The sequence below is a fragment of the Candidatus Odyssella thessalonicensis L13 genome, assembly GCF_000190415.1.
Lineage (GTDB): Bacteria > Pseudomonadota > Alphaproteobacteria > Paracaedibacterales > Paracaedibacteraceae > Paracaedibacter > Paracaedibacter thessalonicensis.
The window spans coordinates 57,672-288,357 of the sequence record NZ_AEWF01000004.1; the positions used below are offsets into that span (position 1 = coordinate 57,672).

Sequence of the window (230,686 nt, forward strand, 5' to 3'; positions counted from 1 at the left end):
ATCCCAGTGGGGCGCCCGAGGTTCCAAGGCAGTTATGCAAAAACCTGGCATTTTAAGATGTTCGATAAAGTTAAGGTGTCTTTCAACGGAAGTTACTAATTGGGGGCTAAACTCCTGTAAAAAATAACCTTTACCTAATTCATTACAGGTGCCATCTCCATCGGAGAAAGGCGGAGGTTTACGATAAAATTCTCTCATCTTGTGCAGATTATGCTTCAAGTGATCTATAAGTTGTTGGGGGCCGCTAGGGAAAACAGGTACAGGTAAAGTTATAGCAGCAGGCTTAAACATCTTTTTCAACCCGCGTTGGGCCGGCACATAATCTAGGTCAGCAGCCTTCACTAATAATTGAATGGCTAAGTAAGGATCTCTGGCTACCCCCCTGCCATCCATATAAAATTTAGCTAAATTATACTGGGCAGCAGCTGAGCCTTGGTGAGCAGCAGCTCTAAATAATTTAAGTGCTTTTAGAGGATCTTGAGGAAGGTCGCTGCCCTGCCAGTATAGTTTTCCCAGAACGTATAAGTCATTAGGTTTAAAGCTTCCAGGACGCGCCGTGCGTATTAGTATCTCATCAATAAACCAGTCGGGGATGTTCATATTCTTGCTTTCCCATATGGTCATCAGGGCAAACAATTCTCTACTACTGTAAGCGCTACTGGCAGGATTATGGAAAAATAAACTCTCGATCTCAATTTGACGCAGGGCCGTCGACGGAATTTGTCCCTTCTCAATGGCATCAAGAACTCGAGAGATTAAGACAATACTACCTTGGTTGAGCTCTTGAATGGTTCTTGACCAAACATCTTCAAATGCAGCAGCTTTATTTTCTGCCGGTGGTACTGTTAAGGAAAGATCATGGGTGCTGGCTTGAGAGGAAAGGGACTCATTATCACTCTCATCCGGTGATCGGGCAGAATTAAACAATGGTTGTGACGTTGACTCCTCGCCATCCGATTCACAAGGACTAGCATCGCCTGGAAAATAGGGGCGAGGGAGGCCGTTGTCTTCCTCGGGATTAGGAGATGTCTGATCACCCGATTGACCATGAGTCTGGATCTGAACAAAGGAAGGGCGTGGTAAGCCGCTTTGCTGTTCTTGGCTATCGTCTTCAGGACTATCCTCTTCAAATCGCAAGCGCTTTATCGGGGGTGTACTTATGCTGTGAGGGCGACTAGCCTGGGTAAGAAGAGACGCTAGCGGCTGTTCGCTTTCTTTTTCTTGGCCGCTTTCTGATTGATCTAAGTCGTGGAATAATCTTTTTGCTCTCTTTCCCAAGAGACCCCCTTGAAAGCTGTTGTCCCTTGCGGCTGATAAGCTTAATTCCCTGCCAAGCAGTCCATTTTCAGCAGGAGCTTCAGCTGCTGTCCCAAGCTTAAGAGCAAGGCTGATACCATACATCGTAAATTTTAAAAATTTTAATAAACACTTCATAGGTCTTCTTTCTTATTAAAAGTGAGCGGGGATTATTTTTGTCGAGACGATCAAAAAATGCGGCTGGCGAATAAAGCTATGTCCACAAATTTGGACAGGTAAAGAGGCAAATACTTTTTCCTTCTCTATCTTAATAGCTATTTCTTATCTTCCTCAAAAAACCAGGGATGAGCCTGAACAAATAATGCATTTCTATAAGCTTCTGTTCCTTTGAGAATAGTAAATATTCCCTCAACTGCTCTGTTGGCAATCCCTTTATGGTTGAATAATCGCTTTTGCAAACCTTGAAGCCGAGACAGGACCTCTACGAGTGCCGCTGCTAATTGTTTCCGGGATTGATTTCTCGTTAAAGCCAGACTTTTGGCCGGCAGCAAGGCTTTCAAGTATTCATACAGAGGTATGTTTGTTTTCTTTAGAGTATCCAGAACAGTGGGAAGCTGTTGTGGGGTGTACCTATATTGAGATAAAAGCTCTAGCAGGGTATTATTATAGGCAAGCAGATTATTAACCTTGTGAACTAGCTGCTGTGGCCATGCTAGGAAGTCGCGCAGATCATCTATCCCAAACCAAGACATAAATCTTTTTCCAGATGCTCCCAGTTCATGATGAAGCGTTAAAGTTTTAAAGGAGGATTCAAGTATCGAAACACAGAAGCCTGGAACCTCTATGTATTCAATTAATCTGTAAAGGTTGCTGACAAGGTTGCTAACTTCTTGGCTAACCTGGTAGCGATAAAAGTTAGTGCTGGGCTCCTCATTAAATTCTTGAGCGGCTGTATTAGGGGATAAATTCTCGGGGAATGCATAGTCGTTTCTTAGCGTGTCTAGCGCGTTTTTAAGACTATCCAGGTCATTTTTCTTGGGTAAGATGGTAGCTGTTAATGGGGACGGGGTGCCAGAGATTCGGCATAAGCTTTTAATGAGAGCTCGAGCTTCTTTATGTCCTTGAATTGCTGCCATTGCCAACCATTCAAGGGCTTTAATCTCATCCTTAGGGAGCTCTATTCCCATAAACAGGAGATAAGACAGATCAACTTGAGCGTTTGCATAACCTTGATTGGCTGCTCCTAATATATATTGGCTACCCTTGGCTACATCCTTTGCTACCTTCGTACCGGTAATATAAATATGGCCCAGAATATGCTCTGCTGGGGCATAGAAAGCTGCTGCTGCTAATTCCAGATAACTAAGGCTTTGCAGGATCTCTTTGGGATTGCTTTCTCGACGCAGTAACAAACTGGCTAGGGCTGTTAAAGAAGCTGGATCCCCTTGAACTGCAGCTTTGCGAAAGTATCTAATCGCTAATTCGTCATCCTTTTCAACAATTCGACCAGTGTCATACAGGTTCCCCAAGCAATACAATGCTTCAGGGTAATTCAGCTCAGCGGCTCTGGAGATCCACTTTAGGGCTTTTACTTCATCTTGGATCACTCCATGGCCCTGGGCGTACAGGAGTCCTAGTTTATATTGAGCTTCTGGACAATTTTGTTTTGCTGCACGTCTAAACCACGTATGGGCAAAACGTTGTTTGCCGATATTGCTATGGGTGAGACACAAAGAGCCTAACGCAAGCTGTGACGAGAGACACCCTTGTTCAGCCGCCCGCCGATACAGCTCAGTGGCAATATTTAAATTTTTCGGTACTCCGAGCGCCGTTTGATGCATAAATGCTAAAGTATATAAAGCACTAATATCATTCTGCTGCGCTTCTTGGACAATTTTATCTAGAAATGCTTGTTGGACAGGAGGCTGGGCAATCAATTGAGTCGGCTGAGAGGGAGGCAGCCAAGATTCCAAATTCTTCTTGCTTATCTCATTTAAAGGAGAGCTATAATCCAGCCTACATTCTGTTGAGGCATCGTGAGCAATAACAGCCTTATCAAAGGTTGAAAAGATTAATGTCGCCACTAAATTTGAAATTAAAATACGCATAATTTTAACGTTCTTTATACTAAATGATTGATTCTATTATTAAAAATTTTATATAAATTAAGCCATTTTTACTGATAGATATGACCATACAATCAGATGGGTAATTTATCAATACTTATCATAAAAGGGTCGCCAGATTCTCTTGCAATCACTCTATACCCTTAAAAATTAGCATTAAAGAGGACTTTAAAAGGCAGATACGCTTAAAATTCTTCCTCAAAGTTTCTCAAATTTTGCTCTGATTTCTATAAATTTTCAGGTACTATAAAATGAATGAAGGTGATTAAAATTAATGGCTGCCGATATGGGGGGTATGCTCAGTTAAATGTGGCAATGGATTTTTCTTTTGGTTTTAGGGACGGTACTCCTGATATCTGAGGCAGACGCTCGTCTGCGCAAACGCATTGAGCCGAAACCTTATAGCCCAAAGTATTCTTCAATTGTCATGGATGCTGATACAGGGCAAATTCTGCACACTGAAGATGCTACTGGTATCCGTCATCCCGCCTCATTAACCAAGATGATGACATTATATATGGCCTTTGAAGCCTTAAAATCAGGCAAAGTCACCTTAAAAACTCGCATGCCTGTCTCCTCAAGAGCAGCCCGCCAAGCGCCCTCTAAATTAGGGTTAAACCCTGGCGAGACGATTTCATTACAGACTGCAATCTTAGGATTGGTTACTAAATCTGCCAATGATGCAGCAGTGGTAGTAGCTGAGTTTCTTGGCGGCAGTGAAGAAGCCTTTGCTCGCAAGATGACGCAAAAAGCGCGCGCCTTAGGCATGACTTCAACAGTTTTTAGGAATGCTTCCGGTTTGCCCAATCCGGCTCAGGTGACCACTGCTAAAGACATGGCCATTCTTTCTCGGGCTCTTTACCGCGATTATCCCAACCAGTATAAGTATTTTAGTTTGCGCAGTTTTAATCATAAGGGGATTGAGCACCGCAACCATAACCATCTTTTGGGTAAGGTTGCCGGGGTGGATGGTATTAAGACAGGATTTATTGGGGCATCTGGTTTCAATCTTGCTGCTTCTGCTGTCCGTTTAGATCGTTACAAACGCCCGCGCCGCTTAATAACCGTAGTCATGGGAGGTGCCAACCGCCATTGGCGCGATCGGCGGGTAACGGAGCTCCTAGAAGCGTATTTTGCTAGAGAAGGGGCGCGTCACGAGGTGCCGCAAACCCTGGATGATGCTGAATTAAATGAACTCATTTACGAGCAAGAAGCCGCAGAGGAAATTGCTGAAGAAACGCCGGTAACCTTTCCTAAAGATATAGATAGCCTTTTGCATGATGTTTCCATGGAAGAAGAGGATAGCCAGGCTAAATCCCCAGAGATGCCAGTAAAGAAGTCTGCCCAAGGAAGTTCTACAGCCGATATCCGCTCGCTGCCCGCCAATTGGGTTGTTCCTAACCCTGGAAAAGAGGCTTCGAAAGAGGACACTGTTCGGACCATTCAACTCTCAACCGTGGCTTCCGAGAAAAAAGCGCGCCTTCTGGCGACCCAAGCCGCTAAAAAGTTGGGCTTTGGCCGGGCCAGTGTTCAAAAAATCCAACGAGGAAAGCGCACCCTTTATTCGCCGCAAGTGAATGGGGTGCCGGCGACAAAAGCTAAAAATGCTTGCCAAATGCTTATCGGCAAATGTGTTATTTTAGCTTAAAATAGCTTCTATAGCTCTTCTTCTGTAAAACTATATCCGACCCCACAAAACTCGCAGGTTACCGTAATCTTGTCCTCAAAGACCATTTCATGGCGATCTGCGTCCGAAAAAGTGGTTAGCATGTCTTTGATCTTTTCCTGGGAGCAGCGACATTGCGCCTTAACCGGCTGCGATTCATGGACGCGGACGCCCCCTTCCCAGAAGAGACGATATAGGAGGTCTTCGTTAGAGAGGTTTTTATCCAGTAGTTCTTTGCGGCTGACACTTCCAGTCAAGCTCAAGGCGTGGATCCATTGATCGTCAAGCTCCTCTTTTTCTTCGATCACCAGATTCTGGGGCAGAGGTAGACGCTGAATCATTAAGGCCGCCCCTGCCAATCCCTCAGAGGCTTTACATCCGGCTAGAACCACACCTGTTTCTAGCTGCTCCGATTGACGGAAAAAATGATGAGTGGATTCAGCCAGAGTGGTGCCAGTCAATTCGACCACCCCTTGATAACGATCTTCCCCTACAGCGGGATCAATGGTAAAGACCATGGTGCCTTGTCCAAAAACTTGCTGAATATTTTTAGCCTCGGCCTCGCTTAAATTACTGAGGGCTTGCTCATCAAAGCGGGCACAAGCACGCACATCCTGTTGATTGTTGATATCGACCACCATTAACCGCAACGGTCCGCTGCCGGAAATCTGCACAGTAAAAAGACCATCAAATTTGAAACAGTTCGCCAAAGCAATCGATAAAGCGACCGCTTGCGCGAGATACTCGTTAACACGCGCTGGATAATTATGCTGCTTGATAATTTTCCATAACTCCTCATCAAGGCGAACCAGCCGTCCGCGGATGGCAGAGCTATCAAGCTGAAAAGGTAAAACGAGATCGAATTTCTGCTGCATAAATTTAATGTCCTAAGCTTTTTATTTGGGTTTAAACTTAACACAGGGTTAGGCAACTGCCAAGGCATAGCTGTCGCATTTGTCCCAAGACTGAAGGCGGCGGGTCGCTACCTTGCTTTACGAAATGTTAAGTTGATGCGGCGTCGTCCGACTAAAGGATGGACCCCCTCTTTAAGCGGTAAAACCCCATGGTAAGCAAGCCGTGCCTCGTTACCCCAGACCATCACATCACCATGACTGAGCATAACTTTATGAACAGGTCCCGTGCGTTGGCCGCCCCCCATTTTAAACGTTGCCGGCAGTCCCAGAGACACCGAGACAATGGGGGCAGAGAGATCGCTCTCATCTTTATCTTGATGCATTGTCATTTTAGCACCGGGCTGGTAACAGTTGATCAGGCAAGAGTCCGGCATGAATTCTGAAAAGTTAGCCGCCTGAGCCGCTTGTTGAGCGAGCTCTAGGAATGAGAGTGGTATCGACGGCCAAGACACCCCTGTTTGAGGGTCAAAAGCAGCATAGCGGTAGCCTTGGGCATCACTGACCCAGCCCAACTGGCCACAATTTGTCATAGCAACAGATAAGCGTCGTCCACCGGGGGTGTGCATATGTCGAAGCGGTGCAGCCGCAAGGATCGTTTCCATATCACACAGCAGCTGCTGCTCCACAGGACCAGCAAACTCGCGGAGGATAAAGACCCCTGGACAGAGCTGAAATGAAGGCTGAAGCCGCGAGAATAGATCAAGCATGATGCCTTGTCATATCACAGCAGGTCCGGTGATGGCAAATTATAGATGTGGTGTTTATCGCTGAATTATAAAAATCATAATGCACTAAGTTATCTTTTAATAGGGAGAAACCGGTTTGAAGAGCCAAAAGTACAGGTTTTTTAAACTTGACTATATTCTAAAGTCATATCATAAACACTACTAATTTTAACTTTTAAAAGGCCACGCGCATGTATTATTCTTTTTTAAGTGCTCTTTTAAATCGGTATATCAGTTTCAGAAAGATGAGAAACTGTTTAATCCATTTATTCCTCCTGAATATTATTTGTATTTCGGGACAAAGTTCAGAGCAAAATGATCGACTATTTGCTTCAAGCTGGTCGGTTGCTATTCCCACCCAGGTCGATTCACCACTTCCTGATATTATGGACGTATTAGTGACTATAAAGGCTACGCGCTTGTCACCTGCCAATGAAGAACTTTCTTTATATGGTATGACGCGTCCTGTCTATGGAAACAAGCTTCGCCAATACAGTCTTAAAACAATCAGTCTTGTTTTTGACGGCATAATACGTATCGGCGGCTTAATGCAAACCACGACATTAATTCCGCCGGGACAAGTTCTCAATACAAAGCAATTTCGGACAATTGATCACAGTATTAGCTATAAGTATGCTACACCGTGCTTAGAGTTAGGCGGCTTTTGGGAACTGGGCTGTGATTTGGAGGATATTCGTCAATATTCTATAAATTTTTACGAATGCGAGCCTGACATACGGTATCATCTTCATCCAGGAGAATCATATGTTGATTGGATCCGTGATGGAAATTCTAATCTTACGATAATCCAGGACAATATCAAGGTGGGAAAAGTAGTCTCAGATTATCAAACCATCGATATAAAGCGTCATGGAAACTATAGAGCATGGCTCACTTTCAGGCGCCTTAACCAGAAAATTACTCATCCTTCTCTTCCTCAGCCGCCGCTGCTGCAAAAGAATGATGAAATGGAAGCTGAGCTGACGGAAGAGGAGGATTTCTCGGAAAAAAGTGAAGGGGAGGCAGATGCTATTAGTGAGCTTGAGGAGCCTGAAGAAGTCTCCAGCTTATTCTTTGTCTTAGCTGAGCAAGAACTCAGAGGACGGCAACGGACAAGCGGACGAAGAAATCGCTCGGCTTCTTATAGTCCGCCACGCTTAAGAGACACTGCTTATGAGCGGGGTGCTAAGCACGTGGAAACGGCTTTCTCTAAAATTTACCAAGGACGCGAACGTTATCAACAGGAGGAAATTAGTGGCAAAGCCATCGCGCGGACAATAGCTGCTTATGGGTTGGATGGCGTCGGTTGGGCTGTTAATCAGCTCGATCGAGTGTCTGCTGGCGCTGTTACCTGGACAAGTGAGAAAATGGATGAGGGAGCGCGTTGGACGGCAACCAAACTCCGCAGAGGTATTCGAGATCTAACAGGAGATCAGCGTCTTGCCCAAAATTTAGGTGACTATGCCTATCTGGGGTTATCAGCGATCGGACCAAAGAAGTTTTTGGCTCCAGTTCAAACAGCCGCAAAGGCTACCAAAGCCACCACAGAGCTAACTAAGACTGCCAAATATAGCAAAAGTTTAAATGCTCTAGATCTGGCTGATTCTCTGGGGGTAAATGTTAAAGGTATCAAACAGTCTTGGAAGGTTCGGCCGGGTCAAGAATGGAAACAGCAAATATTTGGTAAAGCTCAAAGAACTGGTACCCCAGGTCATGCCTTTAAAACTTATCGGATCACAATTGGAGAAGTGAGAAATAATCCAGATAAGCTGGGATTACTTAATCGCAGTTTAAAACGAGCAACTGGCGAGCCTATTCGCCAAAGACCTGATGTGACGATTGTTGAAAAGGTTGATAAGAAACCAAAGGTGCATCAATATGAAGTACCCAGTAAGACGGATAAGACAGAAATACTGGAGCAGAGGATGGAAATGAACAAAACCAAGTTTCCACACGACCAAAAAGGTAAGACAAAAGTTGAGCATATTAGTAGGGAGACAATGAATGGCAAAGGTATACAATGATATCAAGAGAGGTCCCCTAGCAAATGTTATAGCGCTGCACGATCTTGGCACTGAGAAAAATGATGTAAGAGGTTGGTTCACTTATGTCGTTAATTGGTTCAGAAAAAATGGCTTAGAGCCAACACGGATTGGCATAACTGGAGCCCCTTATAAGGGTAATAAGACCATTACTTTTCATAATGGATTGAAAAGACTTGAAGATCATAATTATCAAGAGGTGCAAGGAATTTCGTTATATGCTATCCCTCCTAACCATAACATCGATATGTTTGATGGGATATTTATATTGGAATATACATGTAGAAATAAAGGGGCCTTTGTGCTCTGTTGGGATAATCAACTTCTCTCTTTTGATAAGGGTAACTGTAAAGATATTGTTAAGGATATATGTTCTTATATTAAAATTAGTTACGGCTATGCTTTTCAACGGTTGTTTAATCAAGGCCCCTCTTTCTATCCAAGGGGCGTACTAGCTAGTAGTAAACTTTCAGAAGATGAAGAAGACAGGATCGCTCTATGGAATAACGAATATATGATGCCGGATGGAAATTATCAAACCGGTGACCTGCGAGATATTTATCCACTCAATATTTTAAGTCGCGTGCATCTGGATCGGGTTGTGAATGGGGGCCGTTTTGAAGATTGGATTCAGGCTGTACCGCAACGAGGAAGTCTTGAACAAATTACTGATTCGCTTTGGACGTGGTGGGTTGAAGCTGATAATATCGATGCTGTTAGAGCTGCCCTGGCGCCTAGTGGGATGATTTTGTGTCTTTAAGTAGGACGCTTTGAAAAGAGAAAAAATGACAAAGTTAGTTAACAATATCAAAAGGGGTCCGCTGGCTAATGTGATAGCGTTGCATGATTTTAGCCCTAATCAACCTCAAGGTAATGTGCAAAAGTGGTTTACCTATGTAGTCGAATGGTTTAGAGGTCATGGGTTGGAGCCTACGCGAATAGGGCTTACAGGAGAGACTTATAAAGGGAACAAAACCATTACTTTTCGTAATGGATTAAAACGGTTGGAAACGAATGAGTATAAGGATGTTCAGGGACTCTCTTTGTATGCTACCCCACCGAATCATGGCACAGATATGTTCGATGGAATATTTATATTAGAATATTCAGCAAGTAATAAGGGTGACCTTATTCTTTGTTGGGATAACCAAATAGCCCCTTTCGATGAAGTCTATTGTAAGCAGCTACTTCTTGCTATTTGTCCTCTTATCCAACCCCGTTATGGCTATGCTTATCAACGGTTATTTAAATATGGCCCCTCTTTTTATCCTATGGGCATAATCGGTGATCAAGCTCTTTCAGATGAAGAGGAGGACAAAATAGCACAGTGGGGTAATGAGTATGCACTGTCTAATGGTTGCTATAAAACCGGTGACCTGCGCGATATTTATCCACTCAATATTTTAAGTCGCATGCATTTGGATCGTGTTGTAAATGGATGCCGTTTTGAAGATTGGATTCATGCGGCACCGCAACGAGGTAGCCTTGAACAAATTACTGATTCGCTTTGGACGTGGTGGGTTGAAGCTGATAATATTGCTGCGATCAGAACGGCCCTGGCGCCCAGTGGGATGATTTTGTGTGTTTAGGCTTTTTTAGAGTATACGCCTTAAAGCTCATGCGGAAGCCTCAAACCCCTCTCTCATCTAGGATGACTGACTATTGGGGAGTGGTGGTGAGTAGCTGTATGCTTCCGATATAATCTTGCAAGACATAGGTTTCAGTTTGGGTTATAGTCCAATTCTAAACTCAGAGTTTAAGAGGAAGGGTGTAGCTGATGATTAAGTTTATTGCTTCAGGCTTTTATAGTGGGTATTTGCCGAAGGCGCCAGGGACCTGGGGCTCAGTGGTGGCCTTACCTCTCTGTTATTTGATCCTTCCCTACGGCTTACAAGCGCTTTATGGGGCAACCTTGGGTTGTTTTCTGATCGGGTGGTTTTGTAGTCATCCGCTAACCCGAGACCCCGCCGCTGACCCTGATCCCTCTTATATTGTGATCGATGAAATTGCGGGAGTGATGCTGACGTTGGCTTTAAGCTTATCATTTCTTAGCTGGAGTCCTGAGCTTCTCTTAAATGTGTCGTCGAGCTCCGTAAAAGTTTGGAGCTGTGCTTTTGTTGCCTTTCGAATCTTTGACATTTGGAAGCCTTTTCCGATATGTATAATAGATGAATACCTTGCTACCACCAGCCATTGGCGCGGCTTTGGCGTCATGATTGACGATATCTTGGCCGCCATTCCTGCTGCTGCTATGGTGTGGGGCTGTCTAACTTTTATTTTTTAAGGAATATGAATGTCCAGTTATCAATATATCTATGTAATGAAAGGCCTGTCAAAAATCTTTCCCGGCGGGCGCGAAATTTTAAAAGACATTTGGTTATCATTTTATCCCGGCGCCAAGATTGGCATCATCGGTCCTAATGGTTCGGGTAAATCGACCTTGCTCAAAATTATGGCTGGCATTGATAAAGAATTTAATGGTGAGGCTTGGGCCGCCGATGGCGTTAAGGTTGGCTATTTAGAACAAGAGCCGCAACTTGACCCGACCTTGGATGTGACAGGCAACATTATGGCCGGTCTAGGCGAGATCAAAGACTTGATGGATCGCTTTGATGCCGTGAGTGCCCGTTTTGCAGAAGAACTGACCGATGATGAGATGAATGCTCTGATTGCTGAGCAAGCTGAACTACAAGAAAAAATTGATGCTGCTGACGCTTGGGATCTGAATCGTAAAATTGAAATTGCTATGGATGCGTTGCGGTGCCCGCCCGGTGATGCTGATGTAACCAAGCTGTCCGGTGGTGAACGGCGTCGTGTCGCTTTGTGCCGTCTGTTGATGCAAAAGCCCGATATGTTGCTTCTCGACGAACCTACCAACCACTTAGATGCAGAATCTGTGGCTTGGCTGGAGCGTTACCTAAAAGATTACTCTGGCACAGTGGTTCTGATTACCCACGATCGTTATTTCTTAGATAATGTTGTCGGTTGGATTTTAGAGCTTGATCGGGGACAAGGCATTCCTTATGAAGGCAATTATTCCAGCTGGCTAGAACAAAAACGTAAGCGCTTAGAAGTTGAGCAAAAACAAGAAACCAATCGTCAGAAACAGCTAGCCCGCGAACTTGAATGGATTCGTCAATCACCTAAGGCACGTCAGGCCAAGAGCAAAGCCCGTATCCAGGCCTATGAAAGCTTGTTGGCGCAAGACTATGATCAGGGTAAAGGCGATGGCTCCATTGTTATCCCTGCCGGTCCTCGCTTGGGCGATACAGTGATCGAAGCCAATGGCTTGTCAAAAGCTTTCGGGGATCGCTTATTAATTGATAATCTTAATTTCAATTTACCGCGCGGTGGCATTGTGGGAGTTATTGGGCCTAATGGAGCCGGTAAGTCGACCTTGTTTAAGATGATTACTGGCAATGAGCAGCCCGATTCCGGCACCATTAAAATTGGTGAAACCGTGGTCTTAGGGTATGTGGATCAATCCCGCGATTCCTTAGATGCTAATAAAACCATTTGGGAAGAAATCTCCCAAGGCCATGATGAGATTGTCCTGGGTAAAAATAAAATCCCAAGCCGTGCTTATTGTGCAATGTTCAACTTCAAAGGCCCAGATCAGCAGAAGAAAGTAGGGCAATTGTCAGGCGGTGAACGCAACCGCGTGCATTTGGCAAATATGCTCAAATCTGGCGCCAATGTGTTAATGCTCGACGAGCCAACCAACGACCTGGATGTGGAAACCCTGCGCTCCCTAGAAGAAGCGTTGTTAGACTTTGGCGGCTGCGCCATTGTCATTACCCACGACCGCTTTTTCCTAGATCGAATTGCGACTCATATTCTGGCATTTGAGGGCGAGAGCCATGTGGAATGGTTTGAAGGTAACTATCAAGCCTACGAAGAAGACCGGCGTCGACGCTTAGGCGTGGCCGCAGATCAACCGCACCGCATTAAATATAAGCCCTTAACGCGTTCCTAATAAAGGAGCAGCCGGGATGCGCATTTTAATGTTTGGCCGTCCGGGCAGTGGCAAATCCACCTGTGCTGTTAACTTGGGGGAGCGGTTATCGCTCCCCGTTTACCATGTCGATAAAATATTCTTTAAATCCCAGTGGCAAGCACGGGATCGCCAAGAGTTCATGCATTTAATTCAGACCTGGGTGGACCAGGAACATTGGATTATTGATGGAAATGGCATGGGGACACTTGAGAGCCGGTTCGGCTGTGCTGATATTGCCATCTACTTTAATTTACCATGGTTTATCTGTTTATGGCGTGTATTTAAACGTTTATGGTTTGCCCGTGATCCCCGCATCGATGACCGCGCGCCGTCGTCACCAGAGCGCGTTAGGTGGGGACTTATCAAATATATGCTGTTTTTCCGAAAACGCTACCGCGCTAAAATTTATCGCCTAGCTCAAGCTTATCCTCAGGTCCGATTTATTGAAGTTAACAGTGATGAGCACATCAAATCCTTGCTCTTAAATTTAGCGCAGCCTAAGTAGACGCAGAGAAAAACCTGACCTTAAAACCCTGGTTCCCTGATCACTTTTGTGCGGCGGTAGCTAATAAGGGTGTTATTTACCATCTTGCTAAGCATGCGAATATCATCGATCATAAATCTATTGTTTATAAAAGATTAGCATGCCAACGGGGGGTATCGGATGAGATCAGAGCAAAATCAAGTTTATGTATTGGGCAGTGCCCGGATTCCTTTTGCCAAAAGTATGACTACCTACCGCAACGTTTCACGGCATGAGTTGATGGCAGCTTCCTTAAACGCCTTAGTTGATCAGTATCGGTTGCAGGGGCGTTTGATGGGCGATGTCGCTTTAGGAGCGGTCTTAAATAGTTCGTCTGAGTTTAATCTGGCTCGGGAAGTAGTGTTATCAACAGCGTTACATCCCGACACGCCGGCCTACAATGTGCAGCGGGCCTGTGGCACCGGTTTGGAAAACGTTTGGCAGATTGCTCTTAAAGCTCATAGCGGCGCCATCACTATGGGAATTGCTGGCGGCGTTGATACCAACAGCGATTTACCCATCGAGGTGTCGGAAGGGCTGCAGAAAGCCATGTTGCAGCTCAATGGGGCTAGAACCTTAATCGAGCGGTTAAAGATAATTGGCAGTCTAAAACTGCGAGATTTGACTCCAAAAATCCCGGTTATTGATGAGCCGCGAACCAAGTTGTCCATGGGCAAGCATTGTGAATTGATGGTCAAAGAATGGGGAATTTCCCGGGAAGAGCAAGATGAGTTGGCCATGGCCAGCCATGTTAATGGTGCCAAAGCTTATGCAGAAGGCTTTTATGATGACCTTGTCACCCCTTTTCAGGGTTTAAAGCAAGATGGGACATTGCGTGGCGATACCAATCTAGAAAAGCTGGCTAAACTCAAGCCCGCCTTTATTGCTGATGGGTTATTGACCGCTGGTAACAGCTCACCATTAACCGATGGCTCCGCCTGTGTGCTGGTGGCGAATGATGTGGGGGCCAGCAGCTTGGGGCTTAAGCCGTTGGCAAAGATTATTGATGTGCAAGCGGCCGCCGTTGATTTCGTGAAAGGGGCAGGGTTGTTAATGGCACCAACCAAAGCCGTGGCGCAATTGCTGACTAGAAATAGGCTGACATTTGCAGATTTTGATTACTTTGAATTACATGAAGCCTTTGCTGGCCAAGTGCTATGTAATATGAAAGCTTGGGAAACAGAGAGCTATTGCCGGGATGTGTTAGGTCTTAGCTCGGCTCTGGGTAAAATTGATCGTAGCAAATTAAATACTGTGGGCAGTTCCTTATCGGTCGGCCATCCTTTTGCCGCCACCGGTGCCCGGATTACGGGAACTTTGGCTAAGCTATTATCGCAAAATGGGTCAAAGCGCGGCTTAATCTCTATTTGTACGGCGGGCGGCATGGGCATTGCCGCCATTATGGAATCAGTTAACTAGACTGTAGTTAATCTGTTAAGGGGGTGCTGACTTAAGAGTGTATCCCTTACTTTTTGGCCTCAACTATTCTATCTGGTGCATCGACACAGGTCTTCCGACATTGCTCTTGCTCATGAAGAGAGAGCATTTTTAACTCTTTAATTTCAAGTTGCCTTTGAACAGCATAATCTCCTTTCCCATTCCATTCCTGTTCAAATTTTTTAAGGCGACTCTGAAAGTTTGCTCCAACCTTTTTGAAGCAGTCTTCGTATTTAATGATCGGATTCTCTGATAAGGCTTCACAAGCGCCGCTAGGCGCTAAGCTAATTAATGACAAAGCTGCGGTGGAAAAGACCATTTTTCTAAACATTATAAGACTCCATAAAAAATTTTCTCATTCATTTATAAACATAGGTTGGTGGAATCGCTTATCAAATCAGAGAGAGTTTGTGAGATTGATATCTTTGTTTTTACAGAGCGGTAATTGGCTTCAGAGTAAGGGAATTAATTCTCAAGCAAGCAACCAAGAAAAAGTATATGCGTTTTTTGTAATTAAATTACAAAAAACTGCTATTAATAATAATTATAGTTCTTAAGATTCACAATTATGCTATTTTTATCTTACGAAGCGTGTAAGATAAAAAAATATGGTCAAAAAACTGAATTATGAAACCAACTCTTATTAATTCTCAATTGAGGTGAAATTATCCTATGCAAGCAGTCACTTCTCCCGCCCCGTCATCTGCCCAAAACTCTAAGCTAATTAAATCCCACTACGGGTGGATTGTGTGGGGCTGTGCTGCTTTATTTTACCTGTATGAATACATTTTGCGGGTCTCGCCCAGCGTGATGACTAACGAAATAGCCATCGATTTTGTAGCTACATCCACCACCATAGGCCTAATGGCTTCATATTACTACTATGCTTATGTCTCGCTGCAAATTCCCTGTGGTGTGATCGTTGATTGGTTAGGAGCGCGACGCGTTATCACCTTCTCTGCCTTATTGTGTGTCGTGGGCAGCTTCATGTTTAGTTATGCCACCACCATGGAAATGGCCAAATGCGCGCGGTTTTTAATGGGCGCAGGCTCGGCGTGTGCTTATTTAAGTACTATGAAAGTAGCCTCCGTATGGCTTAAGCCAGAACGTTTCGCGCTGGTCGCCGGTATTACCATGATGATGGGGACATTAGGTGGGCTGTTTGGTGGTGCTCCTTTCGCGATTCTTGTCAATAATTATGGCTGGCGCTTAGCAATGCTGATCATGGCAATTGCTGGGCTGGGAGTTGCTTTAGCCTGTTGGGTAATGATCAAAGATTCTAAACAGGGCAAAGAAGAAGCGGTCGAAAGTGCAGGGCTCCTGATCGGTCTGAAAGCGATCATGAGAAATCCCCAAAACTGGTTAATTGGAATTTATGGCGGCCTAATGTATGTACCTTTGTCCGCCTTTGCTGAGTTATGGGGAACGCCCTACTTGATGCGCCTGTATGATATCTCCAATGAAAAAGCATCACTCTCAAGTGCCATGGTCTTTGTCGGCATGGCCTTAGGCTGTCCGTTATTTGCAGCCTTATCTGATCGCCTTAAGAGTAGGGTTAAGGTCATGTCTTGGTCGGCTTTACTGACCATACCTCCATTTATGGCTGTGATATACATTCCCAATCTTCCTCTAGAATTAACCTTTGCGTTATTGTTTCTGGCTGGGCTCGTGTGTGGGGGGCAAATATTATATTTTGCGGCCGCGAAAGAAATCAACGATCCGGCTTACAGCGCCACAACCATTGGTTTTACCAATGCTTTTGTGATGGTGAGTGGGGTAATTTTTCAACCCTTGCTCGGAGTAATTATTGACTTTGCTTGGGATGGTCTTGTAAATCTGGATGGAACACCCATGTATAGCATAGGTGATTATCAACAAGCGATGGCGACAATTCCGGTGTGCATGATCGCCGCATGGTTTGTTATGCTCTTTGTTAAAGAGACATTTCCTGCCCATCGCTAGGACTAAAGATAACGTAGGAGTGTTTATGAACATACGCCCGTGGCTTATCTGGGGCTGTGCAGGTCTATTCTATTTATATGAAATGATCCTGAGAGCTTCCCCTGGAGTTATTGCCAAAGACTTGATGGCTGACTTTGGCGTTGCCTCAACAGCGCTTGGCGTTTTAGCATCTTTTTATTATTACTCTTACGTGGCCCTTCAGATCCCGTGTGGCGTGATTGTCGACCGGCTTGGGGCTCGGCGCGTTATCACTTATTCGACGCTCCTGTGCGCCGTTGGTAGTATCCTCTTTGCTTGCAGTACCTCCCTATTGGGGGCTCAGATCGGGCGCTTTCTTATTGGCGCTGGGTCAGCCTGTGCCTTTATAAGCTGCCTAAAAATCGGCTCAGAATGGTTTTCTCCCGCTCGCTTTGCGATGATTGCGGGCCTGACCAATATGATGGGAACCGTTGGGGGGATGGTCAGCGGCCCACCCTTTGCGATTCTGAGTAATAACTTTGGTTGGCGCCAGGCGACAATTATTGCGGCCATTATTGGCGTCATTTTGGCTGCTATTTGCTGGCTAATTATGCGGGATAAACCCCAAGAGTTAACCAATAGACAGGAACGTTTAGGCGAAGGTTTGCTGCGAGTGGCGCGTGATCCCTTAAACTGGCTGGTCGCAATTGTGGGTGGATTGATGTACGTCCCGATCTCCGCATTTTGTGAACTATGGGCAGTTCCATTCTTGATGGAAAAATATGGGGTTTCCAATGAAATTGCCTCTCGAGCCAATATCATGCTTTATTTAGGAATTGCTTGCGGGAGTCCAATGGCGGCTCGCTTGTCTAACTATCTCAGCCATCCGATCCGGGTTATGAGTATCTCTGCCTTAGCGACCGCTGGACTTTTTATGGCTGCTGTGCGCTTTGATAGCATTACTTATTCTGTGATGTTAATCATTCTTTTCCTGGCCGGGGTAGCAAACGCCGGTCAGGTAATGTGTTTTGCGGCGGTAAAAGAAAATGTTAGTAATTCCCTAAGCGGAACCGCGGCTGGCTTTACCAATGCTATTGTGATGATGAGCGGTATAATCTTTCAACCATTATTAGGAGTCATTCTGGACATGGCCTGGCAAGGGCAATTTAATGATGATGGCAGTCGCTATTATGGTCCGGAGGCGTATCAAACCGCGATGATGATGATTCCCCTGTGTTTCGTTGTGGGCTGGGTGATGTTGCAATTTATTGAGCGCAAACAGACCCTAACCAATCAAGCATAAACCTTGCTTTTGCTGAGCAGAAGCAGTACTTTACGGATTATATTTGTTATTTGAAAGAGTAGGTCCAATGCAAGCTTTGGCAGATCATTTAGAACAAGAACTTCGCTCATTGGCGAATCAGGCGAAATCATGGCCATTTGAGGAAGCGCGCCGTATCCTCACTCGAATTGGTCACAAAGCACCTGAAAAGGGCTATGTTCTGTTTGAAACTGGCTATGGACCCTCAGGCTTGCCTCATATCGGTACCTTTGGTGAAGTTATGCGCACCACTATGGTGAAACGTGCTTTTGAAATACTAAGTGACATTCCAACTCGCCTGTTCTGTTTCTCCGATGACATGGATGGATTGCGCAAGGTGCCGGAGAATGTGCCTAACCCTGAGCTGTTACGACAGCATCTTAACCAGCCTTTGACCCAGGTTCCTGATCCATTTGAGCAATATGAAAGCTTTGGTCAGCATAACAATGCGATGCTCAGGCGATTTCTAGATTCTTTCGGGTTCGAGTATGAATTCCAAAGCTCCAGTGAATGGTATAAGGGCGGCCGCTTTGATGACATCCTCAAGTTAATCTTGGCTCACTATGATGAAGTGATGGCGGTCATGTTGCCTTCCTTACGAGAGGAGCGTCGCCAAAGCTATAGTCCCTTCTTGCCCATCTGCCCAACCACGGGGCAGGTCTTACAGGTTCCGATTATTAGCCGTGATGTGGAAGCCGCTACCATTACTTACCGCGACGAGCACACAGGTCAATTAGTAGAGGTTCCGATAACTGGCGGCCATTGTAAACTACAATGGAAAGCTGATTGGGGGATGCGTTGGCGCGCCTTTGATGTGGATTATGAAATGTCCGGAAAGGATTTAATTGATTCTGTCAAGCTGTCAAGCCAGATCTGCCGCATCATTGGCGGACGTCCTCCTGAGAGTTTTACCTATGAATTGTTCCTCGATGAACAGGGTCAGAAGATTTCTAAGTCAAAGGGTAATGGCTTAACCATTGATGAATGGCTAACCTATGCCCCGGATGTAAGTTTGGCTTATTACATGTTTCAGTCACCACGCAAAGCGAAGCGGCTGTACTTTGATGTGATCCCGCGCCATATGGATGAGTATTTAACTTATCTGGGCAAGTTTAATGAGCAGGAATTAGCTCAAAAGCTGGATAACCCGATCTGGCATATCCACAATGGTAAGCCGCCGCAAGCGGAGAGCGCTTTAAGTTTTTCAATTCTGTTGAATCTCGCCAGTGTCTGTAATGCTGAAGATCCCTCGATCTTATGGGGCTTTGTCACCCGTTACCAGCCAGAGGCCAGCCCTGAGAAGCTGCCTTTCCTCGATAAGCTGATCAAGCATGCGATTGCTTATTATCATGATCGGGTATTGCCTGATAAAAAGTATCGCGCTCCAAGCGATCTCGAAAAAGTCGCCTTAGCCGACCTTAAGACCCGTTTGCAATCCTTGCCGGCAGTGGCTGCGGCTGAGGAAATTCAAACCGTTGTCTATGATGTGGGTAAGGCCCATGCTTTTCCCGAATTAAAAGCATGGTTCTCTTGCTTGTATGAAGTGCTATTAGGACAATCCGATGGACCGCGGATGGGCTCATTTATAGAGCTCTATGGGATTAACGAGACCATTTCTTTAATTGAGAGCAAGCTTTAGACAAATCTCAAAGCTTACCTTCCTGATCAATCCCTCTGCTGAGTAGTCTTCTATGAGCTTGTAGGGGGAGCTGAGCTTCTCAGTATCTCACAATCATATGACGATGATGGTGATGCTTATGATAATAATAAGGGTAAGGGTCATAATAATTATCGAATGGATCGATGACGCCGACCCGAGGCTCAGTTAAAATAATGGCTTCGCGTGCTGATCGATCAAAGTAGGTGTTCCTATTAAAGTATGCATTCTGGCTATAAACATCCGGATTACATGCTGTAAGTAATAAACATGCCAAAGCTAGTAAGATAGAGCCCTTCATCCGCAGTCTCCAAATTTATCTTTCTTTATAAAAGATAGAATTATACTGCCGTAGATCAAGTCAGCTGCTTGCAACCTCTCATCAATAAGTATTAGCTTTCTGAGAATTGCTTGTATGGCTTGCGCTCAACTCTTTTCCTCTTGCAATAAAAAGGTGAGTCTTTTATAAGAAAGTGTCTTCCAGTAAAAAATATTAAATTGATTTTAGAGAATCAGAAATGTCTTATCTTAGAATTAACTTTGTTCTATTCTGTTTATTCTTTTCTAAATTAATGGCTATGGAAGAAAACGAAGTACAGGAAGCAGACAAAGCTTGTAGTAATGGAGAACACTGTTTGCTTTCAAGTGCCCAGAATGAGCCATACAATGCTGGTCAAGCTTGGGATCAGCTTTTACAAGCAATTAAAGAGGCGATTACTGAAGAAGAAAATTTTCTTGCACAAGAAGCAGAGCTGTTTATCGTTGAGAATAGAGCAGTGATAAAAAGAAAGCAGCCTGAGCAGTTTGAAGAAGCTTTAAACATAGAACCTGAGGCAGTTGTTACCTCGTGTGGGGAGCAATTAAAAAGACTCAGACTAGCTCTGATAGATCACAATAGTATCCATGACTATTCTTTACTAAGTGATGTAGATCTTATCGATTGCCTTCAAGATAATCCTAATAAGGCAGCTTGGTTAGTTTTATGGAAAAGAGTTCTGGATTGCTGTGATATGCCTTGCCGACACTACCGTCCACTTATAATTGATAACAATTTATTGGGGAGAATAGAGCTAGTGCAAATGTATACTTCTCAGATTGGTTGTTTGATGTACTGCTTGAGGTCTGAAGAATATCCTGCAGGCTTGAGGGCGGAGCTTAAGCACAGGGAACAAGCTGAAGATAAAACTGCTAGATGCCTCTTAAGCTTGGTATCTAATCGGCCTACTTCAATCTCCTCCTCACAGGGAACTTTACAAATAATGGAGCGACTACGCCAAGACTCTAATGAGATGGATTGGAACGCCCTTTTAGAGAAAGCTCTGGACCTTGAATTGTTCCCCTATAGGGATGCAGACTGTACACAATTTATGCTCGATGTCTTACCTACATTTTCTAATGTAAGTCAGTTATACACTGCGCAAATTGGGTGTGTAATATTTTACCTTAAAACCAAACATTATCCTGAGGGGTTAATTGAAGAATTGATTATCAGGGCCAATCAAGATAATGATACGGCTCAGTATTTATTAGGCTTAAGAATTTATTGGAAATCCTTTTTAGAGAGTCTTTGCTGCCAGGGGAAATTTAACCATTTACTGGGGACAACAGCTGAGGCTGACATTTGGCTAGAAAAAGCTGCTAACAAAGGAAATTTGCGAGCTCTATGGCAGCTGGGGCGGCGATACGAAAAGGATCCCTCTTATAAGCAAAAATCTATACAATGGCTAAAGATATTAGCAACCCAAGGCCATTATGAGGCTGCGCGCCATCTCTCAGGTATGTATCGAGATAGATTTGGACAGAATTTTGATCTTCAAAAAGCAGATTATTGGCGAGATAGATACTTTTCTAACCTTAATAGGAGCGGTAAATTACATCTTTACTTAGGTTCGGTTGAGCCTTCTAAGATATTTGAAATGGACGACCCTGATGAAATGTTATCAAACTATATATACTTGAAATCACAAGGCTTATTATGATTTTGTAAAGTTGAAATCCCATTGAGAATTTATACTATCATGGAGATGAGGTAACCGGCTACACACTCGCAAACTTTTTCGTCGATACAATTCCAGAAATCATGTGCCAGAAGAGACAATTTCTTTCCTGACAAGTTTAACTTACTCTTCTATTTCTCTAACTCCTTTATGATTGGAGCCCTTTGCCATTTATGATCCTCTTTAAGCTGTTGAGACACAGCAGTTGTCGTGAAAGGTTGAGATAACTGTTGCTCCAGTGAGGGGTTCCAGGGTATTTTGAGGCAAAGTAATTTATTGACTTAACTAGCGAAATGACAAAAAGACATCTGATAACGAGTGCGCTTCCGTATATTAATGGCATTAAACACTTAGGCAATTTGGTCGGATCGATGTTGCCAGCGGATGTGTATGCTCGGTATCTGCGGCAACACGGCGAACAAGTTCTGTATATTTGTGGAACAGATGAGCATGGCACGCCGGCCGAGATTGCCGCTGAAGCCGCCGGTCAAGAGGTTGCCGCCTATTGCCAAGAGATGTATGCGACGCAAAAAGATATTTATGAACGCTTTGGCATTTCTTTTGACTACTTTGGTCGCTCCTCCAATCCCGCCAATCATCAGCTCACTCAAGCGCTTTTCTTACAGATGCGCGAGAACGGCTATATTGAGGAGCGAGAAATTGAGCAGTATTACTCCCATGCGGATCAGCGTTTTTTGCCTGATCGCTATGTGGAGGGAACCTGTCCTACTTGTGGCTATGCTAAGGCGCGGGGTGATCAATGTGATGGTTGTGGCCGCCTGTTAGAACCCACGGACTTGGTCGAGCCCTATTCTGCCCTTTCTGGCAGTAAAGATATCGAACTCAAAGCCACCAAACACATCTTCTTACTTTTGGATAAGTTGACGCCGCAACTTGAAAGCTGGGTTGCCGATCGTCCTGAATGGCCCGATGGCGTTAAAGGCATTGCGCGCAAATGGCTCAAAGAAGGGCTGCAGCCGCGCTGTATTACCCGGGACTTAAAATGGGGCGTACCAGTACCACTTGAGGGGTTCGAGAATAAGGTCTTTTATGTTTGGTTTGATGCCCCCAACGGCTATATCAGCATTACTCAAGATTGGGCCAGAGCAACAGACCAACCCGAGGCCTGGAAAACCTGGTGGCAGGATCCAGACCAGGTGCATTATGTGCAGTTTATGGCTAAAGATAACGTACCCTTTCACAGTATTTTTTGGCCGGCGATGTTAATGGCAACAGGGCAGAAATGGAAGCAAGTAGACTATATTAAAGGCGTCAATTGGCTGAATTATGATAAAGGCAAGTTTTCAACCAGCCAAAAGCGTGGTATTTTTACGGATACGGCCTTAGACTTATATCCTGCCGATTATTGGCGTTATTACTTGATGGCGAACTGCCCGGAAAGTGATGATGCGGATTTTACTTTTGCTCACTTCGCAGCGATCCTGAATAAGGATCTAGCGGATATTCTAGGCAACTTTGCCAATCGTAGTTTTTCCTTAGTTCATAAATATTTTGAAGGAAGGCTGCCCGTTGCGTTGTCAGGCGCGACCCTGGATCAAGACCTGCTGGCTAAAGTGACCGCCATGGTCAATGACTACCAAAAGTCATTAGCTGATATGAAATTCCGCCAAGCGTGTAGCCAATTGCGGGCGCTATGGGTATTAGCTAATGAATATATTACCGTTCAGGAGCCATGGAAAGCAGCAAAAAATGATCTCAATCAGGCAGCTATCTGCTTAAGTCATTGCCTGTATCTGCTGCGATTGTTTGCCATCCTGGTGCATCCGTTAATGCCGACCACCGCGGTACGGATTCTAGAATTATTAAGAGATCCCCTTGCGGCAACGGTGGCTGCGACACCGTTTGCGGAAGGGCTTAATTTTAGCGCCTACTCGGCTAATCATAATCTGGGTGAGCCGGTGCGGTTATTTGAGAAGATTGAGGACGAACGTGTAACTGAGCTCACACAACAGTTTGGTGGTGGTCAGTAAGAAGGCTGCTGAAGGGCAGTCAGCTCAGCTTGTCTGCTTGGGAGCTTGAAAAAGGAATGATAAGGCCCAGGGTCGAATATGATAAATAAACTCGCGCTGAGGCATCGAATTTTGTTCCCTCCCACCCTTGATTTGAGGTATAATATTTAGTAATTGGACAATAATATCCTAACCATTCCTATATAATAGGTCTTTTGATGGGGATTTAAGTTAGTAAATCTCTGGATTTTCCTTTTAATTATTAATTTTAGTAGGAGAGACGACGCATGCAGATCATAAACAATTCATCCGCAAATCAGCTTCGGTTATTTATTGAGAAAGTTGAACGTTTAGAAGAAGAGAAATCAGAGCTGATGGAAAACATTCGAGAAGTCTATTCTGAAGCGAAGGCTGTTGGTTTTGATCCTAAAGTCATGAAGCAAATTGTCAAGCTACGTAAGATGAAGCACGAAGAAGCAGTTGAACAAGAAGAACTCCTCGATATTTATCGCGCGGCTTTAGGAATGATTCCTTCCAGCCGCGATAATGATGACCTTCCCGCCCATACGCATGTTGCGGAAGAAGAGGCAGCCTAAGCCATACTATGAAACGATAGAAGGGTGAAGGATAAGATTCACCCTTTTTGTTGCCTAAAGTTTTAAGGTTGTATTATTTTACGGCTTGAAAGGGTTAAGAATTAACTTTCAGTCCATAGGCGCGATCGCCTAATCAATAAACAAGTTAGCTAATCTATTTTTGGGCTGTCCTATAAAGTTTAAGAGAGCCCCATAGAGCGAGCCCATTGTGCTCTAGTAAGAGAGATAGTGTAGAGGGTTATAACTACTCTTTTAAATCGGAGCTGCGATGATAAGGGGTACAGACAACTAGAATGAGCTTTAATTGTCGTGAAAGTTAAGGATGGAGCTTGGTTCCTCCAAAAAAATTACATCGCAATAAAATTTAACATTTTGACAGATGCGCCCTAAATGCCCATATGATATACGTGATTTGTAGAGGTTTTTAATAAATGACAACAGCCCTAATCTTAGCCGCGGGTATGGGTACTCGCATGAATTCAAGTGTACCGAAAGTTCTCCACTCAGTAGGGGGTAAGGCGATGGTACATCATGTAATTGATCTCGCTCTATCAATGAATATGGAGCGAGTCGTGGTTATTGCGTCACCGTATTTAGATAAGGAGCAGATTGTCTCTGGTCGGCAGATTGAAGTCGCTATCCAAGAAAAGCCACTGGGCACAGGCGATGCAGTTCGAGTGGGTGTTGACCATATCAAGGATTATGAAGGCGATGTCTTAATCTTAAGCGGTGATGTTCCTTTAATTGAATTTGAAACGCTCGCCCCTCTCTTTAATAAGCGTGAGCTTTATCCAGAAGATCTTTTGGTTTTGGCGATGCGGGTAGAGGATCCACGACAGTATGGGCGACTGCTAACAACCGATGATATTGTTGATGGTATTATTGAATATAAGGATGCGTCTTTTGAACAGCGCGCTATTAACCTGTGTAATGCTGGCGTCTATCTGATTCCAGCAGCTGTCTTGCGAGCTTTATTGCCGCTTCTCTCTTCCCAGAATGCCGCAGGAGAATTCTATTTAACGGATATTATTGCCCTCGCCAAAGCTCAAGGATTAATATCGCGGTATGTGGAAACACCGCATCCCGAAACCTTAAATGGAATTAATAATCGCGTCGAACTTGCCCAAGCTGAAAAGATTATGCAGCAACGCTGGCGGCAACGAATGATGTTAAGCGGCGTTACCTTAATTGATCCCGACTCTACTTTCTTTGCTCACGATACAATTATTGGTAAAGATACGGTTATCCATCCTAATGTCACTTTCGCCCCTGGCGTTATTGTCGGCAATGAAGCGACCATCTATCCTTTTTGCCATCTGGAAAACTGTGTTTTGAATTCCGGAGCCAAGGTCGGGCCTTTTGCTCATTTGCGAACAGGGGCCATTATTGGTGAAAAGGCGGTGGTTGGGAACTTTGTTGAGATCAAAGATACGACCCTGGGTGCTAAAACCAAGGTTAAACACCTCAGTTATTTAGGTAATGCGCAAATTGGGGACCGGGCTAATATTGGTGCCGGCACCATCACCTGTAACTATGATGGCTTTAATAAATCGCCAACTCATATTGGTAATGATGCCTTTATCGGTAGTAACACATCTTTGGTAGCGCCGGTGCATGTGGGAGAAGGAGCCATTATTGCAGCGGGCAGCGTGATAACGGATAATGTTCCCGAGCATTCCTTAGGAATTGCCCGGCAACAACAAATCAATAAACCCGTTTGGGCCAAGAACTTTCGCACAACCGTAAGCGAGCTGAAGTCCAGAAAATCATAACTTTTTAAAATAGGAATTTGTCAACTATGTGTGGAATTGTCGGCATTGTAGGCCATCAACCTGTAGCACAACGATTAATTGATGGCCTCAAACGTCTTGAGTACCGCGGTTACGACTCAGCGGGTATAGCGACCCTTTGCCAAGGTGATATTGCTATACGACGTGCCAAGGGCAAGCTGCAGGCTTTGCAAAACCTCTATGACCAGGATCCCATAGAAGGGGTTATTGGTATTGGCCATACCCGTTGGGCTACGCATGGTGTTCCCAGTGAGGCTAACGCTCATCCTCATATCTCTGATAGGGTGGCGGTGGTTCACAATGGAATCATTGAAAATTATGCGGGCCTGAAAGAGATGCTGTTAAACAAGGGGCATCAGTTTGCCAGCCAGACTGATACAGAAGCAGTTGTACATTTGATGACGGATTATTTAAGCCAAGGCAATTCCCCGATTGAGGCGCTGCGTCGGACCTTAGCTGATATTGAGGGGGCCTTTGCACTGGTGATTTTGGTTAAAGGCGTGGAAGATACACTGCTGGTCGCTCGACGCGGTAGCCCCTTAGTCATCGGTGAAGGGGACGGTGAGAGTTATGTGGGCTCAGATGCCTTAGTTTTGGCGCCGTGGACGCAGCGCTTACGGTATCTGGAAGAGGGGGATTATGCAATTGTATCGGCCCAAAGTATCCAGATCTTTAATGCGCAAGACCAACATGTAGACCGTCCTGTAAAAACGATTAACATTTCCGCCGATGCTGCCACCAAAGGTGGATATGATCACTTTATGTTGAAAGAGATCTTTGAGCAGCCGACAACTGTGAAAGATACCGTAGAATCGTTAATCGATAGCTCAGCTGAAACCCTCAATTTGCCTGTCGATATTGACTGGAATAATATCAGCAAGTTAACCATGATTGCTTGCGGCACATCTTACTTCTCAACTGCGGTGGCGAAATACTGGTTTGAGATGATTGCTAGAATTCCTGTGGAAATCGATATTGCCTCCGAATTTCGTTACCGGGAATCTCCCTTGCCAAAAGGGGGCGCTGCTCTCTTTATTTCTCAATCAGGGGAAACCATTGATACTTTAGAAGCGATGAAGCAAGCAAAAGCAGATCATCAAACCACCATTGCCATTGTTAATGTGGCTGAAAGCAGTATGGATCGTTTAGCAGATTTCTCTGTTCATACGAAAGCGGGCCCTGAGATCGGTGTTGCGTCCACAAAGGCATTTACAGCACAATTAGCAGTTCTGGCGTGTTTATGTCTGGATGCGGCCCAAAAAAGAGGGACCCTAACTTCGAGTCAGGTTCAGGATCATATCCAGCACTTGCTAAACCTGCCCAATGAGATTTATGGTATCTTGCAAAAAGAAGCCGATTACCAGCAAGTTGCTCACCGGATGCAGCCAGCGCGGGATGCTCTTTATCTTGGGCGAGGGACTAATTTCCCTATTGCCATGGAAGGGGCCTTAAAGCTCAAAGAGATTTCTTATATTCACGCCGAAGGTTACGCGGCCGGCGAAATGAAGCATGGTCCGATTGCTTTAATTGATGATCTGATGCCCGTTATTGTTCTAGCCCCCCATGATAAATGGATGGTTAAGACCTTATCTAACCTGCAGGAAGTGATTGCCCGAGGTGGAATCGCGATCTGTTTTACCGACCGTCTAGGGCGACAACATATTGAACAGGATAAGATTCCAGCTCAGATTGTGGAAATGCCCCTAAGTCATCCATTAACGGCGCCGATTCTTTATGCCTTGCCGATGCAATTGCTGTCTTATTATACAGCCCTGCTAAAAGGAACAGATGTTGACCAACCCCGCAACTTGGCTAAATCTGTTACTGTTGAGTAAGCGTGATCATAACCTCAGCCATCAGGTTGTTCGAGGGCGCCTTATAAATAAGGCGCCTTTTGCTTAAGCGCATTTAAGGAAGAAGTGAGATGTTTCACCCCCTAAGGGACACGTTAGGTTTTCAAGGGCTGCGATTATAAGTGAACCTTTGTTGCCAAGCGTGAAAATTCAGTAGGTGGAGATTAATATAGTTTTTTGAATGAGAGCTCAGCTAGTCTTCAGCTTGCCTTTAAATCCCGGTAAGACTGTGATTAACTTTATGCAATAAAATCGAAGTACGTTTGGGGATGGGGATAGGGCTCGTCCGCCAGGGTATAATGCCACCATTCCAGTTTGTACTCATTAAAACCGTCCTGCTTCATTATTGTGCGTAAGAAATTGCGTTTCTCCAAGTAGGGCTTGTCGACAAGCTGGCTATCGTGATGAGAGATTTCATGAAACAGAGCGAAGGAAGAGCCCATATCCTCTGTATTATCATCTAGGAAAGGAATTTTCTCACCATTTGTCAGCTGGCGGTAAGAAAGAGTAATGGGCTTCAACGGCTCACCATCTTTAATAATGGTTAAGTCAAAAGTGCTTCCCGGCTATGGCCTGACTTTTTAGCCACGTAGCCCAATTCAAATAGGTCCTTTTTAGCAACTGTGGGATAGTAAAGCTCTTTGACAGATTGATCCGCCTCATCCTGGCTCCACTTTATAAACTCATTAACAGCCCGTTGGGGACGGTAGCCATCATAAACAACCAACTTATATCCGTGAGTATTAAGTGCTGCATGGGCTGCTTTGAGCTTTTCAGCGGCTGCTTTGGTGCAAATAATTCTCGGTGTGGTGTAGCCCTCTACTGGTTTTCCCAGAAAGTTCTGCCCCTCGTAACAGCGTGGGCTTTCTATAATGGTAGGGTCAATATCTGTTAAGAACACAAATCCCGGATGTAGCCCTATTTCAGCTGAAAAATCATATTGTTGAGCTTTAGCCCCTTCAAGAACAACTATAGAACCTAATAGATATCGTAGTGTATGAACGACTTTATGATACATCTTAACCCCTCTCTAATGTTTTTGATATTATTTAAATTTCAAGGTAAGTATAGACAAGACAGCAGCCCCTAAGCAGATTAGAGCCAACTCCCTAAATAATGATAAATTCTAATCTGGTTGGAGCTGTTAAAATCACCCCGTGTTTCACCAACGAACTGCGTCCCCCTGCTTAATGCAATTCAACGGGGAGAGGCTTTGTCTTGCGGGATCCCTACGGAGCAAGCCTGGCGACAAGGGTTACAGGCGCTTAAACTCTTAAGATAGCTTTTCAAGATTGCTTTATGATCAAAGGCGAAGTCAAGGGACTCCAATTGCTCTTGGAGCTGTTTAGGAGTATAAAGGATCACTTTTTTGGCATCGCTCGCAGCTTTAGGCTGTTGAGGAGTTGTGCAGGCAAAAGTTATTTCAACTGAGTGCTGCCGCGGATCCCTGCCTGGGTCACCGTGAACTCCTATAAGTTTAAGATTATTAATCTCTGTAATTGTAAGCTCTTCCTGCGCTTCACGCTTAAACGCTTGTTGGGGCGATTCATATTCTACATGACCGCCAAACATTGCTAACCCTTTGGGTGCCTTTCCGCGTTCAATGAGGGCAATTTTATTCTCAGGACAAACATGCACCACACCAGCTGTCGTTAGGACAGGACGGCCAACATTTTCTTGTGGTTTGTCCTCTTGAAAAACAGAGCAGCTACTTAGAGCGCTGCAATTTATTGCTATGGCAACAACCTTTGCTATGGAGTTCATACTATTATTTCTCAGCATTTTATCTCTCCTAGGAGTTAAGTGATGTCGTCGGCTGCATAATAGGGGATATCGAAGCAAAAAACGAGGTTTTTTAAATTTTCCCCATGTCTCTTTAATCAGAGGAGAAGAATAAGGATGTGTAGCGTACAAAATGAGCAGGGTTTCTTTTCTTCCCTGCCAATATTTTATGGTTTAACTTTGATCTTGTTTGCTATGATGCGGTATGGTTGCTAGACTTGAGAATTCAACAGGTGGAAATTAAGGTAGTTTTTTGAATGAGAGCTCAGCCAGCCTTCCTCTTCTCCTTAGATTCCTTTCGGATTATGATTAACCTTATGCGATAAAATCGAAGTAAGTTTGGGAGTAGGGCTCATCCGTCAGAGTATAATGCCACCATTCCTCTTTGTAATCGTTAAAACCGTGCTGCTTCATTACAGTGCGCAAGAAATTACGTTTCTCCAGATATGGCTTCTCAACAAGCTGGCTATCGTGATGAGAGATTTCATGAAACAAATCGAAGGAGGACCCCATATCTTCGGTATTATCATCAAGAAAAGGGATCTTCTCGCCATTTAGCAACTGACGGTAAGAAACAGTAATTGGCTTTAACTGCTCGCCATCTTTAATGATGGTTAAGTCAAATGTGCTGCCGCGGCTATGACCCGACTTTTCTGCCACGTAACCCAGTTTAAATACATCCTTTTTATGAACTGTTGGATAATAAAGTTTTTTGGCTGCTTGGTCCGCTTCATCATGGCTCCATCTCATGAACTCATTAACTGCCCGCTGAGGACGGTAACCATCATAAACAACTAACTTATATCCTTGCTTATTAAGAGCTGCATGGGCTGCTTTTAGTTGCTCTGCTGCTTCTTGAGTGCAAATAATTCTGGGAGTAGTATAGCCCTCTACTGCTCTTCCTAGAAAGTTCTGGCTTTGATGGTAGCGGGGGCTTTCTATAATAGTAGGGTCAGCATCAGTTAAGAATACAAATCCCGGATGGAGTTCCGTTTCAGTTGAAAAGTCATATTGTTGTGCTTCGGCGCTGGCAAGAACAAATATAGAGCTTAATAAATATTTTTTTGTATTGCCAAATTTATGATGCATCGTAGTCTCCCCCCTGAAGTTTCTTTCTATTATTTGAATTCTAAACTTAAGCATTAGGATAAACAGTGGCCTTGTTTAGATTAAGGCTAACGACCTATAATGATAGTAAATTTTAATCTTGTTGGGACTGTTAAAATCATCCCTCGTTTCACCAACCAAATAAGCATCCCTCCTTAATATCACCTAGCGCTTTTCTTTGACCACCAATATCCTCTCGTCTTAAAATTCATGCGATACAGCTACTTTTAGTAAGAGTAGCAACTCTTTGTCATTTTATTCTTTTATTGCTTGGCACTAATTCTGTTTGCTATGATGCAGCATGACTCAAGGAAAAGATTTAACTGTTATTCTAGCAGCTCCGCGTGGCTTTTGCGCCGGTGTGCAGAGGGCAATTTCGATTGTCGAAACCACTTTAGAAAAATATGGGGCACCGGTCTATGTGCGCCATGAAATTGTCCATAATAAATTTGTGGTCGACTCGTTGCGGGCTAAAGGCGCCATTTTTGTCAAAGAATTGGATGAGGTTCCTTCAGGTGCTCATGTGGTTTTCTCTGCGCATGGGGTTCCCAAAGTGATCCCACAAGCGGCCATCGCTGCTAATCTTGACTTTTTGGATGCAACTTGTCCGCTTGTAAGTAAAGTTCATCGGGAGGTTGAGCAGCATCATGCTGCGGGCCGTACGGTACTGTTAGTAGGCCATCGCGGTCACCCGGAAGTAATTGGGACCATGGGGCAGGTGCCCGAAGGAAGTGTGATTTTAATCGAAACTGACGACGATGCCAGAACCGTAGTTATCGAGGATCCAGAAAATCTCGCTTATGCGACCCAGACCACCTTATCGGTGGATGAAGTAAAGGATATCTTAGCCATATTAAAAGCAAGGTTTCCGCACATTCAAGGGCCGCGCAAAGAAGATATTTGTTACGCTACTACCAACCGTCAAGCAGCCGTCAAAGCCATTGCAGCCCAAGCCGATGCTATCATTATCATCGGAGCTCCGAATTCATCGAATTCAAATCGTTTAGTCGAAGCAGCGTTAGCGGCCGGATGTCCTAAGGCTACTTTATGTCAACGCGCCACTGATATTGATTGGGCTTGGCTTGAAAGTGTTAATCGTTTAGGCGTCTCAGCCGGGGCATCGGCCCCTGAGGTGCTCGTGGAAGAATTGATTAACACTCTGCAACAGCGCTTTAATGTTACCTTACAAGAAGTGAAGGTTATTGACGAAGATGTTGTCTTCCATATCCCGGCTAAGCTGCGTAAGGCTTGAGGGTTTGGCACCACTTTCACTTTTTCATTTCATTTCACTTCATAATAAAGCTATGCTGTTGCCAATATAATTATTAGGATAACTATCAATGCAATCAGTAATTGGAATTGTCGTATTTTTAGGATTTGCGTGGGCGTTGAGCGAAAATCGTTCTAGGCCTGAAATTAAGCCTGTGTTATCGGCGCTGGCTTTACAATTCTTCTTAGCGATTATTTTGATGAAGTTTGATTTGATCCGCGAGGGCTTGGGAAGCTTGACAGGAATTGTTGAAGCTTTAAAAGCTGCCACTCAGCAAGGGACACAATTTGTGTTCGGCTATCTAGGCGGCGGAGAAAGCCCGTTCTTGTTAAACCCTGCTTCCCACCAGAATACCTTTATTTTTGCGCTACAAGCGTTACCGATGATTATGGTCGTCAGTGCTTTGTCCATGCTTTTATTTCATTGGCGCATTATGCCCCTTATCGTCACCGGCGCTTCCTGGTTTTTACAGCGAACTTTAAATATTGGCGGTGCTCTTGGTATTGCTGCGGGCGCCAAGGTTCTGTTAGGAAATATTGACGCTCCCCTTCTTATCCGTCCTTATTTGAAAAATTTCTCGCGTTCTGAAATGTTTGCTGTGATGACTTGCGGCATGGCCACCACGTCGGCCACAGTCATGGCCCTGTATTCTTTCATTCTCAAAGATACGGTTGCCAATCCTATTGCTCATATTATCATGTGTTCAATCATTTCCATTCCTGCGGCTTTGGCGATCTCCCGGTTAATGGTTCCGCAAGGATCCACCCAAACTGAAGGAGCTTTAGTCGTTCCACACAAATTTACAGGCTGGATGGATGCCGTTAGCAAAGGCACCTCGGATGGTCTTAATATTTTTCTCAATATTATTGCAATGCTGATTGTTGCCTTAGCACTTGTTTATCTGGCCAATGCCATTTTAGCCTTATTACCAAATATTGATGGCGGGCCCCTTTCGCTCCAGCGCTTGTTCGGTTACTTATTTGCGCCTGTAACATGGCTTATGGGTGTGCCTTGGCACGAATCTGGCGCTGCCGGGGCCTTGCTTGGCACCAAAACCGTGATTAACGAAGTGGTGGCCTTTAGTGATCTGGCGGCCCTTCCTCATAATACGCTTTCACCCCGTACGGCCTTAATTATGACTTACGCGTTATGTGGCTTTGCTAATTTCTCGGCTGTCGGCATTGTCATCGGCGGGTTAGGGGCCATGGTGCCAGAACGTCGAGAAATGATTGTTAGTCTGGGGATGAAATCAGTTATCTCCGGCACTCTTGCCACCTGCCTCTCTGCTACATTGGCGGGACTTCTGCTGTAGACTCGTTATAGAACTGGATAAGATAGATTTGCCTAAATATTTATTTATTAGGCAAATTTTTTATTTTCTTCATTGTTTTTGTAACTTTATATATTAATTCTTCACTTCTGTGTGCTTAAATTATAATTGAAGCAATATAATTGTAATTTAATTTCTAGCATAAGGGGGAGCAATGAAGAAAACACTAATCTTGAGTGTATTACAGTATGTACTGTCAACAATTTACCTTGAAGCTATGGAGATCCAGCGTGAAACCCTTTTCCCAGCTAACTCTGACCCATCTCCGGTTGAGCAACTGTTTACTTCTTTGAGGGCCCCTGAATTCTCTCGAGAAAGCATCCAGCCTTTTATGGTGGTAGAGGATGATCCTTCTCATATTAAAGCTACAAAATTCATTAAGCTTGGGCTCATGCACTATGACGCCTCTCATAAAGAGGGCGAGGATAGAGATAAAGAGGAATCCTGCAGAAAGGGGGATGTATGTTTTCGCCAAGGCCGGCACTATCTGCTGGCAGCTCAAAAGCAGTTACCCCCTGCCAGTTATTTTCTGTCTAAAATAGCGCATCTGCTGCCCGTTGCTGTGAGAGACACTGTCCCCATTGAGATAATTCTTGAAGCAGATATAATGCCCAATGATTCTTTACCTATCCTAGCCTATAAGCTAAGTCGATTGGGATCCATTATCTTAACGCTGACCCCTCAAAAATATGGTTGGACTGAGGAAATACGAGAGACCTTAGCCGGTCAATGCTTTCTTAATGCCGGAAAAGAGATGAGTGAATGGATGCGTCAGACTCATCTTACTCCAGAAAGGAAGGCCGCAGACTTTCTTGAGTCTGCCCTCCTGGCTCAGAGCTATTATAATCAGGCGATCCCTCATCTTAATACTAAAGCGGCCACTCTTATCAAGAAGTTAGTAGATAGTCTGCAAAGGAAAATTGAGTCAGCGCAAAAGTTTTACCTCTTTCAGAATATAAAAGCCGGTTTTACAGACAACCAGGAGCGTCGCAGTGAAATTAACAATTCATCTTATGGTGGTCCAGCTCCAGCATGGGAGGACGTTATGGATAACGTTATTAAAGAGCTAAAAACCAAAGCGCCATCTAAAGAAAAAGCAATCAAAGGTATGGTCGATGAAAAGCGTTTGGACCAAATCCGCAATTTTATTCCTGAATCAGCATTAGGGTTGCCGCCTTCATTTTTAATACAGATAGGTTTAGAAGCGCATGATTCTCCTTATAAGCGAGCATTTAAAATATTTAAATTAGCGATGAATATTCGTTATTACTATTCAGCTTCCGCTGACCGTGACCAAGCCATAGCTGACTGTTGTGAAAAGGCAGGCGATAATCTAGCGGAGGCGCTGGAGCTTCAGCAGGCGCATATTACCACATCCCTGGCTCCTGAACTTCTGATGGATACGGCAATGACAGCTGGCCAATTCTATCTGTGGGCCTTAAAAAATTCTGGCAATGAGTCTCATGACCTTGTCCATAAAGCAAATAACTTTTTTCAAAAAACTGCTGAGGCTGTTATCCATATTCCTGCTGAAAACTATGATTGGCGAGTGATTGGCGATAAAACCTTAAGAGAAGTAATTCTAGGCAATATGGATAAAATCTTGAAAATTTACGGGTACTAGAGTAAATTGTTGCTAGTCAAAACTCGGCAAAAGAATTAGAGTAAGTCATGCCAAATGACTTACTTTTACCGATTGCCGATATTGTCATTAATCCCTGGATTATAATTGCTGTTGGATTTATTGGCGGTGTCTTTACCGGCCTGCTGGGAGTCGGCGGCGGCATTTTTATTACGCCGACATTATTTATATTGGGCATTCCGCCGGTTATGGCTGTGGCCAGTCAGGTTAACTCGATGATTGGGGTTACCTTAGCGGGCTACCTTAGATATAAGCGGAATGATGATGTGGATTATTCTCTGGGCAAAGCCCTAATTGTCAGCGGTATTATAGGAATCGGGCTAGGGATCTATTTCTTAAACTGGCTTGGCAGCTCTGATCGCGTCCAGAAACTAATAACTAGTGGTTATGCAATTCTTATCGCTTGTATGGCCGTCTTGTTATTACGCCAAAGTATCAAAAACCTTAAGCAACAAAATTGCCAGGACGCTTCGCAATCAGGGTCTCCTTTATGGATCACCAAGCTTCCCTTTGTTTACCGCTTTTCTAAAACTGGTCTCAATATAAGTTTTATTGTATTAATTGCCACCGGGATAATTAATGGACTCCTTATAGCCATTTTTGGCGTAGGAAATGGCATATTTATGATGCCAGTTCTTATCTATTTATTAGGAAAGTCAAGCCCCGTTGGTTATGGTACCACCTTATTATCTTCTGCCATACTGAACATGGCCTCAACATTTGCACATGCCGTATATAATGATCTTATCGACCTGCTGCTTGTCGCTCTCTTATCCATTGGCGGTGCTTTAGGGGGGCGATTAGGCGTAAAATATAGTTATAAAATTTCCCGTGTTTATCTTGGCTTTGCCGGCGCGGCAGTTATGGTACTCATGCTCCTTCAAGTCAGTATAAAGATATGCTTCCCAGAAGTATTTACTTTCCCCCAGCACGCCGATATGAGCGCCCTTAGGACTGACTTCCATTTATGGATCAGGGAACTGGAGGATAAATCTCCGCTTCTGTATGCCTGTATAGGAATTGCCTTATCAGCAGCGTTAACTTACATCTTTCAATTTATTACCTCCATGTTGCAGCGTTTCAAGTCCTCCTTAAGTCACTGCGTGCAGTAATTCCATCTTCTCAAGTGAGTGGGGGACGGAAGAAAAGACTTGCGCAGGGCTACCTGTTTTTTCTTCACGTTGATAGTGAAGTCTCTACACGGAGCAAAGTAAATGTTTGAGACTCTTTAGAAGATACCGTTTTATAAGATTCTCCTAGCTTTATATAGATACCCATGAATCGCTTAGAAGCGCTATAAACTGTAAAATAGGGATCGCCTTATATAGGGGAGTTTAAAGTCGTTAACCTTTTCCCAATCCACCAACCCTGGGGAAAGTCCTGCCAGTCATCAGATATCTGTTTCCATTCAAGCCGCACAGAGCAACCCTTGCAAGGCGTTGGAAATAGAGGGGCTTTTTACTCTGCAAATGGGACCAGCATCGTATCAGTTGCAAATTTATCTTAGCTATATCTTCTCAGCCTGCTAGAAAATTTGAAGCTTCTGTTTGATAATAAAAAAGCGGAGAATATTTATATTCTCCGCTCATCTATAATCTAGGTTAAGCGTTAAGCGTCTAAGCCCACTTCCGGCACTTTGCTGCGCTTTTTAGGGAAAGGTTCTTGGGCTTCCCTATTAGGAGAGATGCCTTCTTCTAACAGACTTTTAATTTCATCACCACTCAGGGTTTCGCATTCTAGCAGTGTTATAGCAAGAAGTTCTAACTTGTCCTTTTTATGGCTCAAAATCTGTGTGGCAGCCTGATAACAGTTATCTAGGAGCGATTGTACTTCCTCATCAATAATCTGAGCTGTTCTCTCAGAAATTTGTTTACGCTGAGTTAATGCTTGCCCTACAAATATCTCTTGCTGTTGTTCACCATAAGCTTGAAATCCTAGCTTATTACTCATTCCCCATTCAGTTATCATTCGGCGAGCAAAGTCTGTGGCCATCTTAATGTCCGAGGAAGCTCCGGTAGTTATCCGATCTTCACCAAAAATCATTTCCTCGGCAATCCGTCCACCCATAGCAACTTTTATGTCGGCAATAAGCTTGGCCCGCGACATGGAGATTCGATCGCCTTCAGGTAAACGCATTACCATACCCAAGGCTCGTCCTCGAGGAATAATTGTTGCTTTGTGAATTGGATCTGAGTCTTTCTCATAAAAAGCTATGACCGCATGCCCTGCCTCATGATAGGCCGTCAGACGCTTTTCTTCATCGGTCATAGCCATTGTGCGGCGCTCAGCTCCCATCATGACCTTATCTTTTGCTTGCTCAAAATCAGACATATCGACTGATAGCTTCCCGCGTCGCGCTGCCATCAAAGCAGCTTCATTAACCAGGTTCATTAAGTCCGCTCCGGAGAACCCAGGCGTACCCCGCGCAATAACGCGCACATCCACATCGCTGGACAGAGGGGTCTTGCGCATATGAACTTTAAGAATTTTCTCTCGGCCGTTAATATCCGGATTGGGGACCACGACCTGGCGGTCAAAGCGACCGGGGCGCAACAACGCCGGATCCAAAACGTCTGGCCGGTTGGTAGCAGCTACAATAATAACGCCCTCGTTTTCCTCAAATCCATCCATTTCAACCAAAAGTTGGTTTAAGGTTTGCTCACGTTCATCATTGCCGCCGCCAAGGCCGGCGCCCCGATGGCGTCCCACGGCATCAATTTCATCAATAAAGACAATACAAGGGGCATTTTTTTTAGCTTGCTCAAACATGTCACGGACACGGCTAGCACCCACGCCCACAAACATTTCCACGAAATCGGAGCCGGAAATGCTGAAGAATGGTACATTAGCTTCACCAGCAATAGACCGCGCTAACAATGTTTTACCTGTCCCGGGAGGGCCGACCAAGAGAACACCGCGCGGGATACGGCCACCCAAGCGCTGAAATTTCTGGGGGTCTTTGAGAAAGTCAACAATTTCTTCTAACTCAGCTTTCGCTTCATCGATGCCAGCTACATCGTCAAAGGTGACACGGACAGACTTTTCGCCCATTAGACGCGCCCGAGATTTACCAAATCCCATAGCTCGATTGCCCCCTGACTGAATTTGGCGGAAGGAGAAGAAAGAAAAACCGATTAACAGCAAAATGGGGAGCCAAGATAAAAAGTAATGGATAAAAGGAATGTCTTCTTCAGGCTTGTCATACTTGACCTTGACATTTTTTTCCAACATCTTGTTAGCCACACTCGCATCATAGGGGGCAAATGTTGTAAAAATTTGATTGTCATTCAAAGTCCCAACAATATTATTTCCGCGAATAACAACTTCCTTAACCTTTCCTTCTTCGATGTTTTTCACCATTTCAGAATAGGCCATGGGCATAGCTGTAGGGCGATTCCCAGCACCAGGAATCATTTGGAAGACAGAAAAAAGTATGGTCGCGATCAACGCCCAAACAATTAAATTTCTTGAAGAATTATTCACAGTTTTACCTCCGCGGCGCTCCGATTGAATATGCAAACAAATAGATTATATTCCTGGTAGGATATAAGTGTATTTAAAATTACTATACACCAAAATAACAGGAAAGGGGGGTAATTTTTTCTCTGAGATCTATCTTTCCCTCCTTAAATTTACAAATTTTACCATAAGCTATTAAGACCGATTTGTAAGCCTTAGCAAGCCTAAAGTTTACCATGCATGGCTTAGATGCAACGTCTTTCTTTTTATCCTTTAAAGATACTTGAGGCGGTGATTATTCTAACAAAGGGTTAAGGAATTTTAGGACAAAATTTGAGGCGTTGGGCAGACCTCTGATCAAATAGGAGGCAAGGGGATGATTTTCTTGCTCACTTACAGGATTGTTATCTATCAATAGGAACTGATTGTGGCGTAGGCCGGGTTGGGGGAGAGGGGTAGCCTTATCAGCCGGCCGATTTTCGCGCGAAAAAATAATTTTTTCTTTTTTAGGGACGATATACCATCCCCCCACAGTCGTTCTTGTGCCGGTGAGGATCTTGGCCAGAGTATGGGTGGCCTTTTGACGAGGAAGTGGATAAGAGGTTTGCGCCATACAGTGGTGAATGCATCGCAATACCTCTATCTGGAGCTCTGGGGAGAGAGCATGAAAAGCTGGTCGCTGAATTTCTAAGTAGCCGAGCGGGTCGATTCTCAGATGATGTAAACAAAATTTAACTAATTCCTGGTGACGCTTATCTGTTGCCAGGCTCGCTTCTTGCCGTATCTTATTAACCTTTACTGCCGGAAAACTGCTCTGTTCTAAGACAGGGCGGTCCTGACGTAAGCGAACCCTGAGGTATTTCAGGTTCGCATTTGAAGGGTCAACGACATAATCGCCACCGACCTGGACTAAATAAGCATAAATCTCTGCTTTTGTGAAATTTAATAAGGGACGCAGCAGCCGGCCGAAGGGCCTATACCGGATTGGTAAGATCCCTCTTAACCCCGAGGAGCCAGAATTTTTTTGCAATCGACTCACAACTGTTTCCCATTGATCATCCGCATGATGCGCTGTGAGAAGGTGAATAATGCCGTGTTGCTGACACCACGCTTCAAGGAGGTGGTAGCGAGCTTGGCGGGCCCGCTCTTGAATCCGCGTCGTGGGTTTAGGATCTTGCCATTTCAGAATAACGCTTTCAATCCCTAGCTTTTGCAAACGCTGCTGCGTGATTTGAGCCTCCTCCGCTGACTCAGGCCTTAACCCATGATCAACAATCAAAGCCGTTAGCTTTTGATCCTGTCCTTGGAGTTGCCAGCACCTTAGTAGGTGGCATAGGACCATACTATCCGGCCCTCCTGACACAGCAACGGCAAGATGGCAGCCCGGAGCAAAAGGACCCAAACAGTTCATTGCGTTGGTAAAAGTAACTAAATCTAAAGACATTGAAGAAAGTAAACGATTCAGGAATAATTATTGTATTAATAGTATATCAGTTTGGCCTGCATTGATTAGATTTTTTTATTCTCTACTTGCTCTCAGTTTATCGATGCCTAGCACCCTTATGAGTGTTTGGGCGGAAAACCCTACCTCAGAGGAGGCAATAAGAGAATCCATTGAAAAACAAATTGCAGCCTTGAATGCTCCTCCGCCTCCTTCCAAAAATCAGAAAAAAGCTTTACCCGAAGAAGAAACTGCTGACCAACTGAAGGCCGCTTCCCCGCCAAAAGAGCAAGCAAAAGTGGAAGCCAATTTTTCTTTAGAGCATACCGATGGGATGTTGAAAGCAAAAATTGAGTTCATCAATGGCGTGCCTTTCTATGCAGTATTTAGTCATGACGGTGTCTGGCATATAGCTTTATCTTACCCAACAAATAATACCTTTTCCCCTTGGCAAGCTTCTGAATTTCCAGAATTGACATCTATTGATACCCTTTCTAATGAAAGCGGCTTTTGTTATCGTCTTCACCTGACCCCGGGCCTATATCCGAAGATCGCTTTTGATGACGACCAAAATACGTTAACTGTAACTTTCGATAAACAACCGGCGGAAGAGGGGGAAGCAGTTCACTTAGTCCAGCCCCGAAAGTTACAGGATGCTTTCCGGGTGAAGCTTAGAAACGCCCAAACGGATGTGGAGTTTTATGATCCTGACACCGGTGAAGTTCTATGGGTTATTTGTGCTGATGAGCACAATAAACCGATCCCAGCTTACCACTATCCTGAATTTGATCTTTTAGATTCCTATCAAGGATTAGCATTTCTGCTCCGCGATGAGACTTTGGACTATAGCTATATTCGCAAAGTTGCTGAGATCCGTAAAGACGGGGGACTGGCTAATTCTTTGGCAACGGCCAATACAGGAGAACCGCTTAAAAGTGCTATTTTTTCCACTTTTAAGGCCGACACTGCTCCTCAAGCGACTCAAAAACTCTTAAGAAACTTGGCGACCGACCACTCAAAAATTAAAGACGGATTGCATTTGCTATGGCTGTACAGCGGCCAAGGCTTGGGATTAGAAGCGGCCGATATGGCAGAGCAGTTGCTAAATCAAGCCTCTGATTTAAAGATTCTGCCTTTTTGGCGTAGCTTGAGTGGGCTTGCTGCCCTTTTACGGTTTCGTTATCCCAAGGCTCAGGAACAGCTAGAGTTTGTTCAAAATGAGCCGGATGCCGATTTCTGGAAAAGTATTGCTCTGGCAGCGCAGCAGGCGTATTCGCAAACGCCAAACCTGAAAAAGTTAACTGATTATAGTAGCTTGCTGTCAGGTCTGCCTTTAGTTCTCAAGGAACGATTGCGCAATGATATCCTTGAGGTGGGTGTCTTAACTCAAGATCCTTCGCTTCTCAAAACCTATGGAACAAACATGAGTGAACCGGTCTATGCTAAATATCGCCGCCTCTATGAAGTGGCAAAGGCTGTGTTAAACCTTGATCCGAGTAAGGACAGTTCAGCAGAAGTTTTAAAAGATCTTGCTAACATTAATCCTTCTTCTAAGACCTCTGTGCTCGCCATGCTTAACTATCTAAAGTTTATGCATAAAGCTGAAAAGATTAAGCCGGAAGAGGAATTAGCGCAGCTGGATCATCTGCGGTATCTGTGGCGCGGTGATCAGCTTGAATATACCTTAGATAAGTATCTCGCCCTGCGTTATATGGAAGAAAAACGCTACGCCGAAGTATTGCCTTTATTGCGCAAGACCCTTAAATACTTTACCAAACAAGCCCATCAAGATAAATTGCCAGACCAGATGCAGCAGGCGCTGATTAATTATTTTAATCAAGAGTCACCGCCGGTCTTAGAAATGTTGTCAATCTTTCAGGATTACATGAGTATCGCGCCGGATGATGCGCGCGGTGATGCCATCATGATTAAGGTCACGAATATCTTAGCAAATCTGGAATTGTATGAAGAAGCGATCAGTCTGCTCAAGGAATACTTAAATCAAAAAATCCAGCAGGGAAGTGATGTGCAAGAGCGTAAAAATAAAATCTATTACCGTATTGCTGTCGCGAGTATTTTAGCTAAGAAGCCGCAAGCCTGCCTCGACAATTTAGGGCAAATTAAAAATCCTGATTCAGAGCTTCAAGATGATCTTGATATCTTAAAAGCTGAATCCTATTTAATGCTAAAACAGAAAGATAAAGCCCTGGATGCCCTAGGCGAGACGCCAGCGCAACTCTTCCATAAGGCGAATATTTTTGTGGGTGACAAAAACTGGGCAGAGGCCATTAAAGTTTATGAGAAGATTTGTTCCAATATGCCGTCTGTCCCTGATCACCTCAAAGAGCAATCGATTATTAATCTGGCCCTGTGTTATCTCTTAACAGATGACCAAAAAGCGCTGACTGCTTTAAAGTCTCAATTTGGTTCCTTTATGGAGAAGCGCAAAGGGGCTCAAACTTTCGAGTTTCTAACATCCCCCAATGCTCAAGTCAGCTTGACGCACTTAGCCTCCCTCCAGCAAGTGACATCCTTTGCAGAGCGTTTAAAGAACGTATTTTCTGACGGAAAATAATTAGTTATTAAAGCTGGAGCTATCAATACTGACACGGCAGATATAGCCTACCGCACGACTTGTCATCTTATATGCACTTTTGTATAATATTGATGAAGTTAAAAGAGGTATAGAACCTGAATCCAAAAGGTCAAAGGATTACCTTATTAAATTGCGTGATTTTATTCTGTTTTATGAATATCGACCCACAGAAGCGCTAACAAAAATGCTGAATAATAAACAAATCCTAGAAAAAATGAGTATTGAGAAGGAATAATAAAAATGATGACCAGAAAGACAATTGTTTCGATTGCAGGAATTATCGCTTTGCTTTCTTGGGAAGGCTTAGCGACGGAAATATAGTGCGTGGCTCCTATCCCTTATCAGGCCCCAGGCCCTCATTCTGAAGCTCGCTATAATATATCTGAAGACAAAATAAGAGCAAAGCTTTTAAAACTTACTGAGAACTTTGATATGGAGCAGCTATTTAGGAAGGAAGCAAGCTCCATAAAAACGTATGAGATTGAAAACATGCCCACCACCAGACGGGAAAGGTTTTTAGCAGAAGTAGCATATGATATTGCTTGTGATAGCTTGCAAATCGTGAAGCGGCGGCGGCTTTACCCTATCTTGGCTACTCGCTTTCACGTGGCTATTCAAAAGCTGGTGAAACTCTTTTCCGATTGGCTTACGAACCATATCTTTATAAAGATATTAATTATAGTCAGATCAGTAAAGACCAAAGTAACTATGCCAAGGTACTCTATTGTCGGGCATGTGAGAAATATGGTCAACCATCAGATGACCCAAATCCGCTGTATTTGTATTTTAAAAAACATTGGGACAGGAACTTGATTTCAATTAAGGCTAGAGAAGCTGAAGAAGCCGAACGTCGACGACAACAGCAGTGGTGGACACTTTATGGCCTCAAGCATACCGTGTCTAACTGGTGGCATTCTACCCCTTCGCCTGCCGTTTGAGAAAACTCTCAACTGACAGTGAATTCTGAAAAGGCTGACGCGAAACGGCGGAGGTTAGCAGAGCACTCTACTGTCTTACGGCAGCGTAAGAGGCACGATGATGAGCAACAGCCGCTACTGACTGTAGAAGAGCCAAAACCCTTTATTGAGCCTGACACTAAGAAAGGGGCCTAATTAACCTTAGTTGGCCTGTGCTTCGGAGGAAAGCTTGGGGCTATAAGAAAGACTCGACGTGAAGGGCCGTTTTTATCTGGCTGCAAATTATGGGGTCACCGCACCCTTCCACAAGTATCGTCGCCAGCGATGTTCCTCTATCTATTTAAAAAGCTTTCTTTATCACAATCATCTTCTCTCTTGTAACAAGAATGTCACACAGTTAAATTTAATGAACAGGTAACAATTTTTCTTTTATTTTTAGTAACAAAGTACTTGCCAGGGTGGGGTCAACTCTCTTAAAACCATAATAGGAAGAGTAAGTTAATCTTTTATGGTTTGGGGTTAGGTTAGATGAAAATTTTGCAACGGTTGATGGGAGCTTTGTCTGCAGATATGGCTATTGATTTAGGAACTGCAAACACTCTTGTCTATGTACGGGGAAGGGGAATTGTCCTAAATGAACCGTCAGTCGTCGCAATTGCCACCTCCAAAGGTAAAAAACAAGTCCTGGCCGTGGGTGAGGAAGCTAAGCTTATGGTCGGGCGGACACCAGGAAATATTCAAGCCATTCGCCCCTTGCGCGATGGCGTCATTGCTGACTTTGAAGTCGCTGAAGAAATGATTAAGCACTTTATTCGCAAAGTCCATAATCGCCGCAGTTTTGCTGCTCCACAGATTATTATTTGTGTGCCCTCCGGGTCCACGGCCGTTGAACGCCGGGCTATTCAAGAATCAGCTGAAAGTGCCGGGGGACGTCGGGTGTTCTTAATTGAGGAACCGATGGCTGCTGCAATTGGGGCAGGTTTGCCGGTCACTGAACCGACGGGCTCCATGGTGGTTGACATTGGTGGTGGGACCACGGAAGTGGCTGTGTTGTCGTTGGGGGGAATTGTCTATGCGACTTCAGTGCGCGTTGGCGGCGATAAAATGGATGAATCGATTATTAACTATATCCGTCGTACCCATAACTTGTTGATCGGTGAAAGTACCGCCGAAAAGATTAAGAAAGAGATCGGTTCAGCCACAGTTGATGCTGATAGTAATAAGATTACCATGTCGATTAAAGGGCGCAGCTTGTTAAATGGTGTGCCTTTAGAAGTTGAGATCAATCAAACCCAGGTTGCTGAAAGCTTGAGTGAAGTGGTGGCGGCCATTGTCCAAGGTGTTAAGACGGCCTTAGAGAACACGGCCCCTGAATTGTCCGCCGATATTGTTGACCGAGGTATTGTGATGACGGGGGGCGGCTCGCAACTTAAGAATTTGGATCGCGTCTTGGCGAAAGCAACCGGACTGCCTGTCTTTTTAGCAGAGAAACCGTTGGACTGTGTTGTTAACGGAACTGGCCGAGCGTTAGAAGAAATGGGTGCTTTACAAAGTGTCTTGGTTAATATGTATTAATTTGCTACGCTAGTAAGTGTGATGTTAATTGGTTACCTATTTATACGTCAGTTAGGATTAATGTCTAAGGGTGAGTGAGCGACCATGAGAATGTTGTCTGTCGTTGGGATGAAAACAAGTAAAGACCATCGAACGACTATTATTTCTGAGCTCGACAACTCACCTACTCGCCTTAGTCAAATTCTTTCTAAATTCTCAAAATCTTTTGCGGTTATTTTAGTTTCAGCAATTCTTGTCCTTCTGCAAGTTAAAGATTATTCTCCGGTCTCTACGTTGCGTTACCATCTCACTAATTTTTTTAGCCCGGTGATTTATGTTGTCTCTTTGCCGTTCAATTGGGTGGCTTCTGTTGGAGACTATTTTAAAAGAAAAGAAGATATTTTAGCCCAAAACGAACGTCTCAAGCTGCAAAATGAACAGCTAATCCGGGAACGCGATATCCATCGCCAGATCTCGCTTGAAAATTCAAGTCTCCGGGAAGCTTTAAACGTCCAAGTGGGACTGGTCGACGATATAACGACTATCCGCATTAGCCACCATGTTTATGATGGCTATACAACGGTTTTATACAGTCCGACCTCAAGTTTAGGGGATCTTCATAAAAATGATGCTATTTTAACCACTAAAGGCTTCTTGGTGGGACGTGTTTTAGATACCGACATGCAGTATACGCGCATCATGCCGATTACTGATCCCGCCTCAAGAATTCCTGTGAAGATTGAGTCGAGCACCCAACAAGCTGTATTGGCGGGCGATGGCAGTCCGATTCTAAATCTTGTCCATATCGAAAACCCGGCTGGTGTGCGCGTGGGTGATCGCTTGGTCACAAGTGGTGTAGGTGGTATCTTACCTGAGGGCCTGCCGGTAGCCGTCGTAGAATCCGTCGGCAATACCATAAAATGCCTTCCCTTTGGGCGCGTCAAAGATCAAGATTTTGTCTTAGCGCTAAGCCGTAGCGGTCTATAATTAGACAACAATATCATAAGAATTCGAATAAATGTCTGGAGCGTGTGCCTTCGTATTTGCTATAATTGTTCTACTTTGTGACCATTAATCTTGCCATGATGATTGATCCTAATAAAATATTAAATTTTCGCCGTCTGGCTACGGCCTTCTTCTTCCTGTCAGGGCTAATTATGGTTAGCCTTTTGCCCTTTTGGCGGGAGATTGGCGTGGTGCCTAATTTTATCTCGGTGGTGGTTTACTTGTGGACTATTTACCGACCCGATTTAGTCTCCCGTAAGCTATTTATCTTATTAGGAATCTGTCGAGATGCAACAATGGGCTACCCGATTGGGGTAAGCGTTCTGGAATTACTGCTAATCATTTCTTTAACATCACCTTTTCGCCGCTTTGTTATAGAAAAGAACTTTAGAATTGTGTTTATTGGGTATGTCTTGTTCACCACATTAAGCAATTGCTTGTTCTGGCTGATCTTAAGTGCTACCAAAGGCTATCTTTTGCCGTTCACAGGAGCCCTCAAGCCAATCATATTTAATTTGTTAGCATATCCTTTAATGTGCCAGATAAGCCTGCATATGCAGCAACGAATTGATCGGATAAAGATGCAGGGATTTTATGGATAAGGAAACCCTCTTTACGCGGCGATCCATTATTTTAGGGGGCATGCAAGCCGCATTAATGTCGACGGTTGTGGGGCGCATGTTTTATCTCGAAATCATGTCGAACACCCATTATCAGAAATTATCTGATAAGAATCGTATCCACTCACGCTTAACCTTACCCATTCGAGGATTGATTACCGATAGAGCGGGAAAAGTTCTGGCTTCTGACCATAATGTGTATCGCGCCGTAATTATTCGCGATGAAGCTGATGATTGGCAGTTGTGTCTTAAACGGGTGCAAGAATTATTACAGCTTACCAGTGAAGAGATCGATAAAATATCCTCTCAAATTAAACGCAAGCCTCGCTTCATGCCGGTCGCTATTAAAGATAATTTGTCTTGGCAAGAAGTAACCACATTGGAGCTCCATCTTCCAGATATTGTTGGCATTTTTATCGAGGAGGGCCGCAACCGTTTTTACCCCCATGCCTATGAATGTTGTCATTTCTTAGGATATGTGGCCGCCCCTTCTGAGAAAGAATTAGACGGAGATCCCTTATTAGAACAGCCTGGCTTCAAAATGGGCAAAATCGGCTTAGAAAAAGCCTTAGAAAATGATTTACGTGGAATGCCAGGCATTAAGCAAGTGGAAGTTGATGCCTATCGGCGCGTGGTGCGGGAACTATCAACGACTGATAGTATTCACGGAACCGAACAAAAACTGACCCTGGACTTCGATTTGCAGCAAACGCTTTATCACCGGTTGGCGCAGGAAGAAAGTGGTGCCGCAGTTGTTCTAGATATTAAGACCGGTGGTGTTCTGGCTTATGTTTCTTATCCGGGTTATGATAGTAATCTTTTTGTCAATGGGATTCCTCAGCGTGATTGGCAAGAGCTGCTCAATCATCCACGCCACGCCCTCATTAATAAACCGATCTCTGGCTTATATGCGCCTGGTTCTACCTTTAAAATGATTACAGCTTTAGCGGCTTTAGAAAGGGGCGTAATCAATCCCAACACCTCGGTCAGTTGTGTGGGGCATACGCTGCTGGGAAGCCATAAATTTCATTGCTGGACCTGGAAAACTGGGGGACATGGGCACGTTGATCTTATCCGAGCAATTGCGACTTCCTGCGACATCTATTTTTATCATATTGCAAGCTTAGTCGGCATCGACGCCATCGCGGATACTGCTCGACGCTTAGGACTTGGCACCGCCACAGGGATAGAAATTCCAGGTGAAAAGGCGGGATTAATTCCGACCGCTGAATGGAAAAAGCGGGTTCATAAAGCTAAGTGGACTTTGGGGGAGAGTTATAATGCTGGTATTGGCCAAGGCTATACCTTGACCACCCCTTTACAGTTAGCGGTCATGACTGCCCGTTTGGCGTCTGGTAAGGCGGTAAGGCCGACACTGCTGGCGGATAATGTTCAAGACTTTCCTGTCCTCGATATTGACCCTAAGCTGCTTGACTATATCTTGAAAGGCCTGGATAAAGCCTCAAATGAGGGCGGGGGGACGTCGTTCCGCCACCGGATCTCGGTGCCGGGAATGGAAATGGCCGGGAAAACAGGTACAACCCAAGTGCGGCGGATTACCGAAAAAGATCGTGCTTTAGGGTTAGTTAATAGTGCGGATCGTCCATGGCATCATCGAGAACATGCGCTATTTGTGGGATACGCGCCGGTGCACGCTCCCCTGTATGCGGCAGCCGTATTAATTGAACATGGAGGCAGCGGGGGGCGGGTGGCGGCTCCGGTGGGACGGGATGTGTTATTAACAGCACAACAAATATTAAGAGGTTAATTTGCTGTGGCGGCGACTTGTGCGCAGCTTGGCAACCTGGTACTCTCAAAAAAAGTTTGCATTTGAATTCTAGTCCATGATCGCTTATCGCTCAGTTTTGTACCTCATTGGAATGCTTTTAAGTGCTATGGCAGCTGCTATGTTGCTGCCGATTGCGATAGAACTCTTTGTTTATAAGACCTCGGCTTGGGAAGAATTCTCTTTTGCTTTTTTTCTTACAGGAGCTTTAGGCAGCTTGCTGGCGATTGCCAATCGCTCATCTGAGCGGATTGAACTTAAGGTGCGCGAAGCCTTTTTAATGACAGCGCTGTGTTGGGTGATCACCCCCTTATTCGCAGCTTTGCCCATTTATTGGTCGGATTTGAACCTAAGTTATATAGATTCTTGGTTCGAAGCTGTCTCAGCAGTTACGACGACGGGCTCAACGGTCATCCCTGATCTCGATCAAGCCTCCAGAGGCTTGTTGTTGTGGCGGAGCATTTTACAATGGCTGGGCGGGACAGGTATTATTTTAATGGCCCTGATTATCTTGCCGACCCTTCGCATCGGCGGAATGCAGCTGTTTCGAAGCGAATTCTCTGACAAATCAGAGAAAATTCTGCCCCGTGTCACTCAGATTAGCTCGGCTATAACGGCAATCTATGTTTTCTTTACGCTTGCTTGTTTCTTTGCGTTATTCTTTGCTGGCATGGAACCCTTTGATGCTTTATGTCATGCGATGACGACAGTTTCTACCGGGGGATTATCAACAAAGAACAATTCGATTGCTTTTTATAACTCGATTAGTATTGAATTGATCACCGTCTTGTTCATGTTCCTGGGCAGCATCACCTTTGTTCTCTTTATCAAAATATGGCATGGCAATGCCGACGCTTTATTTAAAGACTCTCAGGTAAAAGCCTATGCTTTATTATTGCTGTGCCTTTCAGTGATCATTTTTGTTTGGTTATGGGGACATTTAGGGGTGCCTGTGGGCAAAGCCCTCAGAAATGCTCTTTTCTCTGTCATCTCTATTTCCACGTCCGCCGGCTTTACCACTGTTGATTATACAAGTTGGGGTGCCTTTCCTTGTGTCTTATTTCTATTGCTAAGCATTGTCGGTGGGTGTACAGGTTCAACAGCGGGAGGGCTGAAAGTTTTTAGGGTGCAAATTATGGTCCGTGTTACGCTGAGCCATTTAAGGCAATTACGGCGTCCCCATGGGGTGTATGTGCCTTTATACCAGGGGCAGAAAATCCCAGAAAGTGTCGCAAGCTCAGTGCTCACTTTTGCCACCTTATATTTTTTTACAGCTTTTTGTTTAACCTCGCTTTTAACCTTATTCGATTTAAGTATGATCGATGCTTTGTCAGCGTCAATTGCCGCCCTAAGCAATATTGGCCCCGGTGTTACCAAGCTGGTCGGCCCCCATGGAAGCTTATCCGCTCTCGATAGTGGCGCTAAGATGTTACTAATGTTTGGAATGACGCTCGGGCGTCTAGAACTCCTGACAATCTTTGTCCTGCTCATGCCTTCCTTCTGGCGCAGTTAGCGGAGTTATTATGCATTTTGAAGCCTTCCTCTGAGTTTAATCCTTTTTACTTATGCCACCCTAGGCAAATTAAATAGCTTAAAAGACAAAATCGGCAAACCGGTGAAAGCTGGGGAGGTGGGCAGTAAGCTTTCTTATGCACATTGCTTTCCTTGTCATAAAATGGTTTATTCAATCGTTAATCCATACAAGATTTTTACTTGCATTGAAAAGAAGATATATAATAATCTTTCTCTAATATAAAGACTAACAATATAAAGCCCCGTAATATCTACTAAATTTAGATACATTCTACCTGATTAAATTCAAATTTCATGATCAATTAAACCATTCGCTGGAGTGGGCAATATTATAAAGCTAAGGGAAAGACTAAAAATGAAGGCTAAACGATTAATCAAACCCTTTTATTAAGTTTACAGTCCCTCATCCTATTAATTCCTTTAATAGAGATAGATTACAGTATGGAGACAACGGAAAATGAGAAGAATGTTTTTGGAGAGCTGGCGCCAGAACTAAAAATTGTTGTCCTATCCCACACTGATATGGAAACAGCGCTTGCTGCTAGGCAAGTTAGTAAGGAAATGCGGGAGCTAGCCGATGCAAGTTCCGTATGGCTAAGTATTGCTAGCAAATACCTCACTGAAAAGGAATATAATACACTTAGCAGTGATAATCTAGGGGGTGTTAAATCTCGTTTCTTTGCTCTGTTAAAGTTAAGAAGAGGAAAGGAGCGCTGGCAAGAATATAACAAAATTACCAACCAAGAGGGGGCTCCCAGCATTGAGAACCCTTTAGAAGTTTTAAAGAGAAGTATTCGAGATCTCAATTTTGCTGCTATTCATGGGCATCTTGAGGCAGCGTCGTTGTTACGACAGACGTACGATTCATTCTCTCTCAAGAATGATGAAGAAATTGGTGACCTAGAACTTTGGCAAATTCCTCCTACTCTAGATCTTGACATTTATCCGGTTATCTCGGCCGATGAACTCCTACAGTTGCCAGATTCAGACTTCTACCATATCTTCTCAAAGTTATTTTTTGGTATTTTCAGGGGGCCAAAAACTCTATCTAGCCGTTATTGTCACATCCTCAGAGATAAAGGTCACCCAATATTGGCGAGCTTCATAGCTACGGCTAATGACATTACAGCCACTGCTCTTAGCGAGGATAGTCTCAATCACCATTTCCAAGCTTTGACACAAAGGGTTCTTAGTCAGCTATCTGACGAAGGGTTCCGGGAGAAAGTTAATGTAGGCATAAATACCTCCTTAACCAATAAAGACTTTGAGCAGCTTGATCTTTGGTTGTCCTATAAATTACTTAAGCCATTGCTTGAAATGGAAGTTAACGAATCTTTCTATATAGATTTAGAGCTTATCAATCCCGACACCTATCGACCTAGCAATCTCACCTTAAGAGACTTTTACTCGTTACCAATAACTGCTGAATTCTTTTTCAACCTTATTGAAAAAGTCATAGACCTTTCTTATGAGAACCCTACACCTAGAGAAGCTAGGGATACGGAAGCCAGTGAGCGTGATAAAAAACAAGCAACCCTAAGAAACCTAGGTTTGAACTATTATCTTTCTGCTCTTAATATTGGAATGAGTAACAATATAAATCTATTAGAGTGCACTCCTGATCTGCGCCGTCAAGAAGAAGGCGAAGCTTTGTTGGCTAATAATTTTACATGGTACTTAGGGATATTAAAATTCCATATTCATCTGGCTTACCCTTCTCTCTTCTTCGTAGGATCTGAGATTGGAGGTAAGCAGGCTAGTTTTTATTACGTCTATTTTGACTCTATTAATCCCTTTGGCCGGCAAATAATCAAAAAGGCACAAAATCTAATAGAAGCTGGCCACCAGGGATCTATCCCCGTTAATTTATTAGCCTATCTTTCCCTTGATTCTTGGAGGGCTGACTGTTTTTATATTAAGCAGCCAGTTGTTGTTGCACATAAGCTAAAGGAGATGCGTGACTTAGATCGTCTTAGGAATAATCTGGAACTTGAGGATGACTTATTAATGTCTCACGGCATTATGGTGTTATTGTTTAAAGGAGAGCAAAGAGAATCTGCGCTAGAGGAGCTTCAATCGGCCCATGTAAAATTTTTCAGAGATAATATAGAAGGTATACCTTCTTATCAGTTACGGCTATTATGGAGCACAATATTAGAGATTTCACTAAATTATAGAGTATTGGATGTGGTGCGCGCGCTTATTGATGATCCTCGAATCGTTGGTTATGTTGATGAAAGGGGGGCGGAAGCTGCCTTTAGGCAAAGATATAACCACCTTCTGGCTGAGCTAGAAACCAACCAATAATCTTGTTTAAGGGGAGAGAAAGCTGCGCTAACTCCTTAAAATGGAAATATAAAAGAAAGCTAGCCATTTTCATCCAGATATTCTTTGGTTATCAGTAAAGAGAGATATAATAAGGATACTAACTTACTTATGAGTATCGCTGAAAGGATTGCAATTGGCGGCGCCTCCCTCAACAGAGAGATATCGCATCAGGTATAATTGTTCTCTAAGGTCGGATTAATAAGTTGGATACTGTTTTGAGCGCTTATCAGCGCGTCTTTACCGTTAAGGCTGTAAAAAGATTCCTGACTCAAGCTGTTCATTAACTAAATCTTCTCACTTAACCAGCGCGCTGCTCTTTTCTTTTTTAAATTTCTGAAGCTTATGCTAAGTTGAGGCACATCTTTTTAGCGGGTAACAATCCAATGCAGCAGATAACAATAATTTATACAACGATGGATTGTTTAACCGCTGCTGAGGCGTTAGCGCGTCACGCCATCGAACAAGAAGTCGCCGCTTGTGTCAATATTATTCCTGTCCTTACCTCTGTTTATAAATGGCAAGGCAAAGTTGAAACCTCTCAAGAATGTGCGCTAATTTTTAAGGTTTCCTGTGAGAAAGCCGCCAACTTAAGGGCATGGATCAAACGTCATCATTCCTACGATGTCCCGGCCATCCTCTCCGGCGACGTCAATGTTCTAGAGGACTTTTATAAGTTTGTCCAATCCCGGTGACAACGCCGTGCTCCTTAGAGCAAACGGGGGATAAATGATTGAGCTGAAATTGAAAGATCCAAGCTGGGCGTGGATGAGCAAGAGACGCTGGCAAGAGTCCGAGGAAGCCAGCGATTGTTCCTCTTCAGCTTTTAACTGGGGCGATGTACTGCTAGCGCCCAATTCATCCACTCTGTCAAGATTTGTAAATCTTCTGCCTCTAGGGTCGGGCCACACCAGATCCGAAAAGACGCAGGCGCTAGGAAATGGTTTTTAATGTCATAGGCCACGCCTAACTCTGCTAATTGAGACGCAATAGTGCTGATTAGCGAAGCTTGGTCGACGCCCTTACAATAGGAGGGGCTAAGTTTAAAGCAAACGGAAGCCCGCGAGCGGGACTGGGGCGCAATGGCAAAATGTTCAAGATCGGGGTTCTGGCTTATCCAGCCATCAATAATGGCAAAGTTGCTTTGGACCCGTTGCCACAAGGCCTCTTGCCCGCCCAGATTATAAGCCCATTCTAACCCTTTAATGGCGTCTTCAACGCAGAGCATCGACGGCGTATTAATGGTTTTCGCTTCAAAGATAGCCGTAATAACCTCGCCCGCTTTAGTCAACCGGAAAAGACGTGGGATAGGCCATGCTGGCTGATGTCGCCTTAAGTGTTCTAAGGCCCGTGGACTGACAATAATCATACCGTGGGCGGCTTCGCCTCCGAACCCTTTTTGCCAAGAAAAGCAAGTAATATCTAATTTATTCCATTCCTTTATCGGAATTACAAACGCAGAAGAGGTGGCATCACAAATGGTTAAGCCGTCACGGTTTTCTGGGATCCAGTGTAAATCCGGAACCATCACCCCGGCACTGGTACCATTATAAGTAAAAACACAATCATGGCTGCTGTTATATTGCGTTAAATCGGGGAGCTGTCCAAAGTCAGCGATAAAAGTCCGCACTTGGGGAAGAGGAAGTTGTTCGGTGGCATCGGTGACCCATAATTTTCCAAACACATCCCAAGCAAAGATATCGACTGGGCGCTGGCCTAAGAAATTCCACAGGGCCGTTTCTACTGCGCCAGTGCCTGAGCCTGGAATCATCGCAATCGCGTAATTCTGAGGAATTTCCAACACCGATCTTGTATAGTCAACAAGCTTCTGAATTCGGGCCACTCCCTCGGGAGCTCGATGTGAGCGACCAAGAAAAGCAGATTGCAACTCGCTCGCTTGCCAGTCTGGATGCTTTTTGCAAGGACCTGACCCAAACAGGGGCGAGCTAGGAACTTTTAGAGGCTTTTGCATCATGGTGGCGCTCCTCTGCAGCTTTAAGAATATTAGCCATCAAATTAATAATGGTCATGGGGCCTACCCCTCCTGGCACGGGGGTAATAAAGGATGCTTTAGGGGCAACTTGCTCAAAATTCACATCACCAACTAAGTTGCCATTAACGCGAATAATACCTACGTCAATCACAATCGCGCCTTCTTTAATGTGGTCGGCTGTTATCAGCTGCGGTTGACCCGTGGCCGAGATAACAATATCGGACATCTGGGTTAACTCTGTTAGCTGACGTGTTTTAGAATTTGCTAAGGTGACAGTGGCGCCTTGATGTAATAATAGGGCCGCTAAAGGACGGCCCACGAGAACGGACGAGCCAATAACTGTTACACGCCTGCCAGTTAAATCCGGACAACAGCTCTGGAGCAATTGTATGCATCCAGCAGGGGTGCACGGGACCAAGCGGGGCTGGCCTTGAAAAAGGTAGCCCTGGTTTAAGGGATGAAGACCGTCCACATCCTTAGCTGGGTCAATGGACTGAATCATGTGATAGCGATCAATATGACCGGGCAATGGCAATTGCAAAAGTATCCCATCAATCTGATCATTATGATTCAGTTGATGAATAAGCTTTTCTAATTCCTGGGCGGTGGTCATCGCTGCTAAGCGATGGGTCACCGATTGGATGCCTAATTCTTCACAGAGCTTTGTTTTGCGGCCAACATAAATTTCACTTGCAGCATCGTCACCGACTAATATGACTGCCAGCTGAGGAGGGCGTCCCAGGCGGCGCGTTAATTTCTGCGCTTTCGCTTGCAGCTCTGGCTTTTGGTTGGCTGCAAGAGCTTTACCATCTAAAATGTGCGCCATCAGTGCACCTCACGGTTTATGCCTCAAGTAAACGTCGCCAGAATCCACGACGCCTTTTCTTCCCTTCTGGAGCAGGAGTATCCTTGCCACTTTCTTCAGAAGAAGGCGCAGCAACTGATTCCGTTGTTACCATTTTGACCTGGGCGGGGATAGCTGAAGACTCGGTGGTCTCAGTTGCTGGCTTAGCTTCATCACTGCGTTGACGCCGACGACGGTTGCGTCCATTCTTCTCAGAGGCTTTGCTGCGGGTTTCGCCGTTTTCCTTTTCCTCTCCAGCTGCGGCTGAAGATTCTGAAGGTGCTGGCGAAGCCGAAGGTGCAGTAAGGGCGGTTTGGTTGGTCTCCGCTGCTTTATCTGACCTCCGGCCCCGGCGACGGCGACGATTGCGGCTCTTAGAGGATTTAGGCTCTGTTAGCTCTTCCTCGCTGGCAACGGCAAGGGGTGGCTCAGGTGTATCCTGACTCTTAATCGCAGCTGCTTCCTGGTTTTCTTTACGCTCATTATGGTTGCCACGTCGCCGTTGGAATGGATTACGACGACCCCGGTTTCTGTCATGACTTTGGTTGGTTGAGGCGTCAGATCTCTTTTCCTCAGTGGCCTCTTTTTCTGTCGGCTCTTCAACGGTTGCAAGAGGAGCTTCTTCAATGGGCGCTTTTTCAAGTTTTGCTTTAACTTGAATTGTCTCTATTTTAAAGTCAGGCACCATCAAATGAGGGTCGCGCTGAATCATTACTGACATGTTATAACGCTGCTCAATTAAGAGGATATTGCTTCGTTTCTGATTAAGAAGATAGAGATCAATGTCAGAGGGGACAGTCACCATCACGGAGGCGCTTTTACCGGCGACACCGGCGGCTTCAATTGCTCTTAAAACGAATAGTGCCATCGACTCTGTCGAACGTACCATACCAGTCCCACGGCAATGGGGGCAGGCTTTCATATTGGCTTCAATAATACTGGGTCGTAAACGTTGCCGTGATAATTCCATCAATCCGAACTGGCTAATCCGCCCTAACTGAATGCGGGCCCGATCATTCTTGACCGCATCCCGCAGGCGTTTTTCAACCTGTTGGATGTGTTTTTGGTCAGCCATATCAATAAAGTCGATAACCACAAGGCCACCCAAATCACGCAGTTTCATTTGGCGGGCGACTTCATCTGCCGCTTCAAGGTTAGTCTTTAATGCTGTTTCATCAATGTGTCGTTCCCGGGTCGCTTTGCCAGAGTTAACGTCGATCGCAACCAAGGCTTCCGTTGGATTAATGACAATTGAACCTCCGGACGGCAACGACGCAACTGGGGCCATGATGGCATCAATCTGAGTATCCACACCATGCTTTTGGAAAAGAGAGGTTTCATCTTTATGCTGTTTAACTTTTTTGACATGGCTTGGCGTTAAGGCCTTCATCATCGTTCGGGCTGCCTTGTAGCCTTCTTCGCCGTCCACCCAAATCTCATCAATATCTTTACCGTAATTGTCGCGGATGGACCGTTTAATAATGTCGCCTTCCGCATAAATTAACTCTGGGGCAATGGATGCTAAGGTTTTTTCGCGTATATCGCCCCACAGACGAATAAGATACTCAAAGTCGCGGCGGATTTCCAATTTGTTGCGATCTTGGCCGGCGGTACGAACGATTAAGCTCATCCCATCTGGAATGGGTAAGTCATTTAAGATATCGCGTAGACGCTTGCGCGTAGACGTATCAGTAATCTTGCGCGAAATTCCGCCACTGCGGTGGCCGGCATTTGGCATTAACACACAATAGCGACCCGGAAGGGATAAGTAAGTGGTTAATGCAGCTCCTTTATTGCCGCGCTCTTCTTTGACCACTTGGATTAGCATAATCTGGCGGCGTTTGATAACTTCCTGAATTTTATAATTATAAGTTCTTGGACGACGGGTAACGATTTCTTCCTCGTCCTCACTTGCTTCTTCGAGCACCAGCTCGGTGGTCGGCGCTTCATTGGTAACTTCGGGCAGAGCGTCAGATAAGGTTTCTGACAAAGCTTGGTCAGATTCTGCGGTTTTCTCTATGTGTTCAGCCGCAGGGCGATCACCTACGGGAATGCGATAATAATCAGGATGGATTTCGGCAAAGGGTAAAAAACCATGACGATTTTGTCCGTATTCGACAAAGGCAGCCTGTAAGGATGGCTCAATACGGATAACTTTTGCTAGATATATATTTCCTTTAAATTGTTGCTTGGTTGATGTTTCTGCCTCGTAATCTTCTAAGCGGTTCCCATCAATAACGGCAACGCGCGACTCTTCTGGGTGAGTCGCGTCAATAAGCATTTTGCGAGCCATGTGGCATTATTCTCCATAACATGCCGCCCTGCCAACCAGTTCCACTGTATTACTTGATAGTATCGTTGTGGTAAATCAGAAAACTGTATAAATACGGATTGCCATGCGGCGAATTGATCTAATTTAAAAGCAAAGGCAAAACCTATGATAATAGGGGTATCGCCTAGTAAATTAAACAGAGCCATCAACAAGACAGTGATATATTGTATGTCCATTCCTGTCATCGTGTCGATCTTCAGCTCCATCAAAAACTCTCTTCTCTTTAAATGTAGCGCTTTTGTCACATATTAGCCAAGCAAAAAATGGAAGAAAGACTATTTGCCCTCTTAGCCGAAGGCTTTATGATCTCCTCTTACCCTTAAATGGTACCTTTACAAAAGCTTTATCAGGTGTAAATGAGAGGAGATAACATGCGTGGCCGCTTCACAGGGATGATCTGCCATCAAAACTCTGGCGCCCACCCCGGCGGCTTGGGCGGCAATTAAGTCTCGTGCTTTATCCCCCACCATAATTGATTGATTCAGATCAATCTGATGCTCTTGTGCTGCCTTTAGAAATAGGCCTGGCTTAGGTTTGCGACAAGAGCAGATAATTGAAAACTCGGGGAGCTTGCCATCTGGATGGTGAGGGCAAAAATAAACCTGGGTGATTGCAATCGAGTGCTCTTTAAATTGGTCGTGCATCCAAGCCGTCAATTTGTGGAAATCGTCCAGGGAGAATAAGCCACGGGCAATACCCGATTGATTGGTGATCACAATAATTAAGTAGTTCTTTGCCAGGGCCTGGCGGCAGACTTCAAAAATTCCGTCAATAAAGTGAAACCGCTCGCGCGTGGCAATATAACCATAATCATGATTAATAATGCCATCTCGATCTAAAAATAAGGCTCTGTTCCGCATTTAGGTACTAAGTTTTTTAACAATGTTGGTGGTACTATGATTGGGGACAAGGTCAATTAACGCGACTGTACCACCGCGGGCCTGCACAATATCGGCGCCGACAACTTGGTCAATTGTATAGTCGCTGCCCTTGATCAAAACATCAGGCTGTAAAGCGGTAATTAAATTGATGGGAGTTGGCTCGTCAAAGATTATTGTTAAGTCGACGTCCCCTAAGGCTGACAAAATCGCGGCCCGGGCTTGCTCATTTTGAATGGGACGTTGTTCACCTTTCAACCCTTTGACTGAGACATCACTGTTTAACCCTACAATTAGGAAATCACATAGTTGCTTTGCTTTCTTAAGCAGGGTGACGTGGCCGGGATGAACCAGATCAAAACAACCGTTGGTAAAGCCGATCCTTTTGCCAGCAGCTTTCCAGCGTTGGATTTGCAGCTGTGCTGTTGCTAAATCAGTCAACTTTTCAGGCAAATGCGAGCGGTATTTACGACATAAATGATTTAATAATTCATCTCGGTACACCAGAGCGGTGCCCGATTTACCCACGACAATACCGGCGGCAATGTTGGCAATTTCACAGGCAATCGTTAAATCAATCTCACAGGCCAAAGCTAAGGCCAGGGTGGCAACAGAGGTATCACCGGCTCCCGAGACGTCATAGACTTGTTTGGCCTCAGTACTGATGTGACTTGCCCTATCAGCAGTAATAAGGCTCATGCCTTGTTCGCTGCGGGTTACCAAAACAGCCCCAATGTCAAACTTATCAATTAAATACTGAGCCGCTGTCGCAATCTCGTGGTCAGTGGTGACGGGTAAGCCCGTGGCTGTGCTCAACTCCGAACGGTTAGGCGTTAAAAGAGAAGCGCCTTGATATTTACTGTAATCAGTACCTTTTGGATCAACGATAATGGTTTTATTTCTTGAGCGCGCCTTGTGAATAAGATGCTGAGTCAAGTCAGGGCTAAAAAAACCTTTACGATAATCGGATAACAGGACACTATCACACTTCTCAATAAGGGTATTAAAGTGTGCGATAATTTGAGCCTGGAGCTCTTGCGAGATCTCAGTGCCCACTTCTTTATCAACGCGCAGTAAATGCTGGCTGTTGGTCACAAAGCGGATCTTAGTTGTGGTTGGCCGGGCCGCATCGATCACTAAGTAAGGGGTAATGCGGGGATGATTCTGTAAGACATGTTGAAAGGTGTCGCCTTCTTCATCGCTGCCAATGACACTGATGAAATCAACCGAGCAATCGTAAGCACCAATGTTGGCCGCTACGTTCGCCGCCCCACCCAGCATCCTAGTTTCATAGGACTCTTGGAAAACCGGGACCGGGGCTTCTGGGGAGATGCGACTCACTTGTCCATAGACGAATTTATCGAGCATACAATCTCCCAAACATAAGATGCGCTTTTCATTTGAATGCTCGAGTTTTTCAATAGCTTGGGAGTTTAGATGCATGGCTGGACCTACCAGATTAAAGGGGTTGAGGCGCGTAGGAGCTAAATAATTGTTGCTCAATTAAAGCACAGATAACATGGCCGATGGTAATATGGCCTTCTTGAATCTTCGGGGTTTCGTGGGAGGGAATGTTAAGCTGATAATCACAGATTGCCCCAATATCGCGTCCTTCTTGACCCAAAAAGCCAACCGTTAGCGCTTGCTTTTCTTTTGCTGCCTTTAAGGCGGCGAGAACATTTTTACTGCGGCCAGAGGTGGAGATGCCCACGACAATATCGCCGGTATTGGCCAAGGCTTCGACCTGGCGCGCAAAGACATAATCATAACTGTAGTCATTGGCAATCGCCGTCAATGCTGAGGTGTCAACTGTCAAAGCGATGGCATTTAAGGCCGGGCGATCAAAGGAAAAACGGCTTACAAACTCAGCGGCCAAATGCTGTGCATCAGCGGCACTGCCGCCATTACCACAGAACAGGATCTTTTTACCATTTTTAAGGGCCTGTAACATCGCTTCAACAATGGCCGTGACTTGCTCAGTCGTTTGCGAGGATTCTAAAAGAGCCTTAAATAAATTAACACTCTTCTGAAGTTCTTGTGTAAGTGTTGTTTTAATCATCTTATCCTAGTTATATGAGTTTCTTGTAAATGTTGTGCCTATCATAATCCCTTGCTCATCTTTTGGCTACAATAATAGTCATAGTTTGCTTAAAGTCTTGAGGTGCTTTAATAAATGTCTTCTCAAAAGCAAGCAAATACCTGGCAGGCGTTTATACCGATATATAAATAGTGTTCATCTTTAATGCAGCACCCTTATAGTAGCTGTCATTAAATTGAGTACATAATTGAATTCAAAACAACATATAGTTGAAAAAAATTTCAATGCTTATATAACAAGTAGTTGTGAATTAATATTGATATGGAAAATAATAAATGAAAAGAATATTTTATAGCTTGTATAGCTCAGCCTCAGTTTTTGCTATGTCTCTAACATTTGCCGCCGCCATGGATGCGCCTATACAGGCAAGCTCAGGAAAACGCCCCTATGAAGCCACACAGGCGCAGGTACCGGGCCAAGTTGAAACAGATACCCCTGAAGTCAAAAGACAACGCCTTAATAGCTTATCTGTGGAAGAGCTTCACACTGAAGCTGAGGCCGGTAACCCAGAAGCGCAGCTAGAGTTAGCGCTGATTTATAAGCAGGGTAAAGGAGTACTTAAGGATCCCGCGGTAGCAGTGGAATAGCTGCAAAAGGCGGCGGAGCAAGGTCATGTCCTTGCTCAATATGCCTTAGGCCAGGCGTATATGAAAGGTAAGGGCATAGCTCAGGATCGAGGAATGGCAGTAAAATGGTTGCAAGCCGCCGCTGAGCAAGGGCATGCTCCTGCTCAACATCGTTTAGGACACGCTTATCTTAATGGTAATAACGTAAAGGAAGATCGTGGAACAGGAATAAAATGGCTTCAAAAGGCCGTTGAGCAAGACTATCCAAAAGCTCAACTTTTATTAGCTGAAGCTTATTGGAATGGCTTTGGCATAGAGTATGATCCTGAAATGGCGGTTAAGTTGTATAAAAAGGCTGCTAAGCAGGATTGTGGCCAGTCTTCATTTGCAATAGGTTATGCTTATCAGAAAGGTGTAGGCGTTCCTAAAAGTCTTGAAAGGGCAATAAAGTGGTATAAAAGGAGCGCTGATCAGGGATATAATTTTTCCCTGCGTATGTTAGGGGAAATTTATGAAAAAGGTAAGGGTGTATCTAAAGATGTAACGACGGCCCTTGAATGGTATGTTAGAGGGGGTATTCAAAATGAAACTGATTCTCAACAATTCTTAACAACAATTACTGGTAAATTGCAAGATGTCGCCTTTAGGGCGACTGATGCAACTCATGAGCGTCTTGAAAACCTAGAGCAGCTGCTGCAGCCTTTCATAGCTGAAAATTATTTGCAAGCAGGCTTGCATAGGCCTGGATGTGGACTAGGGCATGTCAATAACCCAGCAGTAGCAAGTTTCTATAAAAAGATCGCTGATTTTGGCAGAGAAATCTCAAGAATTATCGAAGGGTTCAATAGTCCAGGATTTATGGTTAAATTTGCTACTCCACAGGCTATTGCTGATTTTTCTTCTGTCAATGAAGAGCGACACATCCAACGATATAGTCGTCTTGATAACTTAGTTTGTGTTGGGGATAAGGTTGTCAAGATCGGTAACCTTCTATCTCAAATACTGTTCGAGGAGCATGAACTTCTGCCGCTGAGCTTTGCTCAGATAACAACTCTAATTAGTCACCAGATTGATAAGGTTTCTCACAGTATTGAGCAATTGGAAATTGAAAGCGTGACACTAGATGCCTTAATACAATCTTGTGCTCCGGTTTTGAACGATGAGGAATATGTCAAAAAGCATCAGCAAAATCTTAGACAATTGGCACAGCGATACGCAAGGGAGGAAGAAACGGTTGCTAATTTAGTAACAGAGTCACAGTTTCAAAAACAAGCCGAAGAATTTCGCAATCGTCTGTTTGCAGAGTACCTTAACAAAATGATCATTTGTGAGAATGCCCTTGAGCATCAACAGAATAGCCATAAAAAGCTTAAGGATCAGCTGAGCACGGTTAACACTATTCGATCTGAGCTATTAGAACTTCTCAATCTAGGGGTGAATGAGCGCAATAATCGCTTAAAAGCTCTGTATCCGTGGTTAGGTTAATCCATCTTAACTTTATCTTTCTCCAGCGCCTTTTAAGGTGCTGGCTTAATTTAAGAGCGTTTTAATCAGGTGGCCAAGCATCGTCCGCCTACGGCAGGAAAGTTGAAAATATCTAAATTATCGTTTAGTCTCCTAAAAAGGTAACAAAATTGTATGCTAAAGAGATAGGCTATCTCTCCGCTTAGACTATCTCTTTCGCGTTTCCATTATGGTTCGCTGCAGCTTAGTTTTTTCTCAGGAGTCAACTGATGCAACTTCTCTTTATTGCCCCTAATCGGATTGGGGATGCCGTTTTATCAACGTGTGCTTTAAACTATATCATTGAGAAGCATCCCGGTATCCATGTCACAGTGGCGGCCTCCTCCCTCGTTAGTTCCTTATTTCAAGCGGTGCCATCGCTCGAGCGGATTATTACGTTCGATAAAAGAAGTTGGAAACGGCATTGGGTGAACTTATGGAGCCAAACTGTAACCACCTTATGGGATATTGTGATCGATGCTCGATCCTCTTCCATCAGTTACCTTATTGGCTGCAAAGAACGTTATGTTTGGTCTAAAGGTAACACCATTGGCCATCAGGTCGAACGCTTTGCCCAGTCTTTTAAGATGCCGACGACAATCCCGCCCAAAATCTGGCTGTCTGCGGCATCAGAACAGCTGGCGGCCAAGGTTATGGGTGAGCGCGATGATACCATTGCCATCGCCCCTATTGCTAACTGGTATGGTAAGCAATGGCCATTAGAGAATTTTCAAGTTTTAATTGAACGGTTTTTCACCCATACCTCCGCCCGCTGCGTCCTTCTCTGTGGACCTTCCGAAGCGCAGAGTCTGCAGCCGTTAGTAGCGGCATTACCCCCGGAGCGGACAATTGTGATCAGCACTTATACCGATCTTCTGGAGGTGGCCGCCTGTTTGCAGCGCTGCCGGGTATTTGTCGGCAATGATTCGGGCTTGATGCATCTGTCAGCTGCCCTAGGTGTGCCTACGATTGGCTTATTTGGGCCCACAAATGAGGAGCGTTACGGGCCTTGGGGTGACCATAACCGGGTAGTGCGGACGCCAGAGTCAATGACGCAGATCCATCAGTTAGCGGATTTTGACTTCAAGAGTACCGATAAAAGCTATATGAAATCTTTGGCTGTTGATTTAGTGTATAAAGAACTTATGGAAGCGTATTTACAGAAATCGTCCGACCATGCATCCTTGGCCAGTTAAAAAGATCCTCGTTATTCGCTTAAGTGCCCTGGGCGATGTGATTCAAACGTTCCCGGCGTTCAAAGCGATTCGCCACCATCATCCTGAGGCTCACATTACGGTGTTAACCACGGCTCCCTTCAGGGAGCTGTTGACACAGTCCCGCCTTTTTGACGATGTCTGGGTGCATCAGCGTTTAAAATTTCACCAGCTTAATAGCTTGCTTGCCTTTAGACGGCAGCTGCTCGACGCACAGTTTGAGCGCGTGTATGATTTACAATTAAGCCAACGCACAAGCTTTTATTATTATCTGATGGGCGGACCTTTGAGCGGCGTACAGTGGGTCGGGCGGGCCCCGGGAGCAGCGGTTCGCTTTCTGGAACCGAAAGGATTTGAAATTAATACGCTGGATCGCCAACAAGCCTTGTTAGCTGTGTTTGGTATGCGGTTGCAAAAACCTGATCTCCGCTATCTTGCGACCCCTCTCACAACACCCATACCGACGCCCTATGTGGTGCTGGTGCCAGGAGCATCAAACACTTTTAATGGGGCAAAAAAATGGCCTCAGCACCATTATGCTGCCCTAGGCCAAGCATTGAGTGCGCGCGGGCTAACACCGGTGATTGTAGGTGGGCCGGGAGAGGATAACAGTTTAATCCAGCAATCTTGCCCGCAAGCGCTTGATCTGACCGGTCAGACCAGCCTCACCGATATTATTACTTTGGCCAAAGGCGCTTGCCTGGTCGTGGGAAATGACACCGGGCCCATGCATTTAGCCGCCGCCAGTGTCGCTAAGGTTTTAATCTTGTTTTCCGGAAAAACCAATGCTGCTAAAGCGGTAGCACCCGACAGTAAAATTCACTGGTTGCAATCAGAAGATATTGCTGATCTTTCGCCTGCCGCCGTTATCGCTCAGATCGATACCATTCTTAAGCAAGAGAGTTGCTAGAGTCCGCCCCAAATACAATGCTTAGAAACAGGGCCATTTACTGCTTTCTTCCGGGCCCCCTCCTAAGATGACCCTAAAATCTTCATCCTTATGGTGTAAAGAAATTTAGGAGGAATTTTTACTCATTTCTTTCAGGAATGAGTAAGCCTAGATTTCCCCTTGCAAAAACGCTTACCTCTTCCTATATAGGAGGAAGAAAATGATTAAATCAATTAGCTAAAAATTTAAAAACCAAACTAAAAGTTGATATTAAAATGCAATGTATAAAGACAAGAATAATGAAAATTCTTTTTAGCGGAAGTTTGATGCTAACCACAAGCTTAAGCATGGATGCGCCCCACTTAAGCGCGGATACGCCTGGGCCAGGTGCCGCTTTGGTAAAGCAGGAGCCTATAGACACCTCAGCTTATGCTCAATTTTTTGATCCACGTTTAATAGCACTTCCTCAATTTCAAGAACAGTGCATTAACAAAATTGATAGATTGAGTCCTTATCTTAAGCCTGCTTCTATGAAAAAATATATCGAGTGTATGGGCCAACAATTTAATTCAGCTTTCTTGAGTATGCTTGCCGGAGAATATGATTCCAAGGATGCGCTTATACAAAAATATGCAAGATTCTATTTTGTGGGATTAGTAAATTATGCACGTGCTGAGATGTTACCAAACTCAACTAAACAAGTTTTTCCTTCTAACTTACCCTGTCCACTTGAAATAACGGATACACATGGCTTTAAAGCTTTCCTTCTATATACGAACCCAAATTGGATTGATTTCTTTTATGAGGTGCTCTTAGGACAGATGTCTAAGCAGACTCTTATAGGTTTCTTGAAGAAGCAGCTTTATATAAAACGTACGAATTCATTTGAAAAGATTTTTAAAAAATACGTGATGTTTGAAACAGGCTTAACTATTAAGAGAAAAAGGGGAGAAGAGGCCCCTATTAATGAGCTGCATCGTAATCAAAGGCCTCGACTAGACTTAGAACGGCTGGCACAACCGTCGACGACTCATGATGTGGACTCTGCTCGTACCACCACTGCACAGCCTGTTTCTCAGCCTCCTCTTCCAGCCCAGCACGCCCCCATGGCGCCTAGGTTGCCTGCTTCCCAGCTAGCTAGCAATCAATTAAGAGAGTATAAGTTCACCCAAAGCAGTGCCCTAACAGGAGTGATTATGTTTGCTAACAGGGCAATGAGTTCTGTTTTCTACGGTGATCCGCTTAAAGCAACAGCGTTTACTTACGAGCAGTTAGAATATGTGCACAACATTAACAGACAATTGTTTGAATTATGGCAGCAGGAGAAGCTTGGTTGGGATAACTATCAAACGGCACATTTTGCCCTTAAGAATATAAGAGATAGCCTAGTAAACCATATCACCATTGGCACCACTTGCTTACTTAAGTCCCTACGTGGGATAGAGATGACTGCTAGCACTGAAGTCGAAATGATTTTTATGGCGTACCAGAAAAAGGAGATTCCTGCCGAAGAATATGCTCAGAAAATTTATAATGCTTTGATGCAAGCTTATGATCTTGCCAAAAGAGAAGATCTGCTCCTTGATTTCTTTACCCATGCCTTTGGCAACAGTCAAGCGGAGACAGCAACAACCATCATCTTACCGCATGAACCATTAATGGCGTGGTATCAAAGCAAGGTACAAGCCTCAAGTCGAAATGCGTGAAATTCTCTTTTAAGTTCATAATATAATAGGAAGATGTCAGCGCAGCCTCGCATCTCCTTTTTCGACCATCCTTATTACATCGCTTCCCTGTAAAATCAACTGAGAATAGACCTTGCAGGGAGCTTTATCCCCTTCAAAAGTAGCCAAAATTGTTTTATACGTGGGATGCCGAGTGCTTCTTCCTAGGACGCGGTTAGTCTCACAATATAGCCATTCAGTCTGACAGGATAGCACGAGGGCGACTGTTCTAACCATGACGATGATTTTCTTTTTTACAATTATAGTGTAACCTTTAGTAACATTTTAGGTAATTATGAGAAAAAGAATGAATAACAGTTTTTTCAGCTTGATTCGAGATAAGGGCTTTGGACCGTTATTTTGGGTGCAGCTTCTAGGCGCGTTTCATGATAATTTATTCCGACAAGCCTTAATTATAATGGTCACTTATGGAGTAGGTATTAAGTCTGGCTATAGTCAAGGCTGGCTTATTCCCCTGGTGAGTGCGATTGCCATAAGTCCGTTTTTCCTGTTTTCAAGTCTAGCGGGGCAGCTGGCTGACAAATATGACAAATCTTATTTAACTCAGATCCTAAAAGCTTGCGAGATAGGTGTCGTCCTTATTGCAATTTATGGTTTAGTGGCCCAGTCGTTTCCTATCCTGTTATTAACACTATTTTTGACGTTAAGCCAATCGGCCTTTTTTGGTCCAATCAAGTACAGTTTGATACCGACCCTATTAAAAAAAGATAAAATCGTTAATGCCAATGCCCTGGTAGAAGGCAGCACCTTTTTAGCGATCTTAGCTGGCACGTCCTTGGGTAACTTTTTGGGATACATTGAGACCAGCGGTTTCACCTTGCTGGCGATTGTGATGCTAATGTCGGTGTGTGCTTCCTTCTATATCTCCTTAAAGCTGCCCGCCACTGAGCCTGCGGATCCGAAAGTCGTCATTAATAAGAATATCGCTGAAGAAACTGTCAATCTGGTTAAGCAAGCCTCTGAGGATCGCTCTATCTTTTTAAGTATTATGGGAATTTCATGGTTTTGGGTTATTGGCGTAACCATGTTAACGCAGATCGCGTTTTATGGGAAGGTGGTGCTGGGCGCTAATCCCAGTGTGGCTAACTTCTTTTTGTTTCTCTTTGCTGCTGGAATCGGGCTGGGATCCTATTTAAGCAATCGCTTCATGGGCGGGCATATTGATGCGCGTTTGATTCCGTGGGGGGCTGTAGCCACCACGATTTTTATGCTTGATATGGTATATGTCAGTTTTGGCGTACCCTTTACACAGGATATTGGCGTGGCTGACCTTTTGCGTAAGAATTACAGCTGGCGTATTTGTTTTGATCTCCTTATGATTGCTGTGTCTGTGGGCATGAGCCTTGTTCCTCTTTATGCTTTGTTACAAACAGAAGCAGATTCTAAAAAGTGTTCGCGGATTATTGCTGCTAACAATATCGTCAATGCCTTTTTTATGATGATTTCGTCGCTGGCGACCCTGGTGTTGATGGCGATGGATATTACTATCATCAATATCTTTTTGATTGTGGCGCTGCTCAACTTATTTGCTATGCATAAGTTATCTTATCTGGTGCCTGAATCTTTAGTCCAACTGGCCTTACAAGCTGTTCTCAAAGTGCTTTTCCGGGTTGAAGTCAAAGGGATGGATAATTTTAGAAATGCCGGCGAGCGGGTGCTGATTATTGCTAACCATGTTTCCTTTATTGATGCGATTCTTCTTTTTGCTTTTCTGCCTGGCAAATTAAACTATGCAATTTGGACCCAATATATAACCCGCTGGTGGATTCGCATTATCCGCCCAGGCGTGAATATCCTACCGGTTGATCCGACCAATCCGATGGCAACCAAAAAGCTAGTAGAGCTGATTCGCCAAGGCAAAAAATGTGTTATCTTCCCAGAAGGACGTATTACTGTTACAGGGGCGTTGATGAAAGTTTTTGATGGTCCTGGAATGGTTGCTGATCGGGCGGGGGCCCAAATTCTTCCTGTCCGTATCGAAGGAGCGCAATATTCTTTCTTTTCGCGACTGCGGGGCAAAGTTAAACGTAAGCTGTTCCCCAAGATCTCTTTAACCATTCTCCCGCCGCGGCAGGTTGAGGTTAACCAGAATCTAAAAGGCAGAGAGCGGCGTCGGGTTATTAGTAATCAGATTTATGATATTATGGTCGGGATGATATTTGATACCTCTCCTTATCGCCAGACGGTAACCCAATCCATTATTGATGCCGCAAAAATTCATGGTATGAACCGGGAAATTGTTGAAGACATCCAACGACAGCCGTTAACTTATCGCCAGTTAATTATGCGTAGCTTCATTCTTGGTCGCTGGATCGAAAAAAGAACGACGCGTCATGAACGGGTCGGGGTTTTATTGCCGACCAGCACGGCATCGCTGTTATGTATTACCTCACAGTTCTTCTTTGGCCGTGTGCCAGCAATGCTGAATTTTTCCTTAGGTGCTAATATTTTAATCCATTCCTGCAAGCTAGCGCGTGTCCGCCTGGTGTTAACGTCGCGCAAATTTGTTGAGCTGGGACGGTTAGAGAATACCATTAAGCAATTAGAAGAACATGCGACGATTTTCTATCTAGAAGATTTAAAATCAGAGATCGGCATTCTTGATAAACTGCGCGGCTTCCTCTCGAGTTACCTGCCGGAAATCGCTGCACGTCGCATCCAGCAAACCATTGAAGCTGAGGATCCTGCGGTTGTCCTATTTACCTCAGGCTCTGAAGGCTTACCGAAAGCGGTAGCCTTAAGCCATGCTAATCTCAATGCTAACCGCTATCAGTTAACATCGATGATTGACCTGACTACCCAGGACGTTATTTTAAATGCTTTGCCAACCTTCCACTCATTTGGCTTAATTGGTGGCGTCATTGCCCCCTTAACAGCAGGCATTAAAGTCTTTGAGTACCCTTCGCCCCTGCATTATCGCATTATCCCCGTTATGGCCTATGATATTAATGCTACTATCTTTTTTGCGACGGATACGTTCTTGAGTCGCTATGCTGTTTCTGCCCATCCTTATGATTTCTACTCGATGCGGTTGGTGGTGGCGGGGGCCGAAAAGCTAAGGGAAGAAACGCGGCGTCTGTGGATTGAAAAGTTTGGTATCAAAGTGCAAGAAGGCTATGGGACCACAGAAGCTTCGCCTGCGGTTGCTATCAATACGCCAATGCTGAATAAAGTTGGAACTGTGGGGCGGTTTTTGACGGGCATGCGCTATCACCTACGCCCGGTAGAAGGAATTGAAAATGCGGGGCGCTTGATCATTAAGGGGCCGAATGTGATGCTGGGCTACCTCGATTCAGACACCGGGCAGATTATTCCGGCTGCTGCTAGCTTTTTTGACGGTGAAGAACCACAACTGGGTTGGTACGATACGGGTGATATTGTGGGGGTCGATGACCAAGGATTTGTGACAATTAAAGGTCGAGCAAAACGCTTTGCTAAGATTGCTGGCGAGATGATCTCGCTGGGCGCCGTCGAAGAGGCTCTGCAAAAGTTCTATCCTGACTACAGCCATGTAGTATTAGCCGCCCCTGATGACCGCAAGGGCGAACAATTAGTGCTGCTGACGACAGCTGCCCTTAAAAGGGATGAATTAATTGGGCAATTTAGGACGGGTGGCTATCCGGAATTGATGCTGCCACGTCGCTTGTTCACAGTTGAAGCCATTCCAGTATTGCCGACTGGTAAAACAGACTTTGTAACATCAAAGACAATGATGGAGCAGCTTATGCAGGATAATGCGGCAGCATAGAAAGAGGATTTCCTTAAAGAAATTAGCCTGCAAAGATATGGATAAAAGCCTTGAATTGTTTAAGAGAGCGTGCCGAGAAAAGCGGACGCTCTCATTTTATAGGCTGACAATATTATATAAGTAACGGTTGTATCAATAAAAAAGGGCCATTGAGGTGGTGCTTAACAGCAATGCTTTATCTAGAAGTGGTAGCTTACTTTTGCCAGAACAGCATGCACTGGCTGTTTCCATTTATCATTAAAGTTATCAGTCTGGATCTTAATAGTGAACGTATGTTTTGGTTGCCCGGTAAAGCGATATTCAACTCCTGTTGAGATATTGGTGAAGTTTTTAATCATAAAGCCTGCTCCAAATGCAGGAGCCAATTTAGTAAATGTTTGATTATAGTAAGGCATTTTTCCGCGTATAACGGATAATATATGCTTTTTATATATGTGTGCCCCTATACGACCATAAACAGCCGCGATATCAGCAAAGTTATAGCCTACTCTCATATCAGTCTCAGAGGACCATTTATACTTAAACTTAAAGCCTACTGTTGGATATTTAGAATCATGATCTCTGCCTTTGCCGGATAAAGCAGCAAGTCAACACCTACGCCCCAGTACCAACTATTTGCTGAAGAATAATGGTAACCAAACTGAATTCCATAACTACCAAAAGCTTTATAGGCTTTACTTTTATAATTTGAAACCGGCATATACTCTTTGGTGCTAATATTATTGTGTGAAGAAAGGATGCCTGCGCTTAGGCCTACAGAGTAACCTTTGAATACATTAGCCTGAACAACACAAACCATTGTTGCTGTAAGAATAAGTGGCGTCATAGTTTTTCTCATGACATCACCTGTCTGTCAAATAATGGATGTAATTTTATTCAGTATTCCCCAAATTTTTTAAAAAGGTTGATTTTAGTATAATTTAGCTAAAATAAATAAAAAGTATATATTTCTCTTGGGACCTGTGTAGGGCAAAAATTGTGGGCTTGCCGCTTATAAAGGTAGGTACCAAGGCAAGGTAAGAAAGATAATGATAGCAAATTTGAAGGGTCGTTAAAGCATTTAATGGTGAGACTAAGTAAGACTTCCAGGTAGCAGGTCTTTTACTCCTCACCGGTTAAGTTTTAAGAGCAGCATAGATTGAGAACTGCTACTCTGTAACGCTATCAATCAGGTATGCGAACAAGACGGCTGCTGCCTCTTAGGAAGGGGCGGTAAAGTGATAAGCTAGCTTTGCTCTTATTCTCTCTAGGACAGGGATGAGAGCAGCATTTAGGAAGTGTATGAAGGCGATCCGCTCAATTCTTTTCTGACGAGATGGGCTGAGCTGTTTAAATCTTTCGAACTCTGGGAGTTCTGCTCTGCACTGCACATAGGTGCGTCCGTCAAGCTGATCTATTTTTAGATTCAACATGGCTTCTCGAGTATAGTATTTGATTAGGGACATAAAGAACTGACCAAAATTATTTATTGTCTTTCGAAAAATCACCTCAGCCTCTTGCAGTAATATTTGTTGCCCCGTTCCTAATTTACTAAGCCTATCGTCACTCGTAATATAATCTCTATATTCTTGATAAGTCAGATTGTTGAGGCTTGTTATTCTTAGATGATATTCTAATAAAACACGTAACCGTTTTGATAAGGTCACGCTCCAATGGCAGAATATTTCGTCGGACATAGCTTCTTCGGTCAACGAATGGTAGGGCGGATATAAACATTCTGGACATACACTGCCACTTTCTACCCAGGAAAATGCTAAATCAGAAGGCGGTAAGGGAGAAGCGACAGGAGCGCTCGGCGAAGTTACTACTGCCTGAGGTTGCACTTGTGGCAAATTATCAGGCAAGCGATCGGTCGACTTCCTGGCGACAGGGACAGAGAGAGATTGTGCTCCGTTCGTGCTGCTCTCGGTGCGTGAACGTTGGCAGAGAGAGTAACTGTGAGAGGTGTCTGTAGCTCTTTTTCGCTTATGAGTGAGGCGGGTTGCATCTCCATTTTCGGCCGGTAGGATAGTGAATGGCTGTGAGTAAGATTCTTGTCGGCGGAAGGCGCCAACTGTGCTTGGTAAAGCATGAGATAGGCACTCCTTATTGCTGACCTGATTAATTGTCGTGGGGTCTACAGCGGCTTGTTCTTTAGGGAGGGACGTGCCAACTGTTGCCTTTTGGCCAGGAGAGGAAGCTATCTTAGTTTGTCTGTAGAATCGGCTAGATCGATTAGATACTTTTCCACACTTCACTGCAGCAATAAATGTCTCTTCAAGGTCATCAATCATACGGTAATAGGTTCTTGATCTTAAGAAGGGACCGGTGGCGCCGTGAGTCGTGAAGTTATCGACCATCAAGCTAAATAAATTTTCTAAAAGAGGATTTTCTGTCAAGAATAGCTTGAATCCTGGATTGTATTCAACTTTCACCTTGTCTCGTATTTGAACAGGAAAGGGACAACAAAACTTGCTGCCCATTAACTCTCTGCGAAGATAACTAATAATCCCAATAAAATAAAATCGTGCATAATTTTGTAACAGACACCGCTTGACGTCTGCCTCAGCAGCCGTCCTAAATAAAACCCTAAAGTAGGGCGTAAATTCTTGCTCCATGGCGATTATAACATCCTCAATTCGTGCATACTTAATAGCGGGGGCTAAAAAAGATAGATGATCTAAGCAATAAATCTTGAAAGGGGTGGTATGGGCTAGCTTGCTCTTAAAGAATTCAATATAAGATCGATTAGCTACCGGATTTGCTTCAACTTCTAAGGAGCTATTCTCACCTGCAAATGCTCGGCCAGTAAGTGGAGGCGTTCCAATCTGGCAGGGACATTGCTTGTCCATTGTCAAATCGCCCTTGCGGCCTAAAGAGTACCAGAATCTTCCTTCAATCTCATATAGGCCCTCTTTATAACTACTCAGTTCAAAGGTTTGAGCGTTAATACCGATGAGCGTCAATTCAGCACAAAGGCGAAAGTAAAGCCCTCCAATTTCCAGGGCTGTTGTACTCAAAAAAAACTTAAAAATATGAGCGTCTTCAATAGTTAAATTTGTTGTCAGATTGGCAGGGAATAAAGGCGGTGCTTCGGGAGCTATACGGTAATAGAGCAAATGGCTAAGGCCAATAAAGTAGAATTTAGCATAATCGGTGACATATAGGGATTTACAGGGTTGGACGTCTGCATGTTCAATCAGTGAAAGGAAGGGCGGATCAAAGTGGGTGCTAAATAAATTGATTGCTTCTGTTATCTCGATAAACCTTTCTAAATCTGCTACCGCATCAAGAATGTTAGCCTCTTGGAGGGGCTCTAGCAGCGCCAATTGATTAATACATAATTTCTGAAATTCTGGAAAGGTAATCAATGTTGAATTAAAGTTCTGCAAGAAAATAGACATATTTTCCATTTTTTCCCCTGGTGGTGCCACTGTCCCTATTTTCTCTTCACTTTCGAGCAATGGTGGTGCTGTTACTTTGCTCCTCTCGTCAGCACTGCACGCAGCAGCTCTCCGCTCTTGATCCTTCGAAAAGCCATCAGGGGCTTCCATGCTAGAACTCGCCATTATAGAGAGCAGATAATGACCAAGTAAAAAGGCACAGAAAGATAATTTTTTCAGCATTATTTGTCCTAACTAATTTGAAGTCTTTGAGAGTTAAATGGTTACCAGTTAGCTATATTGTAAGGGGATAGGAATCGTATATCTCTAACATAGCCGATGATCTCTTAAACCAGTCCTCTAGACTTTCATGGGGCAAAGTAACAGCAGTGGTTCCGGGCAAATTGGGGGCTTTAAAAGCAGAGGTAAAAAAATCGACGAGCATGTTGTTCTCAAGCGCAAACTCATAAGCAACCTTGAGGGTGCTATAAATTTGTTCAGCATATTCATGGGCCGGAATTCTTCGCCTCTGACATTCCCTAAAAATCTTCTCAATGTCATTATCGTCAGCACTTTCTATGCCCCTTAGGAATTTAACAAGTTGGCTATTACACAAAGCAAAGTTGTTCTCTAAGATATGCAGGATGGTGTCAAGACTGAAGTAAGCCTGCTGGTAATCATCCAAGGAGATCTGGGTGCTTCTCCATAAGGCAAAGAGTTGGCTACTAATTTTTCGGACCTTTTCTAAATGCTCCGGTAGAGCCACTTTAGCCTTAAGGGGATCACCGTAAAAAACAGCACCACCACTATTAATAAAGATAACCTCGCCTGTCGGCAGCGTCAGTTCTTGGGATAAATAGTGTTTAGATCGGGTTAACTGAGACGGTCCCCAAGTAAAAGACCGATAGGTGTGAGGCCCATTATCCTGCTTTGGAGGCTCTACGGTCTGAGGTGGCTCGCTATTTTGGAGTAGAAGTTGTATATGTTGAGTAGGCAAGGATAGAGGAGGGGTTGGTTCACCATTCACTGTCTTGCTGGTCGAAGGATGCCCCGTTGGTCTTTTTGTTGTCTTTCTCCTTTTAGCTGGTCTCTCTTTATTGGCAGCTGTCGTAAGGGGGGCGTTGAAGGAGTAAGCGAAGCCGTCGCTGCAGTTTTTTTATTCTCAACCATGAATAATTTATTGAACTTCTTTTCAATTCTCCACATTTGCTGCATATATAAGCGCTCTGTGCAGATGGTCTTAAGCTCACTCTCCTCCAGACTCTTTATAATGCGGTCAAACGTATTGGAAATCTTTTGCCGATTCTCATTAAGAAAGCGCCTAAAACTAATGGGGCACTCTATGCAAAAGTTTGAAGCCAGGTTGGAGGGAAAGGCTGCCTTACGGGACCGCGGTACCAGGTGGCGGCGCCCATAGCTGATAATGCCAATCAGGTAAAATTTTGAATAGCTTTGCTTGAGAGCTCTGATGGCAGTAATTTCAGCCGGTGGTATTGATTGGAGCGCACTAAAAAAGGCAGCATTAAACTGTTGTCCTAGAGTGGAGATATAGCTCTGCAAGTTAATAGGAGGAATATAGCTTCCTATCTTGTCCATAAAATTAGAACAATGGTGCTGAAATTCGGCCAGCCTACAAAGCTGCGGTTCGAAAGCAGAAGCAAAAGAGCAAGTTTGTAATTCGGGCGATGATGATTGTGGCGCTGGATCTGTGTCCTCACAAGCTGCTATACGTTGCATGCTTGCTTCTAAGACTGTAGCAAACCATTCAGGATTGGCTGTAACTCTGCGTAGTGTATCTGTCGCAAAGCTTAAGGTTAACATAGAGGTGAACAGAAGAGGATAGCTTAGAACCTTAATATTACTGTAAAACATTATATTAGTACCTTCCTTAAATAGCTTTATTTTTGAAATTTAGCTTTCTTGCCGGCGCAAGGTAATGAGGAGAGCCCAGATTACCACTTAAGTTGTTAGGAGCGGCTATATACGACTTCTCTGCTGATTAGGATGCGGTGTAGTCAGGGAGTGGTTTCGAATCCATGCTTTGCCTAATATATTTCTCCATTCTTAAGAGAAAATAGGAGGTTATAATTGCAAGATGTTTATTTTTGCAGGATTCCTCCAGAGACTCAATTGTTATCGGGGATGAGATTTTCTGAATATACTCTTGATAAGTTAAATTACCGAACCCACTTATTTGTACCTTTGTCTTTGCTTCCTCAAGACAGTCCTCTATTATTTTTTTAAATGCGCGAATATATCCTTCAGCTTCATAAAGGAAACATTTTAGTACCTTTTGACGTATAATCTCTTGCTGATCTTCATCGAGAGACTTAAAGCTGTCCTGGGCACACAAATAATTTCGATATTCGCGATAGGTTAAATTAGTTAAGCCCTTTACTTTGAGATGGGCCTTTAATTGATCAATTTTAGATTTTAAAAGAGAATAGCGAAAATTCCTGAAAATTGTCTCAGGACTAACTTCGCCCGATTGAGGAGTGGGCGATTTAGTTAAATCTTTAGGCACGCTAGAAGCTAATGTCGTTGAGCGAAGAGCCAAGCTTTGAGGATTGATAGATGATAAAGCGTTAGATAACATTCTCTGATTACCCGATGCTCCCACTTTAGTTAAAGTTGCTGCACTGTTAAGTGTTTGCGTGTCAAGGCGAGGACGTTGATAAGGGGGTGGGGTTTGTAAATCTGGGGAGGGGCTTCTTCGTTTAAATTGGCTGCTGGTATCAGTCCTTCTGGCTATTAATTCTGCCTTAAAAATGGTAGCTGGCGGCAGAAGAGGTCCGCTGAGGTTTCGGGAGTGTGCTGAAAACGGTGCAGGATCTCTTTCTTGTAATGGAGGGCTGTAACTGTTAACCGTGCTAATCTCTGGGGTGGGAGGAGCAGTTTCTTGGTGACGTATAGAAGACCAAATATTGGTAGCCAATGATGAAAGGAGGAAAGATTGAACAGATTTATCCTCATCCATATAAGGCTCACTAATCCCCGTCTCCGCTTTTACTTCTAAAGAAGTTGTCTCCCCTAATGGAAATAGGGATGATGTTGGAAAGATTTCAATTGGCTTATTATTTCTCTCTTCGTCATAAGGGATTAAAGCAAGCTTAACGCGACTTGTAAACGTAAGTTTAAGATTATTGACGGCCGCTTGATAGGTATGGTTTTCAAAGGTGCCATTATTAAAACCGATACGTGTAAATTCTGCACATAATTGATCGTAAAGCTTTTCAATTTCTAGTGTGGCTGCCATTAAAAACGCTTCAAAGCATTGGAAACTATTAATTCTTGAGTTAGGGGCCAGGCTTGCGGGAAATAAAGGGTATCGTTCTGGGAATAGGCTTTTGTAAAGGTGGCTGCTAAGACCAATAAAATAGAAGCGAGCATAATGTGCAGTATATAGTGTTTTATGGGATGGTGTTTCCGCATGAGCAAGTATTGATAAGAAGGAGGGATCAAATTGATTGCCAAAAATATTGATCGCACTGACAAGCTCTAGAAAGTTATCTAGCTCTGCTCCTTTATCCGAGCTCAAAACTGCTTGAGAAGGGCTAAGCAGATCGAGAGGGAATACACATAATTGCAAGAACTTTGGTAGTGCGGTTAAAGTAGGATTAAAAAGGGGGAGTAAACTTGAGACGTTGGACGTCTGTTCCGTGGACTGTGCTAATAACTTTTGTTCTTGTAAGTGGGGTGAAGAAGAGATTGAGGGAAGCTCTCCACTCGTTTCCATGCTGAAGCTTGTAGCGATAAAAATTGAATAATAACCAAACAATGAAGCATAGATAGATATCTTTCTCAGCATTATAATTCCTTACTATTTCTCATTTTATCAAAAATTAATTAGTTAGATAATTCTTGTTCATCCATGTCTCATATTTTTATAAAAATGCCCGAAATCTTTAGTAATAAACAAGCTTAATTTTGGAGAAGAGGTTAAAGGATTGAATTTACATGAGTAAGCAAGGGGTGCGCTTAGGATCTGCCAAGATAAATTGATTGTATATTATTATTGTCTACAAGGTCAGGAGGCATACAGGGATGCTTTTGAAAGAGGGGGATGCCCCCTCCTGCGTTTATCTATAAAGTAAAATTTGCCGCAGAAAGAAAGTGTCCGGCGACAAGAATGCAAGGCTTTATTTTCAATTAGATTCAAATTTTTCTGCAGAAGCTTCACTTTCCTCTTCTTCATCACTCTTTATCGGCATTAAAGACTCATTTGAAGCGCCTAACCTTCTTTTAAAAAATTGACGAGGATCTGCATTCTCACTATTTTGTCTTTTTCTTTTATTTTCGCTCACAACCAGGAAATGGTTTCCCTCTTGAGATAGGAAGTCACTTTCCGTTAATTGAAGAAGATCATTTGTTGAACCGTCTTTCTCATTAATGTTGTGATTCACAACAAATCCCTGTTCAAGGAGGTCAGAGGGTAAGTCTGAAAGAGAGTCTAAGAAAGTAGGCAGAACTTCTAGTTCAGGCGAGGGACAGATTGCTATTTCGGCAGATCTCAAATCAAGCTGATCTAAGGCAGGCTGGCTAGAAATGAAAGAAGACACAGGGGCGGGAAGATGGATAAGCAAGCTTTCAGCATCGACAAAAGGTAACCCTAGTGAGTTACTTTCGCCTTCTGCGCCTAAGCATTTTTTGAATTTATTTTCCAGCATGCTTAGCTGTTCTGGGCAATAAAGCTCACTTGTGACGCCCGGTGAAGGGACATCCGTATTGCCCCTTGCTTCTTTTTCTTTCAGCAGCAGATACTTGTATGCCAGCTCAGGATCCTCTTTAAGCTTAGCCTCAGCATCCATGCTGTAGCTTAAGTTGAAACTCGACAGGCAACTGATAAAAAATAAATTATAATAGTTACTTAAGTGGGCCATTTTTTAATCCTTCTTATTTATGAAATTATATTAATCTTTTTATGGCTTTATTTCTCATTCTTCTTTTTAGATGGTACTTTGTATGACATTTTTCAACCGAGCAAGAGATAAGAAAGACAATCAAAGACTTGCATGCCCTTATCTGCTTTGTCGGACTATTTAAGAAATGAAGTAAACCATAGCCCTTATAAAATTTACAGCGACTCGAGAGAGTTGATGAAATGTATAAGGCCGATAATTCATTAAAGCCGTGGGTAAAAGGATGACCTAGTGATCATCATGGCTAAATGCGGCTCTCTAACCGCAGTTTGTTCTGCAAAGTAAAAGTAACTTCTACCTTTTATTCAACATTAAAACAATTTAACATTTATTTTATTTAAATATAATTTAAAATCTGGAGAAGATATATGCTAAGACTCTGTATGTTCCTTTTTTTCACGGCTTTAAGCGCCGCGCTGCCAGCTATGGATATGCCTGAGAAGAAAGTTTTTACTGGAACTGATCTTAGGCAGACTCAACATGTGGAGATACCGCCGGAAAAGGATTTTCACCTCGATCTCTCTCTTAAAAGTGCTCAGCTGATAATTGAGAAAAGCGATGATGCTCTGATCCACATTACTGCTACGGGTGCAGAAAGTACCTTGAAGAATATATCCTATGTTAATGCATACAATAGACTTAGCTTGCAAGAAGAGACGATTGCTTCCCTCCAAGGGGGCAGGGCAGTTTCCCCGCTAGGAGGAGGGCGGTCTGATAGGATGCAAATGCGCGTAGTGTTTGGTGCAATAAAATCGAAAGGGAGTGCTGCCAACCTCTCTGTGCACATACCATCTTTCGACTCATCTATCGTCACCCAGCAGGAACTTGCGGCTGCTTTTGATGAAACAACGATAACAGACAAGCTGCAATTTAATGAGGTCATATTGTCAAAGGTAAGAATGAAGAAAGGTGTTTTAAGTCAGGGCACCATTGTCGCTGGATCTGTTGAACAGGCAGGAAAACTCTACGGTCTAGGTACTGTTTTTAAGAGAGGTATTGCTAGCCGTCCTGGGTGTGATCATTCCCTTCTGAATAGCCCTGCCTCCTCAATTTCTAAAGCAGCGAAAGTTAAGCTTTTATTGCCCACCTCAACCGATATGGATAACATTTGTTTGAATATTAAAGCTGAAGAAAGTTCGATAATTAAACTGAGGGATATTAAGGTTAAGCAATTGATGCTTAATTCTTCTGGGTCTGCAAAAACCACTGCCACCAACTTAACTGTGAAAAATATGAAATTAGTTGCTAAGGAGCGATCCGAGCAAAAAGTTTCTTTGACTGCGAATGCTTCAATTTCGAATTCCTCCCTCACGACCGAAGGTTATGCGGAAATTAGTCTGCAAGGAAATCATTCACTCCTTACCAAGTTCTTTGAAAGCCAGGGCAAAGACAATTCCAAAATTAATATTCAACACTTAAATATTTTAACTATCCCTTCTTATTTCTATCTATATGGTTACTCCAATATTGAAATGGTGGGAATTGTAGATCAGTTTGGGATCTTTGCGCAGGCTCATTCTTCTCTACAGCTTACTTCTTCGGATGATGCTCCGGCAAGGCTGAACAGTAATCCTTTACTGGTTAAGGATGATTATTATTCTAAAGCTGAAATTAGTGATTATGCTAAGGTGTCTATTGAGGGTTGGTTCAATAAAATTATGATTGACCAAAAAGGTCATGGGGAATTCATTCATTCGCAGGCAGAAAATATGGAAGCTTTGATTGTTCATGCTAAAAATTATTCCACATTTAATACACAAGCCACAATCGAGCGGGCAAGAATAGAAGCGCGAGACCATGCAACTATTAATGTTTATAAGGTTATCGATCAATTAGATGACAGTAAACGAGATTATGCCAAGATCCATGTCATCTATAAACCCGGTAAAGAGCCTTTTAAATTTTAAGATAAGCTGATAACCATTAAGAATGATTCATTTCTAAGGCGAGACTTTAACTCTCGTCTTAAAATATGAGAATATTCCTCTATTTAATATTCAGGAAGCGGGGCAAATAAGCCAGTTGCCCAATTAACCAGCTGACCTAAATAGCTTCTCGACGGAAGGGTTGCCTGTGTAAGGTCTTGGCTTTTTAAAGGACGTCCATTAGAAGGCATGGAGGGGGTGTCCAAAAGGGACGATGCGGACTGTAGAGCGTCCGTGGTTTGGGCGCTGAATAAAGGTAATGTCAAGGGCTTGTCAACAACTGGATGGATGGGCATGGTGCGAGTTATCTGAGTAATTAAAATATTCCCAGCTGCTTGTTGGATAAAGCGTTGCAAGCCTGCCTGGTTTAAAGGTTGGGTCTTATAGGTCTGCACACTTCTTTCACAGCGTTTTGTATAAGACACGATAAAATGGCAGGGGGTTTTAAACTGCTTGCTTCCTGGCCCAACTTGAGGGGCGTCCCTGTCTGTGTTTTCCTCGCTTCTGGTAGAGAATAAGGATGTCTGCCTGGTCGTCGTTAATTCTTCTTTCAAAATGGCCTCCGATTCTGGAACAATACCTTCGTTTTCAGACACATAAGAATAGCTAGGGGCTATATTTGCTCCAGGAATAATCGCAGCCCTTTCCTCAGCATGGCTGGGGGCTGAGATTAATAAGGTAAAAAGCAAAGAAGATTTTTCCGCTTGCATCTTTGATTCCTGTAAAAATATAAGTTTTTAAACTATCTGATATTCCAGGATCAATAGAAATGGATATTTTATGAAATTTTTAACGGAAAAAGAGAAAAATTAAAAAATGGAGATAAGACAATGGGGATAAGAAGTAAGGCAAGAGCTTAGGTTCCGAATTATCACCACTGTCCTATTAATATAGTCTGGCTTCAACGGGTGCACCGCTTTAAGGAAGCCAATAATAAAACGATAATTTGATGCTTAATCCACAATCTCTTCTGATTGATGCGTTGAGGTCCCTTCGAAGAGCTGTATGGGGCCTTGTGGCATCACCGTTGAAATTGCATGCTTATATACGAGCTGTGAATGACCATCGCGACGCAATAACATAGAAAAGCTATCAAACCAAGTAACGACACCTTGCAATTTAACTCCATTAATCAAAAAAACGGTTAAAGGTGTCTTGTTTTTGCGAACATGATTGAGGAAAACGTCTTGGACGTTAACTGGTTTATCAGTTGCCACTTGTGAACTCCGTAATTTATTTAAATTTTATTCATATTCCACGTTACGATGAATTTAGCAAAGTTCCAAGGGGGATTTCACAATTTTGCCAAAATTTTTTCGAGGTCAGAGCAATTTTTTATTGCTTGCTGATAACTTTTGGCTTCTTGATGAATGGAACGGATAGGTATTGGCCAGCACCCAATAGCTTCGGCACATTGCCAATCAACAGGAGCATCACCAATAAACCAAACATTTAAAGAGGGCACTTGCTGCATTTGCTCTAAGGCCAGACGAGCTGGCGCAGGGTCAGGTTTATCTTTTTCTGCATCACCGGCCCCAATAACTGCTGAGAAATAATGGTCCCACTTCAGATGACAGACTTCCTTTCTTAACGTATCCCCTTGCTTATTACTGACAAGACCCATGGGAATCTTCTGGACATACAGATATTCTATCAGGTCATGTGCACCGGCAAAGGGAGTGAGAAAGTCCAAGTGATGTTGATGGTAGTAATCCCTAAAAATGGACGACGCTTGTTGCCAACGCTCTCCAAAGAAAGCTGGTAAGCCATCGCGAGCTGAAAGCTGGATCGTTTGCTTGACCTTTGCTTCAGACCAAGGTTCCATACCAAAATGAGTCAGAGCCTTATTAAGTGAGGCACAAATCAGCGGCATAGTATCCACTAAAGTGTTGTCCCAATCAAATAAGATCGCATAAGGTTTCTGCATTTCAGAATAAGGCATATTACCCTCCAGTATAGTCCATGTATAAATTCATCAATTTCAAAGAAATTTCTCCGGGTAATCCTGAATTGATAACTGTTTCATCTATCTGGATGACTGGAGTAATTCCTGATACTGATGCTGATAAAAATACCTCTTTTGCTGCCTTAAGCTCAACGAGAGAAAAAGCCTTCTCTTCAACAGCGATATGATTCGCCTGGGCAAGGTTTATGATTCTGTGACGCGTAATGCCTCCTAAAATGCACTGGGCTAGAGGATGGGTTTGCAGAGCACCATCCGCACGGACAATCCAGACGTTGGTCGCGTTGCATTCTGTTACGGTGCCATCCGCTTGATACAGAATTGCTTCATAACATCCTTTTTCGGCGGCCTCTTGTTTGCCCAAAATATTGGGTAATAAGGATATGCTTTTAATATCAGGGCGAGCCCAACGGCTATCAGGTTTGGTGATAACCCTAACGCCGCTGGCTTTGCTTAACATGAGCTGGCGCTGATTCACGTGATAGGCTGTAACCACCACCACCGGCCGAAGGCCCGGATTGAAGCAATGTAACCGTGGGGCAATGCCGCGGCTAACCTGAATATACACCATAGCATCGTGAAGACGATTGAGGCGAATAACCTCGCGGCAAATATGAATTAAAGCAAGGCGCGATAAAGGGGCTGGGATCCGTAACTGGCCTAAGGAGTAATCAAGACGATCTAAGTGCTGATCCAGATCAATAAGATTGCCCTTGACTAAGACCATCACTTCATAAACCCCATCCGCAAACTGATAACCTCGGTCTTCAATATGGGTTGTGGCTTCTTGATGAGGCAGGTAGCGACCATTGACATAAGCAAATCTAGGCATTAGAAGTCTTTACTTTAGTTAGGATATATAATCTATAACCTTTACATATGCTGAGCGCAACTGTTCTGGGGTAACGCAGTAAGGGGGTAATGTATAAACGGTTGCTCCTAAAGGTCGGATATTTAAGCCGTTCTCAATAACAGTACGCTTAAACTTTTGCAATTGCTCTGGGTTAAAATTGCGCAGATTAAAGGCTAATATAGTTCCTTGTTGGCGGCATTTTTCAACACAGGGTACTGCCGATAAGGCCTCAGCCCAGTGCGCTTGAGCTTGGCTTAGGGTATTAATCTTGCTTAAAGTTTGTTCCTGCTTAAATAAGTCCCAGCTCGCAAGCGCCGCCGCACACGCCAAAGGATTAGCGGTATACGAGTGGCCATGAGTGAGAGCTTTTGCATAACTTGTCCCCAAGAATGCCTCATAAATTTGATTGGTACATAGGGTAACGGCCAAGGGTAAGAATCCACCCGTAATGCCTTTTGAGAGACACAAGAAGTCAGGATAATGTCCATTCAAGGTGTCACAAGCTAACATTTGGCCGGTGCGACCAAAGCCAGTCATAATTTCATCGGCTATGGTCAAAACTCCGACCTGTCGGCAGCGTTTTACCACGGTTTCAATAAAGCGAGGGCGACACATATGCATCCCGCTGGCCCCTTGGATCAAAGGTTCAAAGATAATCGCTGCCGTGCCCTGAGCATGGTCCTCTAAATACCTTTCTAGGCTTTGGATGGCTGCGGCTTCTTTCTCGTCGACGCTATCATCATTTATCCATGTGGCGGGGTAGGGGAGAAAGGTTACTTCAAGTAATAAATCAAAAAACGGATCATAGTAACCTGAGGTCTTGCCTACAGCCATGGCCCCAAACGTATCGCCATGATAAGCGCCAGTAAAGGCAACAAATTTAGCCCGTTTTTGTCCCTGATTAAGCCAAAATTGATAGGCCATTTTTAAGGCGACTTCGATGGCGGTTGAGCCATTGTCTGTATAAAAGACTTTATCATAACTAGGGGCAATTTGAAGCAAACACTCGGCTAAGTTGATCGCAGGTTCATGGGTAAAACCGGCAAACATGACGTGTTCGAGGCGTTGAGCCTGTTCGGCAATGGCTTTGGCGATATAAGGATGGGCATGACCGTGAAGATTAACCCACCAGGATGAAATAAGGTCTAGATACTCTTTGCCATTTTCATCAACCAAATAAGCACCGCGCGCCTGAGTAATAACAATCGGGGCATCAGCGGTATAATGTTGGGTGAATGGATGCCAGATGCAATGCTGATCTTTGGTTGCTAGCATAACTTTCTCTTTGGTTGGATGGTGGTAAGTTGGGATGAGTTTAAGGGGGAGAGAAATGGGAGATGAGCGATAATATGGGTGCCGCTATAGTATTCAAGCGAAAAAAGATTTTCCGGGTTATCTTTCCCCACTGCGATAATTCCCATTATGGGAATGGCTCTATTGGTTAAGGCTTCAACACTTAACAGGGTATGGTTCAATGTTCCCAAGCTGGTACGAGCCACTAAAATAACTGGAACTTTAAGAGCTTGAATGAGATCAATCATTAACTGATTAGCATTCAAAGGCACCATTAGACCGCCCGCACCTTCAATGATTAAGCGATTTTTATTCGGCAGAGCCTTATACGTTGCCAAGATATACTCAATATCAATGGTAATATCTTCTAACTTGGCTGCTTGATGAGGAGACAAGGGCGCTCTAAGTTCATAACAGCTCGCGATAATACTTTCCTCAGGACAGCTCGATAAGTTTTTAACTGTGTCACAATCACGTCCGTCCAAGGTGCCTGATTGGATGGGTTTCCAATAGGTTGCTTTAAGCTGGTTAACCAGCCAAGCAGATGCCACTGTTTTCCCCACATTGGTGTCAGTGCCGGTAATAAAATAAGTCATCGTTTAGCGGAAACAAAGTTACAGTTATTGCCTCAATATATACTCTATTTCCATTCAGCTTGGTAACCAGATTATCTGATATCCATAAAAAAGATCACCACCATCCGCCCCAGGACGTCGTCGATTTTGTTGAGGGAGTGCTGGTCGACGAAGAAACAGGCTGCCCATTCTGATCTGCTAGTGCACTCCAGCCTAATAAACTTGTAAAGGTACTAACACCCTCAGAGAAATTATTATCCACACGTTTAAAGTGATTTAATGTTTCCTCTTTAGCCACATTTAGACGGCTACTGTTAACTGCATTATCATAAAGGAAATCAAATAAGATGGGATAGCTGCGGGTGAATTGACTAAACTTTTCCTTCGTTCCCGAATCTCGGGCTCCAAGCCAGTGTAAGCTCTGGGTAAGAGCAGAGCGGTTATGTTCGTACCAGTATTTAAAAAAGCTGCAGCTTTCGATAAAGAAATTAATTAAATGGCATTCTAAGTTTTTTTGTAAGGCTCGGCGCAAATTATGGCTTCTAAAGTCGTTTAAGAATAAATCATTAAAACGCAGCAAATGTATTTGTAGATTGGTGGTAAAAATGAGCGATTTCTTTTGCCATATTTCCTGCGAGTCTTCGGTTTTAGGTTGGCAATATTTATAGAGCAATCCGGCGATTGTCGAAGAGTAATAACTAAAAATGAGATGAGAGATATTATCAGAGATATTCTTAAGAGTTTTATTAATTGTCTGAAGATTCCGTTTGTGGCGCGTTGTTACTTCTTGAGTGTCAGTTAAGATGGAAAAACTAATAGCACTCTTTTCAAGTAACGCATTTTTTAGATCGCCTTCAAATGCCTCTAAACTTAAATTGATAAGATCTTCAATGGTGCTTAAGTGATCAATGAAGGTCATACTGTTAATATCGAGCTCATGCTCATCAACACCCTGGTTCTGCATGATAAAGTGCACTAAGCTATTCGTATTAAATTTGCGACGGGCCTCACTTTCTTCTTGAAGCTGTTTAAAGGTTTCGCCAATACGTTCAGTATACTCATCCTCGGAATCAGAATAATCACTACTGGCAGCCCCCGACGTATCATAAGCTTGCAAAGCAAGGCTATAATCACTGTTTTTTCTCACCTCTTCTAAGTGATAAAGACTGGTGGAGGGGGGAAGGGAGCCATAGGAAGTTCTCGTCTTTTTCTCAAAGTCCCTTGTCAATTCATGAATTGATGGTGGTTCTGTACCCGCTACCAAGAAAGGAAAAACAATAAATCCAGGGCTAAATCGTAACATTATTCCAAACATAGGGCCTCCATCTTTCATTTTATTCCTGATCTTATCAAGAATAAGTAAAAAAATGATGAAATCAAAGAATTTAGTAAAACTGTATAAATTTTACCCGCCTTTACACCTGCTGTCGTTATGGTAACATGCGATTAAATAATGAAAAAGCAGAGCAATTTTATGAGCGATTTTGTTAACCATTGGATTGATTACCTGGCATCCATAAAACGATATTCTCCTCATACCATTAATGGATACCGTCAAGATTTGCAGCAATTCCTTAGCTTTCTTCAGCAGCACCAAGGGGACCAGATAGATGCTGATGCCCTTAAACAGTTAACCTTAAAAGATATAAGGTCTTGGCTATCTGACCGGTTGCATCGAGGATTTTCACCCCGTTCCACAGCTCGCGCCGTTTCAAGCTGCCGCAGCTTTTTCAAATTTCTTATGCGTCATCAGGGCATCACAGTATCGATTCTGGAACAAATTGATTCCCCACGCTTAAAGCAGAGTCTGCCGCGTCCCTTGTCGCTGGATCAGGCCGCAAAGTTGGTGGCGACGATAGAACACCATGCGCTTGATGCGTGGATAGGATTGAGAGATTGTGCCCTGTTCACCGTGCTGTATGCCACGGGGATGCGCATTAGTGAAGCCTTAGCGCTTAAAGGGGATATTGTTAACGCCAAGGACCATATTACGGTTGTTGGTAAGGGCAATAAAATGCGTACAATTCCCTTGATTGAAGCCGCACAGGAAGCCATTGCCAATTATATTAAGGCTTGCCCTTATCCTATTACTGCCACAACACCTCTATTTTTAGGCGCCCGTGGTAAAACCTTAAATGCAGCCGTTGCCCAGTTAGCTTTGCGCCGTTATCGGCAAAGTGTGGGCTTGCCTGACTTTGTCACCCCCCATGCTTTGCGGCATTCCTGCGCCACCCATTTAATGCAAGAGAGTGCGGATTTAAGGGCCATTCAAGAATTACTGGGGCATGCCAGCTTGTCGTCCACTCAGATCTATACAAAAGTAGACCAACGTCATTTAATGCAATCCTTTATTAAGGCTCATCCCCGTAGTAAATCTGAAGCGGACAGATAAGAGGTAGGTGTTAAGGATTAGCGTTTATTCTTCACAATATCTTGCTGGAGATCTAACGCACGTTGGTAGCCTGGGGACCCTTTAGGAAGTTTTTTTATAGCTTGCTCGACCTTGGCGCGAGCAAAGTCTTCATCGCCCTTAGAAAAAGCTTCCTCGGCCATGGCCAAAGCCGCTAAGCCCATATTGTTGCTTTTACCTTCGGCAACGGCTAAGAGTCGCCACGCAAAGGAATTATCTGGATCCTTCTGGGTGATGGGTAAAAGCAGGGCTTTGGCTCGGGCTTCTTTATTTGATTGCTTAGACTCAAGAATGGCATGCGCCAGCATGACCTTTAAATACTTAGCACGCGGCCGTTTTTGTGAAGCCTTTTCTAAAACTGCAATTGCTTCATCAATTTTACCAGTATCAAATAAGATTTGTCCTTTCATCTCATAATACCAACCGCTATCTGTTGCCTTGATTAAATTGTCTAAGTCCACTAAAGCTTCTGTATAACGTCCCAAACGATAAAGAGCAATCGCCTTAGCGTATTGGCGACCTTCGGGTGAAAGTTTTTTGTTATCTAATTGCTTTAATAACGTTCGAGGTGGATCAAAGAAGCCAATAACCTTACCGCGCAAGCGTTGAAAGTTAGCTTCTATTGTGGCAGAAGGGCCAGGAGCAGGTACTTTAGAGATATGATCTTGAACGGCTTGAATGCGGTCGCTTGTCATCGGGTGAGACAGTGCATAAGGACTAACTTGTTGAGCATACAGGGCTGTCTTTTCGTCGATCACTTTAAAAAAGTCCCGCATTCCTGCCACTCCCCAGCCCAGATGATCTAAGTATTTCATCGCGGCTTGGTCAGCGGAAGATTCTTGGGTGCGGCTAAACTTAAGCATGCTTCTTTCAAAAGCATGACCTCCGCCATACATACCTGCGGCGAGAAGCGAAGGATTGCCTGTCGCCAAGGCCAACGCTCCGCCAAGAATAAGGGCTGTGCCTGCCGGAATTAATGCTTCTGTCATGGCTTGATCCAGGCGGGAGACATGTCCGCCCGCAATGTGCCCAACTTCATGGGCGAGCACTCCTAACAGCTGAGAAGCGTTTTCACAGCGCACAATTAAGCCGGTTTGGATAATAATCACTCCGCCCGTGGTAGCAGCAGCATTAATTTCAGGATTGACGACCAGGTAGACTTTAGGCTTATGGTCTTTTAAGCCAGCAACTTTAAAAAGTTGACTTATCCAGTCGGTGAGATGTTCTTCCACTTCATCGTCAACAATAACCGAGTTCTGTTTAAACTCAATCACAGCATGGGCTAAACTGTGTCCTAAGAAAACTATAATAAGAAGGAGTCGTAGCAGCATAAATATAATTTTCCGCGATAATTATTCATCTAATGATGACATAGTTATAGGAATTAAACAAATTTCTTCAAGTTAATAGAATAGCTTATTTTATACTTAAGGAGGTCAAGCTCCTCATTATCCTCTAAAATCAGAGGATCTTGGCTATTTTTAAGGGTAGCGGGACGTTTATTGGGTAAGCAGCGAATAAGATAAGGGAAATTAATTCCCTTATCCATATCTTAAAATGGAGAAAGCTTATTGAGTGCTTCTGCGCCCCAAGGAACTTCATTGTAATCGCTGATCTGGCCAACTGTGGAGCGAGCAATGCGTGCTTCAGCAATTTTTGAGTAGTCAATGGTATTGCTCGAAGAGATATCTTCACGCCGCACAATACCTTTCAGGTCAATTACTGCCATTTCACCACGATCTCGCACTTCTTGGCGCCCTTGGATAACCAAATTTCCATTAGGCAAGACTTCGATAATTGAAGCTGCTATTTTAAGGATGAGCTTATTATCATATTGAGTTGTGGTCTTTGTCTTGATAACGGGACGGAATTGATAATCAATTAACGAACTCTTATCTACGTTCGCAGGAAATATTTTTTTCAATTTATTTTCATGGCCGAAAACATTTCCTAAGCTTCCTATATTTTGGTGCACATCCCGATCACCTTCAACCTTAGCATCTAAGGACGACTTGTGATTAATATTAACATTAACAGTTAAAATATCACCTACCCTTGCCGCCCGCTGATCCTTAAAAAAGGCGCGCGATCCTGTTTGCCATAAGGAGCTACTATTTTGCGGTTGTGCTTCGGGCAGAGGCATCGGCATTGTAACAGGTTTATAATCGGCCATCAGCGAGGGATTTTGAACTTGGCTCAGTTGCGGCGGTTCCCCGACACCTGATAACCGTTCCGCTAGATTGCAGCCGCTCAGGCTCAAGGTAACAGTTGCGAGAAGGAGAAGATTATAGGCTCTCATCATTAAAATTCCACAGGTCTAATTTCAGCTTTATTGGGACCAAGAACACGGGCCTGAATGACCTTGTTATTCTTGCCGATTTTAAAACGGGCAACTTCTCCAGAAGCGGCATCTCTTTCGGCAGTAGCCGTGGTCGTCAACAGCATGTTCTCGGTTCGGTATGCTATTGTCACGGGATCGCCCCGTTTGATAACGATCGGCGCTCTTACATCATAGCGACTGACGGGCAGCCCTGGCTGTAAAATCCGATTTTTAGCAGTCTGTCCGATAATGTCTTCTTTTTTGAGAATAAAGTTCTGTGATAAACGCCCACTCGGTAATTTTTGCCAGGTAATGTCTGCCTCTTCAATGACTTCACCTGGACCAATAGCACGGGTGAGCATTGGCACCTCTGTTAAGGGCTCCACTTTTCCAGCGATAACCTTTAAGCGAGTTTTATTGTCGGCATTGGCGATGGCCATAAGGGCTTGGAAGCTTTTTTGGTCCTGGTTAAACTGAACCTCTTCTAACACCAGCTTATCATCTTCTTGATCATGGGGAATGGAAAGCTGGTTCGACGTTAAGCTAACATCAAAGTCTCCTGAAAAGTTAACCTTATCTTGAAGGTGAACTTTTAAAGCTTTGGCAACATCTAAGGCAGAAAAAGGAGCAGGTGTTGCCCAGCCTTGAGATACCGCTAATCCAAGTGCAATAAAAACTCTCATTACCATATCTCCTTATTAATTAATCATACGAATGCTGGCATCAAACATTGCATCGCTGGTGGTGATCACTTTTGTTAACTGCTCATAGGCATGTTGAATCTTAACTAAGTCAGTGATTTCTTCAACGGAGTTAACGTTGGAGCCTTCGCGATAGCCTTGCATGATTGTCCCATTTCCTTGGAGACCCGGGTTAGCTATTTGGGGGGCACCAGAGCCATTAGTTTCGGCGAAGACATTCTTACCAATAGCCCGCAGCCCATTGGGGTTGATAAAGCGGCTTAGTTGGAGTTGTCCGATCACCTGATAAGCAGTTTGCCCCGCCGTTTTTACGGAAACAATGCCATCATTGGAAACCTGGAGATCAGTGGCATCGATCGGAATTGTGATTGCTGGCTGTAAAGCATAACCTTCAATGGTGACAAGCTGACCGGTTTGGGCGTCTTTTTGAAAGGTGGCGGTACGTGTGTAGCCTAATGTGCCGTCGGGAAGCTGGATCTGGTAAAATCCATCCCCTGTAATCGCCAAGTCCAATGCTTCGCCGGTGGAAATAAGGTCCCCTTGTTCAAAAGACCGGTAGATTCCAGCGGGCATAACACCCAAGCCAATCGGTAATCCCAAAGCAGAGAAAGTGTTATTATTAGAGGTTTGGATACCAGCTAATGCTTTATCTTGGTAGCCTAAGTCCTGCGCCACCAAATACTGACGCTTAAATCCATCAACGCCTTGAGACGCCAAGTTCTGAGATTTAACGGCGATATTGGTTTCTTGTAAATGCAAACCTGTTTTTGCAATATTTAGTGCATGGGTTAATGACATGGTTTTACCTCAATTTAATTAAATTTTTACATACTAGTACTTGCTGAAACGTTAACAACATCCTTTGCAAGTGAATAACTTTCTTTAAGAATCTTTTCGGCGTGTTCATATCGCCGCTGTATTTCAATAAGTTTAATGGTTTCCTCGATGGCATTCACATTTGAATCCATTAAGAAACCTTGATAAATATCTGCATTGGCAGCAGGAATAAGGTCCTCGTTGCTAACATAATAGCCATCTTTAGTATATTGAAGACTATCTTTATTGGTGACCGTAAATAACCCAACCTTCCCAATCGCGCCGTTTTGATTGCTAATGGTGCCATTGTTACTGATGTGGACATACTTTGATTCAAGAGGAATAACAAGTTCACTGCCGCCATCATTTAAGAGAGGCTCGCCTGTAGGGGTAATTATTTTACCTTGATTGTCTAATTGAAATTGTCCATTTTGTGTTAACTTGCCCCCCGCAATCTGAAAAAAGCCGTCCCCGGAAATTGCCAGGTCATAGGTATTACGGGTTTGTTTTAAAGCTCCTGCTGAGAAGTCCCTTTTTATATTGACGGGCGTAACATAAGAAAGATCGCCACTGGTCCCTAAATTATATTTTGCTTCACGGGACTCGGCGAAAAGTTTTTTAAATCCGCTTGTCGTGCTATTGGCTAAATTTGACGCCGTGACATCAAGTTGTGAATGCAAGTTTTCTTGTAAGGATAAAGCAACTGTTGCTGATCGTTGTACGGGAACACTGAGAACCATAAGTCTGACTCCTCCATTGCTGTCATTTAAATCGTAGCAATAAGCGTGCCAAGTCTGATCAAAGCAGTCAGAAATATTAATGGGGGAGGAAGTCTTAATGAAGTGTTCTGAAATAGGGGGAATCTTTTAAGGGAAGGTAGGGCCTAGAGCGGCCCATTAGCGGCGGCGCTTGCCACGGGGTTGGGGCTTGGAAAAGGTTGGGGCTTCTATGCCTAACTGTTTGGCTTCTAGTGTTTTCAGCTCATCTCGCAGACGCGCTGCTTCTTCAAATTCCAGGTTTGCAGCCGCCTCGCGCATGCGCTTGTCCACCTCTTTAATATATGACTCAAGCGTGCGACCGGTCATCTCTTTGGTCTCCGTATCAATGTCGACCGTTAAATGGTCAGCTTCATAGACACTCTGGATCACATCTTTGATATTCTTTTTAACAGAAGCCGGAGTAATGCCATGTGCCGTATTGTAAGCTTGCTGTTTTTCCCGACGCCGGTTTGTTTCTGTCAACGCTTCTTGCATAGAGCGGGTGATACGATCAGCATATAAAATAACTTTACCATTGACATTACGGGCAGCGCGTCCAATGGTCTGGATGAGAGAGGTTCTTGAGCGTAAATAGCCCTCTTTATCAGCATCCAAAATGGCTACCAGACCACATTCCGGGATATCAAGGCCTTCGCGTAATAAATTGATACCAATCAAGATATCAAATACACCTAAGCGCAAGTCGCGAATAATTTCGATACGCTCTAAGACTTCGATGTCTGAGTGCATATACCGGACTTTTAGCTCTGCTTCGTTGAGATACTCACTTAAAGCTTCAGCCATTTTTTTAGTTAAAGTTGTCACCAGTATCCGCATGCCTTGGCTGATGGCAGCTTTACACTCAGCAATTAAATCATCAATTTGATGCTCACTGGGTCGAACCACGCAAACGGGATCAATAAGACCGGTCGGGCGAATGATTTGCTCGGCGAAGACGCCTTGAGTCTTTTCAAGTTCCCAGGGGCCGGGCGTTGCCGACACGAAAACGGTTTGAGGGCGTAAAGCTTCCCACTCCTCAAATTTTAAGGGGCGATTGTCGGCACACGAAGGTAAGCGGAACCCATACTCACTCAAGGTTTGTTTGCGGGCTCGGTCCCCTTTATACATGCCATGCAATTGCGGGATGGTAACATGGCTTTCGTCGATAATTAACAGAGCATCGGGCGGAATATACTCAAATAAAGTAGGAGGTGGCTCTCCAGGAGCGCGACCCGTTAAATAGCGGGAATAATTTTCAATGCCAGGACAGGTGCCTGTGGCGGCCATCATCTCTATGTCAAATTTGACTCGTTGTTCTAAGCGTTGGGCTTCGAGTAGTTTATTCTGAGTATGAAATTCCTTTAACCTTTGCTCCAACTCAAAATGGATCCCTTTAATGGCTTGTTCCATGGTGGGCCCCGGGGTAACGTAGTGGCTATTGGCAAAAACACGGATTTGCTCTAAACTGGCAAACTTCTCGCCAGTTAAGGCGTCTATCTCGGTGATCGATTCAATATCATCGCCAAAGAAACTAATCCGCCAGGCTCTGTCCTCATAGTGGGAGGGAAATATCTCCAGAATATCGCCGCGCACCCGAAAGGTGCCGCGTACAAAGGAGAGATCATTGCGTTTATATTGGATCTCAGTGAGCTTGCGCAGGACTTCATTGCGCTGAATATACTGACCCACCTTTAACGGTAGAATCATACCGCTGTAGGTTTCCACGCCCCCAATACCATAAATACACGAGACACTGGCAACAATAATAACGTCGCGGCGCTCTAATAAAGCCCGGGTGGCCGAGTGGCGCATGCGATCGATTTGCTCATTAATCGACGCTTCCTTTTCAACATAGGTGTCGGTCCGGGCTACATAAGCTTCAGGTTGATAATAGTCATAATAGGAAACGAAGTACTCAACAGCATTATGGGGGAAAAATTCCCGCATTTCCGCATACAGTTGCGCAGCCAATGTTTTATTGGGCGCCAGAATGATCGTCGGCTTTTGAGTGTTAGCAATAACATGGGCCATGGTAAAGGTTTTACCTGAACCCGTCACACCTAATAAAACCTGGTCTTTTTCCCCTTTGATAACCCCCTCAGTTAATTCAATGATAGCTTGGGGTTGATCACCTGCAGGTTGAAACTCAGAAACAACTTGCAACGGTGGAGAGGAGACACAATTTTTATCATAAAGAAGAGGAATGACAACACTCATAAGCGAATTATGGACAAAAGTCGCTTTTTTCACAACCTTTTATTGCGTCAAAGAGATATTTATTCTTTGTTTTACTTAAAAACTTAAGAGTTATCGTCCCTCAAAGTTGAGGGGGCTCTATTTTATTTGCCGAAAGCAGCTTTAATCAGTTTTCTGGCATAATCAGATTCAGGGTTGCTGATAATCTGCTCAGCGTTGCCGTGTTCGACGACCTGTCCATCTTTCATGACCATAATGCGATGGCTCATGGCTTTAATCACTTTTAAGTCATGGCTAATAAACAAATAAGACAGATTATACTTTGCCTGTAAATTGCGTAATAAATGGATAACATCAGCTTGAATAGAGCGATCTAAAGCTGAGGTCGGTTCATCCAGAATAAGAATTTCGGGTTTAAGAATTAGCGCCCGGGCAATGGCAATCCGTTGGCGTTGTCCTCCAGAAAACTCGTGCGGGTAGCGATGGCGAGCTTCTTCGGGAAGGCCAACTTCCTTAAGAATACTGATAACTTCTGCCTCGATCTCTGCTGCCGACAGAGTTGAATGGACTTCTAGACCTTCGGCAATAATTTGGCTGATTGATAGCCGTGGATTTAGAGAGCTAAAAGGATCCTGAAAAATAATCTGGAGCCGGTTTCTTAAAGGTCGCATTTGTTTCATGGTCATTGCGTCTAATGGCTGACCACAAAAAACAATTTTGCCTGTGCTGGGCAGTAAGCGGAGTAACGCATACACAAGGGTGCTCTTGCCACTGCCGCTTTCCCCGACAATTCCTAGCGTCTCGGCGCGTTTCAGGTGCACGGACACACCTTTGACGGCGGGAAACAGCTTTGCCTTTTGCCAGAACCATGGAGCAGGGCGCTTAAATTCGACCTGAATATCCTCTGCTCTAAGAATAATCTCTTCGTGCGGGATCGTAAGTGGAGCCCCTGAAGGCTCAGCAGCAATTAATTTTTGAGTGTAAACATGCTGGGGGCTCTGAAGAATCTGGGTAGTAGGCCCACTTTCAACAATTTCACCGTTTTTCATGACGGCAATTGAATCTGCTATTTTTGCAACCATACTTAAATCATGACTAATTAAGAGGACGGCCATATTAAATTGTTGCTGCAATGATTTAAGCAGATCAATAATGCCGGCTTGAATCGTGACATCAAGAGCCGTAGTTGGTTCATCCGCAATCAGTAACTTAGGCTCACAGGCGAGTGCCATAGCGATCATCACCCGTTGACGTTGTCCGCCTGATAACTGATGGGGATAAGCTGTGAGACGATCCTCGCCATCGGCAAAACCTACCAGATGCAACAGCTCAATAATCCGGCACCGGATCTGCTCAGGGGTTAACGGCGTATGAACGCTCAAGGACTCGCCAATCTGTTGTCCCACCGTATGTAAAGGATTTAAGGCGGTCATCGGTTCTTGAAAAATCATGCCAATCTGGTTGCCACGATACGGACGCAGGAAATCCTCACCACGGTTCAGAAGCTCGACATTGTCAAATTGAACGGACCCTGTGGGATGGCTTGCCATAGGATAAGGCAGGAGGCCCATAATGGATAGGGCGCTGACAGATTTACCCGAACCGCTTTCCCCAACCAAGGCTAGCGTTTTGCCCCGATCAAGAGAGAAAGAAACATGGCGTACAACATCAGCCGGAGTATTTTCTTGGTTAGTAAAGCGAACACTTAGGTCATTAACGGTGAGCAGGGTCATTAGGCGACTACCTTTCTCGGATCAAATGCATCTCGGATCGCTTCCCCAATAAAAACAAGCAGGCTCAAGATAACTGCTAAAGAGGTAAAGCCCGCCAATACCAACCAGGGGGCATTCACATTATTTTTTCCTTGGGTGATTAACTCCCCTAAAGAGGGGGATCCCGGGGGCAGCCCAAACCCTAAAAAGTCTAAGGATGTTAAGGTGGTAATAGAGGCGTTAATAATGAACGGCAGATAGGTAATGGTGGCCACCATAGCGTTGGGAAGAATATGGCGTATCATAATGCGCCTGTTGGCAACCCCCAAAGCTTCAGCGGCGCGGACATAATCAAGGGAGCGAGTTCGGAAGAATTCTGCCCGCACCACCGCAACTAAGTTCATCCAACCAAAAAGCAGCATAATCCCCAATAGCCACCAAAAGTTTGGCTGGACCATGCTTGATAAAATCATCAGCAGATAAAGGATAGGCAGGCCCGACCAGATCTCAATAAAGCGCTGTACATAGAGGTCAACTTTACCCCCAAAATATCCTTGCAGCCCGCCCACAACAATACCAATCAGCATGGCAAATACAGTTAAAATTAAACCAAACCAAATGGAAATACGGCTGCCATAAATTAGTCGCGCGAGTAAGTCGCGGCCTTGGTCATCTGTTCCTAACCAGTTATCTTGCGAAGGCGGCGCGGGAGCGGGAACAGTAAGATCGTAATTGACTGTATTGAAGCTATAGGCAATCGGAGGGAATAGATACCATCCCTTGGCTGAAATCAGCTCTTTCACCACCGGGTCGCGGTAATTAGTCTCCGTTTCAAAAACGCCTCCCCAATGGGTTTCGGGATAACTTTTAAGGACGGGACTATAGAAATGGCCATCAAAATACACCACTAACGGCTTATCATTTGCAATAAATTCAGCGCAGCTGGTTATTAAGAAAATAATCATAAAAATGATCAGAGAATAATAACCGCGCCGATTCTTCTTAAACTGGGCAATACGCCGGCGTGTCAAGGGGGTGAGCGTCATAATTATCCTCGGGTTGCTGATAGGTCAATACGTCGGTCCACTAACATATAAGTCAAATCTCCAACCAATTGCAGGACCATCCCAATTAAGGTGTAAATAAATAAGGTTCCAAACATCAAGGGATAGTCACGGCTGAGAGCAGCTTCAAATCCCATGTAGCCTAAACCATCCAGAGAGAATAGGAACTCAATTAAAAGGGAGGAGGTGAAGAATATATTGATAAAAGCGGCAGGGAAGCCGGCAATGACGATCAGCATTGCATTGCGAAAAACGTGGCCGTAGAGCACTGTCCTCTCGGATAACCCTTTGGCGCGAGCTGTTAAAACATATTGCTTATTAATTTCTTCAAGAAATGAATTCTTAGTCAATAATGTGAGCTTGGCAAAGCCGCCAATAACCATAGCTGTCACCGGCAAGATAATATGCCAAAGGTAGTCAGTTATCTTCTGGAGCCAGTTAAATTGTGACCATCCCTCAGATACCAAACCCTTAAGCGGAAACCACGTAAAATAGCTGCCGCCAGCAAAGAACAGAATTAAGAATAGGGCAAATAAAAAGCTAGGAATCGCATAACCGATAACAATGATAGCGCTGGTCCACACGTCAAATTTGCTCCCATCCCGTACCGCTTTACGAATCCCTAAAGGAATTGAGATCAAATAAATCAGCAATGTTGTCCATAATCCTAAAGAAATTGATACCGGGAGTTTTTGCTGGATTAAAGTTATGACAGGTGTATCGCGGAAATAGCTTTTACCAAAATCAAGGCAGCTATAATCTTTAATCATTTTTAGGAAACGTTCATGCAGCGGCTTATCAAAGCCAAATTGCTTCTCTAATTCCTTAATAAACTCTGGATCAATGCCTTGGGCACCACGATAAATAGAGTCATGGCTCCCCATTTGTTCAGCATGGCTGCCCATTTCTGAGCCGCCAGAAAGACGAGATTCAGCATCACCCGCTTGGCCGCGAACCTTGGAGATGATCTGTTCAATGGGACCGCCAGGCGCCGATTGCACAATAATAAAATTGATAAGCATGATTCCCAATAATGTGGGAATAATAAGGAACAGTCTTTTTAAAATATAGGAAGCCATTTAAATCCTGTTAGCTGAATATTCTTTTTATATGCCCTAAGACAGTGGCGAAGAAACTGGAGGTTGAAGATTTGGTCATCCTATTTTTCAGACTCTGTGCTTTTTGCTCATCATACCACCAGGTCTGAATATTGAAAGGACTAAATTTGGAGGAAGTTTGCGGATGACCAAATTTGTCCCAATAGGCTACGAAAATTGCGCCTTTATGCCACGCCGGGATCATATAAAATCCCCACAGTAAAAGGCGATCGAGAGCGCGGGCACGTTGGCACAGTTGCGGATAAGACTCTGATTGGATCATCTGCTCAATAACCTTATCAATAATCGGATCCTTTATACCTGCATAATTGAATGTGCCCGGACTATCAGCGCGGGCTGATCCAAAGAAGTCTCGCTGTTCATTGCCTAAGGAATTACTTTGAAGGATAGAATCCAAGATGATGTCGAAGTCTTTATTGTCGACTTTTTGTGTATAAGCTGCTTTGTCGATGGAGCGGACGCTGGCTTTAATGCCAATCCGTTCTATAACATCGACATAAGGCATACATAGCTTTTCTTTGGATTTGTCATCGATAAGGAGTTCAAAGGTAAAAGGGGCGTTTGTCTGCTTGTTTACCATGCGGCCGCCTTTAATATGCCATCCAGCCTCCTCAAACAATTTAATGGCTTTACTCATGGTCGCCCGCAGGTCATGTGCATCCTGTTTACTAGGAAGAGTGAAAGGTTGTGAAAAAACTCTTTCAGGGATCTGCTGCTTCAGCGGCAGCAGCACCTCCAGCTCTTGGGTCGAGGGCAAATCCCGGGCGGCAAAGCAAGAGTTGGGAAAATAGCTAAGATTGCGACGGTAAGCATTGTAAAAAAGGCGTTTATTAAGCCCTTCAAAGTTATACATAATGGTTAATGCTTCACGGATTTTAGCATCTTGAAAAAGGGGGCGCCGAAGATTGAAGAAAAACCCATACGTAGGCTCAGTATGCTCATGGGCCAATTCTTCGCGAATGATCCAGCCCTGCTTAACGGCGGGAAAATTATATTCTGTATTCCATGTTTTAATACTGCCCTCAACACGAAGATCGATGCGTTGACTCTTGAAAGCTTCAAATTGTGAGGTGACATCTAAGAAAAATTCGAAGCAAATTTCATCAAAGTTATTCTTGCCTATCTGGCTCGGTATCTGGCTTGCCCACCAGTTTTTAACACGCTCGTAAATGATTGTGCGCCCGGCATCAAACGATTTGATGCGGTAGGGTCCACTTGACGGCGGGATGTGCAAGGACGTTGAACTGAAATCGACTTTCTCATAAAAATGTTTGGGGAGAATGAATGTTTGTCCTAGAATTACAGGCAGTTCAGCGTTTTTAGTGCCATCCAGATGGAATTTAATTTGATGCTCTGACAGCTTTTCTACTTTGGTGACGTTCTTATAATACGTCCGAAACATCGGACTTCCTTTATCCTTCAAAGTGTTAAAGGACCAAATGACAGTATCCGCGGTGATTTTAACACCATCATCAAACTGAGCTTTAGGATTAAGATTAAAAATGATAGAGCTGCGGTCAGGAGCGACTTCAACGCTTTCGGCCACGTAGGAATAAGTTTCCCCGGCTCGATCTGTGGTCTCTTCCATCAGCTTCGCAAAGATTAAGCCAATACCTGCCGGATAATCTCCCTTAACAATAAAAGGATTAAAGCTGTTAAATGTTCCCAGCGCACTTAAATGTAACTGTCCGCCTTTGGGGGCGTGAGGATTAACATAATCAAGATGCTTAAAGCCATCGGCATACTTGCGCGTTCCAAAGGTCGACAGGCCTTGCGCTTTGATTCCTGGCGGCGCGGATGGGGACGGCATTTCTGCGCACGCTGGCAGACAGAAGACGGGGCTTAACGCGAGAAGAAGAAGGAAGCTCTTAGCAAGATTAGAGTGCCAGGTGCCAGGAGAAGGGGTGCCAAAGTGCCGACTATAGGGACATTTTAGACTTCCATCTCTTGCAGAAGCTGACTCCATCCAGTTTAATCCTTAAGGGTTTGCAGATAAGCGATTACATCCGCCCGATCTTCGTCTTTTTTAAGTCCCGCAAAGGACATTTTTGTTCCACTCAAAAATTCTTTCGGCTTATGGATAAATTGGTTAATTGTCTCAATATCCCAATTTCCACCCAGCTCTTTCATGGCTTTCGAATAAGCAAATTCAGTGCTGCCACGGCCTCTGCCGACAACACCCCACAGATCGGGCCCCGTCGGTAATGCGGCGGCTCCTTTAGCAAATACATGGCATTGAGCACATACCTTTTTTGCTAAAGCTGCGCCATTTTCGATGTTTGCTTTTGCTAATAGCGGCGTAATAGGGGCTAGCTCTTTTTTTTCTGGCGTAGCTCCCCCTGCTGCAGGGGCCATATCAATCTCAATAATATTTTTTTGCAGCTGATCGCGATGCATTAAACCATCACTCATGAGGCTTCCTAACATGGAGACAATAAGAGCAAACAATATAGCTCCCGCGATCTTATTAAACTCAAAGCTATTCATAAATTTTCCAGAAATTTTAGCTATCCTTGAAACAATTATAATCGCAATTGATTCCATTTGCCAATGGGGATTCAAGGATTATATAACAGAATCATAGATTTCTATAAACACTAACTTAAAAATGACGCAACCTATTATTGTTATTCCGGCGCGCTTAGCTTCCACAAGGTTAGCAAATAAACCTTTAGCTGATATTCACGGTAAGCCTATGATTGTGCGAGTGCTAGAGCAAGCTCAAAAAACAGCATTAGGCCCCGTTATTGTGGCTTGTTGTGGCGCAGGGATTGCCGAGATTGTCAGACAGGCAGGCGGTATCGCCATTGAGACGGATCCGGAATTGCCGTCTGGAAGTGATCGTATTGTGGCGGCACTGCGTCAATTTGACCCACAAGCAAATTACGATGTTGTCATTAACCTGCAAGGGGATCTACCAACCATTGATCCGACGCTAATCCGTGCTTCTCTGGCACCGTTACAAGATTCCAAGGTCGACATTGCTACTTTATGTTGTCGAATTGAGGACCTTGCTGAAATCCATAACCCCAATGTGGTCAAGATTGCTTTATCTGAGTGGCAAAGCAAGCACGGCGCTGATATTAGCCGCGCGGTGTATTTTAGTCGACTCCCTGTCCCAGCCAATGCCAGTACTTATTATCACCATATTGGCCTTTATACCTATCGCCGCAGCTCCCTAGAAACCTTTGTGGCTTTGCCCCCTTCGTACTTAGAAAGGACGGAAAAATTAGAGCAGTTGCGGGCATTGGAATCAGGTATGCACATTGAGGTGGTTTTAGTTGAGGCGATGCCCCAGAGTGTCGATACCCCAGAGGATTTAGCAAAGGTTTGTCAATCTTTTAAAGCTAACAAGGAGTGAGAAAAAAGAAGCTGGTACTGGAGGCTCCTATAAATCGCTTCTGATCACGCTATGACGGATCGCTTAATTATTGTAAATGCTGTTCGCAAGGGGTAAAGTTTTCAACAAGGAAATGTTGGGCTTAAATCAAGAGTTACCGAGCCAATCCCATGGATTTCAGCATGATAAGATAGCGAGACCAGTTCTCACTGTTCTTACGCCCCAGATCATAAAGATAAGCCCAAGTGTAAATGCCGGTCGAATGATTGTCATTAAAATGGATGCGAATGGCGTAATTTCCCACCGATTCAATCTGATTAATAGCTACATTTTGGCAGCCAGAAATGATCTTCTTCTGGCTACTGCCATGACCTTGAACCTCAGCGGAGGGGCTTTCTACTCTCAAGTATTCTGCTGTGAGCCTGAAAAGGGTGCCATCATCAAATTCAACTTCTAAAATACGCTCTTTTTTTAAAAGGCGGATATTGGTGGGCCAGGGAGTGACGGTAAGATGAGCATGACTCATTGGCAATCCTTATTAAACATGTCTTTGAACTCCTGCGCTTTGGCTTCATCAACAATTTCCGCCTCATCAATCAGCATAATCGGTACTCCCTTAACTATAGGATAAGCAAGGCCCGCCGCTTCACTAATTAAGCGATTATTTTGACGATCATAAGTCAAAGTCGTCTTGGTTAAAGGGCAAACTAATATTTCAAGTAATTTGGGATCGACCGCAATACCCACCGTTTTATCCTCAATGATAGGTTGTATTCTCATTCGCGCCCCCCAGAGCAGCCATTTCAATTAACATGGTAATCATTTGTGACTGTTCCTGGATAGACTCTGTTTCTAGTAAAGCCTGTTTTTCTGATGGTGGCAAGGGGCATGCCATTGATAAGGCTGTCAATAATTTATGGTTTGAGGTTTTATTTATTTCATCCCAGTTGGGGGCAATGTCAAGACGATCAAAGTAAGGCTTTAAGGCCCGCAGTAAGCGGGGACGGTCCATCTGAAAATCCACTTCTTCTATAAGATCGCTGGCATAGGGTTCATAATCCACGGTTGCAATCGGATAACCGCTCTCACTTTCTTTCTGCTCAAGTAGGCGGAACCGCATGACTCCTTCTAACTCTGCTATCAGTTTATTTTCTTCATGCTCCACAACATCGACTATTTTAGCAAGACAGCCAGTTTCGAACAGACCTAGCCGATCTAAGTCAGTTTTGCCGCGTAAACTGGCGCTCGGTTGGATTAATCCTAATAGCTTGTTACTGGTCATACAGTCGCTAATCATTGCCAAATGCGACGAATCAAAAACAGGTAGCGGTAGATGAGCTTTAGGTAAAAGAATAGCTCCCCGCACCATAAATAAAGGAATTTGAGAAGGTAAGTCTTTGATAGATATAATAGTGTTAGCCCAATCTTTCATTTTTTTAAAATCTTATATATTCTTTGATAACAAAAAGATGGACATTCTTAACCCAAATCGCAAGGGGAAAATTGAAAAAAATCCTTGGATTACAGATTTTGTTTTAGAAATCTTATGAAAATCAATGTCTTATTTTTTAGTGTCTTTGCGTTTTTAATATGGACTTTTATTCTTCCTGACCTAATTTTTTGATAAAGGGTGTTTAACACGGAGAATAATTATGGTTATTCCCTCTTTCTTAATTATTCTTGCTAGCAATGTTTGTCCTGTTGAAAAAGACGTCAAATGTTGCGTTGACTGTGAAGCGCGTTTCTTAATCTGCCAGAAGAATAGCGACAGTTTAACTGAGAAAATGAACTGTTTGCAAAGGAAGCGTCAATGTCAAGAGAGGTGTAGCAGTAAGAAGGACTAGCCTCTTAGAAAGAAGTAGGACTTTCTTAGGTTGGTCATTCCGCAGTCCCTCTTTATATAAACTTTAAAAGGCCGGCGCCTTGTCAGCGACGCGGCAGCTTAAGATTAGCCAAGAGCATCGATGCTGAAGAATTTATTTAAATGCAACCTTAGATTCTGCTGGAGCTGTTCAAGCCCCGCAGCGGTCTTTGATTCGCAGCGTCCCACCAATGCTGGCTGAGTATTGGAAGCACGGATTAACCACCACCCATTGTCATCACTGTAGCGTAGGCCATCAATATCTGAAAAATTAATATTCTGTCTTTGGAAATCTTTCTTCATCTCTTCAATGATTTGAAACTTAATTTCGTCTGGACAATCAATTCTTAATTCTGAGGTGGAATGATACTTGGGTAGACCATCATAGATCTCAGCACAGCTTTGCTCAGAATTCTGAAGGATATTGATAAAGCGAATCGCTCCATACAGCGCATCATCATACCCATAATATCTGTCAGCAAAGAATAGATGGCCACTTACTTCCCCTGCCAGAGGGGCGTTTTCTTTCTTGGCCATCATCTTTACAAACGAGTGGCCGGTACGACACATGAGCGCCTGTCCCCCCAGTGCCGGGATCATTTCATAAAAAGCCTGGCTGGTTTTTACATCGCCAATAATCTTAGCGCCCGGTTGGTTTTTTAAAATGTCATCTGCAAATATTATCAGCAATTGGTCACCCATAAAGGCGCGGCCTTTATGATCTAAGACTCCTAACCGGTCTGCATCGCCATCAAATGCAATCCCCGCATCACAGCTATGCTCTTCAATTACTTGCCGTAGCTGCATAAGATTCTTGTCAACCGAAGGATCAGGGTGATGATTGGGGAAATTACCATCAATTGTACTATTGATAATAATATGCTCTCCCTCTAAGTGCTGGATGAGAAATTCAAGGATTTCTCCGGCCGCCCCATTGCCTGGATCCCAAGCAAGTTTTAAGGGCTTCTTAGCGGGAATATAATCCTGCAAAAGCCGAGCAATATAAAATTCACGGACATCAATATGTTCGATCTCCCCTGCGACCTCAGCCCGGTGGAAGGGCTGGCTTGCCAGGCTACGGATACTGTCACCAAAGAAAGGACCATCCTTTAAGGTGATCTTAAAGCCATTATCATCTTTCGGATTATGAGATCCGGTAATCATGATGCCGGCAAAAACAGGCAGAGTTTGGGTAGCAAAGTAAAGCATGGGGGTAGGTCCCACCCCTATATCTAATATAGTTATCCCAGCCTCGATTAATCCTTGAGTTAAATGCTGATGCATTTCTGGAGAAGATAAACGGCCATCGCGTCCAAGGCAGATTAGATGTTGATCTTGTTGACGGACCCATGTCCCAAAACGCCGTCCTATTTCTAAGGCATCCTTGGCCCCCAGATTGTGGTTGATCGTTCCTCGGATGTCGTATTCTCGCAAAATATGCGGGCTAAATTGGTGCTGAGTCATGGGGTATTGGTCTCATCTTGAAACTGTTGTTTATTCTCTAATCTTTAAATTCTTGAGGGTGGTAAGAAGCTTTTCGCGGAGATCATTGCGTTCAAAAGCATTGGCTATATTGGCTTCCAGCCAACCTTCCTTGGTGCCACAGTCATAACGTTGACCTGCAAATCGCACACCATAAAATGGGATGCCGGCTTGGATCATGGGATAGAACGCGTCGGTTAGTTGGATCTCTTTACAGATGCCCAGGTTGTGGATATTGATAGATTCAAAAGTCATCGGATCAAGAATATAGCGACCAACGATGGCAGTACAGGATGGGCTACGATGCGGGGCAGGCTTTTCAATAACATGCTTGGCTTTGACAATCCAGCCATCATCACTCTCGATGTCCAGGATGCCATACCGTGACACGTGCAGGGGCTCAACATCCATAACCGCCGTATAATTGCCGCGGCCCAGCTTCTCATAAGCACTGATCATTTGGGCAGTGCAAGGCGCCCCTCCTATAATCATATCATCGGCCAGAAGTAAAGCAAAAGGTTCATTGCCGACCAGATGGCGGGTGCACCAGACAGCATGTCCCAGTCCCAAAGGCTGCTGCTGTCTGATAAAAATAGCGTCTCCCGGACTAAGCTGAGACGATTTTACTTTTTCTAGCTCTTTGGTGTTGCCGCGTTCTGCCAAGGTTCTCTCGAGTAATGGATTGCTATCAAAATGATCTTCAATGGCAGTTTTACCCTGAGATGTAATAAAAATAAATCTTTCTATTCCGGCCGCTTTGGCTTCTTCAACCGCATGTTGGATCAGTGGCTTGTCACCAACGGTGAGCATTTCTTTAGGGATCGCTTTTGTTGCCGGTAAGAAGCGTGTCCCTAAGCCGGCGACAGGAAAAACAGCCGTTCTGATTCTCATGCACTTTCTCTTGCTGGAGCGTTAAAAGTACCCTTAGGATAGGGTAAAGCTTTTAATCTCTCCAGAACAATTTTATTCAATATCTTTTGCATCCCATTCAAGCGTTTTATCATTAAAGGAATAAAGTTTAGGAGAATCAAACTTACCTTCATAGGTAATAATAGCGATACGTTCTTGCCGATCCATACTGGAATACTGACCCAGTCCCATGGATCCGACATAGTCAACATAGCGAATGGAGAAGGTTTTCTTCTTCGCCAGCTCTGGAATTGCCTTTTGAAGATCGTCTAAAGATTTAATAGGCTTATTGTCAAGAGCTTTGATGGCAAATAACTTTGGCGTCATAAAGAAAGGAAGTTTAAAACTCTCATTACGGCTGATTGCGTTAAAAGGAGAAGTTTGCCCGATGCCCATAATAAAAACGCCCTGTTCTTTTTCGCCAAAGAAATAATTAACAAACTCATTGTTGCTAAACCAGGTAGTATCGGCAAAGGAGATAAACTTGTGGTAAGGAGCCGCGCTCAAAGCATAGGGTGTTAATTTAACTTCCTTAAGCTTGCCATCGCGATAAATTTCAAGAGTTATGTCGGCGCCATTACTATGGTTAATACTTTTTTCGAATTGATACAGATGGGGGCCAACCATTTCTCCATTTAATGACCAGATTAAATCGCCTGCTTCCAAGGCCGCACTGGCGGCGGTTCCTTTAACTGTTCCCTGAACAATAGCAACTTTATTTTGGGCGTCTGGAAATTTTTCCTTATATTTTACTAAAGCCTCTTTCGGCAGGATGCCTGCTTTTTCATAATCTGAGATACTGCCATAACCGGGAATGGCGCCGGTGCTCCAGATTTGAGGAAGTTTCCCCTGCTTAATGACCTCCAGCGCATCAATTAAATAGCTTGCAGGGAGGCCAGACCCAGAGGTAAATTTACCGCCATAAACAATCCCGACAACTTTACCTTCATCATCAAAAATTGGTGATCCACTCGCACCGCCAACCGTAAGACCGGAAAAACTGAACGACTGTTCTCCGAAGGGACCTAGATTATCATAAATGCTGTAGACTGTCCCTTTAAAGGTCGAGAATTCATCGCGGGCAGAATTGCCCATCGAATAGACCGTTTGATTAACGGCAATGGGGTGCTTCGAGAATTCAAGAGCAATGGCAGCCTTAGGCAATTTTTCGGGGTCGACTTTAAGAAAGGCATAGTCTCCTAAAGTGGCCAGAGGCAAATGATGCGCCTCCACCGAAGAGCCATCCGCAAACTTAACGGTATAAGTGCTAACCGTCATATCCCCCGCCACATGCTTGTTGGTAGCAATAATGCCCCGTTCTTTGTCAACAATAAAGCCACTGCCTGCCCATGTTGTCCGCTCATTCGCTTCCACATTGGCAAAAGTCTTGACGTCAATAATCACCACTCCTTTACGCACGAGATCCAGAATCCGCTTTTTACCTTTGCTGACATCGGTGCCTTCATTTGCTGCGGAGACGAGGGTAGCGCCTTCCTGGGGATTTGAAACAGTCGGAAGTTGGACAGCTATACTACTGCTGGTGGCCAATAACCCCACAAAAAGCAAAGCAGACGGAAATGTGCACATGGTAAGACCTCTTAACAGTATTGCTTGTGATAAAACTCAACATAGAGCATGATTCTTAAGGAAGGGTAAAAATTGATGACTATTTACTTAAAACGATTAATCTATAACGCCACCCATCGCGGCCTAAAAGAAACCGACGTTTTATTAGGAAAATATGCGTGTGCTTGCTTGCCAACCCTAAGTGATTCCCAACAAAAACTGTTTGAGCAGTTATTAGCAGAGCAGGATGCCGATATCCTTTCGTGGTGTATGGGGAATACCACAGTTCCTGACTGCTATCATGCCATAATTTGTGAAATACTTGCGTTTCATAAACAACAACGCTAGGGTTAGGCCAAGTTTAGGTTATCTAGTGTCGAAAGTATGGCAAGCAGAATTTATTCAGGAATTGCGGTTGGATTCGAGCCTTTTATTATTCAAGATCTTCTCACCTCACAAGGGGCGTCTTGCCTCTTCTATATCGTCCCTAATGAGGAACGAGCCGTCCAGTTAACTGCTCAATTGAAGGTGGTCTTAACAACAATTGCAACTTATCATTTGCCGGCGTGGGATTGTCTTCCCTATGACCGGATTGGACCCAGTCAAGATGTCTTGACACAGCGGATGCAGGTTTTATCGGCCATGGCCGCAAGCCAAGCGACAGTGGTGGTGTTATCGGCCTCTAGTTTCTTGCAACGCGTCCCACCCTTATCTAGTTTGATTAACCGTCACCATACATTAACGGTTGGGCAGACATTATCGATGACTGTGCTGATTGACAGTCTCAGTCAATCGGGCTATGTGCGGGTAGAGACGGTGAGAGAAGCAGGAGAATTTGCTGTTAGAGGCGATATCTTAGATATCTTTCCCGTTGGGTTGGCCGATCCCGTGCGATTAGATTTTTTTGGAGACCATCTCGAAAGAATCCGCCATTTTGATGCTCTAAATCAGACAACAATTAATCAGATTAATTACGTTGAGCTACAGCCGAGCCATGACCTGGCGTTGACCGATGAACAAATTAAAAGGTTTCGACAAAATTACCGAGAACGCTTTGGCCATATTATAACCCCCCTCTATGAAGCAGTTTCAGAAGGGCGACGTTATGCAGGGATAGAGCATTGGTTGCCTCTGTTCTTTAAAACCATGGTTAGTGTTCTCGATTATGCCCCTCAAGCGCAAGTCTTTTATGATCATCAGGTTGAGGATGCTATTAAAACTCGGCTAGAGTTGATCCATGACTATTATCACAATCGCTTAGCAAAGTTACCCGGAGATACCTCACCGCCTTATAATCCTGTCAAGCCTGAAGACAGCTATCTAACCTTGAGGGAATGGGGACAGACCAAAGAGCAGGCTTATCTCGTAACGCCATTCAGCCAAGAACATCAAATTGATTATCAATGTCGGCGGGGGATAAGCTTGCCGGTAGGGACTCCCACCCAGCAAGCTTTACAGCATTTGAAACAAACGCTGCAGCAGCATCCAGATCAACAAATTGTTCTTGCTTGTAGTAGCGAAGGATCGCGCGATCGATTGCAGCATATGCTTGAGGATTCAGGAGTCACCGATTTTAAAGTGGTTTCTCAGTGGCCGGGAGCTGAGTGTGCACGGAGTATGAGCGTATATCCCTTGGATCACGGCTTTGCCACTCCCACCATGCTGGTCATTACAGAAAGTGACTTGTTAGGGGAGAGAATCATTCGCCAACCTAGCAAACAGCGTAAAACTGAGAAATTATTGCTAGAAACTTCACAGTTATCCACGGGCGATTTAATTGTCCACCGCGATCATGGGGTTGGCCGCTATGAGGGGTTGGCGCCGGTAGAAGTGGATGGAGCTTTACATGATTGTTTAACGCTGGTCTATTACGGGGGAGATAAATTATTCTTACCAGTTGAAAATATTGATGCCATCAGCAAGTATGGCGACGCCGATACACTGGTGCAACTCGATCGATTAGGATCTGCTGCTTGGCAAAATCGTAAAGCGCGGGTTAAAAAGCGCATCCGTGAAATTGCCGACTATTTAATTAAACTGGCGGCAGAGCGGGCCTTACAAGAGGCGCCGATCTTACAAATCAAGTCTCAAGATTATGATCGCTTCTGTGCCAGCTTTCCCTATGTCGAAACCGATGACCAGCTCAGAGCAATTGAAGAAACCTTGGCGGACATGGCCTCAGGTAATCCCATGGATCGGTTGATTTGCGGGGATGTGGGCTTTGGCAAGACTGAAGTCGCTTTAAGGGCGGCCTTTGTCGCTGTGGCTACGGGTAAACAAGTGGCAATTATTGCGCCAACAACGCTGCTCTGCCGTCAGCATTATCAAACCTTTTCGCGTCGGTTCCAAGCTTCTGGCTATCGGGTTGAGCAATTATCGCGCTTTGTTTCCCCCAAGAATGCTGAGGCCATCCGCCGCGATCTTAGTGAGGGCCAAGTTGATATTATTATTGCGACTCATGCCCTCTTTTCTGATAAAACCCAGTTTGTTGATTTAGGCCTGGTCATCATTGATGAAGAGCAGCATTTTGGCGTAAAGCAGAAAGAAAAACTGAAAACCTTACAAAAAGACGTCCATGTATTAACGTTAACCGCGACGCCGATTCCCCGAACCCTTCAGCTGGCGTTAACAGGGGTACGGCAAATGAGCTTAATTGCCACCCCGCCGATTGATCGTCTGGCGGTGCGGACCTTTGTGACCCCTTATGATAGTTTAGTGATCCGTGAGGCGATCCTGCGCGAGCATTATCGTGGCGGACAGATTTTTTATGTCTCACCGCGGCTAGAAGATTTAACTGCTTTACAAGAACAACTGACCAAGTTATTGCCCGAGATAAAAATTGTTGTGGCTCATGGTCAGCTGTCCTCGGGGCAGTTGGAAGACGTTATGACAGCTTTTTATGACCGGAAGTTTGATCTACTCTTGTCCACGAATATTGTTGAATCAGGCATTGATATCCCCAATGCCAATACCTTGGTTATCCATCGGGCAGATCTATTTGGCTTGGCGCAGTTATATCAACTGCGGGGCCGCGTCGGCCGGTCTAAAGCGCAGGGGTATGCCTATCTGACCATCCCCTCTGATAAACCTGTCTCTGATACTTCTCTTAAACGATTAGAGGTTATGCAAACCTTAGATAAACTAGGGGCGGGCTTTACCTTGGCAAGCCATGATCTCGATATTCGGGGCACCGGGAATCTAGTAGGTGAGGAACAATCAGGTCATATTCGTGAGGTCGGTGTTGAGCTTTACCAGCATTTATTGCAAGAAGCGATTATTCAAGTCCGTGTCGAACAAGAAATGGGGGTTCCGTCTACGCAAGAAGAGTGGTCGCCGCAAATCAATCTGGGAACTTCCGTTATGATTCCAGAGACCTATGTGCGCGATCTCAATTTACGCTTAAACTTATATCGCCGCATCGCTAATCTAAAATCGCGCGAAGAAATTGATGCCTTCGCTGCGGAAATGGCAGATCGTTTTGGCCGTTTACCAGCAGAGGTCCTCAATCTGCTTGAACTTATTGAGGTTAAGAGTTATTGTCGGGCCGCCCATATTGAAAAAGTTGATGTTGGCCCTAAAGGCGTGGTCATTTCCTTTAAGGATAATAAATTTCCTGAACCAGAAAGGCTTATGAACTATATTCAGGATCCTAAAGTGAAAGCTAAATTGCGACCTGATCAAAAGATTGTCTTTATTCGCGAATGGGACTCTGCGGCCAAACGAGCACGCTCGGTGCGCATAATTTGTGCGAACTTGGCCAAGTTGGCTCAAGCTTAAGTACGCCATCACTTATAATTTAGGGGCCTCGGCTAAAAAATGAGGAATAAAGAGGCGCCCCATCCCCCTTTAACCTTTTCGCGACGCTTCATCAAGTAAGGCGTGCATTGCCCGAAAGAGACGTGGGTTTCCTATAAAACCTTTCTCTTTGTCCAGGCGCTCAAAGGGCGTTAAGCCTTCGCCATCAGGTAGGTGCATATCTGCACCATGATCAATAAGCAGCTTCAAAATATCTATATTGTGCGTCGTAATAGCCTGATTCAAAGGTGTCAAACCTTTGTCTTTTTTGATATTAACAAGGGCTCCATGATCCAAGAGAATCCTGACCATTTCTACATCGTTTATGACAATTGCATAGTCCAGATAGGATATATTTAAAAAGTTAGGGTGTCTTGCATTAACATCAGCGCCGGCATCAATTAACAGCTTGATCACTGCTTTATTATTCTGAGATAAAGCGGCGCCTAAAATTGTTGCATCTTGAGTCATATGATTAGGGTTGGCGCCTGCAGTTAACAAAGCTTGAACGATACTTTCGTCGTTACCTTTAACGGCTAAAAATAGTGGTGTTATCCGAAAGTCATTGGCAATATTTACATCAGGCTGTTTCTTGAGAAGTAAAGAGACTAAGTTCGAGCGTTTTTCTTCCAACGCTGTGTGTAGAGGTGTGTCTCCGATTGCATCCTGCACATTGATGTCAGCCTTTGCCCTCAGCAGAGCCTCAACTAGAGGAACATTGCCTAATTTTACGGCATAATGGAGCGGTGTTCGGCGGTTTTTGTCTGAAGCATTTACATCGGCCCCGACATCAATGAGGAATCTGGCTATCCTTAAATTACCATCTTCAGTTCCTGGGTGTCTCATTAGATACAATAAGGGGGTGTCCTCGTTATCATTATAAATGTTGAGGTCTGCGCCCTTGCTTAAGAGAGTTTTAGTAATATCGAAGAGATATTCAGGATCTAAACTTGAAAATAGACCGCCATGGATACCATAAAATCCCGTTAATGAGGTTTTTATATGGATTCTATCCATTCTTTCCTTAATTGCTGTGAGCTTAGGGGCCCTGATTATCTTACTGATGGCCTTTATTGCTTTCCAAGGATAAAGCAGGTAGGAGATCCTTTTTATGGCGGCTGGTTCATTTAGAGGAATTGTTTTCTCAATCCAGCGGTTTAAAAGCGGTATAAATTGAGGTAAAGGAGCAGATAAGACAAGATTGATTGATCGCAAAATCTTCCTGGAATTCTTTAAAGCGGGGCTATAAACCATATCCATAGGAATATACGGATCCTCTTCATAAGTTCTCAATAAAGAGTCGGGCGAGAAAGGGAAAAGAGATGCTATCCATTCATTACGCAGACGTTGATAGTTTTCGCGCTCAATAAACCAAGCGTCATTATCTTGATTAATTCTACGCAAACTAAAGTGGCCCATTTCGAATTCCCACTGATAAGCCGGGATATCATTTATAAAGAGGATAAGGATGGGAAAGGTGCCGTTAATGGTCGGAGAACCTGTTCTTAAATCCTGCCAAGACAATTTATATCCTTCACGGGAAAACAGCTCGCATAGGCGCTCAAGTTTCTGACTCGCTTGCTTAAACCCTTCCTTTTCCAAATTTAGCCAGGGTTGATTCAGAGCTTTATCGGGAATAAGCTTAGCAATCACATTTAGCATATTAAAGATTCCCTTAGGAGAAGCTTCCTCTACTGGGTAATTAGATTTAATCTCATAAATTGGTACTGAGCCCTGGGGAGAACGGCCATACTGGACATCATTAAGATTGGCAACGGGGTTTCCGTTGTTTAAATCTGAGACTACTCTAACCCACTCATTATGGACAGTTTTAGTGGTCGCCTGAGGAATATAAGAATAACTTTTAAAGAAAAGCTTCATTTTTTGAAAAGGGGCATCGTTCTGCTTTGCCTGAGATCCTTTTTGAGGAGCTAAGCGCTGCTCAACCCTCTCTAAAGTTTCAACTGACAACAGGCCATTGTGATGACCCAGGAGAACCATCAGAAGATTGCGAAGCGAGGTCTCGCCACAGTCAGGAAATTTTGCCCCCTCATAAACGGTGTCAGTGCGGTAATTAATGTCATCAATAAACAGGCTGCCATAAGATGCTTGAGCCTTTGCCTTAAAGAAAATCAGTTCCTCGTCGTCCGATTGTAGGCTTTCAAACAGGTATAATTTTTTCTCTTCGATGGAGTTAATGCTGTCGGGAAGGGGCAGAGATAAATTAAATTCCCGAGAAGTCATAAGCTCTTCCTCCATTAAATCGGGTAGCTTTTGTAGATCATTTTTGTTGTCCGCCACCAGGCAAAAATAGCCGAGCAATGAAATGATAACGATATTGGATGGATAAAGCTGCTGTTGCGGCTGGGCAGGGTTGGCCAGTTCTTCTTCCATCTGATAGGCATCCAAGAGCAGCTCCGCAAACTCTCTTATCGGCTTAGGCTTCAGATTCCGACTTACAGGTTTAAATTTTGAAATAATGGTGCTGATTTTATTCTCGCGACTATCGGTGTTTATTAAGGTAATAATGATATCATTAATTAGCTCCAGCTTTGTGCTGAGATAGCCAGCAGGGTTACGCGCACTCCCGCTCGTATTGGCGACAAATTGAATGCCATCAGGGCTGGGGAAAAGGACTTGTATCAATTCAGCAATTTTATCTTGCGGTCTATCGGCTGACTCTTCTGCTTCTCCTGAAGTCTGATAGGGGCCAAAAAACCTAATTCTTTCCAATAATCCGCCATGAATGGCAACCATCCCCCAGAATGGAGAGATATCTTTGTAATCCTCTTTAGTCTGCTTATACATCCCCGTCACCTGAGTAAAAGGAATGCTGGCCCTTGCTTGATAGAGGCTTAAGGACAAGACAACGGCTATTAATAATAAAACTATCTTCATAGCAGTGAGGTGTTCATTCAGCATAACCTTAAGCATACAGCGAAATTGTTAAACCTAAATTAATTAGAAGAATAATCTCACTTGTTGTGAAGCTAAATCTGGAGCGTTTATTTGATTTTTACCGGAGGTTCGCTTGAAAAGATTTTGCTTCTTTCCCCACAAAGCCTCGCCAACCCCCACTTAGGGATTGGCAATGTAAGCGACTCCTTTCTTTAGAGGAATCCTTCTTTATGTTGGCTTGTTAAGCGGAAAGATTGCCCGCCTTATGAGTAAGAGCTGTATCTTGCCCTCCCTCGATAGTTTGACTGTGAGCAGGTTTAAAACAATGGACATAATTTTCAATCACAATGCCTGGCATTGAGACACTGCCCCCACTCAAGTAATTGATAAAGGGTGGCATCTCCAGTTTCTCTTTACTTTCACCATAGGTTGGTTCCTGAGGGAAAGCAGGAATTATTAGCGGTTTATTATTGCCACCCTTGTCGTCATTTGAAGAAGAAAGTTGACGTTTTTTGGACTTAGTGGCTTTTGGTTTTGATTTAGATACTTTTAATTTAGCTAAGCTAAAATTGGGTGTCATCAAAATGCTAGTCGTCGCCTCATCGCCTTGTCCTACATTTATTTTAAAACCGGGGGTTATTAGAGTGTGGATTTTAAGGTTGCCGCCTCGGGAAACATCTGCTTTAAAATTATCACTTTTAACCCGTTCGGCATTAATCTGTCCGGAAGGGGGGATCTGTAATAACAGTGAACCTTCAATATCGTCAACTATGTTTATGGTTGCCAGGCCAGGAGTTAGCTTATAGGCGGAAATTGTTCTCGGATAAGCTAGCGTGATTACCGCGCCTGACAGGTCATAGCCAGCATACTTCAAGTGTATAGATCTACGACGGTCAGCGCGGGTAGGATGAGTGTCAGAAGTGGTCAGAGCTTTCAAGCGGGTATTTTCATCAAGATCGGTTTGTTCAAAGACCGCCTTTTGTTTAAATTTCTTGCCAAGATATATCCTGCCCTCATTTATAAGATAATGCTCTGTAAAGCTAAGACGCAAGTGTCCTTTCTTATTAGAAATCTTTACCTTCTTAGCGACTTCAGGTGGAATTCCCCGATAACTAATTGCCAATACCGGCTTCTTGCTATGGCTACCCTCATTTCTTTGCAAGTTAACCTGTCCGACCAGACCATTAATCTCAAGACTTGTTACCTCTTCAAACTTTTGCCCTTGAGTACAATCTTTTAAACGGGTTGGACTTTTATGAGGAATATCTAAACTTTGAAGCGAGGTCGTCAAAGCCAAAGAACTTAAAATGCTGACTCGTAAAATTAGATACATTTATGCAACCTTTATGCTTAAAATTTGAATTAATTTATCTTTATAGAAAGGAAGGTTGCAAGAGATTTATTGGGGAAGGTTGACGTTAAGGGGGCTCAAGAGAGCACCAACAAAGGATGCCGCTCCCCCTGGAAGAGGATAGCTTTTAAGGCTATTAATAATAGCCCCTTAAATCTGGCGATTTAGGGGGCTAAGGGGGGATTTCTAATCTTGGGCCTTACTCTTCATACTGATAAAGAGCCAACCAAAAGACAAAGATTTATAGTAACATTTTAATAACTTCATCCGCAATCACTTGGGCAGCGGTTTTATTGAGGACTGAGGTCCCCGAGGCACTCGGAATTTCATTAAAATCTGTATCTAGAAGTTTAATCCGACCATGTTGCTGTTCCATTTTTACATGGGCCATATGGTTTTCATTCATGCTATCGGCGGGATAGACATAAACTTGACCTTTTTCTAAGTTATCAACGCTTTCAGAGACCATGGAGGTCGACTCGCCGGGAACAAATAATGCCCCTTGCGTATGCAGGACAGCACCATAGATCGCTTTGCTCATGCTGGGTTGCTTGAAGATAAAGCTGTAGAACTTATATTGGTCAGCAGGGAGTTCGGCGGCTAAAACGGCAGTGAAGGCGGCCGAGACTTCATTGGGCTCTGTTGCCAGTGTATGAAAGTTCTCAATAATTGTCTGAGTGCCGGGATCGTATTTACCGGTGCGGGGCCCATCTGTTGCCAGAACAACAGCGTTCTCTGCCTTAGCTAGTTGCGCAATTTTACGAGCTAAGCGTTGCGCTTCAGCAACGGAATAAAACCGAATGTTACCACTAGCGTCCGGGGCATCGCCGCCTAAGATAACGCCGATGTACTTTTTATAATTTTTGAGTGGCAGCAGCTGATTCTGATACTTCTGGTAATCTGCTTCGATTTGGGCTTTCGTAAGGTTATGTGCTACGCCAATTGTTTGAATGAGCTTCTTAGGGTTTTCAGCCACGAATGTGGGAGAAACAGCATGCGCCGGTAAAGCAATCAAATCGGCATACTCTTTGTCACTCGCTATCTTATCAGTTAATTGATGCGAAGAAAGGACACAGCGAACAAACGGTTCATTTATTTCGGTCTTGATTTCTTTAAAAGCATCAATTCCATAGTCTCCGACCGATATGACCACCACTTTATCACGAGGATGCTTTTTGTGGATTTCTTTAATGATCATAATTAATTTGTCTAGTTCCTTAATATTAAATTCTTGAAAGATTGTGGTGTTAGGGACTACTTGTTTGAGCGCACTTTGAATGCCGAGTATTTGGTTATGGTCTCCCACAGCTTCCGGGTTGGTGAGTGTAAATACTTGGGGAGCCGCTTTAGCAAGCATCGGGAAAAATAACAGGGTGAATACCCAAAATTTTTTAAAGAAATTCTTCATTTTGCTCTCTTCCTAAATTATACAAAATAATGTTGATAGCATATCAAGCTAAGCTCAGATGTGTATAATAGCTAAGCTGGGGTGCTTGGATAAACGTTATATTGTGAAGAATATTCGCTCTTTTAGTTAGTTTGTGCTCTCTTTTACCCCAATAAATAAATTAGCAATATCAGTTTAGAGGAAAGAAAGAGCGTCAGGCATTTGCCCACCCGACGTGTCAGCTCCAGTTAGAATAGAAAGATGCCTTATTATGGCTAATCAATATCCCTAACAAATTGATTGGATAAAGAATTCTTAGCTTCTTGATGATAAGAATTATAGGTTGCAAGAATGCTAGCTTTATCTATAGGCTTTCGGGGGACTGGAAGGTCCTGGCCATCAGTATTTAATCCTGAACCGTCACAGCCGTCCGCAGCCTTACCTCTGTCCTCTTGATAGCCTGGCAATACCTGCCAGCGATCTTCAGCGGCTACTGTGCGAGTGTGGGTCTCAATGACTGGCAGATCGGGTAAAGCGAAAGTTTCTGTTCTATAGGTTATCGGATTAAAAGCAACGTCAAGGGCATCAATCGACTTTATAAGCAAGCCTGGCCAAGGAACAAACCACAACCAGCCTGGGGTTTGCATGGTGCGCTCCACAGGGACCCTTCTTTCTCCTGTGCGCCCGGTGATCATTTGAACTTCCTGAAATTTCTCTTCTTGGCTGCGGTTGGTAATGAGTGTTCCTTGACAATGCTTACCATGGCGACCGCCTGTACCTCCTATGCCGCCTATGCCATGGGCTCCGAGGGGACCATCAGCTGCAACAAGCTGCCACTCGCGGTTGCCGTCAATAATAACTTCTCCCTTAAATCCGCCTTGGCCACCATGGCCGCCTCGGCCACCATTGCCGCCGGCTTGCCCATCTGTACCTCGGTCATGGTAATAATACATATTCCCCTGTTTTGTCTTTAATCTTAGATCCCCGTTGCTGCCATCTTTACCGCAGCTGCCATCAGTACCATGGCCGCCTTTCCCTCCGGGACCGCCATTTGTCTGAATAGTAAGTCCAGGGGTATTATGGAAGATTCTGCCTTTCCCGTAGAAATTTCCACCGTTTTTCCCAGGTTTACCAGGTTGGCCATCTCGACCAAAGCCTGTCCCGTCACTACCGTCCGCGCCTGCCCCTCCACTCAAATTAACAAGCCTTCTATCTAGGATCTTCCAAGAGGGAGCGATAATATGGAGTGATACGCCTGGATAACTAATGTTGGTATCAAAAAAGAGAGTATGATGTGCCAAAACTTTAATGCAGAGATCAGGTATACTGCCGATGAGTCGCAGTCCCTTCTCAGCCAAATCACTTAGTCCTAACACATACCCATTTATTAAAAGCTCGCCATTGACGAGTTTGCTATCAACCTGGATTAGCTGCTTTACCTTTTCAAGGAGAACATTATCTCCAACATCTTCTTAAGAGAAGAGGAATGAGAAAAAGCTTCAAGCTCTGTGGTGAAGATTTTATTTAGCTCTGATTTAAAGTCTTGGTCGCTTATGCCCTCAAGATTGCGCAGGCTATCTTTAAAGACAGCTAAAGAATCATGGACGTGCTTTAACTTTAACCGTAAGTCCGTTACAGGGCTTTGATGATTATCAATTAGCTGATGACAATAATCCACGACAGATTGGCAAATATCATTGCTGACAAAATTGCAAATCCGCTCATTAAGAACGCGGACATAGCGGGAGAGCAGAAGTTTTGCCGCTGAGGAGAGTGCTATATTAACTTTAGGCACAACCATAGCCTCAGTAGCTAAGATTGTCTCCAGAATATTAGCCCTTGCTTCTGGAGAGTATTGTCCCGCCTGGCTGGGAGCAGGCATACCTACCTTTCTTTCCTTTTGCACCAAGATATTTAAAAGATCTTTAACCTGGCCTTGGTGGAATTCATGCGTATTATCAGCTTCTAATTCCCAATTTATATTTTCTATAAGTTCTTGTAGCTCATAATATCTTTGTTTAGTAACCACGAGAGAAAGGGAAGTTAATTGCGACTCAGGTTTACTTGGCTCAGCCAGAACGTCAGTCACCCTTTTTAAGAGATGAAGGAAGGCTGTTGCTCGTCCTTCTTCAATGTTAGCTTCATTCTCAGTAGTAACCATCACAAGTTTGGTCGGAGCTGAGCTTTTAAAAAGTTGGTAAATCGCACAAGCATTGATAATTTCTCTTTCAGGGCCGGCAGGGTCACCAAAACCCGGGCAATCCCAGAAAACCATATTGGTTGTCGGTTCATGCCAAGAAACGGGGAGTGCTGTGCCTGCTCTCACGCTGTGGCCAATATGGAAACCTGGTAAAAGCTCCTCGGCTGCCACTTCTAATCGGTATCTTTTAGAGTGAGAAATTTGCTGTGCTAGAAGGTTTTTCCCCGCCAATAAATGAATAAGAGTCGTTTTGCCAGAGCCGGTGTTGCCGATCACGATGATCCGCGGTGCTGTCATTTCATAATGGGGATTTTCCTCTATTGTAGCCAGGGCCTTTTGAATTGCCGTATGCAAATTCTCTATTTTAACAGCAGAGGTTTCGGAGGTGCCTGGGGTTTGAAAGTTTGTGCTGCTCTTCACTTCTTCTGAATGCATCATACCCCAGGAAAAGGAGATTGATTGATAAAGCAAAGAGATAAGCAATAGTAATCTTCTATATTTCATGGCTTCTTCTTTCTCTTTTTGGTGTAAACAAAAATTTTAAATATAAGTTAGTAATTTTTGTTCCGAATTATAAGCGTTATTATTTCAATAAATTTACGCCAATAGATTAACTCTCTCTTGTCTCAAGCAGGTATTTGAATTCATACGATTAATTTTAAGAGAGTATCGATGGTTTTCTGTCGTGATGATTAGGGGAAGAATAGGGGCTAGATTCCTATTGATAAAAAACAAAGAATCTAGCCCTAGAAGATTACTCTTATGAAAAAAATAAGCGCATGATTAATGCGCTTGACTTTGCTCCTTATGCGTAATGCAGGGTAATTAGTTAATCTCCTTGACGAATTCATATATTGAAGAATTCTTGGCCGCTTGATGATAAGAATTATAGGTTGCAAGGGTGCTAACTTTATTTATAGGCTTGCGGGCGCTTGGAAGGGGCTGGCCTTCAGTGTTTAATCCTGAGCCTGTAAAGCCATCTGGAGCTTTACCTCTGTCCCCTTGATAGCCTGGCTGCACTTGCCAGAGATCTTCGGCTGCTACAGTGCGGGTTCCTGTGTCAATTACAGGAAGATCCGGGAGGTCCACGGTTACTTGGCGGGTATAGTATTTATCCTCAAAGAGCTCAGCAACTTTAGCTACTTGCCCAAATGGCCAGAACCATACCCATGTTGGTAGCTTCTCCCTTTCTACTAACTCTTCTCGGACTTCTGTACGGCCGGTAATCATGCGCACCGTTTGAAATTCTTCCTCTTTAACGCGATCCGTGACAAGGGTCCCTTGACAGTGGCGGCCATGGCGACCGCCTATGCCCCCTTTGCCGCCTTTTCCATGGGCTCCCATAAGACCATCAGCGGCTACAAGCTGCCATTCACTATTGCCCTCAATAGTAACGTCACCTTTAAATCCGCCTCGGCCCCCATGGCCGCCGCGACCACCGTTACCGCCAGCTTGCCCGTCCGTGCCCCGATCATGGAAATAATGGATATTGCCTACGGATTTAGTTTTCGATGCGGGATTCCCATCTTTGCCATCTTTACCTGGGGTGCCATCCCTACCATGGCCGCCGCCACCACCGCTGCCACCGTTGCTCTTAATCGTAAGCTTACCAAGGCTAAAGAAAATTCTTCCTTTTCCATAGAAGTTTCCGCCGTCTTCCCCTGCTTGGCCAGGTTGTCCATCTTGGCCCAAACCTAAGGCGTCGCTGCCGTTGGCACCTGGTAGGCCGCTGAGATCAATCAATTTGTTATTAAAGGTTTTCCAAATTGGAGCAATAATGTTAAAGGAAAGGCCGGGATAACGGCCATCCTTATCAATAATGAAAGTATTGAGTGCCATAATATCGACTTGCTTGATACTGGACAGATCAAAGCTGCCAAGATCACTCATACCGATCACAACTCCACTAATTCTAAGTTGCCCGTTCGCAGAATTACTCTTTACCTGAATAAGCTCGGAGATCTTTTTATAAATGGAATCGTGTTTTAATACCCAAGGGTCCACATTATACTCAATAGTTTTATCGATTTTCTTTAAAAAAGACAGCATTTCAATCATCTTTCTTAAAGCCATAGCTGGAAAAAGGCTTTCTAGTTTTGTGGCAAAGAGATTATCCAGTTCCACTTTAAGGTTATCTTCTTCAACCGTTTTAAGCTTTGCTAGCCCATCTTTAAAATTAGACAAAGCGAGAGCAGTACGTTCGAGAGCTAATCGTAAATTACTTACCGTTCCTTGATGGTTGTCAATTTGCTGGTGACAATAGTTTATAACAGCGTACGCAATATCGTTGTCTATAAAATTAATAATACGCTCATTAAGATTGCGCGAATATTCAATAAGGAGAAGCTTTGCCTCCGCGGATAACTCTATGTTAACTGTCGGCGCAACGATGGGTAGTGTCGACAAAATCATCTCTACGATACTCTCTCTTGCTTCACAAGTATACGAGCCTGGTTTCGTCGGTATTGGAAGGCTAGCACTTCTTCCTGAGGGCAGCAATGTCTTTAAAAGAGCACTGATCTGGCTGTGATGCAATTCATGAGTGTTATCATCTTCGAGCGCCCAACTAAGATGTTCTATAAGCTCTTGCGGTTCATAGTCTCTTTGCTTAGTAATGATAAGGCTTAAGGGTAACAAGGAAGTCTCAGTTGTATCTGCTGGGCTTACTACATCAGTAACCCTTTTCAAAAGCCGTAAGAAGTTGGTGGCTCGTGCTGTCAAGAAATCGGCCTCCGATTCTGTCGCCACCAGAACAATGCGAGCGGGAACTGAGCTCTTGAAAAGCTGATAGATAGCAAAAGCATTAATGATCTCTCTTTCAGGTCCGGCAGGATCGCCAAAGCCTGGACAATCCCAGTAAACAGTATTATGGACTTTGTCATGCCACGAAACAGGTAGGCCTGTTCCTGCTCTGATTCCATGACCAATTTGAAAGCCGGGTAAGACATCTTCAGGAGCCACAGTTAACTGATATCTTCTCATATTTGAGATCTGCTGCGCGATAAGATTTCTCCCAGCTAATAAATGAAGTAACGTCGTTTTGCCAGCGCCCGTATTGCCAATGACAACAACCCGAGGGTCGGCTATTTTATAAGCTGGATTTTCCTCTACAGCATCTAATACTTTCTGAATCTCTAGATGTAACGTCTCTAATTTATCAACGGGCGATTGCGTACAGGTCGTGGTACAATGAGATCTATCTATCTTCTCGGCCGGCTGTGTTGCCCCTGAAAGAGAAGCTAACTGACAGATTAAAGAAGCAAGTAATATTATTCTCTGAGTCTGCATAAATTCTAATATCCCCCGTATAAGTATAAAATTTTATTTAATTTTTAATGATGTGATGTTAGCATTCGCTTTTTATAAGGTAAATAACTATTTGAGCCTACTATTGAGGGGGAGGAGAGCATGGAGAGGGGAGACGTGGCAAAGGCGCGATGCTAAATAATTGTTATTTAACTCAGAGATTATACTAGATTTGTAAAGGGAACAGCGTTTAAGAATTCACTCAACCAAGCTATTGTAAAATCTGACTAAGGTGATACTGAGCACTTCCGCGTGGTAAAGGGCGTTGCTGGTTAGCAGCAGGGGCCCATCCTGACATTAAGAGAATATCAAGCTCTAAACGACACGGGTTAGGGGGCATAAAGGATTTAGATAGCTCAGCAAAAAACTGCTTACCAGAGAGTCCTTTAAACCCGGCATACATGCTGTTTGACAAGCCAAGGCTTTTTAATTGCTGGAATAGCGGCCAAGGGTTGTTATCCGTCAATTCAATAATTTCATGGTCAAGGACTGGAATAGCAAAACCTGCTCTTTGGAGAAGCGCTGCGGCATCATGAAGCGAGATTAAAGGAGCTACACGAGGTGAGCAGCCCCCGCGCGTAATGAGTTCAGCTTGTTGGGTGGCTGCACGCAGCTGCCATAAAGAGGTTCCCCCCATGAAGGCTCCCAAAAATAAACCATCGGACTTAAGGCAATAATTGATCTGTTTTAAAATCCCGGGCACATCATTGGCATGATGCAAGTCCATATAACTGATGACAAGATCAAAGGTGGAGGCAGGAAATGGTAAGTGTTCTGATAAAGCTTCGACAGTGCGCCCAAGGGTGACAATACGATGAGGTGGGGTGAGGGGAGAGTACATAAAGTCGCCAATAATAAGGACGGACTGAAAGTCTCGCTTAATATAACTTAGGCGCTCATGGAGAAGGGCGTGCAGAGAATGATGGAGGGGATGCTGCGTGTCAAGCTTCAATTGCTTATGGCGAAGAAGTTGCAGCTGACGATTAAAAATGGGGTCCATCACAAATTAAACCTTGGCTAGAATTTGCTTGCCGACCATCTTAAGAATGGTCTTCCTCCTAAACGGTTGCGCTACGCTTAGGGAAAGTGCTTCCCCGTCGTATTATAAGAGTACAGCCTTAATCTGTCTAAAAGCAACTCTGGAAAATGTAATCATCAAAACAGGTCACAGCAGGATCAAGACTGACTTATTGTTAAACATCTAGTGGTAGCACTTTTCGTTGGTTGGGTGAGATGGCCATATAAACGATTGGGAGCACAAATAAGGTGAAAATTGTACCAAAAGTCATGCCGCCTACGATCACAAATCCAATCTGACGGATACTTTCCGAACCTGCCCCTGAGGCAATTGCTAACGGAACTGATCCTAAAACCATAGCAAAGGTTGTCATTAAAATGGGGCGCAGACGCATCTGTGATGCTTGAATAACCGACTCCATCTTAGATTTGCCTTCATCACGCAGTTTATTGGTGAAGTCAACAATCAAGATACCGTGTTTTGTGATCAGCCCAATCAAGGTGACTAATCCAATTTGGCTATAAACATTTAGGGTGCCATCTTTAATTAACGCAAGCGTAATTAACCCACCGGCTATCGATAAAGGCACCGATAAAATAATGATAAAAGGATCAATCCAGCTTTCAAATTGGGCAGCAAGCACTAGATAAATAAACGCCAAGGCTAATCCAACAATCAATAAGATGTTTTGTGACTCTTCAATATACTTGCGCGTTTCTCCGATAAATTCGATACGGACATCTTTAGGCAGTTGTTCACGGCGGATGGTTTGGACAAAATTAATACCATCTGATAAGCTAGTACCCCGCGTGAGAACAGCACTCATGCTGATGGCGCGATACTTATTGTAGCGAAAGATTTCAGCAGAGCCAGCTGCCGAGTGCACTTCAACGAGCTCCGCAATAGGAACTAATGTGCCCTTTTTATCGCTTGCTTTCATGAACAGATTCGTGATGTCGTTGGGTGTCTGTCGGGCTTCATCCATAACTTCCACCATGACGTCATATAAACGGTTTTCTCTTTTAAAGGTACCGGCTTTACGTCCCCGCACAAGCGCATCAACCGTATCAGCAATGGCGCCGGGATCAATGCCTAAGGTCGAGGCTTTATTGCGACGAATGGTGAGTTTATACTCTTCAGTGTCAGCACTAGAATTGCTGAGAACACGCTGCACCTTATCGACGTTGCCGTATAAGCGGTCTCTCATTATTTCAAAGTAGCCTTTAATTTCTTTAACTGACTTGTTTGCAGCCACCACAAATTGAACGATATTATTGTTTTCCGCTTCTCCGCCCATGCTGCCAAATTTAATGGAGACACCGGGAATAATTTCTAAGCGTTTGCGCAGGTCTGCTACCACGTCTTGGGTAGAGCGGCCACTTTTACGATCCACTTCGGCCATAATGTCATAGGTTGGATTCTTAATATTGACCACCCGGCGGGTAATCTCTGGCATCGTGGCTAATATATCGTCAATCTGCTTAACATAGCGGTCTGTAAAGTCTAAGGTTGAGGATGGACTCGATTGCCCATCAATAAAGATCTTACCTTGATCTTCATAAGGGAAAAATTCTCGGGTCAAGCCGAAGAAAGCAGCTAAGCCTAAAGCACAAAATATCCCTGTGGCAATGATAACGTTTTTCGGCTGCGCTAAAACGGAGGTAACCTGCTCTTTGTAAACTACTTCAAGTTTATCAAGCCATATATCACTGCGGAATTTGCTTTTAAAAGTAGCCCACCATTTTGCTTCTTGGACACCAAGGGTGCCCTCCCCATGCCCTAAAAGGCGTGAACACATCATAGGTGATAACGTTAACGCTGCAAATCCCGAAATGATAACCGAAACTGCAAGGGTAATGGCATACTCGGTGAACGTCTTTCCAATCGTTCCGGAAATGAGAGCAAAAGGCATATAAACTGCAGCCAAGGTTAAAGTCATGGCAATAACGGCAAACGTGATCTCACGCATACCCCGGATTGCAGCCGCAAAAGGTTTTTCGCCTTCTTCAATGCGGCGATAAATGTTTTCAAGAACCACAATCGCATCGTCGACCACCAAACCGATAGCTAATACCATTGCCATTAATGTCAGAGTATTAATGGAGAAGCCCAAGAGGTACATGACAAAGAAGGTCGCAATTAACGAGACAGGGATCGTCACCAATGGGATAATAGAGGCCCGAGCCGACCGTAAAAACGCAAATACGACAAGGGTCACAAATATAAAGGCTTCAAATAGAGTCTGCTGAATGCGATTCAAGGCATCTTCAATAAACTTTGCTGTATCAGATCCAATCCTAAGCGTCATGTCTTCAGGTAAACGGTCCTGAATTTTGGGAATCATAGTGCGAAGCCGGCGTGCCAGTTGCACGGGATTGGCTGTAGATTGTTTGTAAATCCCAATACTGACGCCAAGCTTACCATTGAAATAAGTTCTGGTCTTCGTGTCCATGGTGCTCATTTCGGCCGTCCCAATGTCTTTTAGAAGGATCAGAGTGCCTTCTTTATTGGCAATCGGTAAACGGGCGAACTCTTCCGGGGTTTCAGAGCCGGCTACGGTGGTAACCAAAAATTCTCTATCTTTACTAACGAGTTTACCGGCTGGCTTTTCTATGTTTTGTTGGCGAATAGCCTGGATCACCTCAGTAACAGTAATCCCATAGCCCGACATTTTGACAGGGTCAAGCTTGAGCTGCATTTTAAACAGCCCGCCTCCGACGACTTCAACGTTTGAGACGCCATCAATGGATTCCAGCTCTTTTTCGATCTCGTTTTTGGCATAATCTTGGAGTTTACTGGGTTCAATGGTATCACTGGTCAAAGCAATGGTCATGACTGGACGGTCATCGGTTTTTGATTTTGTTAGTGTGGGATCTTCCATTTCATGAGGCAACTGATTGCGGATCTTAGCTAAGCGATCACGGACGTCACTAATGGCATCGTCGGCCCGACGTCGAGGCGAGAATTCGACGGAAATCTTAGAAGTTTCTGGTGAACTGGTGGAATTAAAATGTTCAATACCCTCGATTCCAGATATTGCTTCCTCAATAACGCGCGTGACTTGGGCTTCAACGACTTCCGGCGCTGCTCCATGGAGGTGCGATTCAATGGTAATGTAAGGAGACTCAATCGTAGGTTTGTGCTGAAGGGGTAACCGCGAGTAGCCGACTATACCCAGTAGGATCAAAATTAAGGTCATGACCCATGAGAATACAGGCCGTTTAATACATACTTCTGATAGACTCATGGAGGTACCCTCTATTCAGTTTTCTCTGCTTTGCTGTCGGATGATGTGGGCGAAGGGGTGGGTGCTGCTGCTGAAGTCTCCTTCTTGACTTCTCCTTTGGATTCTTCGGGCGGCGTTTTACTAGCCTCTGCGGTCTTTGTTTGAGAGGCCGTTGAAGGGGCAGACGATTTTGAATCTTTATTATTTAATGATGATTTATCCTGGTTTGCTTTATCCTCACTATCTTCAGATTTTTTAGTGCCCGTTGCTAAAGATTTAAGCGCCTCTTCAGGTTTGGGACCTTGGGTGGTCACGGCTTTACCAGAATAAATCTTAATCTGGCCGGCGGTGACAACATTTAAGCCTTCCCGCAGATTGGTCAGAATTTCTACCATGGCATTTTCCCGAGTGCCGGTAACCACAGGGACCAGCTGCGCCCGTCCTTCGTGAACCACATAGATTAATTCACGGTTACCATCGCGAATTAAGGCTGATTCAGGGACTAATAAAGCATCCGTTTTTTCACCAATAATCAAACTAACATTGGCATAAAGTCCAGAGCGAAGCTTGCCGTCATCATTGGGAATGGTAGCTCGCACGGCAATGGAATGGCTGACCGAATCCACGCTGGAATCAATGGCTTCTACTGTGGCCGTAAATCTTTCATCTGGAAAAGCGTCAAGCTTAATTTCAGCTAACTGGCCAACTCCGATGTCATGAAGATTCTTTTCGGGAATTTTAAAGTCAGCGTAGATGGGACTATTGTCAACAATTTTTACCAGGTCTTGGGCTGCCTGCACGTAAGCACCGGGATCAATATCAATCAATCCGATCACCCCGTCAAAAGGCGCCAGAATGGTCGCTTTATCTAGGGCAGCTTGAGCTTTGTCGACTTGGGCCTTAGCGGCTTCAAATTGGGCTATTGCTTCATCAAATTTCTTGTTGCTTTCAATTTTGCGTGCTTGCAGCTGTTTAGAGCGTTCGTAATCATTTTGCCTTAATTTAAGTTCAGCTGCTGCCCCTTCCAAAGCTGCTCTCAGATCAGCGTCTTCAAAAACAATCAGCACATCACCTTTGCTAACTTGCTCACCTTCCTTAAAATGGATCTCCTTGATGCGGCCTGCCATCTCTGATCGCAAGGTGACCTCAGCATTAGCATGCAGCAAGCCAACTGTATTTATGCGTTTGGTAATTTTGCCACGATTCATTCGGGCCATTTCTACCACGGCAGGCTGATTTTGCTGCCGCATTGCATTCATATCTTCACCAAGGTAGCTTCGACAAGCATCCTTAATATAGGGACTGATAAGGGGGGAAGTTATCTTGCCAACAACCCAAAGGCCCAAGGCACCGGCAACGACGCCGCCAGCAATAAAGGGAACTTTATCTTTGGTGAAATAATTAAGGATGTTTGCTTTTTTCATTGGTCCGCCGCTGTATATGTTTTGAAGTTTTCCAATATAAACTTTAATAGGGAATAAATTAAGAAAGCCCTAAAATGTGGAATGTGAACTGTTTTTAACTGAACTATACCATAGATCACTTACCTTTGCCAAATATATTTATAAGCATTCTTTTTGTTATTATACTTTAAAATCAAGCACTTAATATATCTCAAGCTGATATATTTTTATTTCAGCGCCAGGATAAGAAAATTTGCTGATCGGCTTAATATCGTCAAATTCTTGCGGTGAGAAAAAACATAAAAAGCAAGTCGTGAAGCCTCTAATTGATCTGAACAACACTTCCTTTGATCTGTGTGGGTCCACCGGAGGTGAGCTGCACGCTGCCTCCCGCTGTAACTTTAAAATTACCAGCGGTTTCAAAGCTGATATTGCCACTCACTGAGATAGTTAGGTTTCCCTTAATTGCTAATTGATAATTGCCGCTAACAGTATGACTGAAGTCTGACCCATTCGTATGGGTTTCTTTATCGCTGACCACAATTTCTCGGTGTCCTGTAATGGTGGTGGTTTGGTTGCCTTTGGCCAGCGTGGTGTGCATATCGCCTTTTTCGATATGAATGGTATTATCCCCCTTGGTTAAGGTTAAGGTATGGTTGCCTTGATGCGGACCCGCCCCTTTTAAATCGACCACTCGACTGCCTTTGATAAGGATAAGAGTATCATTGCCAGCATTTTTTTTCTTTTTACCGTCATTAGCATGCAGAGTAACTTTCCTGTCGCCACACATGATATCAGTGGTGTCATCTTCATCATTTATTCTTAAAGTACGATTATCCTCCACAATCGTATTCATATCCTTTTGAGCGTGTACAAATATCTCTTCCTTGCCTTTGAGATCTTCGAAGCGGATCTCGTTAAAACCTTGCCCGCCCTTTGTGGTATTTGATCTAATGGTGCTTTTTGTGGGCTCGCTCTTGGCATAGGGGGGGATATGATCGCTGTTATAAACGCAGCCGGTGATCAAAGGGCGATCAGGATCCCCTTCTAGAAAAGTTACCACCACTTCCATGCCGATCCGTGGTGTCCATAAACCGCCCCAGCCGCTACTTGCCCACAGTTGAGCAACGCGTATCCAACAGGAACTTTTTTCATCATTGCTTCCTTTTTGATCCCAGTGGAATTTAACCTTAATACGCCCATATTCATCACACCATATTTCTTCACCAGCCTTACCAGTAACCTTGGCTGTTTGGGTCGATGCTATGGTCGGTTTAGGCGTTATTAAAGGTGCCCTAAAGGGTATATGCGCAGGAAAAGCCTCAAATTTATTGCTGTAAATTTGTTCCTCCGGCTGGGCCAGCATGTTAATTTCATGGATAACGCGGTATACGATAAAATCAGAATTTAAAGAGTGACGAGGATGATCCGTGACCTTAAAGCTATGCATCGGCGCCAGGAGAGGGGCTGTTGACACACCGGTGATCATCTCTTTGCGCCATTCTAATTCTTGAATGCGATGTGTTGCTACCTGATCTCCGGTTTCGTTCGCTTTATAATAGCCGGGGTAGCGATAAACTGTTAATCCGCTACCTTTGCCCTCCATTGTGCTAAATAACTTTGTCGAGGCAGTTTCAAAGTTATAATCAGCTGTTTGAAATTTCTTTGAAACAATTTGCTGGGCATAGGTGATGAATTGAATCTGATCAAAATAGGGTTGCGCCGCAAGAGCTGGCGTCATCGGTAGTCGACTATAGATTTTATGAGCGGCGGCCGATTTATCACAGAGAATCATTTTCTCCCCCGCTGCGGAATGCTCAAAGAAGTAGAAAATCCCTTCTTCTTCCATAAGACGTGAGGCAAAATCAAAGTAGCTTTCTCGGTATTGTACACAATATTCACGTCGGCTGCGGCCGCAGGAGGTTGTCATATCAGACTTATGTTTGACCCCATTTTCTGATAACATTGAATTAATAATATCGATTGCTGTTTTCTGCTGAAAGATCTGATGATCCTCACTAAACTTAAGTAACCAAAATTTTGGATAGACTTTAGCGGTGTAGCGAGTTAAGTCAATCTTGTTGCCAGCGTCCCTAGTGTTAACCGTAAATCCTTGGGAAAATTCGCCAACAATGCCACAAAAATAACGTGAATGGCCCTGATATTTAAATTCTATCTTTACATCGTGTCCAATTATTTTATCAAAAGGGATACTATGGTTAATAGAGTGCATTTCAAGCTCTAAGGTAAAGGGCTCAGAAATGGCCTCGATCATTCTTAAGCGATCAATAACTAACACGTTGGCCCCTAAAGGCGTCGTTAAAATTAAGCTTAAATCGGAATGTTCTTTATACATAGTTTCCTCACGCTTATTCAGATTCTATCTTCCTCTTAAATCGGCAGCTTCTCAATACTAAATTGCAATATATGCAAAATTGTGTGTTTTTCCAGGCACAGGTAATTCGATTTTAATTTTTCTAAAATTCTTTTTTGTTGTATCTAATACTAAAAAAATTTTAGATAAGATGTGTGAATTGCGCTTGAGCTTTAAAGCTGTGAGCGTAAGTGAAAAAAGAGGAGTTTAAAATGAAGAGATTTGCTTTAGCTTTGGTTGCTGCAGCTGCAGTTTCTGGTGCTCATGCTGAGATGGGTACAGGTCTGTATCTAGGTGTTAACGGTGCGATGAATGCTTTTGCTGCAGATGCAAGAGTGATTTCCAATTCATATATTGGTACACAGAAATTTAATTTAGGCCGTCATCACGCTGGTGCTGGTCTGTATGTCGGATACGGTATTTCTTCTGGCTGCATGTTCTATGCTGGCGAAATTGGGTATCAATTTGCAAATGCAAGCATGAACTTTGATTCCTCAAGTTTGGGTCTAGCTGCTAGCTTTGAACATAAAAATCAGTTCAACTTTGCTTTCCGTATGGGCTACAAGTTTACACCAGCAACCATCGGTTATGTTCGTCTAGGCGGAGACTGGGGTAAATTTAAGCTACGCACCAACTATCCTTCCTTAAGCGATAGTAAGTCACGCCTGAGCTTTGCCCCTGGTCTGGGAATGGAAACAGCCTTTGGACGGAACTGGGTTGGCCGTTTGGAATGGGCTTATGGTCTAACTAAAGAATATAAGCGCAGCCTTACCACCATTGGTGTGAAGCTGGATTCAATCCATATGAATTCCACCAAGCTGGGTATTGCTTATAAATTCTAAGCTTGCCTTATCTTAAAAATGAACCCTCTGCCACAAGCAGGGGGTTTTTTGCATCTTATAATTGGGAGTTAATATGACGGTCCTCTTCTCTTTAATCAGGGCTCTTTTAAAATCACTTAAAGTTGCAAGAACTTTCAAGCTGCCTCAAAAGGAGCTCACTTTAAAGCCCACCTCAATACAGTTATTAGGCCCCACGATAATCTTCCTTAGTAAGGCTGGCAAGCGGAGAAGTAGAGAAGATACCCGCATGGAAGGGGAGGTTTAAATTCTTCTCTGTAAAGAGGGTTAGTGCCCCGTAAGACTAAGGGATGAGCAAGAAAAGCTGCCGCTCCGCTTAGCGAGGTAAAGCTAAACGCTAGGAAATCATCAGAAAGTTACTTTGTTTCTACAGTAGAAGTTTTAGGTCTAAGGCGTCGACTATTCTGCAGCCTCTCCGCCACGCTCTTTTTATTCCTCAGTGGCCTCAGCAAGCCTGGTGGCTTGGTCTTCCGAGATTAGCACTTCAATCATTTCGTTTAAGCATTCACCTTCCATAATCAGATCAATTTTATAGAGAGTCAGGTTTATACGGTGATCTGTAACTCGCCCTTGCGGGAAGTTATAAGTGCGTATGCGCTCTGAGCGGTCGCCGGAGCCAATTTGATTGCGCCGGTTAGCTGATCGTTCCATTTCTTTGCGCAGGCGTTCTGCTTCATAAAGGCGCGCCCGCAACACTTTCATGGCCTTGGCTCGGTTTTTGTGCTGGGAACGTTCGTCCTGCTGCGTGACCACAATCCCTGAGGGAATGTGCGTAATACGGACAGCACTGTCGGTGGTGTTAACGTGTTGTCCCCCAGCCCCTGAAGCACGGTAAACATCAATTTGGAGATCCTTTTCATCAATGTGAATGTCGACCTCTTCGGCTTCCGGCAGCACGGCCACGGTGGCAGCTGAGGTGTGAATTCGCCCACTGGCCTCTGTTTCCGGCACTCGCTGAACACGATGCACCCCCGACTCAAACTTTAACCGAGAAAACACGCCCTTGCCCATAATTGAGGCGCTGGCTTCCTTAATCGCCCCTAATCCAGTCTCGTTTAAGCTTAAAACTTCAAATTTCCAGCCTTGGTTGGCGGCAAACCGTTGGTACATGCGAAATAGATCAGCTGCAAACAAACCGGCTTCTTCACCGCCGGTACCGGCCCGAACTTCCAGGATTGCGTTGCGTTCGTCGGCTTCATCTTTGGGTAAAAGCAGGATCTTAATCTGATGTTCCTGATGCGGTAGCTTCTCTTTGAGCTGCTCAAGTTCTTGTTTAGCAAACTCGCGCATCTCAGCATCCATATCTTTGTCAGCAATCATCGCTTCAAGATCTTGAATCTCGCGCTCAGTTTTCCGGACCTCTTCAATGGCCTCAACCACAGGGGTCATATCAGAATATTCTTTCGATAAACGGCCAAATTCTTTGGGATCAGACATCTCTGATTTTGCCAGAATATCTCGGAGTTCATGATAGCGAGTTATGACTTTATCTAATTTTGCTGCTAACGCCACGGTCAATCCTATTTGCTTAGATTAAGTTGCTAAGATAATCTGAAATTTCAGAAATTGCGACTAATTTTTGCTCTCCGGTATCCAGATCCTTAATAATTGCCTGGGATGTTGTCAGTTCTTCATCACCAATCATAATGGCATAGCGAGCATTAATTTTATTAGCTCGCTTAAGGCGTTTGCCAACATTGCCACTGTAAGCAATGTCAGTCATCAGTTGTCTATCTCTAAGCTGCATGGTCAGGTTAAAGCAACAGGAGAATGCAGCCTCACCCACGGGAATAACCGCAATAGGACGATCGTGACCGTCAAGAGCAGGCAGCAATAATGCCAGCCGTTCAATTCCCAAGGCCCAGCCTATTCCCGGCGTCTCTGGGCCGCCCATTTGGCTCATAAGCCCATCATAGCGCCCCCCCGCTAAAACCGTGCCTTGGGCGCCCAGCTCAGTGGTGACAAACTCAAATGCGGTATGATTGTAATAGTCTAGGCCACGGACTAGTCGACGATTAATCTGATATGAAATATTGAGCGCATCTAGGCCTTGGCAGACTTGAGCAAAAAAGGTACTTGAGGTCTCATTGAGATAATTTTCAAATTGAGGAGCGTTGGCAACAAGAGCCCGGTCACCTTCATCTTTAGAATCGAGAATCCGCAGCGGGTTGCGCAGTAACCGGTCTTGACTGTCTTTGGAGAGCTGGTTCTGATACGGTGTAAAGTAGTCAATTAAAGCTTGACGGTAATTTTGGCGAGATTCAGTGTCTCCCAGCGTATTAATTTCTAGGGTCGTCTTTTCGAGCACCCCCAGCGCCTTTAACACCTGTGTGCCTAAAGCGATGGTCTCCACATCACTGTAAGGATGAGCAATTCCTAAACATTCCACGCCTAATTGGTGAAATTGACGCCTCCGGCCGAGTTGCGGCCGTTCATAACGGAACATAGGGCCGCTGTAAATTAATTTGAGGGGCAGATGTTGCGTCAACCCGTTTGAGATGACGGCTCTTAAGGTTCCCGCTGTCCCTTCAGGGCGTAGAGTAACCTCTTCACCCCCTCGGTCTTCAAAGGTATACATCTCCTTGCCGACAATGTCAGAGGTCTCGCCAATGGTCCGCTTGAAAACCGCTGTCGATTCAAAAATTGGTGTGGCTATAGGCTCATAGCCATAGGAGTGAGCAATGGTTTGAGCTGTTTGGATAATATGAGCATGGCGACGGTATTCATCACCAATTAAATCTTGAGTTCCGCGGGGTGGTTGCAATTTTTCAGTCATTATAAGCTCAAGTGTTATTCTCGTTTATTCCTTTGTATCATAAAGATCTATCGTGCATCTAGTTTCTTTGCGGAAAAGTCGCTTGATAATATTTGAACAGCGACTAAACTGGGGAGCATATTTTGGGCTATAAAAAGAAAGAACGAGACTTAAAAAACAGAGATGATATATGGTTGGATCCTTTGTTGGTTCATGTATTCCTTCAAATTCTTATTGATTGTGGCCAATAAAACATCATAGTGTTGACAATATGATTTAAGTAACAACGCAGAGTTGGTATGTTTAGTGTGAGGCTTACATTCTTATCATTTATTACTCTGTCCGCTTAGGCGGATTGCTTTAGTCTTATTAAATTTCCTTGTAATTATTGGTTTAATTCCTACCTCTGAGATGAGGAGCTAAATAATGTTAAAAAGTTTGCCTTTCCAGTTAATTGTATGTGTTCTGCTGGCATTTTTTATGGCCGGGTCTTTGGATGTGTCTCACGCTTCATTTTTTTATAGCTTAAGTTGCGCCCTTAAAGATTTTTTGATGATGATTTTGCCGGCCGTCATTATCAGTTATATGGCCTCTTCCATCCTGTCGCTAGAGCAGAAAGCGCCGCTGTTAATCATCAGTATTCTTTTGCTCGTCTGCCTTTCTAACATCGTTGCCGTTTTTACTTCTTATGGTGTCAGCCTGCTCGCTCTTCCCTTCGTCACGGGTGGCAAGGCCATCAACTTAGCAACCTCGCAAGATTTGATCGAACCCTTATTTGTGGCCCCGTTTCCAAGTTGGCTCGAACCAAAATGGTCAATGATTATAGGTCTGGTATATGGGTTAGTCTTTAGTATTTCCCCTCACGCTAAAGCCGTTAGCTTTATTTTTAAACTCAGGGACGCGGTTACAACTCTTTTACAGAAAACCTTTATTCCGCTGTTGCCGGTGTATGTTTTTGGATTTGTTCTTAAAATGCAAATGGAAGGGCAATTGCCGATTTTATTTGAGACCTGTGGCCAGGTTATCTTATTAATGATGAGCGTTATTATCGGCTATATTAGTTTAATGTATGTCCTTGCCGCTAATTTCTCTCCTAAAAAACTTGCAGGGTATATTCGACAGATTTTTCCGGCGGCCCTTACCGGATTTACCACGATGTCCAGTGCGGCTACCATGCCTGTGACCCTGGCCGCGACAGAGGCTAACCTCCAGGATAAAAATTTTGCCCAGCTGATTATTCCCGCAACCGTAAATATCCATCTTCTAGGCGATGCTTTAGGAATTCCTTTGTTAGGGCTTGCTACTTTGCAATTATCGGGCATGCCTTTACCTGATCTGTCTAGCTTTGCCATCTTTACCGGATTTTTCTGCATTGCTAAGTTTTCTACGGCGGGTATTCCGGGCGGTGGCATTCTGGTTTTGCTGCCTACATTGCAAACCCATTTAGGGTTGAGTGTTGAAATGACTGGATTCGTAACTACTCTTTACATTCTTCAAGATTGTATTTTCACGAGCTCAAATGTTGTTGGCAATGGCGCTTTTGCTTTACTCGTGCATCGGTTTATGAAACTGGTGGGGTTGGTGAAAGCACCTGAGGGGAATCGCTGTTCACAGCTTCCTGCTGAGCAGCAGGTTTATTAAACTTTTTAACGCCTTGGGGGGTAATGGTTGCTAATGGATTGACGACCTGGATGGCTGGGCTGTTCTTGCTTCCCTTAACGGTAAAAGTAGTGGAGAATACGCCCCGTTTCTTGTCCCCACTTAAAAAAGATCCAATTACAGGAATATTGGCCATCAACAAATTAATGCTGTTAAGGGGATAGAACTCTCCTTTGAGATCGTAGATCTGATCTTTTATATCAATGACCCCGTTAAAATTGAGAGCAATTGAGGATCCTGAAGCATGAATGTCATCTAATTTAAGCTCATCCTTTCGCCACTGAATCTTACCCATAATATGGTCAAAGTAGATACCTTTGCCGGATAACGTACTAAAAATTCCATCCAAGGAAGATAAAGATAAAATTTTGGCGAGAAGGGGGGCCTTTATTACGGTAACTTGGCGTAAATCAAGCTCCCCTTGGATCTGAGTTTTTTTATCGGATTCACTAATATTGCCAACAAAGTTAAGGGCTCCGCCTTCAAAATCATTATTGGGCATGAAGTAGTCTATTAAATCTCCAGCATTGTGACAGAAGAGACTAAAATACTGTTGATTATTTTTAAGGGGTGCTATATGCAGCTTCAAGACCCCAGGGCGAAGTGAATCCATGGCGAGAGAAGAGATCTTGCCATCCTCCCAGGTCAATGATGTTTCGACTTTGCCAAAGCTAAGTTTGCTGCCGAGCATCACGTTATTGATGCGCAAATTGGCCGCAGCTTTAAAGTTGTGTGGAAGGTCTTCCGTCTCTTCGGATAATTCTTGAATAATTGGGTCCAAATCTAGACGCTCCAGCGCCCCGCCAAGAGTTATTTTATCGGGCGTCCCTTTGATCAGAAGTTTTCCTTTTAAGGGGCCAATTTGCAGCGTTTCTAAAAAGAGATCTATGCCGCTGGCAGGCTTGATTTTCCCTTTGCCTTGAAGGTGGGTCTCTCCCAACACTAAGTTTAAACTATTAATGGCTAAGCTGTTGTCTTCGGTTCTTTCTGCGTTTATCACTAGATTACCTGGCTGGCCAGCCTCTTTTATAAATCGCAGCCAAGATATAGCATACTCCGTTTTACTGAGATCAGCATCAAGTAAGATAGCGCCGTTGTGATATTCTAGCCCAAAGCTTCCCAGATAAGGATCAGCAGCATTATCATTTGCCTGGATGGTGACTTGGCTATCATGGTCGGCAAAGCTTTCGGTAGCTGAGATCCGTGCAGGATGATTAGCAACTAAACCTGTTCCGATTAATTTAAGATGATCATTAGTGACGTGCAGGTCAAATTTCCCCTTCGTCAAAGGATTGCTGATAAAGGGTTCAAGGATATCTGTTACGAGTTTAGCGTCCACAATTTGGCTGTAAGCATTGGCGCGGACGCGATCAAGAGGGAGATCTGATTGCAGCGGAAAAGACAGCTTAAGGCGAGTGGTAGCAATGCCTTTAAATAGAGTATGATCAAGGCTAAGCTTCTGCGGTAGCTGTAATGGCTTTCTTGCCATTAAAGCCAGGGCGGACTCCAACTTGCCTTGAATCGTGAGATCAATATCCATATGCTCGTCATCTTGGTCAAGATTACTAATATTAAGATGGGCTTGGTCAATGCTTAAATCATTACATACCCCTTGTGCGGCAATAATCAAATTACTTTTAGAGTAACTACAATGTCCGCAGGCATTGGTAACAGGGGGAAGATCACCTAAATAGGCAACAGTGACACCTTCAACATCAATGTTGCCGGCCAAGGAATCTACTTTAAAAGCAGGATCTGGGGTGAGATTTGCTTGACCTTTAAGTTGTAAAGTTGCTTGGGAGATGTGTCCTTGGGACAGATTCGTTGTTATCCAACGGCGGGCTTTTACACCCAGGGGTTTGGGCCAATAGGTATCAATCTTATCAATAGCAAGGGTGGTTAGGTGGCCTTTAATACTGATGGTGACAGGCTGTTGTTGGTTAAGGGCAGTGGCTAGGGACTCTGCTTCAACCTCTCCTGAAATGTGAGCTTCTAGAGCGTCGCTTCTAAAGCGGACATCCGTTAAGGCAAGTTTCTTAGGGGACAACCTTGCTTGAGCTTCTGCTTGGGTGATGGTTAGCACGTGCGGGAAATAAGCCGGCAACGTCACTGTACCTTGTTTGGCATTGATATAAATATGGCCATTAATGCCCAGTCGGCCATCATAGGACCCTGATGAGGTAAGGGTAACAGGAAGGTCAATTGCCTCAAAAATGGCTAGTTGGGGAATAAGGGGAGCCATATCTTTTAAATTGCCAGTTAGCTCTTTCAACCGATAAGAAAAAGCAGGCTCTTCTAAAGAGATAGAGCCACTGAGTTCTGCAATAGGTTCATCGTTACGTTTTAGGACGGCTTTTTCAACTGTTAAGCGTTTTAAGGTTGGCGAAAGCAGGAGTAAGCGTCGCAAACTGATTCCCAATTGCATGTATTTTATTGTGGCTTCATACTTCTGGTTTTTAATCACCACACCATTAAGTTTAATGGATAAGGGCGAGCGTAGGCCAGCCCAACGGGTTTCTCCTATGGTAATGTCTTCAGGATAATAGTGGTAATGTTCTAAAAGCCGTGTAAATTGCCCAGCTAAAGTACGCTGAACGTTTTTACTTGATAGGTAATAGGATATACTGCTTAAGGCAAGGATAAGCATTAATAAAGATAATATAATAATTTTAAAGGTTTTTTTAAGATTATCCATTTAAAAATAGTTTAAAAATTAACAACTTATTTACATAGATCATATATAATGATACTTGTAACTATCATAAGCTGATTGGAGATATAAAATGAAGTTAAAGTTACTCGCACTATCCGGATTATCTTTCATGCTTGCTGCTTGCTGGGAAGAGAAAAAGTCTGAAAATCATCCTCAAGCAGATGAAAAAGCGGTCGTAGCTGCAGAAAAAAAGTAGTTGCTGAAGTCAAAAAGGCCGAAGCTGAAGAAAAGAAAGTGGAAGCTGAAGAAAAGAAAGTGGAAGCCGAAGAGAAGAAAGTGGAAACTGAGGAAAAGAAGCTTGCTGCTGAAATGGAAAAGCTGAAAGCTGATGAACATAAAGCTGAAGCTGATCTTAAAAAGGCTGAAGCTGACGAAAAGAAAGCTTAAGCTAGCGAGCGTCTTTTATTAACCATGAGGGAGCCTATAACGGCTCCCTTATTCTTTATCTCCTCTGCAAAAATGAAGTATAAGGACAGCAAGCGCAACGAAGGACCTTATCTCACGCTTGACTGCTTATAACCGATTTCCTTAAAAAAATGGGCTCTGTTTAATATGCTGATAAAAATCACTTTCAAATAGGTTTTCGGGATCGAACGCTTGCTTGATAAGAGTCCAAGACGTCAGCTCAGGATAAGCACTTATAAGCTGTCTTTTACTATAATGACGTCGGTACGGCAGATAAAAGGTTCCTCCTAGCTTGATGACTTCGTCAACTGTGGTTTGGGTGAATTTATGCATTTGCTCTTCTGCTTCGTCAGTTAGATCTTGCGAGAATAAACATACTAGGCCAAAAACATCCGTTTTCGCATAAGGCAGAAGACTGAGCTTATCTTGGCGCACTTCTCTGATGGTGACGTTTAATATATTCATCTCATGCTCAACAATGAGCTTTTTCAAAGTCTTTATAAAAGCAGATAATTGAGATTTGGGAACAAAGTATTCTTGCAGAATATCTTTGCTATTCTTATGAACCGGCCACAATATATGGATATCCGTATTCATGGCGTTGTTCCGGCTAAGGGTTCCCAGACGACTGATCTGTTGCGCATAAAACTTCTCAGCTGACCATCTGATTTTTCGGCCAAGATTGGATTCTTGGGAGACCCGGAGAATGCTTCTCTTTATGGCGATCAGAGCTTCATCTTTGAGGGAAGTCATGACTTTTGAATTGTCATCTTCAAACCAGAATAATCCAGCTTCCTCGAACAAATGATTTTGATCAACGGATAGTCGGCCATAAGCCAATTCGACGTGGGGGTTCTGGCTGATAAATTTATCAAAGGCTTCAGTGAAATCTTCGCTCGGCATAAACTTGGAATGGAATTTTAGGGAGGTATTAGCAACCGTCTCTAATTCGACGTTAACAATAATGCCAAACAGGCCATAGCCCCCTAACACCGCATTAAAAAGCAAAGAGTTGTCATCACGGGTGAGAGTCTGAAGTTTGCCATCTGCTGTCATCACTTGCAAGGAGACGACAGTGGCGGAGAGCGGTGGCGATCCAACTTGCCAGCCATGGACATTTACGCTAAGGGATCCGCCAACTGTAAAAATATTATCAGATTGCATAACCTTGACAGAGCGCCCGTGCGTATCTAGTACCTTTTGTACTTTTCGCCACGTTGCTCCCGGCTCGACAGTGACTGTTTTAGACTCAGGATTATAGGTGACCTTATTAAATCTCATCATATCTAATTGAAGGGCATCATTGAGCAGCGCTTGGCCTCCCATAGAGTGTTTGCGTCCTGCGATGGTAATTTTCTTCTGGCTGGTTTTAGCCTCCTGTAGAGCGTCTTTAATATCCTGCACTGTCTTAATATGAAGAATTTTGGCAGGTCGGCAGGAGGTGCCGCCGGCATCATGACTGACTTGAGCCGTTGCTTGAATAGTCTCCATTAGCTGCAGGGGATTATTGCTCTGAATGCCTAAAATACCCTCATTTAATAAAGTTTGGGCAATTTGCGGTGAATCCACTGTCCACACAATTAGCGGATAGCCATGTTTGATCAAAGATTGGCGTAAGTCGGGTGGGAGACTAAATCGTGGCCCCAAAATGTCCGGCCGGACGAGACGACGAACTTGCTTCTGGATGAACGGCTGCCTTAAAAACCACGGAATCTTATTAAATTGACTTTGGATCTCTTCTCCCATTGCTTGCACATCAGTGGTAAAGTCATACATCAACAAAATATCCCGTGCAGTTAAACGCATCTGAATTAAAAAGGCGGGATTAAATGATTCTAGGACAACGGTCTCTTGCAGGTGATAGCGATGAATAAGATCCTTGAGAGTTGAGGCAAGGGTCGAGTTAAAAATCTTATCACTTTTGATATCGAGGAAAAGGTACTTTTGCGAGCCGACCAGACTGAATAATGTTTCAACACTAATCAGACCTGAACTGGGATCTTGCTTATAATGCAGCTTTTTCAATTCGTCCCAGTTTTTATCTTCAGGTTTGCCGTAACCATTAGTCGCTTCTTCTAATGCTTCTCCATGATATAAGAACGCAATCCCATCTTTAGAAAGCCGAACATCCACTTCTAATCCATCAACCTCGCTCGCTAAAACCTCTTCCACTGCTTCAATAGAGTTGGGTATAGAGGTGTCAGTAATAACTGATTTGTGAGCGATAAACGTTGGCAGATATCCTATTGACGGTGGCGCGTTTAAAGCCGTGGGAGTATAGGTGGGCTCTGTTAATAAATAAGCAATGGTGACGACGCTGCTAATAATGACTAAGAGCCTTTTTACTGCCATACTTTCCTCCCAAAACAATAAATCAAGTGAGGCTCAGTCAGCCTCACAGGGGTGAAGAGAAGCAGGCAGTTAATCATTAACAAGTAGACTACCGACCATCCTTCCGTATTTATTGTAACAGCAGAACGCAGAGAGTCTACTTTTAACTTTGAACCTTAGTTACTAGTAATACTTTTATCGAGCAGCTGCGACCAGGCAGCATCTGTGGCCTCCCGCGGAGTTTTAAGCTCGCACTTGGTACGGCCGGTAACATCAATGGCGCATATTTTGCTAAAACGGTGGCCTTTGCTCCGGCGCTCCCGTGTGTAAAGGATCACGCGGCCATTGGGGGACCAGGTAGGTGCTTCGACCAAATAGTCAGAGCAAATCAAGCGTTCGTTGGACCCATCCGGACTCATGACCCCAATATAAAATTGACCCAGCTGAAGTTTCGTAAAGGCAATCAGATCACCGCGTGGAGACCAAACTGGCTGCGAGTATTTGCCACCGCCAAAACTGATACGTCGGACGTTGCTGCCATCTGCATTCATAACGTAAATCTGTTCATTGCCGCCGCGATCTGAAGTAAAGACAATTTCTTTCCCATCCGGGGAAAAGCAAGGGGAGGTATCAATACAGGTATGTTCAGTCAGCGCCGTCAGAGCCCCACTTTGAAGATCCTTAATGTAGATGGCAGAGTTACCGGCTTTCTCTAAGCTCATGACAAGTTTAGTCGCATCTGGAGAGAAGCGCGGTGCAAAGCTCATACCTTCGAATTGACCGAGAAGCTTTTTTGTTCCGTTAGCTAAGTTGTACAGAAAGACCTGCGCCACGCCGCCCTTTTCAAAGGATAAGAAGGCAATGTCGCGGTTGTTAGAGGAAAAACGAGGCGTTAAGACCATGTGCTTTCCATCCGTTAAATAGCGCACGTTGGCGCCATCATAATCCATAATCCCTAATCGTCGTACTCTTCGGCGGCCATGGGGGCCCGATTCCTCAATAAAGGAGATCATGGTGTTGAAATATCCATCTTCACCTGTGACGCGCTTGTAAACTTCATCGGCAATCATGTGCCCCAGGCGGCGCCATTTTTTTTCATCAACCGCAAGCTCGAGTCCCAACATCTGGGTGCCGCGAAAGCAATCAAACAAGCGGAATCTTACAATTAACTGCCCGCCACTTTGTTCAACCTCACCTGCAAGCAAGCATTGAGCATTGAGAATGCGCCAGTCAGCAAAACGGGGGCCCATGGTGTTAATGGAATTAATGTCCTGCACGAAGGCCTTAGGGTCAACTGGCAAAAATAAACCTGAAGATTGTAAATCGTAAGTTATTATGGCTGCCAATTCTTGACCAAAGGTCTGACCGCTTTTGTCAACAAACGCCGTGACAGCAATGGGCGTAGGTTTAATCTGGCCCTGGTTAATCGTGACCTCCAACTCCGCCTGGGCAGGAGTCGTCGCCAATACAACCATAGTGCTGACCACAACTGTTGCTAATAAATGTTTGCAAACTTGTTTTAGTGCGCTCATTCTCGGTACTCTTTCATGTCTAATCATTTCTTGCCTGTTCCCTACCTGCCTCATCCTGTGGCTACTGCATGTCAGCTGGGTCAAAGGTCATGGTCATTGTTTTCCATTGCTGATGCTTGGCAGGATTTAAAGGAAGCGGATTACAACTCGGGTCCATAATAGCGCGTTCAGCACTTTCAGCAGCGGCGCGGAAAACGGGGTCTGCTGCCATCCGTCCCCTGTCCACAATCTGGGCACGTTCCACAGTACCATCCTTGGCGATATTTAATTTCAGCTTGACTTGCAAGTTGCGGACACCGCGCACTCCATTGGGTACAATCCAACACCGCTGCATTAAGCGACGAATGGCATCGATTTCAGAAGCTGTCACAACTTCCCCAACCTGCTCGGCGGGCGCTCCTTTGGTGCGGCCACTGGACTTAGCGCTATCTTTTTTCTTCGTTTCTTTGACGACCTCTGAAAATAGATTATCAAATTCGGTGTCAATTTTCTTTTTCTCTTTAGCTTCATCCGTTTTTGGCTTGGGCTTGTCCTTCATTAAATTGACCTCAGCCTTCTCCTTGTTAGGCGGTTCCGGCTTTTTCGGTTCCTCTTTCTTTGGCTCCGGTTTTTTTCTTCCTTCTTCGGTTCTGGCTTTTTCGGCTCTTCCTTTTTGGGCTCAGGAAGCGGTAAAGGCTCTGGCTCCGGCTGCTTTACGGGCTCAGAGGGCGGTGCCAATTGCGGTTGTTCCAAGGGGGGTGGCGGCAAGGGAGCCGGTTCTGGCATCGGTAAAGGGGCAGGCACTTGTTCCACCGGCGGCGGTGGGGTCGGTTGAGGTTCGGGTTGCTGCTGCGGCGCTTCCATCACTGGTTCAGGGTCCATGACGTCCATAGGGGCAATGACCGGAGCTTTAGTGATGTCAGAGATATCGACAAATTCTATCATTAAGGGGCGCTGATCCTCTAGTTTGCGCGAAAAAGGATCGATAATTCCGATAATCATGATAATTAGGATTACGAGGTGCAAAAGGCCAGAAAAGATGGCAGCGCGCTTCATAAATGATTACCCTCCAGAAGGACGTGGTAAAGGTGGACGTTGAGGTAAAGCTTGTCCTTGAGGACGTATCCCTTGCCGCTGGCTGTTTTGTGGCAAATTAGGACGAGCGGATGGCAAGTGTTGAGCGCTTGGGGGCACTAACTGTTGCAGCGTTGGTACTTTGGCTGCGGGATGGGGCACCGCTCCTGATTGTCTTGGGACAGAAAGAGAGGCGTGCGGGGCAGGGGCGGCCTTTGTCGCTGTGGGCATTTCCGCAATCAGCGATACCTTGGTAAAGCCAGCCGCAGCAATCTCTCCCATCACCTCCATCACTCGACCATAAGCGAGGCTCTGATCACCACGTACATAAATACGGGCGTCAGGATTATTGGAGGTAATCGCCATAAGGCGGGCGATGAGTCCTTCGTCGCCTATGGCAGTTTCTTGTAAGAAAGTACGACCACTTGCATCTACCGAAACGACGACAGGTTCTACCTGGTCATTCATTTTGGCGGCTTTAGTTTTGGGCAAATCAACGGGCACCCCTACCGTTAACATCGGAGCCGCGACCATAAAAATGATCAACAGAACTAACATGACATCTACTAAGGGGGTCACGTTAATCTCCGAGAACCCAGCCGAAGAGCGGCGACGGCCTTTGCGAGGAGAAGTGTTAAGGGAGGCCATACCCATAATTATGCAGCCCCTTCTTCGAGTTGACGTGAAATGATACCAGAGAACTCATCAGCAAAAGCTTCGAGCCGATTAGCATAGCGATTCATATCGCTCGATAACTTGTTATAAGCAATAACAGCGGGAATAGCAGCAACCAGGCCGATGGCGGTTGCAAACAAAGCTTCAGCAATACCCGGCGCCACAACGGCTAAATTTGTGTTTTGTTGAAGGGCAATTGACTGAAAACTGTTCATAATTCCCAAAACGGTACCAAATAGACCGATAAACGGTGCTGTGGAGCCAGTGGAAGCAAGAAAACCAAGGTAGCGTTCTAAGTCTTCCATCTCTCGGTTAATTGTCAAATGCATGACCCGTTCAATACGTTGCTGTAAAGTGCCACGCGCTTCGGAGGCTTTGGCAATGCCTTTGGACACTGAGCGTCGCCATTCTTTCATTGCGGCACAAAATATGGCACTCAGCGGATCTTGCGGGCGATTGTTAATCCGGTCATAAAGATCATCTAAAGCACCGCCTGACCAGAATGTTTCTTCAAATTGATCCGCGGCTGAGGTTAGTTTTCTCAGGCGCATTGTCTTTTGAAAGATAATGGTCCAGGACCAGAAGGAGGCCGCAATCAGCGCGAGCATAACCAATTTTATAATTGGATCGGCTCCCCAAAACATGTCAAACATTGAAAAACCATGCTCAATAGTCTCGGGTGTGGGTGCAAGAGTCTGGCTATTGATAGCCTGCAACGTCGATTGATCCATAGATGAAGTCTCAAGTTTAAATTTATACTTTAATAATACCTGATAAATACCTGAATCTGATATTAATTGCAAGGATAGGTCATTGATTAATAGATCGCCTGAGGGCGTGAAAGTTTTTCTAAGAGAAAACGCCAAGCGGCCCCGCTCAAGATAAGGGGGTGTCGACCCTGAGCACTATCCCGGAACCTTGCTGGATAAGGGTCGCCTGTTCCCTCGCCGTCTTAATGAGGTTGCCGCGCTTCCATAACCTCCGCGATAAGTGTGTTCAGTTTAGTGGACGTTAACGGTGGTGTGACGATCCGATCATATTGAGTTAAATCGAAAGAATTATCATCTTCTTTCGCAATGCCTAGGATCGGAATATAAGGCTTCCCAGTCATGGCTGTTTTAATGGTCTGGGGTGAAAAGTCTCCATGTAGACTGCCATTTTCAGGAATCTGAATGAGAATAGCGTCAAAATTATCCGTATTAATGATGCCCGCTGCCACTGCCACATTAGAGGCCGTTTCCACCTGGCTGCCTGCTTTTTCCAAAAGATTGCGGGTAAAGGATCCATTAGGATTTTCTTCCTCTATTAGCAAAATATTTAGATTCTGTAAATGTTGCGGGGTTGCCTCGCTTATGTCTTCACTATGAGAATGGGTAATAACTTCAGCTTCCATTTGAAACCAGAAGATGCTCCCTTGTCCCAACTTGCTTTCGACGCCTATCTTTGCCCCTAGCAGGTGGGTAATATTCTTAACAATGGTAAGCCCCAGCCCAGCTGTTTCTTGATTAGGGTTAATCTCGCCTGCCGCTTGAAAAAAGTCCTGGAATAAAGTGTTTTTGATGCCATCGGGAATACCAATGCCGGTGTCAATAATTTGTAAACTGATCTCGCAGCGATTATCCATTAAATCGACGGAGGTAACATTTAATCGTACTGATCCTACCTTCGTAAACTTTAAAGCATTAGTCAGAAGATGTAGCAAGACTTGCCGTAAGCGGATCGCATCGGCACGGATAACCATGGGGACCCGCTCCTCAATATGGATCTCAAATTTTAATTTCTTTTGAACGCTAATCGGAAGTAAAAGACCATGAATTTCAGAGATCATTTGGCGAAGATTGACGTTACTGAACATAAGGCTGACTTCGCCACTTTCCAATTTGCTGTATTCAAGAATGTTATCCACTAACCTGAGGAGGGAGGTCGAGGAAGTTTCCATCGTATTGACATATTCAATCTGGGCTTGATTGAGTTCTGTGTCTTTGAGAAGGGTAATCATTCCCATAAGACCACTCATTGGCGTTTTAATTTCATGACTCATCATCGAGAGAAAGCGAGTCTTAGCTTTACTTGATTCATCGGATTTCTCCTTAGCCTGCATCAGCTCCTCGGCTGATTGCGCTAATTCACCTAGGATAGAGGCATATTTGATATTGGCTTTGATAATCTTCTGGGTAATTAAAAAGCCAATGGATATCAGTAAAAGGATAACAATGAACCCCATAGGAATAAGAACTTTTAAGATCATGCCGGCACTGTCTTGGGGCGACCATGTCATGTACCCAATCGTCTTATCGTCTTGTTTGATTGCCAGATGCGCTAGGGTTTCCATATCCATGTGATCTGATCCAATGACAAGATCAAGATTGGTAAGGGCATAATCATGGGAGATCTGATCCATATAAGCCGCAGTAAAGGGTTTAATGAGAGCAATCAGAGCCTGAGTCTTACCTTCGTTTCGATCAACTATGCGGCTAAGCGTTACCATATAAATCTGCTCATAATGCTTAATGAAATGAGTCTTAGATTTTGCCTTGTTACCTGAAGCCGTAAAATCAATGAGTAAGTTACTAATACTGCTGGGGGCTAGCCTTTCTTTAATGCCAAAGATTTCATTATTACTGTAAAGGGTTGTGTAATTTTTATCGGTTACAAAAATAGCGACATAGGGAATGGAAAAATTATTGCTGATATCTTGGGTAATATTATCTTTTATCCATTCATCATCCTGATGTTTAATCACATGGTCATAGGTCTGGCCCCAGTATCCATAGGATTCTGCCAGATTTGCCATTTTACGTTGCTCGGTCGCTAAGGCGCCTCTTATGGCAGCCGTAGACTCTTGCAGGGCTTGGTTGTAGATGGTCTTATAGCTATAAAAGCAAGTAAATAATAAAGCAATAAAGCATAAGGTAAAGCCTACCAGAAAGTAATAGAATATATCTTTGAAAACAATTTTATTTTTATCAGTTATATTCATGGTTAGCCTCCTTGCGGCTTAATGGTGATTTCTATAAGCGTTAAGTCATCTGAAAAAGCCGGATCGTCAAATTCATCTATTTTATGCTTGACGGCTTGGAACAGATCCTGCCCATCAAGCGTACGGATTAAACAGGGAAGTTCTTCGGGTAAGAACGAAATGTCGGGTATTCCACCGTGATTTTCCCACATCAAATCACTGTAAAGGATCAAGCTATCACCTTCCTGGAACTCCAGGCTGCGATGCGTATAGCGAACATCTTCGACAATTCCTAACGGGAGTCCAGAGCCATCGCCTAAGGTATAGTTCCTGTGTTGAGGATGATAAATAATAGGATGAGTGGAGCTGGCAGATAAGTAATCAAACCTTCTATTTTCTAGATCGATAATGCCAGCCAAAAATGTACAAAAGTTACCTTCCTTGATCATTTCGCGAACTTTGTTATTAACAAGGTGAATTAGGGCGGCGGGAGTCTGAAGGGTGCTACGATGCTCAGCAATAAGAGTGTGAAGACCGAGTGTATAAAGAGAAGCGCTAATCCCTTTACCGGAAAAATCACAAATCCATACCATGATCTGATTAGGTCCGAGTTCATAGAGCCCCCAGATATCGCCGCTCAAAAAACGTGACGGAATAAAAACTGAATTAATCGAAAGGTTATATTTTTCTTCCAAGGACTGAATCACCGCAGCACTGGGTAACAGTGATTTCTGTAATTCCAAGGCCTTTGCGACTTCTTGAGCGGCAATTTTATGGTAATTTTCAAGTTCGCGAATTAAGAAGCTGTTTTCAAGCTGAACTTTAACCCGGGATAATAATTCAAGTTTATGGATAGGTTTGGTGATAATGTCAGTTGCCCCATATTTCCACGCCTCTGCTCGCTCTTCTGGATCAGAGATAGCGGTCTGGACTAGGATAGGGAGCTGTTTTAAATGGGGGTCTGAGCGAATTTCTTTGATGACCGTCGTTCCATCCACATTCGGCATAATTAGGTCAAGGATAACCAGATCGATGGCCTGCTCTTTGAGCTTATTTAAAGCGTCTTGACCATCAACAGCGGTATCTATGCTGCGATAGCCAGCGGCCTTTAAGAAACTGCTGATCAGGTCTCTATTAATTGAGGAATCATCAACCACCAATATTTTATTGTCATATATAGAGGCTTGGAGCGGATTTTCATGATTGTAAAACATGTCCCGCTACCTCAGCTCGAGAAATAAAGGCGTATTGCTTGACCCTTCTTATCGAAAGCCACCTTATCAGTCAAACTTTGGATGAGATTAACTCCCCTAAATTGCTCGGCACAACCCTGACGAGGCCAGGCTATCGGTCTGCCTTCAACATGGATTATAACTTCCCAACCTTGCCCAGACTTTGCGGCATAAACTCCCATATAACGATCTGAATATAGGTTGTCTTTTAATCTTTTTTCAATCTTGAGGAAGAAATCTAAGGGGCGCCGCTCAGCAGAAGACTCTAAATCTAAACTGCTCCATAAAAAGGCATTAGCATAGGCTTCTTGGGTTGCTGTTAAAATGTGGTCATGACAGCTCGAGGAACAATCTTGTAGTTTCAAGAAGTGGGATAAAATTTGGACAAATTCTAAAGCATAAATGTCTTTATTCTTAAAACATAAAACAATAAAATTTGGGGAAGTGTTAGTGTAAATTTCTTGAAAGACCTTAAGGTTTAGATTGCTACGACTATCCGTAAAAATACGTTTGCCTTCATTAAGGGATACAATAATACGATCTGAACTTACGGGTGACCGTAAGATGCTAATAAGAGGTGATCTGGCCGGAACAGCCTTTTTCTTGGCAGCATTATCTTGGCATAATAATAGCGGCTGGCACTTGGCCATTGTCCCCTCCTGCACATAAATGCTTAAGTTTGTTATTCAACGCGAAATAAGCTGGCAAAGTGACCTAAATCAAGCATTTTTTTAACTTGTCCATGAGCCCCTTTTAAGGTTACTTCCCCATCTTGCAGACGCATTTTATCACGCGCAATTAGCAACATCCCGAGACCGGCCGAATCGATGAATTCTAAATCTTGTAGATTCATCTGGCACTCTCTAGATTTATTCTCAGTAAATAGCTCAGTAAGCTCACGAAACTGGCTATAATCAGCAAATGTCAGTCGTCCTTTGAGATCAACAATAACGGCATCTCCCACAGTTTTACATGTGTAATTCATAATCTTCCTCTTGCTTCCTCTAAAAGGATCCCAGTTATAGGATCATCCTAGACGGGAGATGGTTAAAAGAACGTTAAATTACCTAAAAATGATTAATAAACGTGATTACTAATAAAATGTTAGAGACTGCTTTAGGCGAGACTAATATTGCTACTTGCTTGAGAGTTTTCTTGATCACGGTATTTTCTGTTCTTTGTAGATTAAGCACCGAAATGGCTCGATAGGGATATTAGATTACAGAGAAAAGAGAACCTTCTCCCGATCTAAATCAGGTTAAGGCCGAACTCTGTCATGCGAAGATAGTCGGATAGCAGAAGTAGCGTATCTCAATTTAAAGCCCAAGGTTGATCAGTTTTTAACGCCTCAGCAGATTCAACAAATACGCAGGAAACTTCATATTTCTTAATGAGAGGCAGGGCGACGCTTAGGGAGAGGCGAGCGCCAGGTAAAGTCATGCTTAGCCAACCTTTGTGCGCCATTGCTTCCAAGAAAAGCGGCCTACAGTGCTTACAGCAATCATTACGAGAGATCATACTGAGTATACATAATTTTAGAATAGCATCTTTTGGTAGTTTAATATCCTGTATTATTTCACCAGACGTAGGAAATAAACCTTTACCACTTTTTAATGTCTTCTCTAACGGTAGCCTTCCGATAGAAGGGTTGCTTTTCCAGAATCTATATAGTGTTTTGCTAAAATTAATGTAAAATTAATCTTAGATCTAAAAGAGGCACTTAAATTGTCCCTAAAAAGCGCAATCGCATAAACATTTTGTTCAACATAACCTGGCCATAAAAAGGACAAAGTCCAAAAGGAGTATATTATGAAAGCCCATCGTTTAAAAGCAACCCATCTTATCAAAGCCGGAGTCATAACTTTAGGTCTTTGTTCCTCCCTAAAAGCGCTTGACGTCACTGTGCTTGGTCCCCTATCAGTAGCTGCCACGGTATCTGCTCCTTTTGTGACAGCTTATGCCACACCTCAAACGGCAGCCCTCTACAACACGGGTAATCTCGTTTCCCCCATCCTCAATGCTGCTGCTTCTTACACCATGGACTACCGACCAGGGGGGTACTTTACCCCGAGCGGACCTGGGGTAATCTTTGGAATCTCAACTCTAAGAAATCTTGTCGAATTTGGAATGGGTGTTGGAGCTGCCTGCTGCAGTTACGCCTATCTTTTCACCGGAGAGAGCTATTATAATACAATTGCCTTAACGTTGACTACCGTCAATGCCGTATTGACCACAGGGGGCACGGCCATGATGTATGGAATTAATTTCCCGCGTTGGGCGAGCAAGAAGGATCGATAAAATAGAGGGAGTGATGGCTAATTGATCTTCGATACAGCGCCTAAGACAGATAAGTATTGAAAATTAGACGTCGTTGCCTAATAAGATATTTCAAACGGATTAGTCCTCCAAAGGGGGGCTTATCTCAGGCCTCTTTGAAGTTGAAAATAAGTCTAAAGTTTCTGATGTCCTAAGGATAATTCTTTACACAAATCCTCGCACAGCACTTTACCTACTCGTTGTGCAGATCTTTTACGAACTTAACAGTCGATTCTCCTCCATTTATTTTAAAAGTAAGGATCTGTTCAGGAATAATAGATTCAATCAAATTGCCCGGAATTTGCTGATTTCCACATAAGAGAAGATCAGATAATGAAGATTGAGTGCCTTTTCGATTTATTGCCTCCAAGCGACTCTTCTCATACCTTCCTCATAACACTTTTCATGTTCTATAAGACAGACCTTAATGTTATTAATTTCTTTGAGTATTCTCTCCAATATAATATTGTGAGCGCCCTCAATTTATGCCATCCCACCTTGGTCTAATATTTCTCGCTCAGCTAAAGAATTGAGCCGTTTTCACTGCCCTTTACATGGTCATTAATTCTTCGTTAAGTTATTGGTTTAATGTATTTTGTTAACTCTTTGTTAGGAAGAAATACAAAGTGTACTTCTTCTAAATATTTGATAGCATTTTAGTAAATGTTGATTAATTTTGCAGGAAGGTCACATGCGAAACGTCGTTATTGCTGGGTATGTTCGTACACCGTTTTCTTTTGGGGGAAAAGGGGAATTAACCAAAGTCAGAGCTGATGATTTAGCCACAGCTGCGGTTAAATCGTTGGTTGAAAAGACTAAAGTCAATGTCAATGACATTGAAGATTTAATTCTTGGCTGCGCTTTCCCAGAAGGGGAGCAAGGCTTAAATATGGCGCGTTTAGTTGTCTTAAATGCAGACTTACCAATTACCATAGGCGGCGTTACGGTTAATCGTTTTTGTGGATCTTCCATGCAGGCCATCCATCAAGCGGCTGGGGCTATTGCGAGTGGCGCCGGTGATGTTTTCATCTGTGCAGGCGTTGAATCCATGAGCCGAGTACCCATGGGCGGCTTTAATCCGTTGCCTAATCCTAAATTATATGAGCGGATGCCGGGAGCGTATATCGGAATGGGTGACACTGCCGAAAATGTTGCCAGCCGTTGGAATATTTCACGCCAAGAGCAAGAGCAGCTGGCGGTGGACTCTCATGCAAAGGCCGCTAAAGCCCAAGCAGAAGGGCGCCTAACAGATGAAATTGTGCCAGTCGCGACGAAGACTGGAGTGGTCGACAAAGATTCTTGTATCCGATCCGGGACAACTTTAGAAGCCTTAGCCAATCTAAAGCCAGCCTTTGATGCGAAAGGGACCGTAACAGCTGGAACCTCTTCCCCGATTACCGATGGGGCCGCAGCGGTTTTAGTCTGCTCGGAAGATTATGCTCGTAAGCACGGTTTACCCATGTTAGCTCGAATTAAGAGTTTTGCTGTTGCAGGATGTGATCCCGATATCATGGGAATTGGCCCCGTGGCTGCCACCAAGAAGGCCCTCGAAAGAGCCGGATTAACAGCAAAAGATCTCGATATTATCGAACTCAATGAAGCTTTTGCCTCTCAAGCAATCGCTTGTGTTAAAGAATTAGGATTGGACTGGGGCAAGATTAATATTGATGGCGGCGCTTTAGCCTTAGGCCATCCTTTAGGGGCGACAGGGGCGCGGATAACCGGTAAAGCTGCTGCCTTGCTGCAACGCGAAAAGAAGAAATATGCTCTCTCAGCTCAATGTATTGGCGGTGGGCAAGGAATTGCAACAATTTTGGAGGCGATTTAATGGTCAGAGAAATTAAAAAAGCTGCTGTCATTGGGGCGGGTGTTATGGGGAGCGGCATTGCTGCCCATATGGCCAATGCCGGTATCCAAGTGTTATTGTTAGATCTTCCGCAATCTGGCTTAGGACAGAAGAACAAATTAGCAGAGGATGCTATTGAGCGGATGAAGAAGACAGATCCAGCCCCGTTCATGTCGGCAGCTGCGGTCAAACGGGTCACCGCAGGAAACACGGAGTCTGATCTAGAAAAACTAGCGGACTGCGACTGGATCGTTGAGGCGATTATTGAGAAGATTGAGTATAAGCGTGATTTATATACTAAACTCGAAAAAGTTATCCGTCCCGGTACTATTGTTTCTTCCAATACTTCCACCATTCCAATGGAAAAATTGGTTGAAGGGCGCTCGGCAGACTTTAAGAAGAATTTCTTTATTACCCACTTTTTCAATCCACCACGCTATACGCGTCTCCTTGAAATTGTCTCAGCCCCCGATTCCGATAAAGAATCTTTAAAAACCTTAACCGAGTTTGCTGATATTCACCTTGGTAAAGGGGTAGTCAATTGCAAAGATTCACCAGGCTTTATTGCTAACCGCATTGGAACCTTCTGGATTCAAAAAGCAATGGTCGAAGCTTTAGACCGTGATATCTCCGTCGAAGAAGCTGATGCCATTTTTGGGCGGCCCATGGGCATTCCTAAAACGGGTGTTTTTGCCCTTGTTGATCTGGTGGGACTGGATTTAATTCCTTTGGTAACCCAAAGTATGCGTAACGCTTTGCCGCAAATCGATCCATTTAATACCAGCTATAAAGATATTCCTGTCATTCACAAATTGATCGAGGACGGCTATACGGGCCGTAAAGGCAAAGGTGGCTTTTATCGCCTTAATAAGACCGCTGATGGCAGTAAAGTCAAAGAGTCAGTTAATTTAAAAACAGGTGAGTTTGCCCCTTCACAAAAAGCGAAGTTACCGATCCTTAATGCGGCTAAGAATAACCTGCGCTTACTGCTATCAGGTACGGATCCTTATAGTCAATATGCGTGGAGTGTTCTCTCTGAAGTTTTACGCTATACCGCTGATATTGCCAACGACATTGCCGATAATATTGCCGATATCGATCAAGCCATGCGTCTGGGCTATAATTGGAAATACGGGCCTTTTGAACTCATCGACAAAATCGGAGCCGCTTGGTTTAGCGACCGTCTTAAGGCCGAAGGGCGAGCCGTTCCCGCCATATTAGCAGCCGTGGGAGACGGATCCTTCTATAAAATTGAAAACGGAGCCATCCACTATTTCAATGGTAGCGGCTATACAGAACTAAAGCGCCCAGAAGGGGTGTTAGTGCTGAGTGATATCAAACTTAAAACCAAGCCTATTGCCAAGAATGCCTCAGCGGCTCTGTGGGATATCGGTGATGGAGTCGTGTGTTTGGAATTCATCAGTAAGATGAATTCTTTAGATCCTGAAATCATGAAGATGATTATGAAAACGGTGGATATCGTTAAGAAAGACTATAAAGCTTTAGTTGTCTATAATGAAGGATCAAACTTCTCAGCTGGGGCAAACTTGGGTCTAGCTCTATTTGCTATTAACGTGGCGCTGTGGCCATTAATTGAATCCATTGTTAAAGGCGGCCAAGACGCTTATATGGCGTTAAAATATGCGCCATTCCCCGTGGTATCGGCGCCCTCAGGAATGGCTTTGGGCGGCGGATGCGAGATTCTGTTGCACAGTGACGCGGTGGTGGCCCACTCTGAATCCTATATTGGCTTGGTTGAAGTTGGAGTAGGAATTGTACCCGCCTGGGGTGGATGTAAAGAAATGCTCCATCGCTACTTGACCAACAAACGTGGTCCTGCTGGGGGGATGGTCGCTGTTGGTAAATTATTTGAGACCATCGGCACTGCCAGAGTAGCCAAATCCGCCTTTGAGGCGAAAGAAAATCTTTTCATTAAAGAAGAAGATCCGATTGTCATGAATCGTGATCGCGTTCTCGCCATGGCTAAAGCGCATGCGTTGTCCTTAGTCGGTGGCTATCAAGCGCCTGAACCGCCGCAGTATAACCTTCCTGGCAGTGCGGCACGTGTTTCCTTAACGATGGCCGTAAAAGCCATGGTTAAGCTGGGCAAAGCCACGGAGTATGATGAAGAAATCTCTAAGAAATTGGCTTACATTCTTACCGGCGGTGAAGATGAGGCCAGCACTGAAGAGGAAATCTTAGCCCTTGAACGTGAAGCGTTTATGACGCTTATCCGTAATCCGAAAACGCATGCTCGTATGCAAAGTATTCTTGAAACCGGAAAACCATTGAGGAACTAGCCATGCCAACCTATAAAGCACCTTTAAGAGATATGATGTTTGTTCTCAATGAAGTTATTGGAACACACACAATTCAATCCCTTCAGCGATTTGCTGAGATTAATAATGACCTTATTGAAGCGGTCCTTAACGAGGCGGCCCGGTTTGCAGAAACTGTATTGCAGCCAATTAATCAATCCGGCGATAAAGAAGGCTGTAAGTGGCAAGAAGGAACTGTCACGACCCCTAAAGGCTTTAAAGAGGCTTATCAAGCCTTTGTTGAGGGAGGCTGGCCAACGTTAACAGGAAATCCAGAATACGGTGGTCAAGGGTTACCTAATCTCATTTCTACGATGACAGAAGAAATGATTTGTTCAGCGAACCTGTCATTTAGTTTATATCCAGGTTTGACCCGGGGTGCCTCCGTCATGTTGGATCGCCATGGCAGCAAAGAGCTTAAGGATAAGTATTTGCCTAAAATGATTCAAGGGATTTGGGGCGGAACCATGTGCTTAACGGAGCCCCATTGTGGGACAGACTTAGGAATGCTGCGTACTAAGGCGGAACCGCAGGCTGATGGTACCTATAAACTTTCAGGGACGAAGATTTTTATTTCGTCAGGAGAGCACGACCTTACCGAAAATATCATCCATTTTGTGATTGCCCGCACCCCCGAAGCCGTGCCGGGCATTAAAGGAATCAGCTTATTCCTTGTTCCTAAGTTTTTGGTCAACGAGGATGGGAGTTTAGGGGGCCGTAACCCTGCTTTTTGTGCCTCCATTGAGCATAAAATGGGGATTAAAGCTTCAGCAACCTGCGTAATGAACTTTGATGGTGCCACCGGTTATCTTGTCGGTGAACTGTATCAAGGGATCAATAACATGTTTACCATGATGAATACGGAACGCATCGGCGTTGGAATGCAAGGCTTAGGGATTGGGGAAGTCGCTTATCAGAACGCCTTGGCTTATGCGCGGGACCGATTGCAAGGGCGTTCGTTAACAGGGGTGAAGAATCCCGATAAGCCAGCGGATCCTTTGATTGTTCATCCTGATATTCGGCGTATGCTGCTTACCATGAAATGTATGAATGAGGGTTGTCGTCTTTTGAGTGCCTGGGTGGCCGAATCCTTGGATATTATGGAACATGGGACTGATCCTGTCCAAGTCCAAGAAGCTGAAGACTTTGTTCAGCTGATGACGCCAATCATCAAGGCATTCTTAACTGATATGGGCACGGACAATGCTAATCTGGGGATGCAGATTTATGGCGGTCACGGTTATATCCAGGAATGGGGAATGGAGCAGTTTGTCCGCGATGCTCGTATTGCCCAGATCTATGAAGGAACAAATGGTATTCAGGCCTTAGACTTAGTGGGCCGTAAGATGCCAGCCCATACCGGGCGGTATCTGCGTCGGTTCTTTCATCCTCTAGAAACTTATCTCAAGGAGCGAGAGACTAATGCAGAGTTAGCAGAGTTCATTCAACCCTTTGCTAAAGCATTTGGGCGACTGCAACAGGCAACAGTTAATATAGCGATCAAGGCCTTAGGTAATCCTGATGAAGCAGGAGCTGCCGCCACTGATTTCTTAAAATTATTTGGTTTAGTGTCACTGGCCTATTTATGGTGTCGTACGGTAGAAGTTGCAATGTCCAAGCTTGGCCAAGGAGAAGATGATTTCTATGAAGCAAAGATTCATATGGCTCGCTTTTTCATGAACAAAATCCTGCCACAATCCTCAGCACTATTTGCCCAGATTATGGCCGGCGCTAAGGCTTTAATGGGCCCAGATGACAAACATTTTGGATAAAAGGAAAAGCGGATGTCATTAAAGGGTAAAACTATCTTTATTACCGGCGGAAGTCGGGGGATTGGGCGAGCAATTGCTTTGCGCTGTGCTCAAGACGGGGCCAATATTATTATTGCCGCTAAAACCGATACCCCCCATACGAGCTTACCGGGTACCATCTATACAGTCGCTGAAGAGATTCAAGTGGCAGGGGGGCAGTGCCTTCCCATTAAGTTAGATGCCCGCCAAGAATCGCAAATTCAAGAAGCCGTGCAGAAAGCAGTCGACCATTTTGGCGGAATTGATATTGTTGTCAATAATGCCAGTGCCATTAATCTTACGGGGACCTTACAAACCCCCGTCAATCGGTTTGATTTAATGATGGCCGTTAATGTCCGAGCAACCTTCGCAACCATTCAAGCCTGCCTACCGCATCTTTTTAAGGCAGCTAATCCGCACGTGTTGACCTTGTCACCGCCGCTCAATATGGATCCTAAATGGTTCAAAAAGCATGTGGCTTATACCATGTCTAAATATGGGATGAGCATGTGTGTGTTAGGAATGGCTGAAGAATTTCGTAATCAAGGGGTCGCCTTTAATGCCTTATGGCCAGTTACTGCGATCGCCACTGATGCTTTTAAAGCAATTGATCCCAATATTCCTGTTGACTGCATGAGAAAGCCTGAGATCGTCGCTGAGGCTGCTTATGCGATCTTTAATCGTCCAGCGGCAGGATGTACCGGAAACTTTTTTACCGATGAAGAAGTTCTTCTGGCCGAAGGATATGATGATTTATCTTGTTACGCAGTTAAAGAGGGCGCATCTCTGTTGCCTGACTTCTTTTTAGATTGATGGATGTGCTGGTAGCTTAAAAGAGAAGGGGAAAGTATTGGCTCCCTTTGCTTTTAAAGAAAAACATCCAGCTCATCAGGCTGGATGTCGATCATTACCTGAAATAAGTGCTGCATTTATACAGCTGGGTTACCGACCTGATAATCAATGTCTACGGCTCCAGCTTTTTCAAAATTGAGACGAATTTTAATGGTCTCGCCGGCGACAAGGTCCCTTTTTAATCCCATCAGCATAACATGTAAGCCACCTGGGACAAATTTAATCTCACCGTTTTTAATCTGAACAGTTTTAACAGGACGCATACGCATGATGCCGTTGTCATTAATATGATCGTGGATTTCAACAGCAGTGCAAATCTCTGATTCAGCACTGAGGAGGGTGTCAGTTGCTTTCATACAGTCAAGTTTGATGCTCATGTAGGCACCCGTGTTTTTATTCTTTTGGGCTGGGCGCACTAAGGGGTGTTCAATGTGAATTTTTTTTGTTGTTGCTTCAGAACAGCATTCTGCAGCTGCAAAGTTTGTCAGCAGGGCAAAAGCCGTTAATAATAATTTTACCTTCATTTTTAACCTCTAGAAAGTTATGGCTTTACATGTACCTAAGAATCATAATTAAAACTATATGACAGTTTGTCTCAGTAGGGGGAATATGAGAAACGGTCAAAATAAAACGGCAGATTTTATCTTTATCACAGGAATGTCAGGGGCAGGACGATCCACCGCCCTTAAGGTGTTTGAGGACCTGGGTTATGTCGTGATCGATAATTTGCCCCAGTATCTTTTCTCTTATATTCAGTCCGGTGCGCTTGCTGGCAAGCTGCAATTGCCTCTCGTTATTGGTGTGGATGTGCGGACTCTCACTCAACAGGTTGATAGCTTTTTATGCACACTTAAGGATTTACGCCAAACCTATAAAGTTAAGCTTTTATATCTGGAATGTCAGGATGATGTTCTCTTAAAACGCTATAACATTTCTCGACATCGCCACCCTTACGGGCAAAAAACCTTAGAAGAAGGTATTCATTATGAACGAGTATCCTTGGCGCCGCTCAATGAAGCTGCTGATCATGTTATTGATACTTCATTAGTGTCGGTGATAACCCTGGGTCGTGTCCTTAAGAATATCTTTGTCCGTTCCACTTCTCCTAAGTTACAAATTCGCCTGATTTCTTTCTCTTACCGTAAAGGGCTACCCTCTGATGCTGATATTGTCTGGGATGCACGGTTTCTGGAAAACCCCCATTATGAGGAGTCCCTCAAACACTTGACTGGACAGGATGAATTTGTTGCCAAGTTTCTGCTTCAAGATCCACTATGGCACCGAATTTTTCATCTGTTAGAAGAGACTTTGGGGCCAACATTAGCGGGTTTTAAGAATTCTGGACGCAGCTACTTAACAATTGCGTGCGGATGCACAGGCGGGCAACATCGGTCAGTTTTTATGGTGGAACAGTTAGCAGAGTTTCTGGAAAAGAATGGAGAAGAGGTCATGGTTGAACATCGGGAGTTGAGCAGATGATTAAAGATGTCAATAACCCGATCCTGGTCGAGGTTAAACGCGGCGACTTGATTGAAAATCGCCATCGCGGCAGCTATGCAGTCGTTGATAGTGACGGCGACCTGATTGCGGCTGCTGGCAATTACCAACAGCTTATCTTTGCGCGATCGGCGCTCAAGCCCATCAATGCTATAAGCATTATCATCAGTGGTGCCGCCCAGCATTACTATGTGAGCAATGCGGAGCTTGCTTTAGCGTGTGCTTCCCATAACGGTGAGCCGGTCCATGTGGACTTAGTGGCACAGTGGTTACAACGGTTGGATTTAAGCGTTGCAGATTTAGAATGCGGGGTGCATGCACCTATGGGCCGCGAAGCTCAGCAGCAGCTACGCGCCCGCGGCGAAAAACCCACAGCGCTGCATAATGCCTGCTCGGGGAAGCATGCGGGATTCATGACCGTTGCCAAAGCGTTGGGAGCACCGGTGCCAGGGTATACCGCTTTAGGTAGTCTCACTCAGAACTATGTGATGCAAACGTCCGCCTCAGTTCTAGGAATTGACTGGGATGCCTCTCCCAAGGGGGTCGATGGTTGCTGTATCCCCATGATGGGAATGTCCTTACTCAAGCTGGCTAAGGGAATGGCCCGCTTAGCACATCCGCAGGATTTGAGCTCAGAGTTACAAGCAGCCTGCTATCGTATTACTCAATCTGTTCAGGAGCATCCATATTTACTGGCAGGTGCAGGACGGTTCTGTACCGATGTTATTGAAAAGACCGACGGGGAAGTTCTTGTTAAAATGGGAGCTGATGGCGTCTTTACAGCGTGGCTACCAGGACGTAAGTGGGGCATTGCTCTGCGTATTGATGATGGCCATCTGAAAGCTGCTGAAGTGGCTCTGGCTGACTTATTGAAGCGTTTAAAAGTTTTACGCCGTGATACCTTACTGGATGACTGGATTCACCAATCCATCAAGACTTGGACTAAGGTGGCGGTGGGCCAGTACCGCAGCGGGGTAATGCTGGAAGCAATTGGTAAGCCAGTTTTAGACACGGAAGAGGCCAACGCCTTATAAAGCAAAATATCTGCTCTCCGCTTGTCTCATAAACGAGCACTATTATGAATTTAAATACTCCTCCAAAATCCTTTTCGAATTCGTATTATGATGTCCATGTTGACTGGTAGATAAGACATCACCACCCCCTCTGATCTTTAAATCCATCTCTGAGATAACTTTTGAATCATTAAGGCCTGAGTATTTTTCAATTGTTTGGAGTTTCTGCAAGCTGGTCTCGGTAATTTTATTTTGATCATAGAGCAGTATTGCATAGCCTTGGATTGAGCTGCGTCCCACTCTACCTCTACTTTGACACAAGTCCGCCATTCCAAATTTGTTGGCATCATGGATAATAATGGTATTGGCTTGGGGGATATCGATGCCTACACTAATAATATTTGTTGCAACTAAGACATTAAATTTTTGGGCTCTAAATTCTGTTAGAATCTCAGAGCGTTCCTCTGGTTTCATTTTTCCATGAAGGGTTTTATGGGAGATGTTGGGAAGGTAATCACTTAGAAATTTTTGCAATATTTTTAAGCTGGCAATCGTATGAGTAATAAAAAAAGTTAACCCATTGCGGTCCTTCTCGCGTTTTATAGCCTCGGTTACCAGAGTAATAGAGGCATCGCAGTCTAAAGAAAAGGGGGAAATTTTGGTGTCAATGGCAAGCCTTCCATTCGGTAAACTATCGACGGTGCTGGACTTATAATACCCCAAGTTAATCAACTCTTGAGTGCGGGGGATAGGCGTCGCTGTTAAAATTAGAGTATGGGCGTCAGGATATCTTTTCGAAAGAAATTCCTTCTGTTGAACGCCGAAACCTTGCTCTTCATCAATAATCACAAGACCAAGATTTTTATAAGTTAGTTTGTCAGATAAAAGGCAATGAGTTCCGATGATAATCTGCTTTCCACCCTGCCGTATCTTATCATAAATATCTTGTTTCTTGTGCTCAGGCAATTTAGTTGCCAGGAAAGCAACGTCAGCAATGCCCTTAAACCTTTTTCTGAAGGAATTATGATGCTGCTCGGATAAAGAACACCGTGGTGTTAATACTACTACTTGCTTACCTAATAGCGCCACTTTAAAAGCAGCATGCATAGCAATCTCGGTTTTTCCAGCCCCCACTGGAGCAATAACAGCACGATCTATACTTTCGGAAGCTTGCATGTCGGTCTCAATTTCTTGAATCACTCTTGCTTGATCAGCGGTCAGCTGATAGGCCATGCGCTTGCGGAATTTCCTCTTCAGATTATCCTCATTCTGAATAGATGTAGCTTGCTGCTGATTATCGATTTCTTGGTCCGTTCGCCTTTTTTTCTTTTTGCTTTTAACGATTTCGAGAAAGGCAAAATCTTCCCCTCTACACCGTCTTTTATGGGTTGATGACTGGGTCGATGTCTGAACTCCCAAAGGAACAGAGGGGACGAGTGGGCCATAGGAGAGGGTAGTAAAACGCCCTCCATGGTAGTTCGGTGCAAAATTCCCCGGCGTCAAAGGGGCAGGATCTAAGAATCCTTCCGGAAAATACATACTATCCGAAACGTGCCACTCTTCTTGGTCAGGTACAGGTATTAAGAAAGGAAGCTGAATGCCCGAAGATGGCAAGATCGGCAACACTGTTGACGGTAATGGAGCAGGGGTTGGTGAAGGGAAAATGTAGGGGGACGAAAAAGAGGGAAAGCCTCCTTGAAAGCCCGAGGGGGCCAGGGGCGTTAAACCGGGTAAGAATGAGGAGGCCAGAGAATCACTTTGAAAAGCAGATCCATTATCACAGCCGTTTGTGGAGGAAATAGGGAACCCCTCTTGAATCGAGAACCCCTCCTGAAAGTTACCAGACTTAGCGTCTTCTTCAGGATGATCAAAGAGATTGATGTCACTTAAACTTGCAAATGCTTCAGCATCTAAATCAATAATCTCTGCCAATTCCTTGTATATATCTTCATCACTAGCGCGTAGATTGCTGATTGAGCATGTAAATAGCACCGTTAGAAATAATTGAGAGGTCGTCCTAGAAATTATATTCATACATTTGATCACTTTATTCATATTTTTATGCCATTTATATGGATAATAGTTCATCAAATTTCAATAGATTAAGCCAAAATTTTTACTTTGACCGTGAAATGTATTAGGGTGCCTCTTTTCAAAGCTATTTAAGAAACTATGCAGCCGAATTTTCGACGTAGGAAGAGCGGAAAAGAGCTCAAGAAAAGAAGAGGAAGCACTGATGTTTTTTATTATATCTCAGCAGTAAGCAACGAGCTGCCTTCTCCTATCCCAAAATGCCCTCAGCGGTCCTGTCTGCTTACAGCTTGCCTCTACTGAGTTCTATTTGCTGCAGTCGGCGGCAAAAAGCAGCCCAATGAATGCCATTATCTGAGGGGTACTATTATAATTTTTATCTCTTATCAGAAACATAATTGGGCCACCAATAATACATTTATCTAAAGCCACTCTTGCCAGAGAAAATGTGGATTTACAGGACTGTAGCAATTATAACACCGAGCAATAATCTCTCTCCCGTTACTCTTGTCCCTTTCTCGTCTGATCGGTGCTTTGGCTTTAAATCGCCCGCCCGACACTGTTCCCCACTTAGAATCTGTTATTCTTGTCTCGGATAGCTTCAAGCTTTTTAGGTTTATAAAGGCCGGGGATCATCGGTATAGTCATATGCTAAGCGCTGATCCGCAGGCTCGAGGTCTTCGTCTCCCTCCATTACCGTAGCTTTAAGTAAGATCACAAGTTCGACAATTTCTTCGGTTTCAGATTTGGCAGAAGCTAATTGGCCGATCCCCCAAATATCACCAATCCAAGGGAGTTTGCTATCCTCGACGGCTTTGCGAGACTCCATTAACCCTCCCAGCACTGCTATACGGCCAGATTTTACCCGCAGAACGGAATCAATTTCGCGGACTTCGACCACGGGAATTAGCGACGGTTTAGGGCTTTCACTCCCACCGCCACTGGCTTGGTAGGCAATATCGACTGCCGGGTCAGCAACCGAGCGATTAAGGCGTGAGATGGTTGGCCGCAAGGAAAGAATAATTTCACCTGTATCCTCATCAATTGAAGGCTGAACCGCCATGACTAAACCAATAGGAACAGTCTGGATATCGCTGGCTACATTCACGGATTCGCGGTTAATAGTTAAATTGAACTGCTTGTCATAACGCAACCGAAAGTATACTTGATTCTGAGCCACTTTAAGGATGGCATTCTGGTTGTTTAAAACCGTTAGACGCGGACTCGATAAAGTTCTTGTTGCGCCAAATTGTTGTATGGCTTGGAGAATGGCTGAAAAATCTCCTGTATCTAAGCCGACACTTAAAATGTCCTGGTGAGGAGTCATAGCGGCGGCTATTTTGCTTTCTTGAGCAATTTTGCCAAACGGTATATTAGCGCGGAAGACGTCGTGGGTTAGCTGTTTCCAGTTGATGCCAGCTTTGAATTCATCTTTTAGGCTGACCTCAATAACCTTAGCTTCAATTAACACTTGGGTGGTTGTCGCGCGTTTAAGATTATTCAAGTATTGATTGACGGCGCGATGTTGTTTGGCTGTGCCTCTGACGGTAATAATGCCACCCTGTTTGTGAAGGGTAAACAGAGAGGGGTTGCCGAGAATGATCTCCAGATTGCTTTTAAGTTCCGACCAGAAATCATTTTCAATCTTGGCAGTGACATTGCTATTGGAGCCATTATCGAGGGCAGTATTGTTTTGATTGCCACTGGCAAAAACATCCGTGGCAATGGAGGTATGATTATCTGCTGATCTGACAAGGTTTAAATGCTGGACATTATAATTATGAGGAAACGGTGTATCAGGTTCAATGCGGATCGCGTGCTCTTTAATTGAAAATCTTAAGTCAGCCAAATCACAGATGTCTTTAACCACATCAATAAAGGGACGTCGATGAGCAGAGAACACGATGCGGCGATCAATGTCAGGCGATAACTGAATGTCAATCTTGCAGTTTTGGGCTAACGCCACTAGTGCCGTCTTGAGAGATAAATTTTCCCCAATCGAAATGCTAACCGGTTGCTTAAGTTTAGCAGGAATTTGGACTTTGGGCTTAGGCGTTTTTCGTTTGTAAGGTTTAGAGGGTGGTACCGCGGGGGGCAGTCTAAGGTTATCCAGGGTTGAACGCGTGGCAAAACTATCTTGGGCGGTTGGCTGGCAAGCACATAACATAAGATTGCATAAAAGCCACAGGCGTCTCATTGGTAACTCGTCCCTCTAATTAAACTTGATAGACTTATGGAGCGTTTCCCCAAAAAATGTCAAGCAGTATGTTGGGGACAAATACGAGGGGGCTTTCTCCAGAGGCGATTTTAGTGTAATGTCTAAACTATGCAAACACTGCTTGTATCTCCTTCAGTCCCAGTTTCCAAGCTTCAGACGTTAGATCTTGTCAATTTTCGCAACTATGAATTGCGAACTTTTTCTTTTTCGGCGCCTGTAGTGGCGCTTGTGGGGGCTAATGGTGTTGGTAAGACCAATATCCTAGAAGCAATTTCTTTATTTTCTGCAGGGCGCGGCTTAAGATCCGCTAAGCTTTCAGAAATGAAACGCATTAACTCCGAGCAGCCCTGGATAGTCTCTGCTGGGTTTTGCTTAGGCGGCATACCTGTGCCGTTTGGGACAGCTTTAGATTATGGCCCTTCAGGGGCTGAGCGACGAATTATTCGCATTAATCAAAATCCTGTAAAGAATCAGACTACCTTATCAGAATGGTTGAATATTGTTTGGGTGATTCCGGCAATGGCCCGGCTTTTTCAAGAAACGGGGGCTATTCGGCGCAAATTTGTTGATCGTATGGTTATGGTTCTCAATCCTTCCCATATGGAACGAATTAACCGGTATGACCATTATCTAAGGGAGCGTAGCCAACTCCTGCGCCAGCGGATAGCCGATGAGCAATGGCTCAGCAGTATTGAGCAAAAGTTATCAGAAGATGGAGTGGCGATCGCTATTGCACGCTCGCAGTTGATTCGTCAATTGACCGAGTCGCAGTCGACCGATCCAGAGTCGCCTTTCCCTCGCTTCTTTGCACAGATGGAAGGGGAAATAGATCAGTGGTGTCGGGAAGGCGCTGCTGTAGTAGCTGAGGAACGTATTCGCGATGGTCTGCGCCAGTCCCGTGATCAAGATGCTTTGACAGGGGGCGCCGCGTTAGGGGCTCATCGCTCTGATTTAGCTATGGTGCATCTGGGAAAACATTTGCCAGGGGAGCTATGCTCAACTGGAGAGCAAAAAATGTTGCTCCATGCATTGACATTGGCGTTTGTCAGGTTGCTTGATTGTTATCGCGATCGCTTAACCTTGCTTTTGCTAGACGATGTGGTTGCTCATCTTGACTTAGAACACCGCAATTATCTGTTTCAAGAAGTTCAGAGTATTTTGGAACGTGGCGCTAATCTGCAGATTTTTATGACCGGAACCAACGTTGAAGAATTTGCAGGCTTACACAGCGGTAATGAAATCATCGCTATTTAGACAAGATAATGCTAAGAGGGTGAGGCGAGGTAGGAAAATAGGGGTAATTTTGGTCGCTTGGCTGGTATAATAAGTTATCAAAGCTCATCAATAAGAAGGAAAATTGATGGCAAAGATTAAGGGATAAGGCTGTCATAGAAATAGTAAATGCAAAAAAGGAGTCATAATTCCTATATTAAAAAATCCGATGACTCTGGTAGAAAATAATGACACAATGAACTGGATTGTGTAAGCTATACGTGTTGTATGTGAAGATATGGATTCAGGTTCAGCAAGCTTAATACCAGCCTGTACATTGGTGATGACATTAAAAAGTAGATGTCTTCTTTGACGGTGGGGCAAGAGTTGGGGTTGGCTTGAAATCTACATTTTCTATTTGCAATGGATGCATTCCAACAGTTATCATATTAAAATTTTAGGAGTCTTTAGGTGGTAATCGCGCAGCAATCTCTGACGCAGCATACGGATCATGGCCAGGTTGCTCATGAATGGGCTTCAGTATGTCAACGGCTGCAAGCAGAACTGGGTGAAGCCACTTTTCGTAGTTGGATTGTGCCCCTAGTGATTACTAATTTTGGTGGGGGGTTAGTACAAATTGCGGCACCTACCCGTTTCATGAAAGATTGGGTTGCTACTAACTTTCTGGACCGAATTCGGAATCATTGGCAGGATATTAATCCCACCATTGACACCATTGACTTAATTGTGCGCCAAGTCGCCACCCCTGTTAATCTTGATGCGCCCCAAACCGCTCCCTCAGTTATGAGTGATGAAACAGAAATCGAAGGAAGTTTCATTGGGTCTACTTTAGATCCCCGTTTCACCTTTGATAACTTTGTGGTCGGAAAACCGAATGAGCTGGCCTACGCTGCCGCTTTGCGGGTAGCAGAATCCGCAACAGTCCAGTTTAATCCTCTTTTCCTTTATGGGGGGGTGGGATTAGGCAAGACCCATTTAATGCATGCAATTGCTTGGCATATTAAGAAATGCCACCCGGATAGACGCGTCATCTATTTGTCAGCCGAGAAGTTTATGTATCAGTTTATTCGCGCTTTACGGTATAAAGATACAGTAGCCTTTAAAGAACAATTCCGTTCCGTTGACGTGCTGATGATTGATGATGTTCAATTTATTAGCGGTAAAGATACCACCCAGGAAGAGTTCTTCCATACTTTTAATGCCTTGGTTGACCGCAACCATCAAGTTATTGTCTCAGCAGACAAATCGCCGTCGGATCTTCAGGGTATGGAAGAGCGTTTGAAGTCAAGATTAGGCTGGGGATTGGTTGCTGATATTCATCCCACCACCTATGAACTTCGTTTGGGTATTTTACAATCGAAGGCCGAGACTTTGCATACCGTGGTGCCAAAGGATGTTTTGGAGTTTTTAGCCTTTAAAATTGTTTCAAATGTGAGAGAATTAGAGGGAGCATTGAATCGAATTATTGCGCATTCTACCTTGGTGGGGCGCGAAATTAATTTAGAAATGACCCAGGATGTGTTGCGAGATTTGTTGAAAGCCAATGATCGCCGTATCACTGTTGATGACATCCAAAAACGTGTGGCGGAGTATTACAGCATTAAAATCTCTGACATGCAATCGTCGCGCCGTTCTCAAAATGTGGCGCGTCCCCGCCAGGTAGCCATGTATCTATCTAAAGTTTTAACCTCACGCTCGCTGCCTGATATTGGGCGCAAATTTGGTGGTCGCGATCATACCACCGTATTACATGCTGTACGTAAAGTTGAAGAATTAATGGCAAGTGATCGAGAGTTTTCAGAAGATTTATCGATTTTAAGACGAACATTGGAGGTCTAATAGTATGAAGTTTGCAGTTGAACGAGGTGATTTTCTCAAGGCTTTAGCGCATGGAGGCAGTGTCGTTGAAAAGCGGACAACTGTTCCAATTTTAAGCCATGTTCTTATCCAAGCAGAAGATAGCCAACTTCACTTAACCACCACTGATATGGATTTAGCATTAGTTGAATCAATTCCAGCAGTCGTGGAGGCGCCTGGTTCAATTACCGTTTCCGCTCATATGCTGCTAGAAATTGTTCGCAAATTGCCAGACGGGGTGAAAATTGAGGCTACTCTAAATCAAGCTAATGATCAATTGACTTTAAAAGCTGGTAAGTCACGCTTTAATATCGCCACCCTGCCGGCTGAGCAATTCCCAAAACTGACTCAAAATGATTTGCCGTTTAGCTTTAAGCTGACCGCCGAGAAGCTACGTTATCTAATTGATCGTTCACGGTTTGCTATGTCCACCGAAGAAACCCGTTATTTCTTAAACGGAATCTATTTTCATGCCCACGAAATTAATGGTCAAAAGGTTTTTCGTTCTGTAGCCACTGATGCCCACCGTTTAGCGTGTATTGAAGTCCCTGTGCCAGAAGGGGCAGAATCCATTCCAGGCATTATTGTTGGTCGTAAAACCATCACTGAAATACGCAAACTGATTAACGATGAAAATCCTGAAGCTGAAATTACGATCAGTTTATCGCCGCAGCGGGTCGAGTTTAAGCTGCCTCAAGCAACTCTAAGTTCGCGTTTAGTGGATGGAACCTATCCCGATTATGAGCAGGCTATTCCTAAAGGGAATGATAAGCCGGTGATTGTCGATGCCAAAGATTTTGCGAAGGCCGTGGACCGAGTCGCGACTGTTACCACTGACAAATTGCCTGTCATTAAGATCTCTGTGGCTAAGAACAAATTAACTCTCGTTGCCGCCAGCAGCGAGTTGGGAGATGCGACTGAAGAAATGGAAGTGGATTTCCCCTTTGATCATTCCATCGAAATTGGCTTTAATGCTAACTACTTAGTGGATATCACTTCTCAGATCGGAGATGAAGCCGCAGAGATTCTCTTATCGGATGGCTCTGCTCCAGCAATTATTAAGGGGATTAATGATAAAGAGGCATTATTTGTGTTAATGCCGATGCGGGTTTAAGGAACTTTAATGACTCTGTCCGCTTGCCTCTTAAGCCATCGGGCCTTAGTCCGCGTTACAGGTAATGATAAGGCAACCTTTTTGCAAGGGCTGATTTCTAACGATGTCAATAAGTTAAGCCCTGAGGTTGCTCTTTTTGCACTGCTGCTTTCACCGCAAGGTCGCTATCAATTCGACCTTATTCTGCATCTAGAGGGTGAAGATTGGCTGCTGGAAGTTGACGCGGCACGGGCCCTCAGCTTAATTAAGCGTTTGTCAGTGTTTAGACTGCGATCAAATGTCACCTTTGAAGTGGTAGAGGATAGAGCTATTTTGGCCGTATGGGGAGAGGAGGTTGCCTCTTGCTTAAGTCTGGAAGGGGGGCTTGGAGAAACTCAAGCTACGTCTTGGGGAACTGCCGTTCTGGATCCGCGGTTAATAGCTTTAGGGGCGCGATTGATAATCCGCTCGGAGGACGTGGAACAAATATGTCACCAGTACGGAATAAAATTGTGTTCTGTCTCTGATTATCGTTACCATCGCTATCAATTAGGCATCCCAGAAGGGGGTGAAGAAATTGAAGTTGATCGGGCGATCCCTCTGGAATGGGGGATGGATGAGCTAAATGCAATTGACTGGAATAAGGGGTGTTATATGGGGCAAGAGCTGACAGCTCGGACCCGCTACCGTGGTCTGGTCCGGAAGCGTATATTCCCTGTCTACGCTCCAGGGATAACCCTTGAACAACCGATACTGGCTGCCGAAACAGAAGTGGGGCACTGGATTGCTAAAGAGCAAGATTGGGGCTTGGCAATGGTGCGCCTTAATGCAATTGATGCTCAATTAACTTGTGACGGGCAAGTGCTAACTATAATTTGCCCAAGTTGGATGAAATTACCGGAAAATAATGACTAAGCTTAAGGATCATTTAGATGCGATCCGTGATCGTTTACCCTTATCTGTGGTAATTGCCCCGTATGTGGCTTTAAAAAAGCGGGGACGATCGCTGACAGGATTGTGTCCCTTTCATAATGAGAAAGGGGCATCTTTCAGCGTGGCAGATGATAAAGGGTTTTATCATTGTTTCGGATGTGGCGCCCACGGGGATCATTTTTCATTTATTGTTGAAAAGCTGCATATGCCGTTTATGGAGGCGGTAGAGCACTTAACCCGCCAAGCGGGCCTAACGATGCCAAAATTTGAGAAAGCTGGTGACAATAATTTGTCAACACCGGATGGTGATCATAATAAGATCTTATATGAAATCAATGAAGTCGCCTGTCAATACTTTGAAGCCCAGTTGCGGGCGCCTGAAAACCAACCTGTCCGCGACTATCTTAAACAGCGCGGGATGACCGGAATTATCGCTAAGCAATTTCGTATCGGCTATGCGCCTGCTCGAGGGTTGGCAGCGGTACTGCAGCAACGGGGCTATCGAGCGGCTGATTGTATTACTTCTGGCCTATTAATTGCACCTGATAATCAGCGTCCAGCTTATGAAAGATTCCGGGATCGGGTGATGTTTCCTATTCAGGACAGCCGTGGTCGGGTCATTGCCTTCGGGGGACGTATTATTGGCCAAGGGGAGCCTAAATATCTCAATTCACCTGAAACTCCGCTTTTTCATAAAGGTCGGCAACTTTATGCTCACAATCATTCCATTGCTGCCGTCCGGGGCGGACAGACATTTGTGGTTGTCGAAGGATATATGGATGTGATATCTTTGCATCAAGCGGGGTTGGCGGTGGCTGTTGCTCCCTTGGGAACCGCTTTGACGACCGAACAAGTAGCCCTAATGTGGCGCAGTTGTCCAAAGCCTGTCCTCTGTTTTGATGGTGATAGTGCAGGTCGTCGAGCTGCTCAACGTGCAGCGCAAGTGGTTCTGGAAAACTTAAAGCCAGGTTATACTGTTGAATTTTGCTTCTTACCACTAGGCGAAGATCCTGATTCCTTTATTAAAAAGAACAGTGTCACCGCATTCCGAGAGATTTTAAAATTCCCTGTTCCCTTAGCTGAGGTTTTATGGCAAATATTTATGGAGGGAAGAGTATTAACTTCGCCGGAAGATAAAGCAAAGGCGCGCCAAGATCTTATTCAGCTCTCCCATCGTATTCCCGATCCCGAAGTACGACATTTTTATCAGCAAGACTTGAATCAAAGGTTACAACAATTGTTAACTCAAAAACCTAGAGAAACTGGCCAGAGCCAAAAGATCCTTATTCATCAAGGGGTTAAGCCAGGTTTGATGAAAAAAATTATTGATGGGCAGAAAATTTTGTTGGCAACTTTAATAAATCACCCCACATTAGTAGCAGATGTGGCTGAACAATTGATGCTAATAAAGATTGAGGATGAGATTCTTGATTCACTACGTAACTTTTTATTAGACTTTTGTTCAGAGGATAACCATACATATAGTAACAACTTATTATCGGTGGTGCGTGAAAAAGGATTTGGGAGCTTTGTGGATCAAGCGTTGACGCAAGATCTCTACCTCAAAGCCCGCTTCGCTCATCCAAGTTCAGACTTAGATCAGGCGCGATCTGGGTGGCTTGAGGTTTGGCATTTTCTGGAAAGGAATAGCCAACTTAAAGACACTGCTGACCAGGCATCACTTGAATTGAAATCTGATTTTAATCAACGCACTTGGCAGAGCTTGCAGTCGGTCAAACGTCAGCAATCTCAGCTGTAATTACAATTATGGGGTATGAAAACGAATGGCAAGCAAAACCAGTCAACATAATGAAATTTCCGATACGCTTGATGAAATTCCTTTGATAGAGTTAAGCAAGTCTAATCCTACCTTAAAGCGCCTTTTGAACCGTGGTAAGGCCAGAGGGTACATCACTTATGATGAGCTAAATGAAGCTTTGCCTCAGGACCAATTAACTTCTGATCAAATTGATGAATCAATGAGCATGATCTCTGAGATGGGGATCAGTATCGTCGATGGTGATGATTTAGAAGAAGGTGCGCTGGATACCCAATTTAAGCGCAGTGACTTTGAAGATTTTGAAGATGAGACCGAGGACGAAGACAGCTTGTCGGGGCGTACCGATGACCCAGTGCGCATGTATTTGCGTGAAATGGGCAACGTGGAGCTGTTGTCTCGCGAAGGTGAAATTGCAATTGCTAAGAGAATCGAGTCGGGCAAGGAGATGCTCCTGGGCGGAATGTGCGAAAGTCCTTTGACAGCTCGGACATTGGACCAATGGCGCGAAGATCTTCAATCCGGTAAAATGTTGCTTCGGGAAATTATTTCCATTGATACCAGCGGCGGTTTTGACGAAGAAGAAGGCCTAGCTGAACTGGATGAAGACGAAAGCGACTTAGAAGTTGTCGATGAGAACGGTGAACCCACAGAAGGTGGCGAGGCCGCTCCTCAAGCTCAGCCTTTGTCGGCGTTTGAGCAAGTCATGTTGCCCAAGGTTATCAACCTTTTAGAGAGCTATACAGAGACTTATTCACAATTCTGGGATCATCACCAAGCTTTAATTTCTAAGGGTCAGAGTGGTGAAAAGATTGCAGATAATGAGACCTATAAAAATCTCAAGATTTCTTTGATTGGCATTATGGATGAATTGAAACTCAATCCCACAAGTGTTGAACGCCTTCTAGAAATCCATAACCAAATGAACCGTCGGGTTGCCAATTTAGAGCGCAATTTAATGGCAAATGCTGATGCTTGCGGGATTAAACGCGAAAAATTCTTTGGCTTTCTTGCTGATGCCCGCTTTGATGAAGCCTGGGTTAAAAACTTAAAATCCCAGTCAGGGCGAGGATGGGATAAATTCCTTGAAAAGCATAGTAAGGATATTGATTTTATAACAGCAACAGTGCGCGAAATTGAGGAAGACACCAGCTTAAGTTTCTCCGAGTTCCGTCGTATTGTGACCGTTGTTCAAAAAGGTGAACGGGAATCTTCTCGAGCGAAGAAAGAAATGATTGAGGCTAACCTGCGCTTAGTCATCTCAATTGCTAAAAAGTACACCAATCGCGGCTTACAATTTCTTGACCTGATTCAGGAAGGTAACATTGGCCTCATGAAGGCTGTCGATAAGTTTGAGTATCGTCGCGGCTATAAATTCTCAACCTATGCCACCTGGTGGATCCGACAAGCAATCACCCGCTCTATTGCCGATCAAGCACGGACCATTCGCATCCCTGTCCATATGATTGAGACCATCAATAAAATGGTGCGGACGTCGCGCCAAATGATGCATGAAATTGGACGCGAGCCAACCCCAGAAGAATTGTCAGAGAAGCTGGCAATGCCTTTGGAGAAAGTTCGCAAGGTAATGAAGATTGCTAAGGAGCCTATCAGTCTGGAGACGCCAATTGGTGATGAAGAAGACAGCCATCTTGGTGACTTTATTGAAGACAAGAATGCAATTCTGCCGGTGGAATCCGCTGTTCAAAGTAACTTGCGCGAGACAACCACCCGTATTCTTGCAACCTTAACACCGCGTGAAGAACGTGTATTGCGGATGCGCTTTGGAATTGGGATGAATACCGACCATACATTAGAAGAAGTCGGGCAGCAGTTTGCCGTTACCCGCGAGCGAATTCGTCAGATTGAGGCGAAAGCCCTGCGTAAATTAAAACATCCTAGCCGTTCGCGTAAGCTGCGCAGCTTCTTGGATACTTAATATAGGAAGACCCGGCTTAAAGCCGGGTTTTTATTACCTTCAACAACCCTATAAATCCTTCACTTCTCGAATAAACTTTTGCCCGTTTGGTGAAGTTGCCCCTATCTGCTGCTCGCATGCTTAAGGTTAACGGCGAGAAGGAGAGATGCCGTGTACCCATGGCTGTGGCGACGCTGGGGACAGCGTGGGCCTTCTCTCAGTGTCCTCTGGCAGCGGGTCCCCCATAACAGGATCAGATTGTTGAGGTTGAGGCTGTGACGGAGCGAGACCCAGAACCCAAGATTGAGAGGAAGCGCTAGGAGGGGCACCTATTACTTTTTCCTGGCTCTGCGAAGATCCTACAGGAATGCTCGGCAGCCCATGACGCGAGACAACGGATTGTTTTTCTCTATAAAAAATCTCGGAAATTATTTGTTCGTGCTGCTGCACTAAGGCGGCGGCGGGTAATTTTAGCCATTTTGCCATAAATGCTTTCTGCTTGGCGACGGGCCAACTTAGAAAAAATCGGCAGGCTTGATGCCAGAGGCGAAGTTTATACGTATCCACATAAGACACCATGCCCCCGTAGTCGGCTGGCTGAAAAGCAATGCCTGAATGTCGCCATTTTCGTGAATTTGTCAGCGAGGGGTCAAGGGTAGAATCCTTAAAACCGCTGGAAGCCGTATGACCTACTCCAAACATTGATTTTTTGCCCGGGGCGGACGTTTCTAAACCAATTAGAATAATCGAGCGAAGATTTTGGGCCGCTTGTTGAGGCGACAGATACGGCATAATATAAGCAGGGATAGGGGCAGTGCCAAATGTCTGGGCATACATATACACATGTCCATGCTGAATTTTCTGGGTGGGATCATTTAATGAGCCGCCGGTCGCGCTAATAATATACTGATTATCTAAGGCAGGATTACCGTAGCCACCTAAGGGAATGTCAACTCCGAGATGACGCTTGCGTAGCCCATGGGTAATAGCTTTAATACTTTTGATTCCAGAGAGTTTGTCTTCAACAATCTGGCCATCTTTTTTTATGCTGGCACCATGGGTGGCAGCGCTCCGATAAGAAATAATGGGGGCGTTACCTGTTAAAGCCGCGACCACAGCTTCCGCAGAGGCGCCGGTAATATCGACATTCCATCTTCTCCCTCGCATTAAGTAGCTGGCACTTTGGGTGTCTTGATCATAGTCAGCAGCAGCTATCGGTTGGCGAGGTGGCACAAAGACTGGGGGAGCTAAAAGCAGCAATAAGCATAATCGTTTCATGAAATCTTGGCGATCAATGGCTTGATGGTAGCCTGGAAGACCAGGGTTTCGAGCAATCGCATTATCCGGAAAAAGTGTCGCTAACAGCACCATGTAATCAGCGTCAAGGCTCTCAGTTAAATCTTTTTTGGGAGCCCATGCCAATACCGGATCAAACGCTGGTCCTGTCGTCCCCCTATTATTGGCATGAGCAGAGCTTATTATCGAGGAAACAAGTAAGGCGATAATACTTAACGATTTCATGAGGTGGTTCCCTTTTAACTATCTCTATCGGATTACTTTAAGCTATAAGAATGAAGAATAAATTAACTCTCATATAAAAAGGCGCCTTGACGGCGCCTTGGACAAAAAGGATAGGCTGAAATAGCACAGTTCTGCTTTATTTGCTGGCATCCTTGGATTTTTTAGCGGCATGCTTATCAGACATCTTCAGCATTTTGGCTGAGTGCTTGTCATCCATCTTCTTCATTTTAGCTTCGTGAGCTTTCTGCATCATTTCTTTTTGAGCAGGATCGCTGACTTTAGCCATCTTGGCTTGATGTTTGTCTTCCATCTTGGCCTTTCTGGCTTGATGCTTGTCATCCATTTTTTTCATTCTGGCTGAGTGCTTGCTATCAGCTTGTGGCATGGCGTTTTGCACGGTTGCTGCATCAGTGGCAACTGCTGTCATAGGTGCAGAACTTAATAGAGCGATCGCGCTTACGGCTAAAATTAACTTGTTCATGGTAATGTCCTCCAGATATATGAACCCTGTACACTTACTTATATAGCTATTAAATCTTAAGAAAGTGTTAAAAACGGCAAAACTAATTGGCAAAAGCCCCAATATTTTAGGTCACAATAAAAAGTTAAATCCCGGAAGAGAGGTGGTCTGTAAGAGGATGGACCTCTTCTTTAGCCCGCTCATAGGAGGAGGAGGTTATAGATCCCGGTGGCTGCTAATGAAATAATTGACATCTAAGTCAGAAGATAAGGACCAGCTCCAGGAGAAAGGATTAAAAGTCATCCCCCTAATATCATTAATCATCAGCTTAGCCTCCCTAATTGTAGAGCCCAGTTCTCCGGGTGTTAGGAATTTTTGCCATTCATGAGTGCCTACAGGAAGCCATCGCATAATATATTCAGCCCCCAGGATGGCAATGGCATAGGATTTCAAGGTGCGATTTATGGTAGAAAAAATAACCAGTCCCCCAGGCTTGACAAGGTGGGAACATGTGGCCACAAAGGCCGCTACGTCGGCGACATGCTCAACAATTTCTAGAGCAAGGACGATATCGAATAATTGGCCGCAATCGGCCAGCGCTTCAGCTGTAGTACACGCATAATTGATATCCAGGCCCATTAATCTGGCATGGGCTTGAGCTACTTCAATGGTTTTTTCGCTGGCATCTATTCCAGTTACTTTAGCTCCTAAGCGCGTGAGTGGTTCAGCGACTAGGCCTCCGCCACAGCCAATATCCAATACTGATAGTCCTTGAAAGTTCGGGGATTTATCCGTATTTTTGAAATAATGATAAGAGATTTGTCGTGTAATATAATCCAGTCGCGTTGGATTAAGGTGATGCAGTGGTTTGAAGGCACCATTTTCATCCCACCATTGCGAGCTGATTTTTGAAAATCGAGCAATTTCTTCCGGGTCAAGGGTGTTGATTTTGTGATCTGTCATAGGTCTTGGAATAGTAGTGATCTTGTATAGAATGCAGTATGGCATAACATTTAAGAAGATAAAAGAGAGTCACTGACGTGCGTATTGTTATGAAATTCGGGGGAACCTCGGTCGCCGATATCGGTCGACTTGAACATGTGGCTATCAAAGTTCGTCGCCAAATTGAGGCCGGGGCGCAGGTTGCTGTTGTTGTGTCGGCTATGGCAGGTGTTACGAATCAACTGGTCAATTATGCCAAGGCTTTAGGGGGCGGGGAATCTTCTATAGAATATGATGCTGTGGTGGCCACCGGTGAACAGATTACCACTGCTTTATTAGCTTTAGCGCTCCAGCAGATTGGCGTGCAAGCACGCTCATTTATGGGGTGGCAAATCCCGATTCTGACCGATGATAGCCATGGGCAAGCGCAAATTCAACTGATTGAGCCCCAGGCGTTAGAAGACTGTTGGGCCAAAGGTATTGTTCCTATTATTGCCGGTTTTCAAGGTGTTAATTCTCAAGGACGCATTACCACCTTGGGACGCGGTGGCTCAGACACCACGGCGGTGGCAGTGGCGGCTGCGGTTAAAGCCGATCGCTGTGACATTTACACGGATGTTGACGGCGTTTATACAGCAGATCCGCGCGTTGTGCCCTTGGCCCAAAAATTAGATCATATTTCGTATGATGAGATGCTTGAACTTGCGGCCCAAGGGGCCAAAGTCCTGCATCCGCGCTCGGTAAGCACGGCTATGCTTGCTGAAGTCCCGGTGCAGGTTTTATCCAGCTTTGGGGATAAACCGGGAACCATGGTGACGAGCGCAGGCCATTTGCACCACGCTGGGATTAGCGGTATCACCCATGTAAATGGATGGCTAAAGCTAACTGCAGAGATTCAGGATAACCTCCATGACACTGCCCAAGAAATAGGAGAAATGTTGAAGTCTTTGGCCATACCTCATGACATGATGTTATTAACCATGTTTAACGGCGGCAATATTGATCTGTTTATTCCCCATGGCCATCTGACACCCGTATTAGCCGTTCTTGAACAGCAACAGGTTGATCCCCAACGTCATGTAGTTATAGCGACTGACCTGGCTAAAGTTACCCTGGTGGGACGAGGACTGGTGGCTGAGAATGGCTATAGTCAGAAGCTGATGGAAATTATCAAAAATCTTGACTTTCCGACTTATCTTGCTACCCTTACACCACAGAAGTTTAGCATTGGGGTACAAGAATCGCAGGCTTGTATCTTAATTCGTTATCTGCACTATCAATTTAATCTGGATCAAATTAATGACAACTCTCCAAAAATTATGGCAGCGGGGCTGTGACTTTTTAGGCACAGACGCAGCAATCCTTGGTGGCGCAATGAGCTGGGTATCCGAGCGTACCTTGGTATCGGCAATTTCAAATGCCGGGGGGTTTGGTGTAATTGCTTGTGGCGCTATGCCCGTTGACCTTTTAGAGCAAGAGATAAAAGCCACCCAATCAATGACCACAAAACCTTTTGGGGTAAACTTAATCACGATGCATCCCCAATTGCTAGAGCTAATTGATGTCTGTATCCGGTATGAAGTAACCCATATTGTGCTGGCCGGAGGATTGCCGCCCGCAGAGGCTATCAGTAAAGTTAAGTCGGCAAATATCAAATTGATCTGTTTTGCCCCAACCTTAACTTTAGCTCGTAAACTAATCCGCTTAGGCGTGGATGCTTTAGTTATTGAAGGCAGTGAAGCAGGAGGGCATATCGGTCCGGTATCCACAAGCGTTTTAGCTCAAGAAATTTTGCCTCATATTACCGAAGTTCCTGTGTTTGTGGCTGGCGGTATTGGGCGCGGTGAGACAATTGCCAATTATTTGTTAATGGGTGCTTCCGGGGCACAGCTGGGAACACGGTTTGTCTGTGCCACCGAATGCCAGGCTCATGCTGATTTTAAGAAAGCATTTATCCGAGCCAGCGCTCGCGATGCGGTCGCTTCTGTTCAATTGGATCATCGTCTACCGGTTATCCCTGTGCGCGCTTTACAAAATGCGGCTTCAGCACGATTTATTGATTTTCAACGGCAGATGATTAAAAAGCTTGATCAAGGAGAGATTGATCTCAAGTCAGCCCAACTGGAAGTGGAACATTTTTGGGGAGGTGCCTTGCGGCGAGCTGTTGTCGATGGTGACATTGAAAATGGCTCGGTTATGGCCGGTCAAAGTGTAGGAATGGTTAAAGAAGAACAGCCAACAGCCCATATTATTGAAGAGTTGATCGCCCAAGCGGACGCCTTTTTAGCTCGGAATTGATTTATCCTTAAGTCGATATATTTTTTATAATAACAATAATTTTATGCCGGAGGAAAAATGAAGAAAGTTTTATTATCGGCTGCTGCGGTTGCTGCAGTTGCTACAGGAATGGGATATTTAACTGCCGTCCATAAGTTTGAGGCTGAAGCAGAAAATTTCAAACAATCATTGGCAACGTCGCAAGTTTTTAAAGTTGGCTCTGTGGCAGTTAATAAGTATAAATTTCAAGTCATATTAGATGGCCTTTCCATTCATGTGCCCAAGGGTATTGACTTGGAGGGTATTAAAGATAAATCTTTCTTGAATAGCTTTGTGGAAATCAAGGCACCTTTAAAGATAACTTATGTGCCGTTACTCAATAAATTGAAGCTAACTTCCCCGGCCGGAAGCCAGGATATGGTTTTCACAGTGAATGATAAGTCCTTCACAGTAACTCAAACTGCAGAAAAACCTCAGCACACAGTTCTTTACTTAAAAGAAGTGCCGAGCTTTAAAGATCAAAAGTTGACACATTTCTTGAATCATTATGTGAAGAAAATAGAAATGACAACCGGTGCCTACACTGCCCATATCAATGGTTCACAAGATCCTATTTCTGCGGCTGATTATCATCATCTCGTTCTTGTCCGTGAAAAAACAGCAGCCGGTGAGCAGTTTGCCCTCGACTATAATATTAAGGGCATGCGCTATGACTTTACTAATATTTTGGCAGCATTCCCACCCAGCACTATGGGGGAAGAGCAGAAGGATGCTTTCCAGAAGACGATGGAGATGCTTAAGCCGCTTAGTGAACTTAATAAGCAGAAAAGGGATGTTTCGGGAAAAATTGTGGTTGCCGGAAATATTGAGCAAGTTATTGATGAAGTTAAAAAGGTAGCAGATTCGGCCGCTTCTGATGGCAAGCTATTTGAAGCTTTAATGGGAATAAGCCTGAATATTGATTCACGCTCTTCTCTCTTGGGATCGTCAACCGATACTTCTATGGAACTCAAGCTTCCTAAATCTGAAAAGGACATGAATTCAGAAATTAAATATCGTATAAGTGGTATTATTTCTCCAGAGCACCAAAAGTTTCTTTCCACGATAGGTTCAGATCTTATCAAGGCTTTCAACCCTGCTTTAGAAATTAAACCGGATACTTTGAGCACGCTTCTTCCTAATTTTCCGGCTCTGGGTAAAATGGTTCTAGATTTTCAAGCCAAGGGAGATCTTCACTCTAAGATAGGGCAAGCTAATTTGGAGGTTTCCGCAGCAGATTATGGGATATATGCCAAAGCTGATCAAAATGCCAATAATATTAGTCTCAAATTTACCTTCAAAAACTATGAGGCTCTGATTAATGATCTACAGGCATATGCTATAAAAGTTCTAGACCATCCAGAGTTGGCCGCTTATTTTGATCCACAGTTAAAAGTACAGATCCCCTCTTATGCTGAAATGGTAAAAATGACTCTAAAAAGCATGGGTAAAGAGGAAACCAGGGATGGCAAAGTTACTCTTACGATTGAGCAAACTATTCCCACAGCGTTAATTGGTAGCTTGGTCGATAAAGCTAATGTTGCTGAGCTGGCAACCAATTAAGAGATCTGGATAGTTTTATAAAACCGCCTTTATAAAGAGGCGGTTTTTTTTATGATGGAACTTGCAAATCTTATAATAAAGTTTTAAAAAAAATACATACATAAATAATATAGAGACTAACTTTATGGACTTTCTGAAAAAGCTTGCCTTGATAACTGCTTTCTTATCGCCTGTGTTTGCTGAGACGCCCGCAGCAGGGGAGGGCTCTGAATCAGCTCATGGTTCAGTGGAAATCAATGATCCTCTGGAGCCATTTAACAGAACCATTTATGCTATTAATGGGGTGATTGACGGATTGGTAATGAAGCCTTTGGCCATTACTTGGCGTTTGGTATTGCCTCAGCCTGTGCGTGATGGTGCCGGTAATGTTTTGAGCAATTTAAAGTCCCCGGTTACCTTTGCAAACCATTTATTACAGGGTGAACCTAAGCGTGCTGCAACCTCGTTGGGGCGTTTTTTGATTAATACGACTTTGGGGATTTTAGGGATCTTTGATGCCGCATCAGAGTTGGGTTTGCCGGGCGAAGAAACCAGCTTCAATGAGACCCTAGGGGTATGGGGTGTTAATACAGGGCCATATTTAATCTTGCCAATTTTAGGACCTTCAAGCTTCCGTCATGTCGCTGGTATGGGTGGCGATTATTTAATGCAGCCTTATAATTATTATTTTAATGGGGATCATCGTCATGGAGACTCTTGGGTTCCGATCGCTATTACTGGCGTGAATGCGGTGCATCAACGTAACCTTGTGTTAGAGTCGGTCGATGATGTTGTTGATAATTCTGCTGATCCTTACGCAACTTTCCGTAGCGCTTACTTCCAATCACAAGCCTATCGGGTTAAAAAGTTAAAAGAAAAATAAGCTATCTAGGATTACCACAAACATCTCCTAAGGGCCGGCTGTTTTTAGCCGGCATTTTTATTGAGGTCTTTTATTGGGGGACTAAGGGCCTATCCATTTCCTTAGATAAAACAGCTTGGCCCCCGCTACCGCAGAACATAGAACCCTGCCTTCAAAATGCCTGCTTTACATAACTTTAAACTAATTGAACAAGATATCTGAGATTTTAGGAAGACTTAAGTTTTTTAACTTTAACAGCTAAAGAACTCTTCTAGTGAGTATCTTTATAAAAATTTTCACGTGGCGATGGGCATACGAAATGTTGATAAAAAGAGAATGTAATAAGTTAATTCGATTTAATCAGGATATTTTTTTTAAATGAGATCTTTTGTTCGTAACTCTTTAGTTTTTAGTTTAGGAACGGTTATTATTATTGGATGTACAACGACCGATGAGCAAGTGCGTCGCTATGAGGAGAAATGTTTAGCTTATGGCTTCTCTTATGGCAGTAGTGATTTTTCTAAATGTATGCTCGAGCAAGAGCGTATGGATCGCAAAGAACAGCTCCATCAGGAACGTATGGCTTCGCAATGGCACAAGCAGATCAGTTACTCCGTTCCTCTTAGTTCTATTTCCTAGTTTCTTAGGTTTCTCTCTGAAAAAAGGGGCTCTATGATCAGTGAGGCATAAGGGAGAAGTGCGCCCCTCAGTTGATGAAGAGTCGTTATTTAAAACCACCAGCCGTCAAACTCTCTATAAGTAAATAGGTTGCCATCAGAGAATACATCTGCTTCACCTTTTACAAGAATTGAGCGCTTTCTTAAAAATAGGCTTGATATTAAAAGTAAATTTTATTCTTGATAGCACAAAAATTAATACCCATATATAAGGTGGTTTGGTAATCAGCGAAGTAAACCTAGAAATGAAGAGCGTTTTAAAATGAAATTTCAAGCTAAAAGTACCTTGGCACTCAGTTTAGTATCAATGTTGATGGTCGGGTGTGCCCCACGTGAGGCAGAGTTGTACCGTTATCAGAAGCGTTGTCTAGATTATGGTTTCTCTTACGGCACAGATGCGTTTTCCAAGTGTATGCTAGAACAAGAACGTTTAGCTCAAAAGGAAGCGCTTCATCAGCAGCGCCTGGCGCAAAAGAATGCGGCAAAAAGCAACTATTATAGGAATACCCCCTCTTATAATTACCAGACACAAAATCAGAATAATTCATATAATTATCAATCTATGCAGCTGCATAATAACACCTGGCCTCCTTATACTCCTCCTGCCATTGTCGCTCTTCCAAGTGATAATGCTTGGGTGAACAGGGACAAAGAGCAAAAAGATCTCAAGAGGAGGGAGGAGGCAGCGCGCGAGGAACAAATTCGCAGAGATGCTGAACTTGCCCATAAATTACAGGCAGAAGAAGTTGCTCGAGCTGTAAAAAAACAAGAGCAAGAGCGCCGTGATACTGAGTATGCTCGTAAGTTGCAAGAGCAAGAAAATGTTCGCGCCCGCCGTGAGCAAGAACGCCGTGATGCAGAATATGCTCGTAAGTTGCAAGAGCAGGAACAAGCTCAAGCTCGAGCCCGCCGTGAGCAAGAACGCCGTGATGCGGAGTATGCTCGTAAGTTGCAAGAGCAAGAAAACGCCCGTGCCCGCCGTGAACAAGAACGCCGTGATGCGGAGAATGCTCGTCAGCTCCAAGCGCAGGAGCAAGCCCGAGCTCAAGCTCAAGCTCGTCGTGAGCAAGAACGCCGTGATGCGGAGAATGCTCGTCAGCTCCAAGCGCAGGAGCAAGCCCGAGCTCAAGCTCAAGCTCGTCGTGAGCAAGAGCGCCGCGATGCCGAATATGCTCGTCAGCTCCAAGCGCAGGAACGAGCCCGAGCTCAAGCTCGTCGTGAGCAAGAACGCCGTGATGCCGAATATGCTCGTCAGCTCCAAGCCCAAGAAAACGCTCGAGCTACAGCAAGAGCTTCTGCAATTCCGGTGCCTCCGCCACCACCGCCCCCTGCAAAGGTGAATTCTGCCTGGTCCGGTCAAGCTTTTGCTGATGAATTATCCGGAGCAGTGGCCGCTAGAAAGGCTAGATTAGGGCAATAACTGAGGAAATATCTTTAAGATATGTTGCCTTTTTAAGGCTCAGAAGTACTGTTCTGAGCTTTTTATTTTTGGTAAAGTTTATTGCTAAAATGTAGAAAGTATAACCTACAATTACGCAAAGTAATATGAAGCCTAAGCTCAACACTTATCGTAAGCCTTGTGCTCAAAGATTGATATAGCTCCCCACTAAGGTAATTAAAGCTAATCACATTATAGCCATTCGGGTTTGAAGCGACTAGCTTGGCTAAGGGAGGTAAAGAGAAACTTAAAAATCTCTCTGTAAGCGTTCACGGCGCTCATGACGTTCTTGAGCTTCGATGGAAAGGGTTGCGATTGGGCGCGCTTCTAAGCGGCGGACGCCAATGGGATCGCCTGTCTCTTCACAGTATCCATAACTTCCCTCTTCAATACGTCGTAAAGCTTCTTCAATTTTATTGATCAGCTTACGTTCACGGTCGCGAGCTCTCAATTCAATGGCTCTGTCTGCTTCATTGGCCGCTGAATCGACAATATCAGGCTCTGCAATAACTTCATTTTGTAAAGCGTTAATCGTTTCGGAAGATTCTTTTAATAATTGATCGCGCCATGATAACAATTTCTGCTTAAAATACTCTCTCTGAGCTGAGTTCATAAACTCTTCTTCATCACAAGGGCGGTAGCCTTCCGGGAGTGTTCTATTCATATCAGACCCCATACAAACAACTATTGTAATAACCAGGTTGCATAAAATTTTAGTAATTGTCTATATATTTATTAATGGATTTGTTAAAAAAGTTTTTTGGGTAACCTTGCCTTTTTTGGCATAAGTGCTTATAAAAATCATAGAAATACTAGATTTTATAGGAAGAAAATGACAAACAAAGCAGATCACGATAAAACAGTTGATACCTCAGTTGAAGAAAATGTAGGCCGTTCGGTAGAAACCGCCGAATCTGATGATTTGCAAGCGCAGCTCGATAAAATGAAAGACCAATGGCTGCGGGCTGTAGCTGAACTTGAAAATACACGACGTCGTGCCCAAAAAGAGCGCGAAGATGCTCTAAAATATGCAGCCACCAACTTTTCACGAGATATTCTTAGCGTCTACGATAGCTTAAGTCGGGCAGTGGAAATGGTTAATCAATCAGGACAGATTTCTGAAGACATCAAAGGATTTACCGAAGGGGTGCATTTGACCTTAACAGAGCTTAATAATATTTTCTCAAGGCATGGCATTCAACGGCTAGATCCTCTCAATCAGCCCTTTGATCCCAATTACCACCAAGCTATGTTTGAAGTCCCGACCGCAGATGTTGAGCCAGGAATTGTTGTTCAAGTTATGCAAACCGGTTTTACTCTGCATGATCGACTGCTGCGTCCTGCCTTGGTGGGGGTCTCAAAAAAGCCTCAGTAAATTGGCCGAAGGTCGGTAAAATCTTGACAAAATATTCTCTGCATCCTATATTGTTAGCAGAGTAAGCATGTGGCTGCTAATTTAAGAGTCACAGATTATAAAAGTTTTAGATGGAGATTTAAAATGGCGAAAGTTATAGGGATCGACCTTGGAACGACCAACTCCTGTGTTGCTGTTATGGATGGCGATAAGCCAAGAGTTATTGAAAACGCTGAAGGGGCCCGTACGACCCCCTCAATGGTTGCTTTCTCTTCAAGCGGTGAGCGTTTAGTGGGACAATCAGCAAAGCGTCAGGCAGTCACCAATCCTGAGCATACCCTTTTTGCAATTAAACGGTTAATCGGGCGGCGTTTTGATGATCCGATGACTCAAAAAGATATTGATCTCGTTCCTTATAAAATTGTGAAAGCTGATAATGGCGATGCATGGGTTGAAGTTAATGGCGAGAAAATGAGTCCGAGCCAGATCAGCGCCATGATTCTAAAAAAGATGAAAGAGACGGCAGAAGCGCATCTCGGTGAGCCTGTAACGCAAGCTGTAATTACTGTGCCTGCCTATTTCAATGACTCTCAACGCCAAGCGACAAAAGATGCCGGCCAGATTGCAGGACTGGAAGTTCTTCGCATTATTAACGAGCCCACAGCTGCTGCCTTAGCTTATGGCTTGGAGAAAAAAGGAACAGGGACCATTGCGGTCTATGACTTGGGTGGTGGAACTTTTGACGTTTCCATCCTTGAAATTGGGGATGGCGTCTTTGAAGTCAAATCGACTAATGGTGACACCTTCCTCGGCGGGGAGGACTTTGATAGTCGAATTATTGAATATTTAGCTGACGAATTTAAGAAAGAAACCGGCATTGATTTGCGGAATGACAATTTGGCACTTCAACGTTTAAAAGAAGCTGCTGAAAAGGCCAAGATTGAATTGTCTTCTTCCACGCAAACCGATGTTAATCTTCCCTTTATCACCGCGGATGCTTCCGGTCCAAAGCACCTCAATATTAAATTGACGCGGGCTAAGCTGGAAACATTAGTAGACGATCTCATTCAGCGCACCATTGCTCCTTGTAAGGCGGCGTTAAAGGATGCTGGCTTACAGGCAAGCGATATCGATGAAGTTATTTTGGTCGGTGGTATGACCCGCATGCCAAAAATTATTGAGACAGTAAAGAACTTCTTCGGTAAAGATCCTCACCGCGGTGTTAATCCGGATGAAGTGGTGGCCGCTGGCGCCGCAATTCAAGGCGCGGTTCTTAAGGGTGATGTTAAAGATGTGTTGTTGCTTGATGTAACGCCGCTGTCTTTGGGAATTGAAACCTTAGGGGGTGTTTTCACGCGCTTAATTGATCGCAACACAACCATTCCCACCCGTAAGAGTCAAGTTTTCTCGACCGCTGATGACAATCAAACAGCTGTCACTATTCGCGTCTTCCAAGGCGAACGGGAGATGGCTGCTGACAATAAATTGCTTGGTCAATTTGATCTGGTAGGAATCCCTTCAGCGCCACGCGGTGTGCCTCAGATTGAAGTTACTTTTGACATTGACGCCAATGGTATTGTGAATGTCTCCGCCAAAGACAAGGCTACGAATAAAGAGCAACAGATTCGTATCCAAGCTTCTGGTGGCCTGAGTGATGATGAAATTCAGCGTATGGTAAAAGATGCTGAAGCCAACGCCGAAGCCGATAAGAAGCGCCGTGAAGCAATTGAGGCTAAAAACCATGCAGAAAGTATGATTCATACAACGGAAAAGACATTATCTGAGCATGGCGATAAGATCTCTGCCGAGGATAAAGCGGCGATTGAAAAGGATCTGGAAGCCTTGAAGCAAGCTGTAACAGGTGACGACGCCGAAGATATCAAGGCGAAGACTAATACGCTCATGCAATCTTCCATGAAACTTGGTGAAGCAATGTATAAGGCGCAACAAGAAGCTCCAGCTTCAGGGGCAGACGCTGCTGCAGCTGCCGAAGGTACCGTGGTTGATGCTGAATACGAGGAAGTTCAAGAGGACAATAAGAAGAAAGCTTAACTAATCTTGATGCCTGTTAACCTATAATTTATGAGGGAGTCCAAAAGGGCTTCCTCATGTTTGCATCAAATAGTCGGCTTAAACTTATCTATAATGTCATTGACTAAATAACGGAATGATAAATGACTAAACGTGATTTATATGAAGTCTTAGGAGTCGGTAAGACTGCTTCGGCTGATGAGATAAAAAAAGCTTATCGCAAGTTGGCAATGAAATATCACCCTGATAAAAACCCAGGGGATAAAAGTGCTGAAGAAAAATTCCGTGAAGCAACAGATGTTTATGACATTTTAAAGGATGACCAGAAACGGGCTGCCTACGATCGCTTTGGCCATGCTGCTTTCGATCAAACGATGGGCGGACGTCCTGGAGGCGGGGGCGCGGGGCCAGGTTTTGGTGGCTTCGATTTTACCTCGTCTTTTGCTGATATCTTTGACGAAATGTTCGGCGATGGCATGGGACGGCGCCAGTCTGAAGCCAATATGCGGGGAGCTGATATCCGTTATGACTTGGAAATTACTTTAGAAGAAGCTTTCCATGGGACGACCACCAAAATTCGTTATCTGGTCGCAGCTCAATGTGAAGGCTGTAAAGGAAGCGGTGCAGCCGACGGGGCGGCCCCTGTTAAATGCGGCAGTTGTCATGGCCGAGGGCGAGTCCGGGCACAGCAAGGATTCTTTACTGTAGAGCGGACTTGTCCAGTTTGTCATGGCGCCGGAGAGTCGATCGATAAGCCTTGCAAAACCTGTCATGGTAGCGGCCGTCAGCGGCGCGAGAAGGTAGTGGATGTTAAAATTCCGGCTGGCGTAGATGATGGAACTCGCATTCGTATTTCAGGGGCTGGGGAATCGGGTGTTCGTGGTGCTTCCGCCGGGGATTTGTATGTCTTTATCAATATTCGCCGCCACAAATTATTTAGGCGTCAGGGCGCGGATATCTTTTGCCGCATTCCTATTCCGATGACGACAGCAGCCTTAGGGGGCGAGATTGATGTGCCGACCATTGATGGTGGCAAAGCCAAAATGAAGATCCCCGCTGGCACTCAAAGTGGGCATCAATTCCGCTTAAAGATTAAAGGAATGAGTATAATGCGTTCAACAAATCGAGGTGACATGTATGTAGAAGCTTCGGTGGAAACGCCTCAGAATTTAAGTAAGAAACAGCGGGAACTTTTAGAAGAATTTGCCAGCATTTCTAGCCATGAATCAAATAGCCCAGAGTCTACGGGCTTCTTTAAAAAAGTAAAAGACTTATGGAGCGGCAAATAATGCAAACAAAGACGAATTTTTACCTTTTTGGTGCGACAGGCCGTATGGGGGTAGAAGTGCGTTCTTTGTTATCTGAGCATCCCGTCGCTACCTATTGTGGCGGGACCTCCGGTCAAGGTGAGGAGGGTGATGGCAAGGAGGCGGACATTTTTATTGATTTCTCAGTTCCTGCAGCTTTGTCGTCCAATTTAAAAATTGCTCAGCGGTATCGCAAGCCTGTGATGATTGGAACAACTGGCTTATCGTCTGCTCAAGAAGAATTAATCCAAAAATCTGCTCAAGAAATTCCGGTATTAAGGGCTTCAAATACAAGTTTTGGAGTAGCTGTAATGACGAAGTTAGCCCAGGCCGCGGCTCAACTGCTTGATGAATCTTATGATATTGAGATTATCGAAGCACACCATCGCCATAAATTGGATGCGCCTTCTGGCACCGCCTTATCCCTGGGGCAGGCTGTGGCTCAAGGCCGAGGCACGACTTTAGCAGCGGCAATCGCCTATCCCGATCGTTCCGGCAGGCGTTTCCCCGGCACAATTGGTTTCTCAGTTCAGCGAGGCGGCGGTATTATCGGTGAACATCAAATTCATTTTATGGGCGATGATGAGATTATCTCCCTATCCCATCAGGGACTGTCACGACGGTTATTTGCCCGCGGCGCCATTAAAGCAGGTCTGTGGTTAAAAGGTCAGCCTCCCGGTTTATATACCATGCAAGATGCCCTGGCGCTGGCAGCCTAATTTACCCCAAAGAGCGTATTCTTACGGGTAAATCCCCATTATGTCTTAACTTTATTCTTAAGTTTATTTTTCGCATTAAATCTTAGGTTTTATCTCTTTTTCAAGCAGAGCCATGAATACTTACAGACAAAGGATTATAATGAAGCTTATCATATCAGCACTCTATTTTTTCATATCAGTTTCTGCCGGTGCAGCTATGGAGCTCGCCTCTAGTCCTCGGCCCCCCATAACTTGCACCGGTTGGAAAGAGAGATTTGTCAGAAACCAGAAGTTTGTTTACGTAAATTATAACTCAGATACAATTGAAGAGATTGCGGGCAGTTATATCTATGATAATCAGCCCCGTGTTACCTTGCTCATAAGCTTAAAGACATATGCGTTTACTGATAAGTGGGAGCCCCAACTATATACTCAATTAAAAACGTTATGCGAGAATTACAATAAGCCTTGTATTGATGAGATAATACTGCACAGAGGTGATAACGAAAAATACATTACCCAAGTGCTGCACTTTATTGATTGCCATCACCCCTTTCCCGATGCTATGGCCGTGCAGATATGCCAGTTTATGGGGATACTATCACCTTTTCAATGCCATCAAGCTTTCTCTATTGCGGACAAATGGTTTCAAGAGATGAACCATAATTATTTTAATTACTACCGCCTAATTTTAGAAAAAGAAACAGATAAAGACAATCAATCAGCTCTGGAACAGCAATTTTTAAGCCATCAAATTACGCATGTGCTTCATAAAATTAGTCAGTGCCCTGATTTCTCTCTCGATCAGAAAAATGAGCTTATCCATTCTTTAGCAATTACATGTGAGGCTCACTACGGACTTTCCCATTTTATGACGGCCGCTTTCTATCAGACACTGCGAGGCAATAGCCCTAATAATAGTGTAATCAAGAAGAAATTAGATCAATTAAGCCTTATAAAGAAATCTTTACACGCTGAGAGCAATAAGCAAAGCGCTGAGCTAGCTTAATAAGTACAAGAGAGAACTCTCTGAAACTAGGGGGACTTTGCTTTCTCTATAACTGGAGTTGGGGGCTAAAAGTATCCCCAGGTTTCATCCTCCGCTTGAATAAGTTTTCTTATTTCTTACATTAAGATTTGTACTTTTACAGCTATTAATTATAATTTTAAGTAAAATTTACTTGTAAGGTGGACCGATGTACAAAAATCTTATTTTCGCGGTGATGATGCTGCAGAGCAGCTTTGCGATCGATCAGCGGCCCACAGATACCTCACGCGAGCAAGCAGAGAGCCGAGCTCAACTGTGGCTTACACAAGCCGATGATACCCTTTGCCAAGAAAAGATAACAAAACTTAAACGGGCCGCTGAGGAAGAAAATTCAAATGCCCAGTATGCCCTTGCAAGGAAATACTTTGAAGGTATAGGGGTGTCGAAAGATTTTCAAGAAGCTATGAAATGGAGTCATAGATCTGCATTGCAAAATCACGTGCTGGCGCAATTTCTTTTGGGAGTAATTTATCATGCCGGCAAAGGAGGAGAGGTCGATTATGCTCAAGCCTCCTGGTGGTATTTGAAAGCGGCTCACAAAGGGTATGCCCCCGCCCAGTATAATTAGCCTTATTATATGATGCTGGGTTGGGCGTGCCTTTGGATGCCCATAAAGCCATGCAGTGGTATAAGAAGGCATCCGTGCAAGGGCATAAGTTTGCTCAATATAATCTGGCCTGTAATTATAGGATGGGAATTGGAGTCGAAGCAAATCAAGAGCAAGCAGTGCGATGGTATCATTTTGCTGCTATTCAAGGATATGCACCGGCTCAATATGAGATTGGCTGTGCTTATCAAACCGGCCTGTGTCTTAAGAAAGATAACAAGAAAGCGAGAGAGTGGTTTCAACAGGCGGCAGAGCAAAACCATGCGGGGGCTCTTTATAAGCTTGGTTGCCTTTATGAAAATGGTGACGGTGTACAAGCAGATTCGGTGCAAGCTATTTCTTATTTCTTGCGAGCGGCTCGGCTACAGCAGGGCGGGGTGTGTGAATCTGCAAAACAGGCGCTACTCTGCTATTTTAATTTTGCTTGTCTGTGGAATGGAAAGCAAGGAGTCCCCCTTTTTCCTAAGGCCCAGTGGGATGAACTGCAACTAAATTTACAGAATTTGAAAGATGTGTATCCTGCTCTCGAAGCTTACGCAGGTTCTGGGTTAGGATGGGGAACAGCTAATCAAAATCCTTCCTTGCAAACTTTAAGCCATAAAATCTTTTCATTAATTACTCAGTACGAAGAGCTGATCAATAATCTTAAGGCTAAAATGATACGGGAACCCGGATTTCTAATTAATTGTGTTCACTTTAACTGTCCCCAGCTAAAAGCCAGCTTTAAACAATTGGGTCTATATGTGCGTCTAGATAAGGATTGGCCCTCCTACCTTGATTTAAGTTTTAGTCACGAAGAGGTGGCCTTGCTCCTTAAGCTTATGCAATCCCAAGAACTTCCTCAATTAATTAGTACCTTAAAACATTTCTATTTAAGTGCTAGAAATGTTCTCCAAGAACTGACAAGAAAGGGAACAAACCCTCAAGAGCATCCTTTTCTTCTTGAAGGTATCTTTTTAGCCCTCAAAGCAAGCAATCCCTCTGCTCAAACTGAGGTCGATTTATATAGTTTCTTGGTCGCTTTTCTCCATCCTTATATGGCTGGGCATGGAGAGACAGAGCAGATCAATGCCTTACACCAAGCCATAAAGAGTTTAGATCAGCATTTAGAGGATCTTGATAACCATGTAGAATTTGCCCAGAGTTTGAATCAGGAGATCCTAGAATTGATTCGTCGCTCCCAATCTTATCGCAATCATTTTTTTAGGGTCAGCGTATTAAATAATGCTGTTTAGAGAAAGCTTTAACGATTTTTTAAATTTAATAGGAATAAACTTAAGAAAAACTGATGGAGATCGTCTAATGAACCATTTGTCTAAGTTATCCCTAATTTTATTATTAAGTGTTTCCTCGGTGGCGGCAGCTGGCGAGAAAGAGTCGGGCGGTATCCTCGAAAAGATTAAGATTTTCTTTGGATTAAGTCCACAATCAGCTGACGTCGATCGCGGTGAAGGTGAAAGTCGTGTTCTGAGCGGCTCTACTAAGCCAGCAATCGTAGAGCCAACTAAACCAGAAACCGTAGAGCCAACTAAGCCAGTAGCTGTGGGGCCTGGTCAATCGGTTACCCTAGAGCCAGCGCAACCGCAGCCAGTAATGCAAAATGCTCAAGGGTCCTCTCTAGATGGAAACTGGAAAAACCACCTTGCCGCTGAGCCTCATAAAGAAGGTGTCATTAATCCTGCCGTCTCGACTACGAGCTCTATGCCGACGGCATCTGCTCCGGCCGCTCTGCCTTCTGCCCCTGTCACCCCGGAGTCACAGCCTGTCGTCGTACAACCTTTGTCGCCGAATGAGGGAAAGATAACAGTACATGGCGGAGCAGCTCCGGCGTCTTCAGAGCCACCGCTGCCTCAACCCGAGCTTGGGCATATGCCGGAAAATGGGCAGCAACCAACCCATCCATCAGAGCTGATCATTCCGCCGGCAATGGGAGAAGGGCAGCAATCGCAGGCCAATGAGTCGATACAAATGGATCTCTATAGTGCTGGAGAACCCTACGCTTCACTTCCTCAAACACCGCAAGCATCGAATCCTGCGATTGAGCATCATGAATCGAATCATTCTCTCGATGCAGAATCAAATATGGCGGCGCAGATGCTGGCCACTTCAGTGGTGGAATATGTGCAATCTTTACCTCAGTGGGAAGATGGCAAATAAAAAGTCAAGATTGTCGTCAGGCGGGATGTGCAAAAGGGAGTTTTAGATCCTTGCAAGCGGAGAAGATAAAATTGAGGAAAAAGGAATTGGCGATACAACAACGTAGTCTTGCGATTTTATCAGTGTGCTGCCTCATTCTATCCGCTTGCAGCAGCCCGGCTGATATTTCAGATATGGTTTATACGGTACCGGAAAGCAAGAAAGCGCCAAAAAGTTCCAAATATTTTAAAAACATAACTGTCGATAAAGTGACAGGGGGTGCAGATACAGAATTCTATCATGATGCCAAGATTGGTAACGCTGAATTAAAGGCAGCCATTGAGCAATCTTTAAAGTCAGCTAATATGTTAGCAGATTCAGCGGAGAGCGTTTATCACTTAATCGTGGAATTGCTTGAGCTAAAACAGCAATCTTTTGGAGATCGTCCTAATACAGATATCTATGTTAAATTCATTCTGAAAAATAAAAAGACCAACGTTAATGTTTTTGCTGATACTTATCACAATGATGAATTTGCGACCAATGAAGATGCCTTAAGGCGAGGTAAGAAGGTGGAAATTGCCACCGAACGTGCTGCCAAGGGCGTCATTCATAAACTCCTAGATCGCTTGTTGATGTAAATCTCTTGCTTCTTAATTGCCGTTCTCATTTCCCAGAGGCAGGGGTTCTTACATATGGTAACAATATATTACTACCCTATATATAAGCCTGTTCCCTTTCAAAAAATTCACGTATACTGGATCCAATTTGTTTCTAAATTTATCATTTGAGGGATTTCCTGTATGCGTATTACATCCAAAGTTCGCAAGATCTTGTCCAATTATGAGGCTGATTCTATTGGCGTTAAGCAGAATCTAGCTCGCATTTTAATGCATGGCAAATTAAGTGGGACGGGTAAAATGATGATCTTAGCCGTTGATCAAGGCTTTGAGCATGGACCTCGAGCTTTTGCCATGACGCCGGCAGCTTATGATCCCCATTACCATTATCAATTTGCTGTGGACGGAGGCATGAATGCGTTTGCAGCACCTTTAGGGCTGTTAGAAGCAGGCGCTGATACGTTCCTAGGGGCCGTTCCGACAATTTTAAAAATTAACAGCGGTAACTCTTTGTTTGATAAAGACAACGCCCCCGATCAAGCTGTTACAGCATCAATTGATGATGCCTTGCGTTTAGGATGCTCAGCCATCGGATTTACGATTTATCCCGGTTCAGATCTTTCTTATGAACAGATTGAAGAATTACGCGAGCTAGCGGCCGAAGCCAAAGCCTGTGGTCTGGCGGTAATTGTTTGGTCTTATGCCAGAGGGGCTCTTTCTAAAGACGGTGAAACTGCAGCTGATGTCATTGCCTATGGGGCGCATATGGCATGTCAGCTTGGGGCGCACATTGTTAAAGTCAAGCTACCTACAGCCCATCTAGAAATGAGTTCAGCAAAACCGCTCTATGAAAAATATGTCGATGTCTCAAGTATGGCCGCTCGCGTTAAACACGTGGTTGATTCTTGTTTCAATGGGCGGCGCATGGTGATATTCTCAGGCGGTGAATCAAAAGAAGCCGGCGCTGTATTAGAAGACGCTCGCGCTATTGTCGCGGGCGGGGGATTTGGCTCAATTATTGGACGCAATTTCTTCCAACGGCCGAAAGAAGAGGCTTTAGCCATGGCGCAGGAAGTAGTTGAGATTTTTCGTCAAAAGCGATAAGTTATTCAGATAGTTTATAAGGGATCATAGTGCGATGAAGATTAACGGTGTATCAATTCGGGTTGGTAATATCTTAGATTATAATGGCAAATTGTGGGTGGTGACTAAGACTCAGCATACACAGCCGGGTAAAGGCGGCGCCTATATGCAAGTTGAGATGAAAGCCTTAATCGAGGGGACAAAGCTCCACGAGCGGTTTAGGTCAGCCGATACTGTTGAGCGTGTCCATCTGGATGAGCGTCCTTTCCAATACTTGTATCCAGAAGGCGATGATTATGTCTTTATGGATCAGGATACCTTTGATCAGATTACAATTTCTTCAGATTTCGTCGGTGATGCTGCTGCATTCTTGCAGGATGGCATGGTTGTCAATATTTCCATGCATGAAGGCCGCCCCATCAGCGTCCAACTGCCTGATACGGTGATTTTGACCATTGATCAAGCAGATGCGGTCGTTAAAGGACAGACGGCAAGTTCTTCCTATAAGCCTGCGGTCTTAGAAAACGGTTTGAAAATTATGGTACCACCACATATTGAAGCAGGAATGCGGGTTGTTGTTAATACGGCTGATGCCACTTATGTTGAACGCGCAAAATAATTGCTTTGGCACTTATAACTCTATAATTTTATCTTTTAATGTTATGCCCTTTACTGAGTTAATCAGGGGGCATTTAGTCTTTTTCAGAAAGGAATCATTATGTCATCGCAACGCATGTTGACAGGTTCAGCATTAATAAATGTGATGGTGGCTGCAGCTCAAAAATCGGGTCGTGCCTTAATCCGCGATTTTGGAGAGATCGAACAGTTACAGGTTTCTCGTAAAAGTCTTGGTGATTTTGTAAGCACTGCAGATCTGCGTTCTGAAAAGATCATCATTCAAGAACTTCAAAAAGCCCGTCCTGCTTATGGTTTTGTTATAGAAGAATCAGGTACTATCCGCGGTGAGGATGCTGATAACACTTGGTTGGTTGATCCTTTGGACGGGACTTCGAACTTTCTCCATGGAATGCCACATTTTTCAGTATCTATTGCCTTACAGCGAAAAGGCGAGATTGTGGCGGGTGTGGTCTATAATCCGGTCGTGGATGAATTATATTGGGCAGAAAAAGGCAGTGGCGCTTTCTTAAATCAACGACGCTTACGCGTGTCAGGTCGTCAACACATTGATGAAGCTTTGATTGCTTGCAATACGCCCTATGGCAAACGCGGTAACTCTGATAAATTTATTAATGGGTTCCGTAAACTTGTCGGGATAGTGTCAGGTGTGCGCCATTTCGGTTGTGCCTCCCTCGATTTATGCTATGTCGCGTCCGGGCGTTTGGAAGGTTTCTTTGAGAGCGGCTTAAAGGCTTGGGATATGGCCGGAGGGGCTCTCATTATTAAAGAGGCGGGTGGCTATGTTTGCGATTTTGACGGTGAGCAATCATTCCTTGAAAAAGGCAATATTATTGCTGCTAATGAAGCTGTTTTCCCCGAACTAAAAAAAGCAATCCTTGATTAATCCCTAAAAAGCTAGCTTGGGCTAACCTATCAGGGGCCCAGGCTTGACCCCTAAAACCCAGCCTGTGCAGCAAGAAGAGAAAATAGTCATCTAACATCCTCTCCAAGAGCTACCCAGAACTCCTTATGACTGTTTAGAGTTTACTCGATTTGCATACCATAAATATGCTCTTGCACCCATAAGTAAAATAAGGAAGAAGATGGACAGAAAAAATAGTTTTTCCAGATATTGAACCTGGTGCTCAGTGTAAATAATATAGTCTTTTAGGGCTGCGGAACTTTTAAAGAAATCTAATTCATATTGGCTAGAGGCAGAAAGTAAGGCAGGGGTCTTTGCATTAAGAGCAGCCTCGTACGCCTGGATCTCATTTAACGCGAGGAGCAAATCATTTAGCACACCACCGCCCCCTAATGCCAGAATAAACAGAATAAAATTAGAAATTAAAGTGATAACAATTAATATATTAAGTAAAGTCTTAATTTTTTTATTCATCTGATTAATTATTGATCAGCTTATAGTCATTATAAATGACTTATAACATGCACTGGAGAATAAAAATAGCCGCGTTTTGATCCGTCCTTACCAGCAAAACCAACTGTTCAGCTATTTGTTGAACTGTTAATCAATCTTTTACCTTGTTAGCTTAGAATATTTCTCATCTGTACATGCTACACGGATAAGAGAGATGTATTTTTCTAAAGCTTTAGGTTTTGTAGGTTTGCTCAGTTTACTGTTGATCGTTGACGGGCAAGCAGCTCAATTCTTTCCGCCTCTGGCAAAGGTGAGGGATTTAGAAGCGGCGACTAAAGGGGGGCAAGCTTTTCCTGCTCCAACGCCAGTGCAACCAGGCGACCTTGTAGTTTTAGACATTGACCATACCATCCTTATCCCGGCGACTGGTAAGAATAAATATAATCCTAAGACAACTACCCCAGTTAACTGAGCAGCAATTACCGCAACAGTTGGCAAGCTGGCGCACCAAAGGCATTTACCTTATTGCTTTAACGGCACGTCATGAAAAATATAAGGGAGAAACTGCCGAACAGCTAAAAGCTTTAAATTTTAATTTTGACGCTATTCTCCATGCGCCTAATCAGCGCGATGGCCAAGTTAAAGGCAGAAAGCTGCCGCAAAAAGGCCAGCAGCTTGTTGAGTTTCTAAATACCCTCCCGATGCTTCCGAAGCGTGTGATTGTCGTTGATGACCAACCCCTCAATCTTCAGGACATGGATCATGCTTTAAAAGAAACGCCGGAGTTAAGTCATCTGCCACGACTGCTGTTTTTAAAGCAGCGCGATGATCTCCAGTTAAAAGGCCATCTGTCAGGCGGTTCTGGCGGTGTCTATGTGTTAGAAGATCAGGACCAAACACGGTGGACATTTAAATGCGGCAGCAATATGCCGCAAATGAAAGAGGAAATTCTGGCCGATGGTTTATATCGAGCCTTGGGGGTGCCGGTCCCAGAATTTATGGTTTATAGCAAAGTTCCTGGGAACCTTAGCAACCAACTTACCGCTTGTAATGGCCTAGCCCCTTACCGCGTGGCCCGCTTCATTAAGTCGGCTAAGCAAGTTGATCCCCAGCATGCTAAAATAGAAATGCAGAAGCATTTTGTCGTGGACGCGTTTTTGAGCAACTTAGATATTGCTGTGGACAATTTTAAAAACGTGGTCATTGATACTCACGGCACCCTGTGGCGTGTTGATAACGGCGACAGTTTAAGGTACCGGGCTGTGAATGGTCGCAAACAGGAAGGAGCAAATTGGCGAGCGAAAGAAGTCAAGGAACTCGATACTCTGCGGGATAGCAGTATTAATCCCGGTGCCGCTCTTGTTTATGGCGATATTTCTGAACAAGAGATCCGTCGCCAAGTTCAGGAGTTGTTAGCAAAGGCCCCCAAGTTGTTTGCTACCTTAGATCAAATCGCTAAAGAGATCGACTTAGAAGATCCACAAGAGCTGCGTGAGATGCTGCAAGCCCGTCTTCAATACTTGGCTCAACGCTATCACGAGCCCACCAAATCACCGATTGCCTCAGCTTATAATCAGCCGCATGCCCAAGCGGCTGCCGGTATTTTGGTCTATAGCCGGGATCCAGTAACCAACGAACTGGCCGTGCTCTTAGGTCAGCGTCGGCGCCATCAGTGGTGGGGTAACCTGGGCGGGAAGAGTGATATTGACCCTTCGCAAGGGGCCATTGACCCGACCTTAGCGGCCACAGCGGTGCGTGAAACTAAAGAAGAATCCATGGGGCTATTCATTTATACGGAGCCAGAGCTACAGCGCTTGCCGTCCCATGACTTAGAAAATCCTGATGGCTCCTTGTATCGCATGTATCTTGCCCCTTATGACCATATTCCGGCGCAAACATTTAATGAAAAGCTTAATACAGTTTTAGATAGCCATCAAAAAGAATATACGCAGTTTCTATGGGTGCCACTAAAAGAGGTGGTGGCCGCTCTAGATAACCCGGCCGCAAAAGTCACAGAAGAAGGCCAAGAAACCGTCAAAGTTGGCGACAACATTATTTTGCACGCGCCGCTGTACCGGATGTTGCAACAAGCTCCGATTAAGAAAGCTCTTGCAGATTTAACAGCTGTAAAACGGCCAGCGCCGCGTCATACCCGCGGGGAAGAAGAAATAGGAAAGGTGGCGTGGGATCCTGTTAACCCGGCTTTGTCCAACGATAAGGTCCCGTTTGGGCAGAATGCTGCCGGTCAAATTCTTACCACCCGCACCCGCAATGGTATCAAAGAAACTGTCGCCCTTAATGCGCGCACTGATCAGGAGCAATATGCGGATGCGGTGGTGATGAAAGCTAAAGCTTTAGGGGAGATAAAAGGGCGCCAGCAGAAAAAGGATGTCCTTATTCCTCAGGGCCCCGGCCTTGGGAATTTGACCCAGTCTCAAGCTTATCTCAAGCTAACGCTGGGCGAGCCAACCTTTGGCCAGTTCAAAGGGCAGCCAAAACAGCAAATTGAAGCTTACTTTGCCCAGGGCGGCCACTTGCTAAATTTAGGCAAAGAGTTAGATGCAACCCGGGATGACTACTTCCTGTCAACCTTGGCAAAGGCCTTAGAAACAGAAGAGAAGTATAAGAATTGGTATGTGTTTTATCATGCTACCGATGATATGATGGCATTCCTCTATGATGTCTTCAGCGCTTATCGTCAACGCTTGCAGGCTATGGGGCCAAAAAGTAATCCAACCTTAAGGGCGCTGGATCAAGCGTTTGCGGGGATCAATAATGTTGAGGAGTTTATTGCGTGCTTCCAGGAGGGTGACCAATTAAGTAACTATGCTCATAAAGGTGGCAAACATTATCAAGATATGGGGTTGTCGGTCAATGCCTCCCTATTTGGGAGTGAAGATAACAGGACCTCTTGCCGCTATTATTTATTTCATGCCTCTAAATCAGTTAGTCCCCCTGATTATGCAAAACTCTTCCGTGCATTTGCTGTCAGCTTAGGCATTGACCGCAGCTGGGAAGATTTATTGACTGTGTATGAGCAGTATAAGAAAGATAATGGTCGTCTTTATCAGATCTTTATTAATCCTGCTATTGTCGATGAGGTCGGCTACACGGCGGTCAGCGCCGGCAATATCTGGAATATTAATATTGAGGGCGCCTTAACGTCTAAGCTGAGCCCCACCTTATCTTTGCTGCGTACTAACCCTGAGCAATTCATAACCGCCTTAACAGCAGGCCATAATTGGAAAGATAAGAGTGAGCTCCGCAATCTGCAAGTGAGGCTGTTTTTGAAGCCTGAATACTTCCATAATCAGCAACTGGTGCAGATTCGCCAATATCAACGTTTACCCTTTGCTCAGTATCAACAGCAATATCATCAGAAATTACAAGCGCTCGTCGATGAGGACCTCAGTAAATGGCTGCAAAAGCATCGAGATACAGAAGCAGGAATGCTGCACAATGGCAAACCGGTCTTACAAAACCTTTATAAGGCTGGCTATGAAGGTATTACTGGCAATTCTTATCAGCTTGATGAGTCTAATGTGTTATTGCCTTTAATTGATCAAGGAGATACGGCCGGCTTAGCTAATTATTTTGAAACTTATCCGGATCGAATTAATCAACCGCTCAAGATAGCTCAGGATTACTATCAGAAGCATTCCGATGGTTTGTTGGAGGATGAGCAGACGGCGCTTTCGCGGGCAATTATAAATAATGTTCCTAATCTGGAAGCAGTGATCATGCTTTTGCTGAACAAGGGGGCTAATCCTAATCAGCCTTTATTGGTGGCAGCTGCTCGAGGCTTGACTCACATTATGGAGATCTTGGTAAACTATGGTGCCGATGTGAACTGGAGTAATGATAAAGGAATACCTGCTATTCACCAAGCAGCTGAGAACGGCCATAAAGAAGCTGTCGCGTGGTTGCTTTCTAAAGGCGTCAAAATTGAGGCAACTAATAGCCTGGGCAGTACGGCTTTACATAAAGCAGCTGTGAAAGGGCAAAGTGAGGTTATTACTTTTCTACTTTCCGAAGGTGCTAACGTTAATGCCATTAATATGTACCATATTACGCCTCTGCATTTAGCAGCTGAATTCGGTCATAAGGAGGTCGTTAATTTATTGCTCTCTCACGGTGCAAATGTTAATGAAGCGCGTGAAGATGGGGGCACAGCCTTGCATTTTGCAGTGCTAGAAGACTATGAGGAAATCGCCGAACTGTTACTTTCCCACGGTGCAGATGTTAATGCAGCTCGTAATGATGGAAGTACTGCTATTGATTTAGCAATAGAATCAGCTCAACGGTCCATTATTGAATTACTCCTTGCTAAGGGAGCAAGCCTGAATCTAGAGAAGAGCTCGCAGAAAGCTATATTTAGAATTTTAAATTGGGCACTATCTTCTGGCAACGAATCACTGGTCAAGCTATTCCTTGCTCATGGGGCGGATATTTCAGAACTTCCAAAGGATGATCTTCTGAATACGAGTATAATAAATGAAAGGGCTACGCTCGTTAAATTGCTTTTGACTCATGGGGCTAACCCTAATTGGAGGGATAAATATGGCACGTCCCCTCTTAGAAGAGCAATAAGAGGAGGTAACGAAGAGATTATTTCATTGCTACTTGCTTACGGAGCGGATGTTAATGAAGCTGATCAATATGGTGATTCCTACCTTGAAAAAGCAATAAGTAACGGCAATGAAAAAATTGTTGGGCTGCTGCTTGTTCATGGGGTTGATGCTAACGGGGTTAATCAATATGGTGAACCTTATCTCTCGATAGCAATAAGATCAGGAAATGAGAAGATTGTTGAGGTGCTGCTTGCATATGGAGCCGATCCTAAAAAGGTGGATGAATATAATAAATCTTTGCTTGAACCAACGATAAATGGAGAAGAAGAATTAGCATCTGAGCCAGCGCTAAATGGGGAAAAAACATCTTCAAAAGAAAATAGGGGGACGATGCTCGTAGGAGAGGTTTAGTAAAGTCGGTGGTAAAGCAGAGCGACTCGCTTTTAATCGGTCTAACCTTTTACTTGGGCCAGGTAAAGGCAAAGGTCGCTCCTTTGCCTTCTTGCGAGATTAAGCTAATCTGGCCGCCTTCTTGGGTAATAAGCTTTTTAACGATGGCCAGCCCTAAGCCACTACCATCCACATTCTTTGCAATCTTAAGGCGGGTTAAAGGCTCAAAGACCGTCTGATGAAATCGGGGTGCAATGCCAATACCATTATCTTTGACAATAAAGCGCCAATAATCGGAATCATCCTCAACTTTTATATATATTTCTGCTTGCTCAGGAATCGGATGGTATTTGACAGCATTTGAAATTAGATTACACAGCACCTGAGATAACAGCATCTTTTTCGCTTTAAAAGGCGGTACCTTACACTCAAGCGTTATTTTTACTGTTGGCGGGATGTCAAGGTAAGATACTGCTTGCTCAATTATGCTGGAAACGTCCGTTTCCTCGATGCCCACTGTTTCGCCCCCAATAAAAAAGGAAAGAAGGTCGCGGGTCAGGCTTTGAAGCCGCATAACATTGGTTTGAATTCGGTTGAGAAAATCGATGACACTCTCAGGCAGAACTTTGCTGCTTTCATCTAAAATGAACTGGGTAAAGTTGTAAATCGCTCTTATGGGCGACTGAATATCATGGGAAATAAGATGCATAAGCGATTTTATTTCTTCGTTCTGGCGGACTAATAATTCATTAGTATTTTGCAGCTTCTGGCGGGTTTCGACCAGGTCTGAAATATCACGCCATAGACTAATGCAGCCAAGAGTGTTGCCGTTATCATCTTTTTTTCTGCGAGCGCTTAAAGCGACATGAAGCTTTTCACCATTCTTCTTTTTGAGAGTCAGTTCCCAATTTTTGATCTCGTCATGCTCCATACAATAGGCTCTCATCCGCGCAATCTCTTCTAGACAGTCCGGATGGTAAAGATCTTGCATGCTCAAGGAAAGGATTTCATTTTTGCTATAGCCTAATTTTTGGGCAAAAGTATTATTGCAATTCGTTATGCCAACGCTATCTATATTTTCGCCACCTGTTCCTTCAATATAGGCAAACATATCAGGGGCGTTTTCATAAAAGTCGTAAAAATATTGGTAAAACTCTTGAGATTCAATAAAAGATTTGTTTAAAGACTCAAGAATTTGTTGTTCGTGTTCAATGATGGGATCAAGATTGCTTCCCCTCTTTCTATAAAAACAATGATAGAATAAAATATTCCCCTGTTTATCTTTTGTGGTCAAAACATCTTGGCTTACAAAAACTTTGTCACCATGTTTGGTGCTAAGGATTACAGGGTAATCCCTTAAAAATCCCTGTCGTAGACATAAGTTCATAGCGCCTTCTAACATATCATAACAATCGGGATGATAAAGGCTCTGCCTTGAAGGGAGTTGGGTCATTTCTTCTGGCGTATAGCCTAAGGTTTCTAATAAAGAGGGGCTATAGTTTACAATTTTAAAATTGTAAGGGTTGTTGATAGCCATTAATCTTAATTGCGGAGATTTATTATAGAAATCCTCAAAAAAGAGCGAATGATTTTTTTCCATAAGACGGCCCCCCTCGGACGCAGAAGAAAAAACTATTATAACTATAAACGAGAAAGGTGCTTTAAATTTTATTCTGACTCATAATATTCTTCTATAGCTTCTGGTTGTATGTTTGATTATTACTGTTTCTATAAATGTTTCTAAGTTTAAAGCGGACACTAACATCTGATCTCAAAGATGCTTATCTATCATTTATGGAGATGCATATCACCTTTTTAGTAACGGTTTTATCTATACAACAATAAGCCGAGCTGACTTTAGCGTAAAATTTTTACAAAAAATAACGTTGTAGCAGTCTTTCTTCTTTTGTTGGAAGACATTAAATTGAAAGGTCCGACTAAAATTTTAGGCTAAGTTTAAGGGGAACCACAGCAAGAGCGGCTAATGCTGGAGGAAGCTAAAAAGGAATAATAAAAGGGGAACGCATGAGGGGGAGGGGATATCAGTTTTGCAAGTGAGGAAAGGTGAGGTTAATCCTAGCCAGAAGCGCCTCAGCATTAAAATTTAAGGAGCTGGTAAGGACCATCAATTAAATTCATATAGACAGCATAAGAGAAAATAGTCTATACTCATTTGATGATTGTGACGAGTTAAGTAATTGAATCTAGAACAATGGTAACCAACGCCCACTCCTTGAATTCTGAAATAATAAGTGTGACAAATACTGTGTTAATTCCTAAGCTTTACTTGTTTTCTGGTGAAGTAAAAGTCAAGGATAAACCTTGGTCAGCGGCCAAGGGGATCGTCAGTATTATGGCTGATTTGTCGGCCGAGCAAGGCGGTCGTACGGTACGCGCTGAAGGGGGTAGTGATGCAGAGTTACAGCCCTATATTGACCAGCTTCTGGCAATTGGCTGGGTGCCTATTAAGACGCTCGGGGCGGTGATTGACCCAAACAATCTGGCCAAAGCCACCCATGTGCTGGTTGATGGGGATCACAGCATAGCTCAGTTAGCGCGAGAATTTTATTTAGTGCATATGCCCAAGCTGCAAGAACAAGGTTGGGTTGTAACAGTTGATGATTCTTTCCCGTTTCGACCTGTGGAAATAGAAGGAGAATGGTACGCAAATCTTGATAAGGCTCTGAGTACCACAACGGACTGGTTTGATCTGGAACTAGGAATGATGATCGAGGGCGAGCGGGTTAATATTCTGCCACTACTTGTCCGTATGCTCCGCGAAGAGGGAGCAAAAGACCAATTTAAGTCAGCTCTAAATTCTAAAGAAGGGGGCGTTATCTATGTTCCGTTGACAGATGGACGTTTGCTGCCGGTGCCTGCCGATAAAATCCGCTTTATTGCCCAGACTTTAATTGAGCTTCATGATGCTGATTCCTTAACTGATGAAGGAAAATTACGCTTATCATCCTGGCAATCCACACAATTAGTGGAAATAGAAGCGGCCATGCAAGCCGCACAGATGCGTTGGTTTGGCGATGAGCAAGTGCGTGAGCTCGGGGCAAAGCTTAAAGATTTTACTAAAATTACACCGGTAGAGCCGCCTAAAGGCTTGCAGTGCGAATTACGTTGCTATCAAGGTCAAGGCTTAAGTTGGCTGCAATTTTTGCGCGAGAATAATCTTAATGGCATCTTGGCTGATGACATGGGTCTGGGTAAAACAGTGCAAGCCTTATCTCATATCCTCAAGGAAAAAGAATCAGGGCGGATGGATAAACCCATCCTGGTCGTGGCGCCCACAAGTTTGATGGTAAACTGGCGTCATGAGGCAGCAAAATATGCACCCGAGCTTAAGGTGTTAACATTGCATGGCCAAGAGCGCAAAGACCTGTTTGATCAAATTCATTCCCATGATTTAATTTTGACCACTTACCCTTTATTATCTCGGGATAAGGAGTTTCTAATTAAGCATGAGTTTCATATGTTGATCCTTGATGAAGCTCAAGTTATTAAGAACCCCAATACCATGGCTCATCGTACGGTACAGCAGATTAATGCCCGTCACCGTTTATGCTTAACAGGTACGCCTATGGAAAATCACCTCGGCGAGCTATGGGCTCTGTTTTATTTCTTGATGCCCGGTTTTCTCGGTGATCAGAAGAAGTTTAACCAGATCTTCCGTGTCCCCATTGAAAAACAGAATGATGATGTGCGTCGTGAAAATCTGGCGCGCCGGATAAAGCCTTTTATGTTGCGGCGAACAAAGTCGCAAGTGGTCTCTGAATTGCCGCCTAAAACGGAGATCATACAAAATATTGAATTGCAGCCTGAGCAGCGTGCTCTTTATGAAAGTATCCGTCTAACGATGCACGAAAGGGTGCGCCAAGAAATTCAAGAAAAAGGCCTTAATAAAAGCCATATTGTTATTCTTGATGCGTTATTAAAATTACGTCAGGTATGTTGTGATCCCCGATTACTTAAATTAGAAGCCGCACGTGGCGTCTTGGAATCAGCTAAGGTTCAGTTTTTGCGGGATACCTTGCCCGGTATGATTGCTGAGGGGCGTCAGATTCTGTTGTTCTCCCAGTTTACCAGCATGCTTGCTTTAATTGAGGAGGAATTAGCGCAAATTGGAATTCCTTTTGCCAAGTTGACAGGACAGACCAAAGATCGCGGTACGCCGATTGAAGAATTCCAATCGGGGCGAGTTCCTGTTTTCTTGATTAGCTTAAAAGCGGGAGGAACAGGGTTAAACTTAACTGCGGCGGATACTGTGATCCACTTTGACCCGTGGTGGAACCCAGCGGTAGAAAACCAAGCAACAGACCGAGCTTACCGTATCGGCCAAGACAAACCAGTATTCGTTTATAAGTTAATCACCATTGGTACGGTCGAAGAGAAAATTATGCTAATGCAGCAGCGCAAAGCTTCCTTGTTGTCTGGAATATTTGATGGCCAAAAAGAAAATGATGGTCTCTTTAATGCGGATGATTTAGAAGCATTATTTGAGCCGCTGCCTTAAGTGTTGACATTCTAGGATAGGGATTAATGCCTCTTGTATTTTAAAAGAGGAGAGCCTATTTTAAAGGTAACTAAGAAAAAGGATTATCCACATGGCCATTAGCTTTCGTTCTCTACTTAATCGGGGGGCATCGCCAAGGCGCCGTCAAGTGATTGAGGGAACCCGTAAGACTTTATTCGATGCAACGGAGTCCGGCGCTTATGTTATGCAATTTCGTGATGCGCTTGCTCCCTTAAACAAAAATAAGATGACAATTGCGGGTAAAGGGGCTTTAAATAATCGGCTGTCTGAACTTTTCATGACGCGCCTTAATGATATGGGGCTCGAAACCCACTTTGTGCGGCGTCTTAATATGTCGGAACAGCTTATTCGTATAGCTGATCCCTATAATTTTCGGGTCACTGTGCATAATGTTGCCGCCGATGAATTTGCTGAACGTCTCGGCTTCGGTGATCATGAAATTTTGGTAAAACCAATTGTTGAGCTTTCCCATAAATCCCGCGAGTTAGAATATCCTATCATCGCTCCTGAGCATGTGGAAGCCTTAGATTGGGCGCACGGAGACGAGGTCGAGGATATTATGCTGATAGCCCGTCGCGTCAACGACTTTTTAAGCGGTCAGTTCTTTGCAATAGGGGTGCGGTTGTTAAATGTAACATTAGAATTCGGCCGACTATTTCAAGGGGACTATTTCGAAGAATCAAGGGTCTTAATCATTGATGAAATTACCCCTGATACTTGTTCACTTTTAGATTTGCGAACCGGTGAACGCTTAGATGGGCGGACTCAAGATGATCGGGCGCCGCAAGAGTTAGCTTTGCGGTATCAAGAAATTGCTCGCCGATTTAGAATCCTCGGGGATTCTGGTCCCCTTGAGTTGCAAGAGAACTTTGGGGTTGTGGAGAAAGGTGTATAAATATGGCCATGATGCTTGATGAGATTCATAATCTTATCCAAACTGCGCTGCCAGATGCAGATATCGAAATTAAAGATTTAGCGGGTGATGGTGATCATTATGCTGCAACCATAAAATCTGCTGTATTTGCAGGGAAAACACGTGTGCAGCAACACCAGCTCGTGTATCAAGCTTTAGGAGGGCGTATGGGCGGACAGCTCCACGCTCTCGCACTTACAACCGTTGTAAAAGAATAGGGTTAGTCAATGAATAGAAACATCCAGGCGGAAATAGAGGCAGAGATCAAAACAACGCCAATCGTTTTGTTTATGAAAGGGGATGCAGAAATGCCACAATGTGGCTTTTCGGCGGTAGTTGTGCAGATTCTAAAGCTACTCAATAAACCTTTTAAAACTGTAAATGTTTTGCTAGATTCAGAAATTCGCCAAGGCATTAAAGATTATAGTAATTGGCCAACAATTCCACAGCTTTATATTGCTGGTGAATTTATTGGTGGCTGCGATATTGTCAGAGAAATGTACCAAACAGGCGAGTTACGTCAACTGTTAGAGGACAAAAATCTGTAGTGGTTACAAGCTCACGGGCAAGTTCTAGAATAATTAAAGTGCCCCAGATTTCTACAAATTTGCCCGACTGGAAAATGAAAGATGTAACGCTTTAAGCAGGGGGACGGTTTTTACTTGCTAATTTTGCGCTACTCCTACAAATGGTTTTAAGGGGTTATACACTTAAAGTGTTAAATGAGAACGTATAATTTTCTGGCATGATTGGTTCTCAGTCGTGCAGCTATCATATCAATTTTCTTGTAAAGTAAGCTTGTAAGCGGCAGTGCCCAAAAGCTTGCTTTTAGATATAGCAAATTTTTAAAAGGCCAAGGTATAATTGTAGCCCTGAATCGACTAATTATTGGCTATTTGCATTTTAACGCCCTACTTAGATAATTAATAAAAAATCAGATCAGGTATCTGAGAGTCCTCCCTCTGTATTAATCAATTTAATCTCAAGGGTTGTCGCCTTTTTGACTAGGATTCTGATGGTAGTTGGGTTAACATAGATTAACTCAACTATGCGTCAAATTATATTAATGGTAGCAAAAACGATGACAGTTCAGAATACCCAAGAAACCCTTGATTCTATTCCAGAAAGTGGAGCAGATTACACTGCTGACTCTATTAAGATTTTAAAGGGATTGGATGCGGTGCGAAAGCGTCCCGGGATGTACATTGGTGATACCGATGATGGGACAGGTTTACACCATATGGTTTATGAGGTCGTTGATAATGCGATTGACGAAGCTTTAGCGGGTTACTGTGATCGAATTGATGTAATTATTAATGCCGATAATTCTGTAACCATTCGTGACAATGGGCGGGGTGTGCCTGTCGATATTCATCCTGAAATGGGAATTTCAGCAGCGGAAGTTATTATGACTCAGTTGCATGCCGGCGGTAAATTTGATCAGAATTCTTACAAGGTTTCCGGTGGATTGCATGGCGTTGGTGTTTCCGTGGTTAACGCTTTATCGGAGACACTCGAATTAACTGTTTGCCGCAATGGTAAAAAGCACTTTATGCGGTTCCGCCACGGCGTACCTGAAGCACCGCTTGCGGTCATCAGTGATGTTAATACCAATGGCACAGAAGTCAGATTTTTGCCTTCTAAGGAAACATTTGCTATTACAGAGTTTGACCGAGCTACCATTGAACATCGGCTAAGAGAGCTGGCTTTCCTCAATTCAGGCGTTAATATTATCCTTCGCGATGAGCGCGGTGAAGAGCCCTATGAGATCCAGCTTCACTTCGAGGGCGGCATCCAAGAGTTTGTTAAGTATCTGAAGCGTGGTAAGAATTCCTTGCAGAGTAAAACAATTGTGGCCTCTGGGACCAAGGATAAGGCTAGCGTTGAAATCGCTTTAGAATGGACCGACAGCTATCACGAAACGATGTTGTGTTTTACCAACAACATTCCTCAGCGCGATGGCGGCACCCATTTAGCTGGATTCAGAGCTGCTTTAACTCGCACCATTAGCAATTACTTGGCGCATTCCCCGATGGGCAAAAAAGATAAGACGACTGTCAGTGGTGAAGATGCCCGCGAAGGCTTGATTTGTGTGCTGTCAGTAAAAGTTCCCGACCCCAAGTTTTCATCGCAGACTAAAGACAAGTTAGTGTCCTCAGAGGTCCGCGCCGCCGTCGAAAATATCGTTTCTGAAGCGTTAGATCAATGGTTTGAAGAAAATCCAGCCGATGCAAAAAGTATTATTGGCAAGGTTATTGAAGCGGCAGCGGCCCGAGAAGCAGCCAGACGAGCCCGTGAACTGACGCGCCGAAAAGGGGCTCTGGATTTAGCTTCTTTACCTGGAAAGCTTGCTGACTGTCAAGAACGTGATCCTTCGAAAAGTGAGATTTTTATTGTTGAGGGTGACTCGGCAGGGGGCTCCGCTAAGCAGGGGCGTAACCGTCATTTCCAAGCAATTTTACCTCTCAAGGGTAAGATTTTGAACGTTGAAAGAGCTCGCTTTGATAAAATGCTGGGCTCTGCTGAAATCGGTACCTTAATTACAGCCTTAGGGACAGGCATTGGCGCTGAAGAGTTTAATCCTGATAAATTGCGTTACCACAAGATAATCATTATGACGGACGCGGACGTCGATGGTAGTCACATCCGTACCTTGTTGTTGACATTTTTCTATCGTCAGATGAAACCGTTAATTGATCGTGGTTATCTCTATATTGCTCAACCCCCCCTTTATAAGGTCAAGCGTGGCCAGTCAGAGGTATATCTAAAGGATGAGAGAGCCATGGAGACTTACCTTCTTGAGGCCGCTTGTAATGAATCTAGTTTTACGCCAGCAGGGGGAGCTCCTATTTCTGGGACGGCTTTTAGATCGCTGGCAGATCTTATTATGAAAGCTTATCATAGTGTTCAAGGGTTAACGCGGCGCGTTAATAAGCCTCTATTAATTGAGCAAGCGTTGTTTGCCGGGTTGTTTGAAAATCCAGCAATGGAATTGGAGGCAGTAGTAGCGCGCCTTGATAATGCTTCTGCCGCTTTACAAGCCGTCGGCAAGCCTGCTTACCGACAAAAATGGTCGGCCCAGCGCACTGGGAATGATATGGTTTTCACGCATACTGTCGCGGGTGTTTCTGAGAGCTGGCGAATTGATGATAGTGTCTTGCGGACACCCGAAGTCAGAGCGCTTTTAACCTTAAAAACAGAATTGGTTGACTTTTTCCATACCCCTGGCCATTTTACCGTTAAAGATACCGCTGTGTCTGTTACCGGTCCTAGTGATTTAGGGGATGCGATGCTCGAGCAAGGTCGCAAAGGTATTGCCATCAGTCGTTTCAAGGGACTAGGTGAGATGAACGCGGAACAATTGTGGGAAACCACGCTTGATCCTGAAGCTCGAACCTTGCTCCAAGTAAAAATGGACCATATGGAAGAAGCTGAAGAAATCTTCTCAACCTTAATGGGGGATGTGGTTGAACCGCGCCGTGATTTCATTCAGGCTAATGCCCTTAAGGTTGTTAACTTGGATGCTTAAAATAGACGATAATAGGCGATAGGTAAATCTTGCTTTAACCTTTTGTAACAGAAGGGCGGGGATCAGAATTGCATAAGGGTAATATTCCCTTTTATAACCGCCCCTTTAAATTGTCCACTTATATCCCTCAACTAATCATTCTTAACCTTTCTATTTTCACTCATAAGAAAGAAGAAAGGTTAGGCGATATTATAGAAAATAGGCATATATGGGTTATAATAATACAATAGGTTTTAGGAGCGGTCGTATTGTTAGTAGGCAAAGTTAGTACCGTGCTCACAGAGCTATTCAAGATCTCTTTTTTAAAAGCTTTCTAGCTTTAATCAACTGTACCGTAAGCATTGTTATAACTAATGGCAATCCGCGTAACAAAAATTCGTTTTCTTAATATTGTCAATAATAAAAAAACTTCATTCAGAAAATTTTTGTTAACCGCTCTTGCAAAGAAAAATTGTTTCATTAAAGATCAAGCAGAGATGAGGATTGCATTAAAATTAGGTTCTAAAATTACTTAAGTTCACCTTAAATCCAGTGCAGCGGTTCATTGTTATATGCAGCAACTAGAGAATAAAACAGCGAGAAAGCCCCGTGACTACTCTCAATTCTTTTCAAGAAAAGCGCAATTATATCGACCTCTTTGATGACCCACATACTAAGGAGGGAAGGATCATTGATAAAATATTGGAAAAATATAATTTCGGTCTTATTACGCTTGATCATCAAGGAAAAATCTTATCCGTGTCTGATGTGCTATTGGAGACGGTTCAGCTTCAAAGATCAGCAATGATAGGCCGAAACTTGGTAGATTTTATTGGAGATTCCGAATTTAATGCTTGCTTTATAAGTAAATTAGACTCACTTTTTAGCTCAAAAATTTCAAACATAAATTTTACAACTATATGGAAAACCAATTCAAAGAGATTGCGCTTGTATTTTGAGCTGTATCCTTGTCCTGAAAATAGCAATCAAATTAGTGGTTATAGTCAGACAGTGCAAGAAGCCTCACTTGAACAAAGCTTTAAGGAGAACTATGCAAAAATCATTAACCATTTGGGTGCCCTTGTATGGTTAAGTTTTGCAGATCCCAAGGATCTTCATTACGTGAGTCCTAACTTTAAACTATATTATGAGATGTCTTTAGAGGACTATTTAGCAGATCCTTCGCGCCTTCTTTCACGGATTCATCCTGAAGATCAGGATAAAATGTTGAAAGTGTATGATCCTCACGAGGGGGCAGCAATTAATTACGGTGACTTCCGTTACTTGCTGGACGATAATTCCTGGCGCCATATTACTTTTTATCGTTTTCCAATTTTCAGTACAAAGGGGGAGATAGAAAAGTTTATTGGCATTGCTATGGATACGACGCCTTTCCATGCAGCAGAGCAAATAGCTAAAAGCGAGCAACACCACTTTGCTCAGGTTATTACTGAGCTTAAGAAGAGTAACCAACTGTTGGAAGAGGCTACGTCTTTTGCTTGTCATGACCTGGCTCAACCCTTGCGAGCGTTTAAGATGTATACGGAGATTTTAGAAAGCACCTACTTGCAAGATACTAACCAGGAAGGAAAATGTATTATGCAGTCTATTAAGGCTGCCGTGGAGAGGATGCATGACCTTGTAAAAGGCATCGGAAACCTATCCCTGCTGGGTTTAAGCAGAGCCGACTTAGCAGAAGAGCATACCAATGTTGCAGAACTTCTGGAAAGGACGCTGGTTCCTATTTATGCCTCCTCGATCAAACCCTCGTGCCATATTGACGTGGTACAAGCTCATCCTCTTAAGGTAAAGCAAGAACACATAGCAGCTATTCTGGAAAACCTTATTACCAATAGCATTAAATACAATCAGAACTTTCCGCGCATTCAGATTCGATCTAAAAAGTTTGCCTCTGCAGTCGTCTATACCATTTCAGACAACGGCATAGGAATTCCAAAAGAGGCAGAAGATTATATCTTTGAACTTGGTAAACGCCTACATACGAAACCAGATGCTTTAGGAAGTGGGATCGGCTTGGCTGCGTGCCGTAAAATCATGGACTTGTATAAGGGCAAGATATGGTGTCATTCTCAGATGGGACAAGGGGCAACTTTTTACTTGCTATTTCCTAAAAGCATTCGTTGAAAGCAAACATCTGCCTAATGACTTATGCCTTCACGTGCAATCACTTTGATGACAGTCAGCCATAGAATATAAAGATCAAACGATAAGCTTTGACGTTTCAAGTACTCTTCTTCGAATTTGATTTTTTCCGCCACTGATAATGAATCACGGCCATTAACTTGTGCCCACCCTGTTAATCCAGGCCGAATCTGATCAATCCCCTTTAGGCGGCGCATTTCCAGCCATTCGTGTTCGTTATAAAGAGCAGGGCGTGGACCCACGAAGCTGATATCGCCCTTTAAAATCGACCATAATTGTGGTAGCTCATCCATACTCGATTTGCGAAGAAAGCTACCAATAGGGGTTAAGAATTGATATGGATTTATTAAAAGGCTAGTCGCTACTTGAGGGGTATCGACCCACATCGATCTAAATTTTGGCATATAAAAGGGCAGACCATAGCGCCCAATGCGTTCCGACCAATGCAGAATAGGACCCTTTGAGGTAACTTTGACCGCCACTGCAATTAGTAAAATCGGAATAGCAAATATGATTAAGCAGATTATAGCGATCGCTATATCCAATAAACGTTTGCTCATTGGTTGTTGACCCTTACAATAACCTCTTCCACTTGCCGAACGATGTTCATAATTGCCTGTTGATCGTCGGCTTCGGCCATGACACGAATCAAAGGCTCTGTGCCCGAAGGGCGGACTAGCAAGCGACCACTCATTTGTTGTAAACTCTTTTCAGCCTTAAGCAGAGTGTCCTGAATCTCGCTTTCATCCATAATGCTTTGATTGTAGACGCGGACATTACGCATAAATTGCGGAACCGGCGTAAAGGGTTGGCCAATATCAGACAGTTTTTGTTGATTTTCAGCAATCACGCGCAGTACCTGCAAGGCTGCAATTAATCCATCCCCAGTCGTGCAATAATCTGATAAAATCAAGTGACCTGATTGCTCGCCGCCAACATTGCAGCCATGGGATTGCATCGCTTCGATAACATAGCGATCGCCTACAGCTGTACGAATTAATCCTAATCCTAACTTATTAAGATAACGCTCCAGGCCCAGGTTCGACATTTGTGTTGCAATGATGCTGTCCCCTTTTAAAAGGCCATACTGATGCCATGACGTCGCAATTAACGCCATAATCGCATCACCATTAATCACACTGCCGTTTTCATCAACCATGATCAAGCGGTCAGCATCTCCATCTAAGGCAATGCCTAGATCGGCTTTATGCTTTATGACAGCCTCTTTGAGAGCGGCCGGAGAGGTCGCACCACAATTTTCATTAATATTGATACCATCCGGAGCGACACCAATGCTGATAACATCAGCGCCCAGTTCCCAGAGAACTTTCGGCGCCACTTTATAGCCGGCGCCATGGGCACAATCGACAACTATTTTATAGCCGTCTAAGCGCATTGAGCGAGGTAAGGTAGCTTTAGCGTATTCCACATAGCGACCCATGGCATCATCAATCCGTCTAACTTTGCCCACATGATAGGGATCAGCTAAATTAAACTTCCCTTCGAGAATTAGCTGCTCTAAAGCCAATTCTTCACTGTCATTGAGTTTATTGCCTTCAGAATTAAAAAACTTTATCCCATTATCATGGTAGGGATTATGGGAAGCAGAGATCATGACTCCCAAATCTGCTCTCAAAGCGCGGGTCAGATTGGCGACGGCGGGTGTCGGCAACGGGCCGACCAAAGCAACGTCAATGCCCATAGCCGCAAAGCCTGCGGTTAAGGCAGTTTCAATCATATATCCTGACTGGCGCGTGTCTTTGCCAATCACAACACTATGGCGATGGGAGCCGCGCGTAAAAATTTGAGCTGCAGCCATGGCCGTCTTGAGCATCATTTCTGGGGTAATTGGATATTGATTCGCTTTCCCTCGAATGCCATCAGTGCCAAAAAGAGTGCGAGATTGTTGTTCAGACATTAAACTTCCAGATTTATAAATGTTAACAGCATCAAAATAACCCTCTCAGAGGAAAACGACAAGAGTTATGACCGCGCAAACAGAACTTTAATCAACTGTCGTGCGGCCTTAAAGATCGCCCAACCGAGCCTAATGGCAATTAAGCCCCCAATAATGGCGGTAAAAATGGGATGATTAAGCCAGTAGGTGGTGATGGTTGTATGCAGATCATTAATTAAGACAATGGTATCTTCAAGCATTTTGGTTTTTCCTAAATTGTTGTGAGAACTAAAAAAGATCTCTGATTTGGGCATTTTAGCAAAGTTTTTGAACAAAGAACATATACTGTTAATTTATCGCATAAAATAAAAGATTTTCATGTGGAGTTTGGAGAGCGCCAATTAGTCTTATTAGGTCATAAAAGGGAAAATAATTCCTTAAATGAGTTGCTTTTCTTCTTTTAAAAGAGAGGCTAGGTTAAGACTCGTTTCTTGTAGATTTCCAAAATCCTGCTGGGACAATGGAACTTCTTTTAGAATCTATAATAAGGAAGGATGGTCATGTTTAAGCTAACCCTCAACACATATCTCTTAGGTTTATGGGCTTCTGCCTTGTCAATAACTCCTATTCAGAGCAGTGAGAAGCCTGAGCACGGAACTTCTGCCGGTAAGCGGCCGCTTGAAGAATTAACGGTGCCTTCACAGAGTCATGCTGAAGAGTCAGCAGCGGAGCCCTCCACGAAAAAGCAAAAGGTGGAGGAAGAAGAGGCTCCTGAAGATTTTACCTCAAAACTCTATGAACCACAGCGAAGTAAGCAAATTAAGGAAACTATATTTGAGAAGGCAGGGCCCCAGGCTGATGTCAGTACTTTAACTTGGCAAGAGAAGGAGTGGCTTTATGAGACGAGGCGCTTAAGCGATATCGAGACTATAGAAAAACAGGGAGGCGGCGATGAGGAAGATTTATCCCGGATATTAGGAGAGTTATCGAATTTCTATGAGTATAAAGGTAGAGGAGATTTAGCTGATGAAATGCTTAAAAAGAAAGCAGATCTTGACTTAAGGTGTGCTTTAATAGGGGATGAAGCTACGCTGGGAATATTTAATTATATGATAAGAAAGGGGCACTTGGACGATAGCTTCTTCCGAGAGATCATTAAATATTATCGAGAAGACCCCGATCTCTTTGTCGACGGTAAATATAGTTACCTTATTGAAGATAAAGATTTTCATAAGCATGTTTTGTCCCTAGCTAGGGGGTATAAGAAATCCTTTCCCGAGACTCAAAAAAATCGCCAGGAAGCTAATATCCCGCCTATTCCTCTCTATGATGATCCTCTTCAGATGGAGTTGCAGGAACGGATAGAACGCCGCAATAGCCAACAGAGCAAGTAAGGGGCGACCTCTCGTCTTTTCCCTTGTTATCTGGCGGCTTTAGCTTACGTAATCGGTAACTCGCATATAGTTCCTCTTTCGTAATCAAGGAAGCAGAGTCTGCCGTTATAATGAAGGCTTGCTGAAGAGGCTATCTGAGGGCAATAAAATGTTAAAAGGGAGGATGGATAAATCCTTCCTCGCTAAGTTAAAAGCTTGCGCCGGCGGGTATATCAACTTTTTTCTCCGTACCTTTTACGTCTGCCCAGTCTTTGCCATTATAACTTTCAGCTTTCCCACACACTATCTCAGTAGCGCATTCTCTGCATTTTTTTAGTTGCCAAGTATATTTTATAGCATCTTTCTGTTAAGAGCGGAAATAACTGTAAATTAATTTATAAAATTGAAATCTGCATTTTGCATTTTTCTGTGAATTAAATGATGCTGAATATTTTTTAAAAAAGAGTTAAGCAAAGGCCTTGCTGAAAGTAGGCCTTTGCTCGTCCCTGAGGCTAGGTAACTGTTTTTTAAGACCTAATTAGTCTCTTCCTTCATAGCCCTCCATAAAGGCTAGTTCCCAGTCTTCCATTCCTTCCGTTTCTTCGTCATAAAGCGCTTGCTGGTCCTCTGCCACCATTCTTTCATCTTCTTCTGCCAAGTCCTGTCTGCGAGACCAGTACCTCTCTGCTTTCTCTCTGTAGGCAGGGGCCATCAACGGCGCAAGTTCTTTGTGGTGAGGGCGACCAAATCTTTCCACAACCACTAGGCCTGTGCGAGCAACATCATACATGAATAAATCAACGGCACCTTGTAATCTCTTTGATCTTTCATCAATGGAATAACTTAAATAGTGAATAGCAGGATCCCCCATCGTAAATTGATTACTTTCCGCGTCATGCATTTCAAGGGCCTCTTTTAAGAGGGACTTTATTATATTAAATTTCTGACTGGTCAGGTTTCTTAGGAATACCCTTTCATGCTCAAAGTCATTGCTCGACATTAGATGTAAGCTGGACAAAGAGCGGCTCCTGAAATCTATTTCTTGTTCAGCATAATAATTTGTTTGCATAGCAGCAACACTCGCCAGAGGCGTATGGGCAAACAGCAGCATCAGTCCGGCCGCAATTGTATTTCTAAAATTCATTTCTAAACTCTCTCTTTTTATATTTTTCTATATTAATTAGCTTGCCCGTAATAAGCCGTAATGCTGGCGGGGGAGCTAATTATTTTTCTAGAATTATAGCGCTCTCTTCTCTTTCAGGCTTTTAAAGGCACTCATCGTCGATGAAAAGAATCTCTGTCATTCCTGAGTGGAATAATACCTCTATCAGACGGTTTTCCAATCCGGTAAATCTACCTAAGTACCCTTAGTACGTAGCCTTAGGGGAAGCATCTGCATTCATCCAAGCGTAGGAGCGGCTTAGCAAACCGACAGGGGAACTTAAATTTCTAACAATCGCAGTGACTATGAAAGAAGGAGCTTTGCAGATAAACTTGCATGGCTGGTCCCGCTAAGGTTTAAAATCGATGGCCTCGATTATTGAACGATGCTTGCGTCTTTGGCAACGGAATGTCATAGTGAGGCAGGATTATCGCTAATTTTCTATGAAATCAATTCACTTCTAATTGATTAGACTATAAAACAGGGACCCATAACGGATGATTCAAAACTTTTTTGGTTTTCAATCAACTACGCCACACGAACGGACGCGCCGGGTGCGGGATGTTTTTCGGGGGTGGCCGCCAAGTATGATTTGATGAATGATTTAATGAGTCTGGGGATTCATCGCTATTGGAAATCCCAGTTTGTGCGTGCGTTACCCCTTAAACCTCAGGCGCGTATTTTAGATGTGGCCGGTGGTACGGGAGATATTGCCTTCAAAATATTAGAGTCTTATCCCTATTTGAACCCTTCTGTTACGGTGTGCGATTTAACGCCGAACATGATTGAGGTGGGGCGTTCACGAGCGTTGGATCGCGGCCATATCACACAATTGGAATGGGCCTGCGGCAATGCTGAATGTTTGCCTTTTGCGGATGAGCAATATGATATTTACACGATCTCCTTTGGTATGCGCAATGTCACTCATCTTAGCAAGGCTTTAGCTGAGGCCTATCGCGTGCTTAAGCCTGGCGGTTACTTTGTTTGTTTAGAATTTAGCCAAGTGCAATTGCCGCTCCTGGAAAAAATCTATAACGCTTATTCGTTTAATATTCTGCCTTGTCTGGGAGAGATCGTGGCAAAAGATCGCGATTCTTACCAGTATCTGGTTGAAAGTATTCGACGCTTTCCCACGCAATCCCAGTTTGCTGATCTGTTAAAAAGTACCGGCTTTGTGGACGTCGATTGGAAAAATTTTATGGCTGGTGTATCCTGTATCCATAGTGCACGAAAGAAATAAGAACTGACATGACCATACCTTCTTTAAAACCTGAAACTGTCACTAATTTAAAAGTAGACATTCAACAACTTCCTCATGGAAAAGACTTGCCATTGCCAAGTTATGCAACCGACCAAAGTGCTGGGCTTGATTTGTATGCTGCGATCACTGAGGATATTACTCTACAGCCGGGGGACATTAAACTAGTTCCTTCAGGGATTGCTATTGCTTTGCCGCAGGGCTACGAAGCGCAAGTGCGCTCTCGTTCGGGTTTATCGCTTAAAAATGGAGTTATTGTTCTAAATGCCCCCGGGACAATTGATGCTGATTATCGCGGTGAAATTATGGGGATTATGACCAACTTGGGTAAGGAACCTTTCATCATCACACGGGGCTTAAGATTTGCGCAGTTAGTTATAGCTCAGCATGAGCGCGTCGACTGGAATCAGGTCACGGGCTTAGAGGTAACCATAAGAGGGACAGGTGGTTTTGGATCAACAGGGTTAAAAGGATAGCTAACAAATGGCAAGAGCAGGGAAACTTTACCATACTTCAAAAAGTTGGGTGATCCCTGTTGCTTGTTTCTTAGGAATCAGCGCAGTTTTCGCGGCCTCCGAAAAGTTACCTTTGCCGCGATTTGCTTCAATCCGGTCGAATAAAGTTAACGTCCACGTTGGTCCGGGAAAAAGCTATCCAATTGAATGGACATATACCCGCCAGGGATTACCCATTGAAATTGTGGCGGAATTTGATACCTGGCGTCAAATCAAAGACCCGGATGGAACAGTTAGTTGGGTGCATAAAAGCCTATTATCGGGGAAAAGGACGGCCATTATTAAACAGCGACGTCGTAAATTGCGGAGTAAGCCTAATAAGGATGCCCGAATTATTGCTTATCTTGAGCCTGGCTTCATTGCGAAAATTAAAAAATGTGAGAAAGACTGGTGCCAACTTGAAGCAAAAAATTATAGCGGATGGATGCGAAAAAAAGCGATTTGGGGGGTGTATGACCACGAAGAGAAGGTTTGATCTGTGAATCTTATTGAGCTTACAGATGTCATCTATGCCGTTAGCCCAGGCATGCCCATCTTAAATGATATCAATTTAACAATTTATAAGGGTAAAATTACCACCATTATTGGGCCTAACGGCGCCGGCAAGACCAGCTTAATTAAATTGATGTTAGGGCTTTATAAACCGACGGCCGGCTTAATTCAGCGCCATAAAGGCCTCAAAATCGGATATGTCCCTCAAAAGCTTAAGCTGAATCCCTTACTCCCTATCACAGTCGAAAGATTCTTAGAGTTGGCCACACCACAAAACAATAAAAAACTGGGGAGAGAAATTGAGCAGGTGCTTCATAAGGTCGGCAGTTGCCATTTAAGGATGCGGCGAATGCAGGTGCTCTCCGGGGGAGAAACTCAACGAATTCTCTTAGCCCGGGCTTTACTGCAAAATCCCGATCTATTGGTTCTAGATGAGCCGGCGCAAGGAGTAGATATTATAGGCCAGTCTGATCTCTACCATCTTATTGCGCAGCTGCGAAACCAAATTGGCTGTGGGGTTGTTCTGGTGTCACACGATTTACATTTAGTTATGGCTGCCAGCGATGAAGTCATCTGCCTTAATCATCATATCTGCTGCTCTGGTACCCCCTCAGATGTCCAGAGTCATCCTTCTTATGCTCAGCTCTTTGGCGCTAAGGAAGTGGCCTCTACGTTAGCAATTTATACCCACCATCATAGCCATCGTCATGATCATTCCTGCCAAGGAGATCATAACCATGATTGAACTTATTCAACAGCCGTTTATTCAACGCGCCTTGTTGGCTGGAGTAGGGTTAGCTATTCCATTAGGTGTGCTTGGGTGCTTCATGTTGTGGCGCCGGATGGCATTTTTTAGTGATGCCATGGCCCATGCGGCACTGATAGGGGTGGTCATTGGAGCTATGGTGCCGATTCCACTGCAATTGGCTGTAATTGGAGTGTCATTGGTGGCAGCTCTCATTCTTTCGCGGCATCGCGGCACCTCTGCTTATCCTTTAGATACCTGGCTCAGTGCTGTTTCTTATGGAGGCTTGGCAATAGGATTATGTTTGATTGCTCTTTATCCTGAGTTGCGTGTTAAACCTGATGCCATATTATTTGGCGAAATTCTTAGTATTACAGCTGTCGATTTATACTGGGTCTTGGCTATTGCTTTGATCACACCGCTCATTTTTGCATTTATATGGCGGTCCCTCTTATTGGTGACTATGGATGAAGACTTAGCCGCCACTTCAGGGATATCGATTCAAACAACACAAGCCCTATTCTTGGCACTTATCGCTTTAGTTACGGCTATCGGACTCAAGATTATTGGGGCGTTACTTCTTCCGGCCTTAATGATTTTTCCGGCAGCTGCTTCTTCACGCTTTAGCCGCTCTCCCGAGACGATGGCCATCGGCAGTAGCTTAATTGCTATCTTATCTTTTATTATTGGGACTTTAGTATCATTTTATCTCGATTTGCCCACAGGGCCTGTGGTTGTTATAACGGCGCTCATGAGCATGGTTGTCGCAACTTTTAGCAAAAAAGGTTAAAAATATGTTGCAATTTTTCCCAGGATAAGCCATAAAGAAAACACGATGTTCGAAAGAACTTTGCCTCACACGAAGCGGGCGTAGCTCAGGGGTAGAGTACAACCTTGCCAAGGTTGGTGTCGAGGGTTCGAATCCCTTCGCCCGCTCCAAAATTTCCACCAATCTTTATTCTTTCCTTAACAAAATTTTGCTACAATATGCTTAACTGTTTTTATCCAGTTATGCGAACCTATATCTAGACTAGGGAAATTGAGGGAAGGTTATGTTTAATAAAGCCAGGAACCAAATAGCTGAACATTTATGCCAAACCGTAGCAGCGGCGGCTGAGCAAGAAGAACTAAGAACATTTATACGCCTGTTTATGGAAAGATTTCCAGTCACGCATATAGAAAAATCCTCTGTGGAAGATTTATCTTATTATGTTACTTCTGTTTGGGAGAGTTTTAAGACTTATGATCGCTCTGCGCCTTTTGTAAAGGTACACACGGGCACAATATCTAGCCATCGCACCGAGCGGCTGTTTTTGACGCTCATTAATCGCGATCGTCCCTATTTAATTGAAAGTCTTCTAACATTTTTTCAACGCTGGAACCTAAAGCCACAACTGCTTATCCACCCTGTCCTAGCCGTGGAACGGGGCCCTGATTGTGCGCTACAAAAGATTCATGAAACTAACCATGGGGATGCTAAAGAAGGTAAGAATTTCTCCTTTGAATCTGTGATATTTATCCAAGCTAAGAACCAATTTACTCCCAAACTTCTGGAGGCTTTTACCCAGGAATTGGCCGAGCTTTTAAAGAAAATCTGTCTCACTGTTGATGCCATGCCGGATATTTTGGCTACAATTGGCCACGTGCAGGAGAATCTGCCGCATGCTGTCATCGGAAAGTGTAGTGCCGAGGATGTCACAGAGGTCCGTGATTTCCTTTCTTGGCTAAGTGCGCGTTACTTTGTTCCTCTAGGAGCGCGATATTTTAATGTCGAGAGTAATGCCCCCGGTGCAGAGTTTTATTGTTTGAGCGAAAACGCTACCACCCGCCAAGGTTTATTCTTATATGACGATTTCTATCAGCTGGATGATGTGGTTCCTAGCTTGAGTCGCGCGAAAGTGATCCTTGAATCCAATATTAGTGATCCAGGTATTCATCAGCTGATGACAGTGGTTAAGACTAATCAACGCTCCCCAATTCACCGTCCGTCCCGGATCGATTCTATTGAACTGATGGATTGGGATAGTACCGGCAAAATTAAAGGCGTCTATCAGATTATTGGTGTTTTTACCAAGGAAGTATTTAGTGTCAGCCCCTTTGAAATCCCGTATTTGCGCAAAAAAGCCCAAATTGTATTTGACCAATTTAACTTGGACCCAAAATGGTATGACGGTAAATCATTGTTAGCAATTCTGGATAGTATCCCGCGCGATGAGATGTTTTATCATTCCATAGAGCAGCTGTTTAATATATGTGATACGGTGCTGGAGTTACGCGACCATGCAGGTCTTTGCGCCTTTGCTAGACCTGATGTCTATGGGCGCTATGTTACAGTGATTGTCTTTATGACTCGCGAGCGCTATAGTCATACCCTTAAGGAGAAGTTGGGTCAGTTAATTATTAATCATTATGATGGAAAAATTGGCTCAAGCGTGGCCCAAGTGGGCGATTTACCCTTTGCAAGGGTCATTTATGTTATCGAATTTGCGCATCCGACTCAGATTGAGAGCAATATAACTAGCCTACAAAAAGACCTAGCCGAAGCTTCTTTAAGCTGGATTGACCGCCTTGAAAAGTTTTTAGACCAGCAAACAGATATGGATAATACCTCAGGGTTCCTAGCCCCTTATCGCCACAGCTTTCCTGCGGCTTATCAAGAAGCGTTTTCAGCTCACGAAGCCTACACGGATATTCTTTATATTGAACAGTTAACGGAAGAGATGCCGATCAATATTAATATTTATCCACGTAAGGAAAAGGGCGTGGGTGTGAAGATTTACTTCAAAGGTCACTCGTTATCGCTGTCCTCTTTATTGCCAATCCTAAATAATTTCGGTCTAAGGGTTCTCTCGGAGACCACCTATGCAGTTGATCGCTGTGGGATGGAGTATCATATTCATGACTTTGAAATTGATATAGATGCCTCTGTTCAGTGGTCTCAGCATGAAGCCTTGCTCCGTCCAGCCTTTCAAATGGTGTGGTTTAACAAGATTGAAAATGATGGTTTTAATCAGCTTATCTTAATGGCCGGCTTGACAGTCAATCAAGTCAATATGATTCGGGCGTATGTCAAATTTAACTTACAAGCTAAGCTACCTTACTCCCAATCCTACGTTGAACAGACCCTGGCCGCTTATCCGGATATTTGTCAGCTGCTGGCTGAATTATTTAACCATAAATTTAATCCGGACCTTGATCATAGAGTACCATTGCATATTATTGAAGAAAAGATTCTGGGACGTCTGCAAGAGATTTCTCGACTTGATCATGATCGCATCCTACGGCGCCTATTAAACGCTATGCAGTCAACCTTAAGAACCAATTTTTATCAATTAACTGATGACCAAAAGGATAAAGATTACTTGTCCTTTAAATTTGATTCCTCTCAGCTGCTTGATCTGCCGCAACCTCGTCCCGTTTATGAAATATTTGTCTATTCTGCCGCTATGGAAGCCATTCATCTACGTGGTGGCAAGGTAGCTCGGGGCGGATTGCGTTGGTCTGATCGGTTTGAAGACTATCGTTCAGAAGTTTTAGGCTTAATGAAAGCACAAATGGTCAAGAATTCTGTGATTGTCCCCTTAGGATCCAAGGGAGGGTTTATCGTCAAACGTCAACATGAGTTTTCAGACCGTAACGATTTAATGCAAGAGGTTATCCGGTGTTACCAGACCATGATCAGAGGTCTATTAGATCTTACGGATAATCTGGTGGGAGGAAAGGTTGTGCCCCCTGTGCAGGTGCTGCGATATGATGAAGATGATCCTTATCTGGTGGTCGCCGCAGATAAGGGAACAGCCACTTTTTCAGATATAGCTAATGCGCTTTCCAGTGAGTATGGGTTCTGGCTTGATGATGCCTTTGCGTCCGGCGGTTCTGCTGGTTATGACCATAAGAAGATGGCCATCACGTCACGGGGCGCGTGGGAATCGGTTAAACGCCATTTTCGAGAAATGAATAGGGATATTCAATCCGAAGCCTTTACAGTTGTTGGCGTCGGCGACATGTCAGGTGACGTTTTTGGAAATGGGATGTTACGGTCAAAGAAGATTTGCCTGGTTGCCGCCTTTGACCATCGTCACATTTTTATTGATCCAACGCCGGATATTGAGATTTCTTATGGCGAAAGAGAGCGCTTATTCAAATTGCCACGTTCTTCTTGGGACGATTATGATAAAAGCCTTATCTCTGAAGGTGGTGGCGTCTACGCCAGATCACAAAAATCTATCCGGTTAAGTGATGCTGCTCTTAATCTGTTAGGACTGGAGCCGGCTGCCTATAGCCCGGATGAAATTATCCGCGCTATTCTAATGGTTGAGGTTGATTTGCTGTGGTTTGGGGGAATTGGCACCTATGTTAAAGCGCAAGCAGAATCGAATACTGATGTAGGGGACCTTACGAATGCTGCCTTAAGAGTCGAGGGTCGCCAGTTACGGGCAAAGGTCATAGGTGAGGGGGCAAATCTGGGTATGACCCAGCTTGGTCGTATTGAGTATGCTTTAAAAGGGGGGCGTATTAATACTGATGCTATTGATAACTCTGCCGGCGTAGACTGTTCTGATCATGAAGTGAATATAAAAATTCTGTTTTCTAGTATTCAGCATCAAGTTAACAAGGAAAGTCGTAATCAGTTACTAGTAAATATGACCGATAAGGTGGCGGAGCTGGTCCTGCAAGATAATTATCGTCAAACCCAAATCTTATCTATTATGCAGCGCACCAGTAAGGACAATTTAAATAGTTATCAGAGCTTGATTAAAACCTTAGAAACAGAAGTGCAGCTTAACCGGAATTTGGAATTTCTTCCAGACGAAGAAATCCTGGAGCGGCGCCGTGCCAAAAGCCAAGGCATGACACGGCCGGAGTTGGCAGTCTTGTTGGCTTATTCGAAAATATCTCTTTACAATAAGATTATGGCTTCTAATATTGTCGACCAAGCCTTCTATCACAAATATTTGCTTTCGTACTTTCCTGCTCTGATGCAGGAAAATTTTGCAGCAGAAATCCTAGCCCATCCTTTACAGCGCGAGATCATTGCTACGGTTTTGGCCAACACCTTAATTAATCGCGTGGGGCCAACATTTATCTATGAAATATCAACAGCAACCAATTGTTCTACCCCTGAGATTGTCCATGCTTTCTATGTGGCTATAGAGGCATTAGGGCTGGAGCAATGGTGGCATGAAATAGACCAAATTGATGGCTTAATGTGTGCTGATCTCCAGTATCAAGCTTATGAAGGTATTGCTTTTGCTTTAAAAATAGCAGTTATGCGGATCTTAGGAAGCAATTATAATAACATCTCACAAATAAGTGGCATTATGTCAGTCTTGCCTCATCTTCTGGCTCTGGAAGATCAACAACGATTGAGCGAGGATATGAATGGCTACTTAGATAAGAATATCCCGGCACCTGTTGCTCAGAAGCTAGGCTTACTAAGATTCTTAGGATCAGTCATTGACATTGCCTCCCTGCCTCTCGAGAATTATAGTCCTGCTGACCTTGGTCGGCTCTACTTTGCGGTGCGTTCTCTATTTGGGCTTGATTGGTTGCAAGAACAAGCGGTGGGGTTTGAAGCCACAAGTGACTGGCAAAAGAGCGCCCAATTAGGATTAATTGATGATATCGGTCAGACTGTTATGTTTCTATCCCAACAGGTTGTGGGGGCCGGCGGCATGGTTAACTTTGAAGAATGGGTTGATAGGCAACAGCCCCACCTTCGTCAAGCCAAGTCGATGTTAGCCCCCTTAAAAGCTACCTATCGCCCGGATTTGGGAATGTTAACATTTGCGGTGCGCCAGATTCAGCGCTTGCCCTATCTGAGAAATGGTTCTGGTACGCTCTCCTAGCTTTGAAATGAGACTGGTGAAATATTTTGGCTTTTTTCACGTGGCAAAGTGGAAGGTTCCTTCCTATGGTGTAGGTGGATTAACACATAAACAATAGCTTTTAATGCTGATCTTACAGTTAAATGTGAGATCAGCATCCTCCAAGCTCTCAGCTAGAAAATTAATACTAATTGAATTGTGTTGATTATAAGAAATTTAAAACGATAAAAATAAAGCCTTACAGTAAAGATGGAACTCAAGACTCAGTAAGACTTTAATCCTCTTGTGGCTCAAATATATTAAAGTGATTTGTACTTTGTAGATGTTCACTGGCAAAGTTGCTTATATTGTTGAGGTAAAGTGCTCTTTTCTAGTTTGGGAATAAGGTTAAAGCAGAGCAGGCATGGAGTCTAGAAAGTGATACAAATGCTCAAATTGGACCGCTGCTTAAATAAGCTCACTCACATATTTCTCGTCACGCTACTAATAGTAACTACGGATTGCAGCCATGCAGGAGAGGTCGAAAATAAAAATCTAAGAATCACAGACAAAGTATTAAGCTCTGACTTTATTATAGGCGATTCAACGATAATTGAGGCTCTTCCGGTAACTCCTCATTTGATACTGTCTTCCCCTCAGCTTATGGATTCTGAGGTCAAGAATGATCTTAAATTAGAGGATGTTGATTGGGTTCTCCTTGATGCTACTATCGTCGCCACCTCGCAGGTGGGAGGAAAGGTAGAGGAGCTAACGCTTCAGGAGGAATTCTTAATCAAGAAAAGCTCGCAGTGGATGAGAAGAAACGCTTCAAACAATACAGGGCATCTCATCTCTGTGCCTACGGTAAAACATTATGAGAGTGCTTCGTCTTTGGCGAAGGAACTTGCAGCTCTCCAACCCCAGGCTTCAGGTTTTTTGGGAACGGAAGAGCTTGACCTGGAGACCTATAAGAATCTTGATGTTAGCTCGGAAAATAGAAGTTTAGATCAAATTATACAGGCTGAGAAATTATCCTCAGATAGGCATTTACAGTTATCTTCAGAAAATGATGTCTGGTCTTATCGCTCACTTCTAGCCGCATTATCTGCCGCTGACCTTCCTTCATTGAGCTTAAGGACAGGGACCTATATGCTTGTCCATTGCGGGGTAAGATGGTATCTAAAACCGCAAAGTCTTGTCTTTAATATCCTTTTATGGTTGATCACTGATCCTCTAGGAAAACTGGCTTATAATAAATTGTTAGACGGTATTTTTACCTCTCGCCTGCAATCTCCTCAAACCACTCTTCAAAGTTGCTGATTCAGAACCTAATCGGTTAATTTTTCTGATAAACGCAATAAGTCCTGTCCCTGCGTCAGTCGCTCTTGGCTCTTAAGGGATTTCATGAACAGATTCTAATCTATAAAGATAAACCTATCTTTATTATCACGAAAGCTTGAGATATGAAAACTCTGATCTCAAGCTCCTTTCAAGCGATTATTAGCTTTTATGGTCAGCAATATTAGTCGCGAACATCCACTCATAACCATCTGGATCGATAAGAGTGCAAAATCTGTCTCCCCAAAAACCATCCTTGGGTTTCATGGTTGAGGTGGCCCCATTCGCTAGAGCTTGCTCATATAAGGCATCCACATCTTTGCAGTAAATATATAAAGACAAGGGGCACATAACGCCTAACGTTGCTGGCGAGCGGCGGGGAGAGTCCCAACAGCCTTCAGGCGCAAACATGACCCAAACATCTTGGCCAAACTTCATCTCGACATGCTGAATTTTGCCATTGTCATCTTTTGCAGGGTCCGAACTTAAGGTAAAGCCAAAAGCCTTTTTATAGAACTCTATCGCTTTATTTGCGTCCTTCACAACTAAGTAAGGAAAAAGGGCAGGGATGCCGTCTGGCTTATAGGGGCGAGTATTCATAATTGCTCTCTGTGGTAGGTGATAACTAAGCCATGCTAGAAATATAAACTATTGATGTCAAGGGCTCCCCAAGAGCTAAAGTCAGGAGCTGCGTTGTTACTGCTTCTAGATTATGGGGAAGCAAAACGAAGATAAAATTCCATCAATGTTCGCCCTTAAAAAGAAGAGATTATCTCCCTTTATCCCTAACATCCTATATTTGCATTGAAATATTCAGCAGTATTGCTTAATATAAAAAAATTTGTTACAGAGAAAAATCTTAAATAGGTTCACAATGTCTAAAAAGATGGGGTTTAGAGAAGTCGTTTCTCTAGTTATTGGCAGCCAAGTAGGGTCTGGGGTCTTTATGCTCCCTGCTAGTTTAGCCCTTTTAGGACCTATCAGCGTTTTTGGCTGGCTCATCTCCAGTAGTGGGGCGATTCTTTTAGCGCTTGTCTTTGCGCAATTATGTATCCAACTTCCTAAAGCCGGCGGGCCCCATGCCTATGTAGAGGCCGCTTTTGGTCGGGAAGCTGCGTTTTTTACCAGTTGGGTGTATTGGATGATTTCGTGGGTTAGCAGTATAGCGGTGATTATTGCGGCGGTTGCTTATCTTTCGCCGTTGCTCAATTTACACTCCCCTTTACAGAATCTGATCTTAGAGATCACTTTATTATTAATTATCACTATTATTAATATTCGCGGGACCGCCTTTGCTGGATCAATGGAGTTCATTTTAACTATTTTTAAATGTATTCCCTTGTTGCTCATTCCCATGCTGGGGCTGTTTTTTGGCAGTGCGCAAAACTTTGAGCCGATGAATCCCAATAATTTTGAACTGATGGATGTTCTCCATCAAGCAAGCTTAATGACATTATGGGGCTTCATTGGCTTAGAATCAGCCACCGTCACCACTGCGGCTATTGATAACCCGCAAAAAGTTATTCCTAAAGCTGTTATTATTGGAACAATTACTGTTGCAGGCTTGTATATCCTAAATAGTATCGGTGTGATGGCTGTAGTGCCTTTACAAGAGCTAGCCGGGAATAAGGCCCCGTATGTCGAAGCATCCTCTCACTTGTTTGGAAAGGGATGGGATAAAGTCGTGGCCATTGTCGCTTCAATTGCGTGCATTGGTACCCTTAATGCCTGGGTTTTAACCAGTGGCCAAATCGCTTATGGCGCTGCAAAAGATAATCTTCTGCCTGAGATGTTGGGAAAGGTCAATAAGTATGAGTCTCCGTATATGAGCCTGATTTTGTCTTTCCTGGGCAGTGTCCCTCTTCTCATTATGACATTGGATAAGAATTTAGTGGTCCAGGTGAATAAGATTATTGACATCTCTGTCACGGCATTCCTTTTTGTGTATATTCTGTGCATGCTTTCGTATATCAAATTAAATGCTCATAAGAAGCCAATTTATCTAATTATTAGCCTATTAGCCGTTATGTTTTGTAGTTGGGCGCTTTATTATACAGATTTAAGTCTGATTCTTTGGAGCTCAATCTTTTTCTTAAGCGGTTTGCCAGTTTACCTTTGGCAATATAAGCATTTTAAGAGGCCAGTCAAGGCTCCCAAATTAACTTAGAGAGTTGGGAGAGAACGCTTGGCTGATGGTCAAGGGATCTTCTAGCTTGTTAGCTAAGGGGGCTTGGGCCTTGAAATTGCGAAAAACACTGCTGCATTTGATTGTAGGATTGACCAGCCATTGAGGCAATAAGTACTAGCAATGGTGTTTTATTTTTAAAGCCAGATGGTGGCAATTAAATTCAAAACCGTTATTAATGTAGAGTCTGTGGGCAGCATGACGAATATACCCTGAATCCAGATGGACTTGATCACAATTGAGTTCATGGGCAAGTTTAATTGCATGTTTGATTAATAGGCTGCCATACCCTTTGCCCCGAACCGCAGCCCTCGTTATAAGATCGTCAATATACAAAATTTTTCCCCAAGCAAGCATTGTAAGAATACGTAATCCCAGACAAGCAACCACCTCGTCATCTTCCTGAATAGCATAAATTTTATATCCTTCACTCTGCTGCTGCATAATTTGCTTTATAAATGATTCTTCGCTTTGTAAATGTGGTCGCAATTCTAAAAATGCCGGATAGCAACGGGATAGATCAAGGGGATCTTTGATAAGTATAACGGTCATCAATTTATCCTTTTAACTCTTAGAATACGGGTAATCTATAGAACAGGAATAGGGAATATTGTGTACGAAGTAAAGGAGAGGATTAATGAAATATATTTAAGCGGGATAAAATAAAGCCCCCTAAACAGGGGGCAAAGATTTTTATAGGTTTAGCCGCTTTAGACTAAGCAGCGGCTAATGATCTTAAAACATACGGGAGAATACCACCATTATAGAAATAGTCCACTTCATCCTGGGTATCGATCCGGCAATTAAGTTGTACCGTTAGCTTTTCTCCGTTAGGACGGGTAATCTCACAGCTGACAACCATTCTTGGAGATATACCCTCTTCCAAGCCTTTAATGGAAATGGTTTCAAACCCTGTTAACATTAGGCTCTTGCGATCCACCCCTTCCGGGAATTGCAAAGGAACGATGCCCATGCCCACTAGGTTGGAGCGATGAATACGTTCAAAGCTTTCGGCAATAACTGCTTTTACCCCCAGCAGCCGTGTGCCCTTGGCTGCCCAGTCGCGCGAAGAGCCGGTTCCATATTCTTTGCCGGCAATAATCACAAGCGGCGTTCCTTGGTTTTGGTAGGCCATCGCGGCGTCGTAAATGGAAACAATTTCGCTGTTTGCCCCCGTTCGGGTATACCCGCCTGTTTTCTCCGGGACCATTTCATTAGCTAAGCGGATGTTGGCAAAAGTGCCCCGCATCATCACTTCATGGTTACCTCGGCGTGCTCCATAAGAATTGAAATCTTGCTGTGCCACCGCATGCTTTTCTAGGTAGCGGCCAGCTGGTCCTTCCTTCTTAATGCTTCCTGCCGGTGAGATGTGATCTGTGGTTACGCTATCCCCTAACAACGCCAGCACTTTAGCGTTATTAATGTTTTTGACAGCGCGATCGGCGGATTTTATGTTTTCAAAATAAGGCGGGTTTTTGACATAGGTACTGGTCTCATCCCAGCGGTAAGTTTGTGAGGCAACTGCATCAATCCGTTGCCAGTGTTCATCGCCTTTGAACACATTAGCATATTTCTGGCGATACATTTCTGGCGTCATGGAGGAGGCAATGGCTTCGGCAATTTCTGCTCGCGTTGGCCAAATATCCTTCAGATAAACGGGCTTGCCATCTTTAGAAAGCCCAAGCGGTTCCGTGGTAATATCAATTTTCATAGAGCCTGCTAGGGCATAAGCAACCACCAATGGCGGTGAGGCCAGATAGTTCAGTTTTACATGCGGATTAATTCTGCCCTCAAAGTTGCGGTTACCTGATAGAACGCCGGCCACACTAAGGTCCCCTGCTTCAATGGCTTTAATCAGTTCCGGATTTAAAGGTCCAGAGTTTCCAATACAGGTAGTACAACCATACCCGACAAGATTAAAGCCAACAGCTTCTAAATCTCTCATTAGGCCTGATTTTTCCAAATAATCACTTACGACTTGCGATCCCGGAGCCAGCGACGTCTTGACCCAAGGTTTAGGCTGGAGCCCTAAAGCACGAGCTTTGCGGGCTACCAAGCCAGCGCCTAACATAACGGAGGGGTTAGAGGTATTGGTGCAGCTGGTAATAGCGGCAATAACCACATCACCGTGATTAAGTTCATAATTCTTGCCTTCAACGGCGATGCCAGCGGCGTCTGATTTACCTTCAGCTTTAAGCACGCTCTCGCAAGATTGTTTTGCATCACTGAGAAGCACTTTGTCTTGCGGGCGTTTCGGTC

At 44.1% G+C, this 230,686-nt stretch carries 184 protein-coding genes and 1 tRNA gene (2 of these 185 only partly in view); 95 read left to right on the forward strand and 90 right to left on the reverse strand.

What is annotated here, in order from left to right:
• Together HMO_RS15580 and HMO_RS0107490 are read right to left on the reverse strand one after the other, a co-directional pair.
• On the reverse strand, positions 1-1,434 hold the 5' portion of the coding sequence (locus tag HMO_RS15580) for a tetratricopeptide repeat protein (protein WP_010300837.1). 453 nt of this gene lie to the left of the window's left edge; the window shows 1,434 of its 1,887 coding nt (coding positions 1-1,434); its start codon is at positions 1,432-1,434; the stop codon falls past the left edge of the window.
• 137 nt (positions 1,435-1,571) lie between these two features.
• Entirely contained in the window at positions 1,572-3,365 is a 1,794-nt protein-coding gene (locus HMO_RS0107490; protein ID WP_010300840.1) for a tetratricopeptide repeat protein, read from the reverse strand.
• 325 nt (positions 3,366-3,690) lie between these two features.
• Here HMO_RS0107490 and HMO_RS14245 point away from each other — a divergent pair, with 325 nt between their 5' ends.
• Positions 3,691-5,031 (forward strand): D-alanyl-D-alanine carboxypeptidase family protein, encoded by a 1,341-nt coding sequence (locus tag HMO_RS14245; protein WP_010300844.1) that lies wholly within the window; start codon positions 3,691-3,693, stop codon positions 5,029-5,031.
• 8 nt (positions 5,032-5,039) lie between these two features.
• Here HMO_RS14245 and hslO read toward each other — a convergent pair whose 3' ends face one another.
• Complete coding sequence (hslO, locus tag HMO_RS14250) at positions 5,040-5,924, reverse strand: Hsp33 family molecular chaperone HslO (RefSeq protein ID WP_010300852.1); 885 nt, start codon at positions 5,922-5,924, stop codon at positions 5,040-5,042.
• Between the two features lie 107 nt (positions 5,925-6,031).
• Complete coding sequence (gene alkB, locus HMO_RS0107505; RefSeq protein WP_010300855.1) at positions 6,032-6,670, reverse strand: DNA oxidative demethylase AlkB; 639 nt, start codon at positions 6,668-6,670, stop codon at positions 6,032-6,034.
• 263 nt (positions 6,671-6,933) lie between these two features.
• Here alkB and HMO_RS0107510 point away from each other — a divergent pair, with 263 nt between their 5' ends.
• The 7 genes from HMO_RS0107510 to HMO_RS0107540 all read left to right on the forward strand — a co-directional run bounded on the left by HMO_RS0107510 (position 6,934) and on the right by HMO_RS0107540 (position 14,669).
• On the forward strand, positions 6,934-8,712 hold the full coding sequence (locus tag HMO_RS0107510) for a hypothetical protein (protein ID WP_139016853.1): 1,779 nt from the start codon (positions 6,934-6,936) through the stop codon (positions 8,710-8,712).
• A complete protein-coding gene (locus HMO_RS0107515) occupies positions 8,693-9,490 on the forward strand; it encodes a hypothetical protein (protein WP_010300861.1) in 798 nt (265 codons plus the stop codon). Before HMO_RS0107510 ends, HMO_RS0107515 begins: the two co-directional genes overlap by 20 nt.
• Before the next feature lie 25 nt (positions 9,491-9,515).
• Positions 9,516-10,319 carry a hypothetical protein gene (locus HMO_RS0107520; protein WP_010300865.1) on the forward strand — a complete coding sequence of 268 codons (804 nt, stop codon included), beginning with the start codon at positions 9,516-9,518 and terminating at the stop codon, positions 10,317-10,319.
• A gap of 188 nt (positions 10,320-10,507) precedes the next feature.
• On the forward strand, positions 10,508-11,014 hold the full coding sequence (locus HMO_RS14255; protein ID WP_010300870.1) for a phosphatidylglycerophosphatase A family protein: 507 nt from the start codon (positions 10,508-10,510) through the stop codon (positions 11,012-11,014).
• 9 nt (positions 11,015-11,023) lie between these two features.
• A complete protein-coding gene (ettA, locus tag HMO_RS0107530) occupies positions 11,024-12,706 on the forward strand; it encodes an energy-dependent translational throttle protein EttA (protein WP_010300874.1) in 1,683 nt (560 codons plus the stop codon).
• A gap of 16 nt (positions 12,707-12,722) precedes the next feature.
• The gene (locus HMO_RS14260; RefSeq protein ID WP_010300877.1) at positions 12,723-13,232 is read left to right on the forward strand and encodes a P-loop NTPase family protein; all 510 of its coding nucleotides are present in this window, start codon (positions 12,723-12,725) and stop codon (positions 13,230-13,232) included.
• A gap of 159 nt (positions 13,233-13,391) precedes the next feature.
• Positions 13,392-14,669 (forward strand): acetyl-CoA C-acetyltransferase, encoded by a 1,278-nt coding sequence (locus HMO_RS0107540; protein ID WP_010300879.1) that lies wholly within the window; start codon positions 13,392-13,394, stop codon positions 14,667-14,669.
• Between the two features lie 46 nt (positions 14,670-14,715).
• Here HMO_RS0107540 and HMO_RS0107545 read toward each other — a convergent pair whose 3' ends face one another.
• The gene (locus HMO_RS0107545; RefSeq protein WP_010300882.1) at positions 14,716-15,018 is read right to left on the reverse strand and encodes a hypothetical protein; all 303 of its coding nucleotides are present in this window, start codon (positions 15,016-15,018) and stop codon (positions 14,716-14,718) included.
• Positions 15,019-15,359: 341 nt separating this feature from the next.
• On the opposite strand from HMO_RS0107545, the gene HMO_RS0107550 reads away from it, so the two are divergent.
• The 3 genes from HMO_RS0107550 to HMO_RS0107560 all read left to right on the forward strand — a co-directional run bounded on the left by HMO_RS0107550 (position 15,360) and on the right by HMO_RS0107560 (position 19,567).
• Positions 15,360-16,649, forward strand: coding sequence for an MFS transporter (locus HMO_RS0107550; RefSeq protein ID WP_010300887.1), 1,290 nt, complete (start codon positions 15,360-15,362; stop codon positions 16,647-16,649).
• A 25-nt stretch (positions 16,650-16,674) separates the two neighbouring features.
• Positions 16,675-17,910: an MFS transporter gene (locus HMO_RS0107555; RefSeq protein WP_010300890.1), complete on the forward strand. Its 1,236-nt coding sequence runs from the start codon at positions 16,675-16,677 to the stop codon at positions 17,908-17,910.
• A 67-nt stretch (positions 17,911-17,977) separates the two neighbouring features.
• Positions 17,978-19,567 carry a lysine--tRNA ligase gene (locus HMO_RS0107560; protein WP_010300893.1) on the forward strand — a complete coding sequence of 530 codons (1,590 nt, stop codon included), beginning with the start codon at positions 17,978-17,980 and terminating at the stop codon, positions 19,565-19,567.
• 79 nt (positions 19,568-19,646) lie between these two features.
• On the opposite strand, the gene HMO_RS0107565 is transcribed toward HMO_RS0107560, so the two are convergent.
• Positions 19,647-19,886: a hypothetical protein gene (locus tag HMO_RS0107565; protein WP_010300896.1), complete on the reverse strand. Its 240-nt coding sequence runs from the start codon at positions 19,884-19,886 to the stop codon at positions 19,647-19,649.
• 217 nt (positions 19,887-20,103) lie between these two features.
• Here HMO_RS0107565 and HMO_RS0107570 point away from each other — a divergent pair, with 217 nt between their 5' ends.
• The 5 genes from HMO_RS0107570 (at position 20,104) to glmS (ending at position 27,773) form a co-directional block, all read left to right on the forward strand.
• Positions 20,104-21,564: a tetratricopeptide repeat protein gene (locus tag HMO_RS0107570; protein ID WP_010300900.1), complete on the forward strand. Its 1,461-nt coding sequence runs from the start codon at positions 20,104-20,106 to the stop codon at positions 21,562-21,564.
• A 311-nt stretch (positions 21,565-21,875) separates the two neighbouring features.
• A complete protein-coding gene (gene metG / locus HMO_RS0107575) occupies positions 21,876-23,573 on the forward strand; it encodes a methionine--tRNA ligase (protein WP_029448653.1) in 1,698 nt (565 codons plus the stop codon).
• A 266-nt stretch (positions 23,574-23,839) separates the two neighbouring features.
• Positions 23,840-24,148 carry a DUF2312 domain-containing protein gene (locus tag HMO_RS14265; RefSeq protein WP_010300908.1) on the forward strand — a complete coding sequence of 103 codons (309 nt, stop codon included), beginning with the start codon at positions 23,840-23,842 and terminating at the stop codon, positions 24,146-24,148.
• Between the two features lie 431 nt (positions 24,149-24,579).
• Positions 24,580-25,920 (forward strand): bifunctional UDP-N-acetylglucosamine diphosphorylase/glucosamine-1-phosphate N-acetyltransferase GlmU, encoded by a 1,341-nt coding sequence (glmU, locus tag HMO_RS0107590; RefSeq protein ID WP_010300910.1) that lies wholly within the window; start codon positions 24,580-24,582, stop codon positions 25,918-25,920.
• A gap of 26 nt (positions 25,921-25,946) precedes the next feature.
• Positions 25,947-27,773, forward strand: coding sequence for a glutamine--fructose-6-phosphate transaminase (isomerizing) (glmS, locus tag HMO_RS0107595; RefSeq protein ID WP_010300913.1), 1,827 nt, complete (start codon positions 25,947-25,949; stop codon positions 27,771-27,773).
• Positions 27,774-28,030: 257 nt separating this feature from the next.
• On the opposite strand, the gene HMO_RS17545 is transcribed toward glmS, so the two are convergent.
• From HMO_RS17545 to HMO_RS16135, 4 genes are all read right to left on the reverse strand, one after another.
• The gene (locus tag HMO_RS17545; RefSeq protein ID WP_010300915.1) at positions 28,031-28,312 is read right to left on the reverse strand and encodes a M15 family metallopeptidase; all 282 of its coding nucleotides are present in this window, start codon (positions 28,310-28,312) and stop codon (positions 28,031-28,033) included.
• A gap of 23 nt (positions 28,313-28,335) precedes the next feature.
• Positions 28,336-28,809, reverse strand: a complete 474-nt coding sequence (locus tag HMO_RS17550; protein WP_010300917.1) for a M15 family metallopeptidase — start codon at positions 28,807-28,809, stop codon at positions 28,336-28,338.
• Between the two features lie 179 nt (positions 28,810-28,988).
• Positions 28,989-29,573, reverse strand: a complete 585-nt coding sequence (locus HMO_RS15595) for an NUDIX domain-containing protein (RefSeq protein ID WP_010300919.1) — start codon at positions 29,571-29,573, stop codon at positions 28,989-28,991.
• A 315-nt stretch (positions 29,574-29,888) separates the two neighbouring features.
• Positions 29,889-30,662 (reverse strand): M15 family metallopeptidase, encoded by a 774-nt coding sequence (locus HMO_RS16135; RefSeq protein ID WP_010300921.1) that lies wholly within the window; start codon positions 30,660-30,662, stop codon positions 29,889-29,891.
• A 319-nt stretch (positions 30,663-30,981) separates the two neighbouring features.
• Between HMO_RS16135 and ispH the strand changes: the two genes are divergently transcribed.
• The 4 genes from ispH (at position 30,982) to HMO_RS0107635 (ending at position 36,034) form a co-directional block, all read left to right on the forward strand.
• The gene (gene ispH, locus HMO_RS0107620) at positions 30,982-31,932 is read left to right on the forward strand and encodes a 4-hydroxy-3-methylbut-2-enyl diphosphate reductase (protein ID WP_010300925.1); all 951 of its coding nucleotides are present in this window, start codon (positions 30,982-30,984) and stop codon (positions 31,930-31,932) included.
• An 88-nt stretch (positions 31,933-32,020) separates the two neighbouring features.
• Positions 32,021-33,262 (forward strand): NupC/NupG family nucleoside CNT transporter, encoded by a 1,242-nt coding sequence (locus HMO_RS0107625; protein WP_010300929.1) that lies wholly within the window; start codon positions 32,021-32,023, stop codon positions 33,260-33,262.
• A 172-nt stretch (positions 33,263-33,434) separates the two neighbouring features.
• A complete protein-coding gene (locus tag HMO_RS0107630; protein WP_010300931.1) occupies positions 33,435-34,904 on the forward strand; it encodes a hypothetical protein in 1,470 nt (489 codons plus the stop codon).
• Positions 34,905-34,951: 47 nt separating this feature from the next.
• Positions 34,952-36,034, forward strand: a complete 1,083-nt coding sequence (locus HMO_RS0107635; protein ID WP_010300934.1) for a sulfite exporter TauE/SafE family protein — start codon at positions 34,952-34,954, stop codon at positions 36,032-36,034.
• A 496-nt stretch (positions 36,035-36,530) separates the two neighbouring features.
• Here the strand turns inward: HMO_RS0107635 and ftsH are convergent, their stop codons facing one another.
• Both ftsH and tilS read right to left on the reverse strand, forming a co-directional pair.
• On the reverse strand, positions 36,531-38,405 hold the full coding sequence (ftsH, locus tag HMO_RS0107640; RefSeq protein WP_033444639.1) for an ATP-dependent zinc metalloprotease FtsH: 1,875 nt from the start codon (positions 38,403-38,405) through the stop codon (positions 36,531-36,533).
• Positions 38,406-38,676: 271 nt separating this feature from the next.
• Positions 38,677-39,825 carry a tRNA lysidine(34) synthetase TilS gene (gene tilS, locus HMO_RS15605; protein WP_052572011.1) on the reverse strand — a complete coding sequence of 383 codons (1,149 nt, stop codon included), beginning with the start codon at positions 39,823-39,825 and terminating at the stop codon, positions 38,677-38,679.
• A 118-nt stretch (positions 39,826-39,943) separates the two neighbouring features.
• Between tilS and HMO_RS0107655 the strand changes: the two genes are divergently transcribed.
• The 10 genes from HMO_RS0107655 (at position 39,944) to cutA (ending at position 52,853) form a co-directional block, all read left to right on the forward strand.
• Positions 39,944-42,397 carry a tetratricopeptide repeat protein gene (locus tag HMO_RS0107655; RefSeq protein WP_139016854.1) on the forward strand — a complete coding sequence of 818 codons (2,454 nt, stop codon included), beginning with the start codon at positions 39,944-39,946 and terminating at the stop codon, positions 42,395-42,397.
• Between the two features lie 345 nt (positions 42,398-42,742).
• Positions 42,743-43,231, forward strand: coding sequence for a hypothetical protein (locus tag HMO_RS0107665; RefSeq protein WP_010300944.1), 489 nt, complete (start codon positions 42,743-42,745; stop codon positions 43,229-43,231).
• Complete coding sequence (locus HMO_RS17555) at positions 43,228-43,356, forward strand: hypothetical protein (protein ID WP_280956254.1); 129 nt, start codon at positions 43,228-43,230, stop codon at positions 43,354-43,356. The genes HMO_RS0107665 and HMO_RS17555 overlap by 4 nt, the downstream gene beginning before the upstream one ends.
• 507 nt (positions 43,357-43,863) lie before the next feature.
• Positions 43,864-44,910 (forward strand): rod shape-determining protein, encoded by a 1,047-nt coding sequence (locus HMO_RS0107675; RefSeq protein WP_010300947.1) that lies wholly within the window; start codon positions 43,864-43,866, stop codon positions 44,908-44,910.
• A gap of 84 nt (positions 44,911-44,994) precedes the next feature.
• The gene (gene mreC, locus HMO_RS15610) at positions 44,995-45,876 is read left to right on the forward strand and encodes a rod shape-determining protein MreC (RefSeq protein ID WP_083821268.1); all 882 of its coding nucleotides are present in this window, start codon (positions 44,995-44,997) and stop codon (positions 45,874-45,876) included.
• A 77-nt stretch (positions 45,877-45,953) separates the two neighbouring features.
• Complete coding sequence (mreD, locus tag HMO_RS0107685; protein WP_010300953.1) at positions 45,954-46,496, forward strand: rod shape-determining protein MreD; 543 nt, start codon at positions 45,954-45,956, stop codon at positions 46,494-46,496.
• A complete protein-coding gene (gene mrdA / locus HMO_RS14295) occupies positions 46,489-48,282 on the forward strand; it encodes a penicillin-binding protein 2 (RefSeq protein ID WP_010300956.1) in 1,794 nt (597 codons plus the stop codon). Before mreD ends, mrdA begins: the two co-directional genes overlap by 8 nt.
• A 76-nt stretch (positions 48,283-48,358) precedes the next feature.
• On the forward strand, positions 48,359-49,813 hold the full coding sequence (locus HMO_RS0107695; RefSeq protein WP_010300959.1) for a TrkH family potassium uptake protein: 1,455 nt from the start codon (positions 48,359-48,361) through the stop codon (positions 49,811-49,813).
• Between the two features lie 461 nt (positions 49,814-50,274).
• Positions 50,275-52,140 carry an F-box protein gene (locus tag HMO_RS0107700; RefSeq protein ID WP_010300962.1) on the forward strand — a complete coding sequence of 622 codons (1,866 nt, stop codon included), beginning with the start codon at positions 50,275-50,277 and terminating at the stop codon, positions 52,138-52,140.
• Between the two features lie 404 nt (positions 52,141-52,544).
• Positions 52,545-52,853 carry a divalent-cation tolerance protein CutA gene (gene cutA, locus HMO_RS0107705; RefSeq protein WP_010300965.1) on the forward strand — a complete coding sequence of 103 codons (309 nt, stop codon included), beginning with the start codon at positions 52,545-52,547 and terminating at the stop codon, positions 52,851-52,853.
• 131 nt (positions 52,854-52,984) lie between these two features.
• Here the strand turns inward: cutA and HMO_RS0107710 are convergent, their stop codons facing one another.
• The 7 genes from HMO_RS0107710 to HMO_RS0107735 all read right to left on the reverse strand — a co-directional run bounded on the left by HMO_RS0107710 (position 52,985) and on the right by HMO_RS0107735 (position 60,261).
• Positions 52,985-54,133 (reverse strand): phosphoserine transaminase, encoded by a 1,149-nt coding sequence (locus HMO_RS0107710; RefSeq protein WP_010300968.1) that lies wholly within the window; start codon positions 54,131-54,133, stop codon positions 52,985-52,987.
• Positions 54,105-54,977: a bifunctional methylenetetrahydrofolate dehydrogenase/methenyltetrahydrofolate cyclohydrolase FolD gene (gene folD, locus HMO_RS0107715; protein ID WP_010300971.1), complete on the reverse strand. Its 873-nt coding sequence runs from the start codon at positions 54,975-54,977 to the stop codon at positions 54,105-54,107. The genes HMO_RS0107710 and folD overlap by 29 nt, the downstream gene beginning before the upstream one ends.
• Positions 54,978-54,993: 16 nt before the next feature.
• Positions 54,994-57,288, reverse strand: a complete 2,295-nt coding sequence (locus HMO_RS0107720) for an Rne/Rng family ribonuclease (RefSeq protein WP_010300973.1) — start codon at positions 57,286-57,288, stop codon at positions 54,994-54,996.
• Positions 57,213-57,572, reverse strand: coding sequence for a hypothetical protein (locus tag HMO_RS16785; RefSeq protein WP_139016855.1), 360 nt, complete (start codon positions 57,570-57,572; stop codon positions 57,213-57,215). Before HMO_RS16785 ends, HMO_RS0107720 begins: the two co-directional genes overlap by 76 nt.
• Positions 57,573-57,659: 87 nt before the next feature.
• Positions 57,660-58,187 (reverse strand): D-glycero-beta-D-manno-heptose 1,7-bisphosphate 7-phosphatase, encoded by a 528-nt coding sequence (gmhB, locus tag HMO_RS0107725; protein WP_010300979.1) that lies wholly within the window; start codon positions 58,185-58,187, stop codon positions 57,660-57,662.
• Positions 58,188-59,648, reverse strand: a complete 1,461-nt coding sequence (gene rfaE1 / locus HMO_RS0107730) for a D-glycero-beta-D-manno-heptose-7-phosphate kinase (protein WP_010300981.1) — start codon at positions 59,646-59,648, stop codon at positions 58,188-58,190.
• 16 nt (positions 59,649-59,664) lie between these two features.
• Positions 59,665-60,261, reverse strand: a complete 597-nt coding sequence (locus HMO_RS0107735; protein WP_029448664.1) for a D-sedoheptulose-7-phosphate isomerase — start codon at positions 60,259-60,261, stop codon at positions 59,665-59,667.
• A 317-nt stretch (positions 60,262-60,578) separates the two neighbouring features.
• Here HMO_RS0107735 and HMO_RS15615 point away from each other — a divergent pair, with 317 nt between their 5' ends.
• The 6 genes from HMO_RS15615 (at position 60,579) to HMO_RS0107765 (ending at position 69,968) form a co-directional block, all read left to right on the forward strand.
• Positions 60,579-60,890, forward strand: a complete 312-nt coding sequence (locus HMO_RS15615; RefSeq protein ID WP_010300987.1) for an SEL1-like repeat protein — start codon at positions 60,579-60,581, stop codon at positions 60,888-60,890.
• Positions 60,891-62,354: a tetratricopeptide repeat protein gene (locus HMO_RS15620; protein ID WP_280956257.1), complete on the forward strand. Its 1,464-nt coding sequence runs from the start codon at positions 60,891-60,893 to the stop codon at positions 62,352-62,354.
• Positions 62,355-62,602: 248 nt separating this feature from the next.
• Positions 62,603-63,568 (forward strand): glycosyltransferase family 9 protein, encoded by a 966-nt coding sequence (locus HMO_RS14305; RefSeq protein WP_010300994.1) that lies wholly within the window; start codon positions 62,603-62,605, stop codon positions 63,566-63,568.
• Positions 63,549-64,496, forward strand: a complete 948-nt coding sequence (locus HMO_RS0107750) for a glycosyltransferase family 9 protein (protein WP_010300998.1) — start codon at positions 63,549-63,551, stop codon at positions 64,494-64,496. The genes HMO_RS14305 and HMO_RS0107750 overlap by 20 nt, the downstream gene beginning before the upstream one ends.
• A 278-nt stretch (positions 64,497-64,774) precedes the next feature.
• The gene (locus tag HMO_RS0107755) at positions 64,775-66,181 is read left to right on the forward strand and encodes a hypothetical protein (RefSeq protein ID WP_010301000.1); all 1,407 of its coding nucleotides are present in this window, start codon (positions 64,775-64,777) and stop codon (positions 66,179-66,181) included.
• A 325-nt stretch (positions 66,182-66,506) separates the two neighbouring features.
• Complete coding sequence (locus tag HMO_RS0107765; RefSeq protein ID WP_010301006.1) at positions 66,507-69,968, forward strand: acyl-[ACP]--phospholipid O-acyltransferase; 3,462 nt, start codon at positions 66,507-66,509, stop codon at positions 69,966-69,968.
• A 179-nt stretch (positions 69,969-70,147) separates the two neighbouring features.
• Here the strand turns inward: HMO_RS0107765 and HMO_RS0107770 are convergent, their stop codons facing one another.
• From HMO_RS0107770 to HMO_RS0107800, 7 genes are all read right to left on the reverse strand, one after another.
• The gene (locus tag HMO_RS0107770) at positions 70,148-70,462 is read right to left on the reverse strand and encodes an outer membrane protein (RefSeq protein WP_010301008.1); all 315 of its coding nucleotides are present in this window, start codon (positions 70,460-70,462) and stop codon (positions 70,148-70,150) included.
• 38 nt (positions 70,463-70,500) lie between these two features.
• On the reverse strand, positions 70,501-70,806 hold the full coding sequence (locus HMO_RS0107775) for a hypothetical protein (RefSeq protein ID WP_139016856.1): 306 nt from the start codon (positions 70,804-70,806) through the stop codon (positions 70,501-70,503).
• A 361-nt stretch (positions 70,807-71,167) separates the two neighbouring features.
• On the reverse strand, positions 71,168-73,573 hold the full coding sequence (locus HMO_RS0107780) for a hypothetical protein (RefSeq protein ID WP_010301011.1): 2,406 nt from the start codon (positions 73,571-73,573) through the stop codon (positions 71,168-71,170).
• A 52-nt stretch (positions 73,574-73,625) separates the two neighbouring features.
• Positions 73,626-74,357: a hypothetical protein gene (locus HMO_RS0107785; RefSeq protein WP_010301014.1), complete on the reverse strand. Its 732-nt coding sequence runs from the start codon at positions 74,355-74,357 to the stop codon at positions 73,626-73,628.
• Positions 74,354-75,202 carry a hypothetical protein gene (locus tag HMO_RS0107790; protein WP_010301017.1) on the reverse strand — a complete coding sequence of 283 codons (849 nt, stop codon included), beginning with the start codon at positions 75,200-75,202 and terminating at the stop codon, positions 74,354-74,356. The genes HMO_RS0107785 and HMO_RS0107790 overlap by 4 nt, the downstream gene beginning before the upstream one ends.
• Before the next feature lie 127 nt (positions 75,203-75,329).
• The gene (locus HMO_RS0107795) at positions 75,330-77,138 is read right to left on the reverse strand and encodes a hypothetical protein (RefSeq protein ID WP_029448669.1); all 1,809 of its coding nucleotides are present in this window, start codon (positions 77,136-77,138) and stop codon (positions 75,330-75,332) included.
• 337 nt (positions 77,139-77,475) lie between these two features.
• Positions 77,476-78,210 (reverse strand): hypothetical protein, encoded by a 735-nt coding sequence (locus tag HMO_RS0107800; RefSeq protein WP_010301021.1) that lies wholly within the window; start codon positions 78,208-78,210, stop codon positions 77,476-77,478.
• A 422-nt stretch (positions 78,211-78,632) separates the two neighbouring features.
• On the opposite strand from HMO_RS0107800, the gene HMO_RS0107805 reads away from it, so the two are divergent.
• Entirely contained in the window at positions 78,633-80,156 is a 1,524-nt protein-coding gene (locus tag HMO_RS0107805) for a hypothetical protein (RefSeq protein WP_010301023.1), read from the forward strand.
• Positions 80,157-80,239: 83 nt separating this feature from the next.
• Here the strand turns inward: HMO_RS0107805 and HMO_RS0107810 are convergent, their stop codons facing one another.
• The 7 genes from HMO_RS0107810 to HMO_RS0107840 form a co-directional block, all read right to left on the reverse strand.
• Complete coding sequence (locus tag HMO_RS0107810) at positions 80,240-80,884, reverse strand: hypothetical protein (protein WP_010301025.1); 645 nt, start codon at positions 80,882-80,884, stop codon at positions 80,240-80,242.
• 243 nt (positions 80,885-81,127) lie between these two features.
• A complete protein-coding gene (gene hfq / locus HMO_RS0107815; RefSeq protein ID WP_010301028.1) occupies positions 81,128-81,391 on the reverse strand; it encodes an RNA chaperone Hfq in 264 nt (87 codons plus the stop codon).
• A gap of 77 nt (positions 81,392-81,468) precedes the next feature.
• Complete coding sequence (locus HMO_RS14310) at positions 81,469-82,116, reverse strand: HAD family hydrolase (protein WP_010301030.1); 648 nt, start codon at positions 82,114-82,116, stop codon at positions 81,469-81,471.
• A 1-nt stretch (position 82,117) separates the two neighbouring features.
• Positions 82,118-82,969, reverse strand: a complete 852-nt coding sequence (locus HMO_RS0107825) for a D-amino-acid transaminase (RefSeq protein WP_010301033.1) — start codon at positions 82,967-82,969, stop codon at positions 82,118-82,120.
• A gap of 18 nt (positions 82,970-82,987) precedes the next feature.
• Complete coding sequence (bioA, locus tag HMO_RS0107830) at positions 82,988-84,265, reverse strand: adenosylmethionine--8-amino-7-oxononanoate transaminase (protein ID WP_010301037.1); 1,278 nt, start codon at positions 84,263-84,265, stop codon at positions 82,988-82,990.
• Complete coding sequence (gene bioD / locus HMO_RS0107835; protein WP_010301042.1) at positions 84,259-84,879, reverse strand: dethiobiotin synthase; 621 nt, start codon at positions 84,877-84,879, stop codon at positions 84,259-84,261. The genes bioA and bioD overlap by 7 nt, the downstream gene beginning before the upstream one ends.
• Positions 84,880-84,973: 94 nt before the next feature.
• On the reverse strand, positions 84,974-86,173 hold the full coding sequence (locus HMO_RS0107840) for a hypothetical protein (protein WP_139016858.1): 1,200 nt from the start codon (positions 86,171-86,173) through the stop codon (positions 84,974-84,976).
• A gap of 159 nt (positions 86,174-86,332) precedes the next feature.
• Here HMO_RS0107840 and HMO_RS0107845 point away from each other — a divergent pair, with 159 nt between their 5' ends.
• A complete protein-coding gene (locus HMO_RS0107845; protein ID WP_010301048.1) occupies positions 86,333-87,250 on the forward strand; it encodes a tyrosine recombinase XerC in 918 nt (305 codons plus the stop codon).
• Positions 87,251-87,267: 17 nt separating this feature from the next.
• On the opposite strand, the gene HMO_RS0107850 is transcribed toward HMO_RS0107845, so the two are convergent.
• From HMO_RS0107850 to HMO_RS0107905, 11 genes are all read right to left on the reverse strand, one after another.
• The gene (locus HMO_RS0107850) at positions 87,268-88,599 is read right to left on the reverse strand and encodes a M48 family metalloprotease (RefSeq protein WP_010301052.1); all 1,332 of its coding nucleotides are present in this window, start codon (positions 88,597-88,599) and stop codon (positions 87,268-87,270) included.
• A gap of 221 nt (positions 88,600-88,820) precedes the next feature.
• Complete coding sequence (locus tag HMO_RS0107860; protein ID WP_010301059.1) at positions 88,821-89,570, reverse strand: flagellar basal body L-ring protein FlgH; 750 nt, start codon at positions 89,568-89,570, stop codon at positions 88,821-88,823.
• Positions 89,570-90,271, reverse strand: a complete 702-nt coding sequence (gene flgA, locus HMO_RS0107865) for a flagellar basal body P-ring formation chaperone FlgA (protein ID WP_010301063.1) — start codon at positions 90,269-90,271, stop codon at positions 89,570-89,572. Before flgA ends, HMO_RS0107860 begins: the two co-directional genes overlap by 1 nt.
• Before the next feature lie 15 nt (positions 90,272-90,286).
• A complete protein-coding gene (gene flgG, locus HMO_RS0107870) occupies positions 90,287-91,087 on the reverse strand; it encodes a flagellar basal-body rod protein FlgG (protein ID WP_010301066.1) in 801 nt (266 codons plus the stop codon).
• Positions 91,088-91,113: 26 nt separating this feature from the next.
• Positions 91,114-91,845, reverse strand: a complete 732-nt coding sequence (locus HMO_RS0107875; protein ID WP_010301069.1) for a flagellar hook-basal body complex protein — start codon at positions 91,843-91,845, stop codon at positions 91,114-91,116.
• 156 nt (positions 91,846-92,001) lie between these two features.
• Positions 92,002-94,080, reverse strand: a complete 2,079-nt coding sequence (gene uvrB / locus HMO_RS0107880; RefSeq protein WP_010301072.1) for an excinuclease ABC subunit UvrB — start codon at positions 94,078-94,080, stop codon at positions 92,002-92,004.
• Between the two features lie 122 nt (positions 94,081-94,202).
• Positions 94,203-95,792, reverse strand: coding sequence for an ABC transporter ATP-binding protein (locus tag HMO_RS0107885; protein WP_010301075.1), 1,590 nt, complete (start codon positions 95,790-95,792; stop codon positions 94,203-94,205).
• Complete coding sequence (locus tag HMO_RS0107890; RefSeq protein ID WP_010301077.1) at positions 95,792-96,817, reverse strand: ABC transporter permease; 1,026 nt, start codon at positions 96,815-96,817, stop codon at positions 95,792-95,794. Before HMO_RS0107890 ends, HMO_RS0107885 begins: the two co-directional genes overlap by 1 nt.
• Before the next feature lie 2 nt (positions 96,818-96,819).
• Positions 96,820-97,914, reverse strand: coding sequence for a microcin C ABC transporter permease YejB (locus tag HMO_RS0107895; RefSeq protein WP_010301080.1), 1,095 nt, complete (start codon positions 97,912-97,914; stop codon positions 96,820-96,822).
• A 10-nt stretch (positions 97,915-97,924) separates the two neighbouring features.
• On the reverse strand, positions 97,925-99,919 hold the full coding sequence (locus HMO_RS14315) for an extracellular solute-binding protein (protein ID WP_010301083.1): 1,995 nt from the start codon (positions 99,917-99,919) through the stop codon (positions 97,925-97,927).
• Positions 99,920-99,924: 5 nt separating this feature from the next.
• Positions 99,925-100,440 (reverse strand): c-type cytochrome, encoded by a 516-nt coding sequence (locus tag HMO_RS0107905; protein WP_029448678.1) that lies wholly within the window; start codon positions 100,438-100,440, stop codon positions 99,925-99,927.
• A 121-nt stretch (positions 100,441-100,561) separates the two neighbouring features.
• Between HMO_RS0107905 and HMO_RS0107910 the strand changes: the two genes are divergently transcribed.
• The gene (locus HMO_RS0107910) at positions 100,562-101,314 is read left to right on the forward strand and encodes a 3-deoxy-manno-octulosonate cytidylyltransferase (protein WP_010301092.1); all 753 of its coding nucleotides are present in this window, start codon (positions 100,562-100,564) and stop codon (positions 101,312-101,314) included.
• Between the two features lie 133 nt (positions 101,315-101,447).
• On the opposite strand, the gene HMO_RS0107915 is transcribed toward HMO_RS0107910, so the two are convergent.
• The 3 genes from HMO_RS0107915 to HMO_RS0107925 are packed head-to-tail and all read right to left on the reverse strand — an operon-like array spanning position 101,448 to position 102,725.
• Positions 101,448-101,819 carry a gamma-butyrobetaine hydroxylase family protein gene (locus HMO_RS0107915; protein WP_010301096.1) on the reverse strand — a complete coding sequence of 124 codons (372 nt, stop codon included), beginning with the start codon at positions 101,817-101,819 and terminating at the stop codon, positions 101,448-101,450.
• A complete protein-coding gene (locus HMO_RS14320) occupies positions 101,816-102,073 on the reverse strand; it encodes a Trm112 family protein (protein ID WP_010301100.1) in 258 nt (85 codons plus the stop codon). The genes HMO_RS0107915 and HMO_RS14320 overlap by 4 nt, the downstream gene beginning before the upstream one ends.
• Positions 102,051-102,725, reverse strand: coding sequence for an LON peptidase substrate-binding domain-containing protein (locus HMO_RS0107925; RefSeq protein WP_010301102.1), 675 nt, complete (start codon positions 102,723-102,725; stop codon positions 102,051-102,053). The genes HMO_RS14320 and HMO_RS0107925 overlap by 23 nt, the downstream gene beginning before the upstream one ends.
• A 220-nt stretch (positions 102,726-102,945) precedes the next feature.
• On the opposite strand from HMO_RS0107925, the gene HMO_RS16790 reads away from it, so the two are divergent.
• Complete coding sequence (locus HMO_RS16790; RefSeq protein ID WP_139016859.1) at positions 102,946-103,137, forward strand: hypothetical protein; 192 nt, start codon at positions 102,946-102,948, stop codon at positions 103,135-103,137.
• Between the two features lie 104 nt (positions 103,138-103,241).
• Here the strand turns inward: HMO_RS16790 and HMO_RS0107935 are convergent, their stop codons facing one another.
• The 3 genes from HMO_RS0107935 to HMO_RS0107945 form a co-directional block, all read right to left on the reverse strand.
• Positions 103,242-104,618 (reverse strand): phosphomannomutase/phosphoglucomutase, encoded by a 1,377-nt coding sequence (locus HMO_RS0107935; protein ID WP_010301108.1) that lies wholly within the window; start codon positions 104,616-104,618, stop codon positions 103,242-103,244.
• A 30-nt stretch (positions 104,619-104,648) separates the two neighbouring features.
• Positions 104,649-105,527: a UTP--glucose-1-phosphate uridylyltransferase gene (locus HMO_RS0107940; protein WP_010301111.1), complete on the reverse strand. Its 879-nt coding sequence runs from the start codon at positions 105,525-105,527 to the stop codon at positions 104,649-104,651.
• 72 nt (positions 105,528-105,599) lie between these two features.
• Entirely contained in the window at positions 105,600-107,132 is a 1,533-nt protein-coding gene (locus HMO_RS0107945) for a S1C family serine protease (RefSeq protein ID WP_010301113.1), read from the reverse strand.
• Between the two features lie 75 nt (positions 107,133-107,207).
• Between HMO_RS0107945 and HMO_RS0107950 the strand changes: the two genes are divergently transcribed.
• Positions 107,208-107,459: an FAD assembly factor SdhE gene (locus HMO_RS0107950; RefSeq protein WP_010301115.1), complete on the forward strand. Its 252-nt coding sequence runs from the start codon at positions 107,208-107,210 to the stop codon at positions 107,457-107,459.
• 36 nt (positions 107,460-107,495) lie between these two features.
• On the forward strand, positions 107,496-110,888 hold the full coding sequence (mfd, locus tag HMO_RS0107955) for a transcription-repair coupling factor (protein ID WP_010301118.1): 3,393 nt from the start codon (positions 107,496-107,498) through the stop codon (positions 110,886-110,888).
• Positions 110,889-110,957: 69 nt separating this feature from the next.
• Here the strand turns inward: mfd and HMO_RS0107960 are convergent, their stop codons facing one another.
• The 10 genes from HMO_RS0107960 to HMO_RS0108010 form a co-directional block, all read right to left on the reverse strand.
• Positions 110,958-113,828 carry an ankyrin repeat domain-containing protein gene (locus tag HMO_RS0107960; protein WP_175282104.1) on the reverse strand — a complete coding sequence of 957 codons (2,871 nt, stop codon included), beginning with the start codon at positions 113,826-113,828 and terminating at the stop codon, positions 110,958-110,960.
• A 217-nt stretch (positions 113,829-114,045) separates the two neighbouring features.
• Positions 114,046-115,137, reverse strand: coding sequence for a hypothetical protein (locus HMO_RS0107965; protein ID WP_010301125.1), 1,092 nt, complete (start codon positions 115,135-115,137; stop codon positions 114,046-114,048).
• Positions 115,138-115,396: 259 nt separating this feature from the next.
• Positions 115,397-116,563, reverse strand: coding sequence for an ELM1/GtrOC1 family putative glycosyltransferase (locus HMO_RS0107975; protein ID WP_010301132.1), 1,167 nt, complete (start codon positions 116,561-116,563; stop codon positions 115,397-115,399).
• Between the two features lie 254 nt (positions 116,564-116,817).
• Positions 116,818-117,900, reverse strand: a complete 1,083-nt coding sequence (locus HMO_RS15625; protein WP_029448682.1) for a hypothetical protein — start codon at positions 117,898-117,900, stop codon at positions 116,818-116,820.
• Between the two features lie 77 nt (positions 117,901-117,977).
• Positions 117,978-119,246 (reverse strand): GTPase family protein, encoded by a 1,269-nt coding sequence (locus tag HMO_RS0107985; protein ID WP_010301137.1) that lies wholly within the window; start codon positions 119,244-119,246, stop codon positions 117,978-117,980.
• A gap of 321 nt (positions 119,247-119,567) precedes the next feature.
• Positions 119,568-122,030, reverse strand: coding sequence for a GTPase family protein (locus HMO_RS0107990; RefSeq protein WP_010301139.1), 2,463 nt, complete (start codon positions 122,028-122,030; stop codon positions 119,568-119,570).
• A 229-nt stretch (positions 122,031-122,259) separates the two neighbouring features.
• Positions 122,260-123,048: a methyltransferase domain-containing protein gene (locus HMO_RS14335; protein WP_010301143.1), complete on the reverse strand. Its 789-nt coding sequence runs from the start codon at positions 123,046-123,048 to the stop codon at positions 122,260-122,262.
• A 193-nt stretch (positions 123,049-123,241) separates the two neighbouring features.
• The gene (locus tag HMO_RS0108000; RefSeq protein WP_010301144.1) at positions 123,242-126,313 is read right to left on the reverse strand and encodes an efflux RND transporter permease subunit; all 3,072 of its coding nucleotides are present in this window, start codon (positions 126,311-126,313) and stop codon (positions 123,242-123,244) included.
• A gap of 11 nt (positions 126,314-126,324) precedes the next feature.
• Entirely contained in the window at positions 126,325-127,716 is a 1,392-nt protein-coding gene (locus HMO_RS15630) for an efflux RND transporter periplasmic adaptor subunit (RefSeq protein ID WP_010301146.1), read from the reverse strand.
• A 301-nt stretch (positions 127,717-128,017) separates the two neighbouring features.
• Entirely contained in the window at positions 128,018-130,051 is a 2,034-nt protein-coding gene (locus HMO_RS0108010) for a type VI secretion system Vgr family protein (protein WP_010301149.1), read from the reverse strand.
• Positions 130,052-130,281: 230 nt separating this feature from the next.
• Between HMO_RS0108010 and HMO_RS0108015 the strand changes: the two genes are divergently transcribed.
• Positions 130,282-130,911 (forward strand): outer membrane protein, encoded by a 630-nt coding sequence (locus tag HMO_RS0108015; RefSeq protein WP_010301152.1) that lies wholly within the window; start codon positions 130,282-130,284, stop codon positions 130,909-130,911.
• A 447-nt stretch (positions 130,912-131,358) separates the two neighbouring features.
• On the opposite strand, the gene prfA is transcribed toward HMO_RS0108015, so the two are convergent.
• Together prfA and hisS are read right to left on the reverse strand one after the other, a co-directional pair.
• Positions 131,359-132,441, reverse strand: coding sequence for a peptide chain release factor 1 (prfA, locus tag HMO_RS0108025; protein ID WP_010301159.1), 1,083 nt, complete (start codon positions 132,439-132,441; stop codon positions 131,359-131,361).
• 16 nt (positions 132,442-132,457) lie between these two features.
• The gene (hisS, locus tag HMO_RS0108030) at positions 132,458-133,705 is read right to left on the reverse strand and encodes a histidine--tRNA ligase (RefSeq protein ID WP_010301165.1); all 1,248 of its coding nucleotides are present in this window, start codon (positions 133,703-133,705) and stop codon (positions 132,458-132,460) included.
• A 405-nt stretch (positions 133,706-134,110) separates the two neighbouring features.
• On the opposite strand from hisS, the gene HMO_RS0108035 reads away from it, so the two are divergent.
• Positions 134,111-135,325: a cation:dicarboxylate symporter family transporter gene (locus HMO_RS0108035; protein WP_029448685.1), complete on the forward strand. Its 1,215-nt coding sequence runs from the start codon at positions 134,111-134,113 to the stop codon at positions 135,323-135,325.
• Here the strand turns inward: HMO_RS0108035 and HMO_RS0108040 are convergent.
• The gene (locus HMO_RS0108040) at positions 135,246-138,038 is read right to left on the reverse strand and encodes a YhdP family protein (RefSeq protein ID WP_010301170.1); all 2,793 of its coding nucleotides are present in this window, start codon (positions 138,036-138,038) and stop codon (positions 135,246-135,248) included. The two genes, HMO_RS0108035 and HMO_RS0108040, sit on opposite strands and share 80 nt — an antisense overlap.
• Before the next feature lie 88 nt (positions 138,039-138,126).
• On the opposite strand from HMO_RS0108040, the gene HMO_RS17560 reads away from it, so the two are divergent.
• Both HMO_RS17560 and HMO_RS17035 read left to right on the forward strand, forming a co-directional pair.
• On the forward strand, positions 138,127-138,252 hold the full coding sequence (locus HMO_RS17560) for a hypothetical protein (protein WP_010301172.1): 126 nt from the start codon (positions 138,127-138,129) through the stop codon (positions 138,250-138,252).
• A gap of 38 nt (positions 138,253-138,290) precedes the next feature.
• On the forward strand, positions 138,291-138,443 hold the full coding sequence (locus tag HMO_RS17035; RefSeq protein ID WP_010301174.1) for a hypothetical protein: 153 nt from the start codon (positions 138,291-138,293) through the stop codon (positions 138,441-138,443).
• Between the two features lie 141 nt (positions 138,444-138,584).
• Here the strand turns inward: HMO_RS17035 and HMO_RS0108055 are convergent, their stop codons facing one another.
• The 11 genes from HMO_RS0108055 to HMO_RS17565 form a co-directional block, all read right to left on the reverse strand.
• The gene (locus tag HMO_RS0108055; protein ID WP_010301182.1) at positions 138,585-140,813 is read right to left on the reverse strand and encodes an FAD-binding protein; all 2,229 of its coding nucleotides are present in this window, start codon (positions 140,811-140,813) and stop codon (positions 138,585-138,587) included.
• A 155-nt stretch (positions 140,814-140,968) separates the two neighbouring features.
• A complete protein-coding gene (gene tolB, locus HMO_RS0108060) occupies positions 140,969-142,324 on the reverse strand; it encodes a Tol-Pal system beta propeller repeat protein TolB (RefSeq protein ID WP_010301185.1) in 1,356 nt (451 codons plus the stop codon).
• A 61-nt stretch (positions 142,325-142,385) separates the two neighbouring features.
• Positions 142,386-142,862 carry a protein TonB gene (locus HMO_RS0108065; RefSeq protein WP_010301187.1) on the reverse strand — a complete coding sequence of 159 codons (477 nt, stop codon included), beginning with the start codon at positions 142,860-142,862 and terminating at the stop codon, positions 142,386-142,388.
• Positions 142,862-143,359: a hypothetical protein gene (locus HMO_RS14345; protein WP_010301192.1), complete on the reverse strand. Its 498-nt coding sequence runs from the start codon at positions 143,357-143,359 to the stop codon at positions 142,862-142,864. The genes HMO_RS0108065 and HMO_RS14345 overlap by 1 nt, the downstream gene beginning before the upstream one ends.
• Before the next feature lie 6 nt (positions 143,360-143,365).
• On the reverse strand, positions 143,366-144,031 hold the full coding sequence (gene tolR / locus HMO_RS16140) for a protein TolR (protein ID WP_010301195.1): 666 nt from the start codon (positions 144,029-144,031) through the stop codon (positions 143,366-143,368).
• A 2-nt stretch (positions 144,032-144,033) separates the two neighbouring features.
• Positions 144,034-144,783 (reverse strand): protein TolQ, encoded by a 750-nt coding sequence (gene tolQ / locus HMO_RS0108080; protein ID WP_033444653.1) that lies wholly within the window; start codon positions 144,781-144,783, stop codon positions 144,034-144,036.
• 221 nt (positions 144,784-145,004) lie between these two features.
• Positions 145,005-147,032: an ATP-binding protein gene (locus tag HMO_RS0108085; RefSeq protein ID WP_010301201.1), complete on the reverse strand. Its 2,028-nt coding sequence runs from the start codon at positions 147,030-147,032 to the stop codon at positions 145,005-145,007.
• Positions 147,033-147,034: 2 nt separating this feature from the next.
• Positions 147,035-148,225, reverse strand: coding sequence for a SpoIIE family protein phosphatase (locus tag HMO_RS14355; RefSeq protein WP_010301204.1), 1,191 nt, complete (start codon positions 148,223-148,225; stop codon positions 147,035-147,037).
• An 11-nt stretch (positions 148,226-148,236) separates the two neighbouring features.
• Positions 148,237-148,893 carry a hypothetical protein gene (locus HMO_RS0108095; protein ID WP_010301207.1) on the reverse strand — a complete coding sequence of 219 codons (657 nt, stop codon included), beginning with the start codon at positions 148,891-148,893 and terminating at the stop codon, positions 148,237-148,239.
• A 32-nt stretch (positions 148,894-148,925) separates the two neighbouring features.
• On the reverse strand, positions 148,926-149,228 hold the full coding sequence (locus tag HMO_RS0108100) for an STAS domain-containing protein (RefSeq protein WP_010301211.1): 303 nt from the start codon (positions 149,226-149,228) through the stop codon (positions 148,926-148,928).
• Between the two features lie 326 nt (positions 149,229-149,554).
• Positions 149,555-149,683: a hypothetical protein gene (locus tag HMO_RS17565; RefSeq protein WP_010301214.1), complete on the reverse strand. Its 129-nt coding sequence runs from the start codon at positions 149,681-149,683 to the stop codon at positions 149,555-149,557.
• Positions 149,684-150,052: 369 nt separating this feature from the next.
• Here HMO_RS17565 and HMO_RS0108110 point away from each other — a divergent pair, with 369 nt between their 5' ends.
• The 5 genes from HMO_RS0108110 (at position 150,053) to HMO_RS0108135 (ending at position 157,326) form a co-directional block, all read left to right on the forward strand.
• The gene (locus HMO_RS0108110; RefSeq protein WP_010301220.1) at positions 150,053-150,541 is read left to right on the forward strand and encodes a hypothetical protein; all 489 of its coding nucleotides are present in this window, start codon (positions 150,053-150,055) and stop codon (positions 150,539-150,541) included.
• Between the two features lie 709 nt (positions 150,542-151,250).
• On the forward strand, positions 151,251-152,387 hold the full coding sequence (locus tag HMO_RS0108120) for a thiolase family protein (RefSeq protein ID WP_010301227.1): 1,137 nt from the start codon (positions 151,251-151,253) through the stop codon (positions 152,385-152,387).
• Positions 152,387-154,705 (forward strand): 3-hydroxyacyl-CoA dehydrogenase/enoyl-CoA hydratase family protein, encoded by a 2,319-nt coding sequence (locus tag HMO_RS0108125; RefSeq protein ID WP_010301229.1) that lies wholly within the window; start codon positions 152,387-152,389, stop codon positions 154,703-154,705. The genes HMO_RS0108120 and HMO_RS0108125 overlap by 1 nt, the downstream gene beginning before the upstream one ends.
• 2 nt (positions 154,706-154,707) lie before the next feature.
• Positions 154,708-156,495 (forward strand): acyl-CoA dehydrogenase C-terminal domain-containing protein, encoded by a 1,788-nt coding sequence (locus HMO_RS0108130; protein ID WP_010301233.1) that lies wholly within the window; start codon positions 154,708-154,710, stop codon positions 156,493-156,495.
• Between the two features lie 12 nt (positions 156,496-156,507).
• Positions 156,508-157,326 (forward strand): SDR family oxidoreductase, encoded by an 819-nt coding sequence (locus tag HMO_RS0108135; protein WP_010301237.1) that lies wholly within the window; start codon positions 156,508-156,510, stop codon positions 157,324-157,326.
• 116 nt (positions 157,327-157,442) lie between these two features.
• Here HMO_RS0108135 and HMO_RS14360 read toward each other — a convergent pair whose 3' ends face one another.
• Positions 157,443-157,889, reverse strand: a complete 447-nt coding sequence (locus HMO_RS14360) for a copper chaperone PCu(A)C (protein WP_010301240.1) — start codon at positions 157,887-157,889, stop codon at positions 157,443-157,445.
• 85 nt (positions 157,890-157,974) lie between these two features.
• On the opposite strand from HMO_RS14360, the gene rapZ reads away from it, so the two are divergent.
• Entirely contained in the window at positions 157,975-158,844 is an 870-nt protein-coding gene (gene rapZ / locus HMO_RS14365; protein WP_010301243.1) for an RNase adapter RapZ, read from the forward strand.
• Entirely contained in the window at positions 158,841-159,896 is a 1,056-nt protein-coding gene (locus tag HMO_RS14370) for an asparaginase (protein ID WP_010301246.1), read from the forward strand. Before rapZ ends, HMO_RS14370 begins: the two co-directional genes overlap by 4 nt.
• A gap of 42 nt (positions 159,897-159,938) precedes the next feature.
• Here the strand turns inward: HMO_RS14370 and HMO_RS15635 are convergent, their stop codons facing one another.
• The gene (locus HMO_RS15635; RefSeq protein WP_010301249.1) at positions 159,939-161,909 is read right to left on the reverse strand and encodes a helicase-related protein; all 1,971 of its coding nucleotides are present in this window, start codon (positions 161,907-161,909) and stop codon (positions 159,939-159,941) included.
• A gap of 613 nt (positions 161,910-162,522) precedes the next feature.
• The gene (locus HMO_RS0108160) at positions 162,523-164,103 is read right to left on the reverse strand and encodes a pilus (MSHA type) biogenesis protein MshL (RefSeq protein WP_010301251.1); all 1,581 of its coding nucleotides are present in this window, start codon (positions 164,101-164,103) and stop codon (positions 162,523-162,525) included.
• A gap of 129 nt (positions 164,104-164,232) precedes the next feature.
• On the opposite strand from HMO_RS0108160, the gene recF reads away from it, so the two are divergent.
• From recF to rpoD, 6 genes are all read left to right on the forward strand, one after another.
• Positions 164,233-165,378, forward strand: coding sequence for a DNA replication/repair protein RecF (gene recF, locus HMO_RS14380; RefSeq protein ID WP_010301253.1), 1,146 nt, complete (start codon positions 164,233-164,235; stop codon positions 165,376-165,378).
• A gap of 429 nt (positions 165,379-165,807) precedes the next feature.
• Positions 165,808-167,196 carry a chromosomal replication initiator protein DnaA gene (dnaA, locus tag HMO_RS0108175; protein ID WP_010301255.1) on the forward strand — a complete coding sequence of 463 codons (1,389 nt, stop codon included), beginning with the start codon at positions 165,808-165,810 and terminating at the stop codon, positions 167,194-167,196.
• Positions 167,197-167,200: 4 nt separating this feature from the next.
• Positions 167,201-168,328 (forward strand): DNA polymerase III subunit beta, encoded by a 1,128-nt coding sequence (gene dnaN, locus HMO_RS0108180; RefSeq protein WP_010301258.1) that lies wholly within the window; start codon positions 167,201-167,203, stop codon positions 168,326-168,328.
• Between the two features lie 9 nt (positions 168,329-168,337).
• Positions 168,338-169,222 carry a CAF17-like 4Fe-4S cluster assembly/insertion protein YgfZ gene (gene ygfZ / locus HMO_RS0108185; protein WP_010301260.1) on the forward strand — a complete coding sequence of 295 codons (885 nt, stop codon included), beginning with the start codon at positions 168,338-168,340 and terminating at the stop codon, positions 169,220-169,222.
• On the forward strand, positions 169,215-170,999 hold the full coding sequence (dnaG, locus tag HMO_RS14385; protein WP_010301263.1) for a DNA primase: 1,785 nt from the start codon (positions 169,215-169,217) through the stop codon (positions 170,997-170,999). The genes ygfZ and dnaG overlap by 8 nt, the downstream gene beginning before the upstream one ends.
• A gap of 25 nt (positions 171,000-171,024) precedes the next feature.
• Positions 171,025-172,956 (forward strand): RNA polymerase sigma factor RpoD, encoded by a 1,932-nt coding sequence (gene rpoD / locus HMO_RS0108195; protein ID WP_010301267.1) that lies wholly within the window; start codon positions 171,025-171,027, stop codon positions 172,954-172,956.
• Positions 172,957-173,082: 126 nt separating this feature from the next.
• Here rpoD and HMO_RS0108200 read toward each other — a convergent pair whose 3' ends face one another.
• The 3 genes from HMO_RS0108200 to ubiG all read right to left on the reverse strand — a co-directional run bounded on the left by HMO_RS0108200 (position 173,083) and on the right by ubiG (position 175,879).
• Complete coding sequence (locus tag HMO_RS0108200; protein WP_010301272.1) at positions 173,083-174,456, reverse strand: hypothetical protein; 1,374 nt, start codon at positions 174,454-174,456, stop codon at positions 173,083-173,085.
• Between the two features lie 136 nt (positions 174,457-174,592).
• Positions 174,593-174,937, reverse strand: coding sequence for a hypothetical protein (locus HMO_RS0108205; RefSeq protein ID WP_010301275.1), 345 nt, complete (start codon positions 174,935-174,937; stop codon positions 174,593-174,595).
• A 195-nt stretch (positions 174,938-175,132) separates the two neighbouring features.
• Positions 175,133-175,879: a bifunctional 2-polyprenyl-6-hydroxyphenol methylase/3-demethylubiquinol 3-O-methyltransferase UbiG gene (ubiG, locus tag HMO_RS0108210; protein ID WP_010301278.1), complete on the reverse strand. Its 747-nt coding sequence runs from the start codon at positions 175,877-175,879 to the stop codon at positions 175,133-175,135.
• A 77-nt stretch (positions 175,880-175,956) separates the two neighbouring features.
• Between ubiG and HMO_RS0108215 the strand changes: the two genes are divergently transcribed.
• From HMO_RS0108215 to HMO_RS15640, 6 genes are all read left to right on the forward strand, one after another.
• Positions 175,957-177,195: an aspartate kinase gene (locus HMO_RS0108215; protein WP_217490997.1), complete on the forward strand. Its 1,239-nt coding sequence runs from the start codon at positions 175,957-175,959 to the stop codon at positions 177,193-177,195.
• Positions 177,158-178,156, forward strand: coding sequence for an NAD(P)H-dependent flavin oxidoreductase (locus HMO_RS0108220; RefSeq protein WP_010301284.1), 999 nt, complete (start codon positions 177,158-177,160; stop codon positions 178,154-178,156). Before HMO_RS0108215 ends, HMO_RS0108220 begins: the two co-directional genes overlap by 38 nt.
• A gap of 57 nt (positions 178,157-178,213) precedes the next feature.
• Positions 178,214-179,737 (forward strand): hypothetical protein, encoded by a 1,524-nt coding sequence (locus HMO_RS0108225; RefSeq protein ID WP_010301287.1) that lies wholly within the window; start codon positions 178,214-178,216, stop codon positions 179,735-179,737.
• A 124-nt stretch (positions 179,738-179,861) separates the two neighbouring features.
• The gene (locus HMO_RS14390) at positions 179,862-180,599 is read left to right on the forward strand and encodes an MlaA family lipoprotein (protein ID WP_010301290.1); all 738 of its coding nucleotides are present in this window, start codon (positions 179,862-179,864) and stop codon (positions 180,597-180,599) included.
• Positions 180,600-180,956: 357 nt separating this feature from the next.
• Complete coding sequence (locus HMO_RS0108235) at positions 180,957-181,217, forward strand: hypothetical protein (protein ID WP_010301292.1); 261 nt, start codon at positions 180,957-180,959, stop codon at positions 181,215-181,217.
• A 300-nt stretch (positions 181,218-181,517) separates the two neighbouring features.
• Positions 181,518-182,675 (forward strand): coiled-coil domain-containing protein, encoded by a 1,158-nt coding sequence (locus tag HMO_RS15640; RefSeq protein WP_010301295.1) that lies wholly within the window; start codon positions 181,518-181,520, stop codon positions 182,673-182,675.
• A 265-nt stretch (positions 182,676-182,940) separates the two neighbouring features.
• On the opposite strand, the gene dksA is transcribed toward HMO_RS15640, so the two are convergent.
• The gene (dksA, locus tag HMO_RS0108245; RefSeq protein WP_010301298.1) at positions 182,941-183,357 is read right to left on the reverse strand and encodes an RNA polymerase-binding protein DksA; all 417 of its coding nucleotides are present in this window, start codon (positions 183,355-183,357) and stop codon (positions 182,941-182,943) included.
• 168 nt (positions 183,358-183,525) lie between these two features.
• On the opposite strand from dksA, the gene grpE reads away from it, so the two are divergent.
• The 12 genes from grpE (at position 183,526) to HMO_RS0108300 (ending at position 195,099) form a co-directional block, all read left to right on the forward strand.
• On the forward strand, positions 183,526-184,068 hold the full coding sequence (gene grpE, locus HMO_RS14400; RefSeq protein ID WP_010301303.1) for a nucleotide exchange factor GrpE: 543 nt from the start codon (positions 183,526-183,528) through the stop codon (positions 184,066-184,068).
• 123 nt (positions 184,069-184,191) lie between these two features.
• Positions 184,192-186,099 (forward strand): molecular chaperone DnaK, encoded by a 1,908-nt coding sequence (dnaK, locus tag HMO_RS0108255; protein ID WP_010301308.1) that lies wholly within the window; start codon positions 184,192-184,194, stop codon positions 186,097-186,099.
• Positions 186,100-186,221: 122 nt separating this feature from the next.
• On the forward strand, positions 186,222-187,367 hold the full coding sequence (gene dnaJ, locus HMO_RS0108260; protein ID WP_010301309.1) for a molecular chaperone DnaJ: 1,146 nt from the start codon (positions 186,222-186,224) through the stop codon (positions 187,365-187,367).
• Positions 187,367-188,104 carry a 4-hydroxy-tetrahydrodipicolinate reductase gene (dapB, locus tag HMO_RS0108265; protein ID WP_010301312.1) on the forward strand — a complete coding sequence of 246 codons (738 nt, stop codon included), beginning with the start codon at positions 187,367-187,369 and terminating at the stop codon, positions 188,102-188,104. The genes dnaJ and dapB overlap by 1 nt, the downstream gene beginning before the upstream one ends.
• A 139-nt stretch (positions 188,105-188,243) precedes the next feature.
• Complete coding sequence (locus HMO_RS0108270) at positions 188,244-189,092, forward strand: hypothetical protein (protein ID WP_010301315.1); 849 nt, start codon at positions 188,244-188,246, stop codon at positions 189,090-189,092.
• A 187-nt stretch (positions 189,093-189,279) separates the two neighbouring features.
• A complete protein-coding gene (locus tag HMO_RS15645; protein ID WP_010301319.1) occupies positions 189,280-189,699 on the forward strand; it encodes a tetratricopeptide repeat protein in 420 nt (139 codons plus the stop codon).
• Between the two features lie 26 nt (positions 189,700-189,725).
• Positions 189,726-190,973, forward strand: coding sequence for an SEL1-like repeat protein (locus tag HMO_RS15650; protein WP_052572015.1), 1,248 nt, complete (start codon positions 189,726-189,728; stop codon positions 190,971-190,973).
• A 67-nt stretch (positions 190,974-191,040) separates the two neighbouring features.
• On the forward strand, positions 191,041-191,895 hold the full coding sequence (locus HMO_RS0108280) for a hypothetical protein (RefSeq protein WP_139016861.1): 855 nt from the start codon (positions 191,041-191,043) through the stop codon (positions 191,893-191,895).
• An 86-nt stretch (positions 191,896-191,981) separates the two neighbouring features.
• A complete protein-coding gene (locus HMO_RS0108285) occupies positions 191,982-192,515 on the forward strand; it encodes a hypothetical protein (protein WP_139016862.1) in 534 nt (177 codons plus the stop codon).
• Between the two features lie 162 nt (positions 192,516-192,677).
• The gene (locus HMO_RS0108290; protein WP_010301329.1) at positions 192,678-193,598 is read left to right on the forward strand and encodes a class I fructose-bisphosphate aldolase; all 921 of its coding nucleotides are present in this window, start codon (positions 192,678-192,680) and stop codon (positions 193,596-193,598) included.
• Between the two features lie 34 nt (positions 193,599-193,632).
• The gene (efp, locus tag HMO_RS0108295) at positions 193,633-194,196 is read left to right on the forward strand and encodes an elongation factor P (protein ID WP_010301332.1); all 564 of its coding nucleotides are present in this window, start codon (positions 193,633-193,635) and stop codon (positions 194,194-194,196) included.
• A gap of 99 nt (positions 194,197-194,295) precedes the next feature.
• On the forward strand, positions 194,296-195,099 hold the full coding sequence (locus HMO_RS0108300; RefSeq protein WP_217490998.1) for an inositol monophosphatase family protein: 804 nt from the start codon (positions 194,296-194,298) through the stop codon (positions 195,097-195,099).
• A 123-nt stretch (positions 195,100-195,222) separates the two neighbouring features.
• On the opposite strand, the gene HMO_RS0108305 is transcribed toward HMO_RS0108300, so the two are convergent.
• A complete protein-coding gene (locus HMO_RS0108305; protein ID WP_010301336.1) occupies positions 195,223-195,591 on the reverse strand; it encodes a hypothetical protein in 369 nt (122 codons plus the stop codon).
• 193 nt (positions 195,592-195,784) lie between these two features.
• Here HMO_RS0108305 and HMO_RS16795 point away from each other — a divergent pair, with 193 nt between their 5' ends.
• The gene (locus HMO_RS16795) at positions 195,785-196,042 is read left to right on the forward strand and encodes a hypothetical protein (protein ID WP_010301337.1); all 258 of its coding nucleotides are present in this window, start codon (positions 195,785-195,787) and stop codon (positions 196,040-196,042) included.
• A complete protein-coding gene (locus HMO_RS0108315; protein WP_083821272.1) occupies positions 195,969-200,552 on the forward strand; it encodes an ankyrin repeat domain-containing protein in 4,584 nt (1,527 codons plus the stop codon). The genes HMO_RS16795 and HMO_RS0108315 overlap by 74 nt, the downstream gene beginning before the upstream one ends.
• Positions 200,553-200,601: 49 nt before the next feature.
• Here the strand turns inward: HMO_RS0108315 and HMO_RS0108320 are convergent, their stop codons facing one another.
• On the reverse strand, positions 200,602-202,131 hold the full coding sequence (locus HMO_RS0108320) for a PAS domain-containing sensor histidine kinase (RefSeq protein ID WP_010301342.1): 1,530 nt from the start codon (positions 202,129-202,131) through the stop codon (positions 200,602-200,604).
• A 654-nt stretch (positions 202,132-202,785) separates the two neighbouring features.
• Here HMO_RS0108320 and HMO_RS0108325 point away from each other — a divergent pair.
• The 6 genes from HMO_RS0108325 (at position 202,786) to HMO_RS0108355 (ending at position 211,637) form a co-directional block, all read left to right on the forward strand.
• A complete protein-coding gene (locus HMO_RS0108325; RefSeq protein ID WP_217490999.1) occupies positions 202,786-205,050 on the forward strand; it encodes a DEAD/DEAH box helicase in 2,265 nt (754 codons plus the stop codon).
• 91 nt (positions 205,051-205,141) lie between these two features.
• Complete coding sequence (locus HMO_RS0108330) at positions 205,142-205,966, forward strand: phosphoribosylaminoimidazolesuccinocarboxamide synthase (protein WP_010301348.1); 825 nt, start codon at positions 205,142-205,144, stop codon at positions 205,964-205,966.
• Positions 205,967-205,968: 2 nt separating this feature from the next.
• A complete protein-coding gene (locus HMO_RS0108335; RefSeq protein ID WP_010301351.1) occupies positions 205,969-206,202 on the forward strand; it encodes a BolA/IbaG family iron-sulfur metabolism protein in 234 nt (77 codons plus the stop codon).
• Between the two features lie 9 nt (positions 206,203-206,211).
• Entirely contained in the window at positions 206,212-206,532 is a 321-nt protein-coding gene (gene grxD, locus HMO_RS0108340; RefSeq protein WP_010301354.1) for a Grx4 family monothiol glutaredoxin, read from the forward strand.
• A gap of 500 nt (positions 206,533-207,032) precedes the next feature.
• On the forward strand, positions 207,033-209,513 hold the full coding sequence (gyrB, locus tag HMO_RS0108345) for a DNA topoisomerase (ATP-hydrolyzing) subunit B (RefSeq protein ID WP_010301356.1): 2,481 nt from the start codon (positions 207,033-207,035) through the stop codon (positions 209,511-209,513).
• A 588-nt stretch (positions 209,514-210,101) separates the two neighbouring features.
• Positions 210,102-211,637, forward strand: a complete 1,536-nt coding sequence (locus HMO_RS0108355; protein ID WP_010301361.1) for an ATP-binding protein — start codon at positions 210,102-210,104, stop codon at positions 211,635-211,637.
• A 14-nt stretch (positions 211,638-211,651) separates the two neighbouring features.
• Here HMO_RS0108355 and HMO_RS0108360 read toward each other — a convergent pair whose 3' ends face one another.
• The 3 genes from HMO_RS0108360 to HMO_RS17040 form a co-directional block, all read right to left on the reverse strand.
• Complete coding sequence (locus HMO_RS0108360; RefSeq protein WP_010301364.1) at positions 211,652-212,215, reverse strand: sugar transferase; 564 nt, start codon at positions 212,213-212,215, stop codon at positions 211,652-211,654.
• Positions 212,212-213,573 carry a phosphoglucosamine mutase gene (gene glmM / locus HMO_RS0108365; RefSeq protein WP_010301367.1) on the reverse strand — a complete coding sequence of 454 codons (1,362 nt, stop codon included), beginning with the start codon at positions 213,571-213,573 and terminating at the stop codon, positions 212,212-212,214. Before glmM ends, HMO_RS0108360 begins: the two co-directional genes overlap by 4 nt.
• Before the next feature lie 65 nt (positions 213,574-213,638).
• Complete coding sequence (locus tag HMO_RS17040) at positions 213,639-213,812, reverse strand: hypothetical protein (RefSeq protein ID WP_175282105.1); 174 nt, start codon at positions 213,810-213,812, stop codon at positions 213,639-213,641.
• 300 nt (positions 213,813-214,112) lie between these two features.
• On the opposite strand from HMO_RS17040, the gene HMO_RS0108375 reads away from it, so the two are divergent.
• Entirely contained in the window at positions 214,113-214,946 is an 834-nt protein-coding gene (locus tag HMO_RS0108375) for a hypothetical protein (RefSeq protein ID WP_010301375.1), read from the forward strand.
• A gap of 517 nt (positions 214,947-215,463) precedes the next feature.
• On the opposite strand, the gene HMO_RS0108380 is transcribed toward HMO_RS0108375, so the two are convergent.
• On the reverse strand, positions 215,464-216,069 hold the full coding sequence (locus HMO_RS0108380; protein ID WP_010301378.1) for a hypothetical protein: 606 nt from the start codon (positions 216,067-216,069) through the stop codon (positions 215,464-215,466).
• 613 nt (positions 216,070-216,682) lie between these two features.
• Between HMO_RS0108380 and HMO_RS0108385 the strand changes: the two genes are divergently transcribed.
• The 8 genes from HMO_RS0108385 to HMO_RS0108420 all read left to right on the forward strand — a co-directional run bounded on the left by HMO_RS0108385 (position 216,683) and on the right by HMO_RS0108420 (position 226,224).
• The gene (locus HMO_RS0108385) at positions 216,683-217,327 is read left to right on the forward strand and encodes a class I SAM-dependent methyltransferase (RefSeq protein WP_010301381.1); all 645 of its coding nucleotides are present in this window, start codon (positions 216,683-216,685) and stop codon (positions 217,325-217,327) included.
• Between the two features lie 8 nt (positions 217,328-217,335).
• Positions 217,336-217,821: a dUTP diphosphatase gene (gene dut / locus HMO_RS0108390; RefSeq protein ID WP_010301384.1), complete on the forward strand. Its 486-nt coding sequence runs from the start codon at positions 217,336-217,338 to the stop codon at positions 217,819-217,821.
• A 7-nt stretch (positions 217,822-217,828) separates the two neighbouring features.
• Positions 217,829-218,335, forward strand: coding sequence for an SH3 domain-containing protein (locus HMO_RS0108395; protein ID WP_010301387.1), 507 nt, complete (start codon positions 217,829-217,831; stop codon positions 218,333-218,335).
• A 51-nt stretch (positions 218,336-218,386) separates the two neighbouring features.
• Positions 218,387-219,097: an ATP-binding cassette domain-containing protein gene (locus HMO_RS14410; protein ID WP_075261233.1), complete on the forward strand. Its 711-nt coding sequence runs from the start codon at positions 218,387-218,389 to the stop codon at positions 219,095-219,097.
• Positions 219,090-219,887, forward strand: coding sequence for a metal ABC transporter permease (locus HMO_RS0108405; RefSeq protein ID WP_010301393.1), 798 nt, complete (start codon positions 219,090-219,092; stop codon positions 219,885-219,887). The genes HMO_RS14410 and HMO_RS0108405 overlap by 8 nt, the downstream gene beginning before the upstream one ends.
• 74 nt (positions 219,888-219,961) lie before the next feature.
• Positions 219,962-220,036: transfer RNA gene (locus HMO_RS0108410), tRNA-Gly, on the forward strand.
• Between the two features lie 113 nt (positions 220,037-220,149).
• On the forward strand, positions 220,150-224,946 hold the full coding sequence (locus tag HMO_RS14415; protein WP_010301396.1) for an NAD-glutamate dehydrogenase: 4,797 nt from the start codon (positions 220,150-220,152) through the stop codon (positions 224,944-224,946).
• Positions 224,947-225,351: 405 nt separating this feature from the next.
• Complete coding sequence (locus tag HMO_RS0108420; RefSeq protein ID WP_010301399.1) at positions 225,352-226,224, forward strand: hypothetical protein; 873 nt, start codon at positions 225,352-225,354, stop codon at positions 226,222-226,224.
• A 180-nt stretch (positions 226,225-226,404) separates the two neighbouring features.
• Here HMO_RS0108420 and HMO_RS0108425 read toward each other — a convergent pair whose 3' ends face one another.
• Positions 226,405-226,842 (reverse strand): VOC family protein, encoded by a 438-nt coding sequence (locus HMO_RS0108425; protein ID WP_010301402.1) that lies wholly within the window; start codon positions 226,840-226,842, stop codon positions 226,405-226,407.
• 274 nt (positions 226,843-227,116) lie between these two features.
• On the opposite strand from HMO_RS0108425, the gene HMO_RS0108430 reads away from it, so the two are divergent.
• A complete protein-coding gene (locus HMO_RS0108430; protein WP_010301404.1) occupies positions 227,117-228,409 on the forward strand; it encodes an amino acid permease in 1,293 nt (430 codons plus the stop codon).
• A gap of 135 nt (positions 228,410-228,544) precedes the next feature.
• Here the strand turns inward: HMO_RS0108430 and HMO_RS0108435 are convergent, their stop codons facing one another.
• Positions 228,545-228,979, reverse strand: coding sequence for a GNAT family N-acetyltransferase (locus HMO_RS0108435; RefSeq protein ID WP_010301408.1), 435 nt, complete (start codon positions 228,977-228,979; stop codon positions 228,545-228,547).
• 163 nt (positions 228,980-229,142) lie between these two features.
• Positions 229,143-230,686, reverse strand: the 3' portion of a protein-coding gene (gene acnA / locus HMO_RS0108440; RefSeq protein WP_010301411.1) for an aconitate hydratase AcnA. 1,138 nt of this gene lie beyond the right edge of the window; 1,544 of the gene's 2,682 nt are visible here — the last part of the coding sequence; its start codon lies off the right edge, out of view; the stop codon is at positions 229,143-229,145.

Excerpts from the sequence above, each read along its gene's own strand:
- HMO_RS0107490 (WP_010300840.1), bottom strand. The coding sequence starts at position 3,365 with ATGCGTATTTTAATTTCAAATTTAGTGGCGACATTAATCTTTTCAACC.
- HMO_RS14245 (WP_010300844.1), top strand. The coding sequence starts at position 3,691 with ATGTGGCAATGGATTTTTCTTTTGGTTTTAGGGACGGTACTCCTGATA.
- hslO (WP_010300852.1), bottom strand. The coding sequence starts at position 5,924 with ATGCAGCAGAAATTCGATCTCGTTTTACCTTTTCAGCTTGATAGCTCT.
- alkB (WP_010300855.1), bottom strand. The coding sequence starts at position 6,670 with ATGCTTGATCTATTCTCGCGGCTTCAGCCTTCATTTCAGCTCTGTCCA.
- HMO_RS0107510 (WP_139016853.1), top strand. The coding sequence starts at position 6,934 with ATGAGAAACTGTTTAATCCATTTATTCCTCCTGAATATTATTTGTATT.
- HMO_RS0107515 (WP_010300861.1), top strand. The coding sequence starts at position 8,693 with ATGGCAAAGGTATACAATGATATCAAGAGAGGTCCCCTAGCAAATGTT.
- HMO_RS0107520 (WP_010300865.1), top strand. The coding sequence starts at position 9,516 with ATGACAAAGTTAGTTAACAATATCAAAAGGGGTCCGCTGGCTAATGTG.
- HMO_RS14255 (WP_010300870.1), top strand. The coding sequence starts at position 10,508 with ATGATTAAGTTTATTGCTTCAGGCTTTTATAGTGGGTATTTGCCGAAG.
- ettA (WP_010300874.1), top strand. The coding sequence starts at position 11,024 with ATGTCCAGTTATCAATATATCTATGTAATGAAAGGCCTGTCAAAAATC.
- HMO_RS14260 (WP_010300877.1), top strand. The coding sequence starts at position 12,723 with ATGCGCATTTTAATGTTTGGCCGTCCGGGCAGTGGCAAATCCACCTGT.
- HMO_RS0107540 (WP_010300879.1), top strand. The coding sequence starts at position 13,392 with ATGAGATCAGAGCAAAATCAAGTTTATGTATTGGGCAGTGCCCGGATT.
- HMO_RS0107545 (WP_010300882.1), bottom strand. The coding sequence starts at position 15,018 with ATGTTTAGAAAAATGGTCTTTTCCACCGCAGCTTTGTCATTAATTAGC.
- HMO_RS0107550 (WP_010300887.1), top strand. The coding sequence starts at position 15,360 with ATGCAAGCAGTCACTTCTCCCGCCCCGTCATCTGCCCAAAACTCTAAG.
- HMO_RS0107555 (WP_010300890.1), top strand. The coding sequence starts at position 16,675 with ATGAACATACGCCCGTGGCTTATCTGGGGCTGTGCAGGTCTATTCTAT.
- HMO_RS0107560 (WP_010300893.1), top strand. The coding sequence starts at position 17,978 with ATGCAAGCTTTGGCAGATCATTTAGAACAAGAACTTCGCTCATTGGCG.
- HMO_RS0107565 (WP_010300896.1), bottom strand. The coding sequence starts at position 19,886 with ATGAAGGGCTCTATCTTACTAGCTTTGGCATGTTTATTACTTACAGCA.
- HMO_RS0107570 (WP_010300900.1), top strand. The coding sequence starts at position 20,104 with ATGTCTTATCTTAGAATTAACTTTGTTCTATTCTGTTTATTCTTTTCT.
- metG (WP_029448653.1), top strand. The coding sequence starts at position 21,876 with ATGACAAAAAGACATCTGATAACGAGTGCGCTTCCGTATATTAATGGC.
- HMO_RS14265 (WP_010300908.1), top strand. The coding sequence starts at position 23,840 with ATGCAGATCATAAACAATTCATCCGCAAATCAGCTTCGGTTATTTATT.
- glmU (WP_010300910.1), top strand. The coding sequence starts at position 24,580 with ATGACAACAGCCCTAATCTTAGCCGCGGGTATGGGTACTCGCATGAAT.
- glmS (WP_010300913.1), top strand. The coding sequence starts at position 25,947 with ATGTGTGGAATTGTCGGCATTGTAGGCCATCAACCTGTAGCACAACGA.
- HMO_RS17550 (WP_010300917.1), bottom strand. The coding sequence starts at position 28,809 with ATGTATCATAAAGTCGTTCATACACTACGATATCTATTAGGTTCTATA.
- HMO_RS15595 (WP_010300919.1), bottom strand. The coding sequence starts at position 29,573 with ATGCTGAGAAATAATAGTATGAACTCCATAGCAAAGGTTGTTGCCATA.
- HMO_RS16135 (WP_010300921.1), bottom strand. The coding sequence starts at position 30,662 with ATGCATCATAAATTTGGCAATACAAAAAAATATTTATTAAGCTCTATA.
- ispH (WP_010300925.1), top strand. The coding sequence starts at position 30,982 with ATGACTCAAGGAAAAGATTTAACTGTTATTCTAGCAGCTCCGCGTGGC.
- HMO_RS0107625 (WP_010300929.1), top strand. The coding sequence starts at position 32,021 with ATGCAATCAGTAATTGGAATTGTCGTATTTTTAGGATTTGCGTGGGCG.
- HMO_RS0107630 (WP_010300931.1), top strand. The coding sequence starts at position 33,435 with ATGAAGAAAACACTAATCTTGAGTGTATTACAGTATGTACTGTCAACA.
- HMO_RS0107635 (WP_010300934.1), top strand. The coding sequence starts at position 34,952 with ATGCCAAATGACTTACTTTTACCGATTGCCGATATTGTCATTAATCCC.
- tilS (WP_052572011.1), bottom strand. The coding sequence starts at position 39,825 with ATGTCTTTAGATTTAGTTACTTTTACCAACGCAATGAACTGTTTGGGT.
- HMO_RS0107655 (WP_139016854.1), top strand. The coding sequence starts at position 39,944 with ATGAGTGTTTGGGCGGAAAACCCTACCTCAGAGGAGGCAATAAGAGAA.
- HMO_RS0107675 (WP_010300947.1), top strand. The coding sequence starts at position 43,864 with ATGAAAATTTTGCAACGGTTGATGGGAGCTTTGTCTGCAGATATGGCT.
- mreC (WP_083821268.1), top strand. The coding sequence starts at position 44,995 with ATGAGAATGTTGTCTGTCGTTGGGATGAAAACAAGTAAAGACCATCGA.
- mrdA (WP_010300956.1), top strand. The coding sequence starts at position 46,489 with ATGGATAAGGAAACCCTCTTTACGCGGCGATCCATTATTTTAGGGGGC.
- HMO_RS0107695 (WP_010300959.1), top strand. The coding sequence starts at position 48,359 with ATGATCGCTTATCGCTCAGTTTTGTACCTCATTGGAATGCTTTTAAGT.
- HMO_RS0107700 (WP_010300962.1), top strand. The coding sequence starts at position 50,275 with ATGGAGACAACGGAAAATGAGAAGAATGTTTTTGGAGAGCTGGCGCCA.
- cutA (WP_010300965.1), top strand. The coding sequence starts at position 52,545 with ATGCAGCAGATAACAATAATTTATACAACGATGGATTGTTTAACCGCT.
- HMO_RS0107710 (WP_010300968.1), bottom strand. The coding sequence starts at position 54,133 with ATGATGCAAAAGCCTCTAAAAGTTCCTAGCTCGCCCCTGTTTGGGTCA.
- folD (WP_010300971.1), bottom strand. The coding sequence starts at position 54,977 with ATGGCGCACATTTTAGATGGTAAAGCTCTTGCAGCCAACCAAAAGCCA.
- HMO_RS0107720 (WP_010300973.1), bottom strand. The coding sequence starts at position 57,288 with ATGGCTCGCAAAATGCTTATTGACGCGACTCACCCAGAAGAGTCGCGC.
- gmhB (WP_010300979.1), bottom strand. The coding sequence starts at position 58,187 with ATGCGGAACAGAGCCTTATTTTTAGATCGAGATGGCATTATTAATCAT.
- rfaE1 (WP_010300981.1), bottom strand. The coding sequence starts at position 59,648 with ATGCATCTAAACTCCCAAGCTATTGAAAAACTCGAGCATTCAAATGAA.
- HMO_RS15615 (WP_010300987.1), top strand. The coding sequence starts at position 60,579 with ATGAAAAGAATATTTTATAGCTTGTATAGCTCAGCCTCAGTTTTTGCT.
- HMO_RS14305 (WP_010300994.1), top strand. The coding sequence starts at position 62,603 with ATGCAACTTCTCTTTATTGCCCCTAATCGGATTGGGGATGCCGTTTTA.
- HMO_RS0107750 (WP_010300998.1), top strand. The coding sequence starts at position 63,549 with ATGCATCCTTGGCCAGTTAAAAAGATCCTCGTTATTCGCTTAAGTGCC.
- HMO_RS0107755 (WP_010301000.1), top strand. The coding sequence starts at position 64,775 with ATGAAAATTCTTTTTAGCGGAAGTTTGATGCTAACCACAAGCTTAAGC.
- HMO_RS0107765 (WP_010301006.1), top strand. The coding sequence starts at position 66,507 with ATGAATAACAGTTTTTTCAGCTTGATTCGAGATAAGGGCTTTGGACCG.
- HMO_RS0107770 (WP_010301008.1), bottom strand. The coding sequence starts at position 70,462 with ATGAGAGTAGGCTATAACTTTGCTGATATCGCGGCTGTTTATGGTCGT.
- HMO_RS0107775 (WP_139016856.1), bottom strand. The coding sequence starts at position 70,806 with ATGAGAAAAACTATGACGCCACTTATTCTTACAGCAACAATGGTTTGT.
- HMO_RS0107780 (WP_010301011.1), bottom strand. The coding sequence starts at position 73,573 with ATGCTGAAAAAATTATCTTTCTGTGCCTTTTTACTTGGTCATTATCTG.
- HMO_RS0107790 (WP_010301017.1), bottom strand. The coding sequence starts at position 75,202 with ATGTTTTACAGTAATATTAAGGTTCTAAGCTATCCTCTTCTGTTCACC.
- HMO_RS0107795 (WP_029448669.1), bottom strand. The coding sequence starts at position 77,138 with ATGCTGAGAAAGATATCTATCTATGCTTCATTGTTTGGTTATTATTCA.
- HMO_RS0107800 (WP_010301021.1), bottom strand. The coding sequence starts at position 78,210 with ATGGCCCACTTAAGTAACTATTATAATTTATTTTTTATCAGTTGCCTG.
- HMO_RS0107805 (WP_010301023.1), top strand. The coding sequence starts at position 78,633 with ATGTTCCTTTTTTTCACGGCTTTAAGCGCCGCGCTGCCAGCTATGGAT.
- HMO_RS0107810 (WP_010301025.1), bottom strand. The coding sequence starts at position 80,884 with ATGCAAGCGGAAAAATCTTCTTTGCTTTTTACCTTATTAATCTCAGCC.
- HMO_RS14310 (WP_010301030.1), bottom strand. The coding sequence starts at position 82,116 with ATGCCTTATTCTGAAATGCAGAAACCTTATGCGATCTTATTTGATTGG.
- HMO_RS0107825 (WP_010301033.1), bottom strand. The coding sequence starts at position 82,969 with ATGCCTAGATTTGCTTATGTCAATGGTCGCTACCTGCCTCATCAAGAA.
- bioA (WP_010301037.1), bottom strand. The coding sequence starts at position 84,265 with ATGCTAGCAACCAAAGATCAGCATTGCATCTGGCATCCATTCACCCAA.
- bioD (WP_010301042.1), bottom strand. The coding sequence starts at position 84,879 with ATGACTTATTTTATTACCGGCACTGACACCAATGTGGGGAAAACAGTG.
- HMO_RS0107840 (WP_139016858.1), bottom strand. The coding sequence starts at position 86,173 with ATGTTTGGAATAATGTTACGATTTAGCCCTGGATTTATTGTTTTTCCT.
- HMO_RS0107845 (WP_010301048.1), top strand. The coding sequence starts at position 86,333 with ATGAGCGATTTTGTTAACCATTGGATTGATTACCTGGCATCCATAAAA.
- HMO_RS0107850 (WP_010301052.1), bottom strand. The coding sequence starts at position 88,599 with ATGCTGCTACGACTCCTTCTTATTATAGTTTTCTTAGGACACAGTTTA.
- HMO_RS0107860 (WP_010301059.1), bottom strand. The coding sequence starts at position 89,570 with ATGATGAGAGCCTATAATCTTCTCCTTCTCGCAACTGTTACCTTGAGC.
- flgA (WP_010301063.1), bottom strand. The coding sequence starts at position 90,271 with ATGAGAGTTTTTATTGCACTTGGATTAGCGGTATCTCAAGGCTGGGCA.
- flgG (WP_010301066.1), bottom strand. The coding sequence starts at position 91,087 with ATGTCATTAACCCATGCACTAAATATTGCAAAAACAGGTTTGCATTTA.
- HMO_RS0107875 (WP_010301069.1), bottom strand. The coding sequence starts at position 91,845 with ATGGTTCTCAGTGTTCCCGTACAACGATCAGCAACAGTTGCTTTATCC.
- uvrB (WP_010301072.1), bottom strand. The coding sequence starts at position 94,080 with ATGAGTGTTGTCATTCCTCTTCTTTATGATAAAAATTGTGTCTCCTCT.
- HMO_RS0107885 (WP_010301075.1), bottom strand. The coding sequence starts at position 95,792 with ATGACCCTGCTCACCGTTAATGACCTAAGTGTTCGCTTTACTAACCAA.
- HMO_RS0107890 (WP_010301077.1), bottom strand. The coding sequence starts at position 96,817 with ATGACGCTCACCCCCTTGACACGCCGGCGTATTGCCCAGTTTAAGAAG.
- HMO_RS0107895 (WP_010301080.1), bottom strand. The coding sequence starts at position 97,914 with ATGGCTTCCTATATTTTAAAAAGACTGTTCCTTATTATTCCCACATTA.
- HMO_RS14315 (WP_010301083.1), bottom strand. The coding sequence starts at position 99,919 with ATGGAGTCAGCTTCTGCAAGAGATGGAAGTCTAAAATGTCCCTATAGT.
- HMO_RS0107905 (WP_029448678.1), bottom strand. The coding sequence starts at position 100,440 with ATGAATAGCTTTGAGTTTAATAAGATCGCGGGAGCTATATTGTTTGCT.
- HMO_RS0107910 (WP_010301092.1), top strand. The coding sequence starts at position 100,562 with ATGACGCAACCTATTATTGTTATTCCGGCGCGCTTAGCTTCCACAAGG.
- HMO_RS0107915 (WP_010301096.1), bottom strand. The coding sequence starts at position 101,819 with ATGAGTCATGCTCATCTTACCGTCACTCCCTGGCCCACCAATATCCGC.
- HMO_RS14320 (WP_010301100.1), bottom strand. The coding sequence starts at position 102,073 with ATGAGAATACAACCTATCATTGAGGATAAAACGGTGGGTATTGCGGTC.
- HMO_RS0107925 (WP_010301102.1), bottom strand. The coding sequence starts at position 102,725 with ATGAAAGATTGGGCTAACACTATTATATCTATCAAAGACTTACCTTCT.
- HMO_RS16790 (WP_139016859.1), top strand. The coding sequence starts at position 102,946 with ATGGTTATTCCCTCTTTCTTAATTATTCTTGCTAGCAATGTTTGTCCT.
- HMO_RS0107935 (WP_010301108.1), bottom strand. The coding sequence starts at position 104,618 with ATGACTCAGCACCAATTTAGCCCGCATATTTTGCGAGAATACGACATC.
- HMO_RS0107940 (WP_010301111.1), bottom strand. The coding sequence starts at position 105,527 with ATGAGAATCAGAACGGCTGTTTTTCCTGTCGCCGGCTTAGGGACACGC.
- HMO_RS0107945 (WP_010301113.1), bottom strand. The coding sequence starts at position 107,132 with ATGTGCACATTTCCGTCTGCTTTGCTTTTTGTGGGGTTATTGGCCACC.
- HMO_RS0107950 (WP_010301115.1), top strand. The coding sequence starts at position 107,208 with ATGACTATTTACTTAAAACGATTAATCTATAACGCCACCCATCGCGGC.
- mfd (WP_010301118.1), top strand. The coding sequence starts at position 107,496 with ATGGCAAGCAGAATTTATTCAGGAATTGCGGTTGGATTCGAGCCTTTT.
- HMO_RS0107960 (WP_175282104.1), bottom strand. The coding sequence starts at position 113,828 with ATGCTGAATGAACACCTCACTGCTATGAAGATAGTTTTATTATTAATA.
- HMO_RS0107965 (WP_010301125.1), bottom strand. The coding sequence starts at position 115,137 with ATGTATCTAATTTTACGAGTCAGCATTTTAAGTTCTTTGGCTTTGACG.
- HMO_RS0107975 (WP_010301132.1), bottom strand. The coding sequence starts at position 116,563 with ATGAAGAATTTCTTTAAAAAATTTTGGGTATTCACCCTGTTATTTTTC.
- HMO_RS0107985 (WP_010301137.1), bottom strand. The coding sequence starts at position 119,246 with ATGAAATATAGAAGATTACTATTGCTTATCTCTTTGCTTTATCAATCA.
- HMO_RS0107990 (WP_010301139.1), bottom strand. The coding sequence starts at position 122,030 with ATGCAGACTCAGAGAATAATATTACTTGCTTCTTTAATCTGTCAGTTA.
- HMO_RS14335 (WP_010301143.1), bottom strand. The coding sequence starts at position 123,048 with ATGGACCCCATTTTTAATCGTCAGCTGCAACTTCTTCGCCATAAGCAA.
- HMO_RS0108000 (WP_010301144.1), bottom strand. The coding sequence starts at position 126,313 with ATGAGTCTATCAGAAGTATGTATTAAACGGCCTGTATTCTCATGGGTC.
- HMO_RS15630 (WP_010301146.1), bottom strand. The coding sequence starts at position 127,716 with ATGAAAAAAGCAAACATCCTTAATTATTTCACCAAAGATAAAGTTCCC.
- HMO_RS0108010 (WP_010301149.1), bottom strand. The coding sequence starts at position 130,051 with ATGTATAAAGAACATTCCGATTTAAGCTTAATTTTAACGACGCCTTTA.
- HMO_RS0108015 (WP_010301152.1), top strand. The coding sequence starts at position 130,282 with ATGAAGAGATTTGCTTTAGCTTTGGTTGCTGCAGCTGCAGTTTCTGGT.
- hisS (WP_010301165.1), bottom strand. The coding sequence starts at position 133,705 with ATGACTGAAAAATTGCAACCACCCCGCGGAACTCAAGATTTAATTGGT.
- HMO_RS0108035 (WP_029448685.1), top strand. The coding sequence starts at position 134,111 with ATGTTAAAAAGTTTGCCTTTCCAGTTAATTGTATGTGTTCTGCTGGCA.
- HMO_RS0108040 (WP_010301170.1), bottom strand. The coding sequence starts at position 138,038 with ATGGATAATCTTAAAAAAACCTTTAAAATTATTATATTATCTTTATTA.
- HMO_RS17560 (WP_010301172.1), top strand. The coding sequence starts at position 138,127 with ATGAAGTTAAAGTTACTCGCACTATCCGGATTATCTTTCATGCTTGCT.
- HMO_RS0108055 (WP_010301182.1), bottom strand. The coding sequence starts at position 140,813 with ATGGCAGTAAAAAGGCTCTTAGTCATTATTAGCAGCGTCGTCACCATT.
- tolB (WP_010301185.1), bottom strand. The coding sequence starts at position 142,324 with ATGAGCGCACTAAAACAAGTTTGCAAACATTTATTAGCAACAGTTGTG.
- HMO_RS0108065 (WP_010301187.1), bottom strand. The coding sequence starts at position 142,862 with ATGAAGGACAAGCCCAAGCCAAAAACGGATGAAGCTAAAGAGAAAAAG.
- HMO_RS14345 (WP_010301192.1), bottom strand. The coding sequence starts at position 143,359 with ATGAAGCGCGCTGCCATCTTTTCTGGCCTTTTGCACCTCGTAATCCTA.
- tolR (WP_010301195.1), bottom strand. The coding sequence starts at position 144,031 with ATGGGTATGGCCTCCCTTAACACTTCTCCTCGCAAAGGCCGTCGCCGC.
- tolQ (WP_033444653.1), bottom strand. The coding sequence starts at position 144,783 with ATGGATCAATCGACGTTGCAGGCTATCAATAGCCAGACTCTTGCACCC.
- HMO_RS0108085 (WP_010301201.1), bottom strand. The coding sequence starts at position 147,032 with ATGAATATAACTGATAAAAATAAAATTGTTTTCAAAGATATATTCTAT.
- HMO_RS14355 (WP_010301204.1), bottom strand. The coding sequence starts at position 148,225 with ATGTTTTACAATCATGAAAATCCGCTCCAAGCCTCTATATATGACAAT.
- HMO_RS0108095 (WP_010301207.1), bottom strand. The coding sequence starts at position 148,893 with ATGGCCAAGTGCCAGCCGCTATTATTATGCCAAGATAATGCTGCCAAG.
- HMO_RS0108100 (WP_010301211.1), bottom strand. The coding sequence starts at position 149,228 with ATGAATTACACATGTAAAACTGTGGGAGATGCCGTTATTGTTGATCTC.
- HMO_RS17565 (WP_010301214.1), bottom strand. The coding sequence starts at position 149,683 with ATGACTTTACCTGGCGCTCGCCTCTCCCTAAGCGTCGCCCTGCCTCTC.
- HMO_RS0108110 (WP_010301220.1), top strand. The coding sequence starts at position 150,053 with ATGAAAGCCCATCGTTTAAAAGCAACCCATCTTATCAAAGCCGGAGTC.
- HMO_RS0108120 (WP_010301227.1), top strand. The coding sequence starts at position 151,251 with ATGCGAAACGTCGTTATTGCTGGGTATGTTCGTACACCGTTTTCTTTT.
- HMO_RS0108125 (WP_010301229.1), top strand. The coding sequence starts at position 152,387 with ATGGTCAGAGAAATTAAAAAAGCTGCTGTCATTGGGGCGGGTGTTATG.
- HMO_RS0108130 (WP_010301233.1), top strand. The coding sequence starts at position 154,708 with ATGCCAACCTATAAAGCACCTTTAAGAGATATGATGTTTGTTCTCAAT.
- HMO_RS0108135 (WP_010301237.1), top strand. The coding sequence starts at position 156,508 with ATGTCATTAAAGGGTAAAACTATCTTTATTACCGGCGGAAGTCGGGGG.
- HMO_RS14360 (WP_010301240.1), bottom strand. The coding sequence starts at position 157,889 with ATGAAGGTAAAATTATTATTAACGGCTTTTGCCCTGCTGACAAACTTT.
- rapZ (WP_010301243.1), top strand. The coding sequence starts at position 157,975 with ATGAGAAACGGTCAAAATAAAACGGCAGATTTTATCTTTATCACAGGA.
- HMO_RS14370 (WP_010301246.1), top strand. The coding sequence starts at position 158,841 with ATGATTAAAGATGTCAATAACCCGATCCTGGTCGAGGTTAAACGCGGC.
- HMO_RS15635 (WP_010301249.1), bottom strand. The coding sequence starts at position 161,909 with ATGAATATAATTTCTAGGACGACCTCTCAATTATTTCTAACGGTGCTA.
- HMO_RS0108160 (WP_010301251.1), bottom strand. The coding sequence starts at position 164,103 with ATGAGACGCCTGTGGCTTTTATGCAATCTTATGTTATGTGCTTGCCAG.
- recF (WP_010301253.1), top strand. The coding sequence starts at position 164,233 with ATGCAAACACTGCTTGTATCTCCTTCAGTCCCAGTTTCCAAGCTTCAG.
- dnaN (WP_010301258.1), top strand. The coding sequence starts at position 167,201 with ATGAAGTTTGCAGTTGAACGAGGTGATTTTCTCAAGGCTTTAGCGCAT.
- ygfZ (WP_010301260.1), top strand. The coding sequence starts at position 168,338 with ATGACTCTGTCCGCTTGCCTCTTAAGCCATCGGGCCTTAGTCCGCGTT.
- dnaG (WP_010301263.1), top strand. The coding sequence starts at position 169,215 with ATGACTAAGCTTAAGGATCATTTAGATGCGATCCGTGATCGTTTACCC.
- rpoD (WP_010301267.1), top strand. The coding sequence starts at position 171,025 with ATGGCAAGCAAAACCAGTCAACATAATGAAATTTCCGATACGCTTGAT.
- HMO_RS0108200 (WP_010301272.1), bottom strand. The coding sequence starts at position 174,456 with ATGAAATCGTTAAGTATTATCGCCTTACTTGTTTCCTCGATAATAAGC.
- HMO_RS0108205 (WP_010301275.1), bottom strand. The coding sequence starts at position 174,937 with ATGAACAAGTTAATTTTAGCCGTAAGCGCGATCGCTCTATTAAGTTCT.
- ubiG (WP_010301278.1), bottom strand. The coding sequence starts at position 175,879 with ATGACAGATCACAAAATCAACACCCTTGACCCGGAAGAAATTGCTCGA.
- HMO_RS0108220 (WP_010301284.1), top strand. The coding sequence starts at position 177,158 with ATGACAACTCTCCAAAAATTATGGCAGCGGGGCTGTGACTTTTTAGGC.
- HMO_RS0108225 (WP_010301287.1), top strand. The coding sequence starts at position 178,214 with ATGAAGAAAGTTTTATTATCGGCTGCTGCGGTTGCTGCAGTTGCTACA.
- HMO_RS14390 (WP_010301290.1), top strand. The coding sequence starts at position 179,862 with ATGGACTTTCTGAAAAAGCTTGCCTTGATAACTGCTTTCTTATCGCCT.
- HMO_RS0108235 (WP_010301292.1), top strand. The coding sequence starts at position 180,957 with ATGAGATCTTTTGTTCGTAACTCTTTAGTTTTTAGTTTAGGAACGGTT.
- HMO_RS15640 (WP_010301295.1), top strand. The coding sequence starts at position 181,518 with ATGAAATTTCAAGCTAAAAGTACCTTGGCACTCAGTTTAGTATCAATG.
- dksA (WP_010301298.1), bottom strand. The coding sequence starts at position 183,357 with ATGAATAGAACACTCCCGGAAGGCTACCGCCCTTGTGATGAAGAAGAG.
- grpE (WP_010301303.1), top strand. The coding sequence starts at position 183,526 with ATGACAAACAAAGCAGATCACGATAAAACAGTTGATACCTCAGTTGAA.
- dnaK (WP_010301308.1), top strand. The coding sequence starts at position 184,192 with ATGGCGAAAGTTATAGGGATCGACCTTGGAACGACCAACTCCTGTGTT.
- dnaJ (WP_010301309.1), top strand. The coding sequence starts at position 186,222 with ATGACTAAACGTGATTTATATGAAGTCTTAGGAGTCGGTAAGACTGCT.
- dapB (WP_010301312.1), top strand. The coding sequence starts at position 187,367 with ATGCAAACAAAGACGAATTTTTACCTTTTTGGTGCGACAGGCCGTATG.
- HMO_RS0108270 (WP_010301315.1), top strand. The coding sequence starts at position 188,244 with ATGAAGCTTATCATATCAGCACTCTATTTTTTCATATCAGTTTCTGCC.
- HMO_RS15645 (WP_010301319.1), top strand. The coding sequence starts at position 189,280 with ATGTACAAAAATCTTATTTTCGCGGTGATGATGCTGCAGAGCAGCTTT.
- HMO_RS0108280 (WP_139016861.1), top strand. The coding sequence starts at position 191,041 with ATGAACCATTTGTCTAAGTTATCCCTAATTTTATTATTAAGTGTTTCC.
- HMO_RS0108290 (WP_010301329.1), top strand. The coding sequence starts at position 192,678 with ATGCGTATTACATCCAAAGTTCGCAAGATCTTGTCCAATTATGAGGCT.
- efp (WP_010301332.1), top strand. The coding sequence starts at position 193,633 with ATGAAGATTAACGGTGTATCAATTCGGGTTGGTAATATCTTAGATTAT.
- HMO_RS0108300 (WP_217490998.1), top strand. The coding sequence starts at position 194,296 with ATGTCATCGCAACGCATGTTGACAGGTTCAGCATTAATAAATGTGATG.
- HMO_RS0108305 (WP_010301336.1), bottom strand. The coding sequence starts at position 195,591 with ATGAATAAAAAAATTAAGACTTTACTTAATATATTAATTGTTATCACT.
- HMO_RS16795 (WP_010301337.1), top strand. The coding sequence starts at position 195,785 with ATGTATTTTTCTAAAGCTTTAGGTTTTGTAGGTTTGCTCAGTTTACTG.
- HMO_RS0108320 (WP_010301342.1), bottom strand. The coding sequence starts at position 202,131 with ATGGAAAAAAATCATTCGCTCTTTTTTGAGGATTTCTATAATAAATCT.
- HMO_RS0108330 (WP_010301348.1), top strand. The coding sequence starts at position 205,142 with ATGGCCATTAGCTTTCGTTCTCTACTTAATCGGGGGGCATCGCCAAGG.
- HMO_RS0108335 (WP_010301351.1), top strand. The coding sequence starts at position 205,969 with ATGGCCATGATGCTTGATGAGATTCATAATCTTATCCAAACTGCGCTG.
- grxD (WP_010301354.1), top strand. The coding sequence starts at position 206,212 with ATGAATAGAAACATCCAGGCGGAAATAGAGGCAGAGATCAAAACAACG.
- gyrB (WP_010301356.1), top strand. The coding sequence starts at position 207,033 with ATGCGTCAAATTATATTAATGGTAGCAAAAACGATGACAGTTCAGAAT.
- HMO_RS0108360 (WP_010301364.1), bottom strand. The coding sequence starts at position 212,215 with ATGAGCAAACGTTTATTGGATATAGCGATCGCTATAATCTGCTTAATC.
- glmM (WP_010301367.1), bottom strand. The coding sequence starts at position 213,573 with ATGTCTGAACAACAATCTCGCACTCTTTTTGGCACTGATGGCATTCGA.
- HMO_RS17040 (WP_175282105.1), bottom strand. The coding sequence starts at position 213,812 with ATGCTTGAAGATACCATTGTCTTAATTAATGATCTGCATACAACCATC.
- HMO_RS0108375 (WP_010301375.1), top strand. The coding sequence starts at position 214,113 with ATGTTTAAGCTAACCCTCAACACATATCTCTTAGGTTTATGGGCTTCT.
- HMO_RS0108380 (WP_010301378.1), bottom strand. The coding sequence starts at position 216,069 with ATGAATTTTAGAAATACAATTGCGGCCGGACTGATGCTGCTGTTTGCC.
- HMO_RS0108385 (WP_010301381.1), top strand. The coding sequence starts at position 216,683 with ATGAATGATTTAATGAGTCTGGGGATTCATCGCTATTGGAAATCCCAG.
- dut (WP_010301384.1), top strand. The coding sequence starts at position 217,336 with ATGACCATACCTTCTTTAAAACCTGAAACTGTCACTAATTTAAAAGTA.
- HMO_RS0108395 (WP_010301387.1), top strand. The coding sequence starts at position 217,829 with ATGGCAAGAGCAGGGAAACTTTACCATACTTCAAAAAGTTGGGTGATC.
- HMO_RS14410 (WP_075261233.1), top strand. The coding sequence starts at position 218,387 with ATGCCCATCTTAAATGATATCAATTTAACAATTTATAAGGGTAAAATT.
- HMO_RS0108405 (WP_010301393.1), top strand. The coding sequence starts at position 219,090 with ATGATTGAACTTATTCAACAGCCGTTTATTCAACGCGCCTTGTTGGCT.
- HMO_RS14415 (WP_010301396.1), top strand. The coding sequence starts at position 220,150 with ATGTTTAATAAAGCCAGGAACCAAATAGCTGAACATTTATGCCAAACC.
- HMO_RS0108420 (WP_010301399.1), top strand. The coding sequence starts at position 225,352 with ATGCTCAAATTGGACCGCTGCTTAAATAAGCTCACTCACATATTTCTC.
- HMO_RS0108425 (WP_010301402.1), bottom strand. The coding sequence starts at position 226,842 with ATGAATACTCGCCCCTATAAGCCAGACGGCATCCCTGCCCTTTTTCCT.
- HMO_RS0108430 (WP_010301404.1), top strand. The coding sequence starts at position 227,117 with ATGTCTAAAAAGATGGGGTTTAGAGAAGTCGTTTCTCTAGTTATTGGC.
- HMO_RS0108435 (WP_010301408.1), bottom strand. The coding sequence starts at position 228,979 with ATGACCGTTATACTTATCAAAGATCCCCTTGATCTATCCCGTTGCTAT.